We start from the raw sequence: 168,124 nt of genomic DNA, 5'->3' as shown, positions 1-168,124 counted from the left end.
GCTTTGAAGTCACCAAAATACTTGGTGATTGCTGCGGTCAGCGTCGTCTTGCCGTGGTCAACATGCCCAATCGTGCCAATGTTGACGTGCGGTTTTGTACGCTCAAACTTTTCCTTTGCCATTCCTCAGGCGCCCTTTTGCATTTTGGGGGACCCTTGGTCCCGTGGTTACATCTGCGCGCGCGAGATATTTGGTTCAGGGGGGAAAATCAAGCGCATCCTTGGGGAAAAGCCAGGCTCAGGCCGGATTTTGCACCAGTTCGCTTGAGTCAAGCGGTTGGATCAGCTCTGGCCGCTTGTCAAACCAGCCATTGTTGTTGTGTTCCTCGGCCAGCCATTCTTCGACACGGTCAGCAACTTTGAGGGCCAGACCACTCATTTGCTCTTCTTTGGTTCGGGTGCGCCCTGAACCGGCAAAGGCGCTTTCACCAGTCGTGTCTTCCAGCACTTGGAACTGTTTGGCCTTGGCCAGAAACTCTTTCTTTTTTACGTCATAAACGTTTACCAAAACAATCGCAGTGCTTTTGGGATTATAAATGACGGGAACACCGGGAGGGGCCAGCATATAGCCTTCGAGGCTGATGCCGATGTCATATTCTTGCGCCCCTTCATAGCGCCCCAGCCGGATGTTAACCGCGTTCTGGATAGCATCTTCCCATTCCTTCGGGGTCGCATCGCGCGAGACGGGGCCCTGCTTCGCCTTTTCGGCAAAGGCATAGTTCACCCGCAGCTTGAATTCACCCAGCGACTCGGGTTCTTCGTAAACCTGAGTCTGCGTACAGGCGCCCATCAGGGCCAATCCGGTGATCAGTGTCAGAATGCGCAACATGTCTCGTCTCGATAGGCCTGTTTTTCTTTTGACTTAGCGCACCAATACAGGCTGTGCCAAGCCGCATCGGCAGAATTTCACCCGTGCGGGCCCTTTGATCACGAGAATTTATAGTCGCGCGGGAACCCGTAGGGCGGCTTTTTGCCAACACTGGCGCGTTTGGCCAGCCATTGGGACATATCCGCCTCGTGTCGGGTCTTGTCGCCGCCCATGGACCATTTGAGGCCTTCCTCCCAGTTGAAGGTGGTGATGTCGGACAGGCCGCCATCCAGTTCCAACGTCCCCTGACGCCCGCGCGCCATGTTGTACTTCTGCAGACGCACACCTTTGCCGCGTGTCATCTCGGGCAGGTCTTCGGTCGGAAAGACAAGAAACTTGCCGTTCTGGGACACCACGGCCACGTGGTCGCCTGCGATTGGCTTACAGATCATCGCCGTCTCGTCATCCTTGACGTTCAGCACCTGTTTACCGTTTCGAGTTTGGGCCAGCACGTCATCCTCGGGCACCATGAACCCGTTGCCAGCGTCCGAGGCCACCAGCAGCTTGCGCCCTGGCTTGTGGATCAAGATGTCGATGATCTGCGCTTCGTTCGGCAGGTCGACCATCAGGCGCAGCGGTTCGCCCATACCCCGTCCACCCGGCAAGTTCGCTGCGCTAACCGTGTAGAACCGCCCGTTTGACGCAAACACCAGCAGTCGGTCGGTGGTCTCAGCGTGGAAAATGAACCGAGGGCCATCGCCGTCCTTGAACTTCAATTCGCGGTTGAGGTCGATATGGCCCGTCATTGCGCGAATCCAGCCCATCTGAGAGCAGACGACCGTGATCGGCTCCTTGTCGATCATCGCCTCCAGCGGGACTTCCTCAACCTGCCCCGCTTCGGCAAACTGGGTCCGGCGGGCACCACCTTCGTAGTCTTTGCCGAAGGTTTTCTTGGTCTCTTTCAGCTGTTCGGCGATCTTGGCCCATTGCAGGCCTTCATCTGCCAGCAGGTCTTCGAGATTGGCGCGTTCCAGCATCAACTCGTCACGCTCGCGGACCAGTTCCATCTCTTCCAGACGGCGCAAAGAGCGCAGGCGCATGTTGAGGATCGCGTCTACCTGAACCTCAGACAGCTCGCCCTCACCCGGTTTGGGCGTGACGTAATCCGATTCGTCTGTGGCGCGGACGTGATCTATGCCCCAATCCTCGCGCATCAGCGCCGCTTTGGGGTCGTCGTCATAACGGATGATATCGATCACGCGGTCGAGGTTCAGGAACGCGACGATAAAGCCTTCCAATACCTCCAAACGGTGGTCGATCTTGCCCAAACGGTGGCGCGAGCGGCGCAGCAGTACCTCTTGTCGGTGATCGAGGAAGGCGCGCAGCACCTCCTTCATCGAGCAGACCTTGGGTGTGACCCCGTCGATCAATACGTTCATGTTCAGGCTGAACCGCACCTCAAGGTCAGAGTTGCGATAGAGCATGCCCATCAGCACCTCGGGATCCACGTTTTTGGAACGCGGCTCAAGGATCAGGCGGATATCATCGGCAGATTCGTCGCGGACATCGGCAAGGATCGGGATTTTCTTGGTCTGGATCAGTTCCGCGATCTTCTCGATCAGCTTGGATTTCTGAACTTGATAGGGGATTTCGGTGACGACAATCTGCCATTGGCCACGGCCCAGATCCTCGACCTCAAATTTACAACGCAAACGGAAGGACCCGCGCCCGGTGCGATAGGCTTGCGCTATGTTCTCGGGCGGCTCAACGATCACACCGCCAGTCGGGAAATCCGGACCGGGCACATAGTTCAAAAGCGTATCGTCGCGCGCATCCGGCGTTTTGATCAGATGTAAACAGGCGTCGCACAGCTCGGAAATATTATGCGGCGGGATATTGGTCGCCATGCCGACCGCGATACCGCTGGCACCGTTGGCCAGCAGGTTCGGAAACTGCGCGGGCAACACGATCGGCTCGGTCAGCGTGCCATCATAATTGTCGCGGAAATCAACGGCGTCTTCGTTTAGACCCTCAAGCAGCGCCTCGGCCACGATGGTCATGCGCGCCTCAGTGTAACGTGAGGCCGCCGGGTTATCGCCGTCGATATTGCCAAAGTTCCCCTGCCCGTCGACCAGCGGGTAGCGCACGTTGAAATCCTGTGCCAGGCGTGCCATCGCGTCATAAATCGCAGCGTCACCATGCGGGTGGTAGTTACCCATCACGTCGCCCGAAATCTTCGCCGATTTCCTGAAACCTCCAGCTGCACTGAGTCGCAGCTCGCGCATGGCATAGAGGATTCGCCTATGAACCGGCTTCAGCCCGTCCCGTGCATCCGGCAAAGCCCGGTGCATGATGGTGGACAGCGCATAGGTTAGGTAGCGTTCACCGATTGCACGGCGCAGAGGTTCTGCCACCTCGCCCCCAGTCTCAGGGGTCTCCATATTGGGGTCGTCGATCGTGTCATTCATAGATGATGTGATACGACGCAAGCGCGGCTGGGTAAAGCAAGCATGGCCCATTTTGCTGGGGACAAGTCGTGCTTTTTGCAACAGGGGGAGGCAAGCCTGTGTTTTCCCCCGATTTTCGACTCATCCATCAAAATATGTTACCATTCCGACAATAAATGAATGCTGCCTTTTTGTTGTTGTAACGATTGATTTTGGGGGATGCGCCATGACGCGCCTTATTCTTATTACATTTGCCGCACTCGGCTGGACCTTTTACGTGATGAGCGGAGGCCCGGATTTCGAACCGCGCGGCCTGCGCGCCGACAATCCGCAACGTATGGCCGAAGCTTTCAAGCCCACCTCCAAGCCCGTGGCCGCTGCTCCGGTGGAGGAATTAGTGACTCAGGTCAGCTTCGAAACCGCCCCGTCGGATCGACCTGCACCAACGCTTGAGCCACTTGCGGAGCCCGAGCCAGCCCTGGCCGAAGAAGAAACCAAGGCCATGCTGGCACAGGTGGCCGCTGGCCTGCAGACCAACCCGTCTTTGTTCGAAGATCAGACGGTGTCGCTTGCGCTCGCATCGCTTGAAGACGGTGTTACCTCACTTCAAGAGGTGACCACAGATGCCGATCCTGAAACCGTGGGCGTGCCTGCTTTAACCACACCGGAGAAGGACATCCGAGAGATTTCGGGCACCCGCGTGAACATGCGCGATGGGCCTGGTACGATCTATCCGATCATCGGCAAAGCCCGGATCGGCCAGCAGGTCGAAGTTCTGAGCGACTCGGGCACCGGCTGGCTGCGCCTGCGCGTGCTGCCCGGGCAACAGGTCGGATGGATTTCGGCATCGCTTATCCAAAAAACATCAAACTGAGGGTCAGCGTCATTGTCCTGCCCCAATGCTGACCATAGCTATTGGGCAAAGGTTGGTGTGGGATACTTATGCAAAAATCGATTCTCATCACAGGTTGTTCTTCGGGTATCGGGCTTGATGCGGCACACGGCATGCGTGCGCAGGGCTGGCGGGTGTTTGCCTCGTGCCGACAGCAGCGTGATTGTGACCGGTTGCGCGCTCAAGGGTTTGAAAGCCCGCGAATCGACTATGCGGTTGCGGACAGTATCAAGGCCGGATTGACCGAAGTTCTGCAGGCCACCGGTGGCACGCTGGATGCCTTGTTCAACAATGGCGCCCATGGCCTGCCCGGTGCGGTCGAAGATGTACCCACAGACGGGTTGCGCCACATCTTTGAAGCCAATTTCTTTGGCTGGCACGAGCTGACGCGGCAGGTCATTCCCGTCATGCGAGAACAAGGGCATGGCCGGATTGTTCAATGTTCATCTGTACTTGGGTTGGTGGCATTTCCATGGCGGGGCGCCTATGTGGCGACGAAATATGCCATCGAAGGGCTTAGCGACACGATGCGTCTGGAGCTCAAGGACACCAATATCCGCGTGATCCTCATCGAACCGGGCCCGATCACGTCAAAGCTGCGTGAAAAGGCCATCCCGTTATTCGAAAGGTTCATTGATTGGGAAAGCTCGGCCCTGCGCGAGAAATATGAGCATTCGCTGCTGAAGCGATTGTATGAAAGCTCGGGGCCCGACAAGTTCGAACTGCCCGCCTCGGCAGTCACGGCCAAGCTGGTCCATGCGGTCGAGGCGCGAAGACCTAAAGCGCGGTACTATGTCACCACACCCACCTATATTGCCGGTTATCTGCGCCGGATATTGCCCACAAAGGCGATTGACCGCATTCTATCTGACATCTGAGACGAAATTACCGGTTCGCTTTTTCGGGTATCGGGGCTAGATCAGGCCAAACGAAACAAAAAACGCAGACGGTGAATCCTCATGGACCTTTTGATGGTCGTTTTGCTTCTGGCAATGGCGTCAGTGGTGGTCGTGTTGGCGATCGGCATTTCCAACTTCGGCAAAGGCGGCATGGCGGCTGCGAAGAAAAGCAACAAGATGATGCAGCTGCGCATCCTGTTTCAGTTCATTGCCGTATTGCTGATCCTGCTCTACGTCTATCTCAGAGGACAGGGGGCGTCTTAAATGGTTGTACTGAACAAAATCTACACACGAACCGGAGATGACGGAAAAACCGCCCTCGGCAATGGTGAGCGGGTCGCGAAATACTCTGGCCGGGTGGCCGCCTATGGCACTGTAGATGAGTTGAACTCCTTCGTGGGCGTAGCACGCACAGAGGCCGGTGGTGAAACCGATGCGGCCTTGGCACGCATTCAGAACGATCTGTTCGATCTGGGGGCCGATTTCTGCCGCCCTGACATGGAAAAAGATGCCGAGGCAGACTACCCACCCCTACGCATCGCCCCGGCTCAGATCGACCGTCTTGAGGCCGAGATTGATGCGATGAACACAGACCTTGAACCACTGCGCAGTTTCATCCTGCCGGGCGGCTCACGTCTGGCCGCTCATCTGCACGTCTGCCGCACCGTGTCCCGTCGGGCCGAACGCCTTGCGGTCGAGCTGACAAATATGGAGCCGGTGAACGAGGTCGCCGTCAAATACCTCAACCGTCTCAGCGACTGGTTTTTTGTGGCGGCGCGCTGTGCCAACAACAACGGCAAAGACGACGTCTTGTGGGTTCCGGGCGCGAACCGCTGACAAGCGGCGCGGTGTCCAGTGGACACCCTGGCGACCGGAAGGGCGGAGCCCCGGACCGAAGGGCGAGTACGAACTGTTGACTGATGCGTCCGCAAATCAGCCGCGTCTATCCGCAACAAAGTTTCGCGCCGTGGCGTCAAAAAAATCAAAACGCGACGTCCCAAGCTTATGACGTGACGATTTTGCCCTGTTGTCGCCCGAGATGAGACGTTATTCAGTCGTCCGAGAGCATTGGTGGAGTCGCATTGCGGCTTGCCGTTTTTGTGAGGAGAAAGCGCAAAATGAAGGTACTCGTGCCTGTCAAGCGCGTGATTGACTATAATGTGAAGGTCCGCGTCAAAGCGGACGGTAGCGGTGTTGATCTCGCCAATGTCAAAATGTCGATGAACCCGTTCGACGAGATCGCCGTGGAAGAGGCGATCCGACTGAAAGAAGCGGGCAAGGCTGATGAGGTCGTCGCCGTTTCGATCGGCGTCAAGCAGGCGCAGGAAACCCTGCGGACCGCTCTGGCTATGGGTGCCGACCGTGCAATTCTGGTTGTTGCCGCAGATGATGTGCACACCGATATCGAGCCATTGGCCGTTGCGAAGATCTTGGCCAAAGTGGTCGAGGAAGAGCAGCCCGGTCTGGTTCTAGCGGGCAAGCAGGCCATCGACAACGACATGAACGCCACGGGTCAGATGTTGTCAGCCCTGCTGGGCTGGAGCCAAGGCACCTTTGCGTCGGAAGTAGACATCGAAGGCGACAGCGCCAAGATCACCCGCGAGGTGGATGGCGGCCTGCAGACCATCAACGTCAAGATGCCGACCATCGTGACCGTTGACCTGCGCCTGAACGAACCGCGCTATGCATCGCTGCCCAACATCATGAAGGCGAAGAAAAAGCCGCTGGATGAGAAAACGGCCGCCGACTACGGGGTCGATGTCACGCCGCGTCTGGAAATCGTCAAAACCGAAGAGCCGCCGGCACGTGCTGCTGGTATCGTTGTGGGCTCGGTCGACGAGCTGGTCGAGAAACTCAAAGAAGCGGGGGCTGTGTAATGGCTGTTCTTCTTCTGGCAGAAGTTAACAATGGTGAGCTGTCGATGGACGCCACTGCCAAGGCCGTCAACGCGGCGAAAGCGCTGGGTGACGTGACCGTTCTGGCCGCAGGTGGGTCTGCCGCTGCTGCAGGTGAGGCCGCCGCCAAAATCGACGGTGTGTCCAAGGTTCTGGTGGCTGAAGACGAATCGCTGGGTCACCGCCTGGCGGAATCGACCGCAGCGCTGATCGTGTCGCTGGCCGATGGCTACGAGCATATCGTCGCCCCTGCGACCACCGACGCCAAGAACGTAATGCCGCGCGTTGCTGCGCTGCTGGACGTGATGGTGATTTCGGATGCGTCGGGCGTGGTTGACGGCTCGACCTTCGAACGTCCGATCTACGCGGGCAACGCGATCCAGACTGTAAAGTCGAACGACGCCAAGAAAGTCGTCACTCTGCGGACTGCAAGCTTCGACGCGGCAGGCGAAGGTGGCTCGGCTCCGGTTGAGACCATCTCGGTTCCGGGTTCCGAAGGCCTGTCCTCGTGGGTTGAAGACAAGGTTGCCGAAAGCGACCGCCCCGAGCTGACCTCGGCTGGCGTTGTTGTCTCGGGCGGCCGTGGTGTCGGCTCGGAAGAGGACTTTGCACTGATCGAGAAACTGGCCGACAAGCTGGGCGCCGCTGTTGGCGCGTCGCGCGCCGCCGTGGACTCTGGCTACGCTCCGAACGACTGGCAGGTGGGTCAGACCGGTAAGGTGGTTGCCCCGGACCTTTATGTCGCTGTTGGCATCTCGGGTGCGATCCAGCACTTGGCGGGGATGAAAGACTCAAAGGTCATCGTTGCAATCAACAAAGACGAAGAAGCGCCGATCTTCCAGGTTGCCGACTTCGGTCTGGTTGCCGACCTGTTCCAGGCGGTGCCTGAGCTAACCGAAAAACTCGGCTGATCTAACAGACTGGTTTTTTAGAAGACCGTCGAAAGGCCCGCCAACAGGCGGGCCTTAGTCGTTCAGATCTCTGAGATCCGGCAAGATTGCATCCGCAATGGCGCGATGTGCGGCGGGGCCAATCATGTGTTCGGCCATCGGCTGTTGCAACGTGCCAAACAGCATATCCTCAAGCGTCTCAGACGCGCCCGATACGGCGGCCTCGGCTTCGACCACTTTCGCTGCAAATGGCCTGAGTTGACCCACCATCGCATCGCTGATCTGTATCATGGCATCCTCGAAAGGCTGTACCCGACCCACTTTGAGGTTCAGCAGAAGAACCGGAATTTGGATGTTTTGCAGCAGGGTTTTCATCGCCTTCACCCAACCTTCTTGCAGCTCCTGCGCGACAATCTCGAATCGGGCATCCTGATTGGCTTGAAGCCGGTTCAGCAAATGGCGTACAAAATTGATCTCGGTAAAATCAATCTCAGGATACAACGCCAAAAGGTCTGACGTAGGCGCAAGAAAGCGGTCATTGCGGCGAGGGTGCACGCGGTAGAATTGATTCGATTGGCCATGAACCTCGGGCAGTTGCAGAACACATACCTGGCCGCCATTGATCAGCTTCAGCAAACCGTCGTCGGCTAGAATGGCATCGACACCCGAAAACAGGCTGCCCAGGTTGACGCATGTCTTCCGCATCTTGTCTTGAAGAACAGCAGGATACGGTTGCTCGACAAATCGCCCAAAGGTTTCATCCATGCCGACACAGGCCACATAGGGGCCATCCAGCGCCTTGGCAGGACCGCGAAACCACAGTTTCGACCCAGAATACTGACATAATTCGCCCCCGGCCACGCCGGAGCCTGCCTGATGATAGCTCATCTCACTCACCCATTTTTCACCCGACTGCCATCTTGAAGCCCCAGATGTTGAGATTTTCCTAATGTGCGCATTTGAAGCGAATTGCGGCCACCCCTGCCCCTTGCCGCCCACCCCGTACTGCCGATACTGTCGCCCGTAACGCGCAGGGCAAAGGCAGCAGAACATGGATGTAAAATCAGTCGGAGTTATAGGCGCAGGTCAAATGGGCAACGGTATTGCCCATGTGCTGGCATTGGCGGATTATGATGTCCTGCTGAACGATGTCAGTCAGGATGCGCTGGACCGGGCGGTCAGCACAATCCAGGGCAACCTGGCGCGTCAGGCCTCACGCGGGAAGATCAGCGACGAGGCGATGCAGGCTGCGCTACAGCGGATCACGACAACGCTGGAACTGCCGCGGCTGGGCCAGACCGATCTGGTCATTGAGGCCGCAACCGAGCGCGAGACGATCAAACAGGCCATTTTCGAAGACCTGCAACCGCATCTGCTGCCACATACGATCCTCACGTCGAACACCTCGTCGATCTCAATCACGCGGCTGGCCAGCCGGACAGATCGGCCAGAGCGGTTCATGGGGTTTCACTTCATGAACCCGGTTCCTGTGATGCAACTGGTCGAATTGATCAGAGGGATCGCAACCGACGAGCCGACCTATGCCGCCTGCAAGACAGTGGTGGACCGTCTGGGCAAAACCGCCGCAAGCGCCGAGGATTTCCCTGCCTTTATCGTCAACCGCATCCTGATGCCCATGATCAATGAGGCGGTGTACACGCTATACGAAGGCGTGGGGAACGTTCAGTCCATTGACCAATCCATGAAGCTGGGCGCGAACCATCCGATGGGACCTTTGGAATTGGCGGATTTCATCGGGTTGGATACCTGCCTGGCGATCATGAATGTGCTGCATGACGGGTTGGCGGATACCAAGTATCGCCCCTGCCCCTTGCTGACAAAATATGTCGAAGCCGGATGGTTGGGTCGCAAGACGGATCGCGGATTTTATGACTATCGCGGTGAGGTTCCCGTACCCACACGCTGAGGGGGCCAGCCCCCTCGCCCGGATGATATCCGGGCTTACCCCCGGGATATTTCTGGCCAGATGAAGAGTGGATCAGGGTTTATCTAATATGCCCAAGGACATGGTGCGATCCCTGAGCCACGCCATGAACCCGCGCGGATCGCGTTCCAGAAGCTGCATATCGTCGTCAGAGATCGGTTCGCCGATGACCGGGGATTGCGGCTTGTTGCAGGAACGGACGATCTCATGCAGCAACAATCCCTGGCGCAGGATCGGCGACAGTTTATTGGCGATCTGATAGGCCCGTGAGTTCCGACCCGGGAAATAGATCGGAACAACCGTCGCACCCGAGCGGCGGATCATTTTGGCGGTAAAAACGTTCCACTCGCGCTCAATCGCCGGGCCGAACCAATCGTCAGACGACATCACGACGCCAGAGGGGAACAGCGCGACAACGCCACCATCCTTGAGGTGGTCCATCGCCTTGCTGCGCATTTCCAGCATTTTTGCCTGCGCTTCGGGGTCATGCGGAAAAGGCACCGGAATCATAAATGACGTTGCGGCCTCGTCCAGGCCCGTCAGAACCGAACGTGTCAGGATGCGGTAGTCACTGCGAACACGCCCGATCAATTCTGCAAAAATCATACCATCCACCATGCCATGCGGGTGATTGGCAACGACAACAACAGGACCGGTTTTGGGAATACGCGCGATTTGGTCTTCGGGCGTTGTAAGGGTGATACCCATGGTCTTGAGCGCTCCGCTCCAGAACCGCTGTCCACGATACATCTCGTTTTTTTTCTCGAATTTGTTGACCATCCTCAGAATGGTCAGCTTGCCGGTGCACCATTCGATGGCGCGAATGGCGGTCGCGGTCCAGGCATCGTCGAACGAGTTCGCATAGGTCAGCGTTCTGCGATCATAGATCTCGCCCTGATCCTCGGCCCTGTTTACAATCGGGCCTGTCTTGGTCTCGTGCGTTGTTTCCGCCAATTCCTGGTCTTCCCGTTCTTCCTGTCCCGGTGGGGCGACTTAGAACCCTTCTCCGAACTTGTCATTCACAAGCGCTTCCAAGGCTTCTGCCAATGCCTCAGCATCCGGCCCCGAAGTCTGAACGTCAATAGTCGTTCCGCGTGAGGCTGCCAACATCAAAAGGCCCATGATGCTGTCGCCGGATGCAGAAAGGCCATCCTTTGAGACTTCGGCATTGGCATCAAACCCCTCGACAACCTCGACCAGTTTGGCAGAGGCACGGGCGTGAAGGCCTTTTTCGTTAATGATTTTCAAGCTTCGGTTGGTCATTTCAATCTGTCCGGTCTTAGTCCAATGTCACATTTTGCGCATTGATGTATTTGCGTCCAGCCTCCATTGCCTGACGTACTGCGTCGGCCACCGGCAGGTGGCGGCTTTTGGCCAATTTGATCAGCATGGGCAGGTTCGCGCCATACAAGATTCGGCGATCCTGGGGCGCACAGGCCTTGAGGCTGAGGTTCGAGGGGCTGCCGCCGAACAAATCGGTCACGATGACAACGCCATCGCCCAGATCAACCTCATTCGCTGCGCGGCATATTTCGGCCTGTTTCTCTTCGCGGTCATGATCGGCTTCGATCGCAATCGCCGCCAAACCCGGTTGCGCGCCTACCACATGCTGCATGGCGGCCAGATATTCCTGAGCCAAACCGCCATGCGCTACGATTACAATCCCGATCAATCCGGCCTCACATTCAACGCGCGTCGTTCCATTTCGCGGTGTCTAATTGCCACCTGCTGGCCCTGTTCTGCAAGGGCCTTTGCAACCGCTTCGGCCATTGCCACCGATCTGTGTTGCCCCCCGGTGCAACCAAACGCCACCGACAGGTGCGCTTTACCCTCGGCGCGAAACGCCGGTAGCAGCAAACTTAGCAGATCGATGATCCGGTCAAAAAACGGCGCATAGTTCATATCCGACTGGACATAGTGCGCGACATCCGGGTTTCGACCATCTGCCGACCGCAATTCAGGTCGCCAATAGGGGTTTGCCAGAAACCGGCAGTCGAAGACCATATCCAATCCACGCGGCAAACCGCGTTTGTAGGAAAACGATTCAATCGAGACCGCGAGATGGCGACCGTCTTTGGGAGCGAACCAGCGCTCAACCTCTTCGCGCAGCTGGTGTACGTTTAACCCGCTGGTATCGATCAGGGTATCCGCGATCTCTCGGATAGGGGCCAACAGCTCTTTTTCGCGGCGAACGCCGGTTTCGGGGCCTGCACCCTTGGCAACCGGATGGCGCCTGCGCGTTTCTGAAAAGCGCCTCAGCAACACATCATCGCTGCAATCCAGATAGAGGACTGTCAAATCCACTTGAGGCATGCGGCCCAGCTTCTCGGCAAGTTCGATAAAACCAATGGTCGAAAAATCCCGGTTGCGCGCGTCGATACCAAGGGCCATGGGCCGGTCAGCCTCTGCCCCTTCCATTAAACGCGCCAGCAACCCCATAGGCAGGTTGTCGATTGCCTCAAAGCCCAGATCCTCGAGCACATGGATCGCGGTCGAGCGACCCGCGCCTGACGGCCCTGTCACCAGAACGGTTCGCTTTTGCGATGTCATTTCGTCGGCCATTCCGGGTCTACGCGTCCGAATCTAAGAAGTTGCAGCAAGGCTGGTGCCAAATTGGGCACAGCAGCGCCCCGAAGCAAGGGCACAGTGCCCCTAAGCAGCGGCACCGTGATCAGATCAGGCAGGCGCGCCGTCTCTTGCTGATCCAGATCCACTACGAAATGCAGTGCAACAGACGGCGTATTCTGCGCCCGCAGCAAGCCGACCCCGCGGGCTTCGATCAAACCGGCAATCTCAGGTTTGGGTGAGGCCATGATACAATCTCGTGCCATCCCAAGATCAACTCGATCATCGGCAACCAATACTGCGCCCTGTGTCATCATCTGCAGCGCCAAAGAAGATTTGCCCGCACCAGAGGCCCCGACGATCAGAAGTCCCTTGTCGGCAACGGCAACACAGCTGGCATGAACGCAGGCACTGTCCCGGTCTTCCGCATCTTTCAGGGATGGGATCTTCATTGGATCAGACAGGTAGCCCTACGACAAAGCGCGCGCCTAGCGGGTCCGAGGTGACATCCGCCTCGGTCGGGCGGATGTTTTCAGCCCAGATCACGCCGCCATGTGCCTCGACAATCTGCTTTGAGATCGCAAGACCAAGGCCGGAATTGTTGCCAAAATGCTCGGCCGGGCGCTGCGAATAGAACCGTTTGAAGACCTTTGTCAGGGCCTGTTCGGGGATCCCCGGCCCTGTATCTTCGACCACCACGAGAACACGATTATCGCGCTTGCGCACCCAGACGCGGATGGCGTCGCTTTCCTCGCAGAATGAAATCGCGTTGGTGATGAGGTTGACGAAAACCTGCGCCAGACGCGCCTCGAGCCCGTTCACCACAATCGGATCGGCAGGCAGGTCAGTGATGTAATCGATACCCTGTGCACGGGCATCCTCGCCCAGAAACTGGCCAATATTGCCCAGCAGCTTCAGCAGATCGAACGGCTGTTCTTCCTCTTTGACCAGTTCGGCATCCAGACGCGACGCGTTCGAGATATCGCTGACCAAGCGATCCAGCCGCTTTACGTCATGTTCAATCACGCCCAGCAGCTTCTCGCGCTGATCGTCGCGTTTGACCATACGCAGGGTTCCGACGGCGGATTGCAGGCTGGCCAGCGGGTTCTTGATCTCATGCGCGACATCCGCCGCGAATTGTTCATTCGCATCAATGCGATTGTACAGCGCGGTCACCATGCCCCGCAGCGCGCGGCTCAGCCGGCCAATTTCATCCGGTCGGGCGCTGAGGTCCGGAATGCGAATACGCCCCGGATTGACGCCAGTGCCCCGGTCCTTACCCATTTCGGCCGCCGAGGCGAGATCTGCCAGCGGGTTGGCAATGGTCGAGGCCAGAACAAGGCTCAGGCCAATCGAGACAAGCAGCGCAACAACAAACATCTGAAGGATGCGTTCCTGTTCACGCCGGGCCAGCGCATCGATCTCACCCGCAGGGCCGGACATTGCGACGGCGCCCGCCGGGACACCTTCATACAGGATCGGCGCGGCGGCCACGATCACCGTATCCCCGGCATCATCCTGTACTGCCTGAACCTGGGTTTGCCCCATGAGTGCTTGCGGAATGATTGACTGCACCTGTTGCGCCAGTGTTGGGGCCTCGGTGCCGGACGACCAGTTGAATATGCGCGACAATCCCGTCCAAACCGCATTCAAGGCGTCGCTAATGACAGTCCCGCCAGTCCGCATCTCGGTGTCGGGCCGCAATAGAACGGGAAGGTCCGACGCTTGCGGCGCCCCCCGCGTCCAGCCGATCAGCGTACCGCTGGCATCGTAGACAAAAACCTCGCCCCCTTCGGGCAAGCTGAGACCACCCAACGTATCCTTGACGTCAAGCTGACTGGTATCCTGCGTCGATTGCGCCACACCCTGGCGTAGCTGTGTTTCGAACACATTGCTGACCAGTTGGGCGTCACCCATCAGGTTCCGCGCCGTCTGCTGCACCTGTTCGAAGCGCGAATCATCCAGATAAAGCAGACCTGTGACCAGGATCACGAGAGCAATCAGGTTGAAGGTGATGATCTTGCGGGCCAGAGGTGACCCGCGCAGAGAAAACAGGTTCCTGCGGGAGCGCTTCTCTCGTAACTCCGCAGACTCGGGATCCTGGGGGATAACCCAGTCATCCCCAAGAACGACATCACCGTCGCGCGTTTCATTGGCTTGCTCGGTGTCGCGCACGGGACCCCATTACCCCTTGTAGATGGCCGCGCCTATTCTTCGTTGTATCTGTACCCGATACCATACAAAGTTTCGATTGCCGAAAACTCAGAATCTGCCGCGCGCATTTTCTTGCGCAGACGCTTGATATGGCTGTCGATGGTACGGTCATCCACATAGACCTGATCATCGTAAGCCACATCCATCAACTGATCCCGGCTTTTGACAAAGCCCGGACGCTGTGCAAGTGCCTGCAGCAACAGGAATTCGGTCACGGTCAACGAAACATCGGTGCCCTTCCAACTGACCGCATGGCGCAAGGGATCCATCCGTAGCTCTCCACGCTCCATAACCTTGGTGTCGCCGGTGGTCGCAACTGTTGCGTCGCCGCTGGTGGCTTCTTGCCGACGCAGCAAAGCGCGAATGCGCTCAACCAGCAGACGCTGAGAGAATGGCTTTTTGACATAGTCATCGGCCCCCATACGCAGGCCAAGAACCTCATCAATCTCGTCATCTTTCGAGGTCAGAAAGATCACCGGCATTTGCGTCTTCTGGCGCAGCCGCTGCAACAGGTCCATCCCGTCCATACGCGGCATTTTGATATCCAGAACGGCCATATCCGGCAGTTTCTTGTTGAACGCGTCCAGCGCGGCCTGTCCATCATTGTAGGTTTCAACCTCGAAACCTTCGGCTTCGAGCGTCATGGATACGGACGTCAGAATGTTTCTATCGTCATCCACCAGTGCAATCTTTGACATCGGGCTTACCCCTATTCCTGCTCACATACGCAATAATACGCTTTTTTGTAAGGTATTGTTGGCGTTTTTGCTGATCCGAATCAATCCGTAACCGTGAATCGTGCCATTGTTGCGGCAGCTATGCGGCAAAAATGCCTTGCTGCCCGCAAAATGCTGCCCAGTTTTCCGACAGGAAATTTTTGGTGGCGCTAAACCTGGTCTTGGTTGCGCTAACTGCGCCAAACCGTCCTGTTCACGCCCCAAAGGACCATGATAAGACCCGCCCATCGGCCGGTTTTCCCCGGCAAACTGCCCCAATGGCGCACCCGACCCAACAAGTCGCAGCGCCGCCACAGGAGAAGACACGCATGACATCTGGACGGGTTAACCCGCAATTCCGCCTCGAAGATCAGGGGATCGAGGGCCTGGGCAATGTCTATTATAATTTCATGGAACCAGCGCTGATCGAAGAGGCGCTGAAGCGTGGCGAAGGCACGCTGGGCAATGGCGGTGCCTTTCTGGTCACCACCGGCAAGTTCACTGGCCGCTCCCCCAAGGACAAGCACGTTGTCAAAACCGACAGCGTTGCCGACAGCATCTGGTGGGAAAACAACGCCGCGATGAGCCCAGAGGGGTTCGATGCGCTTTATAAAGATATGCTCGAGCATATGAAAGGCCGCGACTATTTCGTGCAGGACCTCGTGGGCGGAGCTGATCCCACCTATTCAATCAATGTGCGCATGGTCACCGAATTGGCCTGGCATAACCTGTTCATCCGCCACCTGCTGCGCCGTCCGGATCGAGAGGACCTGGACGAGTTCATCGCGGATTTCACCGTCATCAACTGCCCCAGCTTTCAGGCCGACCCGGCAAAGCACAACTGCCGCAGCGAGACGGTCATTGCGTTGAACTTCGACCGCAAGCTGATCCTGATCGGCGGCACCGAGTACGCGGGTGAGAATAAAAAGTCCGTCTTCACCCTGCTGAATTACATGCTGCCCGAAAAAGGCGTTATGCCGATGCACTGCTCGGCCAACCACGCAGTGGGCAACCCTGTCGACACCGCCGTCTTCTTCGGCCTGTCCGGCACCGGCAAGACAACGCTGTCCGCCGACCCTGCGCGCGTTCTGATCGGTGACGACGAACATGGCTGGTCGGATCGTGGTACCTTCAACTTCGAAGGTGGCTGTTATGCCAAGACGATCAACCTGAACGCCGAGGCCGAGCCCGAGATCTACGCGACGACCAGCAAGTTCGGCACGGTCATCGAAAACATGATCTTCGACCCCGAAACCAAGGAACTGGATTTCGACGACGACTCGCTGACCGCGAACATGCGCTGTGCCTACCCGCTCGAGTATATCTCGAACGCCTCCAGCAGCGCTTTGGGTGGGCATCCGAAGAACATCATTATGCTGACCTGCGATGCGTTTGGCGTTCTGCCTCCGATCGCACGATTGACACCGGCGCAGGCGATGTATCACTTCCTGTCTGGCTTCACCTCGAAGGTTGCCGGGACCGAGCGTGGCGTGACCGAGCCGCAGCCGACCTTCTCGACCTGCTTTGGCGCACCCTTCATGCCGCGCCGCCCCGAGGCCTATGGCAATCTGCTGCGCGACAAGATCGCCCAGCACGGTGCAACTTGCTGGCTGGTCAACACCGGTTGGACTGGCGGCGCCTACGGTGTGGGCAGCCGGATGCCGATCAAGGCGACCCGTGCACTACTGACTGCAGCCCTCGAAGGTTCTTTGGCAGATGCCGAGTTCCGCAAGGATGCCAATTTCGGCTTTGACGTGCCCGTCTCAGTCCCTGGCGTTCCCGAAGTTCTACTGGACCCGCGCCGTACATGGGACGATCAGGCAGCCTTTGACAAACAAGCCGAGAAATTGGTGCAGATGTTTGCCGAGAATTTCGAGCAATACATCCCCTTCATAGACGACGACATCAAATCCGTCGCAATCGGCTAAACAGACAGGGGCGCTTGCGCCCCTTCTTTTCTGCGTCGTCAATATAGTGCTTTGGCCTTCAACAGTTACGCCACGACACCATTCTCAACAATTTTATTGTTTTGACGCTCAGATTGAGATAGGCACATTGCCCATTACCAACACCTCCGATGCAACCGCGTCGGATTCAAAACAGAAAGCACCACAGGGTTTCTCGCGCCTGCATACTCACCTCTGCAGATCAGGCCACCCAACCAAAAGAGTAAACCACTTACACGGGGATACGTGCCAGCGCGCGACGTGTTGAACACCCAAATTCAACCCGTTTCGCAACACCAGGACTGGACGGTGTCAGGCACGAAGCAAGACAGGTAAAATATGACAGAAATTTCGAAACTGACCGAACTGCGCAAGTTGATGCAGAGCATGGAGCGTACACTGGGGCTGGAAAAACTATCGCCGGTCGAACGCGACATCTACTACGCGGCCGAGGAACTATCGAAAGCAGATCAAGAGGTTCGGACGTTCGGCTTGATCGAACACACACTGGTCCAAAGCGTTTCGCGTCCGACTTTTTTTCGTGCGCTGAAATCGTTGGTTGAAAAAGGCTATTTATCACAAAGCGGCAACGCCAACCGCGGGCGGTATGTCGTTCATGCGCCCAGATAAGCTGCGCCTCCTGCGCGTCATCGGTTGATCCCGGTGCGCAGGTGGACCACCGAAACATTCTTTGCCTCGTTGGCGTATGTGGTCGCATCACTCCTCACCTTTGAGGTTTTGATGCCGTTGCAGAACATGTTCTTCCCAGAATATCCCAGCCGGGCAAGCCTGTTGTTTCTTCCGCACGGAGTGCGCGTGCTATCCGCTTGGCTGTTGGGTTGGCGGGCGATCTTTGCCTTGTTGCCGGGGGTCATTGTGGTTTTTGCAATACTGGGGGGGGCGGATCTGTTCCTGCCCAGCCGCCTGATGGCCATTGCCATTGCGGTCACAACTGTACCGACGGTGTTCTACCTTCTGAAATGGGTGGGTTGGGATTTGTTCCCAAGGGCTGACCGAAAACCCTGCTGGATTTGTGTTATGGCCGTTGGGGTGATCACCTCATTTCTGGTCTCTGGCCTGACCAACATGGCCTTTGGCAGCGCAACAGTTGAATATATTGCCTTTTTGATCGGCGATATCTCGGGCCTGTTTTTCCTGATGCTGGGATTGTATTTCGCATTCCGTTTTGCGGACAAACGGACCTGACCCGCTAGCCGAACAAACCGCGCCTCACAAGGTTCAGCCCGGCGAACAAAAGCACCAACAGCGTGATCTTTCTAAATCTGGTTTGATCAATGCGATCCTGCAATCGCATGCCCAGCCATAGCCCTGCAAGGGCTGGAAGGACCAACACCGCCGAAAACGGTGCTGTGTCCCGGTTCAGAATGCCCGATCCGATATGCGCCGCGACCAAGGCAACCGCGCCCAAGCCATAGATTACTCCCTGAACCCTCAACTGTTCCTGCTTTGGTGTGTTCAAGGCCGTCAGATAGGCCACCGTCGGCGGCCCCCAGACCCCGGACATCCCACCGACGAAACCTGCAAAAGCGCCTATCGCGGCCTCAACGCGGGCAGAGGCGGATGCCAGTGTGAACGTAACTCCAAAGACCTGGATCAACGCGAAAGCTGTCACAGGAAGACCGATCAGCAGCAAAAACGTGGCTGTCGGCACAAACGCCACCAACTGGGCGCCGATCAGTAGGAACACCAAACCGACGCCCAAAAAAACGCGGAATCGCCGGATCGAGTCATAGGCGGCTCGAACCCCTTCGCGCAGCGCTTGCACACCGTTGGTCACCAGCGTGGGCAAGATCAACCCGGCAACTGCAATTTCGGGCGGCAAGATGATGCTAAGGCCCGAGACCAATACCATAGGCATTGCAAACCCGACCATGCCTTTGACCCATCCTGCCAGACACGCAATTGTCGCAGCCAAGACAAGATCAAAAGGGGAGAGCGTGGAAAACAACGTCATGGCTTCTAGATATCACCGCAGAAAATCTCTGCACTGCAAAAATGAAGGCGTAACTTTCGAACTTTTTCGTAACGTAATTGGTATTTTTGTTGCGCTGCACGTGCAGCATGATATGACCAGACGACTCAAGACAGGACGCGATTCATGGCCCATGACGGACAGGATGTAACCCAGATGAACACCAGCACGACTTTGCCAGACCTTCTGAGCCTGACCAGCAAAGCTGTACCCGCTGTTGAGGCAGTCTTTAAAAAAGCACGCGTTTCAGTGCGGGGCATGGTGACATCCGATGGGCGCGTCTCCGGTGCGTTGATCGAAGCCAACCAAACCGCCGCCCATGGGCTGGCATGGCTGGCCACCTATCATCAGTCACTGCAACAGATGCAGCGTTGGGCCGAAGCACTGGAGGCCGCAGGTAAGTTCGGCGAGATCGAACAGCTTTTGCATCAAATCGCCTTTGGTGAATACTTGCATCAGGTGGCCGGTGGTATCCCCATGAACCAGAGCGAGGTTGTGCGCCTTCAGGATCTCGGCCTTGGTTGGGACGCGTTGTCCGGGTTCCAATGCACCGAAGTGCAGACGCTCATGTCGCAGGCCAACACACAAGCCGCGCGTACACGTTTGGTCGAGCTGATGGAGGCACAGGCCGGTGCCGCCATGTTCGGGGCATCAGGCCTGGATGAAGAGCTTGAGATGATCCGCGATCAGTTCCGCCGTTACGCGGTCGAAAAGGTCGAACCCAACGCCCATGACTGGCACCTGAAAGACGAACTGATCCCAATCGAGATCATTGAAGAACTGGCCGAAATGGGCGTGTTCGGCCTGACCATCCCCGAAGAATTCGGCGGCTTTGGTCTGTCCAAAGCCTCGATGTGCGTGGTTTCGGAAGAGTTGTCGCGCGGCTATATCGGCGTCGGCTCGCTGGGTACGCGGTCTGAAATTGCGGCTGAGCTGATCCTGGCTGGCGGCACGGACGAACAAAAAGCCAATTGGCTGCCCAAGCTGGCCAGCGCTGAGATTCTGCCGACCGCGGTGTTTACAGAACCCAATACCGGATCGGACCTTGGCAGCCTGCGCACCAGGGCAGTCAAAGATGAAAACGGCGACTACCAGATCACCGGTAACAAAACCTGGATCACCCATGCGGCCCGCACCCATGTCATGACCCTGCTGGCCCGTACCAACCCGGACAGCACCGACCACCGTGGCTTGTCGATGTTCCTGGCCGAAAAGACCCCGGGCACCGATGAAAACCCATTCCCTACCCCCGGCATGACCGGTGGCGAGATCGAAGTTCTGGGTTATCGCGGAATGAAGGAATACGAGCTGGGTTTTGACGGATTCCTTGTGAAAGGTGAAAACCTGCTGGGCGGCGAAGAGGGCAAAGGCTTCAAACAACTGATGGAGACTTTCGAGTCCGCCCGCATCCAAACCGCCGCACGCGCGATTGGCGTGGCGCAATGCGCGCTGGATATCGCCTTGCAATACGCACAGGATCGCAAACAGTTCGGTAAATCGCTGATCAACTTCCCTCGCGTCTCGGGCAAACTGGCGATGATGGCGGTCGAGATCATGATCGCGCGTCAGCTGACTTATTTCTCGGCCTGGGAAAAGGACCACGGCCATCGCTGCGATCTTGAGGCCGGTATGGCCAAATTGCTGGGGGCCCGCGTTGCTTGGGCGGCGGCCGATAACGGGCTGCAAATTCATGGTGGCAACGGCTTTGCGCTGGAATACAAGATCAGCCGCGTTCTGTGTGACGCACGCATTCTGAATATCTTCGAAGGGGCTGCCGAAATTCAGGCACAGGTCATCGCACGACGTCTGCTCGGATGATCGAACAAGGCAGCCTTGTTTCCCCAACTGACCCGGTCTTAGCGCCGGGTCTTTTCTTGCGCCAGTTGTTGTAACCAACGCAGTCCAATTCCCTGATCCCGTCGTGTTGGCAAACCTGCGGCCAAACTTCCCCTATGAAATCCGTTGGTACCCGCTTATTGGCACAAGACGAAACTGTACAATTGCTGGCACCTGACATGACACGAATACTGGTTCTCTGGGCTATGTTGACAGCCCTGATCCTAAGCGGCTGCGCGGTGCCGCAGCCAACCGTCAATCAGGACGATATCGACGCGTTGGCAAAAACCATTCAATCCCTCGGGCCAGAGGTTGATCCGGTCGAGGCACAAACCGCCGCATCGATCTCGTACACCTATTCTCAGCAACTTGCCCGAGAATGGAATATAACCGACCCGGCGATCATACATAACGCCAAGGTCGCCAATGGCTTTCGGGAATACGGGCTGTGCAATGACTGGGCACAGGCCATGACCCGACGATTGCGGCGGGAAGGGTTTCGAACGCTCGAACTGCACTGGGCCACATCACCACCGACACCCTTCCGGATCATTCACCATTCCGCCCTTATCAGTGCCAAAGGCGATTCGATGTATGACGGCATAATCCTTGATCCGTGGCGCAATAGCGGGGCCTTGTTCTGGGGGCCTGTTCGGGAAGATACCCGGTACAACTGGCGCCCAAGGATGGAGGTGCGCACGCAATTGCTAAACGGTGAGCTTGCGTTTTGAGGTCAGGATCCTGTCTGGCATTTTGAGATCGTGTCGACCACCACGGGCAACATCCGGGCCGCCACCAATTTCGACCCTTCCGCCGTCAGGTGCGTATAGTCGACATACAGGCTTTTGTCTTTGTGCTCTGGACCTGCAATCTCAGCGATTTCGGTATAGGGAATATCGGCCTGATCAAACAGCGCCGGAAACTCAGCGCGCGCGCGCGTCATCACCTGCTCTCGTCCGGGCACATACCAGTCGCGCGTGATCTGAGCGATTTCCTGATCTGCCGCGCTGAGGTTTTCGACGTCCTCAAAGACGACCTCGGGCTGCAGGAAGACATGGTAGCAGAACCCATGATAGGCACCAAAAGTCTCGATCAGCTTGTAATTGCGCAAAAATCCACGACGCGCGGTCTCGGCTAGCTCGGCTGAGAAATCGCGCTCCAACGCGGTCACGTCGCCGGTCAGATTGTAGTTGGGGGCTTCATAGCGCTGATACAGCCCCTGTGTGAATTTCGACGCCAGCTTGAACGTATAGGAATACTTGGCCGGGGCCCGCAGGAATGCATAGGCCGCAAAGAACGGCTCGCGGTCGTTTAGAGCATCCACCATCCGGGCTGAGGAATAGCCATAGCTCTGGATCGGATTTGTAACGCCTACATTGTAGAAATCATTGTGGCCGTCCAGAAAAACAATCAGGTCGGGCTCGTACTCATAGAGCGTCTCGTAGATATACAGCACATGCTGAAAGCTATGATAGGCGGCAACACCGGCGTTGATCACCTCGATCTTCACACCGGGCATGTCATCCTTCAGCTGCTCGCGGAGTGTTTGTTCAAGAAAGTAGGACACCGTTTCACTATTGGTGAGCGTCGGATGATCTGGATACACGCGCCCTTGCGATCCGATGGCATAGGCGGTGGAGCCTCCCATCAGAAAGATGCGATAGGTGCTATTTGGCTTAGGCAGATCGACAACGGAGTCATACCTGAACCCCTGATCCGAATGAATGCGCTGCCCGCCCGTATCGAATTGACGTTGGTAGTCGGGGTTAAGTTCATGCCCTCGGATCGAGGAGTAAAGATGACGCTCGGCCTTGCCACCGAGCGCATTGTCAAACAGGTGGACAACCGCGACGTAAGACAGCAATTCAACCAGCAGGAACAAAAACACCAGATAAACCAGGACGATCACGACTTTGACGATGGGCCGCGTTCGCTTTTTGGTTTCGGTGTCGCTGACCTGTGACATGAAACAAACTCTACTTTTGGAACGACCAGTTCAAAGGGCATCGCCCTTCAGCATAAGGTGTAATGCTGACTAAGTCCCGGGTTTAGCTTGGCTCCACTATGTCGATTTGTGACCTTGGGTCAACTATGGCCTGAATACGACCAGAAGCCTTCAACTTCCTTGACGATGCCGGATCGACACGCCTAAAGGCAAAGCGTTCCAAGGTTGTAGGAAACTGATATGATCCGCCTTGCCTTTGCGTTACCGTTCATCGGGCTCTTGCAATGTGACCGGGATGAAACCGTGTCTGCCTATGGTGCGGCAGACCAGACATGGAAGTTGCAGGAGATTGATGGCCAATTATTTGAGGCCAGCGCGCTGCTAAGGTTTCCCGCAGACGGGCAGATTGACGGAAATGCCCCCTGCAACAGCTATCAAGCGACAATCAGCGCGCCATATCCCTGGTTCGAGATTGAAAATCTCAGCGCGACGCGAGCGGCCTGCGCATCGCTCGAACTTGAAGGCACTTATTTTGCCGCGTTGATGGCGATGACTCAATCCGAGGTGTCGGGGAACGTGCTGATCCTGCGCAACGATGCCGGGCACGAGATGGTGTTCAAAGCCGTCGAGTAAGTTGATCTACAAACCGCGCCCGTGCCTGAGGCAATGGCGTATGACCCAACGCAGGGGCGACGCGGTTTTCCAAAAAATAGCCCGTGGTCTTTAAGCCGGTTGCAACCTCAACATCCGGCGCATCGCCTTCGCCGCGCAGGCAAAGTGGCAATGGCAGCAACCGATCTGCCCAATCACCTGCGCCCTCTGTGCTGACCGCCCGCCCCGTTTTGGGTGAGACAAAGGCCAACCCCTCCGTCGCGCCGGTGACGGCGCAGGCTGACAGGTCCAGACCAAAGCCCAGCTCCTCAAGCAGCGCCAACTCCCACTGCAGATAGGCCAAAGGCCAAATGTCATCCTGTCCCAACAGGTCCATCAATTGTTCGGTCTGCTTGTAGATCGCCGGATACGGCTCTCGCTCTGGCAGACAGAAGGACAGCAGCGATACAACCGCGTTCAAACCTGACAAGGCCAACCGCCCCGAAAACGCCGCCGCTGCACGGGACCGCAGGGGTTCAACCTGAAACGTGCCGATATGCTCCTCCAACCGCGCGCGCCACAGCACATCCAGCTGCGCGCCCGGCTGGAGGATCGGCGCAATCTTCCGGCTGGTCCCACCGCGCACAACCCCGGCATGGCGACCGTGGGCTTCAGTGAAAACCTCGACAATCGCAGATGTTTCGCCGTGTCGGCGAGAAGTCAGAAGTATGCCGTGATCGCGCCAGTCCAAGGCTGTATCCGTTCGGTAGTCTTGTCTATTCGCAGAAAATCTCATGCCCGCTGAACACACAAGGCAGAAACTGGCCTAGGGGATTTACGAGGTCGAACAATCGAGTTGCGCGCTATCAACGCACTGGCTAATGTTCGCACAATGTTCTTAGAAAGGAATTCAATCCATGTCTCTTAACTACGTAATGATCGGCTCAAACGACGTTGCCAAAGCCCGCAAATTTTACGACACAACAATGGCCGGAATTGGTGGCAAAGTCGTAGCTGAATACATGCCATACGCTGTCTGCTACCAACTGCGCGACGGCGGACGAATATGGGTTTCGCTGCCACATGATCAAAAGACTGCAACACCGGGCAACGGCAACATGGTTGGCCTGATGTGCGAAAGCAAAGATGAGGTGTGCAAAGTCCATGCAATCGCGATGGCCAATGGCGGCACCAACGAAGGCGACCCGGGACCGCGCCCGCAGTATGGCCCTGACTTTTTTGGCGCATATGCCCGCGATCTGGACGGCAACAAGATGAGCTTTGTCTATTTTGCAGACTCAGACTGAATGCGTTTATGTTCAGGCGCAGGACTGGATACCGAACTCGCTTAAGTTCTTACTCCAACCCCTCTTCCCCTAACAGATGCCGCCCTTGCCTATCCTCGACCTCAATCACCCAAAGATCGGGGTCGAAGCTGCGTTGTTTGGTGAGGGTGGCGTCCACATCGCCCTCGGGCCCTGAGGATAGCTCAATCCATTTCCGCTCACCGCTCATAAGGTCAAAGCTGCGTTGATAGGCGATGGCCTGCCCGTCGAGCGTGTTCATCTTGACCAGCACCGCGCCTGCAGTGTTGTCCCCATGGGCCACAACAAAAGCGGGGATATCCTGTAGCCGCAGCCGCGCCATATAGGCATGCACCCAAAATTCGGCCGTCAAGCGGGTCATGCGTTACCGTCTTTGAAGTCCAGCCCCATTTCCGAATAGCGCTCGGATTCCTCCAGCCAGTTGGGCCGGACCTTCACTTGCAGGAACAGGTGGATCTTGCGGTCCAGGAACTCTTCCAGCTCGGCCCGAGCGGCCTGACTGACGGCCTTGATCGTCTCGCCCTTCTTGCCCAGAACGATGCCCTTGTGACCGTCGCGCATGACATAGATGACCTGATCGATTCTGGCCGAGCCGTCCTTGCGTTCTTCCCAGGTCTCGGTCTCGACCGTCAGTTGGTAGGGCAGTTCCTGATGCAAGCGCAGGGTCAGCTTTTCGCGCGTCATTTCCGCCGCGATCATGCGCAGGGGCAGATCGGCGATCTGATCTTCGGGGTAAAGCCACGGGCCTTCGGGCAGTTCCGAGGCCAGCCATTTGCGGAGGTCTTCGACACCGTGGCCTTTCTCGGCCGAGATCATGAAGGTTTCGGCAAACGGGTAACGCGCATTCAGGTCGCTGGTGAGCGCCAGCAGCTTCTCGGAGGGCACCTTGTCGATCTTGTTGAAGGCAAGCGCGATGGTGCGGCCCTGTCCGATCTCTTCCAAACCTTCAAGGATGCGTTCGACCCCTTCGGTGATGCCGCGATGGGCCTCAACCATCAGGACAACCACATCCGCATCCGCAGCCCCGCCCCAAGCGGCGGCGACCATAGCGCGGTCCAGGCGGCGGCGGGGTTTGAACAGGCCGGGCGTATCGACAAAAACCAGTTGCGCGTCGCCCTCCATCGCCACGCCACGGATGCGGGCGCGGGTGGTCTGCACCTTATGCGTCACGATCGAGACCTTGGCCCCGACCATGCGGTTCAAAAGGGTGGATTTGCCTGCGTTTGGCTCTCCGATCAGGGCGATAAATCCGGCGCGTGTGGTCATGGGTGCTGCGATCCTGTTTGCAAGTGCGCACCCCTATAGCAGAATGGCGCGGCGGGCCAGAGGGATTTCTCGCATTGCGGGTGGGCGGCGTAGTTCTGGAGCGTTCGAGGAGTCGGATGTTTCAATGTCATTTGATTAAGCATTGGAAAACCCGGCCAAGCGGGTTTGTCCGGCAGGTTGATCTTAATCTTGCCCTTGTATGCTCAAGGCCAGCACATGGTTTGGGTAGGTTTGATCCCCGATACGGAAATCCGTGATACCAACCTGCCGGAACCCTTTGGACAGGTAGAAATCAATTGCGGGTTTATTCTCGGAATTGGTTGTCAGCCAGATCCCATTCCGGCCTCGATCCCGAGCATATTCGATCGCAACATCCAACAATGCGGAACCTATGCCTTTGCAGTGATGGCGGGGCTGGACGTAAAACGTCAGGACCTCAAGATCGGAAAGCCCGTCAACAGGTGCAACGCGTTGCTCTGCCAGCCGAATATAACCGTCAATCCCGTCGCTGTTTTCCGAGACCATCAGCAAACCGCCGCCCTTTTCAAGCGGAGCCTCGAACCGGGCAGCAGTGAATTCGGACAGGACAAACTCGGCGAAAACTGCGTTTAGCCCTGCCGCAGGTAAGTACTGATCCAGACTTCAATCGACAATGCCGCAAGGCTGGCAGCGTCCGCTTTCTGTGCAGGTCTGATCTTCATGTCCCGAATTCGACGAAACAGCTCAACTCAACTGACCCAACAGAGATTTCGCAGCAGCCTGCTCGGCCTGGCGTTTGGAGCCTGCGGTCGCCTGCGCCTCAGTACCATCTTGCAGACGGGCGGCGATGGTAAAGATGGGGGCGTGGTCGGGGCCGGTGCGTTTGACCTCGACATAAGCCGGGGGTTTCTGACCGCGGGCTTGCGCCCATTCCTGCAGCGCGGTTTTTGCGTCGCGGGCGTCGGCTTCGACCTTGTGAATGCGGTCGCCCCACAGAGCTATGATGACGTCCCACGCCGCCTCAAAACCGGCATCACGATAAATGGCAGCGATGACCGCCTCCATCGCATCGCCCAACAGTGCCTGTTTGCGGCGCCCCCCCGACAGCATCTCGGACCGGCCCAGTTTCAAGACGGCTCCCAGATCAATCTGGCGAGCGACATCAGCACAGGCCTCTTTGCGAACCAACGCGTTGAAGCGCGGTGCCAACTGGCCTTCGGTGGCTTTCTTGTCCGCCTCTAGCAAGGCAGTCGCCATAACCAGGCCCAGTACGCGGTCCCCCAGAAACTCCAACCGCTGGTTATCGGGTCTCGTGGCCGAAGACACTGATCCATGGGTCAACGCGCGCACCAGCAGTTCGGGATTGGTGAATTCGTATCCCAAACGCTGCTGGAATGCTCTTATCTCGGAGGAAAGCTTCAATTCACCGCCTTAAAGAACCGATCCCCGCGCCAGGTCCAGAAGAACAACATGGACCGCCCGGCGGACGAGAACATGATCCGGTCGGCACGGCCGATCAGGTTTTCGTATGGCACAAAGCCAACACCACCGGCAGATTGCGGCAAGCGGCTATCGGCCGAGTTGTCGCGGTTGTCCCCCATAAAGAAATAGTGACCTTCGGGCACGGTATAGATGCCGGTATTGTCTGACCCCTGATTGCCAATGTTCAGCACATCATAGGACACGCCATTGGGCAAAGTTTCGATCAGGCGCGATTTTTCGCAGGTGCCGCCATTTCCAACCGGCCCGTTTTCACAGCGCGGGCGCAGACGTTGCGGGCCCTGTGGTTCAGCGATTTCGGTGAACACGCCGTCTTGCTGCTGCGGCACCGGCGTGCCGTTCAGGATGATCTGGCCTTCGCGCACCTGAATGCGATCACCCGGCAATCCGATCAGACGTTTGATATAGTCCCGCCCCGTGACCGGGTGGCGGAACACGATGACATCACCGCGCTCGGGCTCTCCGCCCCAGATACGCGTGTTGTCGTCGCCGGGCAGCCAGCCACAGATATCTTCGGCATCGATGTTGACGAAGGTCAAGCTGGGACAGGAGGCATAGGAGTAGCCATAGGCCATCTTGTTCACGAACAGGAAATCCCCGATCAGCAGGGTCTGCTTCATCGAGCCGGAGGGAATCCAGAACGGCTGAAAGAACAGGGTGCGGAAAACGCCCGCGATCAAAAGGGCATAGACGATGGTTTTGATCGTCTCCCACACGGGGTTACCTGTTTTGGCGTCTTCGGCCATGCTGCTCTCCGGTCATTACGTCGTTGGGATGCTACATGCGGGGCGACTGGGGCCAAGTCAAGGCCGCAGCCGTGTCTGCAAGCGGTCTGGCCTCGATCACCACAAAAGCCTGCGCCCAGGGGTGATCATCCGTCAGAGTGACATGGATGATCGCCTCATGCCCCTCGGGCGTCATTTCCTTGAGCCGTTCGGCCGCCCAGCCGGTGACATGCATGATCGGCTGGCCGGTTTTCAGGTTGGTAACAGCCATATCTTTCCAAGAGATGCCCATGCGCAGACCAGTGCCCAAGGCCTTGGAACAGGCCTCTTTCGCGGCCCAACGTTTGGCATAGGTGCCAGCGGTGTCAGCACGGCGTTCGGCCTTGCGCTGTTCGGTCTCGGTGAAGACCCGGTTGCGAAACCGGTCGCCAAAGCGATCCAGCGTGCCTTGGATGCGGTCGATGTTTGCGAGATCTGTGCCGATGCCGAGGATCATTGCAACCGCACCGTCAGAATCTTGTAGCTCGCCACTCCAAAGAACCCGGCAAATGCCAGATCAAACCAGCGGCGGGCCCGGCGGTAACCTTGGACCATACGGCTTGTGGAAAAGAGAAAGGCATATCCGATAAAAATTAGTAGTGATCCGGCATAGAGAAGCGCGAAAAACCCTAGCAGCATCAGCAAGCTGGCGTCGCTCGGCGCGACGATGGCGAAGATAGAACCCCAGCTGAGGATTGCCTTGGGATTGGTCAGGTGGATCGCAGCGCCCTTGGCAAATATTGTCGACAAAGAACCTGTGACAGGTTGGCCCAAAGCGACCTCATCCGCGGCCATTGCCCGGCGCAGGGCTTTAAAGGCGAGCCAGCCCAGATAGGCCACGCCGACATACCGGATAATTTCGAAAACCCAGACATTGGCCAGCATGATCGCCGACAGCCCCAGCGCCGCTGCGATCCCCCAGGCTGCAGAACCTACACAAATGCCCAGCGCGAAGGCCAAACCGGCGCGGCGGCCTTCATTCATCGCGGTTCCTGCGATGCCCATGGTTGCAGGCCCCGGAGAGCCCCCGGCCATGATCCAGGCAAACCAGATCGCAATGAAGCCGGACGTAATCACGCGCGCGCCTCGTCCATCAGGCGGCGCATCTGCTGGATGGCAGGCGTGAGGCCCAGGAAAATCGACTCGCCAATCAGGAAGTGACCGATATTCAGTTCTTTCACCTCGGGAAAGGCAGCAACCGGTTGAACGGTGTCGTAGGTGAGCCCGTGGCCTGCGTGCACCTCAAGCCCCAACGAATGCGCGAAACCCGACATTTCGCGCAGCGCCTCAAGCTCGCGCGCAGCATCTTCCAGCCGGCCTTCGGCATGGGCATCGCAATAGGCGCCGGTGTGCAGTTCGATAACCTCAGCCCCGATGCGATGCGCGGCTTCAATCTGGCGTTGATCTGCGGCAATGAAGATCGACACCCGACATCCCACATCACGCAACGGCGCAATAAAATGCGCCAGTTTGTTTTCTTCACGCGCCACTTCAAGCCCGCCTTCAGTGGTGCGTTCCTCGCGTTTTTCGGGCACGATACAAACAGCATGCGGCTTATGGCGCAGGGCGATTTTCTGCATCTCGTCCGTTGCGGCCATTTCAAAGTTCAGTGGGACCGAAAGAACCTCCATCAGCCCGTCAATATCTGCGTCCGAGATATGGCGACGGTCTTCGCGCAAATGGGCGGTGATGCCATCGGCCCCAGCCTCTTCGGCCAGCTTGGCAGCACGCAGAGGATCCGGATAGGCCCCGCCACGTGCATTACGTACGGTGGCGACATGGTCGATGTTTACACCCAGGCGCAATTGGTTGTCAGACATCGTTCGATTCCTTTTTCAATGTTTGGCCCGAGCCTAGGGTCTTTGAGGTCAGGGCGTCAGCCGATTCTTCTGCCCGCCGTTTGATTTCTTCGAATTTCGCTTTGATCTTGTCGCGGCGGCGTTGCTGATACGTCCGGATCAGCGGCAGGCTGAGGTAGTAACAAATGGCCCCGGCCAAAAGGCCGGGCAGAATGCCCCCAACGAGGTAAGGATAAAACACCTCATGGTAAAACACGCCAAGCCCATGCCAGTCGGCAACCCGATCGGTGAAAATCGATAGAAAGTTGTTTTTGAGATCGCCCAGCGCGCTGGCGAACTTTCGCATCAGGCCGTGTTCGACACCTTCATCGAATTCAGTGCCCAGAATGAAATGACCCGCTTGCAGGCAGATCACCCCGATAGGGACATAAGTCAGCGGATTCCCAAAGAACGTCCCGCTGAGCGCCGCAAGGATATTGCCATTGATCAGCCGTGCACAAAGCGCAGCAACAACAAAGTGCATCCCGTAAAACGGCGTGAAGGCCGCAAAAACCCCGGCGCCGATGCCACGCGCGATTCGATCAGGCGAATCCGGAAGCCGCCGCACACGATGCTTGACGTAGTGAAAGGCGCGGGTCCAGCCACCGCGCGGATAGACGAACTCCGATGCGATCTGGATGGGCGAGCGTCGATCTCGGCGCTTGAAAACCACTCCTGATCACCCCTACTCAGCCAGCCGCAACAACTGGTTTTGCCTGTTCCCTGTGCCGTTCTACGGCGGCGACATGGCTTTCAGCCTCAAGCATCAGCATGAGTGAATGCAACTGTTCCAGGTCACGCAACTCAACATTGATCAGCAACCGGTAAAAATCTGGTTTCCGATCAACAAACTCCAGGTTCGAGATATTGGCCTTTTTCTCGCCAATCAATGTGCAAATGCGCCCCAGTACCCCGGCATCATTGCCGATGGTCAAATCAAGCGTCGCGCCATAGGCGGCGGGGTGGGTGCCGGAATGCCAATGCAGATCGACCCAGCGCTCTGGCTCGCTTTCGAAATCCGACAATCGATTGCAATCGATTGCGTGCACCTCAACGCCTTTACCGCGATAGGTGATGCCAACAATGCGCTCACCCGGCAGCGGCTGACAACAAGGTGCACGGTCGAATTTCTGCCCCGGCTCCAGGCCAATCACCGCGCGGCGCATCGGGATCGCATCGCCCTCATCCTTGGTCAGTTCGGGATAAACGGCCTCGACCACGTCATGGGCGGTCAGTTCCGCACTGCCCAATCTCGCCAACAGTTCATCCCGATCCTTCAGGCGCAAGTGCCGTGCCGCAGTGTCCAACGCCTTGTCGGTCGCTTTGCGACCTACATGTTCAAAACCCGAGCGTGCCAGCTCTTTACCCAACCGAATAAAGCGCTCGCGATCAACCTCGCGCAGCGCACGCCGGATCGCGGTGCGCGCCTTGCCTGTTACCGCGATCTCAAGCCATGTGACCTGCGGCGTCTGTCCATCTGCGGTGATGATATCCACCGACTGCCCGTTCTTGAGCCGGGTCCATAGCGGCACGCGAATACCATCTACCTTTGCTCCGACGCAGGCGTGGCCAATGCGTGTGTGGATGGCATAGGCGAAATCAATCGGTGTCGCCCCGCGCGGTAGTTTCACCACATCGCCCTTGGGCGTGAAACAGAAGACCTGGTCGGAGTACATTTCCAGCTTAACGGCTTCGAGGAAATCTTCGTGGTCTTCTTCGTTGTCGAACTGTTCAGTCAGGTTCGAAATCCATTTGGCCGGGTCCACGGCAAATGGGTTTTCCGTGCGCACACCATCCCGATACGACCAATGCGCTGCAACCCCGGTTTCGGCCACATCGTGCATCTGACGGGTGCGGATCTGCACTTCGACCCGCTTACCATCGCGGCCCGACACGGTGGTGTGGATCGAACGATAGCCGTTCGATTTCGGCTGACTGATATAGTCCTTAAACCGCCCCGGGACCGCACGCCAACGCTGATGGATGGCTCCAAGCGTGCGATAGCAGTCTTCCTCGGTCATCGTGATGATGCGGAACCCGTAGATGTCGGACAGGCGCGAGAAACCCTGGTCTTTCTCCTGCATCTTGCGCCAGATCGAATAGGGTTTCTTGGCGCGGCCAAAGACCTCGGCTTCGATCTCTGCCTTTTCCAACTCATGCCGCATATCACCGGTGATCCGGTGGATGACATCGCCGGTTTCGCGTTGCAGGGTGATAAAGCGGCGAATGATCGATTGGCGGCCTTCGGGATTGAGGACACGGAAGGCAAGGTCTTCCAACTCCTCGCGCATCCACTGCATCCCCATCCGGCCTGCAAGTGGCGCGTAGATATCCATCGTCTCGCGCGCCTTGATCACCTGCTTTTCGGGGCGCATCGCCTTGATCGTGCGCATGTTGTGCAGACGGTCGGCGAGTTTGACCAAGATGACCCGCAGGTCCTTGGACATCGCCATGAACAGCTTGCGGAAATTCTCAGCCTGTTTGGTTTCGCGGCTGGAAAGCTGCAGGTTGGTCAGCTTGGTGACACCATCGACCAGCTTGGCGACCTCATCCCCGAACAGCTCGGCCACTTTACCATAGCTCGCCTTGGTGTCTTCGATCGTGTCGTGCAGCAAGGCAGTAATGATCGTCGCATCATCCAGACGCTGTTCGGTCAGAATGGCGGCAACGGCAACGGGATGGGTAAAATAGGGCTCGCCAGAATGGCGGAACTGCCCCTCATGCATCTGCTGGCCAAACTCATAGGCCCGTTCGATGCGTTCGGCATTTGTCTTGGGATTGTAATTGCGGACCAGCGCAATCAGGTCTTCTGCTGAAATCATCCGGTCCGCACCTTTACCGCTGGGGTTACCCCTGGCCTTGCGCCTCCATCAGAGCACGCAGGAGCTTTTCTTCGGACATGTCATCATCGGCGGGCTTGTCCGTTTCGGCGCCCATCAGCAATGCCATCTGATCTTCTTCGGGCTCATCAACCTCGATCTGGGTCTGGTTGGCTTCGATCAGACGCTCACGCAGTTCATCCGCGCTCTGGGTTTCGTCGGCGATCTCGCGCAGCGACACGACAGGGTTCTTGTCGTTGTCACGGTCAACTGTGATCGGACCGCCGGCAGAAATTTCGCGCGCCCGGTGGGCCGCCAGCATCACCAGTTCGAACCGGTTCGGAACCTTGTCTACGCAGTCTTCAACCGTCACGCGGGCCATTGGGCGCTCTCCGTTACTGAGTCCATGTCAGGAAGAGGTTTATCTAAGGCCGATTGTACGTCTTGACAAGCAAGAAATGCGGCCCCTGCACCAATCACAGTGGCGTGACCTCAGCCACGTCTGTAGCAGGTAAGGTAGCCAGCATCTGCTTCACCGTCTTGTTCAGCACCGGATGCCGCCAGTCCGGCGCAATATCGGCCATGGGAACCAACACAAACGCCCGGTCCTGAAGACGCGGATGCGGCAGGATCAGTTCGTCCGGGGCCGCCTGCGCCTGCAGTTCCGGATCAAGATCGCGCCAATGATCGAAAGTGGCACGGTCGGGCAATACGTGATCCTCATAGCAGATCAGATCCAGATCGAGGGTTCGCATACTCCAGCGTTGCGCGCGTTCGCGACCGAATTCATGTTCGACGGCATGCAAATCCTGCAACAACTCCTCAGGTGCCTTCGCCGTTTCAATCAGTGCGGCCGCATTCACATAGTCCGGCCCGGCACCTGCGGGAAAACAAGGGGTGGAAAAAAACCGGCTGACGTCGCGAATCACCAAGCCCTTCCCCGAAAGCGCAGAAAGCGCCTGCCGTAAGGTCAAGTGCGGCTCAGTTGGTCCCAAACTGAGATTTGCCCCCAAGGCAACGATGGTTTTTGGCACAGAATCACTCATATAGGGCCGTATATTCGGTCAACTGCATACTTGCGATGCCCAACAAAAGCCCTAATTATAGGGGCACCAAAGCGCGACATTTTTACACCCACTCACACTTCACTCACCGCGCTGTATTATACCGGAAGGGACTATTTATGTTTTATAAAGACGAACGGCTAGCGCTGTTCATCGACGGCTCCAATCTTTATGCGGCCGCCAAAGCGCTTGGGTTTGACATCGACTACAAGTTGCTACGCCAGGAATTTATGCGCAGAGGCAAACTGCTTCGGGCTTTCTACTACACAGCGCTTTTGGAAAATGACGAGTATTCTCCGATCCGACCGCTGGTGGACTGGCTACACTATAACGGCTTCACCATGGTGACCAAACCGGCCAAGGAATACACTGACAGCATGGGGCGTCGGAAGGTCAAAGGAAACATGGATATCGAACTCACCGTCGATGCCATGGAACTGGCCCCCCGCGTTGACCATATCGTGTTGTTCTCGGGCGACGGAGATTTCCGTCCGTTGATCGCCAGCCTGCAGCGACAGGGCGTGCGCGTTTCGGTCGTCTCGACCATCCGTAGCCAGCCGCCGATGATCTCTGACGAACTGCGCCGTCAGGCCGATAACTTCATCGAACTGGAAGACCTCCGCGATGTGATCGGGCGGCCCCCGCGCGAAATGCCCGTTGAACCGCGCAGCGTCGCAGTCGCTAGCGGAACCTGATCGAAATTTGGCCAATAAAGGCCAGGAAGGTCGCGCGGCCAGGGCTCACTGATCTGGCCGCGCTTCATTAACTATAGCTTGGTGCTCAAACACTGGCTGGCTAACACCGATTCATGTCACATGGATGACAGATCTGGCGGCTGGACCAATGCCGGGAAAAGCCTTACCTGTGCCGTAAGGAGACACCGACATGACCAAGCCACCACTGACATTGTATCTGGTCGCCCCTCGCGGATTTTGCGCGGGCGTAGACCGGGCCATCAAGATCGTCGAAATGGCGCTGGAAAAATGGGGGGCGCCTGTCTACGTGCGCCACGAAATCGTTCACAACAAATTTGTCGTCGATGGCTTGCGTGACAAAGGCGCTGTATTTGTGGCCGAGCTGGACGAGTGCCCCGATGATCGGCCTGTGATCTTCTCAGCTCATGGCGTTCCAAAATCTGTCCCGGCTGAGGCATCCAGGCGCGAGATGCTGTTTGTAGATGCGACCTGCCCGCTGGTGTCAAAGGTGCATATCGAGGCGCAACGCCATTTCGATGCCGGTCTGCAGATGGTGATGATCGGCCATAAAGGACACCCGGAAACGATTGGCACCATGGGGCAATTGCCCGAAGGCGAAGTGCTGTTGGTCGAAACGGTCGAAGATGTCGCTGATATCGAGGTACGAGACCCGGACAAGCTGGCGTTCGTGACCCAGACCACCCTGTCGATTGACGACACGAAAGACGTGATCGCCGCCTTGCAAGACCGCTTTCCAGCCATCGTAGGGCCGCACAAGGAAGACATCTGCTACGCCACCACCAACCGGCAAGAAGCTGTCAAAGCCGTGGCGCCGAAGTCAGACGCCCTGCTGGTGGTCGGCGCGCCGAACTCATCAAATTCGAAACGTCTGGTCGAGGTCGCCTCGCGCGCCGGATGCAGCTATGCGCAGCTGGTTCAACGCGCACCCGATATCGACTGGCGCGCGCTAGAGGGTATCTCCAGCGTGGCCATCACAGCCGGAGCCTCGGCCCCCGAGCAACTGGTGAACGAGGTGGTCGACGCCTTCCGTGAACGGTATGACGTGACGGTTGAGCTGGCCGAAAACGCCGTGGAAAACGTGGAATTCAAAGTGCCTCGCGTCCTAAGGCAGCCCACATGAATGGCGTACCAAGGACCGCGCTGTATTTAGGTCTGGCCGGGCTGATCCCGTTTATCTGGGGTGCTTTGACTTATCTGAACAGCGACCTGAACGCTTGGGGTTCGCGCCAATTTGGGACCCGCTTCGTCGGGCCATACATCCAGCTGTTTTACGGCTCGGTGATCCTGAGTTTCATGTCTGGGGTGCTTTGGGGGTTTGCGACCAAAGCCTCAGGTAGCCGAGCAACAGTGGGGTATACCCTGTCGGTTCTGCCCGCGCTCTGGGCCTTTTTCATGACAGGTGGCGGGCCGGTGAATGCGGGCAATAACCTGATTGCTGGCTTTGCGGGGCTCTTGGTTTTGGACGCCATCTTCTGGTATTGGGGCCTGGCCCCCAACTGGTGGATGCGACTACGCATTTTGCTGACCGCGATTGTATTGCTCTGCCTGGCAGTTGGAGTTTACCTGTGAGCGACCGCAACACCATATCCGTCTATAACGCTCAGGCGGCGCGCTACGCCGAGTTGACCAACAAAGACAATACAGGCGATCCTCAACTCAGCCGGTTCATTCACGCCGTGCCCACCGGTGGCAAAGTGCTGGATTTCGGGTGTGGGCCGGGCGCATCCTCTGCAATCATGGCCAAGGCCGGATTACAAGTCGACGCAATGGATGCGTCGGAAGAAATGATAAAACTGGCCTCAGAACACCCCGGTGTATCAGCCCGGCAAGCCACATTTTCCGATCTTACAGTCACAGGCATCTATGATGGCATCTGGGCCAATTTCAGCTTGCTGCATGCCACGCGCGCAGATTTCCTAAAACACCTCAGCGCCATTCACCACGCGTTGAAACCCGGTGGCGTGTTCTTTGTCGCCATGAAACTGGGCGAAGGTGAAGGCCCCGACCGATTGGGGCGTTACTACAGTTACTACTCCGAGGACGAATTGAAGACTTATCTGGAAAACGCAGGCTTTACCATTACCGACCAAAGGCTTGGCAGCGGCACTGGCCTGGAGGGCTCTGTCTCGGACTACATCGCGCTGGCGACCCATGCCTGACCTGTTTGCCTACACAGATGGTGCCTGTTCAGGCAATCCCGGCCCCGGCGGCTGGGGCGTACTGCTGCGCGCGATGGAGGGTGAGAAGGTCCTGAAAGAGCGTGAGTTGAATGGCGGCGAGGCCGAGACCACGAACAATCGCATGGAATTGCTGGCCGCGATCAGCGCCTTGGAAACGCTGGAGCGCGCATCTCGGATCACTATTGTGACCGACAGCGCCTATGTGAAAAACGGCGTCACCGGCTGGATTTTCGGGTGGAAGCGGAACGGCTGGAAAACTTCGAACAAAAAGCCCGTCAAGAATGTCGACCTATGGCAACGTCTGGATGACGCACAAGCGCGCCACGATGTGACCTGGGAATGGGTCAAAGGCCATGCGGGCCACCCCGAGAACGAAAAAGCCGATGAACTGGCCCGCGCTGGCATGGCCCCTTTCAAACCCAAAAAGGCACAGGCGTGAACGGGCTTGCACTGCTCGACTATGCCTCGGTCCTGATCTTTGCATTGACCGGTGCGCTTGTCGCCAGCCGGGCACAGCTTGATCTTGTGGGGTTTGCGTTCATGGCCTGCCTGACGGCGGTCGGCGGTGGAACTGTACGGGACGTGCTGCTGAATCGGCATCCTGTCTTCTGGATTGGTCAACCCGATTATATCCTGATCGCAGTCAGCGCCGCCGTTCTGGTGTTTTTCACCGCTCATCTGGTTGAAAGCAGATACAATTGGCTCGTCTGGCTTGACAGTTTTGCCCTATCCATCGCCGTGGCCGCCGGAACAGGCGCCGCGCTTTCACTGGGCCAATCCGGGATCATCGTGGTGTTGATGGGTGTTACAACAGGATGTCTGGGCGGCCTGATGCGCGATGTGGTCTGCAATGAGGTACCTCTGGTACTGAAACAAGGTGAGCTATATGTCTCCTGTGCCTTTGCAGGCGCATTAAGCGGGGTTATTGCGACCAAGTTCGGGCTGGAAAGCCTGTTGGTTCTTGGGCTATGCGCACTCGTTTGCTGGGTTCTCAGGGCCGGGTCTTTGCTGTTTGGCTGGCAACTGCCGGTTTACAAGGCCCGACCACCGCGACAATAGTCTCGATATCGGCGCACCACCTGCAAGCTACTTGCAGTCTGAGAAACCTTGGAGATCGAAGACAGATGAAAGCATATGCGATTTTGACGGGTCTAACCGTCCTGACCGCCTGCGCTGAGCAATATATGCCCGTCAGCTTTGTCGCCCGAGGGGATCAGATCATTGCGACCGGCACCATTGATCACACCACGCTGGATGCTTTTGAAGAGGTGGTCGCGCAGAACCCTCAAGCCAAAACGCTGGTGTTGCAGCAAATCGAAGGATCCGTCGATGACGATGCCAACGTCATCTTCAGCCGCGTTGTTCATGAGAATGGGATGAATACACTGGTGCCCTCTGACGGGCTGGTCGCATCAGGCGGGACCGATCTGTTTCTGGCCGGGAACACCCGCATTCTGCAACCGGGGGCCTGCGTCGGTGTCCACAGCTGGAGCGGTGGGGGTATCATTGCCACAGAGTTGCCCGAGGATGATCCCGAGCATGACCGCTATCTCGATTACTTCGAAGACATCGGCGTGGATGAGGAATTCTACTGGTACACACTCAACGCCGCCCCTGCTGAAGACATGCACTGGATGACCGCGGCCGAGGCTGACCAGTTTGACTTGACCAATGGCGCCGCACCCCGTTTGGGCTCAGCAACGGTGTGCAACGAACGCTAAGACGCATCTGATGTTTGCTTGGACAGCTAAGCGCCAACGGAGCTTGCTATCGACGACGAATTGCCTGCCAAATCCAGATCACCAGCAACGCCCCCAGCACAGCCCCGACAAAGCCAGATAGCCAGCCCATCATCGTCGCCAGGGCCCGCAGCAGGAAGCCGCCAACCAGCGCACCGACAATACCAATCAGCATCGTTGTGGGGATATCGGATTCGATCCGCATCAAACGGGTCGCTAGAAAGCCCGCAGCGGCACCGATGATGATCAGGGCGATAACGGGCATGTTATTTCCTCCAATGGGTCGGCACGATGATCAGCGCACCGACCGACGACAGCACCGCGTCCAGCCCAGGAGGGCCAAAGCTGATCCCGAACATGATGCGTACAAAGTAGAACAGAAACGCCCCACCGACGCAGATGATGATAGATTGCAAATAGCCATTGTGAGTAAAGCCGGTTTTTTCGGACAGGTATCCAACGATCCCGGCGATCACCACAGTACCCATCAAGACCATGAACATGAATGCGCTACTCCGATACCAATCGCGTGCCGTGTGGGATCGGCCAGCCCCGCAGGAAGGTTTCCCGATCCTGCCCACCTTTGCCAGCCCTTTGCAAGCGCAGCAGTTCGACCGCGCCCTGCCCGCACGCCACCAGCAGATCATCGTTCAAAACTTCACCGGGCGCGCCCTGCCCCTCTGCCAGACGCGAGGCCAGTAGCTTGATCCGTTCCCCCTCCATCTCGGTCCAGGCACCGGGAAATGGCGACAGGCCGCGTATCTGGCGATCAACCTCGGCAGCGCTGCGCAACCAGTCGATCCGCGCCTCGGCTTTGTCGATCTTCGAGGCATAGGTGACGCCTTCGTCGGGCTGCGGCTCGGGGGTCAGATCAGACAGGCGGTTCAGCGCTTCAACGATCAGCTCCGCACCCATAACTGACAGGCGGTCGTGCAGCTGGGCCGTTGTTTCTTCGGTCTTGATCGGAGTTGCTTGCCGAAGCAGGACGGGACCTGTATCCAACCCGGCCTCCATCTGCATGATACAGACGCCGGTTTCCTTATCCCCCTCCATGATCGCGCGGTGGATAGGCGCGGCTCCGCGCCAGCGCGGCAGTAAACTGGCATGGATGTTCAAACAGCCCTGATCCGGCGCATCCAGAATAGCCTGTGGCAGGATCAGACCATAGGCAACCACGACCGCCACATCTGCATTCAGTGCCGCAAAAGCGGACTGTTCTTCGGCTGACTTCAGAGACACCGGATGGCGCACTGTCAGACCCAGCGCCTCGGCGCGCGCATGAACCGGTGTCGGGCGATCTTTCCTACCGCGGCCCGCCGGACGGGGTGGCTGGCAATAGACGGCGGCAATCTCATGCCCGGCCTCGACCAGCGCATCCAGAACCGGGACCGAGAAATCAGGCGTACCCATGAAGACAACGCGCATCGCTACCCCTGTTTTTTGGCTTTGCGCAGCAGCATGTCACGTTTGACCTTGCTGAGCCTGTCGAAATACATCTTGCCGTTAAGATGGTCGATTTGATGTTGCACGCTGGTGGCCTCAATCCCTACGAAATCACGGCGGTCGATCATTCCGTTTTCGTTCAGAAACTTGACCGTTACGGCACGCGGGCGTTTCACCTTGGCCGATACACCCGGCAGGTTCGGACTGGCCTCATCATGCTCACGCATCTCGATTGAACTGTGCAGGATTTCCGGGTTTGCCAAACGCACCGCCCGTCCCCGTTCAGTCGAGCCGTCAACAACCGCCAAGCGCAGCATCACACCGATCTGCGTGGCGGCAAGGCCAACGCCTGGCATCGCCTCCATCGTGTCGATCATATCGTCCCAGATTGCGCGGATTTCATCCGTGATCTCGACAACGTCGTCAGCCTTGGTGCGCAGGCGCTTATCGGGCCAGGGCAGGCAAATCCGAACGCTCATGCCCGCGCCTTTTCGCGCTTTAGCTTCTGCATCTTGCGCGTGATCATCTGCCGTTTCAGAGGCTTGAGGTAGTCGATAAACAGTTTGCCATCCAGATGATCAATCTCATGCTGCACACAGGTCGCCCAGAGCCCATCGAAGGTTTCTTGCTGCAGGTTGCCGTTCCGATCCATCCAGGCGACATCCACAACCTTGGGGCGCGTCACCTCGGCATATTGTTCGGGAATCGACAGACAGCCCTCTTCATAGACATTGGTCTCATCGGAGGAGGCAATGATCTCGGGGTTGAACATGATCAACGGGCGTGGGGCCTCGCCCTCTTCCTTGACACAATCCAATACGATCAGCCGATCCAAAACACCGATCTGCGGCGCAGCCAAGCCAATACCCGGCGCGTCATACATCGTCTCGAGCATATCATCAGCCAGTTTGCGCAAATCGTCCGTCAGGTCAGCCACCGGCGCGCAAACCTTTTTCAGACGGGGATCAGGGTGAATTAGAATAGTGCGTTTCATGGGGCTGATTTAGGGCATCGCGCGCGCCGCCGCAACGCCCCCCTTGCGCATGCTGCAATTCCCGATAGCTTGCGAAACGATCATACAGGAGACACACATGAGCTTTGACGACCTCATCAACCGCCACGGCACCCATTGCGCCAAATGGGACATGATGGAGCCGGTTTACGGCGTGCCAGCCGATGACGGCCTGGCGATGTGGGTCGCCGATACTGACTTTCGCGCACCGCCACCTGTGCTGAACAAGATGCGCGAGCTGCTGGATCATGGCGTTTTTGGCTATGTAAACCTCGATCAACCCTATAAGGACGCGATCCGCTGGTGGATGCGCACCCGTCACGACTGGGTGGTCGATGCCGATGCGATCTTTACGACCACCGGTCTGGTCAACGGGGTTGGCATGTGCCTGGACACCTTTACCAAACCGGGTGACGGGATCGTATTGTTCACCCCGGTCTATCACGCCTTTGCCAAAGTCATCCGCAATGCCGGGCGCGAAGTCGTTGAATGCGAGATGATCAATACCAATGGACGGTATGAGATGGATTTCGACGCCTATGACGAACAGATGACCGGTCGCGAGAAGATGGTTATCCTGTGCTCGCCACACAATCCCGGTGGGCGCGTCTGGAGTCAGGACGAGCTGCAAGCCGTTGCCGATTTCGCCAAGCGTCATGACCTGCTGATCCTGTCGGATGAGATTCACCACGATCTGGTCTTTCCGGGTCAAACTCACATCCCGATGCAGAACGCGGCCCCTGAGATTTCCGACCGTTTGTTGATGCTGACTGCGCCGTCAAAGACGTTCAACATCGCGGGGCTGCACACCGGTCAAGTGATCATCCCCGATCCCGAATTGCGCGGCAAATTCGCCAAACGTATGGCTGCCTTGTCGCTTGCACCCAACTCGGTCGGCCAGTTTGCAACAGCGGCCGCGTATTCGGCGGAGGGTGCTGCATGGGTGGACGAACAGGTCGCGTATATCGAAACGAACCGCCAAGTGTTCGACGCGGCCATCGCTGACATCCCCGGCCTCAGGTCGATGCCTCTGGAGGCCACTTACCTTGCCTGGGTCGATTTCTCGGGAACCGGGATGGAGCGTGCCGAATTCACCAACCGTGTCGAACAGACCGCCAAAATCGCGGTGAACCACGGCACAACTTTTGGAACCGGCGGCGAAAACTTCCTGCGCTTCAACCTGGGAACCCAGCGCGCGCGGATCGAGGACGCCTGTGCGCGGTTGAAGAAGGCTTTCTCGGATTTGCAGTAAGCGATCTGCTTTTGCATAAAAAACAAAGCCGGGCGAACTTCTTTACGGAGCACCCGGCTTCGATCCAGCCTTAAGGCCCTAGTCCTCGTGCCCCAACAACGCAATTGGCGCGTCCGGCGCACGGTAGAAATCGAGCGGTGCCTTATCATGCGCCGCTGTGCTGCGCTTGAACTCGTACCGCATCTCACCGCCTTCATCCTCATCCGCGATGATCAGGCATTGGTATAGATGGTTCGCCCCGTCATAGATATCGACCAACCCGCGCAAGCGCGGCGTGGTGGCAGCCTCAACCGTGAACCCATCTTTCCACAATTTCAGAATTTTATGGGTATTGTCGCCCATCTCAACCCGCAAACGGCTCGATTTTTTCAGGGCGGCGATTCGTGCGGCGTCTAATTCGGCGCGAATCTCTTTGGAAACATAAGTACTCATCAAACTATTCCCCCTCTTGTATCTATTATTGTGGGCACGTGAGCGTGAAAATCCAGTGAACTTCGTCACATAGACCGGACCGGGTGGCAAAATGTTGCGCAGCCATCGCAGGCCTGACTGTGCAAAGGCGCAGGCCAGATGCGCATAGGCTAATGTGGCAGGACTATCCCTGCCCTCCTATCTTTGCTGAAGACTCAAAATGCGGAGGATGACCAATGGGTTTGCTGGTTGACGGCACATGGCATGATAGCTGGTATGACACTAAATCCACCGGCGGGGCGTTCAAACGCAGCGCCGCACAGTTTCGCAACTGGTTGACTCCCGATGGCAGCGCTGGACCATCTGGCAAGGCCGGGTTCAAGGCGGAAGCAGGTCGATATCACCTGTATGTCTCTCACGCCTGCCCTTGGGCACATCGCACATTGATCTTCCGCGAACTCAAAGGGCTGCGCGATTTGATCCCGGTCTCAGTCGTGCATCCGGACATGCTGGACGAAGGTTGGACGTTCGAGACGGACGATCACGGGGCGACGGGTGATGACCTCTATGGCCTCGATTTCGCCCATCAGATCTATACCAAGGCCGATCCCGTTTATTCTGGTCGCGTTACCGTTCCGATCCTTTGGGATAAGCAGCAACAGACAATCGTATCGAACGAAAGTTCTGAAATCATCCGCATGTTCAACGCGGCTTTCGACGGGATTACCGGCAACACCGATGATTACTGGCCCGAGGCGATGCGCGATCAGATCGAAGAGGTCAATGCTCGCATCTATTCCGATGTCAACAATGGTGTCTACAAATCCGGTTTTGCCACTTCGCAAGAAGCCTACGATGCCGCTGTCGGCCCGTTATTCGACACACTGGATTGGCTCGAAGACCGCCTGAGCCGGAACCGTTATCTGATGGGGGATCGCGTAACCGAGGCGGATTGGCGCTTGTTTACAACCCTGATCCGGTTCGATCCGGTCTATCACCTGCATTTCAAATGCAATAAGCGCCGGCTGGTCGATTACCCGAACCTCTGGTCCTATACCCGCGAACTATATCAGTGGCCGGGCGTCGCGCAGACCATCAACATGACCCACATCGTGCGCCACTATCACTATAGCCACGACAGCATCAATCCGCACCGGATCATCCCGGTAAACCCGGTGCTGGACTACATGGAGCCGCATGGCCGCGATCAGCGACCTGCCGCGTAGTGTTCAACCATCGCCGCCAGATCCTCTGGCGGTGTTCCACTTTGCACATAGGCACAGGCATTGGGGCTATGGGCAAAGATTGACCCGTCTGAAAAGAAAGTGGTGTTGGTGACAAAGATCACCCGCGCCTCGGGGCGGCGATAACTGGCGAAATCAGCCACTGCCAGCGCGCTGCCGCTTTCCAACACCAAATCCAGCACGATGATGTCAAACGCCGTCCCATAGAGCGCGAGGATCGCAGCCTCTTGCCCGGTGACCAGTTCAACATCTGCACCTTGTCTTTCAAGATGCCTTTTCCAAACCCGACCGAGGTCGGGGTTACTCTCAACAATCAGAACTTTCATTTGCAACAACCTCGGCACTTGGTATGGTGAGTGGTGCCGACCCCCGTGGTCTGTGATCCCGTTATTTCCTTAACAAAATGTTAACGACGCCAGCGACACGCGCTGATCATTCGGATTTGCTTGTCAAAACGGCAAAAATCCGCTTGAAGCAAGGCAAATTTGGCGTTTGAGGCTTAAGGCGCGATGAGTGACAACATGTTAGATCCGCGCGCCGAACGCGACCATGGCGGTGGGCTGGATCAGGCGATCAAGCACAATGGCGGCACCCGCGGCGATTGGATCGACCTGTCGACCGGGATCAACCCACACCCCTATGACCTGCCGGCCTTCCGGCCCGAAGATTGGACGCAATTGCCCGATCATGGCGCCTTTGAACAGCTCTGTAAGGCTGCGCGGAACTTTTGGAATGTGCCGAAGGATGCGCAGATACTGCCCGCCCCCGGCGCATCCGCTGTGATTGCACGCCTACCCGCGCTTGCGCCTGCCGGGCGGGTGCAAATCACAACGCCCACCTATAATGAACATGCAGCGGCCTTTGCGGCGCAAGGCTGGCAGGTTCAGGAAGACGGCCCCGCCGATGCGCGCGTTCTCGTGCACCCGAACAACCCAGACGGTCACCTCTGGCGCGAAGAGGATGCCAATGCGCCCTTGACCGTGATTGACGAAAGCTTTTGCGACGTGAGCCCAGAGGCGTCTCTGATCCATTTAACTGCCCGCCCTGGTGTCGTAGTTCTCAAGAGTTTCGGTAAGTTCTGGGGCTTGGCTGGGCTGCGGCTTGGCTTTGCGATCGGTCAGCCTGACATGATCTCTCGACTGAACGACCTGACCGGTCCTTGGTCCGTGTCCGGCCCGGCCCTGCGAACAGGTACCGCTGCTTTGCAAGACGTAAGCTGGGCTGAGGAGACACGCACAAAACTGGTCGCCAGCGCGAACCGTCTGGACGCCATGCTTCTGAACAAAGGCGCGCAACTGGTTGGCGGCACCACGCTGTTCCGCCTGTATAAGGTCGACAACGTGCAGGTCTGGCAGGACCGTTTGGCCCACGGGCGTATCTGGAGCCGCATCTTCCCCTATTCCGACACCTATCTGCGCCTTGGGCTGCCCCCGTCAGACGGATGGAGCCAGCTGGAAAACGCATTATGAGCACCGCGTTCATGCTGACCTGCGCCATGCTGCTGGACGCGGTACTGGGCGAGCCCAATTGGCTCTGGTCCCGCTTGCGCCACCCTGCGGTGATCATGGGGAAAGCGGTTGCTACACTGGACAGAACCCTGAACCACCACCCGTACCGCCGTTTGAAAGGCGTGGGAACCTTGATCTTGCTGATCAGCCTGGCTGGCCTCTTGGGCTGGGCACTGGCCCGGTTTGGTCCGGTGGTCGAGGTGATCATCTGCGCCATCCTTCTGGCGCAGAACTCACTGGTTTCACATGTGCGGGCCGTGGGCGATGGGCTGCGACAATCTGTGGAGAATGGCCGCGCCAAAGTCGCCATGATCGTATCCCGCGATACGACGGATATGACGGAGGCCCAAACCGCCCGTTCTGCCATCGAAAGCGCGGCAGAAAACCTGAGTGACGGGGTTATCGCCCCTGCCTTCTGGTTCCTGATTGGCGGCCTGCCTGGGCTGTTGATCTACAAGGTCGTCAACACTGCCGACAGCATGATCGGCTACCGCACGGAAAAGCACCGCGCATTCGGATGGGCCTCGGCCCGGTTCGACGATCTGCTGAACCTGATCCCGGCACGGTTGACCTGTTTGATGATCATCGCGCTTTCCGGCCAATGGTCTCGCTGGGCCGAGATTGTCGCAGATGCGCGTCGTCATATCTCACCCAACGCAGGCTGGCCCGAAGCCGCAATGGCCAGGGCGCTGAACATCGCGCTCGCCGGGCCGCGCAGCTATGACGGACAGCTCCGCGATCTGGCTTGGGTGAACGGAAACGCCGAACGTGAGATCGGAGCGGAGGAGATTTTCCGCGCATGTACCATCTTGTGGCGGGTCTGGGGGCTTGCACTCGGCCTTCTGTCAGTGTGGGTTGGGATCACGTTTATATTCTGAAGGACTTCCGATGCGTTTATTGCCCTCTCTGTTCGCCGCCGCCCTGTTTGCGGCACCTGCCTTTGCCCAATGCGGTGGCGGTTTCAACCAGTTTGTAAACGGGTTGAAATCCGAAGCCGCGCAAAAGGGCTTTGATCAGGCCACGGTGAATGCCTTCTTTCAAGGCGTACAGCAGGACCCAGCGGTGCTACGCGCTGACCGGGCTCAGGGGGTGTTTCAGAAACCCTTCATCGATTTCTCACGCCGCCTGATTTCGCAAAACCGGATCGACCGAGGGCAATCCATGTCGCGCAAATATGACGCGGTGTTTGACCAGATCGAGCGGGACTACGGCGTCTCACGGGGCGTTTTGCTGGCCTTCTGGGCGTTCGAAACCGACTACGGCGCGTTTCAGGGTGATTTCAATACGCGCAACGCGCTGGTCACCCTGGCCCATGATTGCCGCCGTCCTTATTTGTTCAGACCGCAGGTTTTTGCGGCAATCGAACTGTTCAGCCAGGGCAATTTCGACCCGAACCGCACCACCGGGGCCTGGGCGGGTGAAATCGGCATGGTGCAAATGCTGCCGCAAGATATTCTGGACAATGGCGTCGACGGCGATGGCGATGGTAAGGTTTCCCTAAAAACCTCAGCCCCCGATGCATTGGTGTCGGGTGGCAAGATGCTGTCACATCTGGGGTGGCAACCGGGCCAGCCGTGGCTGCAAGAGGTGATAGTTCCTGCCCAGATGGACTGGTCCTTGTCTGGCCCTGGCAAACCACGTTCGGTCGCGGATTGGCAAGCCATGGGCGTTCAGGCGCGCAGCGGGTCTCTGGCCAACCTTCCGGCCTCGCTAATCCTGCCGCAGGGGCATAAAGGACCTGCCTTTCTCGCCTATCCAAATTTCGATGTTTATTTCGAATGGAATCAGAGCTTTGTCTATGTGCTGACCGCTGCTTATTTCGGGACCCGGCTTGAAGGCGGTCAAATCTATGACGCGGGCACTCCACCCGCAGGACTGTCGGGTGCGCAGATGAAACAGCTGCAAACCAAATTGCAGGCCAAAGGCTATGACGTCGGCAAAATTGACGGCATTTTGGGCGCGGGCACGCGCGCCGCAGTACAGGCCGAACAAAAGCGGCTGGGGCTGCCTGCGGATGGGTGGCCTACCGCAGACCTACTGAATCGGCTATAAAGCCTTACGCGACTGCGGCCTGATCCAAAGCCTCGAATGGTCTGAACGAATGGACCTTGACCGAGGACCCTTCGGTTTCAATCGCCGTATTGGGTTGGATTTCGATCCAACCCTCATTGTTTCCGTCCAGCGGTTCGGACGAGATGATGATGCCGTCCTTACAGGTTCGGTAGTGCAGACTGGGCGCGTGTTTATCCGAGGCGTAACGTGCCGCATACAAGCGCTCGCCATCTGACCAGCAGGCGGCAAACCTCATGTAAGGCAGAACCTTATTCCCTCTCGACACCAGTTCGACGCGCGCCACGGCGCGCGCCATTGCCCCGATAGGATCGGCATCTAGCCCCTCTCCATGTGCAACCAGAAAGATGGCTTCGCTTTCAGTTGCTCCAAAGCGGTGTCCGTACAGATGCGCCGGGATCATCGCATCCAGCTCCTGCCGTATCAGGTCATGCCCACCCGCCTGCCCGTTATGCATAAAACTCCAGCGGTCGACCCCAAAGGGGTGGCAATTGTTCCGGGACGTCGCCGTACCGGTGGAGGCCCGCACGTGGGCCAGAAAAAGCCGTGATCTCGTATGATGCGCCAGCTGTTTCAGGTTGGCATCCGACCACGCCGGGTGCGTGTCTTTGTAAAAGCAAGGCACCTTTCGGTCTGAATACCAGGCAAGACCAAACCCGTCCGCGTTGATCGGCGTCTTTCCAATCAGCGCATTGCGGCTTTGGATGACAAGAGATTGCTCTTGCTCCAGCACCAGTTCATCAAGATATCGCTGCTTGCCGACCCAAGCCAAAAACCGACACATCTGATCACTTTCTTCACCATTCGAGTTGAGAGAAGAGTATCAAAGCAGTGTGGAGGATTTTCCCGAATTTTCTTTACAGATTTCCTCAATCTTCAATCATATGATCGCTTGAACCGACAAATAACGGGTCAATTACTTCGGTCGTACCGGATACCTATCGCCTTTTTGATCGATCAGGATCAATCGCTCACCATTGCGCACATACAGATCACACCGATCAAACCCATTGCGATATGCGATACAAACACTGCCATCTTCGGCAATCGAGTATGTCCCGAACGCCGCGTCACCACTGGAATAGGTGAAAGAGTAGGCCCCACCTGCCGAAAATCTGGCCTGGCCATCATCGTAGAATGTCAGCGTTTGGCCGGCCAAAGCATCCAATTCGTCGGAAGACAGCGGGATGTCACCGGTTTTTGTTGGCCAATCGGCGGCGAAGGCCGGGCTGGCGGCGATAAGGGCGGGGATCAGAACGCGTTTCATAAGACTAAATTAGCGCGATAAGCCCGACATCATCATAACGAAACGGTGATGGGTCAGGCGACCATCTGCTCGGCCTTTTTCAGGTCGACCGAGACCAGCTGACTGACGCCCTGTTCCTGCATAGTAACACCGAACAACCGATCCATCCGCGCCATGGTCACCGCATGGTGGGTTATGATCAGAAACCGCGTGTCGGTCTGGCGGCACATCTCGTCCAGCAAATCGCAGAAGCGGGTGACATTGGCGTCGTCCAAGGGCGCGTCGACCTCGTCCAGCACGCAGATCGGGGCCGGGTTGGCAAGGAAGACGCCAAAGATCAGCGCGGTCGCTGTGAGCGTTTGCTCGCCGCCTGACAACAAGCTGAGGGTCGACAGCTTCTTACCTGGTGGCTGGCACATGATCTCAAGCCCCGCATCCAGAGGGTCGTCGCTTTCGACCATGACCAGATTGGCCTCTCCGCCGCCAAACAAATGCTTGAACAGCATCGCGAAGTTTGAATTCACCTGTTCAAATGCAGTCAATAGACGCTCGCGCCCTTCGCGGTTAAGGCTGGCTATGCCGCTGCGCAGGGCCTTGATCGCCTCTTCCAGATCAGCCTTTTCAGTGTTGAGCGTGTCAAACTCTTCCTGAACCTCTTTGCTGTCCTCTTCGGCCCGCAGGTTCACCGCGCCCATCGCATCACGCTGGCGTTTGTGGCGGTTGACCTCGGCTTCGAGCGCATCGGCAGCGGGCATCTGATCGGGGTTCACGTCCAACTGGTTCAACAACTGGTTCGGGGTCAACTGCTGATCTTCGGCGATCCGCTCAGCTGCCGCAACAACGCTTTCCTTCGCCGCGTCACAGCGCGCCTCGGCTGCCGCTCGGATTTCGCGCGCTTCCGAGGCCAGACGTTCTGCCTCACGCTCGGCCATCACAACCTCGCGCTGCTGGGCCTCGGCCGCGGCCAGCTTATCGGCAGCTTCAGCCCGTCGCGCCTCGGCAGTTTCGATCAGCGTGTTTAGCTCTTCGCGCGCCGCGGCAATTTCGCTCGGTGCCGCTGAGGCCTCGGTCAGTTCTTCCTCGGAACTTTCCTTGCGCTCCGCAAGTTCGGAAATCCGTTTCTCGGCGGTTTCCAGACGATGCCGCCAACCGCTGAGATCCTTAGTGACTTCCTGCGAGCGCCGGGTCCGGGCCTCGCCCTCACGGCGTAGTTCGTCATGGGACGAACGATGAGTCAGCATGGTAATCCGCGCAGCCTCGACCGTCTGTTTGATGTCTTCAACCTGCGCCCGCGCACTGTCGAGATCACCCAACCCAGTCAGGGCACCTTCGGCCTCGCGCAATTGCGCGCGGGCGGCCATGGCATCCTCTTTATGGCGATCCACAGCCAATGTCAGGGTTTCCAGCTTGCCTTGCGCCAGGTTGCGGTCTGCCTCTGCCCGGCTCAGCTGTCGGGCGGTTTCGGCCATACGCTGATCGGCTGCCCGGCGCGCCTCACGCGCTTCACGATCGGCTTCGGTCACCTCTGCAAGTTGTTTTGACAGGGCCTCATGCGCCGCACGCGCGCCGTCAGCTTGTGCTTCAATCCGCGCAAGCTCCTGTTTAAGCGCTTCCAGCTTGTTCAACTGCTCTAGCCGCAGAGCCGCCGCGCTGGGGGCATCCTCAGCCCAGGCGCGGAACCCATCCCAGCGCCACAGATCGCCGGATCGAGACACAAGCCGCTGACCGGGTTTCAGCTGGGCCTGCAAACGCGCGCCCTGATCCGCATCCACCAGCCCGATCTGAGCGATCCGTCGGCTCAGCCGATCCGGGCCGTTGATATGCAAGGCCAAGGGTTCTGCCCCCTCGGGCAGTGGCTGGTCACTGTCGTACCCCGCCATCGGAACCCAGCCGGATGGGCCATCGCCCTCGACCAGTGGCGCACGCAGATCGTCGGCCAGTGCGGCACCCAGAGCTTTTTCATACCCCGGTGCCACGCGCAGCAGGTCCAACACTTGACCGCCCTCAGCCGTGTCGCGTTCGACCAGCTTTGCCAGCGCCATGGTTTCAGCGCGGATTGCACCCAATTCGCCTTCGGCCTCGGACCGTTGCGCCCGCGCTTCGGCTTCGCGTGCCTGCGTCTCTGCGCGTTTGTCATCCGCAGCCGCCAATGCTTGTTCGGCCGCATCCGCCGCCACGCGGGCCTCTTCCTCTCCGACCTGGGCTGTTGCGAAGGCTTCACTTGCGCGGGTCAGGGCCTGCTGGGCGTCATCTACCGCGGCGCGGGCCTTCTCTTCTTCGCCTTCCGACCGAGCCAGGGTTTTGCGGCTATCCTCGACCAAGCGCTGCGCCGATTGGTGACGGGCCACCAACCGGGCCATATCTTCGGTTTCCTGCGACAAGTGATCTTCGCGCTGCTGCAAAACGGTGGCAGCTTCGCGGGCAACCTCGGCGGCTTCGGCCACTTTGTCATCGTAACCTTCAGCGGCTTTGGCAAGCTCTCGGGCCTCCCATTCCAGCCGTTCGATCATCTCGCCCGCATCGCGGTTCAGGCCGGATTCGCGTTCGATATCGTGGCCCAACTGCTTGATCCGGTTGGTCAGCGTCTCAATCGTCTGGCGCGCACGGGTTTCCTGATCGGACAACTGATCGCGCTGCACCTGCTGGCGCTGCAACACCGCAGCGGCAATGGCCTCTTCTTCGCGCAACGGGGGCAAGGTTTCTTCGATCTGAGCTCGCTTTACCCCGGCTTCGCGTGCGGCTGCTTCGGCGCGCGAGGCTTCGGTGATCCGTTCGCGCAGCTTTTCTTCGGCCTGCTGGCGGGCCATGTCGGCCTCTTTCCAACGGCGATACAGCAGCATGCCTTCGGCCTGACGCAGCAATTCTCCAATCTCGCGATAGCGGGCGGCTTGCCGAGCCTGGCGCGCAAGCTGCGATAGTTGGCCTCCCAACTGTTCCAGAACGTCATCGACGCGGGTCAGGTTGGCCTCGGTGCCTTTTAGCTTCAACTCGGCCTCGTGACGCCGTTGATAGAGGCCCGAGATCCCGGCGGCCTCTTCCAGGATACGACGACGCGCCCGAGGTTTGGCGTTAATCAGCTCGGCAATGCGGTTCTGCCCCACCAGCGCAGGCGAATGCGCGCCCGTCGAAGCATCCGCAAATAGCATCTGCACATCGCGCGCCCGCACATCTTTCCCATTGGTCTTGTAGGCGCTGCCGACATCGCGGGTGATGCGGCGCACGATCTCAAGCTGATCGCTTTCATTGAAACCCGAAGGCGCGAGGCGTTCCGAATTGTCCATGGTCAGGACAACCTCGGCAAAGTTGCGCGCGGATCGCGTGGCCGCCCCGGCAAAGATCACATCTTCCATCGCGCCGCCGCGCATGGATTTCGGGCGGTTTTCGCCCATCACCCAGCGCAAAGCTTCTAGAAGGTTGGATTTGCCGCAGCCATTGGGACCGACCACCCCGGTCAACCCGTCCGCGATGATCAGATCGGTCGGGTCAACGAAGCTTTTGAAGCCGGTCAGTTTGAGTTTGCTAAAGCGCAATGGCTGCTCTTTGGATGATTCCTATGGGTAAGAAGTCTGCGCAACGGATCACGGAGGTGTCAACGTGTATGCGCAGGATATGGCATATTGCGGCGAGTTATCCACAATATCTTGCCAAAATACGAGGTGAAACCCGTGTTTCAATACGGCGTGCACTCGAACACTTCGTAGGCATAGCCACTGGATGCGCCGTAGTTTATGCATTCGTAGTTGGGGCGCGAGATTGCAGTCAGCAGCAAACGTTCCCCGGCTTCGCGGTCACAGCCTAGCACTCCGACCGTCACTGCGGCATCACCCAGCACATCCAAAATGGGACACCCGGACACCTGCGCCATGGCAAGCGCGGCCCGATCCCGGATTGGCCCCAACCGAGGCGCATATTGAGCGTTCACTCGGACCGCCTCGGCCAACTCCCCGCGCACACGCACGTCAAACACGCTGCCGTTGACCGATACGCGCGTCGCAGGCAGATCGCGGAAATGAGGCGTGCCAGTCGAACAGGCCGCTAGCAGCAAAGGGGCAAGATACCGAAACATGCCCGCAGGTTTGCAGGGAATTGGTTAACAGAACCTTTCCGCACTCACCCGCGCAGCACGACACCCAAGCGGCGAATACCCTCGCGGATCGCATCTTCGTTGGAATTCGAAAAGCTCAGCCGGATCGTGTCGGCACCGCTTCCGTCCGGGAAAAAGGCCCGACCGGGAACAAAGGCCACCTTTTCCGTCTCCAAAGCTCTCTCCAGCAAGACGGCGCCATCGATTTCTGACGGCAACGTCAGCCAAACGAACATACCACCCTCGGGCCGGGTCCACTGAACGCCAGCTGGCATATGCTGTTCCAACGCCGCCAGCATCGCATCGCGGCGCGCGCGATAGGCCGCACGGACCTTTGGGATATGCGTGTCGAAACAGGTCTCAGCCACGTGGTGAACAGCCATCTGGTTGATGGTTGCCGAGTGCAGATCAGCGGCTTGTTTCAACAGCACCATCTGCGAAATGATCGGTTTGGCCGCGACGACCCACCCCATACGCAGCCCCGGTGACAGTGTTTTTGAGAAACTGCCGCAGTAAATCGTGCGGCACGCTTCAATCGTTCCTTTGCGCGCAAGCTCCAGCGCCAGGATCGACGGTATGGCTTCCCCGTCATAGCGCAACGCTTGATAGGCCCCGTCCTCGATTATGGCACAATCAAGCTCCTCTGCCAGATCAAGCAATGTCTCGCGTCCGCGCAGATCAACGGTTTCCCCCGTCGGGTTTGAAAAGTCAGGCGACAGATACGCGAACTTTACCGCCCCATCACCGGCAGCATCCCGATATTCCGCCGCGCCGCGATTGCCATGGGGGTCAAGCCGGTCAAAACGTGGTTCATAGGCATCAAAGGCGTTGATCGCTCCCAGATAGGTCGGCCAGCCAACCAACGCCGTATCACCCGGAGACAGGAACAGCTTGCCCAGATAATCCAGCGCCTGCTGCGAACCAGAGGTGATCAGGATGTTGTCAACATCACACTCCACACCGATCCCGCGCATATGATGCGCCAACCATTCACGCAAAGGGGCATACCCTTCGCTGACTGAATATTGCAGCGCCTGCGCCTGCTTTTCAGGCCCGAGTGCGTTTTGAAACGCCTCTGCAAAGGCGTCCGCGGGAAACAGGTCCGGATCGGGAATACCACCCGCAAAAGAGATAATGCCCGGTTGGCCCAGCAGCTTCAGCAACTCACGGATTTCGGATGCCTTCATCCTTGATGTGCGGGTGGCGTATAGCTGATCCATCTGTCTGGGCCTCCTCTGCCCCAGCGCACAGATTAGGCACTTCACCCTCTAAGTCAATAATACTGACCTATTATTTCAACCACCGTGACCAGCTTGAATGCCGCCTTCAATCGTGGTCAAATGACTTGACCAATTTTGGCGCACCCGGAACACCCTATGCCCTTTCAAAAAGTTCAGACTGAAAAACTGTCTCTGGCTGTCGTTCGCCAGATCGAACTGCTGATCCTGCGCGGCATCCTGCGCCCGGGTGAGCGTTTGCCCTCAGAACGGGAACTGGCAGACCGGATGGGAGTATCACGCCCGTCGCTGCGTGAGGCGATCTCGGACCTGCAGGAACAGGGATTGCTGACCGCCAAGGCCGGGTCAGGCATCTATGTGGCCGAGGTTCTGGGATCAGCCTTCTCGCCCGCATTGATCCGGCTGTTCGGCAATCACGATGAGGCGGTGTTCGACTATCTGTCCTTCCGGCGCGATATGGAAGGGCTGGCGGCGGAGCGCGCCGCCCGGCTGGGATCGGATAGCGATCTGAAGGTTGTGCAGACCATTCTGAACAAGATGGAAGACGCACATGCCCGCAATGCAGCCGACGAAGAGGCGCATCTGGACGCGCAATTCCACATGGCGATCATCGAGGCCAGCCATAACGTCGTGATGCTGCACATGATGCGATCAATGTTCGATCTTTTGCGGCAGGGCGTTTTCTACAATCGTCAGGTCATGTTCCAGCAGCGCACCACGCGCGATGCCATACTGGATCAACACCGCGCCATCAACACCGCCCTGCAAGACCGCGACCCAAAAGGCGCGCGCCGTGCGGTTGAAGACCACCTGAACTTTGTCAAAATCTGCATGGGCGATCAGCAAAAGGCCCAGCGCAATGAAGAAATCGCACAGCAGCGCCTGCAACATGAGATAGGCGGTGTTTGAGCTTTACCACGCCGAGTCTTAAGCGCGTTTGAACCACATCCCACAAATGCGGCCCGTCTTTGTCACCCCATCTTGCCAAGAATGAAGGACCGGGTCTTTTCATGTGCGGGATGTTCAAACACCTGCTCTGTTGGGCCCAGCTCCAGCAACTCTCCCAGATGGAAATAGGCGACACGGTCGGCGACGCGCCGGGCCTCCATCATGGAATGAGTGATCACCACGATGCTATGATCCTCGCGAAGCTCCAGCATAAGTTCCTCGACTTTGGCGGTGGCGATCGGGTCGATGGACCCTGTCGGCTCATCCATAAGCATGATGTCGGGCTTGGTCCCCAATGCGCGCGCAATACAAAGGCGCTGCTGCTGTCCGCCTGACAAGTCTGTTCCATCTTTGCGATGCAGATCGTCCTTAACCTCATCCCACAAATGCGCCCGCCTGAGGCAGTGTTCGACATGTGCTGACACTTCATCTGACGAGGTGCAAAGCCCATGCAGACGGGCGCCATAGGCCACATTTTCCCAAATCGACATCGGGAACGGGTTCGGCTTCTGCGCGACCCAGCCGAATTTTCGGCGATGGATCGGCGGGTCGATGCTGGGGTGATGAATATCCACGCCAGCCATGGTGATCGACCCTTCAATACGAACACCACGGGTTTCGTCATGCATGCGATTAAGGCATTTAAGAGCGGTTGATTTTCCGCACCCCGAAGGGCCGATGAAAGCCAGGATTTCGCTGGCGTACAAGTCAAAGCTTACATCTTTGAGAGCCTGCTTTGCCCCGTAGTAGAGTGAGAGGTTTCTGACCTCCATCACCGGCGGGGCGTTTCTGAGTTGCTGTGCTGATTTGTGCAGATCGTGGTGTTCAGTGTCGAGCATTGGAACCTCCTGCAAAGCGTCGGGCAGAGGGTCCCATAGCTGCGCGCAGCAACGTTTGATCCAGCGCAATGTTCAAAAGAACTTCATAAAAGGGTCACAAAAAACCCGGCACTCAGGCCGGGTTTAATGGGTCTGATTTGATGCAAGCTCAGTGCAGCTTGGCATCCACATCCGCAATGGATGAATCAATCAGCTTGTTGGCTTGCGCCGCGTTCATCTGTTTGGCCAGAACCGCACTAGCCGCCGAGACCGCCACAGAAATCGCCTGATCGCGGACTTCTTTCACCGCCGAGGCTTCCGCCGATGCGATCTGATCCTGAGCAGCCGCCAGACGGCGCTCGATCGAGTTTTCCAGATCAACCTTTGCCTGTTCAGCAGCACGGACTGCGTCTTCCTTGGCAGCGGCCACAATGGCGTCTGCTTGTGTCTGCACTTCGCGATGCTTACGCTCGTACGAGGCCAGCAGGCTGCGGGCTTCTTCGTGCAGGGCGCGGGCTTCGTCCAGTTCCGACTTGATGCCCTCGGCGCGATTGTCCAAAGCACCACCGATCATGCCCGGGACCTTGAAATAGAACAGAACCGCAATGAAAACGATGAAGCCCAGAAGGACCACAAAGTCGGTATTGCCAAGCGAGAAGAACGGGCCGCTTGCGGCCAGCGCGGGGCTGGCGGCGCAAAGGGTCAGGATAAGGGCAAGAGTGTTCCGCATGTCACTTATCCTTTCATCTGAGTGTCGATCGCACCGTCGATGGCTTTGGCATCCGCCTCGCCGCCCAGTGCAGTGACCAGTTCAGCCGCCGTATCCTTGGCAACCACTTGAATGCTATCCAACGCACCGGCACGGATGTCGGCAATTGCCTTTTCCGATTCAGCCGCCTTTGCAGCGATTTCCGCGTCCGCCTTAGCAATCGCATCATCCAGACCAGCCTGGATTTCGGCGCGGGCTTCCGCTGCGATACGCTGTGCCTCAGAACGGGCATCGGCCAGCGCCTTGTTATAGGCCTCTTCGGCCTCGACCGCCTTGGCCTTCAGATCTTCGGCCGCAGCCAGGTCATTTGTAATGGTCCCCTGACGCTCCGCCAGGATTGCCGCGATGCGGGGCAAAGCCACGCGGGACAGGACCAGAAAGATGACGACCAGCGTAATGACCAGCCAGAAAATCTGGTTGGGGAACCAATCGAAGCAGAGCTGCGGCATCCCGATGGCAGAGCCATAGGAGTCGACGCACGAGCCGGCTACCTCTTTTGTAATGGGTTCAGTCGCCATGATATCCTCCGTCGGAAACTTGTCTTTACAACAGGTGGGCCGCTATGGCTTGGACCCACCTGCGCGTAAGGATCAGGTTCCGCAGATTATACGGCGAACATCAGCAGCAGCGAGACCAGGAATGCAAAGATCCCCAGGGCTTCTGCGAACGCGATACCGATGAACAGGGTTGCGGTCTGCGAAGCAGCCGCCGAAGGGTTGCGCAGGGCGCCGGCCAGGAAGTTGCCTGCTACGTTGCCCACCCCGATTGCGGCTGCGCCGGAACCGATTGCTGCCAGGCCTGCGCCGATGTGTGCGAGATCGCCTTCCATGATGTTTCTCCTTACGAATTGGAAGTTTCGATGTTGGGTGTTCAAACCTTAGTGCGACGGATGCAGCGCATCTTTCAGATACACACAGGTCAGAATGGTGAATACGTAGGCCTGAATGAAGGCCACAAGGACCTCAAGACCATACATTGCGGTGATCGCCAGAACGGACACGGGCGAGATCACGGCAACCGCGGCGAAGCCCGCGAAAACCTTGATCACCGCGTGGCCAGCCATAACGTTACCGGCAAGACGAATGGAGTGGCTGACGGGTCGCACGAAGTACGAGATCAGCTCGATGATTGCCAGGATTGGGCGCAGTGCCAGAGGCGCGCTGGATACCCAGAACAGACCCAGGAACGCGGCGCCGTTCTTGACGAAGCCCAAGATGGTCACAGTCAGGAACACGGCCAGCGCCAGCGGGATGGTCACGGCGAAATGAGATGTGGTGGTGAACGAAGTCGGGATCAGGCCCAGGAAGTTCGCGCAGACAATGAACATGAACAGGGTCATGACATAGGGGAAGAACTTGACGCCTTCCTTGCCGCAGATGTCTTCCAGCATTTTATAGACGAAACCATAAGTAAGCTCCGCAACCGATTGCATGCGTGTCGGAACGATCGCGCGTTTCGAGGTCGGCAGAACCAGCAACAGAACCACGGCGACAATTGCAAGGAACAGCCACAGGGTCACGTTGGTGATCGTGAACATGCCCACTGCACCGTCACCAAACAACGGCTTAACGATGAACTGGTCCATCGGGTGGAAAACCAGGCTGCTGCCTTCTGCTGCGGTGGTCTCAGTTGCCACGTTCAGTCCCTCTCGTCCTTCTCGGCCGCCTCAGCAGCCGCTTGTTTCTCTTGAACCTCTTTCGCGCTGCGGAGCATAACCTTCACGCCCGCGACAAGGCCCAGCAATGTGAACAGCACCAGAAAGATCGGGATCGTCCCGAGCAGGCTGTCCAGCCCGTATCCGATGCCAAATCCGATCCCCAGACCGGATACCATTTCGATGACCATCCTCCAGGCAAGCTCGCCCCCGGACACGTCAGCATCTGCACGGGGCTTGGGCGCTTTGGCCTTTTTCGCCGCGTCGATCTTGGCCTCCAGCTGCGCCATACGCTGCTTTTGGTCATCATCGGTCAAGGGCGTTTTCCTCGCACAGTCTTGAGGCTAGGTGCTAAGGGCGAAGGGGCACAGAGTCAACGCTATAGAATGCCCGAATTGCCGCGTATTAACCTATTGCTTTATATATGATTTTCACACCTTCCCTCGCAAGCAAATCGACGTGGATGCCCACTGCCACCGGAAATCAAAGCAAATTCCGATATTCAACCAATCGGTTGACCATACCCATACAGTATGGTTCAGCGGGCTATGTCTAATGATCTGGATACCGTGTTCGCAGCGCTTGCCGATCCGACCCGGCGCGCCATCCTGGCGATGCTGCTTGAGGACGATATGGCCGTGACGGATGTGGCCGAGCCGTTCGAGATGTCGCTGGCGGCCATCTCGAAGCACCTAGTCATTCTGACCAAAGCCGGGCTGATCTCTCAGGAAAAACGCGGACGCGTCAAATGGTGCAAGCTGGAGCCAGACGCGTTACGCGCCGCCTCGGTCTGGATGCAGGGATTCGGGCAGTTCGAGCCGGTCAACCTAGATGCGTTCGAACGGTTTTTGGAAGCGGAACTACCCACGTCGCAGGATGGTCCTACCTGACCACAAAGACAGACACCTTGGCGTGTTTCGCCAGATACCCCGCATGGCTTGAGAAGATATAGTCCGTGATGCGCGGCGCATGGGTTCCGACGACGATCAGATCCGCACCCAGTTCCTCTACCGCACGAGCCAGATCGCCATCCACCTCTGCTGCGACATCGACGGAATGGATGTTTCGGGTTTCGACCTGCACACCAGCTTTCGCTGTCAGATCCTTGGAAAGCGCAGCCAGCCCCTCAGCAACTGAATCTTGGGAAACAGGCGCGTCCCCAGGCTGCGTGCCCGTGACGCTGACGAGGGTCACCCGCGCGTTCTGCCATTTGGCGATGTCACCGGCCACGGCAATCGCCTTATGGACCTCGGGCGGCAAATGAAGGTCTACTGGGATCATGATATGTTGAAACATGGTGTTCTCCTCTCCTTACGGAAAAGCATAGACACCTGGCCCTTTCGGGACCTTGATCTGCCTCAACAGAGGTTTTGTCGCAAATTTAGCCCTGTATCACGCTGGTAATGACACCCGTTTGATCAGCGGAACATAACCACAGGTCGCTTTGGCCTTCGGCCAGAACCGTTGTGACAGACCCGGTCGGGTTCGTTTGTGTTTCCTGCGCTTTGACGGCGTCGATACGCACGCCACTTTCGGCTGAGACCAATGCCTCACAACTGGCTTGCATGGTTGTCTCGTCGCCGGAGCCTTGCAAACCGCTTTGCCCGCAAGCCGCCAATAGCAACACGACTGAGCTCGATAGAGTGAGTTTCATTGACCTACCCGACATTTTTTATCTTCACCGATTGCATGGTGCCAGACGCAGACGCGAACACAAGCCTCAATCCGCAGTGTATAAATCAGCGCTTGTGCTGGGCGTTTCTTCTTTCAACAGCAAGAGTAAGGCCAAGACGGTCAGCGCGATGCCGATGATGATCAATCCGGTTGGGACGCCGTTGCCCAGGGCGATCTCCCACAGAATGACCCAGCTGGGCACTAGATAGGTATAGGCCATTACCTTTGCCGAGGGCAGCCTGAGCGCCGCGAACTGTACCAGCACAAAGCTGACCGCCGTGGCGAAGAAGGAGACATATAATAGACCGATCCAGAAAATGGTCGGCAAGCGCGACCAATCGGTGCTAACCAAATCTGACCAGCCAAATGCCACCAATAGACCGCATCCCGCGACCAAAGTGCCAAAGGCAAACACGACCGCAGGTTCGCCTCGGTTCAGCTTGCGCACCATCGGTGTGTAGATCGCATGGGCGACACAGCCAACAAAATAGATGACTTCACCTTGGCCAATCTGAAAGGCGCGGAAAAGCTGCCAATCGGCGCGAAAGATCACCCATAGCGCCCCGGTGGCCCCCACAGAAAGCGCAAGCGCCATCCTTGGAGTTGTGATCTGACGCAACAAGGCCCATCCGGCAATGGCCGACAAGACAGGGGTGAGAGTAAACACAGCCGCTGCGCTGACCGGTGGGGCCGTCTGCAGGCCGTAGAACATCAGCACGAAATAGGTGGCAAACAAACCTCCAAGAACCAAGTAGCGCCAGGGCGCTTGCAGCGCCGCACGCGACACACCGGTTGTAACGAAGGCGGCGATCCCGATCACGACCGCCGCAATTCCAAAGCGCACGGCATTCAGCGCAGCCGGCGCAATCTCATTCGCAATTATCGATCCCAGCGAAAAGCTGCCCGCCACCAGCGCCGAAAAGACCAGCATGGCCAGATGGCCACGGGTTTGCTCAGTCACAGATCCAATCCTTGGACTTCGCCTTCAGGAACTTCAGAAAAGCCTGAACCTTGGTGGTGCGGTGCAGATCGACATGGGTCACTAGCCACAGCTTTCCAGACCATTCCGGCAGGTTCTGCATCACTTCTTCCAGATCTGGATATCGGGCCGCCTCCCAGCGGGCTATGAATCCAATCCCGGCCCCAGCCCTGACCGCCTCGGCCACTGTGAAATTGTTCGAGCAGCGAAACGTCAGCGCCTCGGCCGGGGCATTCGCCCGCAACCATTGCGCAAAAGGCGCGCGGCTGGTTTCGTCATCATTACCGACAAAAGCATGCTGCGGGAATTCTTCGACACTTTGCGGCTTACCCCGACGGGCAATGTAGTCCCTGCTTGCAAACAAACCCACGTCCTGAGTCACAAAGGGCTGCACTACATTGTCCGGCTGGTCCGGCGCTGACCCGGCCCGGATAGCAACATGCGCCTCGCCATATTCAAGCCGGAACAAGCGGTCCCCGGTCAGGTAGCGCACGATCAGGCCCGGATGTGCTTGCTGGAATTCGCTGAGCGCCGGGGCCACCAAAGGCACCAGTGACGCTAAAGAAGTCACAACCAGCTCGCCCGAGACATCATCGCCCCGGCCCTTCATCCGCCCCACAAGCTGGTTGAACTGATCCTCGGTCGCCTGCGCCACCCTCAACAGATCTTCACCCGCCTCGGTCGGCGTATACCCACGGGCGTGACGTTGAAACAGCTTCACCCCCAGCCGAGCTTCGATCGCATCAATATGGCGGATGACCGTCGCGTGATGCACACCCAGTACATCAGCCGCGCCGCTAACGGTTCCCATACGCGCCACCTGATAGGCCGTTCTCACTTCGTCCCAGTTATCCACGGCAGTGTCACCATTGTGCAATTTCCAACAATACCCGCTGGTATATTCGGGATTTGTTCGAAAAAACAATGCTCATATCAACTCAACCGTACCGACCAGCCCTGTCACATCAAGTGATCCAAAGTTTTCCGTGGATAAAAGCACTTTTTATAGATCCCCCGACCTGTACCCTTTTGACGGTTACCCAGCCAAGGCCTGGATTGGCCCTGCCGCCCATGCCTCAGCCGCACTTGCGCTGGCTTTTGAGGGGGCCTAGGGCAACCAGTTCACGTTACATCCTGTCTTTTCGAAGAATGTCGTCAGATCACCACGAGAGATCGCGATGGTCCGGTCATTGACCAGCGGATGCATGTAAATGACGTCCACCTGCTGCGCCGCGCTATCCATAAAAAACCGCACATCATTCTGAACGCCGTTGATCATCGCCAGGGGGCTTACGGCACCGGGGCGGATACCAAGGTTTTGCAACAGCCGATCCGCCGATCCAAAGGACAAGCTGCCAACCCCCAACTCGGCGCCCAGCGCTTTCAGATCGATCTCGCGGCTTTGTTCCAGCGTCACCAGATAGTTCCGCTTTTTCTTGTCGCGTAGATAAAGGTTCTTGAGACGCAGCGCGTTCTCACCAGGGATCATGAACTGTTCTTCAACCGCCTTGGAGTCTTCAACGGTGCGCAGCGGGACATGCGTGTGTAGGCGATGGGCCAGCCCCCAATCATCCAGCTGCGCCAACAGCGCATCCGAGCTAACTGGTAGAGTGTCTTGAAAAGCGGAAGATGCGTCCATGGGTAACCTCCTGTCTGGCACGCTCATCGCGCAGCGCGCGGGCAAATACAAGCCACGACAGCCCTTATAATCGATGCTAGCGTGCCGCCATGAAAGTCACGCGCAACACTCCGAACCAACTGATCTTGTCCAATACGCCATGGTTCATCGGCATAACGCTGGTGTTCTTCATTTTGGCCTTTGTTGGCGTTGGCGTGTTCATGGCCAGCGAAGGCGACGAGGGTATACTCTTCGGTTTATTCTTCGCGCTATTTGGTGGCGGCATCGGGGTCGGTGCCTTCTGTGTCTTTGTCCGGCGTGTGCAGATCATTCTGGATCGCAACACGGACAGCATCCTGATCCGCAGACAGTCCGTCTTTGGCTATGAAGCTGTCGCTCACAAGCTCTCAAACCTCTCGCACGCGGAAACCGAAAGCACGACCTCACGTAGCGACAATGGGACATCGACCCTGTATCGCCCTGTCCTGATACTGGATGAAGGTATGAGCGCCGGGCGACATCCCATTGTCGAGGCCTTCTCGAACGGTCGCGGCGCCCACCAACTGGTTGATGCGGTTAACGACTGGCTTCCTGCGCGCAAGGTTGACTCTGACAGCCAATCCGCCTAAAGCCCCATCCAAACATCCGGAAGCGTTTGATCTTCCGGTCCCTTGAGTCGTTCAGGGATCGCCCCCCACCAGCGAGTTTCGCCCGTGGGGGCAATGCCATTTGGCATTACCCCCACGTCTAATTCAGTGGGAGGGGGCGTTTGTGCATTTAACCGGCGCATCCTATGTAGGGCACGCCATAAGATAACCGGCATAGGAGGCCGAAGGCATGTTTGAAAATCTATCCGAACGCCTCTCTGGCGTCTTTGACCGGCTGACGAAACAAGGCGCCCTGTCCGAAGAAGACGTGAAAACCGCCCTGCGTGAAGTCCGCGTTGCCCTGCTTGAGGCTGACGTCTCGCTGCCGGTGGCGCGTGAATTCGTCAAGAAGGTGCAGGAGCAGGCCACCGGTCAAGCAGTTACGAAATCGATCACCCCCGGCCAACAGGTCGTCAAGATCGTACACGACGCGCTGGTCGATACCCTGCGTGGCGAGGATGACCCCGGCGCGCTGAAGATCGACAACCCGCCTGCCCCGATCCTGATGGTTGGTTTGCAGGGTTCGGGTAAAACCACAACAACCGGTAAGCTCGCCAAACGCCTGAAAGAGAAAGAGGGCAAGAAGGTCCTGATGGCCTCGCTCGACGTCTATCGCCCGGCGGCGATGGACCAGCTGGCGGTGCTGGGCACGCAGGTCGGTGTCGATACGCTGCCGATCGTTCCGGGCCAGTCGCCGGTCGACATCGCCAAACGAGCCAAGCAACAGGCGACACTGGGCGGCTATGACGTCTACATGCTCGACACCGCGGGTCGTCTGCACATTGACGAAGTCCTGATGGACGAGGTCGAGCAGGTCCGCAATGTGGTTGACCCGCGCGAAACCCTGCTGGTCGTCGACGGCCTGACCGGTCAGGTCGCGGTTGAGGTGGCTGAAGAGTTCGACGCCAAGGTCGGCATCTCGGGCGTGGTTCTGACCCGGATGGACGGCGACGGGCGCGGTGGTGCAGCGCTGTCAATGCGCGCGGTCACCGGCAAGCCGATCCGCTTTGTGGGCTTAGGCGAAAAGATGGACGCGCTCGAAACCTTCGAGCCGGACAGGATCGCCGGTCGTATTCTGGGCATGGGCGACATCGTTGCTCTGGTCGAAAAAGCCCAGGAAACGATGGAGATGGAACAGACCGAGCGCATGATGAAGCGCATGGTCAAAGGTCAGTTCAACATGAACGACCTGAAAATGCAGCTGGAACAGATGATCCAGATGGGCGGCATGCAGGGCATGATGGGCATGATGCCGGGTATGGGCAAAATGGCCAAGCAGGTCGAAGAGGCGGGCATGGACGACAAGGTGCTCAAGCGCCAGATCGCCATGATCCAGTCGATGACCAAGCGCGAACGTGCCAATCCGCAGCTGCTGCAGGCCAGCCGTAAGAAACGGATTGCTGCAGGTTCGGGGATGGAGGTCAGCGACCTCAACAAACTGCTCAAAATGCACCGGCAGATGTCGGACATGATGAAGAAGATGGGCAAGATGGGCAAAGGCAAGATGCTGAAACAGGCCATGAAAGGCATGTTCGGCAAAGGCGGCCCCTCGCCCGAAGACATGGCCGCAGGCATGGACCCGAAAGCATTGGAACAAGCGGCCAAGGCGATGGGTGGCCGCGGTGGCTTGCCCGGTCTGGGCGGCGGCATGGCGCTGCCTCCAGGCCTCAGCGGATTCGGGAAGAAGAAGTAACGTGATCGTCGCTTCGGACATAACCACAGCACGTTTGCGTTTGCGCCGGCCCGACCCATCGGACTTGCCTGCATATGCGGCCTATTACATGGGTCCGCGTAGTAAATTCGTGCGGGGTCCTTATACTGAGGCCGAGTGTTTCGATAAGTTTGCGGCCGTACTTGGTCACTGGGAAATCCGTGGCTTCGGCCGCTACATCATCACTCTGGATGATCGCCCCATCGGACATGTCGGTCCGTTGAACATCGACGCAAACAAAGCGCCAGAGCTGACTTGGACACTATGGGACGGAGCCTGCGAGGGTAACGGATATGCCACCGAAGCCAGCATCGCCGTCCGCGATCACCTTTTGGGCGAGTGTCGCTGGCCACTGCTAGAAATCCTCGTACAGCCCGGCAACACACCGTCCGTGCGCGTGGCTGAACGCCTGAATGCACGCTTGACCGATGCGCCTGCGCCAGAGTGGTATCCCGGGGCGTTGACTTATCATCTGGACGCGGGGTCAATCCAATGACCTTCCGTTTTGAAGCTGCGCCAAATGCTCAGGGGGCTGAACTGGCGTCTCGCGTGGCGGGTGCCATTCCAACACTCGAAACCGGGCGTCTGGTTCTGCGCGCGCCACATTTGTCGGATTTTGACACCTACGCCCGGATCGTGGCAAGCCCGCGCGCGCGGTATTTGTCTGTCATGTCGCGTGAAGACGCTTGGTACGACTTTGCCCAGATGGTGGCCATTTGGTCCTTGCGCGGCCATGGATTGTGGTCGGTCGCGACGAAAACAGAAGGCACGCTTTTGGGGTTTGTCGTTCTGGGATTTGAACCGGAAGACCCCGAACCAGAGCTTGGCTTTATCTTCACCGAAGACGGCGAAGGCCACGGTTACGCCTTCGAGGCTGCCGCCGCAGCGCGCGATTTTGCTTTCCATCAACTCGGCTGGGATACGATCGCCAGTTTTGTCGCCAAAGGAAACGAACGCTCTCAGCGTCTTGCGGAAAGACTTGGCGCTTTCTTTGAACGCGAAATAGTCGAAGAAGACGGCGTAACGTTGGTGTATCGCCACAGTACAACCGATGACGACGGCGGGATGGAGGCCTACGTATGACGACCTTCACCATCCCAACCATTGAGACCGACCGCCTGATCCTGCGCGCGCCGCATCTGGATGATCTGCCCGCGATCACCGCTTTCTTTACCACCGAACGTAGCCACATGGTAGGCGGGCCACGAAACGAGATGGACTCGTGGAGATCTCTGGCCGGGCGTCTTGGTCATTGGGCGCTTCACGGCTATGGCGGCTGGCACATTACCGAACGATCCACCGGCCAATTTGCCGGTTGGGTTGGCATGATGAACGCACCGGGTTGGGCCGAACCCGAACTCGGCTGGGTATTGATGTCCGACTCTGAAGGAAAAGGACTGGCCTTCGAAGCGACACTCGCCGCGCGCGACTACGCAGCGCGACATCAGGGTCTGAACGGTGTGATCAGCTATATCGCTCACACCAATGATCGTTCGCGCGCATTGGCGGAACGGCTTGGGGCCACATTGGAAACTGAACGCGCCGAGCTTCTGGGCAAGCACGCTCAAATCTGGCGCCACCCGCAGATTGACCTGACCACCGAAAGGACCGGCCAATGACCAACCCCGTGACACAGGCTGCCACGCTGTTGAAAGAGCATCGCGAAAGCATCGACCGGCTGGACGCGATCCTTGTCTACACGCTGGGCGAGCGGTTCAAGCACACACAGGCCGTTGGCAAGCTCAAGGCCGCACACGACCTTCCCCCGTCCGATCCCACGCGCGAAGCTGCGCAGATCGCACGGTTAGAAGACCTGGCGAAAGAGGCCGATCTGGACCCCGATTTCGCCAAGGCTTTCCTGAATTTCATCATTCAGGAAGTCATCCGACACCACCGGAAACATCAAGAATGAACCTCCGGCTCAACAAGCACCAGAATTGACCGGGCAATTCCCGGCACACGCCATCTAAAGGAGATACCACCATGGCAATGAAAATTCGTCTCGCCCGCGGCGGCTCGAAAAAGCGTCCCTTCTACCGCATCGTGGCTGCTGACAGCCGCATGCCGCGCGACGGCCGTTTCATCGAGAAGCTGGGCACCTACAACCCGCTGCTGCCGAAAGACAGCGAAGAGCGCGTGAAAATGAACATGGAGCGCATCCAGTACTGGCTGGATCAGGGCGCACAGCCCACCGACCGGATCGCACGTATGCTGGAAGCAGCCGGCACCCGCGACAAGGCCGAGCGCAACAACCCCAACAAAGGGGCTCCGGGCAAGAAAGCTCAGGAACGCGCGGAAGAGAAAGCAGCCAAGGCCGCTGAAGCAGCCGAAGCTGCGGCTGCACCTGCTGAAGAAGCAGCTGCAGAAGAGTAAGCAGGCGATTGCTGTGCGGGATCAGACTTTCACCGACGATTTTCGCACGCAGTTCGATCTGTTGATGCGGCTCCGGCGCGATGTGCGTCGGTTCCGCACTGACGCAATTGACGAGGCAGTGCTGACGCGCTGTCTCGACGCGTTTCGGCTGGCGCCCTCTGTGGGGCTCAGTGAGCCCTGGCGCGTCATCCGCGTCGAAAGCCAAGCCGCACGCGATGCGGCATTTAAAAATTTCCAAGCCGCAAACGCCGAGGCCCTGAAAGGCTATTCGGGCGAAAAAGCGCAACTTTACAGCCAATTGAAACTGTCAGGTATGCAAGAGGCCCCGGTGCAATTGGCGGTGTTCTGCGATGACAGCACCGATAAGGGGCTTGGTCTGGGGGCTGAGTCCATGCCCGAGATGCGACGCTATTCCGTCGTCTCAGCGATTACCCTGTTCTGGCTGACCCTGCGCAGCTATGGGCTTGGGCTGGGCTGGGTTTCCATTCTGGATCCCGACCGGCTGAGCCGCGACCTTAACGTATCAAACGCCTGGCGCCTGATCGGGTATTTCTGCATCGGCTGGCCGGAAGAACCCTCGGACACGCCGGAACTGGAACGGGCGGGCTGGGAATGCAGGGACGATGCTCTTGCCATCGAGGTACGATAGCTGATGTTTGGATTGTTACGCCTTCCCATCCTGCTGGTGATCGCCTTTATTGTCGGTGTGTTCTTTGAACGCAGCAATCAACGCGAAGCCTGCGAGGGTCTGGGAGAGTGGAAGAGCGGCATATGCGTAACTCCGGGTGGTGCAAATGAGTGATCTAATCTGTGTCGGCACCATCGCGGGCTCTTACGGAGTACGCGGCGAAGTACGGCTGAAAAGCTTTTGCGCCGAACCATCGGATATTGAGACCTATTCCCCCCTGACTGACGAGGCTGGCAAAAAACGCTATCCTCTGGTTTTGACCCGCACCATCAAGAACGGGTTTGCTGCACGATTGGGCGGAGTGGAAACCAAGGAACAGGCAGATGACCTGAAAGGCCTGCGCCTGTTTGCGCGCCGCGATCAATTGCCATCTTTGCCGGATGACGAGTTTTACCACGCCGACCTGATCGGACTTGAGGTTTTTGACACCGGCGGCACCCTGCTGGGACAGGTGAAATCCGTTCAGAACCATGGTGCAGCCGACCTGTTAGAACTGCATGGGCCGGGACTGAAATCAACTGTCCTGCTGCCCTTCACGCTTGAGGCGGTGCCGACAGTCGATCTGGAGAAGGGCCGCATCGTTGCAGACCCGCCCGAGGGGCTGATCTGATGCGGCGCGTTTTGCTGCATCTTGGGCTGCACAAAACCGGCACCACAGCGGCGCAATCCTTTCTCTATGAAAATCGCGAGCTGATCTGGCCGCATTTCTCATTGGTCCTGCCCTACAAAACGCGGAAATCGGGCCTGGCAAATGCGGCGACGCGCCATTCGGTCTATAGGCTGGACGACACGCTGGCCACATTCGGCAGCAAGATGAACACGTTTTTAGGACAGATCGATTTCGGCACGCGCCGGGGTTTGATCATCAGCGAGGAGAACTTTGGCGGCTTGCGGCCAAGCCGAAATCGCGCCGAAGGCTATGCTGCCACGCCCGAGCTTGCGTCGACATTGGTGGGCACCATTCGCCGCCAACTGATCGGGGACGAGGTCGACATCACCATTTATCTGTCGCTACGCGAACGCTCTGAATGGCTGCGCAGCCTTTGGGCTCATGATTTACAGCGCCGACGCTTGGTTGAGGATTTCGATGCGTTTTGCGCGGCGCTGGATCACCTTCCAGATTTGCCGAGCGTCGCCGACAGAATTCAGGAACGACTGCCCGAAGTGCATGTGCAGACAAGATGGCTAGAGGATTTACAAGAAACCCGCTTTGGCCCCGGCACCCCGTTTGCAGAGTATTTAGGGCTGCCGCAAGACAATGCATCCAAGCTTGTACCGCCGTCAAAATCCAATACCAGTCTGCCGCAGGAGGCGCTGATCGAATTGTTAGCGCTCAATCGATCCTCGTTGGACGACACAGCGCTGGTTGCGCAAAAGAAAGCCCTTGTCAAAAGCGTCCGGCGCGCGTTGGCGGATCAGACATGACCGATACACCAAGCAAATCCCACGGGCGCAAAGCCATCCGCCCCACCCTGAAACCGCGTGAGTTGATGACGCCCACACCAGATTTACATGGGGTGTGGAAGGCCAAGATCATAACATTGTTCCCGGCGGCATTTCCCGGTGTCTTGGGTGAAAGCCTAACGGGCAAGGCCTTGCAAGAGGGGCTGTGGCAGTTGGAAACCGTAGACTTGCGACAGTTCGGTATCGGCAAACATCGCAACGTCGATGACACACCCGCAGGGGGAGGGGCGGGTATGGTTCTGCGTGCAGACGTGTTAGGCGACGCCATCGAGCACTCGATGGCGGGTATTCAAGGCAACTGGCCGCTGATCTACCTTAGCCCGCGCGGTCGCCGGATGGATCAGAAGATGATGCAAAATCTGGCGCGTTGCGATGGGATGACGTTGCTATGCGGTCGGTTTGAAGGTGTCGATGAGCGGGTGCTGGAGCATTACGGAGTACAAGAGGTCTCGCTGGGTGATTTCGTGATGACCGGGGGAGAGATTGCGGCGCAGGCATTGATCGACGCCACAGTGCGATTGATCCCCGGCGTTCTGGGCAATCAGGCCTCGACTGAAGAAGAGAGCTTTTCCTCGGGCCTGCTCGAACACCCGCAATACACCCGCCCCGCCGAATGGAAGGGCCGCCCGATCCCGGAGATCCTGATGTCCGGCCACCACGGCCGCATTGCCGAATGGCGACGTCAGATGGCCGAACAGATTACCCGTGAACGCCGTCCGGATATCTGGAAGGACTACGTTGGGAATACGGGCAAAAACTCTGATTGATCCTTGCCCATTGTGGCCTCAAAGCATCAGCCACCAGCGAAACATTCCATTCTGTTTGCGGTTGAGGATTCTGCGGTTTAGTCGCGCTTAGAGGTTGTAGGATCAATCCTGGCTTACAGATCACAAGACGCGTTGCGTGATCAAGGTGAAATCGACCAGGTTGATCGTTGCCTGGCGAAGCGCGGCTTTGAGCGTCGCAAACTGGATCAAGGTGAACGGTTGTGGTTGCGCGACTCGTATGGTGAAGAACGCGAGCGCCGCTTGGATCACCTCGTTGCTGGTGGCACGATCGAGACCTATGGCACAGCTAACCCCTAGGAACCTGCCGCTTTCCATTGCGACCAGACCTCAGGCGAGCTGTGAAAGACGTTGATATCCACTTTGCCCTGAACACCCGGCACCAATCCGGTGCCGGTGTATTGCCAGAACCGCCAAACCGCCCGCGGATAGACCTTGCTCGGGTGCCCTGCGACCGACCTTAGCCAGAAATCCGTCTTGGGCAGGCGTCCGATCTGAGTGTCTTCATAAAAATCCACGGTGGTATAGACGATGGGCCTTCGGCCATAGTGGCGTTCAAGGATATCCAGAAAGCGCTGCGCCTCGGCCCGGACAGTACGGCCATCGGGGCGTATGGTGCAGGTTTTTGAATGGGGCGTCCATTCCATATCCAGCACATGCGGCAGGTCTGCACCTTTGGGCACGTTCTGAATGAACCAGCCCGCCTGTTCCCGAGCAGACCGGCAGAAATAGTAATAGTGGTACGCCCCCCAGGGCACGCCTGCCGCCTGCGCGCCCCGGCGATGATCCTGAAACAGCGGGTCTGCAACGTCACCGCCTTCGGTCGCTTTGAGGAAGGCAAAGCTGACGCCCGATGCTTTGGCCTGACGCCAATCAATCGGCCCCTGCCAGCGGGACACATCCAGCCCATGCACTGGATAAAGCCCGGGATGCCGCCCCTCCCAATCATGCGGGTCAGCGTCACCGAAATCCGGATAGATCACCGATGGGGCCGTTCGATCTACGCCAGGCACCTGTTCAACAACCTGGGGCGGCGGCCCCTGTCGCCCGCATGAGATCACAGTAAGGCCCACAAGTGCCAGCAAAACGGGTAACCGCATGACATCGTCCTGTTTTTGAAATATCTGCTCGTTGAATTGAAGCCAGAATGCCTGAACCACCCGCCAAGGCAACGGGGCAGTTGCAAAGTGGCGAAATCTTACCGGTGCCGCCCACAATTTAGGCTTGATCCCTGCCCGCAAACCCCCTAAAGCAGCGCAATCCGGTGCCGCGAGACGCGACTCCGGTGTTTTGGTTTGTTGTCTGACGTGACGCCTGGCTTTCTTCGGCCCCGGCGCGACAGGGACGGACCAGGCATAAGGAACATTCGATCTGACCTCTGGCGGGCTGTTCGCAGGACCCGGTGAAGACCAAGAGCTCTCAGCCCGTGCCCAAACTTCGTGGACCAACCACGAGCAGATAGGAGTAAATGCGATGGACCTGATCGCACAGCTAGAGGCGGAACAGATTGCCGCCCTGGGGAAAGACATCCCCGATTTCAAAGCCGGAGACACCATCCGTGTCGGCTATAAGGTGACCGAAGGGTCGCGCACCCGTGTGCAGAACTACGAAGGCGTCTGCATCGCGCGCAAGGGCGGCGAAGGGATCGCCGGTTCGTTCACCGTTCGCAAAATCTCGTTTGGCGAAGGCGTGGAGCGTGTGTTCCCCCTGCATTCGACCAATATCGACAGCATCACCGTTGTCCGCCGTGGCCGCGTCCGTCGCGCCAAACTGTACTACCTGCGTACCCGTCGCGGTAAATCCGCACGTATCGCAGAAGTTACCAACTACAAGCCCAAGGCTGGCGCCGAGGCGTAAGGAGCGGAAAGATGAAAAAAGACATCCATCCCGATTATCACGTCATCAACGTCAAAATGACCGATGGCTCTGTGGTTCAGATGAAATCCACCTGGGGCGCCGAAGGCGACCAGCTGGCTCTGGAAATCGATCCGTCCTCGCACCCTGCCTGGACCGGTGGCACCTCGCGCCTGCTGGACGCCGGTGGCCGTGTATCGAAGTTCAAGAAGAAATACGAAGGTCTGGGCTTCTAAGCTTGACCCAACTTGCATGCGAAAGGCCACCCTATTCGGGGTGGCCTTTTTCGTTCATGGCTTTGCGTCAAATCCGATAGAGCGATGAATCAGCCGCACTGGCTTTGCAAGCACCCCACGTTAACCCGCGACGGGTGTTGAGTTTTCCAAAATTGTCTTGGATATCGCCACAAACCACGGTCAGAGGTTCTTTTCATCCCCTCAGACACAACATATAGTGGGTTCCAACAACGTGTAGACAAGCACGGCGGGACTTGGGAATACAAGCATGGCACATATCATTGTAGTCGGGAATGAAAAGGGCGGCGCCGGGAAATCGACCGTCTCGATGCACGTGGCGACGGCATTGGCTCGCCTGGGCAACAAGGTCAGTACTTTGGATCTGGACCTGCGCCAGCGCAGCCTTGGCCGCTATTTTGAGAACCGCAGCAACTTTCTCAAAGGAGCCGAGCTGACGCTGCCCAGCCCGCTCCACCACGACCTGCCCGAGATCGACGCAAGCACCCTGAAACCGGGTGAGAATATCTATGATCACCGCCTGTCGGCAGCCGTGGCCGAGTTGGAAAGCGACAGTGACTTCATTCTGATCGACTGCCCCGGATCGCACACGCGGCTCAGCCAGGTGGCACATTCGCTGGCAGATACTTTGATCACCCCGCTGAACGACAGCTTTATCGATTTTGACCTGCTGGCGCGCATCGATTCAAAGGGTGAAAAGATTCTGGGGCCTTCAGTCTATTCCGAGATGGTCTGGAACGCGCGTCAGCTGCGGGCACAGGCCGGTCTTAAACCTATCGACTGGGTGGTCGTACGCAACCGGGTTGGTACCCAGCGCATGGTCAACAAGGAAAAGATGCAACGCGCGATCGAGATGCTGTCGCAGCGCATCGGCTTTCGCGTTGCCTCGGGCTTTTCGGAACGTGTGATATTCCGCGAGTTGTTTCCCCGCGGGCTGACCTTACTGGACCTCAAGGACATCGGGGTTAAACAGCTGAACATCTCGAACATTGCCGCCCGGCAAGAGCTGCGCGACATGATGCGCGAGCTGAACCTGCCGGGCGTGGAAATCGATTTCTGATCGCTCGGCGCCCAAACACGGGCAGCCTTTCAGTGATACAGAACCGGATCAGTTTCATCCGCCGGATCAACAATTGGGTCAAGAACCAGCAGCAACCGTGTTTCGCCCGTGCCCTCAATCGGTGGTGATCGATGCAGAAGGCCTGATTTCGGTGTCTCTGGCCAACGGGTTCCGCGCAGCAGGATTGGCGATCCGGTCGGAACAGTGAACACGCGGCTCGGATCTTCTCCGTTGGAGGAGATTCCATATTGCGTTCCCGTCCCACGGTATGTGCAAACAAGCCGGGCCGTGACAGCGTCAATGTGGAACCGTCGACAGGCATTGGTCGCCACAACATCCAGACGCAACCGCACCCAGGTTGCCTGCATCACATCGGCAAACAACACCGAAAGCGCGGCAACATCGTCGATCAGGCGGTCCCGTTCGATGCACTCCGGCGTGCCCAAGCTTTGACAAATCTTGCCCATTGCATCACGCACCGCGTCCGGTCGAAGGATCATGCGCGCTTTGGGCAGTACTTCTGGTTCAAGCGCATTCAGCCAGTCCTGGAAATGGGTCAAGGGAGCCCTGCGCCAGATCGCAGCAGCACAGCCGGGATGATGAATCGCGCTCAGACCCTCGGGGGTTGAGAAGACGCCAACACCTATGGGCGCGTCCTTCACTACCTCCCGGACAAAGCTCATGCAGCCGCCTCGGCGCGCCGCCACAGCGGGAAGGGATCGGGAAGATCCGGCAGGTCTTCGACACGGGCCGCAGCCATCGCAGGCAGCAACGCTGCATCCAGCCGCGCTTTGAGCGTCGGCCAGTCGATACCGCTGCCGATAAACACGATCTCTTGCCGGCGATCGCCCCATGGCTCCTGCCAATGGGCCTGTATATAGGCCCGAGCGCTTTCGTGATCCGGGCGGCGATCCTCGGGAACCGTTGCCCACCAGGTGCCCAGTGGTTGAACCGAGGACAACGCGCCCGCCAGCGAGAACTCGGCCACCCAATCCGGGCGCGTGGCGATCCAGAAATGCCCTTTGGCACGGATCACGCCAGGCAAGTCACCGTTCAGTACCTCAAGGATTTTCTCGGGCACGAAGGGTAGCCGAGCACGATAGACAAAGCTGGTAACGCCATATTCTTCGGTTTCCGGCACGTGATCCGCAAACCCATAGAGTTCTTTGGCCCACATTGGATGCTCATGTGCCTTTTCAAAATCGAACATCCCAGTATCGAGAATGGCATCAGCCGCGACATCGGAATGGTTCGTTTCGATAATTTTTGCGTCCGCGTTCAGGCTGCGAATGATCTTACACGCCGCATCCACACGCTCAGGCCCTGCATCGTCAATCTTATTCAGGATCACCACATCCGCAAACTCGATCTGGTCGGTCAGCAAATGTACCAGAGTACGCTCATCTTCTTCGCCCATTGTCTCACCACGATCGTTCAGGAAATCGTGGCTGGAATAGTCCTGGAGCAGGTTCACCGCGTCGACCACAGTGACCATAGTGTCCAGCCGTGATACGTCGGACAGGCTTTGCCCAAACTCATCGCGGAAATCGAATGTAGCTGCGACAGGCAAAGGTTCGGAAATTCCGGTCGACTCGATCAACAAATAGTCAAACCGGCCTTCACCGGCCAAACGGCGAACTTCGTCCAACAGGTCGTCACGCAGCGTGCAGCAGATGCAACCGTTTGACATCTCAACCAGCGTCTCATCAGTGCGCGACAGTTCGGTGTCGGCACGCACCAGATCGGCGTCGATGTTCACTTCGGACATGTCATTGACGATCACCGCCACCCGGCGGCCATCGCGATTGTTCAGAACACGATTCAACAGCGTGGTTTTACCGGCGCCGAGAAAACCTGAAAGAACTGTTACGGGAAGCCGGGTATCGGTCATAGCATGCTACCTGTTCTGTTACATCTGGGTTGTTTGGTGCGTCAGACCGAACCGGTCCGGGGCGCGCCGAGCATAGCTATTTTGTTATGTAATTACATTATTAATGGCAAGGGGTCTTTTTCTGCAACCGCCCCAAGGCCTGTATCAGCTGATCGGGTTGTAGACGGTAAACAGCTCTTTCGGCTCATTAACGCCACGCAGCATGTATCGCCCGACCGAGATCAGTTCGGGCTCACACGGATCGGCCGCGCGTGCAACGTCGTCTGATACGAGGATTCTCTGACCCAGAGATTTATGCATCCCCGCAATCCGCGCGGCCTGATTTACCGCTGGACCAATCACTGTAAAATCCAATCGGGCTTCCGATCCGATATTGCCATACAAAATCTCGCCCGAATGCAGGGCCAGCGTGTAGTTTGATACCGGTAGCCCTTTGGCCTCGCGCCGCGTATTGAGCTCTTGCATCCGCTTTTGCAGCAGGGGTATCGCCGATAGTGCAGCGCGGGCATCAGCGTCAATTTCACCGACATCGAACATGGCCATCAGCCCGTCGCCCATGAACTTGAGGATGTTTCCACCGCAATCGTGAACCACACTAACTGCGACCGCCAAATAGTCATTCAGCATTTCGATGATCTGATCTCCGGGCAGATCCTCGGACATATTGGTGAACCCCTCCAGATCGAAGGTCCAGATCACCGCATCAATCTGCTGCAAAGACCCGCGTCGTATTTCGCCGGACAACACCCGATCGCCGGCATCACGCCCAAGATAGACCCGCATCAGATCCTTTGACATCACCTGGTTCTTCGCAGATTTCAGCGCCAACCCAAGATGCGGCAAAACCGCATTGATCCGCGCCAAGTCACCATCTTCGAAACCCGTTGGCGCATCGCTGGTCCAAGACATCAGCACCCCGTCGCTGACCTTGTCGGGCCCTGTGTGACGCACCTGTTCGGATAGATCGAAAGGGATGCCAGTGGCGTAGTAATCAGTCGCACCTTCCTCTCGCAGCTCATTCAGCAGCGGAAATCGGCTTGGTTCATTTTGATCCACCAGTTTGACACGAATATCGTCCAAATCTTCGTTCAGCAAAGCATACAGGGGGCTGCGCAACCATTGCTCGCTTGGTGTATCCGTGTTCTCGAACTTCTCCGATGTTCCGCCACTGGTCCGGTACCAACTGTACCCAAAGCCGCCATAGGCCGGGTGCAGGGTCGACTGTGCCGCATGGAACCGCATCAAAGGGATACCCTGATCCACCAAAGTGGAACAAAACCCTTCCAGCAATTCTTCTTGTCCGGCACCTTCCAGTCCTTTCCGGACCAACCAATCAATCAGGTCGAAAAATGCAGGCGGAAGGCGGTCAGAAGGCATCATTTGAACGTCCATGTAAATTCTTTGCAACAAATGGGGACGGATGCACCGTTCTACCAGAGGTTACTCGAAACCGGCCAGCCGTCTTAGCATTTTTCGCAGGATCGCAATTTCATCGGTATCGAACTGACCAGCCAGTTTGGCATCATGTTGCACAGCAATATCCCGCAACTCACGATAGGTCGCCTCACCCATTGGTGTCAGCGTCAGCCATTCCACGCGCCCGTCGCGATCATCCCGGGTTCGTTTCAAAAAGCGCCGATTCTCCAGTTGCTGAACCGCGCGGCTGATTTTGGTTTTATGTGTCTTTGCCCGATGCCCGATCTGTTTCGCGGTCATTGTGCCAAACAAACCCAGATGAAACAGCACCCGCCATTCGGTGCGCAGCATCCCATAGCGATCTTTGTAGACCTTCTGAAAACTGATCGAGGCGGATTCTGCCGCCTGGTTCAACAGGAACGGCAGAAAGTTCTGAAGGTCGAAACCGTCAGTGTCGGAGGTTTTATCGTTTCTCATGCTTGTTAGTTACAAAAACAACTATTATCCGACAAGCACCAAACGGAGGAACCACAATGAATCGTCCGGTAGAACCGCACAGTCTGACACAGGCCAGCACGCCCGTTGGAACCCATTCCGGCTATATGCCGGGCTTTGGCAACGATTTCGAAACCGAGGCGCTGCCTGGTGCCCTGCCCCAGGGCATGAACAGCCCGCAGCGCTGCAACTATGGTCTTTATGGCGAACAGCTGAGCGGCACCGCCTTTACCGCAAACCCGCCTGAACGAACCTGGTGCTATCGCATTCGCCCCTCGGTCAAACACTCGCACCGGTATGAAAAGACTGACCTGCCGTATTGGAAATCAGCCCCCTGTATCGATCCGGATGTGATCTCTTTGGGCCAGTACCGCTGGGACCCGGTTCCACACGCTGACGGTGGCCTGACCTGGCTAACCGGTATGCGTACCATGACCACGGCCGGGGATGTGAATACGCAGGTGGGAATGGCCAGCCACATCTATCTGGCTACGGAGTCGATGGTTGATGACTATTTCTTCTCGGCCGATTCCGAGCTGTTGGTCGTGCCACAGGAAGGCCGGCTGAGATTCACCACCGAGCTTGGTATCATCGATCTGGAGCCCAAGGAAATCGCCATCCTGCCGCGCGGGCTGCTGTATCGTGTCGAAGTACTGGAAGGCCCGGCACGCGGATTTGTGTGCGAGAATTACGGGCAGAAGTTCGAACTGCCGGGCCGTGGCCCGATCGGGGCCAACTGCATGGCCAACCCCCGCGACTTCAAAGCCCCGGTTGCCGCGTTTGAAGACCGCGAAGTGCCCTCGACCGTAACCATCAAGTGGTGCGGGCAATTCCACACCACTAAGATCGGTCACAGCCCGCTGGATGTGGTTGCATGGCACGGCAACTATGCACCGTACAAATATGATCTGCGCACCTACTGCCCGGTTGGGGCCATCCTGTTCGACCACCCGGACCCGTCGATCTTTACCGTCCTGACAGCGCCTTCGGGCCAACCCGGCACGGCCAATATCGACTTTGTCCTGTTCCGCGAACGCTGGATGGTGGCAGAGGATACATTCCGCCCGCCCTGGTATCACAAGAACATCATGTCTGAGCTGATGGGCAACATCTACGGCCAGTACGATGCGAAGCCACAGGGCTTTGTTCCCGGCGGGATGAGCCTGCACAACATGATGATCCCGCACGGACCGGATCGCGAGGCGTTCGAAAATGCCTCGAACGCCAATCTTGGGCCGGATAAGCTGGACCGAACGATGTCATTCATGTTCGAAACGCGCTTCCCGCAGCACCTGACCGAGTTTGCAGCCACTGAAGCACCTTTGCAGGATGACTACATCGATTGCTGGACTTCGCTGGAAAAGAAATTCGACGGAACACCGGGTAAGAAATAACACAGGTTTGGAGACAATATGCCATTGATGAAATCCTGGGTGACCTCGGCCAACGACCCGACCCACCCCTTTCCGCTGAACAACCTGCCGTATGGAGTCTTCTCGGTTGCTGAAGACGAACTGCGTTGCGGCGTTGCCGTTGGTGACATGATCTTCGACGTGACAGCGGCCGAAGAAACCGGGCTAATCGCGCTCAGCGACGATCCCCTTTTTGACCTGCCTTTCTGGAACCCTTTGATGGAACAAGGGCCCGCCGTATGGGCCGCCTTGCGCAACCGGCTGACCGAGTTGCTGTCGGAAGGCGCGGAAGAGCAAGACAAGGTCGAACCCCTGCTGGTGTCGCAGGGCGACGTGCAGATGCACATGCCTTTGGCGGTCAGCGAATACACTGACTTCTACGCAGGTCGGCACCATGCCACGAATGTGGGCACCATGTTCCGAGGGCCGGAAAATGCTCTGCCGCCCAACTGGCTGCACATCCCCATTGGCTATAACGGGCGCGCCTCATCCGTCGTGGTGTCTGGTACGGATATCCGCCGCCCTTGGGGCCAGTTGAAGGGACCCAACGATGCCCTGCCCCGTTTTGCGCCTTCGCAACGGTTCGATATCGAGCTTGAGATGGGTGCCATTGTGGGAACCCCATCCGAGGGTCCGATCTCGGTACAGGAAGCGGATGACAACATCTTTGGCTATGTCCTGCTGAACGATTGGTCAGCCCGAGATGTCCAGGCGTGGGAATACCAACCATTGGGGCCCTTCCAGGCAAAGGCCACCGCCACTTCGATCAGCCCCTGGATCGTCACCAAAGCCGCGCTGGAGCCGTTTCGGTGCGACACCCCTGCCCGAGAGTTCGAGTTGTTGGATCATCTGAAGGATTGCGGCCCAATGCTCTATGATATCGACCTCGAAGTGGCGATGGCCCCTGCGGGACAGCCGGAAACGGTGATCGCCCGGACCAACTACAAAGAGATGTATTATTCCGCCGCGCAGCAGCTGGCCCATCACACCACCTCCGGCTGCCCGATGAACACCGGGGACCTGCTGGGGTCTGGTACGATCTCTGGCCCTGAAACGCAAAACCGGGGGTCGTTGCTGGAACTCAGCTGGGGCGACAAAGAGCCTCTGAAGTTGGATAGTGGTGAGACCCGCAGTTTTATTCAGGATGGCGACACGCTAACCTTGAAAGGGCATGCCAAGGGCGACGGCTATGTGATCGGGTTTGGCACCTGTACGGGAACGATCCTTCCTGCGCTTGAAGATCCTTACAAAAGATGTGGCGCTGAACCCATTTTTTAAACTCGCCTATCTGAGGTGCAAAATGACCGAGACCATCCTTTATGACTACTGGCGTTCGTCGGCCAGCTATCGGGTACGGATTGCGCTTAATCTAGCCGGGATTGCGTATCGCTCGGTCTCGGTTGATCTGACGAATGCAGCGCATAAATCTGACCAGCACCTGAGGCGAAATCCGCAAGGGCTGGTGCCCGTGCTTGAGATTGACGGCCTGCAACTGACCCAGTCATTGGCCATCATCGACTATCTGGATCAGACCCGACATCTTGGCCTTCTGCCTACTGACCCCGCCGCGCGCGCCAAAGCGCAGGCATTGGCGCAGTCTATTGCGATTGATATCCACCCGGTTTGCAATCTGGCAGTGGCCCGATATGCAACACATCTGAGCGGTGACGCCGAAGGGATGCCCGGGGACTGGATGAAACGCTTTATTCGTCCGGGGCTGTTGGCCTTTGAAACACTGCTTGGAAGTTTCGAACAGGCCCCCTACTGCACCGGCACGCAGCCGGGCCTTGCTGATCTGTGTCTGATCCCACAGCTGTACAATGCGCGCCGGTGGCAGGTCGATCTGACGGATATGCCCAACCTTCTGAGTGTCGATACCGCCTGCGCAAACCACCCGGCCTTTGCTGCAGCGCACCCGGATCAGCACCAGCCGTAAGCGCCCGCACAGGATCTGTGCGCAGCTACGGCTGTTCAATCGCTTTTGCCATGCCTAGCTCATTGGTGTCGTACAAGAACACGAGGTTCCCATGTCCGAGATCACCGGCTATCACGCACATGTCTACTTTGACGCCCAAACACAAAAGGCAGCGCAACATATCTGTGAGGACGCAGCGCGCCTCTTCCGGGTTCAAATGGGCCGCATGCACACCCGCAATGTTGGTCCTCACCCGCGCTGGAGTTGCCAATTAGGGTTCTCTGCTGACACGTTTGATCAAGTGATCCCGTGGCTCATGTTAAATCGTCAGGGGCTGACAGTGTTCACCCATCCTGAAACCGGAGATCCCCTTGCCGATCACCGCGATCACGCCTTGTGGATGGGTGAGGTTCTGCCGCTTGACCTGTCTATCTTCGGCTGACCTATTCCAACACCCGTGCCTTATCGCGCAACACAAATTTCTGTATCTTCCCGGTTGACGTTTTTGGCAACGCCCCGAACACAACAGTCTTGGGCGCTTTGAAATGGGCCATGTTATCCCTGCAAAACGCGATCAACTCGGCCTCGGTTGCGTTCGCACCGGGCTTGAGTTCAACGAAGGCGCAAGGCGTCTCGCCCCATCTGTCGTCCGGGCGCGCAACGACCGCTGCCTCCATAACCGCAGGGTGCTTATATAGAACACCTTCAACTTCGACGGATGAGATATTCTCACCCCCCGAAATGATGATGTCCTTGGACCGGTCTTTCAGCGCAATGTAGCCATCCGGGTACATCACTCCCAGATCGCCTGATGCAAACCATCCGCCATTGAATGCTGTATCCGTGGCATCCGGGTTCTTCAGATACCCTTTCATCACCACATTGCCCTGCATGAAAATCTCACCCATGGTCTCTCCATCTGCCGGGACAGGCTCCAGTGTCTCAGGATTGGCTACCATCAGGCCCGACAGCGCCGAATAGGGCACGCCCTGCCGCACCTTCAGAGCCGCACGATCTTCGGGGCCCTGCGCATTCCATTCCTCTTTCCACGCGCAGACGACTGACGGCCCATAGGTCTCGGTCAGGCCATAAACATGGGTCACCTCAATCCCCATCGCCTCCATCGCTTCGATGACCGCGGCGGGTGGCGGGGCACCTGCTGTCATCACCTTGATCTGATGGTCGAAATCTTTCAAGTGATCCGGCGCATGTGCCAGCATATTCAGAACAATCGGCGCGCCGCAAAAATGAGTGACCTTCTCGTCCCGAAATGCGGCATAGATCGGTTCCGCCCGAACAGCGCGCAGGCAAACCGATACCCCAGCATTCGCCGCCATCGCCCATGGGAAACACCACCCGTTGCAGTGAAACATCGGCAGCGTCCACAGATAGATCGAATGGCGCGGCATATTCCAATCAAGCAGGTCGGACTGCGCATTCAATGCCGCACCACGGTGGTGGTAGACCACACCCTTCGGGTTGCCAGTCGTTCCGGATGTGTAGTTCAGCGTAATCGCATCCCATTCATCGTCGGGCAACGCCCAGTCATAGTCCGGGTCACCTTCTTCCAGCAAAGCCTCGTAGGTCAAATCCGCCAGTCTTTCGCCACCTTCAAAGCTGGGATCTTCGATATCGACAATCAGAATGTCATGCTCGACCTGCGACAGTGCCTCTTTGACCACCGCTGAAAACTCTGTATCAACCAACAGAACCTTTGCCTCGGCATGGGTCAGGATAAAGGCAATGACCGGTGCATCCAGCCGCGTGTTGATCGCGTTCAGAACAGCCCCCGCCATGGGCACCCCAAAATGCGCCTCGTAGAGTTCGGGAATGTTGGCCGCGATGATCGAAACGGTGTCCCCTTTTCCGACGCCCCGCACCGCCAAAGCCGAGGCTAACCTGCGGCAGCGGCTGTAGGTTTGCGCCCAGGTGTAACGGCGATCTCCATATACAACTGACGGGTAGTCCGGATAAACCGCCGCCGTCCTTTGAATAAAACTGAGCGGGGACAGGGGCGTATAATTCGCACGGGTTTTGTCCAGGTGACGCTCATATATGTTGGCCGCTTGCATACGCCAATCCTCCCCAATTCGCGTGTTGGCCGACTTGAGCACAAACTTGCGGCGCTGACAAACCCGTAGAAATACGCCAAACATACGTTCTGGCTTTATGCTAAGATACGATCTGGCCCTATATTCCAGCGGTCATTCGCGGTGATCTGAGCCATCGCAAACACACGCTATTGTGGGCTCTGACCCACATCCTACACACCGCACCTGATTGAAAGGACATGTCATGGACGGAACGTTCAGTGAAAACGATCTTTCCCGCGTGGTTGAGGCTGATCGCGCCCATATCTGGCATCACCTGATCCAGCATAAACCCTTTGAAACCAATGATCCCCGCATCATCGTCGAAGGCAAGGGCATGCGTGTCTGGGACCAGAAAGGCAAAGAGCATCTGGATGCGGTATCCGGTGGCGTCTGGACCGTGAATGTCGGCTATGGCCGCGAATCGATCTGCAAGGCCGTCTATGACCAGCTGATGAAGCTATGCTATTTTGCCAATTCGGCGGGCTCGATTCCCGGTGCGCTTTTTGCCGAAAAGCTGATTGAAAAGATGCCGGGCATGAGCCGGGTGTATTACACCAACTCAGGCTCTGAGGCGAACGAGAAAGCCTTTAAGATGATCCGTCAAATTGCGCATAAGCGCTATGGCGGCAAGAAAACCAAAATTCTGTATCGCGACCGCGACTACCACGGCTCGACCCTGGCCGCGATGTCGGCAGGCGGGCAGGACGAGCGTAACGCGCAATACGGACCGTTCGCACCCGATTTCATCCGCGTACCGCACTGCATGGAGTACCGCAAGCACGAGTTGGACGGCGCGCCGGAAGAGAATTTCGGCGAATGGGCTGCCGATCAAATCGAAGAGGTGATTCTGCGCGAAGGCCCCGACACTGTTGGTGCGCTGTGCCTTGAGCCGGTCACTGCAGGTGGCGGTGTGATCGAAGCGCCCGAAGGCTATTGGCAGCGTGTGCAGGAGATCTGCAAGAAATACGACATCCTGCTGCATATTGACGAGGTCGTCTGCGGCGTAGGCCGGACTGGTACCTGGTTTGGCTACCAGCAATATGGCGTGAAGCCCGACTTTGTAACCATGGCTAAGGGTGTCGCCTCGGGCTATGCGGCCATCGCCTGTCTGGTAACCACCGAAGACGTCTTTGATATGTTCAAGGACGACGCGGCGGACCCGATGAACTATTTCCGCGACATCTCGACCTTCGGGGGATGCACTGCCGGCCCTGCTGCTGCGATCGAGAACATGCGCATCATCGAAGACGAGAACCTGCTGGGCAACTGCACTGCTATGGGCGACCGGATGACGGACAACCTTCTGGCGCTGATGGATAAGCACAAGGTCGTGGGCGACGTTCGCGGCAAGGGCCTGTTCCTAGGGGCTGAACTGGTGGCGGATCGCAGCAACAAAGAACCAGTAGACGAGAAACTAGCACAGGCTGTAGTTGCCGACTGTATGGCCCAGGGCGTGATCATCGGCGTCACCAACCGCTCGGTTCCCGGTCGGAACAACACGCTGTGCTTCTCGCCCGCGCTGATTGCGACCGCAGATGATATCGATCAGATCACCGACGCGGTCGATGGCGCTCTCGGTCGCGTGTTTGGATAAACGGGGCAGGACAATACTCTGGACCGGCGCCCTTAGCGCCGGTCCACTTAAGTGAATGGCCGCTTTGAGGGCGATCCGGACTTATGGACTGCATGAACCAACAATTGCTTTCTTGAGACTTCGATCGGAACCCAGAGCTAAATAGACATGAGCCATTTCTTGAAAATTCTTAACATGACACGCTCCTGATCGCCGGGGCGACAGACGAAATAAAGCCCGCGATCCAATGGAACACTGCTTTCATCAAAACGGATCAGCCGACCAGGTTCTTAGTCTCTCTCTGCGAAGAGTCGTCTTGCCAACCCCGCGCCTTGCCCGTCAATCGCGGCCTCCAACAGAACTGCGCTGTCCAGGTATTTGATGCTCTGCGCGTTGAACCGATCAGCGCTCAATCTGACCTGCACAGCCCAGCTTTCCCATCCGATGTAGAGAAGACGTCGTGCAATAGTGGAAGGTCAGCCACGTCCTCAGCGCGCATCGGTAGTCGGGTTGCCGACTGATGGCCCCCGGGGGGCGTTCAGAACACTGGAACGCGATTTGAGAAATATAGCCGATTTGCGAAAGTACAAAGCGCCGTAGATCTACGAGGACGAAGACGATCATCCCAGATAGGCCTGTTCCAGCAGGCTCGGGTCTTCGAATAACTCCCTAGGCGCGCCGGAGAACCGAAGTTTGCCCTGGCTAATGACATGGCAATGGTCCGCAATCCCAAGTGCGAGTTGGGTGAATTGCTCGATCAAGAGAATCCCTAACCCGTCCGTTCGCAATTTTTGAACCACTTCAATGAGGCGTTCAATGACAACTGGGGCCAATCCCAGTGACATCTCGTCGATCAGCAAAATGCGGGGTTTGCTGACGAGCGCTTGAGCGATCGCAACCATCTGCTGCTGCCCGCCCGAAAGCGCGCCCGCACGCCTGCCGAGAAGTACCCTGAGCTCGGGGAAGACCTCGAGCGCATAGTCCGTCTGTGCTGTCAGATCGGCATCGCTCAGATGCGGCCCGGCGGCGCGCAGGTTGTCGATGACCGAGAGGCCAGCAAGTGTCTGGTGACCTTCAGGAACTGCGGCTACGCCTGCGGACCGAATGGTTTGCGGGTCGGCCTTTGTCAAATCGGCCTCGTCGAGACAAACCCTACCCGTTTTGGGCAATAAGCGAAGTTGAGAAATCCGGTGGAAGAGCGCAGGATCACGAGGCCGATCCCGCCAAGCGCATAAAGCGATCCCACCGCAAGGCCGGATACAAGAAACCGGCCGTAGACCGTTAACATGTCGTATGCTCCTGAAGAAAAGGGCCGGACGGCGAGGGAGGATTGCCGCCCGGCAGGTCAGGGAGGATTTAGTCCCGCAGGCCCAATGCACTTTCCTGACTCAGAATCGGATCGAGATAGGCGCTGTCGATGTCGTAGCAGTCGCGCACCAATTCGAAAGCACCATCGCGGTAAACGACCATCCTGCCTTGGTGGTTGGGCATGTGCCGGTCGGCCTCGCCCACGTAATAGGGGCCGCAGAGCAGATCGCATTCGACGCCGACGATCCCTTTGATGGCCTCGGTCACGCTGGCGCGGTCGATCGTTTGGGGGTCAAGCTCCAGAAGCGCATCAACAAAGAACTTGGCCGAGATGTAGCCCGACTGGCTGAAGGTATCGCGCCGGTCGCCGTCCTGACCGTAGTCGTCCATCACGGCAATCCAGTTGCGGTTGTCGGGTCCGTCGCTGTCAAACTGGTTCAGCTCGATATTGACGTAGATATGGCCGTCCCAATAGTCGCCCAGCACTTCGGTGACGCCGGGATCATAGAGCGGCGTGGGCGAGACCCATTTGAACATTTCGCGCCCACCTTGTTCCTCGGCCACGCCAAGCAGGCCAATCGCCGGCCCTGCGGGCAGCATCAGCAGGATCGTATCAACCCCTGCAGCCAGGGCTTGCAGGTAGGTCGCGTTCAGATCCACGCTTGTCGGGTCCATCAGGATCGACGTGCCGCGCAGGCCCTTCTCCTCCATGTAGCGGTTCATCCAATCGCAGGCCCAACCACCGTTGTTGGGAATGTTGAAACCAATGCAGGCGGCGTGCTGGGTTCCGAGCTCTTCGATTGCAAACTTCAGTGCACCGATGCCCGAAGACAGCGGACCCTGGTTTGTTGAAACGATATTCGAGCTTTCGTAGCATTCCGAGATCGCGCAGCCTGATGCCATCGCCATGATACCTTGGTTAGCATATAGCTGAGCATTCACAGCCATTTCCACGACCGAGCCGTTGCCTACCAGCGCCACGACACCCTCGTCTACGACAAGCTTGTTCGCGACCTGGCTTGCCAGCTCCGGGTTCCACTGATCGTTCTCGACGATGTACTCAATGGGTCGTCCATTGATCCCGCCATTCGCGTTGACGCAGGTGAAATAGGCCATGGCGGCATCGGTGCCGCCCGAAAAATCGCCCGGAGGCGCGTTACCGTTGATCCCGCCGACCTTGATGGGTTCGCCGGTGGCTGCCTCGCCTGTGTTGAGACCGCAGACCGGGCCGTCCTGGGCTGCGGCAGGCTGGGCAATGCCCATCAGGCACAGCCCGACCATGCCTCCGAAGAGGTTTAGTGTGTGTTTCATCTTGTTTCTCCTGTTGGTTTGTCCGACCGTCACGCGGTCGTTTGGCAAGCCGTGGTCAGGACGAGCCGTCCATCACCTTGGTCATGTATTCTTCTTCGGTGATCGTGCCGCCATTCTCGGCGGCTTTGCCCTGATCGCGCTCATGCAAGAATTCCTGGATCGGTGCAATCCGCTTCCATGCCGGAAATAGCTGCTTCCCTTCGGCGTCCGGGACGTAGACCGAATGAGGTTCGGCACGCTTGTGTTTATGGATCATGCGGGCACAATTTTGAAACACGCGCGTGACATCGACCGTCGCAACCATGTTGCAGCCGGGGAAACATGCCATCAATTCCGGGTCTTTTGAGATTTTGGCATCGCCCTGCACACGGATGCGCCAGGGTGTTACGAAATCCATGAACAGCATCCCGACCTTGCTGGCCGCGTCGATGTTGCCCATCGAAAGCCACATGCCGTTGCCATCGTAGTTCGGAAAGACCAGCCGGTTACCGCCCAGAGATTTCACAAACCCCGCCGGTCCACCTTTGTAGCTGACGGTCGGTTCGCCCTCTGCGGTCACGGTTGACAAAAAGAAGTAGTCGCGCGTCTCGATGTACTCGATATGATAGTCTTCCAACTCATCTCGAACGATGGCTTGAATCACAGCGTGCGATAGCTTGGTGTGCCCGTTCTCGTCCTGCAACTTGCGCTGCGCGTCGGTATAGAAATCCTCATGCGTAGGGATTGCGGGTGTTTGTTCTGTCATCTCTTCCTCCCTGAAAGAATGGCTGCGCGCGCCCCGCGCCGTTTGGCACGAGGCGCGGCGATCCCGTCATTCAGCGGCTTCAGCCGGAGTGTCAGCAACAGGAACGATCTCCTCCCAGCCGGGGGCGTCATCAAAATTCACAACCGGGCGCTGGCGTTTGCGATTGATCAAGAGCCGGGTGCTGTCACGTTTGGCGTAGTGACCCGCAGGGTCTGCGGCGGCCTTGGCATAGCCGATCATGTGCAGGTCGATGTCGGCATACATGATGCCTTCCTGATCGTGCGGGATGCGCTCGGCCATCTCCGACCCGTCTGGGGCATAGATCGCGGTATAGCCGCCACCAACCGGCAACAGAGCCTCCTTCTCTGCGTTTCCTTCGCACAGCAGGTCCTGCATCTCCTTCGTGACCAGCGCACAAGGCGCCAGCACAAAACACGATCCCTCGACCGCGTAAATCATCGAGGCGCTATTATTGACCTCGGGCCCCAAGGCATAGGCCGCACCTTTGTAGAGCGCAAGGTTCGGCCAGGCGGCCACGTGGATCTGCTCGTTCTGGGCATACATGGCGTATTTCGACAGCGGCTGCATATGTTCCCAGCATGCAAGCTGCCCGACCCGCCCGATCTTTGTGTCGACCACATTCAGATCCGAACCGTCACCTTCGCCGAAGACGGTGCGTTCGACATGAGTGGGTTTCAGCTTACGGCGGCGGTTGATGACCTCACCCGTCTCATCAAAATGCCATTGAGCGATATAGAGTGACCCACCGTCGCGTTCGCTGACGCCGATCGACAGCTGGATGTTGTTGTCACGGCAAGCCTTGGCGAGACGCTCTTCGTGTTTGGAGCCCGCCACGATCGAATTATCGAAATAGCGTCCGACGAACTGCATTTGCCAGGCAACCGGGCCCAACCAGACATGATTTGGATAGCCGGGAAGCCAGGTTTCGGAAAACGCGACAAGATGTGCGCCGCCGGCTGCAGCCTCTTCGATCAGCTCAACGGCCTTTGAAACACCAGCATCAAGGTCGAGAAAGCAGGGCGCGGCCTGAACAGCAGCCGCTTTGAATTGTGTAGACATGGTTGGAACCTCCTCTTGATCCGAGGAGATTGCCATTTCCGGCTTCAGCGTACTTTGGCGTTCGGGTCAAAAAACTTGCGTTTTTGGGCAGTCTGATAAACTCTCTCGTCAGTTTGTGAAGGCTGCACATGACACAAGTCGCCCAATATTCGACGACGGATGTTGCTCCGCGCGATCGCTTTGCCTATTGGCGCGAAGCGGTTTGCGACAGCTATGTTCAATTGGGCTGTGAATCTCAACAAATATCTGATTTTACGGGTGAATTGAGCATATCCAGACACTCTGTTCTGTCCATTTCGGCAGTATCCGGGGCGCAGCACTCAGTCGTGCGGCGAAAAAGGGATATTCGGGCTGCGTCAGACGAATTTTTCCTCGTAAGTCTTCAGCGTGAGAACACGTCCAGAATCACTCAATTCGGTAACCAGTCTGTTCTGAGGCCCGGCGATATCGGCGTGTACGACAGTGCTCATCCGTATCTTTTGGAGTTGGAGAACGGCTTTTCCAAGACGGTCCTTCAACTACCGAAGGACCGTCTGCTCGCAAGACTGCCCATTGCGCGCATGATGGGTGGCACACGGATAGACGGGCAATCCGGGATTGGAAAGTTTGTTCGGGATAACATTCTGTCGCTCACCGATCATTTGAACGGTTCCGATCCGACAGTTTCAGAGCTTTTGCAGGAAACGTTGATTGACCTGTTGGCCACAGGCCTTGCGGCCGGCCGTAGCCAGGTGGCAGACCTCGCCTCTCCTGAACAGCACATGATTATCCGGATGCGCAGTATTATCGCGTCGCAATATGGCGATCCAGATTTGGACCGAAACAGCGTGGCCTTTGAGGTTGGCATATCCGTTCGCCGGTTGAACAGCATTCTCTCCAAGCAAAACAGTTCGATTGCCGAGGAAATCCGCCGGAAACGTCTCGATACTGTTGCCTCGCAGTTGAAAGATCCGCGCTATGAAAGTCTATCGATCAGCGAAATAGCAATGAACTTCGGTTTCAGTAATCTTCAGTACTTTTCGACGGTTTTTCGTTCTGAATTTGGGGTGACGCCCCGTGCATACAGGGCTAGTGAAAAAAACTAACCTAGAGCGATTTACCGACAGTCACTACCCTAAATCAAAAAAAGCCGCCCCAAGCGGGACGGCCTTTCTTTCACTGTCTCTTTTCAGAGGATCAGGCAGTCAAAGCAGCCTGAGCTTTGGCGACAATCGCGCCGAACGCTTCCGGTTCGTGCACGGCCAGGTCGGCCAGAACTTTGCGGTCCACTTCGATCCCGGCCAGGTTCAGGCCGTTGATGAAGCGGGAATAGGTCAGTGCTTCGTCATGCGAACGGACAGCAGCGTTGATACGCTGGATCCACAGCGCGCGGAAGTTGCGCTTGCGGTTCTTACGGTCGCGGGTTGCATATTGGTTGGCCTTGTCGACGGCCTGACGGGCAACCTTGAAGGTGCTCTTGCGGCGGCCATAGTAACCTTTGGCGGCCTTGATAACCTTCTTGTGACGGGCGTGAGTTACGGTTCCACCTTTAACGCGGGACATATCTTAATCTCCTCTTAGCGGTCGTAGGGCATGTAGCCCTTGACGATCTTTGCGTCGGGGGCGGACAGGGTGGTGTTGCCACGAGCGTCGCGGATGAACTTTTTGGTCCGCTTGATCATGCCGTGACGCTTGCCGGCCTGGCCAGCAAGGACCTTACCGGTCGCAGTCACCTTAAAGCGCTTCTTGGCGCTCGACTTTGTCTTCATCTTAGGCATTTCCGTCTCCTTCATTCGGGTTCGGTTTCAAACGCGACTCGGCATGCCATCTCGGCCGGTCACGCAACAGAAGCGCCGTTTACGCAAGTTCGGTCATGCTGACAAGGGGGTTTTGACCAGAATCCGCAGATTCCACCGAAGGTCAGAGGCACCGGGGCGACACAGGCCGCCCCGGTGAAAGTGCTTAGTGCTCGAACTTGCGGATTTCCCCGCTTTGCAGCCGTGCGGCATAGGAGGCAAGCTCCTGCCGCACCACTTTCATCAGGAAGTACAGCGCAAAGACGTTCACAACCGCCATCGCAAAGATCGCCGCATCTGAGAAGTCGATAACCGGACCAAGGTTGGCCGCAGCACCGATGACAACGAAGACGCAGAAGATGATCTTGAACACCAGTTCCTTGGTCTGACCTTCGCCGAACAGATAGGTCCATGCCTTGAGGCCATAGTAGGACCAACTGATCATGGTCGAGAAGGCAAACAGGATCACCGCGATCGCCAGAACAAACGGGAACCAGCTAAAGGCGCTGCCAAAGGCTGCGGAGGTCAGGCTGACGCCGGTATTGCCATCAACGGTTGCAATCGCGCTGCCTGCTTCGTTCAGCAAGTAGTTTCCGGTTTCGGGATCAATGATCAGCTGCTGGGTGATGATGATCACCAAGGCGGTCATCGTACAGATGACAACCGTATCGATGAACGGCTCCAGCAAGGAGACAAAGCCCTCGGTGATCGGTTCCTTGGTCCGAACGGCCGAGTGTGCAATCGCAGCAGAACCCACGCCGGCTTCGTTCGAGAACGCCGCACGTTTAAAGCCCTGAATCAGCGCACCAACCATACCGCCTGCAACACCAAGCCCGGTGAAGGCACCTGTGAAGATTTGACCAAATGCCCAGCCGATCATGTCGGCATTCATGATGATGATCACCAAAGCAGCGGCCACATACATGACCCCCATGAAGGGCACGACTTTCTCGGTCACACGTGCGATCGACTTCAGACCACCCACGATCACAAGGAACACCACCAAAGCGAACACGATGCCCGTGATCCACCCGGGATAGTCGCCGACGATGCCTGCGATCTGCTGATGTGCCTGGTTGGCCTGGAACATGTTTCCACCACCAAGCGCGCCTAGAATACAGAAGATCGAGAACAGAACCGCCAGAATCTTACCACCCGGCAAACCCAGCTCGTCAAACCCTTTGGACATATAGTACATCGGGCCTCCAGAAACCGTACCGTCTTCGTACTCGTTTCTATATTTCACACCCAGCGTACATTCGGTGAATTTTGAGGCCATGCCCAAAAGACCGGCCAATATCATCCAGAAGGTCGCACCTGGACCACCGATGCCGATGGCAACCGCCACACCGGCGATGTTACCAAGACCCACCGTACCGGACAGGGCTGTTGCCAAGGCTTGAAAGTGGCTGACCTCACCCGCATCATTGGGATCAGAATAGTCGCCCTTCACCAGCCGGATCGCATGACCGAAGAAGCGAAATTGCACGAAGGCAAAATACAGCGAGAAAACCGATGCCGCGACAACCAGCCAGCCCACGATCCAGGGAAAGCTGGTTCCCGGGAATGGCGCGAAGATAAAGCTGACAAAGGGCCCGGTCGCAGAGGCAAATGCTTCATTGATCTGTTGATCCAGACCGGCCTCTTGCGCCAGGGCCGCGCTTGCCGTGAACAAAGACGCGACAAGCAAAGTAAGAAGTTTCAAAGCTTTCATTGTTCTGCCCCCTCAATTCACAACTGTGACCGGCACGTCGGCATGCATCACCAGATTCTGCGTCGAGCTGCCAAAGATACGCTTTTTGATACCGTCGGCCGAGGATCGGCCAACCACAATCTGCGACCCGTTGTTTTCAACCGTGATCGCATTCAGCGTTTCTGCCACGTCCCCGTGACGCACCACGCCTTGAGCTGTGAAGCCTGCTGCTTTCAGACCGTCCACCGCAGGGGTGACAATGCGCGTTGTCGCCAGTTCAAGCTCCTCCTCGCGCCGTTTGTGACGTTGGGCATTTTCTTCTGGGGTCTGGAATGTGTAGGGCGACCATTCGATGACATAGGCCACCAGAAGCTCGCAGCTACCAATCACTTTGGCCAATTCCTTGGCGAAGGTGAGCGCGCGTTCTCCGGTCTCTGTCCCATCCAGTCCGATGACAATTTTGTTTGTCATTTCGTTCCTCCATTTATGGTTGTTATCCGGGGCCCGTGCCCCCGGCGGGCGACCGGAACCTGGAACTTGTTGAGTGATCGCCCTAGGGCCTTTATCGGGAATTTCCACCGGAAAATGAAATACAATCTGCAAGTTTCGCCCTAAACGGACAAAATTCGCTTAGAAATCAGGAGATTCTTGGAAAAACGGCCCACCCCGCAACGCAGAGCAGGCCGATTTGAAGCAATTGATGTGCCCCGCTATTCGGGATCAGTGCTGTAGATCAGGCGTTCGTCGCAGGGTGCCACGCGCAAGATGTTGGTGGTGCCTGGCACGTTGAATGGCACGCCTGCGGTCACCACGATCTGGTCAGTCGCAGAGGCAAACCCACCGGCGCGGGCCGCACGAGCTGCATTGACCACCGCGCTTTTGAAACGCTCCAACTCGGGCGTCATGACGCAGTTACAACCCCAGCTCAGGCACAACCGGCGCGCCGTCCCCATCAGCGACGTCATCGCGATAATCGGCACACCAGGCCGTTCCCGCGCCGTCAACGAAGCCGTCGTACCACTTTGCGTAAAACAGCAGATTGCTTTGATATCTGTCTTTTCAGCAATCTCACGGGCGGCAGCAACAATCCCATCGGCCACGGTAGTGCCCTTTGCGGTGCGAGAGGCGGCAATGATTTGCGTATAGGTCGGGTCAGCTTCGACCTCGATAGCGACCTTGTTCATGGTTTGCACAGCCTCAATCGGATAAGAGCCCGCAGCAGATTCCGCGCTGAGCATGATGGCATCCGTGCCCTCATAGATGGCGGTGGCCACGTCGGACACCTCGGCCCGTGTTGGCATCGGGCTTTCGATCATGCTTTCCAGCATCTGGGTCGCCACGATCACAGGCTTGGCTGCCCCACGGCATTTACGTACCAGACGCTTCTGGATCGGTGGCACCGCAGAAACGGGCAGTTCCACACCCAGATCACCGCGAGCGACCATAATGCCGTCCGAGGCATCTAAAATGTCATCAAAGGCTTCAACCGCAGCAGGCTTTTCGATCTTCGACAGAATCGCGGCGCGGCCATCGGCCAGCGCGCGGGCCTCGAACACGTCCTTGGCCCGCTGTACAAAGCTCAGCGCCAGCCAATCGACGCCCAACTGGCAGACAAACTCAAGATCATCCCGATCCTTGGCCGACAAAGCCGCAACAGGCAGCACGACGTCCGGAACGTTCACGCCCTTGCGGTTCGAAATCGTACCGCCGATTTCAACGGTGCAATTCGCGAAATCCTGACCGCATTCATCGACGATCAGTCGGATCTTACCGTCATTGACCAGAAGATGTGCACCGGGCTCCAACGCCGCGAAAATCTCGGGATGCGGCAGACAAACGCGTGCGCCATCCCCTGCGGCAGGGTCAAGATCCAGACGGAAGGATGCCCCTTCAATCAGTTCCTCGGCGTCATTGGCAAACACACCAACCCGCAGCTTGGGGCCCTGCAGGTCCGCAAGAATTGCAATCGGGCTGTCCAGGTCCTTTTCCACCTGCCGTATAATCCGGTGCCGTTCGCGAATCTCATCATGGCTGCCATGGCTCATGTTCAGGCGAAACACATCCGCCCCGGCCTCGTGCAAAGCGCGGATGGTGTCATAGTCATTAGACGCCGGTCCCAGCGTCGCCACGATTTTTACATTTCTAAGGCGTCGCATTGCTTGTGCTCTCCTCGTCCCTCGGCAGTCACAAAATGTTACCGCAAACAGTTGCCGGGATGCTTATTGCGCAATTCCCTTTTCGAAGCAACTGCCCTACACCTGCGGCAAACTTGATGACAGGCTTATGACGTATTCTCCTTACTTTGTGCACGGCGAGGATCGCTCCTCCCGCTGGCTGATCACCTGCGACCACGCAACCAACACTGTTCCGCCTGAGATCAATGGCGGAGACTTGGGCCTTCCAAGAGAAGACATGGAGCGTCACATCGCCTATGACGTCGGTGCCTATGAAGTGTCAAAGCATCTGGGAGAACATCTGAACGCCCCGGTCATCGCAGCAAATTTTTCGCGGCTGGTGATCGACCCCAACCGGGGTGAGGATGATCCGACCCTTTTGATGAAACTCTATGACGGCTCAATCATTCCCGGCAATCGTGATGCAGACAAGGCCGAGCGGGAACGGCGTTTGAACCAGTGCTATCGCCCGTATCACGATGCGCTTAAAATGCTGGTCAATAAACCGGATGCAATTATCATCTCGATGCATTCGTTCACCCGACAACTCAGGGGACGCGAGCCGCGCCCCTGGCATGTCGGTGTTCTGCACACGCCGGATGAGCGGTTTTCGCGCCCACTGATCGACCGGCTAAAATCAGAAGATGATCTGTGCGTTGGTGTAAACGAACCTTACACCGGCGTTCTGACCGGCGATGCAATTGATAAACATGGGACAGCCCATAAACGGCCAAACGCCCTGATCGAGCTGCGCAATGACCTGATTGCAGACCACACCGGGCAACGGGCCTGGGCCGAGCGCTTGGCAGTGATCCTGCAGGACGCCTTGGTGGCCAGCGACCTTTGATCCACGTCATTGTGAGACCTCCATTTAGCCCCCATATTCAGGGCAGATGGAGGTGACCATGACACAGGAGTTTCTGACAACTGTCTTTGGCTGGATGGCGGTGCTCAACATCGCGGTTTTGCTGTTCTCGACCCTTATGATCGTTCTGATGCAGGACTGGATAGCCGGTTTTCATGGCCGGATGTTTCAAATGGAACGCCCAGACGTAAGACGGGCCTATTTTCGGTATCTTGCCAACTACAAGATACTGACGTTGATCTTCTGCATCATTCCGTGGCTGGCCCTGAAGCTGGCATGACACAGAGCTTGTTGAAACAAAGTTGCCAGAACGCTAGGTCAAAAGGAAATCGCATCCTGTATTCCGGAGCCAGACCATGGACAAGCAAACCGAAATCGAACTTCAGGCCGCCGCTTTCCGTCGATTGCAAAAGCACCTGATGGAAGACCGCACCGACGTTCAGAATATCGACATGATGAACCTGGCCGGATTCTGCCGTAACTGCCTATCACGCTGGTACCAGGAAGCTGCGAATGAAAAAGGCATCGAGATGGGCAAGGACGAGGCGCGTCAAGTTTTCTACGGCATGACAATGGATGAATGGAAGGCCAACTACCAGACCGAGGCCAGCCCGGAAAAACAGGCCGCATTCAATACCGCCTTCGAAGAGAATGTGGGCAAAAAAGACTGAGGCTCATAGAGTAAGACCCGCCGGATTGGCGGGTCTTTTTGATTAGATTGCGGCCTTGCGGCTTTCATCCAGATAAATCTCGCGCAATCGCTTGGCGATCCGCCCCGGCGTGCCGTCGCCCAGAGTGACGCCGTCGATCTCAACCACTGGCATGACGAAGGCGCTGGCCGAGGTGGTAAAGGCCTCATCCGCCTCTTTGGCTTCATCAATGGTGAACAGGCGTTCTTCAACTTCCATCTGCGCCTCAGCCGCCAATCGCAGAACAGACTTGCGGGTGATGCCGTGCAGGATATCGTTGGACAAGGGGCGCGTGACGATCTTGCCGTTCTTCACGAAATAGGCGTTGTTGCTGGTGCCCTCGGTCACATAGCCGTCTTCGATCATCCAGGCATCATCACACCCGGCCGCCTTGGCCATCATCTTACCCATCGAGGGGTACAGCAATTGCGTGGTCTTGATATCGCGGCGACCCCAGCGGATATCATCGATCGAGATAATCTTTGCACCCTTGCGCGAGGCAGGGCTGTCTGCCAGACCCGGCTTGTTTTGCGTGAACAGAACCAGCGTCGGTTTTGTATCCTCGGACGGGAACACAAAATCCCGATCCCCATCGCTGCCGCGCGAGACTTGCAGGTAAACCAAACCTTCTTCGATACCGTTCAGTTCCACCAGTTTACGATGAATCTCCAGCAGTTCGTCCTTGCTGCAGGGCTCGGCCATCTGCAATTCGTCCAGCGATCGTTTCAGGCGCACCGCGTGACCTTCGAAGTCAATCAGCTTGCCGTCTAGAACACTGGTCACCTCATAGACTGCATCAGCCATCAGGAACCCACGATCGAAGATCGACACCTTGGCCTCGGTCTCAGGCAGGTAGTCGCCATTCACGTAAACAGTGCGGGTCATGTGTTGTCTCCTCAGCCCCAGAGGCCCATTTTCGGCGGATGCACTCCGGCGGTATCAAAAGTAAGCGGTGTGTCGCGGTCTTCGGCCAACAGAAGCGGGCCGTCAAGGTCTGTAACCATTGCACCCTGCGCCAACAGTGTCGCAGGGGCCATGGCCAGAGAGCTGCCGACCATACAACCCACCATGATTTTGTAGCCTTCGGCCAAAGCCGCCTCGCGCAGCGCTAGTGCCTCAGTCAAACCCCCGGCTTTGTCGAGCTTGATATTGACCACATCATACTTGCCCTTCAGTCCGGACAAACTGGCCCGATCATGGCAGGATTCATCTGCGCAAACTGGCACAGGCCTGTTCATCCCGATCAGCGCATCATCTTCGCCTGCGGGCAAAGGCTGCTCTACAAGCGCCACACCCAACCGGACCAGATGCGGCGCGAGGTCGGCGTAGACCTCGGCGGACCAGCCTTCGTTGGCATCAATGATAATGGTCGATTTCGGCGCGCCGGCCCGCACGGCCTCGAGCCGGGGCATATCATCGGGCGTGCCCAGTTTGATCTTCAACAAAGGACGATGCGCATTCTCAGCCGCCTGTGCCTGCATTGCTTCGGGTGTTGCCAGCGAAAGTGTATAGGCAGTGATTTCAGGACCCGGAACCGGCAGACCAGCCAATTCCCATGCCCGCTTACCCACGCGCTTGCACTCCAGATCCCACAGCGCGCAATCGACAGCATTTCGCGCGGCCCCTGCTGGAAGCAAATCCAGCAACGTCTCACGCGTGAACTCGGCAGGCAGACCCGCGATCTCGGCTTCGACCGAGTCCAGCGACTCATCGTAGCGCGCGTAGGGCACACATTCGCCCCAGCCCTGATGGGTTCCGTCCGTAATTCGAACCGTCAGCACCTTTGCCTCGGTCCGCGACCCGCGCGAGATGGTGAACACCTGCGCCAGTCGGAACACATCACGAGAGACCTCTACCTGCACGCGAAGCTCCTTCATTTTAAAAACCGCCCGCCAGAGACGTGTGGAGCCACTGGCGGGATGTTCAGATCACAAAGCAGCCAGCGCGTCCACCAGCTTGCCCGCACCAAAGCGATAGGGGTCAGTGGCCGGAAGCCCCAACTCTGCCTCAACCTTTGCGATATATGCCTTCGCGTCATCCTCGCTCAGATGCTGTGTGTTGATCGACACACCCGCCACCTGACAGTCGGGGTTTGCCACCTGCGCCAAGGGCAACGCTGTGTCGCGTAGCTGCTGCAATGTCGGCAGAGAATACTCGGGCAGGCCACGCATATGGGTCCGGGTCGGTTCATGGCACAAAATCAAAGCGTCCGGCTGCCCGCCATGGATCAGCGCCATGGTGACACCGGAATAAGAGACGTGGAACAAAGACCCCTGCCCTTCGATATGATCCCAATGATCAGGGTCGTTCTCGGGGGTCAGGTATTCCACCGATCCCGCCATGAAATCTGCAACAACCGCGTCCAGAGGAACACCCTGACCAGTGATCAAAATTCCGGTTTGGCCAGTGGCCCGGAATGTGGACTTCATGCCTCGCTTGCGCATCTCGGCATCCATCGACATCGCCGTGTACATCTTGCCCGCAGAACAATCGGTTCCAACGGCAAGGCAGCGCTTGCCGATACGCTTTTTGCCATTGGCGATCGGATATCCTACGGTCGGCACCCGCACATCGTGCAAAGTGCCCCCATGGGTCTGCGCAGCGGCAACCAGATCGCCCTCATCCCGCAACAGGTTATGCAGGCCCGATGCCAGATCATAACCCATTTCCAGCGCTGCAATCAGGACCTCTTTCCAGGCTTGGCTGATCACGCCACCCCGATTGGCAACCCCGATCACCAACGTTTTCGCACCGGCGGCTTTGCCTTCGGCCAACGTCATATCCGTCAGGCCGAGGTCAGCCTCGCAGCCTACCATACGCAATTGGCCAACTGCATTTTCCGGGCGCCAATCCCGGATACCGATGGCCACTTTGGCCGCCAACTGGTCGGGCGCATCGCCCAAAAACAACAGATACGGTGTCTCGATCATTGCGGTGCACTCCTTTGATTCCGGCTTAAGCTAGAGAAGCCCGCGAACGAGCGTTTCGCGTATTCACCAACCCTGCCACGTTACCGCGCGATTTTTTTGCGCAACGTGCTTTTCAGCTGCAAGAATCTTCGATCTTTTTAAAGTGATTAAACTTTAATCACCCATTTCGGATGCCACAATAACAGTTTCTGCACATGCAATGCCGCAGGCGCAAAATCACGGTTGCACCAACGCGTGTAATTTAATACCTCAATTTACAGAAAAATCGTAATTTCCTTACTCGCACGAGGTCCCGATGAGCTTTCGCATCCAACCCGCCGCACCGGCCCGGCCCAATCGCTGTCAATTGTTTGGCCCCGGCTCAAACACCAAACTGTTCCCCAAAATGGCCGCATCGGCTGCGGATGTGATCAATCTGGACCTCGAAGACTCCGTTGCGCCTTCTGATAAGGACGTCGCCCGCGCCAATGTGATCGAGGCGCTGAATACCATCGATTGGGGCGGCAAATACATGTCTGTGCGGATCAACGGACTGGACACGCCCTATTGGTACCGCGATGTGGTGGATGTTCTGGAGCAGGCCGATGACCGATTGGATCAGATCATGATCCCCAAGGTCGGCTGCGCCGCCGACGTTTATGCGGTCGACGCTCTGGTCACAGCCATCGAGCGCGCCAAGGGCCGGACCAAGCCGATCTCATTCGAAGTCATCATCGAATCCGCCGCAGGCATTGCCCATGTCGAAGAGATCGCGGCATCCTCCCCTCGGATGCAGGCCATGAGCTTGGGGGCCGCAGATTTTGCAGCATCGATGGGGATGCAGACCACCGGGATCGGCGGCACGCAAGAGAACTACTATATGCTGCGCGAAGGCGAGAAGCATTGGTCCGATCCGTGGCATTGGGCACAGGCGGCCATCGTCGCGGCCTGCCGCACACACGGCGTTCTGCCGGTTGATGGACCATTCGGTGATTTCAGCGATGACCAAGGCTACATCGCGCAGGCCAAACGGTCCGCCACTCTGGGGATGGTCGGCAAATGGGCGATCCATCCCAAACAGATCGCGCTGGCCAATGAGGTGTTCACCCCCTCAGACGAAGCCGTCTCGGAAGCGCGTGAGATTCTGGCCGCAATGGAGCAGGCCAAAGCCAATGGCGAAGGCGCGACCGTTTACAAAGGCCGTCTTGTCGACATCGCGTCAATCAAGCAGGCTGAGGTGATCGTTGCACAGGCCGAACTGATCGCCGCAAACGGCTGAACAAACTCAAAAAAAGGCGCCCATTGCGGCGCCTTTTTTCAACAGATCTTTAGACTATCGGCCAAATACGTCATCCGGCGTCCAGGTGAACCTTTCGCCCTGCTTACCCCATTTCATCATCAGGCAAGACGTACCCTTTTTCTGAAAATAAGTGATTTTAAGCGGGTACCAGCCAGCGCTTGGAACTTCGACCTCTGTCCGCTGGTTTGCCTCACAACTCTGGATGCCGTTGACATAACCGATTTGCTGCCCACCAACCCAGGCGTCGATACCGTCATTGGACCAGGTCTCTAACTCGTAGATACCGGGGGAATCGAATCGGAGATACCCAGTGATTTCGGCGGCTACATTGTAGGTTTCGTTAAACGTCAGGACCGGTTCGCCTTCGGTGGTGTCACGGTAATCCATGCCCAGCAATGGCGTACCGGGCTCACCCCTTTTCTTCAGCAGTTGCTCTGCTTTCGACAGGCTCTGCAATTTGCGCGGCGGGTTACCTTCCCAGGCATATTTCACATCAAGGCCCGAGTTTGGGCTGGGTTGAGGGTTAGCGGGTTGCAGCTTCAGCGGTGCTGCCGCAACAGACCCGGCGATCATCGCCACGGCAACAGCAATCGCCCCGGTTCGTAAAATCTTCATCATAGACTCCCTGTATGCGCCGCGTTTAGCCAACATGGATGGGTCTGCGACGTCATTGCGGCCACACTAAGATGTGAGTTTTAGCCCTGCAAGAGTGTACGTCTTCACATTTTGACGGCTCAGGCGCGCTGATCCTTGGGGGACCCCATAACCACATAAGAGGTGATCGAGGTCACGTGCGGCAGCGTGCCCAGCACTTCGGTATGGAAGGTTTTGTAAGATGGCAGGTCGGCGCACTCGACACGCAGCAGATATTCGATCGTTCCAGTGATGTTGTGACATTCGACAACCTCGGGCGCACGCTGCAGCGCACGCTCGAACCCTTCCTGGGCCGCTTTGGTATGTTCACCCAATCCGACGCCGATATAGGCGACGAAGCCCTTGCCCAGCGCAACCGGGTTCAAGACAGCGCGATAGCCCGAGATCACCCCGGCCTTCTCAAGCTCCTGTACCCGTCGCAAACAGGCTGAGGGGGACAGACCAACGCGATCCGCCAGTTCCAGATTACTAATGCGCCCATCCGCAGTCAGTTCACGCAATATATCACGGTTTATTTGATCAATTTTCGCCATTCATTGTGAATTTATGGCAATAACGCACAAGAACGCAATTTCATTTGCGCAAATTGCCGCAAATATTCGTCCCATGACCTATGATATCCTGCTCGCCCTGATTGCCTTTGCTTTCGTATCTTCAATCACACCGGGGCCGAATAACCTGATGCTGATGGCGTCGGGCGCGAATTTCGGATTTCGCCGGACGATCCCGCATATGCTTGGGATTGGTCTGGGCTTTACCTTTATGGTTCTGCTGGTGGGCGCTGGCCTGGTGCAAATGTTCAATCAGTATCCCATCAGTTACACGATACTGAAAATCGCCTCGGTCGTATATCTTCTGTACCTGGCCTGGAAGATCGCGCATGCAGCCCCAACTGAGAACAGTGCCGAGGTCGGTACGCCGATGACCTTTATGCAAGCGGCCGCGTTCCAATGGGTCAACCCAAAGGCTTGGGCAATGGCCCTGACTGCCACAACCGCCTATGCGCCGGGCCAGACTCTGAATGTCATCCTCATCGTCGCGCTTGTTTTTGGGGCGGTCAACTTGCCCTCGGTCAGCACGTGGACGGTACTGGGGCAACAAATGGCGCGGTTCCTGACGAATCCGCGCCGGTTGGTGGTGTTCAACTGGACGATGGCCGCGCTGCTGGTTGCATCGCTCTATCCAGTTCTTTGGCCTAACTGATCACTTCAACGGCAGGCAGATTTCCGTCAGCAAATCCTCGGGTGCGGTCTCACGCGGATCGTTGAGGTAGACCTCATAACATGGTTGATCCGCCGGTTCCTCACCCGAGGTCGGAAGCCAATTTCCGAACAGGCTGTCATAGGCCGCATGAATGCCGGAATACGGGCCTTTGAACGTCAGTACCGCCGTTTTCCCACCCGGGATGTTCATGCCTTCCATACCCTCGGGCGTTTCACCACCGCGGTATTCAGCGCCGGCGTAACTGCGCAGCTGATCCGAGGGCACCGCTTCAGGGTTATCCAGGTAAATTCCGATCACCGGGCCCATCTTGGGCCACAATTGTCGGGATTCGCACAGGGCGCCGAAGGCTTCAAAACTTCTACCGATTTCGGAGTAAGCGCCTTTGTGAGGCAGAGCAATAATGCGGCGGGTGGGTTCTGTTCGCGTCGTCACAGGATACATGGGATATTCTCCGGTTTTGAGATGTGGATGCGACGGAAGAACTTGGCCTGTCTTGCGAAACGCGGCAGGGCTGCTGCCATAGGCCTGAGAAAAGGCCCGTGTAAAAGACTTGAGATTGGGATACCCAATCTCGGCTGCGATCTGCGGCACTGGCCTATCGGATTGCAACAGCCAGGTTGCGGCGCGATGCAAACGCAACCGTCGCACCGCCTGCGCGCAGGTCTCGCCCGTCAGGGCCCGAAACACGCGATGCCAGTGGAACCGCGACATGGCGGCGACATCGGCCAACGCATCCAGTGACAGGTCCCCTGCGGGGTTGTCATGAATATATGTCAGAACGCGCAGCACTCGGTCTTCGTAGCGGGTCACCATTGGTGTCTTCCCTTTCTTCCTCGCCCGACTGAACTTGCATATTCTTGAACCACAAATCTTGCTGAGTTGCATCCGGGGCAGCCACACGGCATATAGCTAGGAAATTTCACGCAGGTGAGGCGGCATGACCCAGTATCTGGATTTCGAAAAACCCTTGGCCGAGATCGAAGGCAAAGCGGAAGAGTTGCGCGCGCTGGCCCGCGCCAATGAAGAAATGGATGTGGCCGAAGAAGCCGCCGCGCTGGATACCAAGGCCGCCAAGCTGCTGGAAGAGCTGTATGCGGATCTGACCCCCTGGCGGAAATGCCAGGTAGCGCGTCATCCCGAACGCCCCCATTGCAACGACTATGTCGATGCCTTGTTCACCGAATTCACGCCTTTGGCGGGGGACCGGAACTTTGCCGACGATCTGGCCGTGATTGGCGGGCTAGCCCGGTTCAATGATCAGCCAGTGATGGTGATCGGCCATGAAAAGGGCTCGGATACCAAATCGCGGATCGAGCGAAATTTCGGTATGGCCCGCCCCGAAGGGTATCGCAAAGCCGTGCGCCTGATGGAAATGGCTGGTCGCTTTGGTCTGCCGGTTATCACCCTGATCGACACTGCGGGCGCCTATCCCGGCAAAGGGGCCGAAGAACGCGGTCAGTCTGAGGCAATAGCCCGGTCGACCGAGATGTGCCTGAAGATCGGTGTACCGCTGGTCTCGGTCATCATCGGCGAAGGTGGGTCCGGCGGGGCCGTGGCCTTTGCCACTGCAAACCGCGTCGCGATGTTGGAACATTCGGTCTATTCGGTGATCTCACCCGAAGGCTGCGCTTCGATCCTGTGGAAAGATGCCGAGAAAATGCGTGAGGCCGCCGAAGCGCTGCGCTTAACCGCGCAAGACCTGCACAAGCTGGGCGTATGTGACCGGATCATCCCCGAACCCAAAGGCGGGGCCCACCGGGGCCGCACCGAGGCGGTTGAAGCTGTGCGCGACGCCATTGCCGCCATGCTGAAAGAGCTGGATGGCAAAGATGCGGCGGCCCTGATCAAGGACCGCCGTCAGAAGTTCCTGGATATTGGCTCAAAGGGGCTGGCGGCCTAAACCGTCAGCCACCCAAACGACGCAATAGCTCGACCGATGGCGTGCCTGTCACGGGCAGGCCACTGGCGCGCTGATAGCCGCTGATCGCGGCCTCGGTATTCTTGCCGATCACCCCATCGGCGCCTTGGGTGTCGTAACCGGCTGCTGTCAGGCGGCGTTGCAGTTCCTTCCGATCCTCAAGAGTCAGGCCCGTTGCATCCGGCCCGAACGAGGCTTGGAACGGCGCCCCTCCGGCGATCCGATCGGATAAATGCCCGACGCCAATCGCGTAGCTGTCCGAATTGTTGTAACGCTTGATCACGTTGAAATTGCGGAACACCGCAATTTTGGGGCCTGGCACCTGTGGCTGTATCACTGCATTGGGCGTGCCAGTTACGGTGCCAACCTCCCCACCCCAAGGCTGCCCACGCACCCAACCCGCACGCGCCAGATAGGCCGCGGTTGAGGCCAGAGAGTCCGACGGGTCCTCGGACCAGATATCGCGCCGTCCGTCACCCGTGAAATCAACCGCATAGGCCAGATATGAAGTCGGGATGAACTGTGTATGGCCCATCGCCCCGGCCCAGCTGCCGGTCATGTTTGCGGCTGAGGTATCGCCCTCCTGGATGATACGCAGCGCTGCCACCAGCTGTTTTTCAAAGAACGCACCGCGCCGCCCGTCATAGGCCAGCGTGGACGTGGCCGAGATCACCGGCACATCCCCGCGCCGCGCGCCATAGCGGCTTTCAAGCCCCCAGACGGCCACCACGACTTCTTTGTCGACGCCATACTGTGCTTCGATCTGAGAAAGTGTGCCATTGTACCGCTGCAGCATCTGTCGGCCGGTGCTGATCCGTTCATCCGAGGCGGCGATGGCCAGATAATCTTCGAGCGAGCGTTTGAACTCGACCTGATTGCGATCACGCTCGATCACGCCGGGCAGATAACCTGCCCCCTGAAAGGCGCGGTTCAGGGTGGATTGCGAGATACCCTGTGAAGACGCTCGGGTTTTGAAACCAGCAACCCAGGCGTCATATCCTGCATTCGGGACAGATTGCATGCGTGATGCGGGCGCCCGTGCCGGAGCCCCCCCGCTGCTGCACCCCGCCAGCACCGCCGCGCCAAGGCCGATAGAAAAGGTCCGTCGATTAAACATGTCTGACATCTGCTCTTGTTTGTGATTTGCCTCAGCCTAGCGCAGAGCGCGCGTGCAAACCAGAACGACAGCAAGGGTCAGGTGCGAATTCGACAGGTCGGCGGTTCATCGCCTAACTGACCAGCAATCGTAAGCCCTGTGTCACGTCCGAACGCACGGCAAGGCGCAGACCGGGCTCATCCCCGGCCTTGAGCGCGGCTATGATCAACTTGTGATAATGCGGCGGCTCTGTACGGCGCAGCCTGCCATAAAGTGCACGCATCGTAGGGCCAAGCTGCAGCCATACGGTTTCAGCCATGGCCAACATCGCGGGGGCTTGGGCCCTCAGGTAAAGCGTGCGGTGAAACTCCAGATTGGACCGGATGTATCCCACAGCATCGCGCTTCGTTACCATCTCGGCAACGGTCATATTAATGCTATGCAAACGGTCGATCAGCGCGATATGCGCGCGCGGCAAGGCGCGGCTGGCCAGTTCGACCTCTAGCAACGCCCGCAGTGCCGCCAACTCTTCGATCCGGTCATTCGTCAGCTCTGGTGTCGACACGCGTCCCGACGAAGACAGGATCAAAGCACCTTCAGCCGCCAAACGCCGCACAGCCTCGCGCGCGGGGGTCATCGAAACGTCGAATTCTTTGCCAATCCCTCGCAGCGTCAGCGCCTCACCCGGCGAAATTTCTCCGTGCAAGATTCGGGACCGCAGGGCGCGGTACACACGATCATGCGTTGCGATTTGAGAATCTGAGGGACGTGTCGCTAACATGGCCTCTTGTGATCACAAAAAACCGCAGCGTCAACTCGCATCGGCATCAAAACGGTATCGATGTAGGGTCGCGCCATGCTCGCGCAACCAGCGGCGCGGTGTGTCATAGGGCCCAAAAATGCGATCGACCTGCGCCCAGAACGCGGGCGAATGGTTCATCTCAACCAGATGCGCCACCTCATGCGCCGCGACATAATGCAGAACCTCGGGCGGCGTGAGGATCAGCCGCCACGAGAACATCAAGCCCCCATCGGAACTGCACGACCCCCAGCGCGAGCGTGTATCTCGCAGAGTCAGGCTATTGTAGGAGCGCCCCAGAATGGCGGCATAGTCATCGCAAGCTTCGGTCAGCCGATCCCGCGCAAGTTCCTTCAAGAACCGGGCCAGACGGCGCCCTTCTGACCCGGATGGAATAGCAACTTCGTTTTCGCTCAACAAAACCCGCCGGCCCGTTGCGCCTACGATTCGACGTTCGCGCCCTTCAACCGGGATGATGCCGCCAACGCGCACTTGTTCGGGGTCGGGTTGACTTTCCAGATGCCGTCGAATCCAGCCCTCTTTGCTGAGCGCGAAACTCAGCGCCTCTGTCTCGGGCACGCCATGCGGATAAGTTAGCGTAACCCGCCCATCCAATTGGGAAATCCGCAGGCTGATCCGCCGCGCCCGCGCCGATTTGCGCAACGTCAGTGGTACAGGCGGCGTACCCGGCAACGCATGTTCTCCCATATACCGACCTCTTCCGCGCAAAGGCTTTGACAGTGCCCGCCGCCTGTGGCAGGTGAACTGAATCTTTAAGACGACTCACCTGATATCAAGGGGATTTGACATGCCCAAGGAAGAATGGGGTGTAAAGCGCGTTTGCCCGACCACCGGTAAGCGGTTTTATGACCTGAATAAAGACCCGATCGTCAGCCCCTACACGGGCGAGGTTGTGGAACTTGTAACCGGCAAAAGCCGGATGATCGCAGCTGATGCCGAAGATGCGGCAACGGCCAAAGCGCGCGAGAACGCGTCCGAAGACGATCTGGTACTGGAAGATGACGAAGACGTTGATGTGGATCTTGACGACGATCTGCTGGATGATGACGATGACAGCAACGATGACGTGTCGTTGGATGACATCAAGGATATGTCTTCGGAAGACGAAAACTGATCTGTGCCCCGAGGCGGCCAGAAGCGGCCTCGGGACATCTCTAGAATGCTGACGGAAAGTTTGGCGCGTTTCCATTTTTGGACTTGCACTCACCGCCGCCGTCTCATAAACGTCCGCCCACTGCTGCGGCAGTATCTAGATGGGGCCTTAGCTCAGTTGGGAGAGCGCTTGCATGGCATGCAAGAGGTCAGGGGTTCGACTCCCCTAGGCTCCACCAAATCCTAACTGGAAAATTCTCCATAGTTCTTCCTTTAATTCGCGTGTTCCTTCCGCTTTGTGGCTCAATCGATGTTTTCTGGCAAAGTGCGCGATCGATCACCACGCCCCCCCTTAATCGCGATCCTAAGGTTACTGATTGCGCAGCAAGTACTTCTCATCGATGGCCAGGGCAGAGATTTGGCGTGTCTATGCGGATGAGCGACATTTCTTTCATCCCAAGATAGCGGTAACGTGAGCCACAGGTGTGATGTCGATGGAAATACCGTCCGGTTTGGCGTCGCGTTAAACGACTTGGCAGGCGCAAGGAATTGGACGAATGGCGGAAAGCTTCAACTACATCTCATTCGGCAATTGGGAAAAAGTCGAAGGGAACGTCGATGTCGTCACAATGCTCCGAGGTCGTATGTTCGAATACACGCCTTCTGACACGGAGAAGCGGCTTGAAAACCTCGATGTCGATGCCACCGCTTTTCTCGAAACACTGCCAACATTTCTCTGTAGCGAGATAAAGCCTGCCGGAAACGCAGTCTCTATGCTTATCAAGTATGGCCGAATCTCCAACATCACAAGTGGGCGCAAGGAGGTCTCCGTGACCTTCGAGACGCAGATCGACTTTGGCGAAGTTACCTTCGATGACATGGAGACAGCCGGATCGATTTTCGGCGCAGATAAATTCCAACTTTACCGCACACACTGGGCAGTCCGGGAAGGCGACGCGCAAGAAGTGCTGTCCAGATTGGCCAATTGCAAACCCGATCTTGCTGATCTAATCGCGAACCTCGAGGCGACCGCTGTAGTCGGGGCAGCAATTCTGCCCCCACCGCGCGACAAGAAGATCCTTGGCGTAGCGGAGAGCGTAGAGACGTTCCTTCAATTGCTCTACGCTTCGCCGGTAAAACCGTCGACAGAGACTTTCTTCCGTGGCCACAGCGACGCCACTTATGAACTTACACCTTCGCTTCTGCGCAAATGGGATAACGGCGACTGGCAATTCATGCCAAGCGAGGATCGCCTGTGCAAAGAGCTATTAATCGCGCATCATGATGAGTTCCAGGGCGACCAGTATTGCTTCGACCGCCTTGTGCGAATGCAGCACTACGGTTTGCCGACGCGGCTGCTTGACATCTCCGGTAATCCGCTGGTGGCATTGTTTTTCGCCTGCTCCAGCAAGCCTAAGACAGACGGTGAGGTAATCGTCTTTCCTGTCGGATCGAGTGGCGTGAAATACTACGACTCCGATACTGTTAGTTGCCTGTCGAACCTCTCTAACCTTACCTACGCGCAGAAGAACGACATTAATCTCAGCCTCGAATTGGAAACTTTCAATGAGACCGACGCAGTCGGAAAGCTGCTTCACCACATCAAGTCAGAGAAAGGCTTCTTTGAGGGCCGGATCGTCCCAGACGATCTTGGGTCCATCATTTGCGTGAAAGCCAAGCAAACCAATACGCGCATCAAATCGCAATCCGGCGCCTTTTTGTTGTTCGGGCAAGAGGCGACACTACCCGATGCGGGCCAGGACGGGATCGAAATCAGTCGAGTCACGGTTCGTGCAAAAGAGCACATACTAGCTCAACTCGACCGGATTAATATCAATGCCACGACCGTCTATCCTAGCATCGACCAGACCGCAGTTCATCTGCGGGATCAATACCAGTTGCGGCAATCTGTCTGAGTGGCCTCGAACGCTGCACCCGAGGACGCTCCAGAGATTTGACAGAACGGTTTAGGCTACATCCACGACCTGCTTGATGGGGGCGGCCCTTACTGGTTATGAATCCTGACCCTACCGCTTTGGGCCGTGACGAGCCCGAAGAAAACCGATGCTACAATATGTGCAGATCGCAGTTTTCGGGGAACTCACGTCAAACTGAAGGTACTGATGAAGTTAGTACCCCTATCGCTAAGCGCCATTGATCGTGTCCACCAACGGGCGAAGCTGCGTCTCATACTTCCGCCACTTCTCTTTGGATGATGAGTACAACGGCTGTCGCACCTGTTGAACGCTCGCGGTGCGTACACGACGATTACTTTTGTAGAACTCAAGACATGCGTCGTCCCAAGCCAAACCGCAGTAATCGATCAATCGGCGCGCCTCAGTATTGATATCGTCAATCAACGCCTCGTACTCGATAGTGTAAAACGCATCCTTAGGTAGGACGCGAAGCCAGTGATCCATGATGCGCATGTAGTTATTGTAGTAGCGACCAAGCTCAACAAGGTCATAGCTGTGAAGCTGACTACGTTCGAAAAGCCTTGTATAGCAGGACAAACAGGTATCGAACGGGTTCCGTACGACGTGAATGACTTTGGCGTTCGGCATCAATGCGTGGATCAACCCGGTAAGTTGAAAGTTAGCGGGCATCTTATCTACGATATGCGGCATGTCGGGCGCGTGCCGGGTTAAGGCATCGACGTAGTCGTGTGCCCTTTGCCTCAACTTATCACCGCTTGCGGACTTAACCGCTGTTGGCACGTTGCTGCCTGCATCACCAAGCCTACCAAATATGTTTTGCAGATCATTCAACTCGCCTGCTCCAAATATTTTTGGATGCGCGTTCAGGATGGACTCGGTCAGCGTTGTGCCCGAGCGTGGCATCCCCAGCACAAAGATCGGTCGGTCGCTTGAAATAGCATACTCTTGCAACCGCTCGATCATGGAGTGATCGAAAGTTGCAATCAGTTCATCTGTCAGGCTGTCGGTTTCTGCTGGTTCATAGTCCGTAAGTGACCGCTTGATATCAGCACCGCGTTTGAACTGCTCAAAAGCATCATCATGACGCTTCAGTCTTTCGTAGCACTCGCCCAAGGCGTAGTGATAGGCTGCAGCCTTCTGCGGAAGCATTGATGAAGCGTTTGGCAGTGCGTCCTCCAGTGTCAAGAAAACGGCGCTGTCCGGAGTCACTTTCTCTAGTTTTGCCAGTGCAATTGTGGCGCTCAGCTGGTCGTCAGTCGTTTCTGCGGCCAGTTCAAAATGCGCGCGCGCGTCTTCGAAGTTACCACGTTCGATTTCCAAATACCCAAGCGCCATGCGGCTGGATGACAGACTCGGTTTCAGGCCCAGTGCTTTCTCATGAAAGCCAATTGCGACCTCGGTATCGCCAAGATGCGCCTTGGACAAACCGATCTGATGACACGCCGCCGCACTTTCCGGATCTAGTCGCAAGGCATGCTCTGCCTCAATTAACGCAAGCTTAGGGTGGTTTTTTTCAAAGAGAACCTGCGACAACCCGACATAGCTGTCAGCTTTGTCGTCTTGCAGCGAGATCGCAGTCCGGAAGGAATTTTCCGCCTTGTCCAGGTTGTTTTCCAGCAAGAAAACCCGGCCAGAATTGCGATGTAGTTCTGCATCATGAGGGAACCGTGCGAGCTGTTCTTCCGCCGCGCGACGCGCCTCGACGACATTCTCTGCCTCTATCAAAACCGAAACCAGGTTGTTGGCGGATTCAGACGAGCCCGGATTAATCCTAAGGGCCTTGCGATAATACTCCACCGCTTTGTCTCGCTTCCCGTTGTCACGCGCGATACTTCCGAGATTGTTTATGGCCCGATCAAGTTCTGGGTCCAGCGCTAGCGCTCGTTCCTGAGAGGCCTCTGCTTCTACCAGTTTCTCCTGATCATAATAGACAAGGCCCAGATTAGAGTGCGCTGCAGCATTTCCCGGTGCCAAACTGACGGCGCGCCTACCGATTTCTGACGCTTCGTTCAGACGACCCGCAGAACGAAGGATTTCGGTGAAATTGGTCAGAAAGTTTACATTGTTGGGCTGCAGTTGGACCGCCTCGGTCATCGCTTTGACGGCAGGCTCAATCTGGCCTGTCTGAAAGGCGATCAAACCCAGCATCTGGTGGGCTGTTGCGTGTTGCGGAACCGCCCGAACGATTTCAGAGAAGAGCTGAACAGCCAGCTTCAGCTGACCATCCTGATAAAGTGCCATACCATGCCGAAAGGCGTCCTGAACCGACATTTCCTTGCCCTGAGACATCCTGAGACTTCCAATCTCCGATTTAGGAACCTGAAACTAATTTGCTGGCCCCGTGCAGGGACCAGCATACTTCGAGATACGAATACCGAAGAACTCTGGGTAGTGTTACCCAGAATTCTTGGGGGGCGCAAACTCAGCCCGCCTCAGAACCGCCATTCATACGAGGCCCAAATCGCTTGGGTAGAAACATCTGCGGCAATGGTTGAACGGGCCTCCAGCAAGAAGTTACCGCCATGATCGAACGCCTTTTCATAACCGATACCAAGTTCGCCAAAAGTATCAACACCGCTACCGGTCGAAGCCAGAGTGAGCGTATTCCCGAAGATGGCAACATCGATAGATGTTGGTGCATCCGCGTCCTGACGAACCGCAGTAAGCGACGCCGACAGCGTTCCGCCAGCAACTGAGGTCGACAGAAGACCGCCGATACGAATTTCGTTGAACGTTATGTCTTGACCACCCACTGTAGCATTGGATGCCGAGCCCGTTTCCGTATAGCCATCAAGTTTCTGCTGACCATAAAGAAAGCTTGCGCGAGGAGTAATTTCCATTCCGTTGCTCAGGGCAAACTCCCGTTCTGCAGCGATCAAAGCGGTTATGATATCGCTGGAATAGCTGGCGTCGGCATCATTAGAACCCGCGACCTGTCTGGTTTGCTTTGTGTCGAGGTTGCCATATCCCAACCCAAAGCTAAGGTCGGCAAAGCCGAAATTCTGCGCCACAATTGCGCTGACATAACCCCCAGAGGTGTCGAAATCATTAGCGCCAAAGTTGCCGTCATTTTTTAGATAGCTGGCGCTGAACCCATATCGCAATCCAGCCCCCAAATCGCGGGTCAGCCCCGCAGTGACGTTCCACATGTTAGACGAAAGATCTGGTGTGTCACCATCTGCATCCGCGTCGCTGCGGCTGCCGTTGACCAACACAAAGGGGCGGAAACCCTCAATCGGACCGCTACCGCGTGTGCTGAGTCTAACATTGTCGCCGAAAGACGGTGCGGTGCCAATCTGATCTGCAAGCGTATAGGACAGCCGTGCAATATCGAAGCTTTGCTGAATGTTCGGCTGGATGTTTTCGGCGTCAAAACTCGCATAGACCGGAGCGCTTCCACCTTGACCATCGATGAACCAGCCCTGAGACGGGCGCGTTACAATGGTCTGAAACGTCCCATTGGCCGTGTCATCGTCCTGAAAACGATAGACGGCATCCTGCCCGACATGTGTGAGGTTCACATTGTGGGCCGCAACTCGAATGGTCTGGTCAATTGTAGCGGTGGTTTCAACGTTCAACGTACCTGAGCCGCTATCCAGATAGATACCATAGTTTCTGCCAGAACCGGATACTGAGATATCGCCCGTGACATCCAGCGTACCCGTCAGATTGTCGACATAGATACCATAAGCCTCCGCGATTGCGGCCTCTGCCTGCACGTTGATCGTTCCGGTATGATCGAGTGTTCCGGCCAGAGACCCAGCTTGAATACCGTAGGCCTGCGCGGTCCCGGTCGCATTACCACTGATCCGGGCGACTACGTCGATTGTGCCTGAGTTAGATACTTCTCCGGAAACGCTATCCGTCAACAGACCCACAGCCAAGGCTGTGGCGCTAGAAGATGCGCTGGCTGTGGCAGAGGCCCGAATCACGCCGCTGTTGGAAACCAGCCCGCCTGCCAGCACATTCGCAGGTGAAATGCCGATGGCATCAGCCGAGCTGCCGGATGTACGCGCCGCAACCGTGATCGTACCAGTATTACTTAGTTCTCCAAAAACAAAGAGCGACGTGATCCCCTCGGCACTGGCGTTGGTTCCGGAACTTTCAGCTTTGACCGAAATTGTACCCGCATTTTGCAGTGTACCGCGTAAGAAAACGGCAGAGACTCCGTGAGCCTCAGCCGAGCTGTTCGCGGAAGCCGAGGCGGCAATTGTTCCAGAATTGAGAACTGTTGCGCCCAGGTTGATCGAAGGCATTGTAACTCCGGTAGCGGATGCACTGGTACCATGCGATATAGCGGTGGCCCCAATCGTGCCTGTGTTTTCGAAGGTCCCATCAATGCCCGAGAGACTGAGGCCCAACGCTGATGCATAGAACCTGTCCGAATTGGCGGTGGCTGTAACCACCCCAGAATTGCTGAGCGAACCGCCAATATTTGAAAGCCGAATACCTGCGGCAAGGGCTGAGCTGCTACCAAAAGCATTCACTGTCAGGCTACCGCTGTTGGTGACAGTACCGGCGACATCAACCTGACCGCCGGATATTCCAGCGGCGAAGGCGGTTGTCCCATCGGCCTGCGCAAAGATGTTGCCGCTATTTGCGAAAGCGCCGTTTATATCAGCTGTCTCAATCCCCAAGGCCGAGGCAACAGAGCCCGTAGAGCTGGCAGCAACCGTGATGTTGCCACTGTTGCTAAATGATCCATCAATATCCCGTGTTCGAATACCACGAACCGAAGCCGCAGACGTGGCAGTTACGTTTGCTGTCAGGGTGCCGCTGTTCTGAACTGTTCCGTCAATGTTGGCAAAATCTAGCACGTCAGCAGAAGCGTTGGCGCTTGTGCCCATAGCCTGGACTGTGATGTTGCCCGTGTTGCTAAAGCTGCCGCCTGCGGACACACGTCCTGCGTCGATTCCATCAATTTGTGCGCTACCCGCCCGTGCGACGCCCAACAGTGTACCCGTGTTCAGAAAGCTACCACCGATAGTCAGCGCCTCGATAATGTCAAAAGAGGCCCCTGTACTGCTGCCGCCTGCCAACGAAATCGTCAGATCACCGTGGTTCTCGAAACGCCCTTGGATATCAAGTGCCTCTATCACGTCCCCGTTGACGCTCCCCGCTGCAACACCTGTCACAGCGATGGCGGCAGAGTTGATCAGCGTACCGTTCAGATTGCTCACGCTGATCCCGTCAACCGTCGCGTTCGCATCGCTGACAGCGTCCACAACAATACGCCCAGTGTTTTCAAGGGTGCCGTTCAGATCAGATAATTGAATGCCATCAGCAGACGCAATCGATCCCTGCGTTTGCACCCGCACCGTTATCAGACCCGAATTGCGTATCGTGCCGTCGACCGTACTGATCTCGATTCCATTGGCCAGAGCCCGCGTACTTACGTCGACATTCACGTCAATCGTGCCGCTGTTGCTGACAGTGCCCGAGACCGAGTTTGCCGAGATACCAGCAGCCGTTCCGAATGTCAGCGCAGAGTTCGCGATCTGAATCGTTCCCATATTGCTGACAGTACCGGCAACATCGCCCACCACGCTAATCCCCCTCAGATCAGCGCTGTCGCCAGCGGATTCACCCAGCCTGATGATATTGGAGTTCGTAACCGAACCCGAGACATCCCCGCCCATCAGGATTCCTGCCCGGTCACGCACCAGGCCCGATGTAGATACCAACGTGCCTTCGTTGCTCAGGGTGCTTGAATAGTCCCCAACGTTGATCTGCATCAGCCCCGGCCCTGAAAGCGGATCGACAAGGATAGCACCCGTTGCCGTCACGGTATGGTCCTCATCCAAAGAGCTTACAAACGGGGTGCTCTGCGGCACATTTATGGTATCTGATTGCACCACGGATGCCGAGAGCGCCAGCGTCGACACCGATCCCATAAACAACGCGGGAGCGATGCTCGCGACTTTACCCTTCCATTTGGTCACACGCCCCCCGCGCACCGCTGCGCGATCCTGCTGTACTGTCACTTTTCCCGCCTCATTTGCTTAGGATTTCAGTCCTGAAACCCGTGGGTTCATCGTTGCAGCTCTGCCCACGTGGTCTGATCCGCGCCACAACGTGACACAGGTTCGAACCGGGTTATAGCGGCAAAAGGGGCGGGAATACGGCCATATGGGCCGCATAAACCTTTAGTTTATGCGCTGTCTGCCAGAAGTTTATGAGCCACCTCACTTAGAGTCTCAGACAGGAACCTGGGCGAGGCTATATGGACCCGCATTCCTCTAATTCTGATCACGCCGCCCTGCTGGAGTGAGATGAATCGGCGTCCGTGAGGTCTTCGAGAAGCGCGCTCAAAAACTGAGCTTTGTTAGCGTAGCCAGATTTTTTGTAGATCGAACTCGTCTGTGCCTTGATTGTACCTTCTTTGGCATTCCTGATTTCAGCCATTTCCGCTGTTGAACAACCTTTGATGAGCAGCCGGGCCACGTCACGTTCGGCGCTTGTAAAGGCCCAGTCGTCAAAATATGCGTTCAACAGTTCCTCGAAGGCGCTTGATGCGCGTGCGATCTTGTCTTCAAGATTATTTTGATACCGCCGCAGCTTCAGAACCTCTAGCCCCAGCACGGCAATTGCCCCAAACAAGGAAAACATGATCAATACTTCCCAAACATGAATGTCGTCCCATTCCTCAATCCAGGCAACACCCATTGCTTCGCCGATATCCTCGAACAGCATCACGCTGGCACAAAACAAGGCTGCGAAAAAAGTTAGGCTGAGACGTTTGTATGAAGGCATTTTTGATCCAGTCGTTGCATTGAGGGGGCTACCTATAAGGATAGGGGAGACCAAACAAGGTTGAAGCGGAACCTCTAGGTTTTCTGCATTCAGCCTTCAAAACAGAGGTGATACACTGCCCAGTGTTTCGACCCATAGAGTCAGGATGCATCAATTTCTCCTGCACCACAAGATTTACGGCTCCCACAAACGGACCTGAGCTCCTGAATCTCCTCCAGTTTTGTGTAGAGTCTGGCCAACTGAAGGACGGACAAATGAAGACGAGATTCATCGACGAACAGATCATTCAGATAATCAAGGAACAGGAAGCTGATCAAACGTTCAATTTAGATTCCAAAATCCGGATCAAATTCACGGCTAGGGTCTTAAGCGATGCCACAGGCTCGCTTTCAACGTCAAATCCATCCAAAATCTCTGCCATTAGTTGCGGTTCAGCATCGATCCATTGCTCAACCCCCAGTAACGCGCTTTCACGGCATGCGGGATTGGAGAGAGAGAGCTGAAACTTCATCACATCTGTACAATTCCGCGCGATGCCCGCTTCCGCGGCCTTTGCGGAACCCAAAGGTGAAATATCCCAAAAGAGGGAACATGCGATGTTCAGATGCCCAGGTGCTATCAAAGACTCAAGCGTCTTCGGTTCACAATGACGGTTAAAAATCTCCAAGAAGAGCGTCTTTAGATGAACCGTCAGATGGCGGCGAATCCCCAACGAAATGTTCGAGTCGGTCAGCAGATACAGGCAGTGTGAACTCGAGCTATCACAAAGCCGCCAAATGGCCCAGCCAAGACGCGCGGGGTGAGAATCGCAAAAAGCCACAAGCTCTGCGGGATGTGTCAATACGTGGGAGACATCGGACAAAAGCGTTTCTTCAGGCAGAGAGACTTCGCGGGTCGGGTCCTGAGAGAGGAGATCAAAAAATGTGGCGCTATGGCAAGAGCTGGATTTTTTAGAATTCATAAAGCTTTGCTCCGCGTGTTTGGCACCCTATCAGCGTATCGCTTAGATGGATCAGCCGGCTTGACCCTCTACGTCAATACGCAGCGTAGATTAGTTTGCACGATCAAAGTTTTCCAAACAAATTGGAGTATTTGTTGCGATACTCTGATGGGTTTTGCAAGACCATGTCAGTCATCACCCAGTTTGGTCGTGCAAATGTTCGCGGCTCGCAGGGCGGAATCTATGGCTTCCTGATGGCCTGCGTCGGTCACGCTAAAGCACTCCGCAACATATTCGCGTGCAGCAGCGCAGTCCTCATTGCGGACCTTGAAGAGTTGAAGCGTTGCACGATCAGACGGCAGTACATTTGTACAGGACCGTCTTTGATCGCATGTGGGGTGCACGTGTGCTTGTCGGTGCCTGCACTCTGCTGCGGAGCATTGATCCGCGTCATTGCAACTGGCTAATCCAGGCGATGCTGTGCCCGCGCCAAGCAGGCAAAGAGTTAAGACTTGAACCGAATGTTTCATTTGTTTCTCCTATCGGTTTGGGGGGAAATTCGGGAAGTCAGCTGAAGATGAACTTCCCACTCGAATAAGTTGCGATGACGTGCGACCCGTCCGAAATCTGCGTTGTGCTAAAATTAATGAGCGCGGTGTTCTGTAAGATGCCGAACCCCGAAATCGATCCGGCGAACAGGTGGATTTGATCTTGAATCTGAAAGCTACCGTACTCGCCGTTTAGAACTGTACGGTTGGAGTTTGCAAATGGGCCGCCGCTGATGGGGCTCCCGTTCAGGGAGCAGTCGCGAGCCAATCCAAAAGACAGGCTCGAATGTGAACTATTGTTCGACACATAGTATGTTGTCGAGTTAGTCCCGCCAGGGGTTTGAACCGGTCCGAAGCCACTGTCGGAATAGGGATATACCGCACCCGTACTCACATTTGACACCGAATTTGACCTTACGATAGCGGTGCCGCAGGTCGCTTGATCGGATTGGTAGATCACAACGCCCGAATCCCAGGTCAGTGTTGTGTTTTCGGCCGGAGCAACGGTGACCCAGACAACTTCGGGCACCTCGCTGGTTACGACATTGGCCGCAATGTTGCCGCTGAACGCAGCGGACGACACTTCCTGAACAATCGCCACATTCTGGCCAGCTAAAGTTAATGCTGACACATCGGACGTACTGATTTTGATATCGAGCTGGTACATGGCCGGACTGCTGGATTGAAGGTCTCGGATACGTCTTCGGAGGGTATTCTCCGAAGACGCGCGATCCGCGATGTCAGCCGTAGCTCACGAAGGTGAACGTATTGTTCGAGTCGTTGTAGCCGATATTGGCCGTGGAGTTCTGACTGCTAAGTTGAACGGGCAGTGCGTCGCCTGCGATTTGTGACAACACGACACCGTTGTTCTGGATGGATGACACCCAGATCGAAACATTTTCGATGGGCGTGAAGCTTGCAGTCTGATTGTAAGGCACCTTCACAGCATTCAGCGCGGCCATCGATACGGCACCGCCATTCACTGTGGCCTTCTGTGCCAGCCCCATAGTCCAAGCGTTGGGCGATTGCTGCTCATTCTTGGTTTCAAAGGCACCACCGGTATCCTGACCGGAGGATGAAAAAGTGGCTGACGAGTCATAAGTGTAGAGCAACCCCGACTGCACAGGCGCATCGGTATTGGACGATAAGCCGATAGTTGCCCCACCTTGGGCCATATTTGTGGAAGCATAGATGTAATAATCTTCTTCCCACGTGACAGAAATATGCTGCGCTGGCTCGAATGAAATCCAGGCCGTGGCCAGATTGCCTGCAACCAAGGATGTCGTCACCGTCTTGGCAATGCTGATCGTTTCGCCCTGGATTTGCTTCAGGCCTTGTGAATCGATGTTGATATCCAAAGTATATGTAGTCATTTCAATCTCCGAAGTCTCTATGTGTGCACACAATGTGCATTGGTTGCTCAGCGACCGGCGCGATAGATATGGGGGGACAAATTCGCCGACCGCTGCACAATCAAGCGTAGAAACTTAGATGTAAGTTTGCGACTTAAGGGTGTTTCTTGATGGTAAAATCGACCGGAATTTTTTCTGTTGGTAAAAATGCAGGTTGGGAAACGGGGTTGTAATCTGAAACAAAACCAAAATGCGAAGTGCCAAATTTTCCAGCTTATCAGGGTCTTTGGCACTTCGCCTCCTCTTGCTTGTCGAGCGAAAATGCAGCTACCGGTCAGGCAGTTCTAATTTCTTACACTATGGGTTACCGATCGGGCGCCTGCGACGTTTCAGGTATCTCATGCACTAGGTTAAGCAGGAGCTTTGAGAATCGTTTCGGGCGGATTCGGAGTAGCAGTACAAGCTCCTGCTCTGTTCGAGAAAGATCGAAGCCGTGATGATTTTTCGGCTCGCCAAGCCCGAGAAGCAACCAGTCTAAGGACACATCGAGCCTGGTGGCAAATCGGCAGATGTTTTCGAGCGAAAAACTATGCCCGTATCTCCACTTTGAAAGTGCTGCCGGTGAAACACTGAGTTCTGCGGCAAGTGAAAGCAGTTTTGGTTTCCCTGCTATCTTGATTGCATATCTAATACGTTCGCCACGTTCTTTTGAGGCGTTGGGGTAAGTCATTGAATGTTCCTCTTAAAATGTTGGAACATACAACCTAAGGTTAAAACACGTCATCTTATCAGTATTTCTAAGCGAATATCAGGCTCGGCATTTTAGAATACAAACAGCTAAATCTGGTACTAAATTCAGTGTATTGAAAGGCCGCTTTCAAAAAGCGGCCCAGCGTCAAAGAGCGAGCAACGACAAGTTTGTCCGCGTCTTTCCTGTTCGCAAAAGGTGATGCGAATGGCAGCGTTTTCCGACAACGGGCGTTCGTGCATTGGGCGGCGAAAAAACCAGATGATCCCATTTTGCTTGATGCTGCAATACCAACGAATGGCAGCGTACTAGCAGGGCGACGTCCAGCTGGGTTAGTGCTCTGCGGCACCACTTGGGATGCCGCAGAATGTTTTGTCGTTAGAAAGACCAACGAAGGCCTGCGCGCAGAAATGGACCCTGTGCGTCGTTGCCGATCTCCTGCTCGGCGTTCAATTCCAAACGCATATCCTGAGCAAGATCCTTCTCATACCCAACTGCGATGCGCGCACCTGTGAAGTCGGTAGACGCAAAAACCAGCGACTGGGTTGAAGAGAACACCGTTACATCCGTTTCGGAGTTGCCAAGATCGCGTCGAAGCACACCGCTTAGCTGCGCGCTCAGAAGTCCGCCATTGGCAAACTGCTTCTCGGCCTCAACACCCAACTGCGCTTCGATGACCTCAGTCGTCACGTCCCCAACTGTTGCGTTCGCGCTTGAACCGGTTTCGGTATAGCCGTCGTCCTGCTGGTTGGTGTAACGGGCATTCGCAAAGCCAAGCAGCCCGAAATCGCCGCTGATGTCGAAATCACGCTCGACCGCGACATGGGCGGTAAACAGCCTGCTGTCATAGTCCGCATTAGCATCGTCGCTGCCGCCGATCTGTCGGCTGCGATCCGTCGACAACCAGCCATACCCTAGCCCTGCTTCAAACGTGTAGGCACCCGCCTGTCGGCCCAAAGCAGCGTCAAAATAAAAGCCGGTCGTGTCGAAGTCTGTGGTATCAGTATCTCCATCGGCCGAGAACACACCCATGCCGACAGCCAATGCAAGGCCGTTGTCCATACGCCCTGTAAAGCCGGCACTTCCGTTGAATATCGACACATCCGTATCCGGACTGGAATCGGATTCGAACTCTCGATACTCGGCGCTGATCAGAGCAAATGGCCGGAACCCAGCAAAAGTTGCGCCCTGCGCAACTTCTGGCGAACTGGCATAGCTTAGCGCGTTACCGCTGCTACCCACCGCGCTACCGAAGGCGGCAACGACATCACCTGAGAGTGCGATGTCATTGGTGTCGACACTCGCGTAGACAGGAGCCGCTCCGCCTTCGTCTTCGACAAACCAACCCGACCCTTCATTCGACACCGTAGTCGTGAAAACACCCGCGCCAGGTGCAGCATCTTCAAAGCGGAAGATGGCGCTGCCACCTTGGGCGTCGAGGTTCACGTTGTGCGCGTTGACCCTGATGAGGCCCTGCACATCATCCCCGGTATCAGCGTTCAGCGTACCCGAACCAGAACCGAGATAGACGGCATAGACTTCATCATTGCCAGATACCCGAATGGTTCCCAGGCTATCGATCGTACCGTCGAAATTGTCGAACTGAATACCGGCAGCACGTGTTCCCGAGACACCGGTGGCACTTGCCGTAATTTCACCTGTGTTCGTGAACGATCCCTGCATGTCGCTGGCATAAACTCCAATCCCAGTCGATTGGTCCCCGGTCGTCATCCCACCTTCGGCTGCAACAGTGATGCTGCCAGAGTTCGTGATGTCCCCGGTGGCAATTTCGTCAACATAGATTCCGTAGGCTTCGGCTTCGGTATCACGCGAGATTGCTGTGGCTGTGATCACACCCGAGTTCGTGATTGTACCACTCAGATTGTCTGTAAGATACACGCCAGCCGCTGTCGCAGAATCCTCGGCAGCTTCGGCTCGCAGCGTCATGGTTCCCGAATTGGTGACTGTGCCCGAGACGTCATCGCCGATATAGATACCTGACGCTGTCGCTTCGGAGCCCGTGTTGAGCGATTGAGCCGTGCCGGTGATCGTTCCGGAGTTGATGACGGTGCCAGCGACGAGGTCTTCAAGGTAGAACCCCCCTGCATAGGCTTCATCATCGGTATCCGCACTTGCAAAAGCGGTGATCGTTCCGCTGTTGATGATTGTCGCGCCAGCCAGCGTGTGATCATCGACGTGGATACCATATGCTGACGCATCAGATTCAACGCCAAGTGCAGTTACTTTGATCGTACCGCTATTTTCGAGCCGCCCTGACAGATCACTATCAACCGAAATGCCGTAGGCGATAGCCTCGTATGTCGACGGCGCAGACGCAAAGATATCCAGCGTGCCTGTGTTGCTAATAACCCCCGCTGCGTCGCCATCAACGAAAATACCAAAGGCGGATGCAGTACTGTCGCTCGTGGTGATGGCGACCGACTTAATTGTGCCCGAGTTCAGGATTTCACCGGTTTCCAGCAGGTCATCTTCGACATAGATGCCCCAAGCATAGGCATAATCGTCTGCGAAAGATCTTGCACGTACGTCGATTGTACCTGTGTTCCTGATCGAACCGGCAACGTCACCATCCACTGCGATGCCATAGATTGACGCGGTGCTACCGGATGTGATCAACGCGTCGACTTTGATCGTGCCTGTGTTCAAGATTTCTCCGGTCTCGGTGAGGTCTCCGTCGACATAAATGCCCCAGGCTTCGGCATCACCATCCGTCGACAGCACATCCACGTCGATCGTGCCGTTGTTCACGATCGAACCAGCAACGTCACCGTTGATTTGTATCGCGTAGATATCCTCGGGATCAGACCCTGTGATATCCAGTGAGATCGTGCCATTATTGATAAGCGCGCCGCCTTCGAGCAGGTTGCCATCCAATAGAAGCCCTGTCGCCGTGTCGGTTGCGGTCGCTACAACCGAAATCGACCCATTATTGGTGAAGGTGCTTGAATAGTCCGGAAGGATCGTAAGCGCAGCTGCAATCGAAGACGTGATCTCGATGGCGCCCGTAGCGGTTATCTCATGGTTTGCATCCGTGGTAAAAACCTGAGGCGTGGTCACAACGGTTGAGATCGTATCAGCCTGCGCCACACCTGCAGCCAACGCGATGATTGAGACCTGCGCCAACATCGCAGCAGGAGCCGCACTGACGATTTGGCCTTTCCACTTGAAAAGGCGCCCCCCACGGAGCTTGAGGGCATCCGCCCCCGTTCGAATTTTTGATATGTACTATCCCGTTCGAGTTTTTTGTCTTTTTTTTCGAAGCCCTGCGCGCACTCGCGCAGTGCCTCGCTTATGAGATGTTAAAAAACAGTTAATGAATGTGCAATCTGTCAATTATGCATTGCATTCGCTAAAATGATGCTGTTGGAAATCCGTAGGAAAACTGCAACACAGTATGGCAATTTCATGGCCTTCAAGGATAGGTCGTCCTGCGCAACTCGCCCAGAGGTAATTGAATGTCTAAAACTCAGGCGTTGTCCATCAACGAAGCCTATAATCGTGGGGTTCAAGCCTTTGAAAGCGGTGCGCTGCAGCAGGCTGTCAGTGTTCTAAACCAAGTTCTCAAAGCTGCGCCTGACTATGCGCCCGCACATCAATTGCTTGGCGTCATCGCGTTTCAAACCGGTCAGACCGTGCCTGCCGAAAATGCCATGCGCGAAGCCTGTAGATTGCAACCTAACAACGTTGGGTTCCTTTCGAATTTTACCGAAGTTTTGCGGGCAAACGGCAAGCCAGAAGACGCAATCCGCATCGGCAAACGCGCGGTCCAAATTGAGCCCGGGTCCGCAAGCGCGCATTCAAATCTTGGGTTGGCCTACTATGACTTGGGCGATCTGCCCGAGGCCGAAGCCTGCCAGAAAAGAGCGTTAGCGCTTAAGCCGGATTTGGTTGCAGCAAGTAATAACCTGGGATCTATTGCGCGAGACAACGAGGACAGCGCAGCCGCGATCGCATTCTATCGGAAAGTGCTGGAGCTGCGACCGGATTATCTGGAAAGTGTGAATAACCTCATTTCGGTGTTGATCGAAACCGAAGCCGTCGACGACGCCACGGTGCTGGCGGACGACTACCTTGCAAAAGGGTATACCTCAGCAGAGTTGCATCGGAACCGGGGGCGGCTTCATTCCTTGATATGCGAATGGGATAATGCCGAGCGCCGGTTCCGTAATGCCATTTCTCTTGATGAAAAAAAGCCTGAATCCTATGTCGGGCTCGCACAGGTTCTGACCGAAAAGAACCTGCACGAACTTGCGCTGTTAGAGGCCGAAAAAGCACAACGCATAGATCCCACCCACGCGCCCGCCTATCATTACATCGCTGTGTGCAAATCGCATCTGGGTGATCTGGATGCAGGCTTTGCCAATTACGAGAAAACTCTTGAATTAAAGCCCGACTTCTCAGCCGCAATGATTGCATTGGGCTATCTGGAGATGGAACGGGGCAGTTTTGACGCCGCGCGAATGTGGTTCAACAAAGCTGCCGAACAGGATAATGCGCGCCTAAATGCGCAAATCGCGTTAGTAAAGTTGGAAAAAGTCACCGAAGACAATTCGGCTTTTCAAGCCCTTTTGTCTGCGCTGCCTGATGCTGATAAAATGCTTCCTGAACAAGCAGTGTCGTATCATTACGCATTGGGAAAATGTTATGAGGACCTTAAGCTATATGACGATGCCTTTGCGCATTTTGCGAAAGGAGCCGCATTAAAGCGCAGCATAGTTGATTTTGATGCCGACCAAATCGAAGAAACGGCTAACGATCTGATATCGGTCTTCACGCCGGATCTGATCGAAAGGCTTCGGCACAGTGCCGTAGACAGCAGCCAACCAATCTTTGTCGTTGGTATGCCGCGGTCTGGAACTACCCTGACGGAATCGATCCTCGCCAGCCATCCAGACGTGTTTGGAGCCGGAGAGCTCAGCTACATGCATAAGCTTTTTGCCGATCAACTGCGCGGTGGAGACAAAAAGACGGGTAGTCTGATCGCAAAACTACCGGAACAAGATCTTTCGATGCGTGCTCAGCAATACATCCAGCAGCTTGATGCGTATGCCCCAGGTACAGCGCATATCGTAGACAAGATGCCGGCTAACTTTCTAATGGTAGGCCTGATTCATGCGATTATGCCCAATGCACGGATCGTGCATGTCGCGCGCAATCCACTGGATACATGCCTATCTTGTTTCACGCGTGTGTTTCAACGCAGCCAGTACCACAGCTATGATCAAGTTGAGCTGGGCCGCTACTTCAACGCTTATGTGCGCGTCATGCAGCACTGGAAAGATCTACTGCCTTATGGCAGTTTTCATACCGTTCACTACGAGGGCCTAATCGAAGACATCGAGACTGAGGCACGTCGCATGGTCGAGTTCTGCGGTCTTGAGTGGGATGATCGCTGTCTTGAGTTTCATAAAGGAGAACGTCGCGTTCGCACCGCCAGCGTCCAGCAAGTTCGTCAACCGCTATACAAATCTTCCAAGGAGAAATGGCGGAACTATGAAACTCATTTATTGCCTCTCGTTCAAACAATCGGAGAGGCAAGAATTCGTTTTTGATACGTTTTGAGCGGACCACAATCTTGGACCAAAACTATTTGATAGCATGATACCGTTTTTATCGAAAATTTATTAGAAAACATGGAGCAACAAATGATCGTACCAAATCGTTGTTTGCTCCGTTTCCGGGAAGTGGACAGGAACAAACCCCTCATTGTGTATAGTGTCTTGACCAATTGAGGGAATTAACGCCCTCGCGGTTCAAGCAATGCGACGCAAATGCTGTCATTCAAAGCGGTTTTGCCAACGACTGCACTGTCCCGCGAGGCAGCCTTTTGTACTTGTTCCACTGAATGGCCACTACTCAACCAGAGATCGCTTCACATAACGCCGCTTCAGCGATGTTCGCGGATTGTTACAGCGCGGCAAGTCACCCAATGGTTGCGAAAACTTGTCATTCGATGCGCTGGTTGCTGAAAGCTGGGATACGCAACAAGCGGGTCAAGGAAAAGGTTTTGCTCAACAATTTTTGTCAAAATTCCGTGGTGAATTTTGTTTGCAGTTAGCCTGCAAACAAAAACAAAATGTAACATCCAGACAAATGCGAAAATGATAATCTTGCTTTCGGTTTCTCCAGTCGGCTTTGAGCATCGATAGCTTGGCCTCTTCGTCTCGGGGACTAACTCGCTTTCGAAAGCTCTAAACCTCCCCCTTTCACAAGCAGATCCACAATTGTGTCGACCCCGCTTCTGTGACGAAGTGACGAGAACAAGAAGGGCCGTCCTTTACGCATTCTTTGCGCATCACGTTCCATAACTTCCAGCGAAGCGCCAACATGCGGCGCAAGGTCAGTCTTGTTGATTACAAGGATGTCCGATTTCGTAATCGCCGGCCCGCCTTTCCTGGGGATTTCCTCGCCTGCGGCGACATCGATCACGTAGATGGTCAGATCCGCCAGTTCCGGGCTGAATGTGGCTGATAGATTGTCGCCTCCACTTTCAATCAAAACAATGTCGAGATCCGGATGACGTGTCTGCATCTCGGCGACTGCGGCCAAATTGATCGAGGCGTCTTCGCGAATTGCTGTATGCGGGCAACCGCCAGTTTCGACGCCGATGATCCTGTCCCGCGGCAGGACCTGCATGCGCATCAGCGCTTCGGCATCTTCCTGCGTATATATGTCGTTGGTAATAACACCCACCGAACAAACATCGCGCAGCGCTTCAGATAAGGCGGCGGTTAAAGTAGTTTTTCCGGCTCCTACCGGGCCTCCAATACCTACGCGAAGAGGGCCGTTTATACTGGTCATGTGCGGAAAATCCTCGAATATTGTGTTTCGTGTTTCATGGCCGCAATGTCCCCCAAGAACGCAGTAGAGCTTAACTCGTCCAGACTCGCCTTTTTTGCGTTTTCAGCAATCTGGGCACACAGCGGTGTCAGTTGGCGGATCAACCTCTGAGCATCGGTCTGTCCAAGTGGCACAAGGCGCGTGGCACAGGCGACAAGGTTGCTTGCGAATGCTTGCAGAAACATCTTGGTCGTCAGCAGCAAGGGAAGGTTTTGTAGTCTTGCAGCCCGTCCAATCGAGACGGGGTAGGTGAAGTGCCCAAGGTCCAATTCCCAGACACCTTTGGTGACATTTCCGAAGGCCTGTCCCAGCAATTCGGTTTCCATGAGCCTTTCGGATGTCGCGCAAAAGGCCCGCGCCGTGACATCGACGTTGGTCAGTTCATCTTTGTCCAGCGCATTGAAGGCCGCCACAACGAACAGAGCATCATTCCAACCAGAGCCATATTCTAGCACATTTGAAATCCAGGCTTCGGTATCTTGAGAATTCGCGACGGTTCCCCGGTCAATCGCGGATTCAATTCCGTGAGAGTAGGCAAACCCCCCCACAGGATAGGCAGGGGACAACCATTGTGTCAGCGTCAGGATGTCGGCGTCAGTGGGTGTGGCCATGGGTCCTGCCGTGGCCATAGGCGCCGCCTTCGGGGGTGAACGGCTCGTGCACTTCTCGCACGGTAGCCCCGATTTTAAGAAGCATATCTCGGATTACGTGATCGACCTGGATCAACAGGCGAGCCTTTTCGATCTGGCAAGGCGTGTGGCGATTGCCGATATGCCACGCGATGCGCGTCAGATCCGGGGCTTTTACCTCCAGCAACGCTTCGGGCGCAGCCTGTATTTCCACTTCGCGACCATCGTCCAGAACCAACGCGCCGCCGTGTTTCAACGAAGTCGTTTGTGCCAGGTCGATGAGAATCTGTTCGCCACTTTCGCAGGTCAGAACCTTGCGCCGCAAAAAACGGTCTTCATAGGTCAGCGACAGGGCATCTGCAGGCTCGCCGTGTAGATGATCAGAATACCGCCGTGCTGTACAAAGGAGGATGGTCATGCCAGCGCCCCCTCTGTGGAACGGGTAGCTATTACCAGATAGAACCCGCGAAAACGTGTTGTACGATCCGGTCGCGTGACAGGCCGCGTTTGCGCAGTTCTTCGTCGCTCAGCGATTGCAGGAACTGGATTTGATCGGTGCGCGATCGTGCTTCTGCCAATCGAGCAAGAGCTGAATAGATCGACGAACCAATCGCCGAGAACAGACCGAATACGGAAAAACCGGAATGCTGTTGATTTTCTGTGTGTGCCATTGGGACCCTCGTAAGCTTGCGAGACGTTGGTCCTCCCTTGCGTCCTAATATCTGTCATTTTTCACTCGCTTAGTAGTGGGCGATTGGTCATGCCCGGGATGCGTTTGCTGCAATGCAGCGTAATTTTTAATCAGAACATGAAGTATCGCTGTGCCATCGGTAGAACTTCGGCAGGCTGACAGGTTAGCAACTCGCCATCCGCGCGCACCTCATAGGTTTCCGGGTCAACTTCGACATGCGGTGTCGCGTTGTTCAGCAGAAGATTCTGCTTGCCAATTTCTCGTGTGTTTTGGACGGCGACGGTTTGCTTTGCCAATCCCAGTGTATCACCGATCCCATCCGCATGGGCCGCCTGCGAGACAAATGTGAGCGCTGAGTTTTCCACCGACCGTCCGTAAGCGCCAAACATTGGGCGACTATAAACCGGCTGCGGTGTAGGGATCGACGCGTTGGGATCACCCATCTGCGCACAGACTATCGTGCCGCCCAGCAGAACCATCTCGGGCTTAACGCCGAAAAAGGCTGGGTTCCACAGGACGAGGTCAGCGCGTTTGCCTTGCTCGATACTGCCAATCTCGTGGCTCAGGCCATGTGCAATGGCCGGGTTGATGGTGTACTTCGCAATATAGCGGCGGACGCGAAAGTTGTCGTTCTCACCGGTTTCCTCGGGTAGACGCCCGCGCTGTTTCTTCATCTTGTCAGCGGTTTGCCACGTGCGGATCAAGACTTCTCCAACTCGACCCATGGCCTGACTGTCAGACGCGATGATTGAGAACGCACCCATGTCGTGCAGGATATCCTCGGCTGCGATTGTCTCACGCCGAATGCGGCTTTCTGCAAAGGCTACGTCCTCGGGAATAGATTTGTCGAGGTGGTGACAGACCATCAGCATGTCCAGATGTTCCTCGACTGTGTTCACGGTGAAGGGCCGCGTCGGGTTCGTCGAAGACGGCAGAATGTGGTTCTCGCCGCAGATCTTGATGATGTCCGGGGCATGGCCTCCGCCAGCGCCTTCGGTGTGGAAGGCGTGGATCGTGCGGCCTTTCGTGGCGGCCACGGTGTTTTCGACAAATCCAGATTCGTTAAGCGTGTCGGTGTGGATCATCACTTGCACATCCATCGCATCAGCCACCGATAGGCAGCAGTCGATAGCGGCAGGGGTCGTGCCCCAATCTTCATGCAGTTTCAGGGCGCAGGCCCCAGCACTGACCTGTTCCTCAAGCGCTGCGGGCAATGAGGCGTTGCCCTTGCCTGCAAAGGCCAGATTCATGGGAAAGGCATCTGCCGCCTGCAACATCCGCCCGATATGCCAGGGGCCGGGGGTGCAGGTGGTCGCCAGCGTCCCATGCGCCGGACCGGTGCCGCCGCCCAGCATAGTGGTCAGGCCGGAATGCAGCGCGTCTTCGATCTGTTGTGGGCAGATGAAATGGATGTGGCTATCGAATCCGCCTGCGGTCAGAATGCGTCCTTCGCCTGCGATGATCTCGGTGCCGGGGCCGATGACGATGTCTACACCAGGCTGCGTATCAGGATTTCCGGCTTTGCCGATCTTGGCGATACGCCCGTCTTTCAGCCCCACATCCGCTTTATAAATCCCCGAATGATCGACGATCAGCGCATTGGTGATCACCGTATCCACGGCCCCTTCGGCGCGTGTGAACTGAGATTGTCCCATACCATCACGAATGACTTTGCCGCCACCAAACTTGACCTCTTCGCCATAAACGTCTTCGCGGTGGCCGGTTTCGCTGAAGCGCGCGGCCGTTGCGTGCTCAACGATCAGGTCTTTCTCGACCTCGATTATCAGATCGGTATCAGCCAATCGTACTTTGTCGCCGACCGTGGGGCCGAACATGGAGGCGTAGTCACTCCGGCTGATCTTGCCCGGCATCTTTCAGAGCCCCCATGATGTGCATATTGAAACCGTAGATGTGGCGGCGCCCTTCATAAGGCACCAGAATAACCTCGCGAGTCTGACCCGGCTCAAATCGCACGGCAGTACCTGCCGGGATGTCCAATCGCATTCCCAAGGCCGCGTAGCGATCAAAATCCAAGGCGGAGTTCGCTTCGGCAAAATGGTAATGACTACCGACCTGCACGGGTCGATCACCGGTATTGGCGACAACAACAAGACGACTGCTGCGTCCTGCGTTGAGCGTCAGTGAACCTTCGGCGGGTATGATCTCACCCGGGATCATTTTGGCAGTTTCATTATCACTGTGAGAGCGATGACAGCGATCAATGTCAGCCCAGCTGCGAGCAGGGTATAATCGCTGCCATGGGCGTGAACATGGGTGTCCGAATGGGCCATGGCAGGGCCAGCCAGAATAAGGGCGGGAAACAGCATGCGGTACATTGGGAACTCCTTTGATGTTTAGCGAATAGGGTTATGGACAGTCACAAGCTTGGTGCCATCCGGAAAGGTGGCTTCGACCTGCACCTCGTGGATCATCTCGGGCACGCCTTCCATGCATTGGTCGCGGGTGATCACTTCAGCACCGGCCTGCATCATGTCGGCGACCGAACGTCCATCGCGCGCGCCCTCGACCACGGCGTCGGTGATTAGGGCGATAGCCTCGGGGTGGTTCAGTTTGACGCCGCGAACCAGCCGTTTTCGGGCGACCTCGGCGGCCATGGCGACCAACAGTTTGTCTTTTTCACGAGGTGTCAGGTTCATGTCAGAGCATCCAGCATCGGGGGAGGGTGTCTTTGTTCAGTTTGCGAAGAACCGGAATCAATGTTCGGCGAAGGGTAAAGCTGTTTTCGGCCAGAACCCGCGTGACGAGCAGGTCACTGCCGAGCAGGGTCGCCCCGGCGTCTTCGGGCAGCAATTGGCGAACAGATTCCAGAAGACCCTCGGCTGCCTTTGACGCAAAGACAATCAGCGCCATCGCTCCCGCGTCGTTCGCAATATGCGACCGGGACAAATGCTTGTGCCAGTCACCAGAGAATCGGATCGCATCCAAAAAAACCGGCGTCCCTGCGCGCCGAAGCTCAATCTGATCGCGCAAACGAATGTCGGTCAGCGTCTCACCCATGGCGGCGCGTCCGAAGATCAGCGGTTCGACCATCAGCATCTCTGCATCCGGCGCCATATCGATCCTGAGGCGTCGATCCAATGCGCTGCCATTGAACAGGATGGTCTCTTGCGGCAACCAGTTCAGCCGGGCTCCGACCTCAACTGTCAGATGATTGGCAATCTGACCACATTCGTCGGGTAGGGCCTTGTAAGCCCGCTCGCAGGCTTGCGTTGTCAGAGTCAGCGCAGTGCCTTCCGCCGCCTTTCCAGAAAACCGGAATGAATCGCCTCCGGTTACGCCGCCTGCTGTATTTAGAAGAACCGCATCAAGATCAGACGTCGTGGTTCTGGGAAACAGGCATTTAAATGATCCGGATTGGCGAAGCGTGTCCAGCACCGTCTTTTTGCCTAGTTTCTTGGTGCTCAAGCTGACGGCACCCGCAGCGCGTGGCGGCACTGCGCTGTGCGTGGGCAATATGACTGCAGCTTGAGTAATAGGGCACCTTTAGAGCGTCGGATCGTGCCACTTGTTTCTCCGTTGGGGCGTCGGAACTCTAATCTACAGTGTCGAAATCTGTATATTTCCACGTCGTGCGGCTAAATTTTAGACAGTGGCGTCAGCCCGAGATTAATAAATGGGCACATCCCATTGATTTCCAGAATTGATGCAAACGAAAGTTGCCAGTTATGCTGCAATGCAGAAACCGTATGGGTGCCACCGCGGAAACAAACCGGGGGTGTGTGACGGCTGCGCGAATTGGACCTCGAACACAACCGCCACACGGAACGCAACAACAGTTGCGGGGATCAGGTAGAAGAAGAGTGCGCCATTGCGCAAGCCCTCTCTCCCGGCCCCGCCAGGAGGAATACATGAATTTGCTCAAATCAACGCTCGCCGGATCGGTTGTCTTTGCTGCCTTGGCCACCGCCGCGTTTTCGGCTGAAGACACGATTAAAGTCGGCGTACTGCACTCGCTGTCGGGCACGATGGCAATCTCAGAAACCACGCTGAAAGACACCATGCTGATGCTGATCGACCAGCAAAACGCCAAGGGTGGCCTGCTGGGCAAACAGCTTGAGGCGGTCGTGGTGGATCCTGCATCGGATTGGCCGTTGTTCGCTGAAAAAGCGCGCGAACTGCTTACCGTGCATGAGGTGGATGTAATCTTTGGCAACTGGACGTCCGTCAGCCGCAAATCGGTTCTGCCGGTCATCGAAGAGTTGAACGGTCTGCTGTTCTACCCGGTGCAGTACGAAGGTGAAGAGTCATCGAAAAACGTGTTCTACACCGGTGCGGCTCCGAACCAACAGGCCATCCCGGCCACCGACTATCTCCTGGAGGAATTGGGGGTCGAGAAATTCGCTCTACTCGGCACAGACTATGTCTACCCCAGGACCACCAACAATATTCTTGAAAGCTACCTGAAACAAAAGGGTATTGCTGATGGCGACATCTTCGTCAATTATACACCTTTCGGCCATTCCGACTGGTCCAAGATCGTGGCTGATGTGGTCGCGCTGGGCGCGGATGGCAAGAAAGTCGGTGTGATCTCGACCATCAATGGCGACGCCAATATCGGGTTTTATAAAGAACTGGCCGCTGCTGGCGTTTCGGCGGATGATATTCCAGTCGTAGCCTTCTCGGTCGGCGAGGAAGAGCTGTCCGGTTTGGACACCACCAACCTCGTCGGTCACCTCGCCGCTTGGAACTACTTTCAGTCGGCGGATACCGAAGCCAACGCGGACTTCGTGGACACCTGGAAAGCCACCATGGGCGACGAGCGCGTGACCAATGACCCGATGGAGGCGCATTACATCGGCTTCAACATGTGGGTGAACGCCGCGACCGAGGCCGGTTCGACCGAAGTCGATGCCGTGCGCGCCGCAATGTACGGGCAGGAGTTCCCGAACCTGACCGGTGGCACTGCTGTGATGTTGCCGAACCACCACCTGGCGAAACCGGTTCTGATCGGTGAGATTCAGGAAGACGGCCAGTTCGATATCATCAGCGAAACCGACGTCGTTCCGGGTGACGCGTGGACTGATTTCCTTCCGGAGTCGGCTGTGCTGGTCTCTGATTGGAAAGAGCTGGGTTGCGGTATGTACAACACCGAGACCAAGACCTGCGTTCAGACCCTGTCGAACTACTAACAGACCACGCAAGGCGGGTTTGTTTGCCCGCCTTGCCACAAAAGACATTCGGGTTTCACCACATGGTACGACTTTTCCTTGCGGGCCTCGCAATCCTGTGCGCCTGCCTGACTGCCAACGCTCAAGAGGTCGGTCTGCAACCGATCCTGCAAGAGCATCAGGAGATCATCGCCAAAAGCTCGCGTAAGACGATCAAGCCGGCGATTGATGCTATTGCGTCAAGCGGTTTGCCTCAGGCGCAAGAAATGCTTGAGACCTGGGCCGCCAAAAACATGTGGATGCGCAAGTCTGACGGTCTGTTCTTCGCTGGCCAGAAAGGTGAGGGGCGGTCGTACGAACTGACCGATTTCGATACAGGTGAGATCGTCGGCACCTTCGTGAAGTCCGAGCTTAAGCAGTTGAAGCCCAACAGCGGTATCCGCGCGATGATTGGGACAGCTTTGGTGCAGTTCCAACTGACCGATCCCAACCGCGCGAAGCGGCTGGCGGCCCTGCAATCCATTCAGCGTGATCCCGAAAGTGCACTCTTAGAGCCACTTCGCGCTTCGATAGGCGATGAACCGGACACGGAATTGAAAGCGCAAAAACAGCGGCTTGAACGATTGCTGACGATTGGATTTGACGAAGATACCGCAGCCCGCGTGGCCGCAATCGAAGAAATGTCCGGCGATCTGGGCGTAGATGTTCGTGCCGCTTTGAACCCTTTGGTTGTCACCTCCCGGCACGCCGCTCTCGAATTGCCCACGGATCTGAACGTCGCAGTTATTCTTGAAGCGGGCTCAGAATTCTTAACGTCCGACGAAGCATATGACTTGCTCGTTGCGGGAAACCTCGCCCCACCGCGTGTTTCAGCGGAAGATATCAGAGCGGCACTATCGACTAACATTGTCGGTGGTCGTGTAGGTGATATTCCCGTCGCGCAACTGAGTTCAGATGCAATGCGCGAGCGTGCGTATGCCTCTCTGGCAGAGGCCGAGCTTGTGCCAGCCTTATTCACGGACGCAGACATCGACGCTGCAGTAAACGCGCATGTATTCTTCGAGACCTACAGTGAGTCGTCTGCTGAGGTCACCGAAGCAGCCGAGAAAACTCTGGAACAGATCGAACTGAAGGTCGGCCTGAACCAAACACTCGACCTGACGCTGGACGCGATCTCACTGGCGTCGATCTATTTCCTCGCCGCCATTGGTCTGGCCGTCACCTTCGGCGTGATGGGCGTGATCAACATGGCCCATGGTGAGTTTATTATGATGGGCGCCTATACCGGCTACGTGGTGCAACAGTTTATCCCTGACCACACGCTTTCGATCGTCGTGGCAATCCCCATGGCCTTTGCCGTGACATTTGCCATGGGTGTCGCAATGGAGAGGTTGGTGATCCGCTGGCTATACGCCCGGCCGCTGGAGACACTTCTGGCGACGTTCGGTATCTCAATTGCCCTGCAGCAACTGGCCAAGAACATCTTTGGTACACAGGCTCGTCCGCTGACCGCTCCAGGCTGGCTCAACGGGGCGTGGGTGCTGAACGATGTGGTCTCGATCAGCTACATCCGCATCGCGATCTTTGTGCTGGCTATGATCTTTCTGGGGCTGTTCCTCTACATCATGAAACGGACCCGGCTGGGGCTTGAGATGCGCGCGGTGACGCAGAACCCGCGCATGGCGGGGTCGATGGGGATCAATCCGGGGCGGGTGAACATGCTGACCTTCGGGCTGGGCTCGGGCATCGCCGGGATTGCGGGTGTCGCCATCGGCCTCTTTGCCAAGGTCACATCAGATTTGGGCAACGATTATATCGTACAAAGCTTCATGACCGTCGTTGTCGGCGGTGTCGGCAACATCTGGGGCGCGCTGGCGGGTGCCGGAATGATCGGCTTCCTGCAGAAAGGGATCGAGTGGATCAACCCATCGAACACCCTCGCGGCGCAAACCTACATGATCATCTTCATCATCATTTTCATCCAGTTCCGGCCAAGGGGCATCATCGCCCTCAAGGGCCGCGCGGCGGGGGATTGAGCCATGGAACGCAGCTTTATCTCCAAGAACCCATCCGTGCTGATCTTTCTTGCCATCCTGTCCCTGTTCACCCTGAGCGTGACCATCCTGTCCGAGGGTTTCGGGATCGGCGTAATCTCGACCAGTTTCGTTAAAACACTGGGCAAAGCCCTGTGCCTGTGCCTGATCGCAGTGGCGATGGATCTGGTCTGGGGCTTCACTGGCATCCTGTCGTTGGGCCACTTCGCCTTTTTCGGGCTGGGCGGCTACATGATCGGCATGTGGCTGATGTACGAACGCACGCGCCTGATCGTGGTCGAGTCGCTATCGCAGGCCGAAATCCCTCCTACCCCGTCTGAGGTCGTGGACGCCATTGGTATACAGATTTTCGGCGTGGTCGGTTCAACGGATTTTCCGCTGATCTGGGCCTTTTCTCATAGCTTGACCCTGCAACTTATAATGGTCGTATTGTTGCCCGGTCTGTTGGCATTCATCTTCGGTTGGTTTGCCTTCCGCAGCCGAGTGTCGGGTGTATACCTGTCAATCCTGACCCAAGCCATGACGCTGGCGTTGGCACTGTACCTGTTCCAGAACGACAGCGGCTTGCGTGGCAACAACGGCTTGTCCGGCCTGCAGAACCTGCCCGGTGTCTCCGCCTCGCAGGACGTGGCGTCGATCTGGTTCCTCTGGGCCTCGGCGCTGGCCTTGGGGCTGGGCTATTTGCTGGCCGCGTGGCTTGTGTCGGGCAAGTTCGGCTCGGTCATCCGTGGCATTCGAGACAACGAGGCGCGGGTTCGGTTCCTCGGCTATTCGGTCGAGGTCTACAAGTTGGCTGTCTTCACCCTTACGGCTTGCATCGCCGCAATCGCGGGCGCGCTCTATTATCCGCAAGCGGGCATCATCAACCCCGAGGAAATGGCCCCCATCGCCTCGATCTATTTGGCCGTCTGGGTAGCCATCGGCGGGCGGGGCCGCTTGTACGGCGCGGTGATTGGCGCAGCTTTTGTCAGCCTGCTGAGCACGTGGTTCACGGGCGGGCAGGCCCCGGATATTCCTCTTGGATTTTACACGATCAAATGGGTTGATTGGTGGCAGGTGCTACTGGGCGTAACTTTCGTGTTGGTTACGTTGTTCGCTCCGCAGGGCATCGGAGGATTGTTCGACTTGTGGACAGACCGCCGCCACCCGGACAGGCATGGGGCAAATCTGGGACCGGATGACGGCGCCCTGCGAGAGAAGGAGGCCATGGAATGAACACGTTGCTTGAGGTTAGCGGTGTTTCTGTCACTTTCGACGGTTTCCGAGCTATCAACAACTTGTCGTTCCAGATCGGCGAGGTCGAGCTTCGCGCAGTGATCGGCCCAAACGGGGCCGGCAAGACTACGTTCATGGACATCATCACAGGTAAAACCCGACCCGATGAAGGGCGTGTCATCTGGGGAGAGAAATCCGTATCTTTGTTGGGACTGTCCGAAGCAAAAATTGCGCAGGCTGGGATCGGGCGGAAGTTTCAGAAACCAACGGTTTTCGAAGACCAGACCGTGCACGAAAATCTACTGATGGCGCTTCAGAACAAACGTGGCTGGCTTCACGTGCTTTTCTATCGAACCACCACTGACGATTTGCAGAAAGTTGAAGATCTGGCCGTCGAAATCGGTCTGCATCAAAATCTAAGCCGCAAAGCTGGTGAACTGAGCCACGGTCAAAAGCAGTGGCTGGAAATTGGCATGCTGCTGGCCCAGGAACCACGACTCTTGATGGTGGACGAACCTGCCGCCGGCATGACACCGCAGGAGCGCGAACACACCACCGACTTACTGGTACAAGCCGCCAGAACCCGTGCCGTTGTCGTGGTGGAACACGATATGGAATTTGTCCGACGCCTGAATTGCAAAGTCACGGTTTTACACGAAGGGTCCGCCTTGGCTGAAGGCAGTCTTGATCACGTCACATCTAACCAGGACGTCATCGACGTTTATCTAGGGCGCTAAACAATGCTGAAGCTGAATGATCTGACTTTACATTATGGGCATTCGCAGATCCTTAACGGGATCTCCATAGAAGCCAGACAAGGTGAAGTGACTTGTGTCATGGGGACCAATGGTGTCGGGAAAACCAGCCTGATGAAAGCAATATCAGGTACGCATCCGCGCTCGGGTGGCAATCTGGAACTGGACGGGAAACCTTTGGGTGTCCTGCCTGCTCATCAAATGGCGTGGAAAGGCGTGGCTTATGTTCCACAAGGTCGTGAAATATTTCCTTTGCTCACAGTTCGCGAAAACCTTGAAACGGGGTACGCCTGTCTGCCAGCCAGCGAGCATTTCATCCCAAGCGAAATTTTTGATATGTTCCCGGTCCTCAAACAGATGCAAAACCGTCGCGGAGGTGACCTTTCTGGCGGTCAGCAGCAACAGCTGGCGATCGCGCGGGCACTGATCACGCGGCCACGCCTGCTGCTGTTGGACGAGCCGACCGAAGGTATTCAGCCCAACATCATCCAACAGATAGGCGAAGTCATCCGGCACCTCAGAACCACGAGCGGAATGGCAATCATCTTGGTGGAGCAATACTTTGGCTTTGCCTATGACCTTGCCGACAGATTTATCGTGTTGCGACGCGGAGAAGTCTTGATCAACGGCACTAGGGAAGACGTGACACGCGATAAGTTGTTGCAGGCCGTAACTGTCTAAAGCAGATGCTTGAAATTGGTTTCAGGATTGAAGAATAAAACGCAAAACTTGGTTAAATTTAGGCTCGGGATTTGGTTTGATCCTCTGAACACGTTCAATTGAAACTGTATTCTCTTCTGAAATCCCGTCGTTCGGTGTCTCCTTCCTTGAAGGGCAAGTATATTTGATCACATGACCGACTTCATTTCGTGCTGAAGTTCGACGTAGACGCTTTCCCAGCTTTCACCGTATTTCGAGTAATGACGGTTTTCTAAAAGTACCCTTGTTGTGGAAGGCTTTTGAGTCGCAAATGGCAAAACCCGTGCGCCCATAAAAAATCGAATGACTCACAGGCTTTCCATCGCGTTGGAGCTACCGAAAGATTCTATTCTGGTTTTTGATCGCCCTCATCGGCACAAATCGTATCTAAATCACTCAAAATCTAGGCCAATTCTCATCTGACAAACCTCAACCGTACTGCCGATATCGCTTCGCTACGTTCCGCCAATTCGAGTGCAACTGCGAGAATTGTAGGCCGTAGCCAGCAAACTGAACTTCAACGACAATGTTTGGCTTCCCGGTGCAAATCCCTCAAGAAAGTAGCCTTCTCGTCGTCCCATTCCTGCGGGGTGCAGTTTTGGATGTCATTCAACTTAGACCAAAGGTCGTTTTGGCCGAGTATCGCAGCAGAGCCACATAGTTTATGCACCGTTTGCCGATGTACATTGTCTAAGCCATTGGAATTATTTAGACTATCAATAAGATCAACGACTTCGTTCTTCAGTTCCTTGCACGCTTCGCGGAATTTGTCACCGCCAAAACGGTTCCGAAATTCATTCTCTGGCTCTGAGGCACCAATCCTTTGCACCTTCACAACCTTAGCCAGTTCAGATTGCAGAGCAGCTACTGGAACGGGTTTAACCAGCAGCCCCTGAAATTCAGCCGCCAGTATGACCTCGTGATCTTTAGGGGCCGCATGGGCCGTGACTGCAATAGCTGGCAAATTGCGCCAGCCGACATTCAGTTCACGAACTTTGCCGAGTGTTTCGATGCCATCAATTCCAGGCATGCTAATGTCCAGAAGAAGTACGTCGAAAGGCTCAACGCCGAGTCTTTCCAAGGCAGCATATCCATTTCCGGCTTCGACGACCTCAAAGCCAATATCCGCAAGCATGTCCGTCAAGATCATCCGGTTGATTGCGTTGTCGTCCACCACCAGCGCTTTCAAACCGTGTTGAACGTTTGCCTGTGGCATTTCGGAAGTATCCAGTTCGTTTTTCACGTCAGGTCTGGATGCTGGCAAAGGCAGCCGCATGGAGAACAGGCTTCCCTCGCCGAGTACGCTGTCGGCGGAAATGTCACCTCCCATCGCCTCAACCAATCTTTTGGTGATAGCCAACCCTAGTCCTGTTCCGCTTGCATCTCGCGCAAAGGCTGTATCGATCGTGACAAATTCATCGAAGATAATATCGAGGTATTCAGGTGATATCCCCACCCCGGTATCTGCAATTCGAAACTCGACCAGATCGTCATGCTGAAGTCTTTCAACTTCGATGGAGACTGAACCGTCGCGCGTAAACTCGATTGCATTGCCCAGGAGGTTCACTAGGCATTGCTGCAGCGCCGTTCTGTATCCAAGAACATCACAAAGCTCTTCAGATAGGACATCCACTTTCAGAGTGTTGCCACGCGCGTCGGCATTTGCTGCGAGGCTATCCGCCACCTCCCTCACGACCTTGCATAGGTCAAAATTGGATTTGTCGCGCAAAGCAGTGCCAGAGCCCACGCGAGAAAAATCCAGAACATCGGTTACATGCGAAAGCAATAGCTTGCCGGACACTTCGATTGAGTGAAGATGCCGCTTTTGCCTATCCGTCAGATTGCTCCGATCAATCAGTTCGGCAGACCCGAGTATTCCGTTCAACGGAGTACGCATCTCGTGGCTCATCACGGTCAGAAGATCAGATTTGGCCTGTTCACTTTCCTGAGCTTTGTCTCGTGCGGTGCGCAAATCTTCCTCGGCCTTAAGGTCTTCGGTGATATCCCGAAGGAATGAAACAAAAACCCGCTCTCCAGCGGTTTCGGCAAGGGAAATCGACAGCTCGACCGGAAACGTCTCTTGCGATTTGCGCAAACCCTCCAGCCGCACACGACCAGCGCCGATGACCTTTTGCTCTCCGGTCTCCAGAAATCGCGCCATACCCTTGCTGTGAAGGTCACGCAGGTGCTCAGGAACGATGAGCTCAGCCATATCAGCACCGATTGCCTCGGCTTGGCTATATCCAAAAACATCTTCGGCGGCGCCATTGAACTCCAGGATTCGCCCCGACGTGTCGACGACCAAAACCGCATCCAAAGAAGATGTAATGGCCGCCTCAAACCGATTGCTGGCCGACTGGCTTTGGCGAGCCAACAACTGCCCTTGCCGAAACAACTTCACGAGGATTGCAAAGGCAAAAAGCAACGCAACGAAAAGCACGACAAGTAATGAAGCCAATCGGATCAGCGTTCCGGCCAACTCAGCACGTCGGTTTGCGTTTTCCTGCGCAAATCCTTGAATTCCGCCAAGGGCAAGTTCGCGAATTTGAGGGCGCAGTGCCTGAATTTGCGTCCGCAACTCAGGAAGCCCCGCGCGCAACTGAAGATCCGGCCCATCGATCAACGGAATCAACCGGGATTTGAAGTCTTCGGTTGCCCGCAGGGCGGATTCTGCCACCGCGTCCTTTCGCAAGAAGGAAAACAGCGCGCTGTCGGTCAGAGTATCCGCGCGGCTATAGAAGATATCGAAACGCCGCCGGACGGCCGACAAATCAACATCTGGGTCTGCCGAAGCATCAATGACCGCAACCTCAAGCCTAAGAAGCTCGACTTCGAGCTGGGACATCAGCCAGCTTACGTTGTCCGTTTTGGAAGTCGCGAGGGCATCGAGATCTGACTTAACCTCGCGCCCAAGGGAAAATACGATCACAAGGCCTACAATCAGCAAGCCTATGAACGCGAATATCGGCCATCTCTTCATGTTTATGAAAGGCGCTTGTGTATCGATGGCCTTCTCCTTGATCCCTACTGCGCAACGACTTCCAATCGATTGAGTTGCCAAATGCTGCGGGCATAGATTTCTTCGGACTGATACGCTTCGTTAGCATCGTAAGGGTAAATGATCCACAAAGGTCCTTTATCGCGAACCGACATTGCGCGGCTATTACGCGAGTAAGCGACGATCGGGCCGCCTTCTATTGCATCGCTGGTTGGGATGGTGACAGCGTAGTCGTTCAACGCCACCGCGCGTATGGTCCCCTCTTCCGCCTGAACATGGTTCAATAAAACACTGAGGGGAACGCCTTCAAAGCTTTGCATACCTTCGGTCCAGATCGTCGTTGTTTCGATTAACTGACCGGGCAGTGCCTCAAGGGCCTTCCTGTCAAATGCCCAAATGTTCTGACCGTCGTTGGAACCCACATCGCCAGAAACTGTGAGGACGACTTCATCCGCCAGTGTCGATGTACCAAGTGATACGACAAGCATGACACAAAGTGATTTGAGTATTTTGAACATGCGAGATTGTGCCCGTTTTTAGTTGCGACTTTGCTATTGGGTTTTGACATGCGTCCGGGAAACAATCTCAGGTGCAAAAGGATAGACCGCTATACTTTAGGATAGGTCATCGCGCCAAAGGTCAGATAATCAACCTAATTTGCACGCATTCGCGTTCCCCATTCATGCCATCAAGGTGAGCGCCGCTTTGGTCAAGAGATCCAGCCGGCCAGTGTGACAGAGCAAGAGTTTAGGGAAACAACATGGCTTCACAAAGTCTGGCGAATAGTAACCCTTTGTATGGTTCAACTATACCGGGTGCGGTACAATCGGATAAAAGCAATTGTTCAAGGTTACCCATATCGATGCGGATTCTATTGGCTGATGATCACGGGTTGGTTCGTGACACGATTTCCTCCTACCTCGAAACCGAGGGGCGCGCGGCAGTCGTAGCCGTGCCCGACTACACAGCCGCAATGAAAACACTGTTATCCGAAGATCCATTCGATCTCGTCCTCTTGGACTTTGAAATGCCGGGTATGAACGGAATCGACGGGCTGTCCGATGCAATCACCCGATTCCCTGAACAAGCATTTGCGATCTTGAGCGGAACAGCGCCAAACAAAATAGCGCAGCAAGCGGTTGAAATGGGTGCCGTTGGCTTTTTGCCCAAGACTATGGGCGCCAAATCCCTGGTCAACGCAGTGCGCTTTATGATCGCTGGTGAAACCTTCGTACCGGCCAGCGTTCTAAGCATGGATGGTGACGTCAAAGAAAGCGATTTTTCCCGTCAGCTCAGCCAGCGGGAAAAACAGGTTCTGCGCGGATTGTGCCGAGGGCAATCCAACAAAGAAATCGCGCGCGAGTTGGATCTTCAGGAAGTTACGATCAAGCTACACGTGCGGACGCTTTGCAAGAAACTGAATGCAAAAAACCGGACCCAGGCTGCTCTCATCGCGCGGGATGCAGGATTCGAGTGACCCGGGCCCGGAGGTTGGGACCTCAGAATAGGAAATAGTCGTAGAGTTGATCGTAATCCGCAGCTGCGCCTTCAAGGATCAGCGTAGTATCGACTGACAAAGCGACGGACACATCGGTTCCACCCACGATTTCAGAGTTGGCATTGAACCAGTCCAACGTGTCAGCACCACCGCTATCCAGGTTGAGACCACGCAGATCGAGCAAATCACCATCGCTTAGCGAAAAGTCAGTGATCGTATCGGTCGACCCATCCAGATCCTCATTGCGGAAAATGAACCTGTCCGCATCAGCGCCACCGCTTGCGTGATCGTCCCCTGCACCAAGGTAAAGCCGATCTTTCCCTGAACCTCCGTCCAGAACATCGTCACCGCTGGAACCATTGAGATAATCGTTACCAGCGCCACCGATCAACTCATCATCGTCGGAACCGCCCTTCAGCGTGTCGGAACCCTCGCCGCCAGCTAAGGTGTCGTTTCCGGAACCGCCATCCAAAGTATCAGAGCCGAGACCGCCTATCACGGTATCACTACCGGAGCCTCCTGAGAGGCTGTCGTCGCCCACACCGCCATCCAGGTCATCGTTGCCAGATCCTCCGGACAGCGTGTCGTTCCCGTCATCTCCAGACAGAAAATCATCACCGGACCCGCCTGACAAACTATCGCTGCCATCTCCACCGTTCAGCACGTCCGCGCCCGATCCACCATCGATTTGGTCGTCGCCTGTGCCACCGAACATTTCATCATTTCCAGAGCCACCGTCCATAACGTCTTGGCCGTCTTCACCTTGCAATGTGTCAGCTTCGGATCCACCGCGCAGTGTGTCATCGCCCAAGCCACCGATAAGAATGTCAAAGCCTGAACCACCGTCCAAGATATCATTGCCGATGCCACCATCCAGCATGTCGTGCCCAGCCGAGCCCATAAGGTGATCGTCACCCAGCCCACCGAACAACGAGTCATCGTCTTCCGTAAGAACATTGCCAAACTGGTCGTATCGCACACCGTCGTCGTCATATTGCGAGACAATGCCGCTGGCGGCACCGACGCCGGCTCCACCGTGCAGCAGATCGTTGCCGTCATCTCCTTCGAGAACATCCCCTGAACTACCACCTGTTAGGGTGTCTGTGCCGATCCCACCGTATAGGGCATCGCTACCAGCATTGCCTGAAAGGTCATCATCGTAGCTCAACGCGCCTTCGGTGGTCGCGACAAGTGTTAGATCCTTCACCAGGACGCTCGCCTCCAAATCGACAGGCGCAAATGGGCTGGTTGCCGTCGGGTCGGCGGCACCATCATTCGAATACGATTTCGGAGCTTCTTCGATAAGGTGCAAACTGGCCTCACCGGTCACATCATCTACGATGACCTGGAAAATGGCGCCTGTTGCAGGTGTCGAGTCATCCATGTCATGATCGCCCGAGTTGCCACCAACAAACAGGTTTCCATCCGCGTCAATGATTGCAGCTCCAAACGTCATTAACGGGGCTCCGTTCATGACTTCACCGTTGATCACGGTCGATGTAACTGAAACCGTTCGAAACTCGGGTTCGCCTGAAGAGATGTCGACGACTAACATAATCGTATCGGCACCTTCGGAACTTGGGCGAGAGACACCATAGAACGACTGTGAGGCCGCGTCGAACGCAACATCGTAGACTTTAAAATCCACAAGATCGGATGGCAATTTGTATACCGTGGTTACCGGGTTTCCATCCGCATCGAACTGATCAACATCAATGACTGCGATACGGTCCATGCTGGATTGGAAAGACCAAAGGTTGCCCTGATCATCAAAGTCTCCAGTCCAAGACCTATACGGTGTGCTGCCCACACGGTAACTGTGTCCTTCGGCGTCCAGCATCACCAAATCAGAGCGGCTCACCACCTGCCCCAGTGAATCCACTCCGTCACCTACTGCGATGGCATACAGAAGGTCGTCTTCTGTATTGTAACCCATCGAGTTCACATTGACGGTGCCCTCGACGCCGGCCATTTCATAGGCTTGAGTTTCGACATCAAACACATGCAGTGTTCCATTCAGAACCTGATAGAGATTTGATTGCCCATCGGCGAACGCGGAAACCGTCACGGTTTGCCCACCAATCTCGACATCCTTGTCATAGTGAAACGCAGGACCGGACGTATCAATTGTTGGACCGCTGCCTGACACATCAATCGATCTGATCGTAATGGTCGAGCTGTCATCGTCAGCTGTGAATTGAACGGAATGAGATCCGAAGGCACCGCTTTGAGAAGAAAACTCTGCGACAACCTCACCATCGACCAGCACTTCGACGGCAGCCCCGGAACGACCTGCAGCAAAATTTGTCGCGAGATCCAGGTTCAGTTCATAGACCCCGCCCGCTTCAGTCGTAATCTGCTGCTCCATCTGCTGGTGGCCGTTTGCAAGATCAATCAATCCCCAATCGCCGTTCGCGGCGTAGTCGGAAAAACTGACAGCACCTTCCGTGCCGTCCAGCAAGTTTGCCTCTGCATAGTCACCGTGCAACACATCATCGCCAGCTTGCCCTTGGAGTTCATCGTTGCCGGCAAGCCCTATCAAGGTCTCTTGCTCACTTCCGCCAACTAGTTGATCGGACAAACCCGTTCCTGAGATTACATTTGAAGATACCACAGGCATCATTTCACCTCTTACTTTCAGCTATTTGGAATAATGAATTACCAACCGATGCCGTCGATCCGGCGGTTCACCGGGTTCTCGGGAAACAAGCGCACCACATCCACAACCGGCATCTCCGGTTTACTGAAAACGGCGTTCTGATAAGCGGGGTTGCGGTGGCAGACGATGACAGCCTCGGCCTGTTCCATCACGTCTTCTATGCTGTCGCAAAGCATCGATTTGATGGATCCCGCCAGGCTTCGAATGCCAGAGCCCGCGTCATGCATGTAGGCTTGCAACCCACTCAGAGGGGTTTCTTTTGTCACCGCCGGATCATGCAGGACCAACTCCACCCCCTCGGCATGGAGCTCGGCCATGACTTCCAGAATAGGGCTTTCGCGCAGATCGTCGGTACCCGGTTTGAAAGCCAGCCCCAGAACCCCAACGCGCTTGGCCCCCGTTTTTCGCAGCATCTCGGTCGCCTGTTCGATCTGCTCCCGGTTTGAGCGGTCAAGGTTGCCGATCATGGGCAGTTCGACACCCAGTTCTTCAGCGATATGTGTAACCGCCCGCACTTCTTTCGGCAGGCACGAGCCACCATAAGCAAAGCCCGGCTTCAGATAGTAAGGGGACAGGTTCAGCTTTGTATCTTGGGTAAAGACATCCATAACTGCGTGGCTGTCCACGCCCAGCGGCTTGCACAAGCGGCCGACTTCGTTGGCAAAGCAAACCTTGGTCGCGTGCCATACATTGTCGACATATTTGATAGTCTCAGCCACTTCGACTGTTGTCAAAATAGGATTTGGATCAACCGGCGCGAAGATGCGCTTCATGACTTCCGCCGTGCGAAAATCGTTGGTGCCAAGCACTGTTTTCGGAGGGTTATGGAAGTCATCTATGGCGACACCTTCCCGCAGAAACTCAGGATTGAAGCACACCCCAAAGTCCTGGCCCATCTTCTTTTCTGAAAGCCGCTCAAGGATCGGGACCAATACGTTCATCGTGGTTCCGGGCGGAATTGAACACCGCATGGCAAAGATGTGGAATCCATCTTTTTGGCAAAGGCCAACTGCCATCGAACGGGCCGCCTGTTCAATATAGCTATAGTCGCAGCCCCCGTCCGGAGCGGTTGGTGTTCCTACCGACACAAAGGTAACTTCGGTTTCGCGTACAGCTGCGCTCAGATCGTCCGTTGCAGAGATCAGACCCTTTTGAACACCTTGTTTGAGAGTTGAACCAAGATTTTCTTCGTGGATCGGGCTCTCACCGCGCGCGATCTGAGTCACTTTGTCAGGGTCGATGTCAACACCTACAACCTGATGCCCAAGAGAAGCCAAACATGCAGTTGATACGGCACCAACATAGCCCAACCCGACAACACTGATCCGGGATTTTTGCGAAGACACCGGTATGACAATTTCGGCGTCGTTCTGAGTAATTTTTCTGAGTTCCATAGACTTACCTCCGATTTGAATCCAAGGTAACGCACTGATAATTTGATGAAATGTATCGGCAGACTATCCGCGGCGCGCAAATGACGCCGGACATATACGAATGGTCATCAACCCCATACGAGAGAAAAAACCCGCGTGGAAATCCACGCGGGCCAGTCATTAGGAGGGTGGTGCAATTGAATCTAGGCTACAGCGACACGGTCATAGATGTCCTCGTATCTCACAATGTCGTCTTCACCTAAGTAGCAGCCCGATTGAACTTCGATCAGATGCAAAGGCAGCTTCCCCGGGTTTTCCAACCGGTGGACAGCACCCAGCGGGATGTAGGTCGATTCATTCTCGGAAAGCAGGCTGACTTTATCACCAACCGTCACGCTTGCTGAGCCACTGACGACAACCCAGTGTTCAGCTCGGTGAACATGGCTTTGCAGGGACAGCTTGGCGCCGGGCAGAACCATGATCCGTTTGACCTGAAACCGAGGCCCCAGAGATAGGGTTTCGTAGTAGCCCCATGGACGATGACACCGACGAAACATCTCGGCCTGGTCAGATCCTTCGTTCCGCAACTCGTCCACAACCTTGCCAACTTCTGCGCTGTGCGACATGTCCGCGACCAGAATGCCATCGTCGGTCGCGACTGCAACGATGTCTTTCAAACCCAGCCCGACCAACTTGATGTCCGGGTTTTCCGACCTCAGGAGGCTGTCGCGGCAATCAATTGCTGTCGAGTTTCCAGAAGTGACATTCGCACCATCATCTACTTGCCCTTGCTCCATCACCGATTTCCAACTGCCCAGATCGGACCACCCGCAGTCCAATCCAAAAGCCACGACACCGTTTTCGACATGCTCCATCACCGCATGATCAAACGAGAGGTTCGGGCAGCGGGAAAAGGCGTTTTGATCCAGTCGGTAGAAACCCAGATCCTGCTGACCCAGGGCCAAGGACGCTTCGACCGGTGCAGACATCTCAGGGGCGTGTGATTCAAACATCTTTAGCACGGTATCGACCCTGAACATGAACATTCCGGCATTCCACAGCCAGTCACCGCTTTCCAACATGCCCTTCGCGGTTTCAGCATCGGGCTTTTCCGCAAACGTAGAAATCAGCAGCGACCCTTGGTACCCGCCCGCAACCCTCAGGTAGCCGAAACCCGTCGCGGCATGATCGGGTTTGATCCCGAAAGTCACGATCTTACCGCGTTTGGCTGTTTTCTCCGCCCGCATCATCGTTCGACGGAACGCGGATACATCCTCAATCGCGTGATCGCTGGGCAGGACAAGCAGGACTGTTTCCGGCTCTTCTTTGTATCGCAAAGCCGCTGCCAGAACCGCAGCAGCGGTATTGCGGCCAACAGGTTCCACGATCAGTTCAGATTTTTCGACATCGATATCTGTCAGTTGTTGTTGGGCGATGAACCTGTAGTCTTCTCCCGTGACGATCAGTGGTGCAGAAAATCCAGGCTCGGCCACACGCACAACGGTTTTCTGAAACAGGCTGTGATCGCCATCCAGTTCGACGAACTGCTTTGGATAGCTCTTTCGAGAGACGGGCCAGAGACGGGTGCCGGAACCGCCAGCAAGGATAATTGGTTGAATCATGTGAAACCTCTTCATTTCAAGTCTGATTTCAGATTATCGATCCTCGCTTTTATTGCTGTGTATCATAGGCTTAAATTCACTATCGAAAGGATATGTCTATTAGCCGAACGGCATCTCGATCAGACCAACATAGATCAGGATGGCGGTTAGAAATGTCAGGATTGCCGTAGCCATCTGGAACTTGGCAAAACCGCTTTTAAGCGTCTCGACAAAGCCCGATCCACCGCCCGAGCTTTGGTTGCCTCTGTTCGACCATTTCTGCTTGGACAAGTGAAAGATCATGTAGATCTTGACCGTCGCGTTTATCACTTGGTTGAGATACAGGATGAATGGCCAACTCATATCAGCGCGCCTGCTGTACCCGAACAGGAACAGGCATAGCACGATCCGCGAAAACAGCACCCAGATGATGCAGTTCCAGAAGTAACCCGGCGCAACCATACTGCCAACGACGACCATGACCGGACTGACCATCATGGTCCACATGGCGATCCTTTGATCAACGACACACCACCAGATAAAAAAGGGCATTGCTGTCGGCCCAAGTGCGATTGCGCGGCTTCCGTTCCGCAACATGTTTCCTGACCATCGGCGGAAATTCTGGACCATCCGCATGAGGCCGTTTTCTTTGATGACCTCAATCGTGTAGACTGTAGCATCCGGCACGTAGGTCATTTTTGCGCCCACGCTCAGCAGACGATACCAGGTTGATTTGTCGTCCCCGGACAGAAACCGGAAATTGCCCCAAAGCCAGTGATGCAGATGATCTGCCTCGATGGTGCGAATGAACTTCTCGTCCAGAATATGCCGGGCGCGAAATACGCTCATTCTTCCCGTCAGTGTCAAAACACGACCCGACAAGGCATGGCTTTGCATCGCAAGACGGCGTTGCGCGAACCGCATGTCCAGCCATTTGGCGATCCAAGCCGGTCCGTAGCATATGACCTCTTCATCTGTGGTCAGTGCCTGCAACTCTGGGTCGCTTGCAAACATTGGCAGGGTTTTGCGTAGAACATCCCCACCAAACAGGGCGTCTCCGTCCATGAAAATCACCAGATCATCCGGTGACGCCCCGGATCTGCAGATCGCTCGCAGGATCAGACCAATCGCCATTCGCTTGCCCGGCTGGTTCTGACGGATAAATACTAGGGTCGCCAGATCATCCGGGATATCCTGCGCGTAGGTTTCGACAAAGTCGCGAATGATCTGCTCGTCATATGCGCTGCCTGTGCCGATATAGATCGTCGTCGGAATCCGTTCGCGGCGGATTTGCCCAAGCATGGACCCCACAACACGTTTTGTGATGGAGGGCTCCTCAAAGTAAGTCGTCATCTGGATATGGAGGTGTTTGGGGCGCCAGCCAGCATCCCAAATTGAGTCCGCCCGACGCCGCATTCCCGGCCATTTGGCTTTCGCATAAATCTGAGCCCTTAAAGCATGGGTAAACCACCAGCCAAATCGCCAGAACCCAAGTGTTCCAAGTACCATTGTGACGTGCAAAACACTCGGGTTGAAGAACCGGTTCGGTACGTTGGCCAACAGCCAGAGCAGGCCCATTAACAGGAGCAAGAACAGAGTGAACTGCGGTAGTGACCACTTGCAAAAATAGTTGGGAACATCTGTTTGCAGTTCCCTTAGTCGCCGTGCCAGATCCTTGTCGAACTCGTATTCAGTCATGGGATCGACCCACACGCGGGTCCATGGACTTTAACCAGGCGCGGAAGCGTGTACCCAACTGTCGCTTTGCTTCCAGATTGACCGGGGCTCCCAACCGCAATTGGGTTTTTGTTTGTTTCGAGGACAGACCGATTGCGCGAACCGTGACAATGATTCCGAACTCTCCAGGTCGTTCAGGGTTATCCCCGGCGCGTACGTCCCAGACCTCACCGGGAATGGTGATCTTTTTCCCATTCTCATTGAAGCCAATCGTTGCGGGCATACCGATATAGATTGTTTCAGCAAACCGTTCCGACACCCATCCGATCGTCATACGAGGCTCAGCCGTCTCAAAGACCAACTCGTCTGCTGTGCCACCAAACGGCTGGCCTTTCCGAACGATTAAATCCTGAACAATCCCGTCTGTTGTCGCGCGAACGTGATTGTTTTCTATTTTCTGTTGCTGAGCCTCTCTTGTTGCTTCCAACGACTCTACTGCGGACGCGCGATTGCGTTCTTCAGCTTGAAGTAAGTTTGTTACGATCAATACTGGATCAACCGATTGCGCCAGCGCAGGGTTGCGCGCACGAAGGCTGAGCCATTGACGCCGCATATCATCAAACCCGCCGTCTTGTACAAACTCTGCATAGAAGCGCATGGCTGCTGCGACCCGTTCGGCCAATACCTCCGAGCCAGATTGGGCCCTAAGATCATTCAAGGCCTCAGTGATATTGACGTGCTCGGTGCGTGCAAGTGCCAACTCCGTCTCGGTGCGTTTGAGGGCCGCCACAGCGTCTGCGTCACCCATCGAGAAAAGTAGATCACCTTCACTTACTTCTTGCCCGACCGCGACTTCAATGTGTTCGATGTAGCCGTTGGCTGAAGGGAAAGAAGGGATCATTGGGGCCAGCACGCGCCCGTGTTGAATGTCAATTCGGTCCAAATTGGTGAAAATGTTGTTTCCAATAACGCCAATCACCGCCGCTGCGATCAGCAGATAGGTCGCCACATTGAGTGCTACATGCAGAGACCGTGGAAGAAATCTCGCAGGTTTTGGGGATTGTTCGCCTTCCGTTTCCTCCATCGGCACCAAATCAACCGGAGTGTCGAGGCAGGTTATCACATCTGCGCTGCTGGCCATTCGTCCAGACAACAGAGAGCGATAAAACAGAGCCAGCGTCTCGCGTTGCCGACCGCTCAAACCTTCCAGTTGTACTGTTGCGTTGGAACCTGGCTTCGACAAACGTACCGGGAAACGGATATCTACGCCTTGAAAGGGAACGCTAAGCGTTGCGGTTTTAGGGCATTCAGGCGCGTCGTCCGGCCATTCCAGCCCCGCGAGCGACCAGCGTTCAATCGCGACTACCGCACCAGATGGTGTCTCCACGATCAGCGGTGCTCTGACCTTCCAATCCAGATCCGACCCCGGTGTTTCGTGTAATATACGCAATGTCGCCTCAGAAACTGTTGACAGGACTGAGGTAGCAAGAAATCAGAGCTTCTGACGGACACACGGACGCATATTTGTCCGCAAATAAGATCACTTCCCATACTAAAGTATGTCGGAAAAATCTTCCTAGGCCGAGCCAGAGCCTCTCATTGTGTTCTCGAACATCTGCGCGTGCGCCTTAGTTCAGAGGCACTCGCAGACAGTCTTGGGTTGAAACGCTCCGCCGCAGCAAACCGCGAACATCGCGGTATAGGTGTTATGTGATGCGATCTCTGGTTGAGTGCGCGACGTGATCTCACGTACCTTCGACAATGGCATTTCAGGCCTTGGCAAATTCCTTAACGATGTGCCTCAGCAAGCTATTACCTTCGGCCATGAGGTCGAGGCGATCTTCGTTCTTTTTCACCACGGCTGCCCACGCCATTTGATCGTGTATGAAATCGTCAATGATCGCTATGGCGCGGGGTTGGCGCTGATCTTCTGGGGTGGTGCCATCTCGGCCATACTGGTTGGTTTGCAGACCTGGGTCCAGAAAGAAGCCGGCGCGGATGCATTGCAGGCCTCGGCCATCGATGTCGCCCTTTTCAATTGCGCGATCGGATTGGGAGCAGCGATCGGTGCGGCTTTGCTTAGTGTGACAAGCCTGACGGGCCTGTTCCTGTGCTCGGCGCTTCTTATCAGCATTGGCATTGTCAGCGTGATCTCTTTGGCTGACGCACGGCGGACGTGTTCTGGGCATTGCCCATGATCAAATCGATTCCGGCATCTTTCGCGGCTGCTGCCTCTTCGGTTGTATTCGCCGTTGTCTGAACCAGCTTGCGGATACCCTTTAGCGCACGCAGGTCGGACGCGGTGTAATTTCTAAGTGGGAACTTCGCGTCCCAGTCGTAGATCCGTTTCATGGCATCACCCGATATCGATGAAGACATCTCCGCCTTCGATCTTAACGGGGTAGGTTTTCAGATCCACACAGACGGGTGAGCGCTTTGCCTCGCCGGTGCGATAATCGAATTGGCCGTTGTGCATGGGGCATTCGATCAGATGATCGATCACCAGACCGTCTTCCAGATGCACTTCTTCATGGGTGCACAATCCGTCGGTGCAGTAAAATTCGTCCTCGGGGCTTCGGTAGATGGCAAAGGTACGATCGCCATTGTCGTAACGGATTAGATCTTCGGTTTCGATGTCATCGCAAGCGCAGGCGCGGGTCCAGTTCGTCATGGGCTTTCCTGTATTCCGGGGATTGATTTACTCGGCCGCTAGGGCTGTTGGTCGAGTGTATTCTGGGCTGGGGTTAGCGTCCTTGGGCAGCAACGGCTTGCGGTCGACAAAGTAGAACGGATCGCGCCGCTGGATTAGAATGGCCGGGAGCATTTCGCGAAACGCGGTCAGTGTCCCCGTGTACGCTGGTGGGCAATCGCCTTTGATTTCTTCGTGCAAGGCCGGGAGATTGTAGAACGGCACCATGGGATACATGTGATGTTCCACATGGTAGTTCATGTTCGAATACACGAAGCGGAAGAACCGGTTCATGTAGACGGTTCGCGAGTTCAATCGGTGATCCGGGACGTCTTCTGCCAGCCCGGCATGCTGCAGTGATGCCAGCAAGTGATGCAGCCACGAACCATAAAACGTCGGTCCGCCGATCAGCACAATGGGCAGCCATGATTGCAGCACCATTGCCAAAACAAATGTCATCGCGAGGATTGCGAGGTGAACACGCGACGCTAAGAACGCCTTAGATCGGTCGGCTTCGATGAGGAAGGTTTTCTGATCTTTGGTCAAGCGACCAGCCGACAACCGAAACATCTTTTTTAACTCGTTCCAGCCAGATTGCAGATGCAGCATGTTCCATAGGATGTTGAGTGGATGCGGAGGCCGGGGAAACGCAATCTCGGGGTCTTTTCCGACGATCACCGTATCCGTGTGATGCCGTGTATGGCTCCACCGCCAAAGATAGGGGTTCTTCAGCGACATGAATGAGGCCAGCTGATAGGCTGCGGTGTTCAGCCAAGGCGTTTTGAACACAGTCCCATGGCAGCACTCGTGCCAACGGCTGTCGGCGCAGGATCCATAAAACACCCCGTAAAGAATGACAGAAGGCACTGCCCACCATGTACCCCAGGTCAGAACGACCAGAGCACCGGATGCCAACACCAATCCCAGCCAGATCCCGTAATCGATCAGGGCCGGAGTATCGCGGCGCTTCATCAGTTCTTTCATCCGTTTCCGGGGGACTGGAGTGGAGTACCACTGTTTAGGTGCAAAGCTTGGACCGCTGTCCCGGCCCGTCAGCGAATAATCCCGCCAAGGAAGGGTATTGTCCTTCGGCACATCAGGTTCCTTTTCTACATTGCTGTTGCCGAGCAGAACCGAGGAGCGCCTGAATCGTCAAACCTGTCGTGATATTTTCTATCATTTCTCTCAGAGTATTCTGTAAAATAGATGATATGTTTTATCATGGAGCGTGCTATGGCCCGTGTCACACTCAAAGACGTCGCAGAAAAGGCGGGGGTAGGCGTCGCAACAGTAGACCGCGTTCTGAATGCGCGCGCGCCGGTTACTGCGGCGACATCTGTGCGGGTTCTTTCAGCGGCAGATGCGTTGGGGTATCGTTCGGCAGGGTTGTTACGACGCCGAATTGAAGAGATGGCGCCAGCTAAACGGCTGGGCTTTATTCTTCAAAAGGAAAGCAAGTGGTTTTATCGCGAGTTAGCGTTTGAATTGCAGCGACAGGCAGAGCAGTTGCGGAGTATCCGGGCAAAAGTTGTAATCCAATACGTAGAAAGCCTGTCGCCGTCCGAGCTTGCAACTGCGATTGACGAAATGCGCGGCAAGGTAGACGCCATAGGCTTGGTTGCGATTGATCATTCGGAGATCAATCGTGCGATCGTCAGCGCCGATGTACCTGTCTTTGCATTGCTCTCGCCGCTGTCTTCGCCTCACGTTACCGCCTATGTCGGGATCGACAGTCGAAAAGCGGGGCGGACGGCAGGTTGGGCGATGGCGCGTCTTGATCGAACCGAAGGCGTGGTTGGCATCCTTATCGGGTCGCACAGGTATCTGGGGCACGAAGCGCTTGAGAGTGGGTTCAGAAGCTACATGCGCGAATTTGCACCGCAGAAACCTCTTCGAGACTCTGTGGTGTATCTGGATGACGCCGCGGTCGCATATGAAGCGGCAGCAGAATTGCTGCGGGCCAACAAAGACCTCTCCGGCATCTATCATTGCGGAGGCGGCGTGACCGGAGCATTGAAAGCGCTGCGCGAGGCAGGGCAATCGCGGGAAGTTGTCTACATCTGCCATGAACGGACACCGGTTACCGAAGCCGCGCTTGCCGATGGCAGCATCGATTTGGTGATTAACAACCCGCTGGATCAGGTTGCAGATCGCGTGACTCAGATGATGTCTCGGTGTCTGACCGGAAAACCAATTCAGGAACAGGTTGGAGTTATTCCGTTTGATCTCTGCACATCTGAAAACCTATGAACATCAGCCGAAGGTGGCGCCGTTGATGTTTTCACGGGTGATGACTTCAACCGGAACGACTTCTGCCTGATAGGGGCGGTTTTCCAGTGTCGCGATCAGCGTTTGAACGGCCTGTTCGGCGATCCGTCGCATATTCTGGTGGATGACAAGATCCATTGATCCGTCTAGCAGATAGTTTCGCGTCTTCGGCGTAAGGTTGTGGCCGATCAGCATGATTTCTCCGGTCAAATCGCGATCAGCCAGAGCCGCCACAATACCTTCGTTACCGCCGCCAACGTTATAAATGCCGAGCAGCCCAGGATGTTCGTCCAGCATCTGGGCCACCACCACGCGATTTTCCTGCACATCATCGTGGCCGATATAGGTGCCCACAACGCGGAGGTGGCTGAAATCCCTTCGCAAGGCTGACCGAAACCCCATCTCTCGATCCGAATGGTTGCGATACAGTTGCTCACCGGAAATTACCCCGACGGTCCCGGATTGCCGCAGCATACGACCCATAAAATAGGCCGCTGTTCGTCCTGCGGCCATGTTGTCCGTCCCGACAAATTGGCCCAGAACGGGGCTGATCAGATCGGAGACGACAGGTATGCAGGGAATATTCAAACCGTGCAGCTCTTCGACAGCGTCGCGAACCCGCGGATCATCCAAAGCCTGAAAACCCACTGCATCAATACCCTGCCCGGCGCAGGCTCTCAGTTTTCGAGCCAACACAGATGGTTCCAGTTTCGTGGAAAAGACGCACTCGACAGTGGCGCGGCCATTGGTAAAAACATTCTGGAAACAGTCGCCCAGAAATTCTGTCGATGGCCCGGCTTCCTCTGGCAGAAACATCTTCAGCCGCCAGGGTCGCGCAGGCTGGTCCAATTGAGCGCCAGATTCAATCGCGTGCTTGGCTTGCAAAACACGCTGGCGGGTCTCAGGCTTTACGTTTGATCTGTTGTTCAAAACCCGGTCAACCGTAGCGGTGCCGACCCCCGCAATCCTCGCAATCTCGGAGACGCGTGCCTTCTTTGGGATTATTACAGCTTCATCGCTCATAGACCTCTGCTAACATCATTTCTGATCAAAATCATCCTCAAATAAGCTTCATATGACATCAAAAACCATCATTACTGTCATCTGATGTAATTTTTCTTGCCACCGAATTGTGGGGGGGCTTATCCCAGCGTCATGCAACGGGATCGAGTCCCGTTCAGGGAGGATAACATGACCTACACAGCTAAATTACTAGCCGGGGTTACCGGCCTAATAATGACGGCCAGTACAACACTGGCGGCGGACTTCACCTTTAAATATGGCAACGAGCAACCAGAAACCTCAATCCGTTCGCAGTCCATGGATTGGTTCAAGACCGAACTTGAAAAACGTACGGACGGTCGCATCGAAGTCGAGAACTTCTTTGGTGCCGCGCTTGGTAATGAGCGTGAAATGATGGATCAGGTGACGGCCGGTTTGCTGCAGGGAACGCGTGGCGGTTTCTTTGCCGACGCGTCCGGGGCATTCAACCTGTACCAGTTGCCGTTCCTCGTCGCGAATTGGGATGAGATGGAATGTCTGGTCGGTTCGGACTTCACCAAGGGCGTTCAGGCCCGTGCTGAGGCGAACGGATATCACATACCTGCCACCGGTATCAGCCAAGGGTTCCGGGCCTATACCAATAACGTTCAGCCAATAACATCTGTTGATGACCTGCAAGGTCTGCGCATCCGCGAACCTCAATCTGATCTGATGATCGCCACGGGCACAGCCATCGGGTCTGTTCCGGTCGCCATGCCGTTTTCCGAAGCATATCAGGCGTTCAAACAAGGTGTGATCGACGGACAGCACAACCCGCCGCAAAACATCTGGGACTTCAATATTCACGAAGTCCAGAAGTATCTGACCCTGTCGAACCACATGACCGGCCCCGATCCTTTGATCGTCAACAAGGCCTGGTATGACGGTTTGCCCGAAGACCTTCAGGCCACCTTTGACGAGGTTGCGGTCGAAGCGATGGCCATGTCGGACAAGCTGTATCGCGATGCTGAAACGAACATCGTCGGCGAACTCGGTAAGCACATGGAGATCAACGAATTAACGCCGGAAGCACTGGCTGGTTTTCAGGAAGCCGTTGCGCCGGTCTATCGACAGATGATCGACGCAGGTCATTTCACGATGGATGATATCGACGCTGCCCGTGCTGCAGCGGCGTCTTGCGGCTAATCTGAAACGGCAATTCCGGGCGCTTTTACCCTGCGCCCGGATTCCCTTCTTAACGGAACCGGTTTATGGATACGCTCTCTGCAATTGACCGTGTACTGACGCGCGTTATCGAAGCGCTGATGGTCGTGCTGTTCGGGGTGTTTCTGGTGATTGTCGTCACCAAAGTCCTGATGCGCCCCTTTGACATGGCGATCTACGGCGTCGACGAACAGGTTAAGATTGCGTTTCTTTGCACTTCGGCCTTGGGCGGTGCCGTCGCGATTGCGAAGCGCGAGCATATCGCGATCACATTCTTCATCGACATGATGCCCTACTACGTCAAAATGGCCTTCTACGTGGCAGGGCTAGTCCTCGTGGGAGTGATGAACGCGGCTTTGGTCTGGCTGTCCATCGATTGGATTGCGGGGCCGGGGAAAAACATGTGGCAACCTTTCGGGATGCCTCAGGCCTATGTGTTCATCATAGTACCGATCTCCTGCTCGATTGCCGTTTTCTACTGTTTCGTTCGTGTGGTTCTGACACTGGGTGGTCGGGATTCCATCGATGTTCTCTGGATGCCGGAGGACTGACATGTTGATCCTTTTTGCCACGCTTGGAATATTGTTGGTCTGTGGAGTTCCTATTGCCTATTCTCTGGGGCTGGCGTCACTGGCGTATTTCCTGATCGAAGCCCCCGCGGCGACAGGTTTCGTCGTGCAGCGTTTTTTTTCCGGCATCAACAATTACCCGCTGGTCTCACTGCCCTTCTTCATCCTGATGGGCCTGGTGATGAATTCCGGAGGCATCACACGGCGCCTGCTGGACCTGTCCATGTTCTTCGTCGGTCGCCTGAAGGGCGGTTTGGGTCTGGTCAACGTGGTCGGCTCGATGATCTTTGGCGGTATCTCTGGTTCCTCCGCTTCCGACACCGCATCCATCGGGTCCGTTCTGATCCCCGAGATGGAAAAACGAGGATACCCCAAGAGTTTCGCAGCGGGGATCACGGTTGCCTCGTCCACTATGGGCATGATCATCCCACCGTCTGTTCCGATGATTATCTACGCTGTCGCCGCGGAAGAAAGCATCGGTCGCCTGTTTCTGGGCGGGATCATTCCCGGCATCATGGTTGGCTTACTTCAGCTGATCGTCGTGTGGTTGCTGGCCAAGAGGAACGATTACCCGACCGAAGACGTACCGTTCACATTAGCCGAAGCCGGGCGGCAGGCCAGACGTTCTGCCGCCGTAGCGCTGATGCCGATCTTGATCGTAGGTTCCGTCGTCTTCGGTTTCGTTACCCCGACCGAAACAGCCGGGGCGGCCGTAGTGTACGGCCTGATCATTGGACTGTTCATCGTCGGATTTGGCGTTCTGAAAGACCTGCCGGGGGCCATGCGTCACGCCATCATCATGTCCGCCAAGATCATGATGATCATCGCATTCAGTCAAGTGTTCATCACTGTTCTGGCGCTGGAACGTGTACCCAATCAACTGGCCGATTTCGTTTCGGGCCTCGGACTTGGCCCGGTTGCCTTCATGGTTCTGACAGCCATTTTGATCCTGATGGCGGGTACGTTCATCGACGTTAGCCCCGCCATTCTTTTACTGACACCGGTTCTGTTGCCGGTCGCTGAAAAGCTGGGCGTATCAGGTGTGCATTTTGGTGTGGTGATGGTCTCGGGGTTGGCTGTTGGTGCATGTACCCCGCCAGTCGGAAATTGCCTGAATGTCTGCGCTGCGATCTGCCGTATGCCGATCGGAAAGATTTTCGTCGGGGCCGCGCCGTTCCTGTTGGCAAATGTGGTGGTGCTGATCCTGATCGCGATCTTCCCGCAACTGGTCATGTGGATACCGGACGCGGTCATGGGGCCGTAACGGCACGGAATTGGGCAGCGGGGTGTCTTCCGGACCTGCCCGGCCTTGGTCAGCCAAAGCCTGAAACCCCCGCACACATCGACGCCCGAAAAACTACGGGCGCCAAACCTCAACTCCGGCCAGGCCGGACGACACATTAGGAAGACAATCATGCAACGTGCAGGTGTCATTGGATTAGGGGATATGGGCAGCGGGCTGGCCAAGAACCTCATCAAAAACGGGTTCGAAACCACTGGTTTTGATCTGAGTGAGGCGCGACTGAAGACGCTGGGTGAAATGGGCGGAGTGCCTGCTGCCAGCGTGGCAGATGTGGGGGCGAACGCGGATGCAGTCTATGTCATGGTCATGAATGGCGATCAAGCCAAAGCCGTCATTCTTGGTGATGACGGTCTGGTCCGTCACATGACGCAAGGCGGGACGGTCATTCTGACCGCCACGATCAAACCGCGTGAGGCCCGCGAGATTGGTGAGGCCATGGCCGGTTCTGGCATTCACCTGATCGATAGCCCTGTCTCTGGCGGCTTTCCGGGTGCGCAAGGCGGTACACTAACCATGATGGCCGCAGCCCCTGATGCCGTACTGGACGAATTCCAACCGGTGATGGAGGCGGTCTCGGCCACCATTCACCGCGTAGGGGACGGGCCCGGCCAAGGTCAGACCGTAAAAGCATGTTTGCAGACCCTGATTGGCTCGATCTTTTCTGCAACATTTGAAGCGTCAGTCCTCGCCGCCAAGGCGGGCGTGAAGGGAGAAAACCTGTTCAAAGTCTTTTCAACCTCTGGCGCGGGATGCGGATGCACCAATACTGCGCTGGAGAACATAATCGACCGCAAATTCGAAAACACCGGGTCCGGCATCGGTACGATGCACAAGGACCTGACCATCTCTCTGGACCTGGCCGAAGAGCTGGGCGTTCCAATGCATACTGCTTCATCTGCTATGCAGATTTTCCATGCGGGCAAAACCAAGTTCCCCGATGGCGACAACTGGGCCTGCACCCGCGTGATCGAAGACATTGTCGGCGCTGAGTTGCATCGCTGAGAAAGGACAAGAACATGAAACTTGGCGTTATCTGTGATGGCATCAGTCGCGACCTGAAACACGCGGTCGATGTGATGGATGAGTTTGATCTCGAATATGCCGAACTGCAATTTGTCGGCGATACGGAGGTTGGCGATCACTCGGCCGATGAGATCAGGGAAATTGACACTCTGCTTCGGGATCGGGGCAAGCCTGTATCCTGTCTGTCGCGCCACATCTTTGCGGGAATGACCGGGGCGAACAAACCAGGGGACGACCTTCACAGCAAGCATATGGATGCTCTGAAGCGCGTGATCGACATGGCGCATGTGGTCGGCAGCCCATTGGTTCGCATTATGACGCCCAAGAAAGAGCAAATCCTTTGGGGGTACGGAGGTGCCGAAAAGTGGAACGTCGCCAAGGGTGCATGGGACGCGATGTTGCCCCTGATTGCACCGGCGATTGACGTTGCCAAGGACGGCGGAGTGACTTTGGTCGTCGAAACGGGCAACGGGACCATGGTGAATTCGAATTACACCGCCCGTAAGCTGATCGATGATCTGGACGCCAAAGACACGTTGAAGGTACTTTGGGACCCAGCCAACAACTGCTGGTGTCACGAACAAGCGTTTCCTGCTGGGTATGACGAGGTAAAAGATGGCTATCTCGGGCACATCCACATCAAGGACGTTCACGTCGACACGCCCCGCGCAACATTGACGGTCAAACCAATGGGCGAAGGCCAACTGGCCGATCAGTTTCAGCCGATGGCGGATGCTCTGAAAGCCGACGCCTATGATGGGGTGATATCATTCGAAAGTGTCTACCACTCCGGTAACGGAAACTTCGAAGACGGTTTCCGCCGCTGTATTGATCGCTTCAAAGAGCATTTTGGTTGAACCTCTGGCGAGATCAAAACGGCCAATCGATGTTCCTCCCAATACATTGTTCGGCCGAAACACAGACCCGTCGTCAGACGGGTCTGTGTCGGGTTTCAGGTGAAAATTGAATGATGATCAAAACATCTAACTTTGTGGGACGACTGAGGTGATTTCGCATTATTTGCCACAAAATTCCCTTTCTGCAATCGTGCCGCAGTACATGAATGGCAGCTTAGGCGGACCGCACCGTCGCGTGGAGATAGTCTAGTCGGCTTTTACAAGGTGTGATCCTTGCGCAGAGCCATGGCAGCAATCAGAGCTTCGAAGTTACTCGTGCGCGGTGCAGCATTTGTCAAAATGGGCTCAGAACGGCCTAACCCTGCTCGCAAAACAAGAGGATGGGGCAGGTTCGTGTGACGTTCAACAAGCACTGTGGGACGTCACTGACCTTTGACTCAATCGACAGCCGAAACCTCAATAAATCAGTGAATCACGTCACTCAAATCTGACCCAAACATCAAGCATTTCTGACCCAAAACGGACAGTGGGACAATTCGACAGGCCATTTTGTTACAAGGTTTGATTTGCAATTCTCTTGCTGCGCTAAAGGCATTGTCGACAGCTCCAATCAATCATTCAGTCACTTGGTGGCTCAATGGTTGAGAAAACAATTGGATCACGACCGTTCATTTCGATCCTGATACCAAGTGCAGGTATCTCTCGCCTATCCGGCAAAAATCGGGAACTATCCGCAAAATTTGCCATCACTGCTGTGCCGTCTGAGAATTCCGTCCTCTGCAACAATTGGTCCTCTGAAATGAACGCAAACCCTGTCATTTGCTGCGTCATCAAACGGGTATGCAACGGTGCAAATTCAGCAACGTAGCGGGCAATTTCGGGCAGATCGCTCTCAATGACTGCCGCGTTGAGATGATAGAGCGGTGGCACAGCGTAGAGCAGGCCAATCAACTCGTTATGCGCGCGTTCGTCCAACGGTTTAAGTGTGCCGAAATGCCAGTGGTGCGTTGTTACCACGCTGTCTCCGAGCGCGATTTGGTACAGCGGAATGCGGTTGACAGGGTTGAACACAATCTCACGCATCTCAGGCGGCACCGGTGTAGGTTCAAAAAAGCGCGCCGGCGCTTCGGGCGGCCAGTAGCCGCCTATAAAAAAAGGTGGTTCGGGGTCGCGACGCATGCGTGAATCCATCCAGTCGAATGCAGGTGTTGTGATGCCATGCGCAAAGTCGATATGCGGCGCGAAAGCCGCCACACCCACCTCAGAACCCAGCACCAACTTCAGATCGTTGGCCACAAAATCAAGTCGCTGCTTCACGGCGCCCAAAGCTTCCACTCGCTCAGTCTCACGCCCCTCCGTGTAATCCTCGAGCAACAGACCCGTGGCATCGACATCAAGGAAGTAGCTGTTGAAACCGACGCTTTCGGATACGGCCTGAATGCGGTTTTTTGCATAGTCGGCAACGGCCGCCGGATTCACATAAAAACCTCTCCCTCGAAACCCTCTTTTTGCCGTCCCATCTGCATTCACTATCCGTGCATCTTTGTATGCAGCGGCACCCATCTGCGCAGTTGGCCAAGTTTGTTTGGCCGCCTCTGCGTGCGCGCTGGTATAGCTGTCATAGGGGCCAATTAAATACCCTCGGGCTTTTGCCTCGGTCACAGCCTCAGGGTGCCCAAGCACGTGTCTCCAGTTTTCCACCCCCAGCCAAGCTTTCGAAATCCCTGCCTGCTTCAAGGCATCCAGCATCTGCATGCCCATGCCACCCCCCCAGGTTTCCGGTGGCGCCAAGCTGCCCTCGAATTCTGCAATCAATTCCGAGCGTATCGCCAAAAGATGCGCCCGCTCTTCAACCGGATCATGACCGCCTGGAAGCGCTGTATCGTTGGAAAATGGGCGCGCACGCTGAATTGCGGCATTGAGTGAGCGTGTCACATGCGTTCGGCTGTACTGCGATACAAAGCCTTCTCGGCCTCGCGCTTCGTGGATAGACGTTTCGAAGTCGGTTCGCATATCGCCCGGTACAGCATTCCAGAGTTGCGCGGAAAGTGTCGTGGCGATCTCTCTTTTCTCTGCGAACTGACGGATGAAGCGCCTCCAGTTGGTGACATCCCGCGGCGAAAGAAGCCCGTCCGACCATAGGTAAATATGCGGCGCACCGGCAAGCAAGGCGACATCCGGTCTGGCCGAAATCTTGTCATTCAAGTCGCGGAACGTTCCGGTCTTTTCCAGATGCTCTCTGTACAGTCGCGCTCCGATCACCGGGTCCTGTGGACCCATCTGTACGGTCACGCGGTAAAGTCGATCCAGGTTGAGCGAAGTGAACTCTTGTACTACTCCGACCGTCAGGGCCGTTCCTGTATCCAGAAAAGACAGCTGTGCATCCCAGGGACTATCCATTCGCCATGTCACAGACCGTTCGCCATCAAGACGAGTCCAGAAAGGTAGTGAAAACTGTTCACCTGCGGCAGTGCCATTCAGAACGTCCATCAGAAAATTGCGCCAGGTTTGGCTGTTGGCATCAAACAGACGGCCTTCCCCGAGAATGGGCAAAGCCCACTGATCTGAGATACGCGCTGGAACCTGCGGCCAGGCCAGCGCAACTGCATGGTTTGAAGCGACTTCAAGCGTAACACTGTCACCGATTGCGGTCGCCGTAACAGAGAGCTGTCCGCTGTCAATGTCGATTTTCCATTCGGCACGGAATGTAGTGCGTGTCAGACCCTGCGTTCGTCCGACAACAGCGGGCAATGCGATCTCTGCCAGCTCAGTTCCGATGGACGCACCGGACATCGCCAACGTGTTGGTGTCGATCTCAAAAGTGGCTCCGTCGGTCTGCAAGTTAATGCGTTCAGCGCGGACAGACTGGCTTGCCAAGCACGTACAGCAAACCAGAATGAATAGTAGGGAGTTATTCGTTCTCATAAAGTTCAATCCTGTTTCGGCGGTAGCAAGCCGCGGGTGACAAACCGTTCTCGGAGTGCCGTCTCCTCTTCCCCGGGCGACACAAGTTGCCGGGGATGTGTCCCACCCGCGTGCGCGATGGCGGCGATGCGCCCCTGACCATTAAACTGCGTATCAGGCCGTTGGTTTGCGATGGGATCAGCGTAAGCGTCAGCGACTGGTATTATCTGCCAGCCATCGCGCCTGAGGGCCTCGGCGAGTTCATCAACAAAAAGGGCAGCCAAGTCGTTTTCGTGCAGTAAGAGCACATGTGCCGGATGCCGCCCGAGCGTCTGCACGGCCAGCGCATCGTAGAACTCAACGGTCTCGAAAATAACCTCGACATAGGCCCGCTCCAGTTGATTCAAGTTTAGCGTATGACCCGCATCAACCGCCTCGGTCACAAGTGCTTGTAGGTACCAGTCATAAGTGTCGATCGTCACGTAACCGTTCGACAGGCCACGCGACCGCAATCCGTCCACTACGGCCGACCGCCTATCGCGCGTGTTGCCTTCGTCCAGATACGGGTATCGGAAATAAGGAGCGACATGGTCGAGTGCTTCCAAAATTTCGGCAGCCCGATCAATATCGGCAAGGTAGGTCGCCGCATCGGTATCGCGCAGCCGAGGATGCGCGTGCGTGTGATTCCCCAGCACATGCCCTGCATCGGTATATGCGCGTAGCCGTTCAGCGCCCACAGGATCTTCAAGGAGTGACTGCGTTACAACAAAGAACGCGGCGCCCTCGATTTCTGCCGCACCAAGCGCTCCGATCAGCATTTCAGTCCGGTCGACACCACTCAAAATTGGGCCGTCGCCTATTGGCGCATCATCAAAGCTGAAGGCGATGCGACGCGTGTCCTCGGCGTAAACCGTGCGCCCATTTGAAAACAGGATCAGAAGGATGAAACAACCTAAGAGAAAATGGCGTATCGTATCAAATAAGTGAATTGTCATCGACGGTGCATGGATCATGCATTTTGGCATCACAGAGTGTCCTCCTGCTGCTACGTTGTCACACACAAGGGTGACACGCTTGCCTGTGTGTCGTGGGAACTATTTTTATCTGTTTCAACCCGACGCCGTGCACCGGGTTGAAATGATACTGGCCATCATGAGCAGTTGAACGCGCCAACCGCATCCAATACCGCCCTGGAAGTGGTGATCCGCATATTCCTGTAAGAAGCGTCGGGCATGTCCAGATTCAGTGCAAACACGTAGATGTCGGACCCGCACCGGACCCAACCCGCATTCCAACCGATGTCCATGATATCATCGCCACTGCGCCAACCAGTCTTACTGTACATGGTCCAGCCATCGCCCACGTCAGTCTGCATGATCGCGTCAGCCGCAGCATATGTTGTGTCAGAGAGTGGCAGGTCACGTTCGGCCAGGCGGCGCAGGAATGCCAACTGTTCTTCGACCGATATACGCAACGTGCCATCCAGCCAATATGTGGTCAGCGTTGCCTCGGTCCCGACGTCGGCATTGCCGTAGTTGAACCGAGTCAGCCAATCCGCCATTCTCTTTCCACCGGCACGTTGCGCGATCTCCTGGTAGACCCAGACCGCCGAGACCTGAAAGGCCGTGTGCAGGCTGTGATCCTGGTTCCAGGCGTCGATCCAACGTGGCTGGCCGTCCCATTCGAACATCGTGTTCGGCTCTGCCACGCCCGATTCGAGTGCGATCAGAGTGTGTGGGATCTTTGATGAAGATGCCGGTGAAAAGCGCTCTGCTGCGCGCGGTGGGTTGCTGACCCAAACCTGTCCATCCGAAAGACGTTGAACCATCACAGCAGACGCCTCAATGGCGAGGCCGTTACCTTCGACAATTTGTGATATGTCGACGACATCTGGTTCGCTGGCCGTTAAGACCGGCGCCGTTGAGAACAAGCCAAACAAAGCGAGAAAACCTGCCTTGAATGTGACGATGAGCTTGAGGGGGAAAGTGCTACTCATTTCTTGAATTCCTACGGTATGAACCTCACGGCCACACCAAATTTGTGTTTTTTACAGGGGCATGAGCAAAGGCAAATACCTTTGATTTCTTGAAGAACGGCGAGCAATCGCGTTTATTTAAGACCAAGAAGCCGGTGCGGTTTCAACTTTGCCGGAAGTTGCATTGTCCAACAAAATCCGATTAGGCACAGGACGAGTGAAAAGGTTCGCTTCACAAGTTTAACTGGACATGTTGAACTTCCCCTCCAGCTGCTCCACTAATTGCGGGGTCTTCCAAATATAGCGTCTTCTGCAGTCGACATCGTCCGAACGTAACGGGCCAGACAATGAAATTGAGACGTGTATCAATCAGGTTTGATCAACTGAAGCCGGCACCATCGTGTCTGCACCGACCGCAGCATCAGCGACTTTCACAGTCTTCTAGATTGGGTGCATTCGCACTGCACAAACCGGGGCGTAGCTGAAGAACATGGCCAATGGCAAAGACGTTCTCGGTTCCAATCAGGTTTCCTTCACGGCGGTCAATGACATCGAACCCTTCCGATGCGTAAAGCGAGTGAGCAGGAAAGTTGCCTTCAAGCAACTCAATTTGCATTTTTCCATTGCTCTGCCTCATGACGTGGCGGAGAAGCGTTCGTCCAACACCACGACGCGACAGTGCTGGATCGACATAGAGCCATGTCAATTCAGTTTCGTCAAAGGCGGCAAAACCTGCTACCATCCCGTCCCATTCGGCCACCACCACTTCAGAATCGAAGAGCCCTTCACTCTGGTAAGTTTCCTCCAGAGAGCGGAAGGCCGCAATTCCGACCGTGTGAGCCAACTCATCCAGACGCGCGGCGTCATGAATCAAACATAGGTTTGGCCAATCATCTGGGTGATACGCACGGATCGATATCCTGTTTCCCGCTATCAACGCTTGCCGGCTCCGATAACAACCGCGTCATCGTTGAGTGCGCTCCTCTTAGCCATGGCGTTTTTGTAGTTGGTGGGTGTCATGCCGGTCTCACGCTTGAAAGCGGTGTAGAAAGAAGAGCGTGAGTTGAAGCCAACTTCGTAGGCAATCGCCAATACCGTAGAACCGCCCTTCTCAACAAGCGGAATGGCTTCCTTGACCCGCCACTTATTAATGAACTCAAAGAACGATTGGTGAAGGTGCTGATTCAAGGTCTGGGATACGTAATTGATCGACACGCCGATTTGGGCGGATAAGCTACTGAGGGTCAGATTGGGATCGCGGTAAAGGCGTTCTTTCTCCATCGCCTGAATAAGCTTACGCGCGATACGCTCTGATTGGTCAGAACCAAGAGCACTTTTTTCATATTTCTTGTTGTTTCGCTCAGCCAGATTTTCCAGTTCCGCTGTGACGGTATCCAGCTCTTTCGATGGCCTTAGCCCCCAAAGTGTCAGAGACACAATAACGATCAAAACCCACAAGCTGTCGAGCATCGGGCCAATCGGATCTCGAGCACCGTTAGCAGCAAGAATTACTCCGACCAGGCTTTGCAAAACGTATGTTCCAAGGGCCAATGCCAAGACAACGACCCAACGAAGCTCAAGGCCTTCAGTGCTAGAAAAGTGCTGCTCTAGAAGTGCAATATGTTTCGTTTGCGTGCGTATAACCCAAAACACGTAGATCGCCCATTGAACGACAAGCACGAATGGCAGGAATGTGAAGCCGTAGTTCAGAAACCCAACTAAAGGTAGCGGTCCCTCTGCCGGCACGCCCGCGTACCAGGCTTCTCGTGACGCTTCCGGCATTGCCATCGCTAGAACTGCGAATGCTGTGACCGCAGCAGGCAACGCGAAATGGGGTGCGACCGAGCTCCTTCCATCAGATTGACCTTGTGCCAACGTCAACGCCTTCACATAAAGCAAGAAGACCGGCATCAAGGTGAAATTGGCAATGACGCTTAGCAGTGCAGCCGCATCGCGCGCTGTTTGCGGAATTTCAGCGGTGAGCATTATTAGAACGGTATCAAACTCGCTCACTGCGAAGACCGCAAAAAACATCGCCAGAATTGAATGCGACGAAGTGGTCCATCGCTGTGACCAGCTTACCAGCGCCGCCAAAACGGCAACCGTAAACGTCGCGGAGATTGTAGCGATCAAGAGTATCTCAGTGTTAATGGTCATGGTTCAACCAGGGAAGCAGCAATAGAAGAAATAGTCCAAAGACCTACCGCAGAAACCGCCTTTCCTCAACGTATGCGCCATTGCTTAGTGTCCGCGCCGACCGGGTCAGACAAAGGTGCGGGTATCCGGACGATATGGCCGAGTCGAAATGTTACAACGGTCTCAGGCTATTAAAAGGATCTACCAAGTGTCTCAAAAGTTTGACGCGAAAGTCATTACCCTTGGTATTACCAATGCAACGACCAATCCCTTGGCCCTGATCGACACTGTTTGGATACATGGTGCGGGGCTGTCTGGCGACACGTGGCTAGCCATCACGAAGGGATTTGCCAAAGCGCTCACACCCTGCCTCCCTGGTCACGGAAACAGCCCACTCACGCAACCACATCGCGTTGAAGCATATGCTGAACGCCTTGCGGATGGCGTGCCAAATGGGGCCGTACTTATTGGTCATTCACTTGGCGGTATGGTTGCCCTTGAACTGGCAGCGCACCTAAAGGATCGGGTCAGAGCATTGGTGTTGATCGAAGTCGTTCCTACGGTTCGCGACCGTCTTTTTGGACAATTATCGGCAACGATCGCGGCCGCGTTGTTCCGATCGATCCCGATGCCCTGGTTGGCGAAACTATCTAGCATATGCGAAAGTAGGAATACCAGGATTGAACTTCAGCGACAACTGGCTCGGATGGATCGGCCGCGACTTTCCGCGGCACTTGAAGCCGCATTGCACTATGACGGGCGACCTCTCCTTGCGAAGATCCGTGTACCAACTCTTATTATCATCGGAAAACAAAACTCCGCGACGCATCGTAGCGCGAATCTTATGGCCGGGCGCATCCCTGAGGCTGAGCTGGTAAAGCTGCCAGGTGGGCATATGTTGCACATTGACAATCCCGTCCAACTTCGGCGCTGCATCGAAGGTTTTCTACATCGTACAAATGCGTCCACCATTGATGCTTAGGCTCCAGACTCATTAAATTACAGCCAGAACAGGACGGTAGCTGCGAGTGCGATTGCGGATAGGAAGACCTTCG

Annotated in this window: 180 protein-coding genes and 1 tRNA gene; 74 read left to right on the top strand and 107 right to left on the bottom strand. The window is 56.3% G+C overall.

Annotation, left to right across the window (positions count from 1 at the left end; genetic code table 11):
• From AC2FGE_RS14515 to parC, 3 genes are all read right to left on the bottom strand, one after another.
• Positions 1–122, bottom strand: a 122-nt coding sequence (locus AC2FGE_RS14515) for a GTP-binding protein (RefSeq protein ID WP_496819923.1), incomplete at its 3' end; no start/stop codon positions are given.
• A gap of 115 nt (positions 123–237) precedes the next feature.
• Entirely contained in the window at positions 238–828 is a 591-nt protein-coding gene (locus AC2FGE_RS14510) for a hypothetical protein (protein WP_496819918.1), read from the bottom strand.
• 98 nt (positions 829–926) lie between these two features.
• A complete protein-coding gene (parC, locus tag AC2FGE_RS14505; protein WP_496819917.1) occupies positions 927–3,275 on the bottom strand; it encodes a DNA topoisomerase IV subunit A in 2,349 nt (782 codons plus the stop codon).
• Between the two features lie 205 nt (positions 3,276–3,480).
• Between parC and AC2FGE_RS14500 the strand changes: the two genes are divergently transcribed.
• The 6 genes from AC2FGE_RS14500 to AC2FGE_RS14475 all read left to right on the top strand — a co-directional run bounded on the left by AC2FGE_RS14500 (position 3,481) and on the right by AC2FGE_RS14475 (position 7,851).
• On the top strand, positions 3,481–4,128 hold the full coding sequence (locus tag AC2FGE_RS14500; protein ID WP_496819916.1) for an SH3 domain-containing protein: 648 nt from the start codon (positions 3,481–3,483) through the stop codon (positions 4,126–4,128).
• Positions 4,129–4,196: 68 nt separating this feature from the next.
• Positions 4,197–5,024, top strand: coding sequence for an SDR family NAD(P)-dependent oxidoreductase (locus tag AC2FGE_RS14495; protein WP_496819915.1), 828 nt, complete (start codon positions 4,197–4,199; stop codon positions 5,022–5,024).
• 81 nt (positions 5,025–5,105) lie between these two features.
• Complete coding sequence (locus AC2FGE_RS14490; protein ID WP_496819914.1) at positions 5,106–5,309, top strand: twin transmembrane helix small protein; 204 nt, start codon at positions 5,106–5,108, stop codon at positions 5,307–5,309.
• Complete coding sequence (locus tag AC2FGE_RS14485) at positions 5,310–5,882, top strand: cob(I)yrinic acid a,c-diamide adenosyltransferase (RefSeq protein WP_496819913.1); 573 nt, start codon at positions 5,310–5,312, stop codon at positions 5,880–5,882.
• A gap of 281 nt (positions 5,883–6,163) precedes the next feature.
• Positions 6,164–6,922 (top strand): electron transfer flavoprotein subunit beta/FixA family protein, encoded by a 759-nt coding sequence (locus AC2FGE_RS14480; protein WP_480545020.1) that lies wholly within the window; start codon positions 6,164–6,166, stop codon positions 6,920–6,922.
• Positions 6,922–7,851 (top strand): electron transfer flavoprotein subunit alpha/FixB family protein, encoded by a 930-nt coding sequence (locus tag AC2FGE_RS14475; protein ID WP_496819912.1) that lies wholly within the window; start codon positions 6,922–6,924, stop codon positions 7,849–7,851. The genes AC2FGE_RS14480 and AC2FGE_RS14475 overlap by 1 nt, the downstream gene beginning before the upstream one ends.
• A 54-nt stretch (positions 7,852–7,905) precedes the next feature.
• Here the strand turns inward: AC2FGE_RS14475 and AC2FGE_RS14470 are convergent, their stop codons facing one another.
• Positions 7,906–8,718: a DUF6473 family protein gene (locus AC2FGE_RS14470; protein WP_496819911.1), complete on the bottom strand. Its 813-nt coding sequence runs from the start codon at positions 8,716–8,718 to the stop codon at positions 7,906–7,908.
• A 163-nt stretch (positions 8,719–8,881) separates the two neighbouring features.
• On the opposite strand from AC2FGE_RS14470, the gene AC2FGE_RS14465 reads away from it, so the two are divergent.
• Positions 8,882–9,757, top strand: a complete 876-nt coding sequence (locus AC2FGE_RS14465; RefSeq protein WP_496819909.1) for a 3-hydroxybutyryl-CoA dehydrogenase — start codon at positions 8,882–8,884, stop codon at positions 9,755–9,757.
• A 72-nt stretch (positions 9,758–9,829) separates the two neighbouring features.
• On the opposite strand, the gene AC2FGE_RS14460 is transcribed toward AC2FGE_RS14465, so the two are convergent.
• From AC2FGE_RS14460 to AC2FGE_RS14425, 8 genes are read right to left on the bottom strand one after another with little or no spacing between them, the layout of a single operon-like run.
• Positions 9,830–10,729 (bottom strand): lysophospholipid acyltransferase family protein, encoded by a 900-nt coding sequence (locus AC2FGE_RS14460; protein ID WP_496819908.1) that lies wholly within the window; start codon positions 10,727–10,729, stop codon positions 9,830–9,832.
• 39 nt (positions 10,730–10,768) lie between these two features.
• Positions 10,769–11,038 (bottom strand): HPr family phosphocarrier protein, encoded by a 270-nt coding sequence (locus tag AC2FGE_RS14455; protein ID WP_170531313.1) that lies wholly within the window; start codon positions 11,036–11,038, stop codon positions 10,769–10,771.
• A gap of 16 nt (positions 11,039–11,054) precedes the next feature.
• Positions 11,055–11,447 carry a PTS sugar transporter subunit IIA gene (locus AC2FGE_RS14450; RefSeq protein ID WP_170531314.1) on the bottom strand — a complete coding sequence of 131 codons (393 nt, stop codon included), beginning with the start codon at positions 11,445–11,447 and terminating at the stop codon, positions 11,055–11,057.
• Positions 11,444–12,337, bottom strand: coding sequence for an RNase adapter RapZ (gene rapZ / locus AC2FGE_RS14445; protein WP_496819907.1), 894 nt, complete (start codon positions 12,335–12,337; stop codon positions 11,444–11,446). Before rapZ ends, AC2FGE_RS14450 begins: the two co-directional genes overlap by 4 nt.
• The gene (locus AC2FGE_RS14440) at positions 12,322–12,792 is read right to left on the bottom strand and encodes an HPr kinase/phosphorylase (RefSeq protein ID WP_496819906.1); all 471 of its coding nucleotides are present in this window, start codon (positions 12,790–12,792) and stop codon (positions 12,322–12,324) included. The genes rapZ and AC2FGE_RS14440 overlap by 16 nt, the downstream gene beginning before the upstream one ends.
• Before the next feature lie 4 nt (positions 12,793–12,796).
• The gene (locus AC2FGE_RS14435) at positions 12,797–14,515 is read right to left on the bottom strand and encodes an ATP-binding protein (RefSeq protein ID WP_496819905.1); all 1,719 of its coding nucleotides are present in this window, start codon (positions 14,513–14,515) and stop codon (positions 12,797–12,799) included.
• 32 nt (positions 14,516–14,547) lie between these two features.
• Positions 14,548–15,252 (bottom strand): response regulator transcription factor, encoded by a 705-nt coding sequence (locus tag AC2FGE_RS14430; RefSeq protein ID WP_480549927.1) that lies wholly within the window; start codon positions 15,250–15,252, stop codon positions 14,548–14,550.
• A 21-nt stretch (positions 15,253–15,273) separates the two neighbouring features.
• Positions 15,274–15,549, bottom strand: coding sequence for a hypothetical protein (locus AC2FGE_RS14425; protein WP_496819904.1), 276 nt, complete (start codon positions 15,547–15,549; stop codon positions 15,274–15,276).
• A gap of 50 nt (positions 15,550–15,599) precedes the next feature.
• On the opposite strand from AC2FGE_RS14425, the gene AC2FGE_RS14420 reads away from it, so the two are divergent.
• The 3 genes from AC2FGE_RS14420 to AC2FGE_RS14410 all read left to right on the top strand — a co-directional run bounded on the left by AC2FGE_RS14420 (position 15,600) and on the right by AC2FGE_RS14410 (position 18,422).
• The gene (locus AC2FGE_RS14420) at positions 15,600–17,198 is read left to right on the top strand and encodes a phosphoenolpyruvate carboxykinase (RefSeq protein WP_480549931.1); all 1,599 of its coding nucleotides are present in this window, start codon (positions 15,600–15,602) and stop codon (positions 17,196–17,198) included.
• 357 nt (positions 17,199–17,555) lie between these two features.
• Positions 17,556–17,846, top strand: coding sequence for a hypothetical protein (locus tag AC2FGE_RS14415; RefSeq protein ID WP_496819903.1), 291 nt, complete (start codon positions 17,556–17,558; stop codon positions 17,844–17,846).
• 111 nt (positions 17,847–17,957) lie between these two features.
• The gene (locus AC2FGE_RS14410; protein ID WP_496819902.1) at positions 17,958–18,422 is read left to right on the top strand and encodes a hypothetical protein; all 465 of its coding nucleotides are present in this window, start codon (positions 17,958–17,960) and stop codon (positions 18,420–18,422) included.
• A 4-nt stretch (positions 18,423–18,426) separates the two neighbouring features.
• Here the strand turns inward: AC2FGE_RS14410 and AC2FGE_RS14405 are convergent, their stop codons facing one another.
• A complete protein-coding gene (locus tag AC2FGE_RS14405; RefSeq protein WP_496819901.1) occupies positions 18,427–19,191 on the bottom strand; it encodes a sulfite exporter TauE/SafE family protein in 765 nt (254 codons plus the stop codon).
• Between the two features lie 144 nt (positions 19,192–19,335).
• Here AC2FGE_RS14405 and AC2FGE_RS14400 point away from each other — a divergent pair, with 144 nt between their 5' ends.
• The gene (locus AC2FGE_RS14400; RefSeq protein WP_496819899.1) at positions 19,336–21,027 is read left to right on the top strand and encodes an acyl-CoA dehydrogenase family protein; all 1,692 of its coding nucleotides are present in this window, start codon (positions 19,336–19,338) and stop codon (positions 21,025–21,027) included.
• 197 nt (positions 21,028–21,224) lie between these two features.
• The gene (locus tag AC2FGE_RS14395; RefSeq protein ID WP_496819898.1) at positions 21,225–21,776 is read left to right on the top strand and encodes a hypothetical protein; all 552 of its coding nucleotides are present in this window, start codon (positions 21,225–21,227) and stop codon (positions 21,774–21,776) included.
• 2 nt (positions 21,777–21,778) lie between these two features.
• On the opposite strand, the gene AC2FGE_RS14390 is transcribed toward AC2FGE_RS14395, so the two are convergent.
• A complete protein-coding gene (locus AC2FGE_RS14390; protein WP_496819897.1) occupies positions 21,779–23,011 on the bottom strand; it encodes an SGNH/GDSL hydrolase family protein in 1,233 nt (410 codons plus the stop codon).
• A 219-nt stretch (positions 23,012–23,230) separates the two neighbouring features.
• Between AC2FGE_RS14390 and AC2FGE_RS14385 the strand changes: the two genes are divergently transcribed.
• Positions 23,231–23,623 carry an META domain-containing protein gene (locus AC2FGE_RS14385; RefSeq protein ID WP_496819896.1) on the top strand — a complete coding sequence of 131 codons (393 nt, stop codon included), beginning with the start codon at positions 23,231–23,233 and terminating at the stop codon, positions 23,621–23,623.
• Here AC2FGE_RS14385 and recO read toward each other — a convergent pair.
• On the bottom strand, positions 23,607–24,332 hold the full coding sequence (recO, locus tag AC2FGE_RS14380) for a DNA repair protein RecO (RefSeq protein ID WP_480549945.1): 726 nt from the start codon (positions 24,330–24,332) through the stop codon (positions 23,607–23,609). The two genes, AC2FGE_RS14385 and recO, sit on opposite strands and share 17 nt — an antisense overlap.
• Before the next feature lie 166 nt (positions 24,333–24,498).
• Here recO and AC2FGE_RS14375 point away from each other — a divergent pair, with 166 nt between their 5' ends.
• Positions 24,499–24,888 (top strand): VOC family protein, encoded by a 390-nt coding sequence (locus tag AC2FGE_RS14375; protein WP_480549947.1) that lies wholly within the window; start codon positions 24,499–24,501, stop codon positions 24,886–24,888.
• Between the two features lie 49 nt (positions 24,889–24,937).
• Here the strand turns inward: AC2FGE_RS14375 and AC2FGE_RS14370 are convergent, their stop codons facing one another.
• The 12 genes from AC2FGE_RS14370 to folK form a co-directional block, all read right to left on the bottom strand.
• Entirely contained in the window at positions 24,938–25,267 is a 330-nt protein-coding gene (locus AC2FGE_RS14370) for a DUF1491 family protein (RefSeq protein ID WP_480549949.1), read from the bottom strand.
• The gene (era, locus tag AC2FGE_RS14365) at positions 25,264–26,172 is read right to left on the bottom strand and encodes a GTPase Era (protein ID WP_496819895.1); all 909 of its coding nucleotides are present in this window, start codon (positions 26,170–26,172) and stop codon (positions 25,264–25,266) included. The genes AC2FGE_RS14370 and era overlap by 4 nt, the downstream gene beginning before the upstream one ends.
• Positions 26,173–26,355: 183 nt before the next feature.
• A complete protein-coding gene (locus tag AC2FGE_RS14360) occupies positions 26,356–26,757 on the bottom strand; it encodes a GNAT family N-acetyltransferase (protein ID WP_496819922.1) in 402 nt (133 codons plus the stop codon).
• Between the two features lie 138 nt (positions 26,758–26,895).
• Positions 26,896–27,573, bottom strand: a complete 678-nt coding sequence (rnc, locus tag AC2FGE_RS14355) for a ribonuclease III (RefSeq protein WP_496819894.1) — start codon at positions 27,571–27,573, stop codon at positions 26,896–26,898.
• Positions 27,570–28,397 carry a signal peptidase I gene (gene lepB / locus AC2FGE_RS14350; protein ID WP_496819893.1) on the bottom strand — a complete coding sequence of 276 codons (828 nt, stop codon included), beginning with the start codon at positions 28,395–28,397 and terminating at the stop codon, positions 27,570–27,572. The genes rnc and lepB overlap by 4 nt, the downstream gene beginning before the upstream one ends.
• 31 nt (positions 28,398–28,428) lie before the next feature.
• Positions 28,429–28,872: a holo-ACP synthase gene (acpS, locus tag AC2FGE_RS14345; protein ID WP_496819891.1), complete on the bottom strand. Its 444-nt coding sequence runs from the start codon at positions 28,870–28,872 to the stop codon at positions 28,429–28,431.
• On the bottom strand, positions 28,869–29,492 hold the full coding sequence (locus AC2FGE_RS14340) for a LysE family translocator (RefSeq protein WP_496819890.1): 624 nt from the start codon (positions 29,490–29,492) through the stop codon (positions 28,869–28,871). The genes acpS and AC2FGE_RS14340 overlap by 4 nt, the downstream gene beginning before the upstream one ends.
• Positions 29,489–30,235, bottom strand: coding sequence for a pyridoxine 5'-phosphate synthase (locus AC2FGE_RS14335; RefSeq protein ID WP_496819889.1), 747 nt, complete (start codon positions 30,233–30,235; stop codon positions 29,489–29,491). Before AC2FGE_RS14335 ends, AC2FGE_RS14340 begins: the two co-directional genes overlap by 4 nt.
• Positions 30,228–30,926, bottom strand: a complete 699-nt coding sequence (locus AC2FGE_RS14330; RefSeq protein ID WP_496819888.1) for a DUF2062 domain-containing protein — start codon at positions 30,924–30,926, stop codon at positions 30,228–30,230. The genes AC2FGE_RS14335 and AC2FGE_RS14330 overlap by 8 nt, the downstream gene beginning before the upstream one ends.
• 16 nt (positions 30,927–30,942) lie before the next feature.
• Complete coding sequence (locus AC2FGE_RS14325) at positions 30,943–33,075, bottom strand: RelA/SpoT family protein (RefSeq protein WP_496819887.1); 2,133 nt, start codon at positions 33,073–33,075, stop codon at positions 30,943–30,945.
• Between the two features lie 25 nt (positions 33,076–33,100).
• Positions 33,101–33,454, bottom strand: coding sequence for a DNA-directed RNA polymerase subunit omega (rpoZ, locus tag AC2FGE_RS14320; protein WP_142639234.1), 354 nt, complete (start codon positions 33,452–33,454; stop codon positions 33,101–33,103).
• A gap of 94 nt (positions 33,455–33,548) precedes the next feature.
• Positions 33,549–34,118: a 2-amino-4-hydroxy-6-hydroxymethyldihydropteridine diphosphokinase gene (gene folK, locus AC2FGE_RS14315; protein WP_496819886.1), complete on the bottom strand. Its 570-nt coding sequence runs from the start codon at positions 34,116–34,118 to the stop codon at positions 33,549–33,551.
• A 137-nt stretch (positions 34,119–34,255) separates the two neighbouring features.
• On the opposite strand from folK, the gene AC2FGE_RS14310 reads away from it, so the two are divergent.
• The 7 genes from AC2FGE_RS14310 to AC2FGE_RS14280 all read left to right on the top strand — a co-directional run bounded on the left by AC2FGE_RS14310 (position 34,256) and on the right by AC2FGE_RS14280 (position 38,753).
• Complete coding sequence (locus tag AC2FGE_RS14310) at positions 34,256–34,831, top strand: LabA-like NYN domain-containing protein (protein WP_353013357.1); 576 nt, start codon at positions 34,256–34,258, stop codon at positions 34,829–34,831.
• A 190-nt stretch (positions 34,832–35,021) separates the two neighbouring features.
• Positions 35,022–35,972: a 4-hydroxy-3-methylbut-2-enyl diphosphate reductase gene (gene ispH / locus AC2FGE_RS14305; protein WP_496819885.1), complete on the top strand. Its 951-nt coding sequence runs from the start codon at positions 35,022–35,024 to the stop codon at positions 35,970–35,972.
• On the top strand, positions 35,969–36,421 hold the full coding sequence (locus tag AC2FGE_RS14300; RefSeq protein WP_496819884.1) for a DUF3429 domain-containing protein: 453 nt from the start codon (positions 35,969–35,971) through the stop codon (positions 36,419–36,421). The genes ispH and AC2FGE_RS14300 overlap by 4 nt, the downstream gene beginning before the upstream one ends.
• The gene (locus tag AC2FGE_RS14295) at positions 36,418–37,011 is read left to right on the top strand and encodes a class I SAM-dependent methyltransferase (RefSeq protein WP_496819883.1); all 594 of its coding nucleotides are present in this window, start codon (positions 36,418–36,420) and stop codon (positions 37,009–37,011) included. Before AC2FGE_RS14300 ends, AC2FGE_RS14295 begins: the two co-directional genes overlap by 4 nt.
• Positions 37,004–37,471, top strand: coding sequence for a ribonuclease HI (gene rnhA / locus AC2FGE_RS14290; protein ID WP_496819882.1), 468 nt, complete (start codon positions 37,004–37,006; stop codon positions 37,469–37,471). Before AC2FGE_RS14295 ends, rnhA begins: the two co-directional genes overlap by 8 nt.
• Positions 37,468–38,091: a trimeric intracellular cation channel family protein gene (locus AC2FGE_RS14285; RefSeq protein ID WP_496819881.1), complete on the top strand. Its 624-nt coding sequence runs from the start codon at positions 37,468–37,470 to the stop codon at positions 38,089–38,091. Before rnhA ends, AC2FGE_RS14285 begins: the two co-directional genes overlap by 4 nt.
• A 65-nt stretch (positions 38,092–38,156) precedes the next feature.
• Positions 38,157–38,753, top strand: a complete 597-nt coding sequence (locus tag AC2FGE_RS14280) for a COG3904 family protein (protein ID WP_496819880.1) — start codon at positions 38,157–38,159, stop codon at positions 38,751–38,753.
• Between the two features lie 46 nt (positions 38,754–38,799).
• Here AC2FGE_RS14280 and AC2FGE_RS14275 read toward each other — a convergent pair whose 3' ends face one another.
• From AC2FGE_RS14275 to def (AC2FGE_RS14255), 5 genes are read right to left on the bottom strand one after another with little or no spacing between them, the layout of a single operon-like run.
• Positions 38,800–39,036: a GlsB/YeaQ/YmgE family stress response membrane protein gene (locus tag AC2FGE_RS14275; protein ID WP_170531376.1), complete on the bottom strand. Its 237-nt coding sequence runs from the start codon at positions 39,034–39,036 to the stop codon at positions 38,800–38,802.
• 1 nt (position 39,037) lies between these two features.
• The gene (locus tag AC2FGE_RS14270; protein ID WP_480501568.1) at positions 39,038–39,274 is read right to left on the bottom strand and encodes a hypothetical protein; all 237 of its coding nucleotides are present in this window, start codon (positions 39,272–39,274) and stop codon (positions 39,038–39,040) included.
• 7 nt (positions 39,275–39,281) lie between these two features.
• On the bottom strand, positions 39,282–40,196 hold the full coding sequence (gene fmt / locus AC2FGE_RS14265) for a methionyl-tRNA formyltransferase (RefSeq protein WP_496819879.1): 915 nt from the start codon (positions 40,194–40,196) through the stop codon (positions 39,282–39,284).
• A 2-nt stretch (positions 40,197–40,198) separates the two neighbouring features.
• Complete coding sequence (def, locus tag AC2FGE_RS14260; RefSeq protein ID WP_496819877.1) at positions 40,199–40,693, bottom strand: peptide deformylase; 495 nt, start codon at positions 40,691–40,693, stop codon at positions 40,199–40,201.
• The gene (def, locus tag AC2FGE_RS14255) at positions 40,690–41,208 is read right to left on the bottom strand and encodes a peptide deformylase (protein WP_496819876.1); all 519 of its coding nucleotides are present in this window, start codon (positions 41,206–41,208) and stop codon (positions 40,690–40,692) included. Before def (AC2FGE_RS14255) ends, def (AC2FGE_RS14260) begins: the two co-directional genes overlap by 4 nt.
• Positions 41,209–41,305: 97 nt before the next feature.
• On the opposite strand from def (AC2FGE_RS14255), the gene AC2FGE_RS14250 reads away from it, so the two are divergent.
• On the top strand, positions 41,306–42,478 hold the full coding sequence (locus AC2FGE_RS14250; RefSeq protein ID WP_496819875.1) for a MalY/PatB family protein: 1,173 nt from the start codon (positions 41,306–41,308) through the stop codon (positions 42,476–42,478).
• A 78-nt stretch (positions 42,479–42,556) separates the two neighbouring features.
• Here the strand turns inward: AC2FGE_RS14250 and AC2FGE_RS14245 are convergent, their stop codons facing one another.
• Positions 42,557–42,910 (bottom strand): hypothetical protein, encoded by a 354-nt coding sequence (locus AC2FGE_RS14245; RefSeq protein ID WP_496819874.1) that lies wholly within the window; start codon positions 42,908–42,910, stop codon positions 42,557–42,559.
• Positions 42,911–43,125: 215 nt separating this feature from the next.
• Between AC2FGE_RS14245 and AC2FGE_RS14240 the strand changes: the two genes are divergently transcribed.
• Positions 43,126–44,115, top strand: coding sequence for a glutathione S-transferase family protein (locus AC2FGE_RS14240; protein ID WP_496819873.1), 990 nt, complete (start codon positions 43,126–43,128; stop codon positions 44,113–44,115).
• On the opposite strand, the gene AC2FGE_RS14235 is transcribed toward AC2FGE_RS14240, so the two are convergent.
• The gene (locus AC2FGE_RS14235) at positions 44,097–44,459 is read right to left on the bottom strand and encodes a response regulator transcription factor (protein WP_353013332.1); all 363 of its coding nucleotides are present in this window, start codon (positions 44,457–44,459) and stop codon (positions 44,097–44,099) included. The genes AC2FGE_RS14240 and AC2FGE_RS14235 overlap by 19 nt on opposite strands.
• Before the next feature lie 195 nt (positions 44,460–44,654).
• Here AC2FGE_RS14235 and AC2FGE_RS14230 point away from each other — a divergent pair, with 195 nt between their 5' ends.
• The 3 genes from AC2FGE_RS14230 to AC2FGE_RS14220 are packed head-to-tail and all read left to right on the top strand — an operon-like array spanning position 44,655 to position 47,693.
• Positions 44,655–45,602: a threonine-phosphate decarboxylase gene (locus AC2FGE_RS14230; RefSeq protein ID WP_496819872.1), complete on the top strand. Its 948-nt coding sequence runs from the start codon at positions 44,655–44,657 to the stop codon at positions 45,600–45,602.
• Entirely contained in the window at positions 45,599–46,519 is a 921-nt protein-coding gene (gene cbiB / locus AC2FGE_RS14225) for an adenosylcobinamide-phosphate synthase CbiB (protein ID WP_496819870.1), read from the top strand. Before AC2FGE_RS14230 ends, cbiB begins: the two co-directional genes overlap by 4 nt.
• A gap of 10 nt (positions 46,520–46,529) precedes the next feature.
• Positions 46,530–47,693: a lytic murein transglycosylase gene (locus AC2FGE_RS14220; RefSeq protein WP_496819869.1), complete on the top strand. Its 1,164-nt coding sequence runs from the start codon at positions 46,530–46,532 to the stop codon at positions 47,691–47,693.
• Between the two features lie 4 nt (positions 47,694–47,697).
• Here the strand turns inward: AC2FGE_RS14220 and AC2FGE_RS14215 are convergent, their stop codons facing one another.
• The 5 genes from AC2FGE_RS14215 to AC2FGE_RS14195 form a co-directional block, all read right to left on the bottom strand.
• A complete protein-coding gene (locus tag AC2FGE_RS14215; protein ID WP_496819868.1) occupies positions 47,698–48,495 on the bottom strand; it encodes a class II glutamine amidotransferase in 798 nt (265 codons plus the stop codon).
• Between the two features lie 132 nt (positions 48,496–48,627).
• Positions 48,628–48,978, bottom strand: a complete 351-nt coding sequence (locus tag AC2FGE_RS14210; RefSeq protein WP_496819867.1) for a hypothetical protein — start codon at positions 48,976–48,978, stop codon at positions 48,628–48,630.
• Positions 48,979–49,031: 53 nt separating this feature from the next.
• Positions 49,032–52,487 carry a chromosome segregation SMC family protein gene (locus AC2FGE_RS14205; protein ID WP_496819865.1) on the bottom strand — a complete coding sequence of 1,152 codons (3,456 nt, stop codon included), beginning with the start codon at positions 52,485–52,487 and terminating at the stop codon, positions 49,032–49,034.
• A gap of 140 nt (positions 52,488–52,627) precedes the next feature.
• Complete coding sequence (locus AC2FGE_RS14200) at positions 52,628–53,023, bottom strand: hypothetical protein (protein WP_496819864.1); 396 nt, start codon at positions 53,021–53,023, stop codon at positions 52,628–52,630.
• Positions 53,024–53,067: 44 nt separating this feature from the next.
• Positions 53,068–54,261 carry an aminotransferase-like domain-containing protein gene (locus AC2FGE_RS14195; protein ID WP_496819863.1) on the bottom strand — a complete coding sequence of 398 codons (1,194 nt, stop codon included), beginning with the start codon at positions 54,259–54,261 and terminating at the stop codon, positions 53,068–53,070.
• A gap of 156 nt (positions 54,262–54,417) precedes the next feature.
• Here AC2FGE_RS14195 and AC2FGE_RS14190 point away from each other — a divergent pair, with 156 nt between their 5' ends.
• The gene (locus AC2FGE_RS14190) at positions 54,418–55,188 is read left to right on the top strand and encodes a FadR/GntR family transcriptional regulator (RefSeq protein ID WP_496819862.1); all 771 of its coding nucleotides are present in this window, start codon (positions 54,418–54,420) and stop codon (positions 55,186–55,188) included.
• Between the two features lie 62 nt (positions 55,189–55,250).
• Here the strand turns inward: AC2FGE_RS14190 and AC2FGE_RS14185 are convergent, their stop codons facing one another.
• The 6 genes from AC2FGE_RS14185 to AC2FGE_RS14160 all read right to left on the bottom strand — a co-directional run bounded on the left by AC2FGE_RS14185 (position 55,251) and on the right by AC2FGE_RS14160 (position 58,785).
• Complete coding sequence (locus tag AC2FGE_RS14185) at positions 55,251–56,000, bottom strand: phosphate ABC transporter ATP-binding protein (RefSeq protein ID WP_496819921.1); 750 nt, start codon at positions 55,998–56,000, stop codon at positions 55,251–55,253.
• 214 nt (positions 56,001–56,214) lie between these two features.
• Positions 56,215–56,775 carry a F0F1 ATP synthase subunit B gene (locus AC2FGE_RS14180; RefSeq protein ID WP_496819861.1) on the bottom strand — a complete coding sequence of 187 codons (561 nt, stop codon included), beginning with the start codon at positions 56,773–56,775 and terminating at the stop codon, positions 56,215–56,217.
• A 5-nt stretch (positions 56,776–56,780) separates the two neighbouring features.
• Positions 56,781–57,332 (bottom strand): F0F1 ATP synthase subunit B', encoded by a 552-nt coding sequence (locus tag AC2FGE_RS14175; protein ID WP_496819859.1) that lies wholly within the window; start codon positions 57,330–57,332, stop codon positions 56,781–56,783.
• 86 nt (positions 57,333–57,418) lie between these two features.
• Positions 57,419–57,643, bottom strand: coding sequence for a F0F1 ATP synthase subunit C (locus tag AC2FGE_RS14170; RefSeq protein WP_005981269.1), 225 nt, complete (start codon positions 57,641–57,643; stop codon positions 57,419–57,421).
• Between the two features lie 48 nt (positions 57,644–57,691).
• Entirely contained in the window at positions 57,692–58,450 is a 759-nt protein-coding gene (locus tag AC2FGE_RS14165; protein ID WP_496819858.1) for a F0F1 ATP synthase subunit A, read from the bottom strand.
• Positions 58,451–58,452: 2 nt separating this feature from the next.
• Positions 58,453–58,785 (bottom strand): AtpZ/AtpI family protein, encoded by a 333-nt coding sequence (locus AC2FGE_RS14160; protein WP_170531415.1) that lies wholly within the window; start codon positions 58,783–58,785, stop codon positions 58,453–58,455.
• Positions 58,786–59,016: 231 nt separating this feature from the next.
• Between AC2FGE_RS14160 and AC2FGE_RS14155 the strand changes: the two genes are divergently transcribed.
• On the top strand, positions 59,017–59,358 hold the full coding sequence (locus AC2FGE_RS14155; RefSeq protein WP_480544959.1) for an ArsR/SmtB family transcription factor: 342 nt from the start codon (positions 59,017–59,019) through the stop codon (positions 59,356–59,358).
• On the opposite strand, the gene AC2FGE_RS14150 is transcribed toward AC2FGE_RS14155, so the two are convergent.
• The 5 genes from AC2FGE_RS14150 to AC2FGE_RS14130 form a co-directional block, all read right to left on the bottom strand.
• Positions 59,351–59,764 carry a universal stress protein gene (locus AC2FGE_RS14150; RefSeq protein WP_496819856.1) on the bottom strand — a complete coding sequence of 138 codons (414 nt, stop codon included), beginning with the start codon at positions 59,762–59,764 and terminating at the stop codon, positions 59,351–59,353. The genes AC2FGE_RS14155 and AC2FGE_RS14150 overlap by 8 nt on opposite strands.
• A gap of 85 nt (positions 59,765–59,849) precedes the next feature.
• A complete protein-coding gene (locus AC2FGE_RS14145; protein WP_496819855.1) occupies positions 59,850–60,122 on the bottom strand; it encodes a hypothetical protein in 273 nt (90 codons plus the stop codon).
• Between the two features lie 66 nt (positions 60,123–60,188).
• Positions 60,189–61,103, bottom strand: coding sequence for a DMT family transporter (locus AC2FGE_RS14140; RefSeq protein WP_496819854.1), 915 nt, complete (start codon positions 61,101–61,103; stop codon positions 60,189–60,191).
• Complete coding sequence (locus AC2FGE_RS14135) at positions 61,096–61,977, bottom strand: LysR family transcriptional regulator (RefSeq protein ID WP_496819853.1); 882 nt, start codon at positions 61,975–61,977, stop codon at positions 61,096–61,098. Before AC2FGE_RS14135 ends, AC2FGE_RS14140 begins: the two co-directional genes overlap by 8 nt.
• A gap of 252 nt (positions 61,978–62,229) precedes the next feature.
• Positions 62,230–62,760, bottom strand: a complete 531-nt coding sequence (locus tag AC2FGE_RS14130) for a prolyl-tRNA synthetase associated domain-containing protein (RefSeq protein ID WP_496819852.1) — start codon at positions 62,758–62,760, stop codon at positions 62,230–62,232.
• An 89-nt stretch (positions 62,761–62,849) separates the two neighbouring features.
• On the opposite strand from AC2FGE_RS14130, the gene AC2FGE_RS14125 reads away from it, so the two are divergent.
• From AC2FGE_RS14125 to AC2FGE_RS14065, 13 genes are all read left to right on the top strand, one after another.
• On the top strand, positions 62,850–63,368 hold the full coding sequence (locus tag AC2FGE_RS14125; RefSeq protein WP_496819851.1) for a hypothetical protein: 519 nt from the start codon (positions 62,850–62,852) through the stop codon (positions 63,366–63,368).
• 208 nt (positions 63,369–63,576) lie between these two features.
• Positions 63,577–65,079, top strand: coding sequence for a signal recognition particle protein (ffh, locus tag AC2FGE_RS14120; RefSeq protein WP_496819850.1), 1,503 nt, complete (start codon positions 63,577–63,579; stop codon positions 65,077–65,079).
• Between the two features lies 1 nt (position 65,080).
• Positions 65,081–65,593, top strand: a complete 513-nt coding sequence (locus AC2FGE_RS14115; protein WP_496819849.1) for a GNAT family N-acetyltransferase — start codon at positions 65,081–65,083, stop codon at positions 65,591–65,593.
• Positions 65,590–66,180 carry a GNAT family N-acetyltransferase gene (locus AC2FGE_RS14110; protein WP_496819848.1) on the top strand — a complete coding sequence of 197 codons (591 nt, stop codon included), beginning with the start codon at positions 65,590–65,592 and terminating at the stop codon, positions 66,178–66,180. Before AC2FGE_RS14115 ends, AC2FGE_RS14110 begins: the two co-directional genes overlap by 4 nt.
• The gene (locus tag AC2FGE_RS14105; RefSeq protein WP_496819847.1) at positions 66,177–66,716 is read left to right on the top strand and encodes a GNAT family N-acetyltransferase; all 540 of its coding nucleotides are present in this window, start codon (positions 66,177–66,179) and stop codon (positions 66,714–66,716) included. The genes AC2FGE_RS14110 and AC2FGE_RS14105 overlap by 4 nt, the downstream gene beginning before the upstream one ends.
• A complete protein-coding gene (locus AC2FGE_RS14100) occupies positions 66,713–67,009 on the top strand; it encodes a chorismate mutase (protein ID WP_496819845.1) in 297 nt (98 codons plus the stop codon). The genes AC2FGE_RS14105 and AC2FGE_RS14100 overlap by 4 nt, the downstream gene beginning before the upstream one ends.
• A gap of 71 nt (positions 67,010–67,080) precedes the next feature.
• The gene (gene rpsP / locus AC2FGE_RS14095; RefSeq protein WP_480826537.1) at positions 67,081–67,470 is read left to right on the top strand and encodes a 30S ribosomal protein S16; all 390 of its coding nucleotides are present in this window, start codon (positions 67,081–67,083) and stop codon (positions 67,468–67,470) included.
• A gap of 13 nt (positions 67,471–67,483) precedes the next feature.
• Positions 67,484–68,119, top strand: coding sequence for a 5,6-dimethylbenzimidazole synthase (bluB, locus tag AC2FGE_RS14090; protein WP_496819844.1), 636 nt, complete (start codon positions 67,484–67,486; stop codon positions 68,117–68,119).
• A 3-nt stretch (positions 68,120–68,122) separates the two neighbouring features.
• A complete protein-coding gene (locus tag AC2FGE_RS14085) occupies positions 68,123–68,272 on the top strand; it encodes a hypothetical protein (RefSeq protein WP_496819843.1) in 150 nt (49 codons plus the stop codon).
• Positions 68,265–68,768 (top strand): ribosome maturation factor RimM, encoded by a 504-nt coding sequence (rimM, locus tag AC2FGE_RS14080; protein WP_496819842.1) that lies wholly within the window; start codon positions 68,265–68,267, stop codon positions 68,766–68,768. Before AC2FGE_RS14085 ends, rimM begins: the two co-directional genes overlap by 8 nt.
• Positions 68,768–69,583, top strand: coding sequence for a hypothetical protein (locus AC2FGE_RS14075; RefSeq protein WP_496819841.1), 816 nt, complete (start codon positions 68,768–68,770; stop codon positions 69,581–69,583). The genes rimM and AC2FGE_RS14075 overlap by 1 nt, the downstream gene beginning before the upstream one ends.
• Positions 69,580–70,389, top strand: a complete 810-nt coding sequence (gene trmD / locus AC2FGE_RS14070) for a tRNA (guanosine(37)-N1)-methyltransferase TrmD (RefSeq protein ID WP_496819840.1) — start codon at positions 69,580–69,582, stop codon at positions 70,387–70,389. The genes AC2FGE_RS14075 and trmD overlap by 4 nt, the downstream gene beginning before the upstream one ends.
• Before the next feature lie 132 nt (positions 70,390–70,521).
• Positions 70,522–70,707, top strand: coding sequence for a hypothetical protein (locus tag AC2FGE_RS14065; RefSeq protein WP_496819839.1), 186 nt, complete (start codon positions 70,522–70,524; stop codon positions 70,705–70,707).
• On the opposite strand, the gene AC2FGE_RS14060 is transcribed toward AC2FGE_RS14065, so the two are convergent.
• Complete coding sequence (locus tag AC2FGE_RS14060) at positions 70,704–71,507, bottom strand: glycoside hydrolase family 25 protein (RefSeq protein WP_496819838.1); 804 nt, start codon at positions 71,505–71,507, stop codon at positions 70,704–70,706. The genes AC2FGE_RS14065 and AC2FGE_RS14060 overlap by 4 nt on opposite strands.
• Before the next feature lie 373 nt (positions 71,508–71,880).
• On the opposite strand from AC2FGE_RS14060, the gene rplS reads away from it, so the two are divergent.
• From rplS to AC2FGE_RS14045, 3 genes are all read left to right on the top strand, one after another.
• Positions 71,881–72,264: a 50S ribosomal protein L19 gene (gene rplS, locus AC2FGE_RS14055; protein ID WP_170531453.1), complete on the top strand. Its 384-nt coding sequence runs from the start codon at positions 71,881–71,883 to the stop codon at positions 72,262–72,264.
• 11 nt (positions 72,265–72,275) lie between these two features.
• Positions 72,276–72,497, top strand: coding sequence for a 50S ribosomal protein L31 (gene rpmE / locus AC2FGE_RS14050; RefSeq protein WP_496819837.1), 222 nt, complete (start codon positions 72,276–72,278; stop codon positions 72,495–72,497).
• A gap of 268 nt (positions 72,498–72,765) precedes the next feature.
• The gene (locus tag AC2FGE_RS14045; protein ID WP_496819836.1) at positions 72,766–73,575 is read left to right on the top strand and encodes a division plane positioning ATPase MipZ; all 810 of its coding nucleotides are present in this window, start codon (positions 72,766–72,768) and stop codon (positions 73,573–73,575) included.
• A gap of 29 nt (positions 73,576–73,604) precedes the next feature.
• Here AC2FGE_RS14045 and AC2FGE_RS14040 read toward each other — a convergent pair whose 3' ends face one another.
• The 4 genes from AC2FGE_RS14040 to AC2FGE_RS14025 form a co-directional block, all read right to left on the bottom strand.
• Complete coding sequence (locus tag AC2FGE_RS14040; protein ID WP_496819835.1) at positions 73,605–74,258, bottom strand: DUF1826 domain-containing protein; 654 nt, start codon at positions 74,256–74,258, stop codon at positions 73,605–73,607.
• Complete coding sequence (locus tag AC2FGE_RS14035) at positions 74,255–75,466, bottom strand: GTP-binding protein (RefSeq protein WP_496819834.1); 1,212 nt, start codon at positions 75,464–75,466, stop codon at positions 74,255–74,257. The genes AC2FGE_RS14040 and AC2FGE_RS14035 overlap by 4 nt, the downstream gene beginning before the upstream one ends.
• Before the next feature lie 144 nt (positions 75,467–75,610).
• Entirely contained in the window at positions 75,611–76,858 is a 1,248-nt protein-coding gene (locus AC2FGE_RS14030) for an adenylate/guanylate cyclase domain-containing protein (protein WP_496819833.1), read from the bottom strand.
• Positions 76,859–76,906: 48 nt separating this feature from the next.
• Entirely contained in the window at positions 76,907–77,359 is a 453-nt protein-coding gene (locus AC2FGE_RS14025; protein ID WP_496819832.1) for a MarR family winged helix-turn-helix transcriptional regulator, read from the bottom strand.
• Between the two features lie 56 nt (positions 77,360–77,415).
• On the opposite strand from AC2FGE_RS14025, the gene hmgA reads away from it, so the two are divergent.
• The 4 genes from hmgA to AC2FGE_RS14005 all read left to right on the top strand — a co-directional run bounded on the left by hmgA (position 77,416) and on the right by AC2FGE_RS14005 (position 81,146).
• Positions 77,416–78,771: a homogentisate 1,2-dioxygenase gene (hmgA, locus tag AC2FGE_RS14020; RefSeq protein ID WP_496819831.1), complete on the top strand. Its 1,356-nt coding sequence runs from the start codon at positions 77,416–77,418 to the stop codon at positions 78,769–78,771.
• Positions 78,772–78,789: 18 nt separating this feature from the next.
• On the top strand, positions 78,790–80,067 hold the full coding sequence (gene fahA, locus AC2FGE_RS14015; RefSeq protein WP_496819830.1) for a fumarylacetoacetase: 1,278 nt from the start codon (positions 78,790–78,792) through the stop codon (positions 80,065–80,067).
• A 22-nt stretch (positions 80,068–80,089) separates the two neighbouring features.
• Positions 80,090–80,725, top strand: coding sequence for a maleylacetoacetate isomerase (gene maiA / locus AC2FGE_RS14010; protein ID WP_496819829.1), 636 nt, complete (start codon positions 80,090–80,092; stop codon positions 80,723–80,725).
• 91 nt (positions 80,726–80,816) lie between these two features.
• Complete coding sequence (locus AC2FGE_RS14005; RefSeq protein WP_496819828.1) at positions 80,817–81,146, top strand: DOPA 4,5-dioxygenase family protein; 330 nt, start codon at positions 80,817–80,819, stop codon at positions 81,144–81,146.
• A 1-nt stretch (position 81,147) separates the two neighbouring features.
• Here the strand turns inward: AC2FGE_RS14005 and AC2FGE_RS14000 are convergent, their stop codons facing one another.
• Positions 81,148–82,776, bottom strand: a complete 1,629-nt coding sequence (locus AC2FGE_RS14000; RefSeq protein ID WP_496819827.1) for an acyl-CoA synthetase — start codon at positions 82,774–82,776, stop codon at positions 81,148–81,150.
• A gap of 223 nt (positions 82,777–82,999) precedes the next feature.
• On the opposite strand from AC2FGE_RS14000, the gene AC2FGE_RS13995 reads away from it, so the two are divergent.
• Positions 83,000–84,391 (top strand): aminotransferase family protein, encoded by a 1,392-nt coding sequence (locus AC2FGE_RS13995; RefSeq protein WP_496819826.1) that lies wholly within the window; start codon positions 83,000–83,002, stop codon positions 84,389–84,391.
• Positions 84,392–84,990: 599 nt separating this feature from the next.
• Here AC2FGE_RS13995 and AC2FGE_RS13990 read toward each other — a convergent pair.
• The 5 genes from AC2FGE_RS13990 to AC2FGE_RS13970 all read right to left on the bottom strand — a co-directional run bounded on the left by AC2FGE_RS13990 (position 84,991) and on the right by AC2FGE_RS13970 (position 88,814).
• Positions 84,991–85,500 (bottom strand): ATP-binding cassette domain-containing protein, encoded by a 510-nt coding sequence (locus AC2FGE_RS13990; RefSeq protein ID WP_496819825.1) that lies wholly within the window; start codon positions 85,498–85,500, stop codon positions 84,991–84,993.
• Positions 85,497–85,658, bottom strand: a complete 162-nt coding sequence (locus AC2FGE_RS13985) for a hypothetical protein (protein WP_496819824.1) — start codon at positions 85,656–85,658, stop codon at positions 85,497–85,499. Before AC2FGE_RS13985 ends, AC2FGE_RS13990 begins: the two co-directional genes overlap by 4 nt.
• 68 nt (positions 85,659–85,726) lie before the next feature.
• Positions 85,727–86,989, bottom strand: a complete 1,263-nt coding sequence (locus AC2FGE_RS13980; RefSeq protein ID WP_496819823.1) for an ABC transporter substrate-binding protein — start codon at positions 86,987–86,989, stop codon at positions 85,727–85,729.
• A 55-nt stretch (positions 86,990–87,044) separates the two neighbouring features.
• Entirely contained in the window at positions 87,045–87,734 is a 690-nt protein-coding gene (locus AC2FGE_RS13975) for a pyridoxamine 5'-phosphate oxidase family protein (protein ID WP_496819822.1), read from the bottom strand.
• A 66-nt stretch (positions 87,735–87,800) separates the two neighbouring features.
• Positions 87,801–88,814, bottom strand: coding sequence for a carbon-nitrogen hydrolase family protein (locus tag AC2FGE_RS13970; RefSeq protein WP_496819821.1), 1,014 nt, complete (start codon positions 88,812–88,814; stop codon positions 87,801–87,803).
• Between the two features lie 128 nt (positions 88,815–88,942).
• Between AC2FGE_RS13970 and AC2FGE_RS13965 the strand changes: the two genes are divergently transcribed.
• Positions 88,943–89,899 (top strand): AraC-like ligand-binding domain-containing protein, encoded by a 957-nt coding sequence (locus AC2FGE_RS13965; RefSeq protein ID WP_496819820.1) that lies wholly within the window; start codon positions 88,943–88,945, stop codon positions 89,897–89,899.
• A 91-nt stretch (positions 89,900–89,990) separates the two neighbouring features.
• Here the strand turns inward: AC2FGE_RS13965 and rplT are convergent, their stop codons facing one another.
• The 5 genes from rplT to pyk form a co-directional block, all read right to left on the bottom strand.
• Entirely contained in the window at positions 89,991–90,356 is a 366-nt protein-coding gene (gene rplT / locus AC2FGE_RS13960) for a 50S ribosomal protein L20 (RefSeq protein ID WP_152457001.1), read from the bottom strand.
• A 14-nt stretch (positions 90,357–90,370) separates the two neighbouring features.
• Complete coding sequence (rpmI, locus tag AC2FGE_RS13955) at positions 90,371–90,571, bottom strand: 50S ribosomal protein L35 (protein ID WP_010443552.1); 201 nt, start codon at positions 90,569–90,571, stop codon at positions 90,371–90,373.
• Between the two features lie 184 nt (positions 90,572–90,755).
• Positions 90,756–92,303 (bottom strand): alanine/glycine:cation symporter family protein, encoded by a 1,548-nt coding sequence (locus AC2FGE_RS13950; RefSeq protein ID WP_496819819.1) that lies wholly within the window; start codon positions 92,301–92,303, stop codon positions 90,756–90,758.
• A gap of 12 nt (positions 92,304–92,315) precedes the next feature.
• Complete coding sequence (locus tag AC2FGE_RS13945; protein WP_496819817.1) at positions 92,316–92,753, bottom strand: universal stress protein; 438 nt, start codon at positions 92,751–92,753, stop codon at positions 92,316–92,318.
• Positions 92,754–92,992: 239 nt separating this feature from the next.
• On the bottom strand, positions 92,993–94,438 hold the full coding sequence (gene pyk, locus AC2FGE_RS13940; protein WP_496819815.1) for a pyruvate kinase: 1,446 nt from the start codon (positions 94,436–94,438) through the stop codon (positions 92,993–92,995).
• 127 nt (positions 94,439–94,565) lie between these two features.
• Between pyk and AC2FGE_RS13935 the strand changes: the two genes are divergently transcribed.
• The 3 genes from AC2FGE_RS13935 to AC2FGE_RS13925 all read left to right on the top strand — a co-directional run bounded on the left by AC2FGE_RS13935 (position 94,566) and on the right by AC2FGE_RS13925 (position 95,992).
• A complete protein-coding gene (locus AC2FGE_RS13935; RefSeq protein ID WP_496819814.1) occupies positions 94,566–95,303 on the top strand; it encodes an N-formylglutamate amidohydrolase in 738 nt (245 codons plus the stop codon).
• A 58-nt stretch (positions 95,304–95,361) separates the two neighbouring features.
• Entirely contained in the window at positions 95,362–95,601 is a 240-nt protein-coding gene (locus AC2FGE_RS13930; RefSeq protein ID WP_496819813.1) for a DUF6868 family protein, read from the top strand.
• A 76-nt stretch (positions 95,602–95,677) separates the two neighbouring features.
• The gene (locus tag AC2FGE_RS13925; protein ID WP_496819812.1) at positions 95,678–95,992 is read left to right on the top strand and encodes a DUF1244 domain-containing protein; all 315 of its coding nucleotides are present in this window, start codon (positions 95,678–95,680) and stop codon (positions 95,990–95,992) included.
• A 42-nt stretch (positions 95,993–96,034) separates the two neighbouring features.
• Here AC2FGE_RS13925 and AC2FGE_RS13920 read toward each other — a convergent pair whose 3' ends face one another.
• From AC2FGE_RS13920 to dgcN, 3 genes are read right to left on the bottom strand one after another with little or no spacing between them, the layout of a single operon-like run.
• Entirely contained in the window at positions 96,035–96,895 is an 861-nt protein-coding gene (locus tag AC2FGE_RS13920; protein ID WP_496819811.1) for a D-amino-acid transaminase, read from the bottom strand.
• Between the two features lie 11 nt (positions 96,896–96,906).
• Entirely contained in the window at positions 96,907–97,887 is a 981-nt protein-coding gene (gene dgcA / locus AC2FGE_RS13915; protein ID WP_496819810.1) for an N-acetyl-D-Glu racemase DgcA, read from the bottom strand.
• Positions 97,888–97,938: 51 nt separating this feature from the next.
• Entirely contained in the window at positions 97,939–98,940 is a 1,002-nt protein-coding gene (gene dgcN / locus AC2FGE_RS13910; RefSeq protein WP_496819809.1) for an N-acetyltransferase DgcN, read from the bottom strand.
• 295 nt (positions 98,941–99,235) lie between these two features.
• Between dgcN and AC2FGE_RS13905 the strand changes: the two genes are divergently transcribed.
• Positions 99,236–100,198 (top strand): L-malyl-CoA/beta-methylmalyl-CoA lyase, encoded by a 963-nt coding sequence (locus tag AC2FGE_RS13905; RefSeq protein WP_496819808.1) that lies wholly within the window; start codon positions 99,236–99,238, stop codon positions 100,196–100,198.
• A 54-nt stretch (positions 100,199–100,252) separates the two neighbouring features.
• On the opposite strand, the gene AC2FGE_RS13900 is transcribed toward AC2FGE_RS13905, so the two are convergent.
• Positions 100,253–100,834 (bottom strand): PA14 domain-containing protein, encoded by a 582-nt coding sequence (locus AC2FGE_RS13900; RefSeq protein WP_496819807.1) that lies wholly within the window; start codon positions 100,832–100,834, stop codon positions 100,253–100,255.
• A gap of 119 nt (positions 100,835–100,953) precedes the next feature.
• Positions 100,954–101,406: an Lrp/AsnC family transcriptional regulator gene (locus AC2FGE_RS13895; RefSeq protein WP_353013236.1), complete on the bottom strand. Its 453-nt coding sequence runs from the start codon at positions 101,404–101,406 to the stop codon at positions 100,954–100,956.
• 73 nt (positions 101,407–101,479) lie between these two features.
• Here AC2FGE_RS13895 and AC2FGE_RS13890 point away from each other — a divergent pair, with 73 nt between their 5' ends.
• A complete protein-coding gene (locus AC2FGE_RS13890; protein ID WP_496819806.1) occupies positions 101,480–102,076 on the top strand; it encodes a LysE family translocator in 597 nt (198 codons plus the stop codon).
• On the opposite strand, the gene AC2FGE_RS13885 is transcribed toward AC2FGE_RS13890, so the two are convergent.
• The gene (locus AC2FGE_RS13885; RefSeq protein WP_496819805.1) at positions 102,077–102,910 is read right to left on the bottom strand and encodes an AraC family transcriptional regulator; all 834 of its coding nucleotides are present in this window, start codon (positions 102,908–102,910) and stop codon (positions 102,077–102,079) included.
• A gap of 124 nt (positions 102,911–103,034) precedes the next feature.
• Between AC2FGE_RS13885 and AC2FGE_RS13880 the strand changes: the two genes are divergently transcribed.
• Positions 103,035–103,997 carry an acetyl-CoA carboxylase carboxyltransferase subunit alpha gene (locus tag AC2FGE_RS13880; protein WP_496819803.1) on the top strand — a complete coding sequence of 321 codons (963 nt, stop codon included), beginning with the start codon at positions 103,035–103,037 and terminating at the stop codon, positions 103,995–103,997.
• A gap of 4 nt (positions 103,998–104,001) precedes the next feature.
• Here the strand turns inward: AC2FGE_RS13880 and AC2FGE_RS13875 are convergent, their stop codons facing one another.
• The 3 genes from AC2FGE_RS13875 to AC2FGE_RS13865 form a co-directional block, all read right to left on the bottom strand.
• Entirely contained in the window at positions 104,002–105,132 is a 1,131-nt protein-coding gene (locus tag AC2FGE_RS13875) for a lytic murein transglycosylase (protein WP_496819802.1), read from the bottom strand.
• Positions 105,133–105,244: 112 nt separating this feature from the next.
• Complete coding sequence (locus AC2FGE_RS13870) at positions 105,245–105,892, bottom strand: GntR family transcriptional regulator (RefSeq protein WP_496819801.1); 648 nt, start codon at positions 105,890–105,892, stop codon at positions 105,245–105,247.
• A 30-nt stretch (positions 105,893–105,922) separates the two neighbouring features.
• A complete protein-coding gene (locus AC2FGE_RS13865; RefSeq protein WP_496819800.1) occupies positions 105,923–106,618 on the bottom strand; it encodes a M48 family metallopeptidase in 696 nt (231 codons plus the stop codon).
• A 100-nt stretch (positions 106,619–106,718) separates the two neighbouring features.
• Here AC2FGE_RS13865 and AC2FGE_RS13860 point away from each other — a divergent pair, with 100 nt between their 5' ends.
• From AC2FGE_RS13860 to AC2FGE_RS13850, 3 genes are all read left to right on the top strand, one after another.
• Positions 106,719–107,045, top strand: a complete 327-nt coding sequence (locus tag AC2FGE_RS13860; RefSeq protein ID WP_496819799.1) for a TIGR02300 family protein — start codon at positions 106,719–106,721, stop codon at positions 107,043–107,045.
• 141 nt (positions 107,046–107,186) lie between these two features.
• A tRNA-Ala gene (locus AC2FGE_RS13855) sits at positions 107,187–107,262 on the top strand.
• Between the two features lie 318 nt (positions 107,263–107,580).
• A complete protein-coding gene (locus tag AC2FGE_RS13850) occupies positions 107,581–108,939 on the top strand; it encodes an FRG domain-containing protein (protein WP_496819798.1) in 1,359 nt (452 codons plus the stop codon).
• Positions 108,940–109,167: 228 nt separating this feature from the next.
• Here the strand turns inward: AC2FGE_RS13850 and AC2FGE_RS13845 are convergent, their stop codons facing one another.
• From AC2FGE_RS13845 to AC2FGE_RS13810, 8 genes are all read right to left on the bottom strand, one after another.
• On the bottom strand, positions 109,168–111,201 hold the full coding sequence (locus AC2FGE_RS13845) for a tetratricopeptide repeat-containing sulfotransferase family protein (protein ID WP_496819920.1): 2,034 nt from the start codon (positions 111,199–111,201) through the stop codon (positions 109,168–109,170).
• 191 nt (positions 111,202–111,392) lie between these two features.
• Positions 111,393–114,944, bottom strand: coding sequence for a beta strand repeat-containing protein (locus AC2FGE_RS13840; RefSeq protein WP_496819797.1), 3,552 nt, complete (start codon positions 114,942–114,944; stop codon positions 111,393–111,395).
• 265 nt (positions 114,945–115,209) lie between these two features.
• On the bottom strand, positions 115,210–115,713 hold the full coding sequence (locus tag AC2FGE_RS13835) for a helix-turn-helix transcriptional regulator (protein WP_496819796.1): 504 nt from the start codon (positions 115,711–115,713) through the stop codon (positions 115,210–115,212).
• Positions 115,714–116,026: 313 nt separating this feature from the next.
• Positions 116,027–116,674, bottom strand: a complete 648-nt coding sequence (locus AC2FGE_RS13830) for a hypothetical protein (protein ID WP_496819795.1) — start codon at positions 116,672–116,674, stop codon at positions 116,027–116,029.
• Between the two features lie 546 nt (positions 116,675–117,220).
• Complete coding sequence (locus AC2FGE_RS13825) at positions 117,221–117,868, bottom strand: hypothetical protein (protein ID WP_496819794.1); 648 nt, start codon at positions 117,866–117,868, stop codon at positions 117,221–117,223.
• A gap of 73 nt (positions 117,869–117,941) precedes the next feature.
• The gene (locus AC2FGE_RS13820) at positions 117,942–118,559 is read right to left on the bottom strand and encodes a hypothetical protein (protein ID WP_496819793.1); all 618 of its coding nucleotides are present in this window, start codon (positions 118,557–118,559) and stop codon (positions 117,942–117,944) included.
• 358 nt (positions 118,560–118,917) lie between these two features.
• Positions 118,918–119,283 (bottom strand): helix-turn-helix domain-containing protein, encoded by a 366-nt coding sequence (locus tag AC2FGE_RS13815; protein WP_496819792.1) that lies wholly within the window; start codon positions 119,281–119,283, stop codon positions 118,918–118,920.
• Positions 119,284–119,679: 396 nt separating this feature from the next.
• A complete protein-coding gene (locus AC2FGE_RS13810) occupies positions 119,680–122,448 on the bottom strand; it encodes an autotransporter outer membrane beta-barrel domain-containing protein (RefSeq protein WP_496819791.1) in 2,769 nt (922 codons plus the stop codon).
• A gap of 329 nt (positions 122,449–122,777) precedes the next feature.
• On the opposite strand from AC2FGE_RS13810, the gene AC2FGE_RS13805 reads away from it, so the two are divergent.
• The gene (locus AC2FGE_RS13805; RefSeq protein ID WP_496819790.1) at positions 122,778–124,874 is read left to right on the top strand and encodes a tetratricopeptide repeat-containing sulfotransferase family protein; all 2,097 of its coding nucleotides are present in this window, start codon (positions 122,778–122,780) and stop codon (positions 124,872–124,874) included.
• A 619-nt stretch (positions 124,875–125,493) separates the two neighbouring features.
• Here the strand turns inward: AC2FGE_RS13805 and ureG are convergent.
• The 9 genes from ureG to AC2FGE_RS13760 form a co-directional block, all read right to left on the bottom strand.
• Positions 125,494–126,123 (bottom strand): urease accessory protein UreG, encoded by a 630-nt coding sequence (gene ureG / locus AC2FGE_RS13800; RefSeq protein WP_496819789.1) that lies wholly within the window; start codon positions 126,121–126,123, stop codon positions 125,494–125,496.
• Positions 126,120–126,773, bottom strand: coding sequence for an urease accessory protein UreF (locus tag AC2FGE_RS13795; RefSeq protein ID WP_496819788.1), 654 nt, complete (start codon positions 126,771–126,773; stop codon positions 126,120–126,122). Before AC2FGE_RS13795 ends, ureG begins: the two co-directional genes overlap by 4 nt.
• Entirely contained in the window at positions 126,757–127,209 is a 453-nt protein-coding gene (locus AC2FGE_RS13790; protein WP_496819787.1) for an urease accessory protein UreE, read from the bottom strand. The genes AC2FGE_RS13795 and AC2FGE_RS13790 overlap by 17 nt, the downstream gene beginning before the upstream one ends.
• Positions 127,210–127,240: 31 nt before the next feature.
• Positions 127,241–127,462 (bottom strand): DUF1127 domain-containing protein, encoded by a 222-nt coding sequence (locus AC2FGE_RS13785; protein WP_170519457.1) that lies wholly within the window; start codon positions 127,460–127,462, stop codon positions 127,241–127,243.
• Positions 127,463–127,592: 130 nt separating this feature from the next.
• Positions 127,593–129,353 carry an urease subunit alpha gene (ureC, locus tag AC2FGE_RS13780; RefSeq protein ID WP_496819786.1) on the bottom strand — a complete coding sequence of 587 codons (1,761 nt, stop codon included), beginning with the start codon at positions 129,351–129,353 and terminating at the stop codon, positions 127,593–127,595.
• Positions 129,328–129,660, bottom strand: a complete 333-nt coding sequence (locus tag AC2FGE_RS13775; protein WP_496819785.1) for an urease subunit beta — start codon at positions 129,658–129,660, stop codon at positions 129,328–129,330. Before AC2FGE_RS13775 ends, ureC begins: the two co-directional genes overlap by 26 nt.
• Complete coding sequence (locus AC2FGE_RS13770; protein ID WP_496819784.1) at positions 129,657–129,818, bottom strand: hypothetical protein; 162 nt, start codon at positions 129,816–129,818, stop codon at positions 129,657–129,659. The genes AC2FGE_RS13775 and AC2FGE_RS13770 overlap by 4 nt, the downstream gene beginning before the upstream one ends.
• Positions 129,819–129,836: 18 nt before the next feature.
• Positions 129,837–130,139 carry an urease subunit gamma gene (locus tag AC2FGE_RS13765; RefSeq protein ID WP_496819783.1) on the bottom strand — a complete coding sequence of 101 codons (303 nt, stop codon included), beginning with the start codon at positions 130,137–130,139 and terminating at the stop codon, positions 129,837–129,839.
• A gap of 1 nt (position 130,140) precedes the next feature.
• The gene (locus AC2FGE_RS13760) at positions 130,141–130,908 is read right to left on the bottom strand and encodes an urease accessory protein UreD (RefSeq protein WP_496819781.1); all 768 of its coding nucleotides are present in this window, start codon (positions 130,906–130,908) and stop codon (positions 130,141–130,143) included.
• Positions 130,909–131,351: 443 nt separating this feature from the next.
• Here AC2FGE_RS13760 and urtA point away from each other — a divergent pair, with 443 nt between their 5' ends.
• The 5 genes from urtA (at position 131,352) to urtE (ending at position 137,316) form a co-directional block, all read left to right on the top strand.
• Positions 131,352–132,632: an urea ABC transporter substrate-binding protein gene (gene urtA, locus AC2FGE_RS13755; RefSeq protein WP_496819779.1), complete on the top strand. Its 1,281-nt coding sequence runs from the start codon at positions 131,352–131,354 to the stop codon at positions 132,630–132,632.
• 62 nt (positions 132,633–132,694) lie between these two features.
• Positions 132,695–134,647, top strand: coding sequence for an urea ABC transporter permease subunit UrtB (gene urtB / locus AC2FGE_RS13750; protein ID WP_496819777.1), 1,953 nt, complete (start codon positions 132,695–132,697; stop codon positions 134,645–134,647).
• Between the two features lie 3 nt (positions 134,648–134,650).
• Positions 134,651–135,880: an urea ABC transporter permease subunit UrtC gene (gene urtC / locus AC2FGE_RS13745; protein WP_496819776.1), complete on the top strand. Its 1,230-nt coding sequence runs from the start codon at positions 134,651–134,653 to the stop codon at positions 135,878–135,880.
• Entirely contained in the window at positions 135,877–136,617 is a 741-nt protein-coding gene (gene urtD / locus AC2FGE_RS13740; RefSeq protein ID WP_496819774.1) for an urea ABC transporter ATP-binding protein UrtD, read from the top strand. The genes urtC and urtD overlap by 4 nt, the downstream gene beginning before the upstream one ends.
• Positions 136,618–136,620: 3 nt before the next feature.
• The gene (gene urtE, locus AC2FGE_RS13735) at positions 136,621–137,316 is read left to right on the top strand and encodes an urea ABC transporter ATP-binding subunit UrtE (RefSeq protein ID WP_496819772.1); all 696 of its coding nucleotides are present in this window, start codon (positions 136,621–136,623) and stop codon (positions 137,314–137,316) included.
• 535 nt (positions 137,317–137,851) lie between these two features.
• Here the strand turns inward: urtE and AC2FGE_RS13730 are convergent.
• Both AC2FGE_RS13730 and AC2FGE_RS13725 read right to left on the bottom strand, forming a co-directional pair.
• Entirely contained in the window at positions 137,852–140,314 is a 2,463-nt protein-coding gene (locus tag AC2FGE_RS13730) for an ATP-binding protein (RefSeq protein ID WP_496819771.1), read from the bottom strand.
• 44 nt (positions 140,315–140,358) lie between these two features.
• Positions 140,359–140,850 (bottom strand): putative pterin-binding protein, encoded by a 492-nt coding sequence (locus AC2FGE_RS13725; protein WP_496819770.1) that lies wholly within the window; start codon positions 140,848–140,850, stop codon positions 140,359–140,361.
• A 344-nt stretch (positions 140,851–141,194) separates the two neighbouring features.
• Between AC2FGE_RS13725 and AC2FGE_RS13720 the strand changes: the two genes are divergently transcribed.
• On the top strand, positions 141,195–141,809 hold the full coding sequence (locus tag AC2FGE_RS13720) for a LuxR C-terminal-related transcriptional regulator (protein WP_496819919.1): 615 nt from the start codon (positions 141,195–141,197) through the stop codon (positions 141,807–141,809).
• A 22-nt stretch (positions 141,810–141,831) separates the two neighbouring features.
• Here AC2FGE_RS13720 and AC2FGE_RS13715 read toward each other — a convergent pair whose 3' ends face one another.
• The 5 genes from AC2FGE_RS13715 to AC2FGE_RS13695 form a co-directional block, all read right to left on the bottom strand.
• Positions 141,832–144,411 (bottom strand): calcium-binding protein, encoded by a 2,580-nt coding sequence (locus AC2FGE_RS13715; RefSeq protein WP_496819769.1) that lies wholly within the window; start codon positions 144,409–144,411, stop codon positions 141,832–141,834.
• A 77-nt stretch (positions 144,412–144,488) separates the two neighbouring features.
• Positions 144,489–145,883 (bottom strand): nucleotide sugar dehydrogenase, encoded by a 1,395-nt coding sequence (locus tag AC2FGE_RS13710; protein WP_496819767.1) that lies wholly within the window; start codon positions 145,881–145,883, stop codon positions 144,489–144,491.
• Positions 145,884–146,065: 182 nt separating this feature from the next.
• Positions 146,066–147,484 (bottom strand): mannose-1-phosphate guanylyltransferase/mannose-6-phosphate isomerase, encoded by a 1,419-nt coding sequence (locus tag AC2FGE_RS13705; RefSeq protein ID WP_496819766.1) that lies wholly within the window; start codon positions 147,482–147,484, stop codon positions 146,066–146,068.
• A gap of 99 nt (positions 147,485–147,583) precedes the next feature.
• Positions 147,584–149,161, bottom strand: a complete 1,578-nt coding sequence (locus tag AC2FGE_RS13700; protein WP_496819765.1) for a glycosyltransferase — start codon at positions 149,159–149,161, stop codon at positions 147,584–147,586.
• Positions 149,154–150,590, bottom strand: a complete 1,437-nt coding sequence (locus AC2FGE_RS13695) for an HlyD family secretion protein (protein ID WP_496819764.1) — start codon at positions 150,588–150,590, stop codon at positions 149,154–149,156. The genes AC2FGE_RS13700 and AC2FGE_RS13695 overlap by 8 nt, the downstream gene beginning before the upstream one ends.
• 289 nt (positions 150,591–150,879) lie before the next feature.
• Here AC2FGE_RS13695 and AC2FGE_RS13690 point away from each other — a divergent pair, with 289 nt between their 5' ends.
• Positions 150,880–151,338 carry a hypothetical protein gene (locus tag AC2FGE_RS13690; protein WP_496819763.1) on the top strand — a complete coding sequence of 153 codons (459 nt, stop codon included), beginning with the start codon at positions 150,880–150,882 and terminating at the stop codon, positions 151,336–151,338.
• Positions 151,339–151,496: 158 nt separating this feature from the next.
• Here AC2FGE_RS13690 and AC2FGE_RS13685 read toward each other — a convergent pair whose 3' ends face one another.
• The gene (locus AC2FGE_RS13685) at positions 151,497–151,811 is read right to left on the bottom strand and encodes a MocE family 2Fe-2S type ferredoxin (RefSeq protein WP_496819762.1); all 315 of its coding nucleotides are present in this window, start codon (positions 151,809–151,811) and stop codon (positions 151,497–151,499) included.
• A 27-nt stretch (positions 151,812–151,838) separates the two neighbouring features.
• Entirely contained in the window at positions 151,839–152,813 is a 975-nt protein-coding gene (locus AC2FGE_RS13680) for a fatty acid desaturase (protein WP_496819761.1), read from the bottom strand.
• 249 nt (positions 152,814–153,062) lie between these two features.
• Between AC2FGE_RS13680 and AC2FGE_RS13675 the strand changes: the two genes are divergently transcribed.
• A complete protein-coding gene (locus AC2FGE_RS13675) occupies positions 153,063–154,079 on the top strand; it encodes a LacI family DNA-binding transcriptional regulator (RefSeq protein ID WP_496819760.1) in 1,017 nt (338 codons plus the stop codon).
• A 3-nt stretch (positions 154,080–154,082) separates the two neighbouring features.
• Here AC2FGE_RS13675 and AC2FGE_RS13670 read toward each other — a convergent pair whose 3' ends face one another.
• Positions 154,083–155,120, bottom strand: a complete 1,038-nt coding sequence (locus AC2FGE_RS13670; protein ID WP_496819758.1) for a LacI family DNA-binding transcriptional regulator — start codon at positions 155,118–155,120, stop codon at positions 154,083–154,085.
• Positions 155,121–155,288: 168 nt separating this feature from the next.
• Here AC2FGE_RS13670 and AC2FGE_RS13665 point away from each other — a divergent pair, with 168 nt between their 5' ends.
• The 5 genes from AC2FGE_RS13665 to AC2FGE_RS13645 all read left to right on the top strand — a co-directional run bounded on the left by AC2FGE_RS13665 (position 155,289) and on the right by AC2FGE_RS13645 (position 160,054).
• Complete coding sequence (locus AC2FGE_RS13665; protein WP_496819757.1) at positions 155,289–156,284, top strand: TRAP transporter substrate-binding protein; 996 nt, start codon at positions 155,289–155,291, stop codon at positions 156,282–156,284.
• 65 nt (positions 156,285–156,349) lie between these two features.
• Complete coding sequence (locus AC2FGE_RS13660; protein ID WP_496819756.1) at positions 156,350–156,853, top strand: TRAP transporter small permease; 504 nt, start codon at positions 156,350–156,352, stop codon at positions 156,851–156,853.
• A gap of 1 nt (position 156,854) precedes the next feature.
• Complete coding sequence (locus tag AC2FGE_RS13655; RefSeq protein WP_480536364.1) at positions 156,855–158,135, top strand: TRAP transporter large permease; 1,281 nt, start codon at positions 156,855–156,857, stop codon at positions 158,133–158,135.
• 150 nt (positions 158,136–158,285) lie between these two features.
• The gene (locus tag AC2FGE_RS13650) at positions 158,286–159,176 is read left to right on the top strand and encodes an NAD(P)-dependent oxidoreductase (RefSeq protein ID WP_496819755.1); all 891 of its coding nucleotides are present in this window, start codon (positions 158,286–158,288) and stop codon (positions 159,174–159,176) included.
• Positions 159,177–159,190: 14 nt separating this feature from the next.
• Positions 159,191–160,054: a sugar phosphate isomerase/epimerase family protein gene (locus tag AC2FGE_RS13645; RefSeq protein WP_496819754.1), complete on the top strand. Its 864-nt coding sequence runs from the start codon at positions 159,191–159,193 to the stop codon at positions 160,052–160,054.
• Positions 160,055–160,672: 618 nt separating this feature from the next.
• Here the strand turns inward: AC2FGE_RS13645 and AC2FGE_RS13640 are convergent.
• The 5 genes from AC2FGE_RS13640 to AC2FGE_RS13620 all read right to left on the bottom strand — a co-directional run bounded on the left by AC2FGE_RS13640 (position 160,673) and on the right by AC2FGE_RS13620 (position 167,090).
• Positions 160,673–162,544 carry a glycoside hydrolase gene (locus tag AC2FGE_RS13640; RefSeq protein WP_496819753.1) on the bottom strand — a complete coding sequence of 624 codons (1,872 nt, stop codon included), beginning with the start codon at positions 162,542–162,544 and terminating at the stop codon, positions 160,673–160,675.
• A 440-nt stretch (positions 162,545–162,984) separates the two neighbouring features.
• Positions 162,985–163,953: a polysaccharide deacetylase family protein gene (locus AC2FGE_RS13635; protein WP_496819752.1), complete on the bottom strand. Its 969-nt coding sequence runs from the start codon at positions 163,951–163,953 to the stop codon at positions 162,985–162,987.
• Between the two features lie 155 nt (positions 163,954–164,108).
• Complete coding sequence (locus tag AC2FGE_RS13630; RefSeq protein ID WP_496819751.1) at positions 164,109–164,954, bottom strand: penicillin-binding transpeptidase domain-containing protein; 846 nt, start codon at positions 164,952–164,954, stop codon at positions 164,109–164,111.
• Between the two features lie 400 nt (positions 164,955–165,354).
• Entirely contained in the window at positions 165,355–165,807 is a 453-nt protein-coding gene (locus AC2FGE_RS13625) for a GNAT family N-acetyltransferase (protein ID WP_496819749.1), read from the bottom strand.
• 59 nt (positions 165,808–165,866) lie between these two features.
• Positions 165,867–167,090 (bottom strand): helix-turn-helix domain-containing protein, encoded by a 1,224-nt coding sequence (locus tag AC2FGE_RS13620; protein ID WP_496819748.1) that lies wholly within the window; start codon positions 167,088–167,090, stop codon positions 165,867–165,869.
• A gap of 187 nt (positions 167,091–167,277) precedes the next feature.
• Here AC2FGE_RS13620 and AC2FGE_RS13615 point away from each other — a divergent pair, with 187 nt between their 5' ends.
• Positions 167,278–168,051 carry an alpha/beta fold hydrolase gene (locus AC2FGE_RS13615; RefSeq protein WP_496819746.1) on the top strand — a complete coding sequence of 258 codons (774 nt, stop codon included), beginning with the start codon at positions 167,278–167,280 and terminating at the stop codon, positions 168,049–168,051.
• Positions 168,052–168,124 lie beyond the last annotated feature (73 nt).

Source organism: Ruegeria sp. YTSA075 (genome assembly GCF_059610245.1).
The sequence above is the reverse complement of the archived record's forward strand: the minus strand, read 5'-3'. Positions and strand labels throughout refer to the sequence as shown.

Coding starts and splice junctions, on each gene's coding strand:
- AC2FGE_RS14510 (WP_496819918.1), bottom strand. CDS start 828: ATGTTGCGCATTCTGACACTGATCACCGGATTGGCCCTGATGGGCGCC.
- parC (WP_496819917.1), bottom strand. CDS start 3,275: ATGAATGACACGATCGACGACCCCAATATGGAGACCCCTGAGACTGGG.
- AC2FGE_RS14500 (WP_496819916.1), top strand. CDS start 3,481: ATGACGCGCCTTATTCTTATTACATTTGCCGCACTCGGCTGGACCTTT.
- AC2FGE_RS14495 (WP_496819915.1), top strand. CDS start 4,197: ATGCAAAAATCGATTCTCATCACAGGTTGTTCTTCGGGTATCGGGCTT.
- AC2FGE_RS14490 (WP_496819914.1), top strand. CDS start 5,106: ATGGACCTTTTGATGGTCGTTTTGCTTCTGGCAATGGCGTCAGTGGTG.
- AC2FGE_RS14485 (WP_496819913.1), top strand. CDS start 5,310: ATGGTTGTACTGAACAAAATCTACACACGAACCGGAGATGACGGAAAA.
- AC2FGE_RS14480 (WP_480545020.1), top strand. CDS start 6,164: ATGAAGGTACTCGTGCCTGTCAAGCGCGTGATTGACTATAATGTGAAG.
- AC2FGE_RS14475 (WP_496819912.1), top strand. CDS start 6,922: ATGGCTGTTCTTCTTCTGGCAGAAGTTAACAATGGTGAGCTGTCGATG.
- AC2FGE_RS14470 (WP_496819911.1), bottom strand. CDS start 8,718: ATGAGCTATCATCAGGCAGGCTCCGGCGTGGCCGGGGGCGAATTATGT.
- AC2FGE_RS14465 (WP_496819909.1), top strand. CDS start 8,882: ATGGATGTAAAATCAGTCGGAGTTATAGGCGCAGGTCAAATGGGCAAC.
- AC2FGE_RS14455 (WP_170531313.1), bottom strand. CDS start 11,038: ATGACCAACCGAAGCTTGAAAATCATTAACGAAAAAGGCCTTCACGCC.
- rapZ (WP_496819907.1), bottom strand. CDS start 12,337: ATGGCCGACGAAATGACATCGCAAAAGCGAACCGTTCTGGTGACAGGG.
- AC2FGE_RS14440 (WP_496819906.1), bottom strand. CDS start 12,792: ATGAAGATCCCATCCCTGAAAGATGCGGAAGACCGGGACAGTGCCTGC.
- AC2FGE_RS14430 (WP_480549927.1), bottom strand. CDS start 15,252: ATGTCAAAGATTGCACTGGTGGATGACGATAGAAACATTCTGACGTCC.
- AC2FGE_RS14420 (WP_480549931.1), top strand. CDS start 15,600: ATGACATCTGGACGGGTTAACCCGCAATTCCGCCTCGAAGATCAGGGG.
- AC2FGE_RS14415 (WP_496819903.1), top strand. CDS start 17,556: ATGACAGAAATTTCGAAACTGACCGAACTGCGCAAGTTGATGCAGAGC.
- AC2FGE_RS14410 (WP_496819902.1), top strand. CDS start 17,958: ATGCCGTTGCAGAACATGTTCTTCCCAGAATATCCCAGCCGGGCAAGC.
- AC2FGE_RS14405 (WP_496819901.1), bottom strand. CDS start 19,191: ATGACGTTGTTTTCCACGCTCTCCCCTTTTGATCTTGTCTTGGCTGCG.
- AC2FGE_RS14400 (WP_496819899.1), top strand. CDS start 19,336: ATGGCCCATGACGGACAGGATGTAACCCAGATGAACACCAGCACGACT.
- AC2FGE_RS14395 (WP_496819898.1), top strand. CDS start 21,225: ATGACACGAATACTGGTTCTCTGGGCTATGTTGACAGCCCTGATCCTA.
- AC2FGE_RS14390 (WP_496819897.1), bottom strand. CDS start 23,011: ATGTCACAGGTCAGCGACACCGAAACCAAAAAGCGAACGCGGCCCATC.
- AC2FGE_RS14385 (WP_496819896.1), top strand. CDS start 23,231: ATGATCCGCCTTGCCTTTGCGTTACCGTTCATCGGGCTCTTGCAATGT.
- AC2FGE_RS14375 (WP_480549947.1), top strand. CDS start 24,499: ATGTCTCTTAACTACGTAATGATCGGCTCAAACGACGTTGCCAAAGCC.
- AC2FGE_RS14370 (WP_480549949.1), bottom strand. CDS start 25,267: ATGACCCGCTTGACGGCCGAATTTTGGGTGCATGCCTATATGGCGCGG.
- era (WP_496819895.1), bottom strand. CDS start 26,172: ATGACCACACGCGCCGGATTTATCGCCCTGATCGGAGAGCCAAACGCA.
- lepB (WP_496819893.1), bottom strand. CDS start 28,397: ATGGCCGAAGACGCCAAAACAGGTAACCCCGTGTGGGAGACGATCAAA.
- acpS (WP_496819891.1), bottom strand. CDS start 28,872: ATGATCCTCGGCATCGGCACAGATCTCGCAAACATCGACCGCATCCAA.
- AC2FGE_RS14335 (WP_496819889.1), bottom strand. CDS start 30,235: ATGTCTGACAACCAATTGCGCCTGGGTGTAAACATCGACCATGTCGCC.
- AC2FGE_RS14325 (WP_496819887.1), bottom strand. CDS start 33,075: ATGATTTCAGCAGAAGACCTGATTGCGCTGGTCCGCAATTACAATCCC.
- rpoZ (WP_142639234.1), bottom strand. CDS start 33,454: ATGGCCCGCGTGACGGTTGAAGACTGCGTAGACAAGGTTCCGAACCGG.
- folK (WP_496819886.1), bottom strand. CDS start 34,118: ATGAGTGATTCTGTGCCAAAAACCATCGTTGCCTTGGGGGCAAATCTC.
- AC2FGE_RS14310 (WP_353013357.1), top strand. CDS start 34,256: ATGTTTTATAAAGACGAACGGCTAGCGCTGTTCATCGACGGCTCCAAT.
- ispH (WP_496819885.1), top strand. CDS start 35,022: ATGACCAAGCCACCACTGACATTGTATCTGGTCGCCCCTCGCGGATTT.
- AC2FGE_RS14300 (WP_496819884.1), top strand. CDS start 35,969: ATGAATGGCGTACCAAGGACCGCGCTGTATTTAGGTCTGGCCGGGCTG.
- rnhA (WP_496819882.1), top strand. CDS start 37,004: ATGCCTGACCTGTTTGCCTACACAGATGGTGCCTGTTCAGGCAATCCC.
- AC2FGE_RS14280 (WP_496819880.1), top strand. CDS start 38,157: ATGAAAGCATATGCGATTTTGACGGGTCTAACCGTCCTGACCGCCTGC.
- AC2FGE_RS14275 (WP_170531376.1), bottom strand. CDS start 39,036: ATGCCCGTTATCGCCCTGATCATCATCGGTGCCGCTGCGGGCTTTCTA.
- AC2FGE_RS14270 (WP_480501568.1), bottom strand. CDS start 39,274: ATGTTCATGGTCTTGATGGGTACTGTGGTGATCGCCGGGATCGTTGGA.
- fmt (WP_496819879.1), bottom strand. CDS start 40,196: ATGCGCGTTGTCTTCATGGGTACGCCTGATTTCTCGGTCCCGGTTCTG.
- def (WP_496819877.1), bottom strand. CDS start 40,693: ATGAGCGTTCGGATTTGCCTGCCCTGGCCCGATAAGCGCCTGCGCACC.
- def (WP_496819876.1), bottom strand. CDS start 41,208: ATGAAACGCACTATTCTAATTCACCCTGATCCCCGTCTGAAAAAGGTT.
- AC2FGE_RS14250 (WP_496819875.1), top strand. CDS start 41,306: ATGAGCTTTGACGACCTCATCAACCGCCACGGCACCCATTGCGCCAAA.
- AC2FGE_RS14245 (WP_496819874.1), bottom strand. CDS start 42,910: ATGAGTACTTATGTTTCCAAAGAGATTCGCGCCGAATTAGACGCCGCA.
- AC2FGE_RS14240 (WP_496819873.1), top strand. CDS start 43,126: ATGGGTTTGCTGGTTGACGGCACATGGCATGATAGCTGGTATGACACT.
- AC2FGE_RS14235 (WP_353013332.1), bottom strand. CDS start 44,459: ATGAAAGTTCTGATTGTTGAGAGTAACCCCGACCTCGGTCGGGTTTGG.
- AC2FGE_RS14230 (WP_496819872.1), top strand. CDS start 44,655: ATGTTAGATCCGCGCGCCGAACGCGACCATGGCGGTGGGCTGGATCAG.
- cbiB (WP_496819870.1), top strand. CDS start 45,599: ATGAGCACCGCGTTCATGCTGACCTGCGCCATGCTGCTGGACGCGGTA.
- AC2FGE_RS14220 (WP_496819869.1), top strand. CDS start 46,530: ATGCGTTTATTGCCCTCTCTGTTCGCCGCCGCCCTGTTTGCGGCACCT.
- AC2FGE_RS14215 (WP_496819868.1), bottom strand. CDS start 48,495: ATGTGTCGGTTTTTGGCTTGGGTCGGCAAGCAGCGATATCTTGATGAA.
- AC2FGE_RS14210 (WP_496819867.1), bottom strand. CDS start 48,978: ATGAAACGCGTTCTGATCCCCGCCCTTATCGCCGCCAGCCCGGCCTTC.
- AC2FGE_RS14200 (WP_496819864.1), bottom strand. CDS start 53,023: ATGTTTCGGTATCTTGCCCCTTTGCTGCTAGCGGCCTGTTCGACTGGC.
- AC2FGE_RS14195 (WP_496819863.1), bottom strand. CDS start 54,261: ATGGATCAGCTATACGCCACCCGCACATCAAGGATGAAGGCATCCGAA.
- AC2FGE_RS14190 (WP_496819862.1), top strand. CDS start 54,418: ATGCCCTTTCAAAAAGTTCAGACTGAAAAACTGTCTCTGGCTGTCGTT.
- AC2FGE_RS14185 (WP_496819921.1), bottom strand. CDS start 56,000: ATGGAGGTCAGAAACCTCTCACTCTACTACGGGGCAAAGCAGGCTCTC.
- AC2FGE_RS14180 (WP_496819861.1), bottom strand. CDS start 56,775: ATGCGGAACACTCTTGCCCTTATCCTGACCCTTTGCGCCGCCAGCCCC.
- AC2FGE_RS14175 (WP_496819859.1), bottom strand. CDS start 57,332: ATGGCGACTGAACCCATTACAAAAGAGGTAGCCGGCTCGTGCGTCGAC.
- AC2FGE_RS14170 (WP_005981269.1), bottom strand. CDS start 57,643: ATGGAAGGCGATCTCGCACACATCGGCGCAGGCCTGGCAGCAATCGGT.
- AC2FGE_RS14155 (WP_480544959.1), top strand. CDS start 59,017: ATGTCTAATGATCTGGATACCGTGTTCGCAGCGCTTGCCGATCCGACC.
- AC2FGE_RS14150 (WP_496819856.1), bottom strand. CDS start 59,764: ATGTTTCAACATATCATGATCCCAGTAGACCTTCATTTGCCGCCCGAG.
- AC2FGE_RS14145 (WP_496819855.1), bottom strand. CDS start 60,122: ATGAAACTCACTCTATCGAGCTCAGTCGTGTTGCTATTGGCGGCTTGC.
- AC2FGE_RS14130 (WP_496819852.1), bottom strand. CDS start 62,760: ATGGACGCATCTTCCGCTTTTCAAGACACTCTACCAGTTAGCTCGGAT.
- AC2FGE_RS14125 (WP_496819851.1), top strand. CDS start 62,850: ATGAAAGTCACGCGCAACACTCCGAACCAACTGATCTTGTCCAATACG.
- ffh (WP_496819850.1), top strand. CDS start 63,577: ATGTTTGAAAATCTATCCGAACGCCTCTCTGGCGTCTTTGACCGGCTG.
- AC2FGE_RS14110 (WP_496819848.1), top strand. CDS start 65,590: ATGACCTTCCGTTTTGAAGCTGCGCCAAATGCTCAGGGGGCTGAACTG.
- AC2FGE_RS14105 (WP_496819847.1), top strand. CDS start 66,177: ATGACGACCTTCACCATCCCAACCATTGAGACCGACCGCCTGATCCTG.
- AC2FGE_RS14100 (WP_496819845.1), top strand. CDS start 66,713: ATGACCAACCCCGTGACACAGGCTGCCACGCTGTTGAAAGAGCATCGC.
- rpsP (WP_480826537.1), top strand. CDS start 67,081: ATGGCAATGAAAATTCGTCTCGCCCGCGGCGGCTCGAAAAAGCGTCCC.
- AC2FGE_RS14085 (WP_496819843.1), top strand. CDS start 68,123: ATGTTTGGATTGTTACGCCTTCCCATCCTGCTGGTGATCGCCTTTATT.
- rimM (WP_496819842.1), top strand. CDS start 68,265: ATGAGTGATCTAATCTGTGTCGGCACCATCGCGGGCTCTTACGGAGTA.
- AC2FGE_RS14075 (WP_496819841.1), top strand. CDS start 68,768: ATGCGGCGCGTTTTGCTGCATCTTGGGCTGCACAAAACCGGCACCACA.
- trmD (WP_496819840.1), top strand. CDS start 69,580: ATGACCGATACACCAAGCAAATCCCACGGGCGCAAAGCCATCCGCCCC.
- AC2FGE_RS14060 (WP_496819838.1), bottom strand. CDS start 71,507: ATGCGGTTACCCGTTTTGCTGGCACTTGTGGGCCTTACTGTGATCTCA.
- rplS (WP_170531453.1), top strand. CDS start 71,881: ATGGACCTGATCGCACAGCTAGAGGCGGAACAGATTGCCGCCCTGGGG.
- rpmE (WP_496819837.1), top strand. CDS start 72,276: ATGAAAAAAGACATCCATCCCGATTATCACGTCATCAACGTCAAAATG.
- AC2FGE_RS14045 (WP_496819836.1), top strand. CDS start 72,766: ATGGCACATATCATTGTAGTCGGGAATGAAAAGGGCGGCGCCGGGAAA.
- AC2FGE_RS14040 (WP_496819835.1), bottom strand. CDS start 74,258: ATGAGCTTTGTCCGGGAGGTAGTGAAGGACGCGCCCATAGGTGTTGGC.
- AC2FGE_RS14035 (WP_496819834.1), bottom strand. CDS start 75,466: ATGACCGATACCCGGCTTCCCGTAACAGTTCTTTCAGGTTTTCTCGGC.
- AC2FGE_RS14030 (WP_496819833.1), bottom strand. CDS start 76,858: ATGGACGTTCAAATGATGCCTTCTGACCGCCTTCCGCCTGCATTTTTC.
- AC2FGE_RS14025 (WP_496819832.1), bottom strand. CDS start 77,359: ATGAGAAACGATAAAACCTCCGACACTGACGGTTTCGACCTTCAGAAC.
- hmgA (WP_496819831.1), top strand. CDS start 77,416: ATGAATCGTCCGGTAGAACCGCACAGTCTGACACAGGCCAGCACGCCC.
- fahA (WP_496819830.1), top strand. CDS start 78,790: ATGCCATTGATGAAATCCTGGGTGACCTCGGCCAACGACCCGACCCAC.
- maiA (WP_496819829.1), top strand. CDS start 80,090: ATGACCGAGACCATCCTTTATGACTACTGGCGTTCGTCGGCCAGCTAT.
- AC2FGE_RS14005 (WP_496819828.1), top strand. CDS start 80,817: ATGTCCGAGATCACCGGCTATCACGCACATGTCTACTTTGACGCCCAA.
- AC2FGE_RS14000 (WP_496819827.1), bottom strand. CDS start 82,776: ATGCAAGCGGCCAACATATATGAGCGTCACCTGGACAAAACCCGTGCG.
- AC2FGE_RS13995 (WP_496819826.1), top strand. CDS start 83,000: ATGGACGGAACGTTCAGTGAAAACGATCTTTCCCGCGTGGTTGAGGCT.
- AC2FGE_RS13985 (WP_496819824.1), bottom strand. CDS start 85,658: ATGTTAACGGTCTACGGCCGGTTTCTTGTATCCGGCCTTGCGGTGGGA.
- AC2FGE_RS13980 (WP_496819823.1), bottom strand. CDS start 86,989: ATGAAACACACACTAAACCTCTTCGGAGGCATGGTCGGGCTGTGCCTG.
- AC2FGE_RS13975 (WP_496819822.1), bottom strand. CDS start 87,734: ATGACAGAACAAACACCCGCAATCCCTACGCATGAGGATTTCTATACC.
- AC2FGE_RS13970 (WP_496819821.1), bottom strand. CDS start 88,814: ATGTCTACACAATTCAAAGCGGCTGCTGTTCAGGCCGCGCCCTGCTTT.
- AC2FGE_RS13965 (WP_496819820.1), top strand. CDS start 88,943: ATGACACAAGTCGCCCAATATTCGACGACGGATGTTGCTCCGCGCGAT.
- rplT (WP_152457001.1), bottom strand. CDS start 90,356: ATGTCCCGCGTTAAAGGTGGAACCGTAACTCACGCCCGTCACAAGAAG.
- rpmI (WP_010443552.1), bottom strand. CDS start 90,571: ATGCCTAAGATGAAGACAAAGTCGAGCGCCAAGAAGCGCTTTAAGGTG.
- AC2FGE_RS13950 (WP_496819819.1), bottom strand. CDS start 92,303: ATGAAAGCTTTGAAACTTCTTACTTTGCTTGTCGCGTCTTTGTTCACG.
- AC2FGE_RS13945 (WP_496819817.1), bottom strand. CDS start 92,753: ATGACAAACAAAATTGTCATCGGACTGGATGGGACAGAGACCGGAGAA.
- pyk (WP_496819815.1), bottom strand. CDS start 94,438: ATGCGACGCCTTAGAAATGTAAAAATCGTGGCGACGCTGGGACCGGCG.
- AC2FGE_RS13935 (WP_496819814.1), top strand. CDS start 94,566: ATGACGTATTCTCCTTACTTTGTGCACGGCGAGGATCGCTCCTCCCGC.
- AC2FGE_RS13930 (WP_496819813.1), top strand. CDS start 95,362: ATGACACAGGAGTTTCTGACAACTGTCTTTGGCTGGATGGCGGTGCTC.
- AC2FGE_RS13925 (WP_496819812.1), top strand. CDS start 95,678: ATGGACAAGCAAACCGAAATCGAACTTCAGGCCGCCGCTTTCCGTCGA.
- AC2FGE_RS13920 (WP_496819811.1), bottom strand. CDS start 96,895: ATGACCCGCACTGTTTACGTGAATGGCGACTACCTGCCTGAGACCGAG.
- dgcA (WP_496819810.1), bottom strand. CDS start 97,887: ATGAAGGAGCTTCGCGTGCAGGTAGAGGTCTCTCGTGATGTGTTCCGA.
- dgcN (WP_496819809.1), bottom strand. CDS start 98,940: ATGATCGAGACACCGTATCTGTTGTTTTTGGGCGATGCGCCCGACCAG.
- AC2FGE_RS13905 (WP_496819808.1), top strand. CDS start 99,236: ATGAGCTTTCGCATCCAACCCGCCGCACCGGCCCGGCCCAATCGCTGT.
- AC2FGE_RS13900 (WP_496819807.1), bottom strand. CDS start 100,834: ATGAAGATTTTACGAACCGGGGCGATTGCTGTTGCCGTGGCGATGATC.
- AC2FGE_RS13895 (WP_353013236.1), bottom strand. CDS start 101,406: ATGGCGAAAATTGATCAAATAAACCGTGATATATTGCGTGAACTGACT.
- AC2FGE_RS13890 (WP_496819806.1), top strand. CDS start 101,480: ATGACCTATGATATCCTGCTCGCCCTGATTGCCTTTGCTTTCGTATCT.
- AC2FGE_RS13885 (WP_496819805.1), bottom strand. CDS start 102,910: ATGGTGACCCGCTACGAAGACCGAGTGCTGCGCGTTCTGACATATATT.
- AC2FGE_RS13880 (WP_496819803.1), top strand. CDS start 103,035: ATGACCCAGTATCTGGATTTCGAAAAACCCTTGGCCGAGATCGAAGGC.
- AC2FGE_RS13875 (WP_496819802.1), bottom strand. CDS start 105,132: ATGTTTAATCGACGGACCTTTTCTATCGGCCTTGGCGCGGCGGTGCTG.
- AC2FGE_RS13870 (WP_496819801.1), bottom strand. CDS start 105,892: ATGTTAGCGACACGTCCCTCAGATTCTCAAATCGCAACGCATGATCGT.
- AC2FGE_RS13865 (WP_496819800.1), bottom strand. CDS start 106,618: ATGGGAGAACATGCGTTGCCGGGTACGCCGCCTGTACCACTGACGTTG.
- AC2FGE_RS13860 (WP_496819799.1), top strand. CDS start 106,719: ATGCCCAAGGAAGAATGGGGTGTAAAGCGCGTTTGCCCGACCACCGGT.
- AC2FGE_RS13850 (WP_496819798.1), top strand. CDS start 107,581: ATGGCGGAAAGCTTCAACTACATCTCATTCGGCAATTGGGAAAAAGTC.
- AC2FGE_RS13845 (WP_496819920.1), bottom strand. CDS start 111,201: ATGGCACTTTATCAGGATGGTCAGCTGAAGCTGGCTGTTCAGCTCTTC.
- AC2FGE_RS13835 (WP_496819796.1), bottom strand. CDS start 115,713: ATGCCTTCATACAAACGTCTCAGCCTAACTTTTTTCGCAGCCTTGTTT.
- AC2FGE_RS13830 (WP_496819795.1), bottom strand. CDS start 116,674: ATGAATTCTAAAAAATCCAGCTCTTGCCATAGCGCCACATTTTTTGAT.
- AC2FGE_RS13825 (WP_496819794.1), bottom strand. CDS start 117,868: ATGTACCAGCTCGATATCAAAATCAGTACGTCCGATGTGTCAGCATTA.
- AC2FGE_RS13815 (WP_496819792.1), bottom strand. CDS start 119,283: ATGACTTACCCCAACGCCTCAAAAGAACGTGGCGAACGTATTAGATAT.
- AC2FGE_RS13810 (WP_496819791.1), bottom strand. CDS start 122,448: ATGTTGGCGCAGGTCTCAATCATCGCGTTGGCTGCAGGTGTGGCGCAG.
- AC2FGE_RS13805 (WP_496819790.1), top strand. CDS start 122,778: ATGTCTAAAACTCAGGCGTTGTCCATCAACGAAGCCTATAATCGTGGG.
- ureG (WP_496819789.1), bottom strand. CDS start 126,123: ATGACCAGTATAAACGGCCCTCTTCGCGTAGGTATTGGAGGCCCGGTA.
- AC2FGE_RS13795 (WP_496819788.1), bottom strand. CDS start 126,773: ATGGCCACACCCACTGACGCCGACATCCTGACGCTGACACAATGGTTG.
- AC2FGE_RS13790 (WP_496819787.1), bottom strand. CDS start 127,209: ATGACCATCCTCCTTTGTACAGCACGGCGGTATTCTGATCATCTACAC.
- AC2FGE_RS13785 (WP_170519457.1), bottom strand. CDS start 127,462: ATGGCACACACAGAAAATCAACAGCATTCCGGTTTTTCCGTATTCGGT.
- ureC (WP_496819786.1), bottom strand. CDS start 129,353: ATGCCGGGCAAGATCAGCCGGAGTGACTACGCCTCCATGTTCGGCCCC.
- AC2FGE_RS13775 (WP_496819785.1), bottom strand. CDS start 129,660: ATGATCCCGGGTGAGATCATACCCGCCGAAGGTTCACTGACGCTCAAC.
- AC2FGE_RS13770 (WP_496819784.1), bottom strand. CDS start 129,818: ATGTACCGCATGCTGTTTCCCGCCCTTATTCTGGCTGGCCCTGCCATG.
- AC2FGE_RS13765 (WP_496819783.1), bottom strand. CDS start 130,139: ATGAACCTGACACCTCGTGAAAAAGACAAACTGTTGGTCGCCATGGCC.
- urtA (WP_496819779.1), top strand. CDS start 131,352: ATGAATTTGCTCAAATCAACGCTCGCCGGATCGGTTGTCTTTGCTGCC.
- urtB (WP_496819777.1), top strand. CDS start 132,695: ATGGTACGACTTTTCCTTGCGGGCCTCGCAATCCTGTGCGCCTGCCTG.
- urtC (WP_496819776.1), top strand. CDS start 134,651: ATGGAACGCAGCTTTATCTCCAAGAACCCATCCGTGCTGATCTTTCTT.
- urtD (WP_496819774.1), top strand. CDS start 135,877: ATGAACACGTTGCTTGAGGTTAGCGGTGTTTCTGTCACTTTCGACGGT.
- urtE (WP_496819772.1), top strand. CDS start 136,621: ATGCTGAAGCTGAATGATCTGACTTTACATTATGGGCATTCGCAGATC.
- AC2FGE_RS13730 (WP_496819771.1), bottom strand. CDS start 140,314: ATGAAGAGATGGCCGATATTCGCGTTCATAGGCTTGCTGATTGTAGGC.
- AC2FGE_RS13725 (WP_496819770.1), bottom strand. CDS start 140,850: ATGTTCAAAATACTCAAATCACTTTGTGTCATGCTTGTCGTATCACTT.
- AC2FGE_RS13720 (WP_496819919.1), top strand. CDS start 141,195: ATGCGGATTCTATTGGCTGATGATCACGGGTTGGTTCGTGACACGATT.
- AC2FGE_RS13710 (WP_496819767.1), bottom strand. CDS start 145,883: ATGGAACTCAGAAAAATTACTCAGAACGACGCCGAAATTGTCATACCG.
- AC2FGE_RS13705 (WP_496819766.1), bottom strand. CDS start 147,484: ATGATTCAACCAATTATCCTTGCTGGCGGTTCCGGCACCCGTCTCTGG.
- AC2FGE_RS13700 (WP_496819765.1), bottom strand. CDS start 149,161: ATGACTGAATACGAGTTCGACAAGGATCTGGCACGGCGACTAAGGGAA.
- AC2FGE_RS13685 (WP_496819762.1), bottom strand. CDS start 151,811: ATGACGAACTGGACCCGCGCCTGCGCTTGCGATGACATCGAAACCGAA.
- AC2FGE_RS13680 (WP_496819761.1), bottom strand. CDS start 152,813: ATGAAAGAACTGATGAAGCGCCGCGATACTCCGGCCCTGATCGATTAC.
- AC2FGE_RS13675 (WP_496819760.1), top strand. CDS start 153,063: ATGGCCCGTGTCACACTCAAAGACGTCGCAGAAAAGGCGGGGGTAGGC.
- AC2FGE_RS13670 (WP_496819758.1), bottom strand. CDS start 155,120: ATGAGCGATGAAGCTGTAATAATCCCAAAGAAGGCACGCGTCTCCGAG.
- AC2FGE_RS13665 (WP_496819757.1), top strand. CDS start 155,289: ATGACCTACACAGCTAAATTACTAGCCGGGGTTACCGGCCTAATAATG.
- AC2FGE_RS13660 (WP_496819756.1), top strand. CDS start 156,350: ATGGATACGCTCTCTGCAATTGACCGTGTACTGACGCGCGTTATCGAA.
- AC2FGE_RS13655 (WP_480536364.1), top strand. CDS start 156,855: ATGTTGATCCTTTTTGCCACGCTTGGAATATTGTTGGTCTGTGGAGTT.
- AC2FGE_RS13650 (WP_496819755.1), top strand. CDS start 158,286: ATGCAACGTGCAGGTGTCATTGGATTAGGGGATATGGGCAGCGGGCTG.
- AC2FGE_RS13645 (WP_496819754.1), top strand. CDS start 159,191: ATGAAACTTGGCGTTATCTGTGATGGCATCAGTCGCGACCTGAAACAC.
- AC2FGE_RS13640 (WP_496819753.1), bottom strand. CDS start 162,544: ATGGACGTTCTGAATGGCACTGCCGCAGGTGAACAGTTTTCACTACCT.
- AC2FGE_RS13635 (WP_496819752.1), bottom strand. CDS start 163,953: ATGACAATTCACTTATTTGATACGATACGCCATTTTCTCTTAGGTTGT.
- AC2FGE_RS13630 (WP_496819751.1), bottom strand. CDS start 164,954: ATGAGTAGCACTTTCCCCCTCAAGCTCATCGTCACATTCAAGGCAGGT.
- AC2FGE_RS13620 (WP_496819748.1), bottom strand. CDS start 167,090: ATGACCATTAACACTGAGATACTCTTGATCGCTACAATCTCCGCGACG.